The organism is Agrobacterium sp. FDAARGOS_525 (assembly GCF_003938925.1).
GTDB lineage: Bacteria > Pseudomonadota > Alphaproteobacteria > Rhizobiales > Rhizobiaceae > Agrobacterium > Agrobacterium pusense.
In genome coordinates this window covers 337,431-562,374 of record NZ_RKIU01000003.1, presented here as the reverse complement: position 1 = coordinate 562,374, position 224,944 = coordinate 337,431, and the positions used below count along the sequence as shown (strand labels likewise).

General features: G+C 59.8%; 226 protein-coding genes, 2 tRNA genes and 3 pseudogenes (1 of these 231 running past the window's edge). 134 read left to right on the top strand and 97 right to left on the bottom strand.

The annotated features are described in order from the left end of the window. Positions 1-11 precede the first annotated feature (11 nt). The 4 genes from EGT36_RS04045 to EGT36_RS04030 all read right to left on the bottom strand — a co-directional run bounded on the left by EGT36_RS04045 (position 12) and on the right by EGT36_RS04030 (position 3,940). On the bottom strand, positions 12-950 hold the full coding sequence (locus EGT36_RS04045; RefSeq protein ID WP_037091894.1) for a carbohydrate ABC transporter permease: 939 nt from the start codon (positions 948-950) through the stop codon (positions 12-14). Beyond that, positions 950-2,278 (bottom strand): ABC transporter substrate-binding protein, encoded by a 1,329-nt coding sequence (locus EGT36_RS04040; RefSeq protein WP_037091891.1) that lies wholly within the window; start codon positions 2,276-2,278, stop codon positions 950-952. The genes EGT36_RS04045 and EGT36_RS04040 overlap by 1 nt, the downstream gene beginning before the upstream one ends. Before the next feature lie 100 nt (positions 2,279-2,378). After that, positions 2,379-3,035, bottom strand: coding sequence for a GntR family transcriptional regulator (locus tag EGT36_RS04035; RefSeq protein ID WP_037091889.1), 657 nt, complete (start codon positions 3,033-3,035; stop codon positions 2,379-2,381). Between the two features lie 20 nt (positions 3,036-3,055). After that, positions 3,056-3,940, bottom strand: a complete 885-nt coding sequence (locus EGT36_RS04030; RefSeq protein ID WP_125270069.1) for a dihydrodipicolinate synthase family protein — start codon at positions 3,938-3,940, stop codon at positions 3,056-3,058. 294 nt (positions 3,941-4,234) lie between these two features. On the opposite strand from EGT36_RS04030, the gene EGT36_RS04025 reads away from it, so the two are divergent. The 7 genes from EGT36_RS04025 (at position 4,235) to rutF (ending at position 9,513) form a co-directional block, all read left to right on the top strand. Next, the gene (locus EGT36_RS04025) at positions 4,235-4,846 is read left to right on the top strand and encodes a biliverdin-producing heme oxygenase (RefSeq protein ID WP_037091883.1); all 612 of its coding nucleotides are present in this window, start codon (positions 4,235-4,237) and stop codon (positions 4,844-4,846) included. 461 nt (positions 4,847-5,307) lie between these two features. Beyond that, positions 5,308-6,399: a pyrimidine utilization protein A gene (gene rutA, locus EGT36_RS04020; RefSeq protein WP_037091880.1), complete on the top strand. Its 1,092-nt coding sequence runs from the start codon at positions 5,308-5,310 to the stop codon at positions 6,397-6,399. Beyond that, complete coding sequence (gene rutB, locus EGT36_RS04015) at positions 6,396-7,136, top strand: pyrimidine utilization protein B (protein ID WP_004443492.1); 741 nt, start codon at positions 6,396-6,398, stop codon at positions 7,134-7,136. Before rutA ends, rutB begins: the two co-directional genes overlap by 4 nt. Positions 7,137-7,162: 26 nt before the next feature. Next, positions 7,163-7,549, top strand: coding sequence for a pyrimidine utilization protein C (gene rutC, locus EGT36_RS04010; RefSeq protein ID WP_004443491.1), 387 nt, complete (start codon positions 7,163-7,165; stop codon positions 7,547-7,549). A gap of 13 nt (positions 7,550-7,562) precedes the next feature. Then, positions 7,563-8,354: a pyrimidine utilization protein D gene (gene rutD / locus EGT36_RS04005; RefSeq protein ID WP_037091877.1), complete on the top strand. Its 792-nt coding sequence runs from the start codon at positions 7,563-7,565 to the stop codon at positions 8,352-8,354. Between the two features lie 17 nt (positions 8,355-8,371). After that, positions 8,372-8,962, top strand: a complete 591-nt coding sequence (locus EGT36_RS04000) for a malonic semialdehyde reductase (RefSeq protein ID WP_022556850.1) — start codon at positions 8,372-8,374, stop codon at positions 8,960-8,962. 26 nt (positions 8,963-8,988) lie between these two features. Then, positions 8,989-9,513, top strand: a complete 525-nt coding sequence (gene rutF / locus EGT36_RS03995; protein ID WP_004443483.1) for an NADH-dependent FMN reductase RutF — start codon at positions 8,989-8,991, stop codon at positions 9,511-9,513. Positions 9,514-9,759: 246 nt separating this feature from the next. On the opposite strand, the gene EGT36_RS03990 is transcribed toward rutF, so the two are convergent. The 3 genes from EGT36_RS03990 to EGT36_RS03980 form a co-directional block, all read right to left on the bottom strand. After that, entirely contained in the window at positions 9,760-11,205 is a 1,446-nt protein-coding gene (locus tag EGT36_RS03990; RefSeq protein ID WP_022556849.1) for an NAD(P)(+) transhydrogenase (Re/Si-specific) subunit beta, read from the bottom strand. A 20-nt stretch (positions 11,206-11,225) separates the two neighbouring features. Beyond that, a complete protein-coding gene (locus EGT36_RS03985; RefSeq protein WP_006697607.1) occupies positions 11,226-12,800 on the bottom strand; it encodes a Re/Si-specific NAD(P)(+) transhydrogenase subunit alpha in 1,575 nt (524 codons plus the stop codon). Between the two features lie 192 nt (positions 12,801-12,992). Further along, on the bottom strand, positions 12,993-14,876 hold the full coding sequence (locus EGT36_RS03980; protein ID WP_004443480.1) for an MFS transporter: 1,884 nt from the start codon (positions 14,874-14,876) through the stop codon (positions 12,993-12,995). Between the two features lie 511 nt (positions 14,877-15,387). On the opposite strand from EGT36_RS03980, the gene EGT36_RS03970 reads away from it, so the two are divergent. Next, the gene (locus tag EGT36_RS03970; RefSeq protein ID WP_003522626.1) at positions 15,388-16,422 is read left to right on the top strand and encodes an aspartate-semialdehyde dehydrogenase; all 1,035 of its coding nucleotides are present in this window, start codon (positions 15,388-15,390) and stop codon (positions 16,420-16,422) included. A 221-nt stretch (positions 16,423-16,643) separates the two neighbouring features. Further along, on the top strand, positions 16,644-17,459 hold the full coding sequence (locus EGT36_RS03965) for a lytic murein transglycosylase (protein WP_004443477.1): 816 nt from the start codon (positions 16,644-16,646) through the stop codon (positions 17,457-17,459). 177 nt (positions 17,460-17,636) lie between these two features. Here EGT36_RS03965 and EGT36_RS03960 read toward each other — a convergent pair whose 3' ends face one another. Beyond that, positions 17,637-18,278 (bottom strand): carbonic anhydrase, encoded by a 642-nt coding sequence (locus EGT36_RS03960; RefSeq protein ID WP_037091871.1) that lies wholly within the window; start codon positions 18,276-18,278, stop codon positions 17,637-17,639. 174 nt (positions 18,279-18,452) lie between these two features. After that, positions 18,453-19,328: a pyridoxal kinase PdxY gene (pdxY, locus tag EGT36_RS03955; protein ID WP_048902853.1), complete on the bottom strand. Its 876-nt coding sequence runs from the start codon at positions 19,326-19,328 to the stop codon at positions 18,453-18,455. 264 nt (positions 19,329-19,592) lie between these two features. On the opposite strand from pdxY, the gene EGT36_RS03950 reads away from it, so the two are divergent. Both EGT36_RS03950 and EGT36_RS03945 read left to right on the top strand, forming a co-directional pair. After that, positions 19,593-21,053 carry a phospholipase D-like domain-containing protein gene (locus EGT36_RS03950; RefSeq protein WP_004443474.1) on the top strand — a complete coding sequence of 487 codons (1,461 nt, stop codon included), beginning with the start codon at positions 19,593-19,595 and terminating at the stop codon, positions 21,051-21,053. Positions 21,054-21,066: 13 nt separating this feature from the next. After that, complete coding sequence (locus EGT36_RS03945; RefSeq protein ID WP_004443473.1) at positions 21,067-21,912, top strand: endonuclease/exonuclease/phosphatase family protein; 846 nt, start codon at positions 21,067-21,069, stop codon at positions 21,910-21,912. A 52-nt stretch (positions 21,913-21,964) separates the two neighbouring features. Here the strand turns inward: EGT36_RS03945 and EGT36_RS03940 are convergent, their stop codons facing one another. From EGT36_RS03940 to EGT36_RS03925, 4 genes are all read right to left on the bottom strand, one after another. After that, positions 21,965-22,168: a hypothetical protein gene (locus EGT36_RS03940; protein WP_004443472.1), complete on the bottom strand. Its 204-nt coding sequence runs from the start codon at positions 22,166-22,168 to the stop codon at positions 21,965-21,967. Between the two features lie 287 nt (positions 22,169-22,455). Next, positions 22,456-25,650: an efflux RND transporter permease subunit gene (locus EGT36_RS03935; protein ID WP_022556841.1), complete on the bottom strand. Its 3,195-nt coding sequence runs from the start codon at positions 25,648-25,650 to the stop codon at positions 22,456-22,458. A gap of 133 nt (positions 25,651-25,783) precedes the next feature. After that, the gene (locus tag EGT36_RS03930; RefSeq protein WP_004443470.1) at positions 25,784-26,974 is read right to left on the bottom strand and encodes an efflux RND transporter periplasmic adaptor subunit; all 1,191 of its coding nucleotides are present in this window, start codon (positions 26,972-26,974) and stop codon (positions 25,784-25,786) included. 115 nt (positions 26,975-27,089) lie between these two features. Beyond that, a complete protein-coding gene (locus EGT36_RS03925) occupies positions 27,090-27,899 on the bottom strand; it encodes an alpha/beta hydrolase fold domain-containing protein (protein ID WP_125270068.1) in 810 nt (269 codons plus the stop codon). A gap of 135 nt (positions 27,900-28,034) precedes the next feature. Here EGT36_RS03925 and EGT36_RS03920 point away from each other — a divergent pair, with 135 nt between their 5' ends. Beyond that, the gene (locus EGT36_RS03920) at positions 28,035-28,934 is read left to right on the top strand and encodes a LysR family transcriptional regulator (RefSeq protein WP_004443468.1); all 900 of its coding nucleotides are present in this window, start codon (positions 28,035-28,037) and stop codon (positions 28,932-28,934) included. A gap of 3 nt (positions 28,935-28,937) precedes the next feature. Here the strand turns inward: EGT36_RS03920 and EGT36_RS03915 are convergent, their stop codons facing one another. Further along, on the bottom strand, positions 28,938-29,837 hold the full coding sequence (locus EGT36_RS03915; protein ID WP_125270067.1) for a LysR family transcriptional regulator: 900 nt from the start codon (positions 29,835-29,837) through the stop codon (positions 28,938-28,940). A 163-nt stretch (positions 29,838-30,000) separates the two neighbouring features. Between EGT36_RS03915 and EGT36_RS03910 the strand changes: the two genes are divergently transcribed. Continuing rightward, complete coding sequence (locus tag EGT36_RS03910; protein ID WP_037091953.1) at positions 30,001-31,182, top strand: MFS transporter; 1,182 nt, start codon at positions 30,001-30,003, stop codon at positions 31,180-31,182. 61 nt (positions 31,183-31,243) lie between these two features. Continuing rightward, complete coding sequence (locus EGT36_RS03905; protein WP_037091866.1) at positions 31,244-32,077, top strand: aldo/keto reductase; 834 nt, start codon at positions 31,244-31,246, stop codon at positions 32,075-32,077. A 116-nt stretch (positions 32,078-32,193) separates the two neighbouring features. Here EGT36_RS03905 and EGT36_RS03900 read toward each other — a convergent pair. Then, positions 32,194-32,268, bottom strand: a tRNA-Gly gene (locus EGT36_RS03900). A gap of 368 nt (positions 32,269-32,636) precedes the next feature. On the opposite strand from EGT36_RS03900, the gene EGT36_RS03895 reads away from it, so the two are divergent. Next, the gene (locus tag EGT36_RS03895; RefSeq protein ID WP_004443464.1) at positions 32,637-32,858 is read left to right on the top strand and encodes a hypothetical protein; all 222 of its coding nucleotides are present in this window, start codon (positions 32,637-32,639) and stop codon (positions 32,856-32,858) included. 66 nt (positions 32,859-32,924) lie between these two features. On the opposite strand, the gene dps is transcribed toward EGT36_RS03895, so the two are convergent. The 10 genes from dps to EGT36_RS03845 form a co-directional block, all read right to left on the bottom strand. After that, on the bottom strand, positions 32,925-33,413 hold the full coding sequence (gene dps, locus EGT36_RS03890) for a DNA starvation/stationary phase protection protein Dps (protein WP_004443462.1): 489 nt from the start codon (positions 33,411-33,413) through the stop codon (positions 32,925-32,927). A gap of 122 nt (positions 33,414-33,535) precedes the next feature. Further along, positions 33,536-34,294: an iron ABC transporter ATP-binding protein gene (locus EGT36_RS03885; RefSeq protein ID WP_037091860.1), complete on the bottom strand. Its 759-nt coding sequence runs from the start codon at positions 34,292-34,294 to the stop codon at positions 33,536-33,538. After that, positions 34,291-35,259, bottom strand: a complete 969-nt coding sequence (locus EGT36_RS03880; RefSeq protein ID WP_037091857.1) for an iron chelate uptake ABC transporter family permease subunit — start codon at positions 35,257-35,259, stop codon at positions 34,291-34,293. Before EGT36_RS03880 ends, EGT36_RS03885 begins: the two co-directional genes overlap by 4 nt. Next, complete coding sequence (locus EGT36_RS03875; RefSeq protein WP_004443456.1) at positions 35,252-36,217, bottom strand: ABC transporter permease; 966 nt, start codon at positions 36,215-36,217, stop codon at positions 35,252-35,254. The genes EGT36_RS03880 and EGT36_RS03875 overlap by 8 nt, the downstream gene beginning before the upstream one ends. 193 nt (positions 36,218-36,410) lie before the next feature. Beyond that, positions 36,411-37,349: a siderophore ABC transporter substrate-binding protein gene (locus EGT36_RS03870; RefSeq protein WP_035210455.1), complete on the bottom strand. Its 939-nt coding sequence runs from the start codon at positions 37,347-37,349 to the stop codon at positions 36,411-36,413. A 342-nt stretch (positions 37,350-37,691) separates the two neighbouring features. After that, a complete protein-coding gene (locus EGT36_RS03865) occupies positions 37,692-37,952 on the bottom strand; it encodes a hypothetical protein (RefSeq protein ID WP_004443453.1) in 261 nt (86 codons plus the stop codon). A gap of 128 nt (positions 37,953-38,080) precedes the next feature. Then, entirely contained in the window at positions 38,081-39,598 is a 1,518-nt protein-coding gene (locus EGT36_RS03860) for a tripartite tricarboxylate transporter permease (RefSeq protein WP_004443452.1), read from the bottom strand. Positions 39,599-39,702: 104 nt separating this feature from the next. Beyond that, positions 39,703-40,197: a tripartite tricarboxylate transporter TctB family protein gene (locus tag EGT36_RS03855; protein WP_035210454.1), complete on the bottom strand. Its 495-nt coding sequence runs from the start codon at positions 40,195-40,197 to the stop codon at positions 39,703-39,705. Next, on the bottom strand, positions 40,194-41,102 hold the full coding sequence (locus EGT36_RS03850; protein WP_153776944.1) for a Bug family tripartite tricarboxylate transporter substrate binding protein: 909 nt from the start codon (positions 41,100-41,102) through the stop codon (positions 40,194-40,196). Before EGT36_RS03850 ends, EGT36_RS03855 begins: the two co-directional genes overlap by 4 nt. Positions 41,103-41,487: 385 nt before the next feature. Then, positions 41,488-42,555 (bottom strand): ABC transporter substrate-binding protein, encoded by a 1,068-nt coding sequence (locus EGT36_RS03845; RefSeq protein ID WP_006700422.1) that lies wholly within the window; start codon positions 42,553-42,555, stop codon positions 41,488-41,490. Between the two features lie 81 nt (positions 42,556-42,636). Between EGT36_RS03845 and EGT36_RS03840 the strand changes: the two genes are divergently transcribed. The 4 genes from EGT36_RS03840 to EGT36_RS03825 are packed head-to-tail and all read left to right on the top strand — an operon-like array spanning position 42,637 to position 45,479. After that, positions 42,637-43,317, top strand: coding sequence for a response regulator (locus EGT36_RS03840; RefSeq protein WP_003491888.1), 681 nt, complete (start codon positions 42,637-42,639; stop codon positions 43,315-43,317). Then, the gene (locus tag EGT36_RS03835) at positions 43,314-44,699 is read left to right on the top strand and encodes a sensor histidine kinase (protein ID WP_125270066.1); all 1,386 of its coding nucleotides are present in this window, start codon (positions 43,314-43,316) and stop codon (positions 44,697-44,699) included. The genes EGT36_RS03840 and EGT36_RS03835 overlap by 4 nt, the downstream gene beginning before the upstream one ends. A gap of 28 nt (positions 44,700-44,727) precedes the next feature. Beyond that, entirely contained in the window at positions 44,728-45,288 is a 561-nt protein-coding gene (locus EGT36_RS03830; RefSeq protein ID WP_037091853.1) for a hypothetical protein, read from the top strand. Then, positions 45,285-45,479, top strand: a complete 195-nt coding sequence (locus EGT36_RS03825; protein ID WP_037091850.1) for a hypothetical protein — start codon at positions 45,285-45,287, stop codon at positions 45,477-45,479. The genes EGT36_RS03830 and EGT36_RS03825 overlap by 4 nt, the downstream gene beginning before the upstream one ends. Before the next feature lie 33 nt (positions 45,480-45,512). On the opposite strand, the gene purU is transcribed toward EGT36_RS03825, so the two are convergent. The 4 genes from purU to hmuQ form a co-directional block, all read right to left on the bottom strand. Further along, positions 45,513-46,397, bottom strand: a complete 885-nt coding sequence (gene purU / locus EGT36_RS03820) for a formyltetrahydrofolate deformylase (protein ID WP_006700424.1) — start codon at positions 46,395-46,397, stop codon at positions 45,513-45,515. Positions 46,398-46,604: 207 nt separating this feature from the next. Beyond that, positions 46,605-47,381, bottom strand: a complete 777-nt coding sequence (locus EGT36_RS03810) for a YbaY family lipoprotein (protein ID WP_037091848.1) — start codon at positions 47,379-47,381, stop codon at positions 46,605-46,607. A 333-nt stretch (positions 47,382-47,714) separates the two neighbouring features. Beyond that, entirely contained in the window at positions 47,715-48,239 is a 525-nt protein-coding gene (hutX, locus tag EGT36_RS03800; RefSeq protein WP_037091846.1) for a heme utilization cystosolic carrier protein HutX, read from the bottom strand. Between the two features lie 9 nt (positions 48,240-48,248). Continuing rightward, a complete protein-coding gene (gene hmuQ / locus EGT36_RS03795; protein WP_004429958.1) occupies positions 48,249-48,596 on the bottom strand; it encodes a heme-degrading protein HmuQ in 348 nt (115 codons plus the stop codon). Positions 48,597-48,783: 187 nt separating this feature from the next. Here hmuQ and EGT36_RS03790 point away from each other — a divergent pair, with 187 nt between their 5' ends. Genes EGT36_RS03790 through EGT36_RS03780 form a run of 3 tightly spaced genes read left to right on the top strand, consistent with a single transcriptional unit; the run spans position 48,784 to position 51,541 of the window. Beyond that, a complete protein-coding gene (locus EGT36_RS03790; RefSeq protein ID WP_035211718.1) occupies positions 48,784-49,677 on the top strand; it encodes a heme/hemin ABC transporter substrate-binding protein in 894 nt (297 codons plus the stop codon). Continuing rightward, entirely contained in the window at positions 49,674-50,762 is a 1,089-nt protein-coding gene (locus EGT36_RS03785) for a FecCD family ABC transporter permease (protein ID WP_022556828.1), read from the top strand. Before EGT36_RS03790 ends, EGT36_RS03785 begins: the two co-directional genes overlap by 4 nt. Further along, positions 50,759-51,541, top strand: coding sequence for a heme ABC transporter ATP-binding protein (locus EGT36_RS03780; protein ID WP_004443422.1), 783 nt, complete (start codon positions 50,759-50,761; stop codon positions 51,539-51,541). The genes EGT36_RS03785 and EGT36_RS03780 overlap by 4 nt, the downstream gene beginning before the upstream one ends. Before the next feature lie 15 nt (positions 51,542-51,556). Here EGT36_RS03780 and EGT36_RS03775 read toward each other — a convergent pair whose 3' ends face one another. Beyond that, positions 51,557-51,913, bottom strand: a complete 357-nt coding sequence (locus EGT36_RS03775; protein ID WP_004443420.1) for a YbaN family protein — start codon at positions 51,911-51,913, stop codon at positions 51,557-51,559. A 247-nt stretch (positions 51,914-52,160) separates the two neighbouring features. On the opposite strand from EGT36_RS03775, the gene EGT36_RS03770 reads away from it, so the two are divergent. The 5 genes from EGT36_RS03770 (at position 52,161) to EGT36_RS03750 (ending at position 56,520) form a co-directional block, all read left to right on the top strand. Then, a complete protein-coding gene (locus EGT36_RS03770; protein ID WP_004443419.1) occupies positions 52,161-52,556 on the top strand; it encodes a VOC family protein in 396 nt (131 codons plus the stop codon). Between the two features lie 18 nt (positions 52,557-52,574). Next, complete coding sequence (gene ung / locus EGT36_RS03765; protein WP_004443416.1) at positions 52,575-53,267, top strand: uracil-DNA glycosylase; 693 nt, start codon at positions 52,575-52,577, stop codon at positions 53,265-53,267. 206 nt (positions 53,268-53,473) lie between these two features. Further along, positions 53,474-54,550, top strand: coding sequence for a siderophore-interacting protein (locus EGT36_RS03760; protein WP_006700432.1), 1,077 nt, complete (start codon positions 53,474-53,476; stop codon positions 54,548-54,550). Between the two features lie 160 nt (positions 54,551-54,710). After that, positions 54,711-55,655 carry a VOC family protein gene (locus EGT36_RS03755; protein ID WP_006700433.1) on the top strand — a complete coding sequence of 315 codons (945 nt, stop codon included), beginning with the start codon at positions 54,711-54,713 and terminating at the stop codon, positions 55,653-55,655. Between the two features lie 250 nt (positions 55,656-55,905). Beyond that, entirely contained in the window at positions 55,906-56,520 is a 615-nt protein-coding gene (locus tag EGT36_RS03750; protein WP_037091839.1) for an alpha/beta hydrolase, read from the top strand. A gap of 245 nt (positions 56,521-56,765) precedes the next feature. Here the strand turns inward: EGT36_RS03750 and EGT36_RS03745 are convergent, their stop codons facing one another. Continuing rightward, a complete protein-coding gene (locus tag EGT36_RS03745) occupies positions 56,766-57,350 on the bottom strand; it encodes a transglycosylase SLT domain-containing protein (protein ID WP_004443407.1) in 585 nt (194 codons plus the stop codon). A gap of 660 nt (positions 57,351-58,010) precedes the next feature. On the opposite strand from EGT36_RS03745, the gene EGT36_RS03735 reads away from it, so the two are divergent. Then, entirely contained in the window at positions 58,011-58,544 is a 534-nt protein-coding gene (locus EGT36_RS03735) for a transglutaminase-like cysteine peptidase (RefSeq protein ID WP_037091951.1), read from the top strand. 51 nt (positions 58,545-58,595) lie between these two features. Here EGT36_RS03735 and EGT36_RS03730 read toward each other — a convergent pair whose 3' ends face one another. After that, entirely contained in the window at positions 58,596-59,483 is an 888-nt protein-coding gene (locus EGT36_RS03730; RefSeq protein ID WP_037091950.1) for a DMT family transporter, read from the bottom strand. Between the two features lie 242 nt (positions 59,484-59,725). Between EGT36_RS03730 and EGT36_RS03725 the strand changes: the two genes are divergently transcribed. Further along, positions 59,726-61,024, top strand: a complete 1,299-nt coding sequence (locus EGT36_RS03725; RefSeq protein ID WP_004443399.1) for an adenylosuccinate synthase — start codon at positions 59,726-59,728, stop codon at positions 61,022-61,024. Between the two features lie 70 nt (positions 61,025-61,094). After that, complete coding sequence (locus tag EGT36_RS03720; RefSeq protein WP_037091838.1) at positions 61,095-63,401, top strand: hypothetical protein; 2,307 nt, start codon at positions 61,095-61,097, stop codon at positions 63,399-63,401. Between the two features lie 427 nt (positions 63,402-63,828). Here EGT36_RS03720 and rpoH read toward each other — a convergent pair whose 3' ends face one another. The 3 genes from rpoH to EGT36_RS03700 form a co-directional block, all read right to left on the bottom strand. Beyond that, the gene (rpoH, locus tag EGT36_RS03710; RefSeq protein ID WP_004443393.1) at positions 63,829-64,731 is read right to left on the bottom strand and encodes an RNA polymerase sigma factor RpoH; all 903 of its coding nucleotides are present in this window, start codon (positions 64,729-64,731) and stop codon (positions 63,829-63,831) included. A 166-nt stretch (positions 64,732-64,897) separates the two neighbouring features. After that, positions 64,898-65,722, bottom strand: coding sequence for a class I SAM-dependent methyltransferase (locus EGT36_RS03705; protein ID WP_037091834.1), 825 nt, complete (start codon positions 65,720-65,722; stop codon positions 64,898-64,900). 222 nt (positions 65,723-65,944) lie between these two features. Beyond that, complete coding sequence (locus EGT36_RS03700) at positions 65,945-66,967, bottom strand: RluA family pseudouridine synthase (RefSeq protein WP_037091833.1); 1,023 nt, start codon at positions 66,965-66,967, stop codon at positions 65,945-65,947. A 38-nt stretch (positions 66,968-67,005) separates the two neighbouring features. Here EGT36_RS03700 and EGT36_RS03695 point away from each other — a divergent pair, with 38 nt between their 5' ends. After that, a complete protein-coding gene (locus tag EGT36_RS03695; RefSeq protein ID WP_004443384.1) occupies positions 67,006-67,398 on the top strand; it encodes a hypothetical protein in 393 nt (130 codons plus the stop codon). Then, on the top strand, positions 67,388-68,242 hold the full coding sequence (locus EGT36_RS03690) for a TrmH family RNA methyltransferase (protein ID WP_037091832.1): 855 nt from the start codon (positions 67,388-67,390) through the stop codon (positions 68,240-68,242). The genes EGT36_RS03695 and EGT36_RS03690 overlap by 11 nt, the downstream gene beginning before the upstream one ends. A 236-nt stretch (positions 68,243-68,478) precedes the next feature. On the opposite strand, the gene EGT36_RS03680 is transcribed toward EGT36_RS03690, so the two are convergent. Next, a complete protein-coding gene (locus EGT36_RS03680) occupies positions 68,479-69,729 on the bottom strand; it encodes a coiled-coil domain-containing protein (RefSeq protein ID WP_004443381.1) in 1,251 nt (416 codons plus the stop codon). Between the two features lie 310 nt (positions 69,730-70,039). Then, positions 70,040-70,636 carry a DUF1134 domain-containing protein gene (locus tag EGT36_RS03675; RefSeq protein WP_004443378.1) on the bottom strand — a complete coding sequence of 199 codons (597 nt, stop codon included), beginning with the start codon at positions 70,634-70,636 and terminating at the stop codon, positions 70,040-70,042. 252 nt (positions 70,637-70,888) lie between these two features. On the opposite strand from EGT36_RS03675, the gene chpT reads away from it, so the two are divergent. The 5 genes from chpT (at position 70,889) to EGT36_RS30930 (ending at position 73,480) form a co-directional block, all read left to right on the top strand. Then, positions 70,889-71,536 (top strand): histidine phosphotransferase ChpT, encoded by a 648-nt coding sequence (chpT, locus tag EGT36_RS03670; protein WP_004443377.1) that lies wholly within the window; start codon positions 70,889-70,891, stop codon positions 71,534-71,536. A gap of 84 nt (positions 71,537-71,620) precedes the next feature. Continuing rightward, positions 71,621-72,148 (top strand): GNAT family N-acetyltransferase, encoded by a 528-nt coding sequence (locus EGT36_RS03665; protein WP_006700334.1) that lies wholly within the window; start codon positions 71,621-71,623, stop codon positions 72,146-72,148. 45 nt (positions 72,149-72,193) lie between these two features. Further along, positions 72,194-72,301, top strand: coding sequence for a DUF6616 family protein (locus tag EGT36_RS31305; protein ID WP_341769867.1), 108 nt, complete (start codon positions 72,194-72,196; stop codon positions 72,299-72,301). 132 nt (positions 72,302-72,433) lie between these two features. Continuing rightward, a complete protein-coding gene (locus EGT36_RS30935; RefSeq protein WP_286083520.1) occupies positions 72,434-72,799 on the top strand; it encodes an alpha/beta hydrolase family protein in 366 nt (121 codons plus the stop codon). Between the two features lie 15 nt (positions 72,800-72,814). Further along, a complete protein-coding gene (locus EGT36_RS30930) occupies positions 72,815-73,480 on the top strand; it encodes an alpha/beta hydrolase family protein (RefSeq protein ID WP_286083519.1) in 666 nt (221 codons plus the stop codon). A gap of 30 nt (positions 73,481-73,510) precedes the next feature. Here the strand turns inward: EGT36_RS30930 and EGT36_RS03655 are convergent, their stop codons facing one another. Next, positions 73,511-74,038 (bottom strand): GNAT family N-acetyltransferase, encoded by a 528-nt coding sequence (locus EGT36_RS03655; protein ID WP_037091827.1) that lies wholly within the window; start codon positions 74,036-74,038, stop codon positions 73,511-73,513. A gap of 121 nt (positions 74,039-74,159) precedes the next feature. Next, positions 74,160-74,864 (bottom strand): response regulator transcription factor CtrA, encoded by a 705-nt coding sequence (gene ctrA, locus EGT36_RS03650; protein WP_004443365.1) that lies wholly within the window; start codon positions 74,862-74,864, stop codon positions 74,160-74,162. A gap of 482 nt (positions 74,865-75,346) precedes the next feature. Between ctrA and EGT36_RS03645 the strand changes: the two genes are divergently transcribed. After that, positions 75,347-75,697, top strand: a complete 351-nt coding sequence (locus EGT36_RS03645; protein ID WP_003491821.1) for a flagellar export protein FliJ — start codon at positions 75,347-75,349, stop codon at positions 75,695-75,697. Between the two features lie 283 nt (positions 75,698-75,980). Continuing rightward, positions 75,981-76,184, top strand: coding sequence for a DUF1059 domain-containing protein (locus tag EGT36_RS03640; protein ID WP_172965621.1), 204 nt, complete (start codon positions 75,981-75,983; stop codon positions 76,182-76,184). A gap of 237 nt (positions 76,185-76,421) precedes the next feature. On the opposite strand, the gene EGT36_RS03635 is transcribed toward EGT36_RS03640, so the two are convergent. The 4 genes from EGT36_RS03635 to cysQ all read right to left on the bottom strand — a co-directional run bounded on the left by EGT36_RS03635 (position 76,422) and on the right by cysQ (position 79,566). After that, positions 76,422-76,703, bottom strand: coding sequence for a GNAT family N-acetyltransferase (locus tag EGT36_RS03635; protein WP_004443362.1), 282 nt, complete (start codon positions 76,701-76,703; stop codon positions 76,422-76,424). A gap of 228 nt (positions 76,704-76,931) precedes the next feature. Then, positions 76,932-77,207, bottom strand: coding sequence for a CtrA inhibitor SciP (sciP, locus tag EGT36_RS03630; RefSeq protein ID WP_003491799.1), 276 nt, complete (start codon positions 77,205-77,207; stop codon positions 76,932-76,934). Positions 77,208-77,398: 191 nt separating this feature from the next. Then, entirely contained in the window at positions 77,399-78,439 is a 1,041-nt protein-coding gene (locus EGT36_RS03625) for a DUF2793 domain-containing protein (protein ID WP_037091821.1), read from the bottom strand. A gap of 338 nt (positions 78,440-78,777) precedes the next feature. Continuing rightward, positions 78,778-79,566 (bottom strand): 3'(2'),5'-bisphosphate nucleotidase CysQ, encoded by a 789-nt coding sequence (gene cysQ / locus EGT36_RS03615; protein ID WP_004443358.1) that lies wholly within the window; start codon positions 79,564-79,566, stop codon positions 78,778-78,780. Between the two features lie 335 nt (positions 79,567-79,901). On the opposite strand from cysQ, the gene EGT36_RS03610 reads away from it, so the two are divergent. From EGT36_RS03610 to EGT36_RS03580, 7 genes are all read left to right on the top strand, one after another. After that, positions 79,902-80,804, top strand: a complete 903-nt coding sequence (locus EGT36_RS03610; protein ID WP_004443357.1) for a branched-chain amino acid ABC transporter permease — start codon at positions 79,902-79,904, stop codon at positions 80,802-80,804. 49 nt (positions 80,805-80,853) lie between these two features. After that, a complete protein-coding gene (gene livM, locus EGT36_RS03605) occupies positions 80,854-82,206 on the top strand; it encodes a high-affinity branched-chain amino acid ABC transporter permease LivM (RefSeq protein WP_373887383.1) in 1,353 nt (450 codons plus the stop codon). Next, positions 82,206-83,084 carry an ABC transporter ATP-binding protein gene (locus EGT36_RS03600; protein ID WP_034498713.1) on the top strand — a complete coding sequence of 293 codons (879 nt, stop codon included), beginning with the start codon at positions 82,206-82,208 and terminating at the stop codon, positions 83,082-83,084. Before livM ends, EGT36_RS03600 begins: the two co-directional genes overlap by 1 nt. Continuing rightward, positions 83,084-83,812, top strand: coding sequence for an ABC transporter ATP-binding protein (locus EGT36_RS03595; protein ID WP_004443349.1), 729 nt, complete (start codon positions 83,084-83,086; stop codon positions 83,810-83,812). The genes EGT36_RS03600 and EGT36_RS03595 overlap by 1 nt, the downstream gene beginning before the upstream one ends. A 181-nt stretch (positions 83,813-83,993) precedes the next feature. Beyond that, positions 83,994-84,347 (top strand): DUF6867 family protein, encoded by a 354-nt coding sequence (locus EGT36_RS03590; protein ID WP_004443347.1) that lies wholly within the window; start codon positions 83,994-83,996, stop codon positions 84,345-84,347. A gap of 119 nt (positions 84,348-84,466) precedes the next feature. After that, positions 84,467-85,585 (top strand): branched-chain amino acid ABC transporter substrate-binding protein, encoded by a 1,119-nt coding sequence (locus EGT36_RS03585; protein ID WP_004443345.1) that lies wholly within the window; start codon positions 84,467-84,469, stop codon positions 85,583-85,585. Positions 85,586-85,712: 127 nt separating this feature from the next. After that, positions 85,713-86,429, top strand: a complete 717-nt coding sequence (locus tag EGT36_RS03580) for a polysaccharide deacetylase family protein (protein WP_037091819.1) — start codon at positions 85,713-85,715, stop codon at positions 86,427-86,429. On the opposite strand, the gene EGT36_RS03575 is transcribed toward EGT36_RS03580, so the two are convergent. The 5 genes from EGT36_RS03575 to EGT36_RS03555 form a co-directional block, all read right to left on the bottom strand. Beyond that, complete coding sequence (locus EGT36_RS03575; protein WP_037091816.1) at positions 86,378-86,965, bottom strand: AAA family ATPase; 588 nt, start codon at positions 86,963-86,965, stop codon at positions 86,378-86,380. The genes EGT36_RS03580 and EGT36_RS03575 overlap by 52 nt on opposite strands. Before the next feature lie 277 nt (positions 86,966-87,242). After that, positions 87,243-88,169 (bottom strand): response regulator transcription factor, encoded by a 927-nt coding sequence (locus EGT36_RS03570; protein ID WP_037091813.1) that lies wholly within the window; start codon positions 88,167-88,169, stop codon positions 87,243-87,245. Then, positions 88,166-91,561 carry a hybrid sensor histidine kinase/response regulator gene (locus EGT36_RS03565; RefSeq protein ID WP_125270063.1) on the bottom strand — a complete coding sequence of 1,132 codons (3,396 nt, stop codon included), beginning with the start codon at positions 91,559-91,561 and terminating at the stop codon, positions 88,166-88,168. Before EGT36_RS03565 ends, EGT36_RS03570 begins: the two co-directional genes overlap by 4 nt. 31 nt (positions 91,562-91,592) lie before the next feature. Next, a complete protein-coding gene (locus tag EGT36_RS03560) occupies positions 91,593-92,363 on the bottom strand; it encodes an SDR family oxidoreductase (RefSeq protein ID WP_125270062.1) in 771 nt (256 codons plus the stop codon). Positions 92,364-92,586: 223 nt separating this feature from the next. Further along, entirely contained in the window at positions 92,587-93,621 is a 1,035-nt protein-coding gene (locus tag EGT36_RS03555; RefSeq protein ID WP_006700347.1) for a glutamine synthetase beta-grasp domain-containing protein, read from the bottom strand. A 481-nt stretch (positions 93,622-94,102) separates the two neighbouring features. Between EGT36_RS03555 and EGT36_RS03550 the strand changes: the two genes are divergently transcribed. The 21 genes from EGT36_RS03550 to aidB all read left to right on the top strand — a co-directional run bounded on the left by EGT36_RS03550 (position 94,103) and on the right by aidB (position 111,357). Further along, positions 94,103-94,309: a DUF2735 domain-containing protein gene (locus tag EGT36_RS03550; protein ID WP_162719335.1), complete on the top strand. Its 207-nt coding sequence runs from the start codon at positions 94,103-94,105 to the stop codon at positions 94,307-94,309. Positions 94,310-94,637: 328 nt separating this feature from the next. After that, positions 94,638-95,927 (top strand): urea ABC transporter substrate-binding protein, encoded by a 1,290-nt coding sequence (gene urtA, locus EGT36_RS03545; RefSeq protein ID WP_125270061.1) that lies wholly within the window; start codon positions 94,638-94,640, stop codon positions 95,925-95,927. Between the two features lie 275 nt (positions 95,928-96,202). Further along, the gene (gene urtB, locus EGT36_RS03535) at positions 96,203-97,816 is read left to right on the top strand and encodes an urea ABC transporter permease subunit UrtB (RefSeq protein WP_037091802.1); all 1,614 of its coding nucleotides are present in this window, start codon (positions 96,203-96,205) and stop codon (positions 97,814-97,816) included. Further along, positions 97,813-98,976, top strand: coding sequence for an urea ABC transporter permease subunit UrtC (gene urtC / locus EGT36_RS03530; RefSeq protein WP_037091799.1), 1,164 nt, complete (start codon positions 97,813-97,815; stop codon positions 98,974-98,976). The genes urtB and urtC overlap by 4 nt, the downstream gene beginning before the upstream one ends. A gap of 4 nt (positions 98,977-98,980) precedes the next feature. Then, the gene (urtD, locus tag EGT36_RS03525; protein ID WP_004443315.1) at positions 98,981-99,742 is read left to right on the top strand and encodes an urea ABC transporter ATP-binding protein UrtD; all 762 of its coding nucleotides are present in this window, start codon (positions 98,981-98,983) and stop codon (positions 99,740-99,742) included. Between the two features lie 223 nt (positions 99,743-99,965). Continuing rightward, positions 99,966-100,661, top strand: a complete 696-nt coding sequence (gene urtE / locus EGT36_RS03515; RefSeq protein ID WP_004443309.1) for an urea ABC transporter ATP-binding subunit UrtE — start codon at positions 99,966-99,968, stop codon at positions 100,659-100,661. 253 nt (positions 100,662-100,914) lie between these two features. After that, complete coding sequence (locus tag EGT36_RS03510; protein ID WP_037091798.1) at positions 100,915-102,168, top strand: CE1 family esterase; 1,254 nt, start codon at positions 100,915-100,917, stop codon at positions 102,166-102,168. Continuing rightward, positions 102,075-102,926: an urease accessory protein UreD gene (locus EGT36_RS03505; protein ID WP_037091795.1), complete on the top strand. Its 852-nt coding sequence runs from the start codon at positions 102,075-102,077 to the stop codon at positions 102,924-102,926. The genes EGT36_RS03510 and EGT36_RS03505 overlap by 94 nt, the downstream gene beginning before the upstream one ends. 107 nt (positions 102,927-103,033) lie before the next feature. Next, positions 103,034-103,336 carry an urease subunit gamma gene (locus EGT36_RS03500; protein WP_004443305.1) on the top strand — a complete coding sequence of 101 codons (303 nt, stop codon included), beginning with the start codon at positions 103,034-103,036 and terminating at the stop codon, positions 103,334-103,336. Positions 103,337-103,344: 8 nt separating this feature from the next. Further along, on the top strand, positions 103,345-103,602 hold the full coding sequence (locus EGT36_RS03495) for a DUF1272 domain-containing protein (protein ID WP_037091788.1): 258 nt from the start codon (positions 103,345-103,347) through the stop codon (positions 103,600-103,602). A 20-nt stretch (positions 103,603-103,622) separates the two neighbouring features. Beyond that, entirely contained in the window at positions 103,623-103,928 is a 306-nt protein-coding gene (locus tag EGT36_RS03490; protein WP_004443301.1) for an urease subunit beta, read from the top strand. Position 103,929: 1 nt separating this feature from the next. After that, positions 103,930-104,286: a GFA family protein gene (locus tag EGT36_RS03485; protein WP_006699551.1), complete on the top strand. Its 357-nt coding sequence runs from the start codon at positions 103,930-103,932 to the stop codon at positions 104,284-104,286. Positions 104,287-104,289: 3 nt separating this feature from the next. Beyond that, on the top strand, positions 104,290-104,706 hold the full coding sequence (locus EGT36_RS03480) for a lysozyme inhibitor LprI family protein (RefSeq protein WP_037091786.1): 417 nt from the start codon (positions 104,290-104,292) through the stop codon (positions 104,704-104,706). Positions 104,707-104,710: 4 nt separating this feature from the next. Next, a complete protein-coding gene (locus EGT36_RS03475; protein ID WP_037091785.1) occupies positions 104,711-105,355 on the top strand; it encodes a hypothetical protein in 645 nt (214 codons plus the stop codon). 4 nt (positions 105,356-105,359) lie between these two features. Further along, positions 105,360-107,069, top strand: coding sequence for an urease subunit alpha (gene ureC / locus EGT36_RS03470; protein WP_006699554.1), 1,710 nt, complete (start codon positions 105,360-105,362; stop codon positions 107,067-107,069). Between the two features lie 12 nt (positions 107,070-107,081). Then, positions 107,082-107,750 carry a TIGR02117 family protein gene (locus EGT36_RS03465; protein ID WP_037091784.1) on the top strand — a complete coding sequence of 223 codons (669 nt, stop codon included), beginning with the start codon at positions 107,082-107,084 and terminating at the stop codon, positions 107,748-107,750. A gap of 155 nt (positions 107,751-107,905) precedes the next feature. Next, positions 107,906-108,442: a peroxiredoxin gene (locus tag EGT36_RS03460; RefSeq protein ID WP_006699556.1), complete on the top strand. Its 537-nt coding sequence runs from the start codon at positions 107,906-107,908 to the stop codon at positions 108,440-108,442. 149 nt (positions 108,443-108,591) lie between these two features. Then, on the top strand, positions 108,592-109,089 hold the full coding sequence (ureE, locus tag EGT36_RS03455) for an urease accessory protein UreE (protein ID WP_037091949.1): 498 nt from the start codon (positions 108,592-108,594) through the stop codon (positions 109,087-109,089). A gap of 3 nt (positions 109,090-109,092) precedes the next feature. After that, a complete protein-coding gene (locus tag EGT36_RS03450; protein WP_172965620.1) occupies positions 109,093-109,764 on the top strand; it encodes an urease accessory protein UreF in 672 nt (223 codons plus the stop codon). A 153-nt stretch (positions 109,765-109,917) separates the two neighbouring features. Continuing rightward, positions 109,918-110,529, top strand: a complete 612-nt coding sequence (gene ureG, locus EGT36_RS03445) for an urease accessory protein UreG (protein WP_004443279.1) — start codon at positions 109,918-109,920, stop codon at positions 110,527-110,529. 3 nt (positions 110,530-110,532) lie between these two features. Further along, positions 110,533-111,357 (top strand): AidB family quorum-quenching N-acyl homoserine lactonase, encoded by an 825-nt coding sequence (gene aidB / locus EGT36_RS03440; RefSeq protein WP_037091774.1) that lies wholly within the window; start codon positions 110,533-110,535, stop codon positions 111,355-111,357. 68 nt (positions 111,358-111,425) lie between these two features. Here the strand turns inward: aidB and EGT36_RS03435 are convergent, their stop codons facing one another. From EGT36_RS03435 to EGT36_RS03375, 11 genes are all read right to left on the bottom strand, one after another. Then, complete coding sequence (locus tag EGT36_RS03435) at positions 111,426-112,115, bottom strand: Crp/Fnr family transcriptional regulator (RefSeq protein ID WP_006699560.1); 690 nt, start codon at positions 112,113-112,115, stop codon at positions 111,426-111,428. A gap of 466 nt (positions 112,116-112,581) precedes the next feature. Beyond that, positions 112,582-115,902, bottom strand: a complete 3,321-nt coding sequence (locus tag EGT36_RS03430; RefSeq protein WP_125270059.1) for an efflux RND transporter permease subunit — start codon at positions 115,900-115,902, stop codon at positions 112,582-112,584. A gap of 13 nt (positions 115,903-115,915) precedes the next feature. Then, on the bottom strand, positions 115,916-117,112 hold the full coding sequence (locus EGT36_RS03425; protein WP_006699561.1) for an efflux RND transporter periplasmic adaptor subunit: 1,197 nt from the start codon (positions 117,110-117,112) through the stop codon (positions 115,916-115,918). A 500-nt stretch (positions 117,113-117,612) separates the two neighbouring features. Further along, a complete protein-coding gene (locus EGT36_RS03415) occupies positions 117,613-118,605 on the bottom strand; it encodes an ABC transporter substrate-binding protein (protein ID WP_037091770.1) in 993 nt (330 codons plus the stop codon). 21 nt (positions 118,606-118,626) lie between these two features. Further along, on the bottom strand, positions 118,627-119,499 hold the full coding sequence (locus tag EGT36_RS03410) for an ABC transporter permease (protein WP_037091769.1): 873 nt from the start codon (positions 119,497-119,499) through the stop codon (positions 118,627-118,629). Further along, positions 119,496-120,371, bottom strand: a complete 876-nt coding sequence (locus EGT36_RS03405; RefSeq protein ID WP_037091767.1) for an ABC transporter permease — start codon at positions 120,369-120,371, stop codon at positions 119,496-119,498. Before EGT36_RS03405 ends, EGT36_RS03410 begins: the two co-directional genes overlap by 4 nt. A 249-nt stretch (positions 120,372-120,620) precedes the next feature. Further along, complete coding sequence (locus EGT36_RS03400; protein ID WP_037091764.1) at positions 120,621-121,415, bottom strand: ABC transporter ATP-binding protein; 795 nt, start codon at positions 121,413-121,415, stop codon at positions 120,621-120,623. Continuing rightward, positions 121,412-121,846 carry an NUDIX hydrolase gene (locus EGT36_RS03395; protein ID WP_022556793.1) on the bottom strand — a complete coding sequence of 145 codons (435 nt, stop codon included), beginning with the start codon at positions 121,844-121,846 and terminating at the stop codon, positions 121,412-121,414. Before EGT36_RS03395 ends, EGT36_RS03400 begins: the two co-directional genes overlap by 4 nt. A gap of 2 nt (positions 121,847-121,848) precedes the next feature. Further along, positions 121,849-123,306, bottom strand: a complete 1,458-nt coding sequence (gene hydA / locus EGT36_RS03390; protein ID WP_037091762.1) for a dihydropyrimidinase — start codon at positions 123,304-123,306, stop codon at positions 121,849-121,851. Further along, a complete protein-coding gene (locus EGT36_RS03385) occupies positions 123,303-123,737 on the bottom strand; it encodes an endonuclease domain-containing protein (protein WP_037091761.1) in 435 nt (144 codons plus the stop codon). The genes hydA and EGT36_RS03385 overlap by 4 nt, the downstream gene beginning before the upstream one ends. 188 nt (positions 123,738-123,925) lie before the next feature. Then, the gene (locus EGT36_RS03375; protein WP_037091759.1) at positions 123,926-125,173 is read right to left on the bottom strand and encodes a Zn-dependent hydrolase; all 1,248 of its coding nucleotides are present in this window, start codon (positions 125,171-125,173) and stop codon (positions 123,926-123,928) included. A gap of 259 nt (positions 125,174-125,432) precedes the next feature. Between EGT36_RS03375 and rutR the strand changes: the two genes are divergently transcribed. From rutR to EGT36_RS03360, 3 genes and pseudogenes are all read left to right on the top strand, one after another. Beyond that, on the top strand, positions 125,433-126,074 hold the full coding sequence (gene rutR, locus EGT36_RS03370; RefSeq protein WP_004443251.1) for an HTH-type transcriptional regulator RutR: 642 nt from the start codon (positions 125,433-125,435) through the stop codon (positions 126,072-126,074). A gap of 265 nt (positions 126,075-126,339) precedes the next feature. Then, positions 126,340-126,663: pseudogene (locus tag EGT36_RS03365) on the top strand (DUF2325 domain-containing protein); the annotation flags it as partial. Next, positions 126,644-126,931 (top strand): hypothetical protein, encoded by a 288-nt coding sequence (locus EGT36_RS03360; protein ID WP_037091754.1) that lies wholly within the window; start codon positions 126,644-126,646, stop codon positions 126,929-126,931. The pseudogene EGT36_RS03365 and the gene EGT36_RS03360, both read left to right, overlap by 20 nt. A 92-nt stretch (positions 126,932-127,023) precedes the next feature. Here the strand turns inward: EGT36_RS03360 and EGT36_RS03355 are convergent, their stop codons facing one another. The 3 genes from EGT36_RS03355 to uppO all read right to left on the bottom strand — a co-directional run bounded on the left by EGT36_RS03355 (position 127,024) and on the right by uppO (position 129,364). After that, positions 127,024-127,419 (bottom strand): DUF423 domain-containing protein, encoded by a 396-nt coding sequence (locus EGT36_RS03355; protein ID WP_004443245.1) that lies wholly within the window; start codon positions 127,417-127,419, stop codon positions 127,024-127,026. Then, positions 127,416-127,817: a group II truncated hemoglobin gene (locus EGT36_RS03350; RefSeq protein WP_037091753.1), complete on the bottom strand. Its 402-nt coding sequence runs from the start codon at positions 127,815-127,817 to the stop codon at positions 127,416-127,418. Before EGT36_RS03350 ends, EGT36_RS03355 begins: the two co-directional genes overlap by 4 nt. A gap of 131 nt (positions 127,818-127,948) precedes the next feature. Further along, the gene (uppO, locus tag EGT36_RS03345; protein WP_037091751.1) at positions 127,949-129,364 is read right to left on the bottom strand and encodes a polysaccharide biosynthesis phosphomannomutase UppO; all 1,416 of its coding nucleotides are present in this window, start codon (positions 129,362-129,364) and stop codon (positions 127,949-127,951) included. Positions 129,365-129,621: 257 nt separating this feature from the next. Here uppO and uppM point away from each other — a divergent pair, with 257 nt between their 5' ends. Further along, a complete protein-coding gene (gene uppM, locus EGT36_RS03335; RefSeq protein WP_037091948.1) occupies positions 129,622-131,244 on the top strand; it encodes a polysaccharide biosynthesis protein UppM in 1,623 nt (540 codons plus the stop codon). Between the two features lie 20 nt (positions 131,245-131,264). Here the strand turns inward: uppM and EGT36_RS03330 are convergent, their stop codons facing one another. Further along, positions 131,265-131,474: a hypothetical protein gene (locus EGT36_RS03330; RefSeq protein WP_003491679.1), complete on the bottom strand. Its 210-nt coding sequence runs from the start codon at positions 131,472-131,474 to the stop codon at positions 131,265-131,267. Positions 131,475-131,717: 243 nt separating this feature from the next. Between EGT36_RS03330 and uppL the strand changes: the two genes are divergently transcribed. Both uppL and EGT36_RS03320 read left to right on the top strand, forming a co-directional pair. Then, positions 131,718-132,518, top strand: coding sequence for a polysaccharide biosynthesis UDP-hexose transferase UppL (gene uppL / locus EGT36_RS03325; RefSeq protein WP_004443235.1), 801 nt, complete (start codon positions 131,718-131,720; stop codon positions 132,516-132,518). Positions 132,519-132,672: 154 nt separating this feature from the next. Then, positions 132,673-132,921 (top strand): hypothetical protein, encoded by a 249-nt coding sequence (locus EGT36_RS03320; RefSeq protein WP_037091749.1) that lies wholly within the window; start codon positions 132,673-132,675, stop codon positions 132,919-132,921. Positions 132,922-132,942: 21 nt separating this feature from the next. Here EGT36_RS03320 and uppJ read toward each other — a convergent pair whose 3' ends face one another. Both uppJ and uppH read right to left on the bottom strand, forming a co-directional pair. Next, a complete protein-coding gene (gene uppJ, locus EGT36_RS03315; RefSeq protein ID WP_037091747.1) occupies positions 132,943-133,887 on the bottom strand; it encodes a polysaccharide biosynthesis UDP-hexose transferase UppJ in 945 nt (314 codons plus the stop codon). Positions 133,888-133,895: 8 nt separating this feature from the next. Continuing rightward, positions 133,896-134,807: a polysaccharide biosynthesis endo-1,4-beta-xylanase UppH gene (gene uppH / locus EGT36_RS03310; RefSeq protein ID WP_037091746.1), complete on the bottom strand. Its 912-nt coding sequence runs from the start codon at positions 134,805-134,807 to the stop codon at positions 133,896-133,898. Positions 134,808-135,082: 275 nt separating this feature from the next. Between uppH and uppI the strand changes: the two genes are divergently transcribed. Then, entirely contained in the window at positions 135,083-136,153 is a 1,071-nt protein-coding gene (gene uppI, locus EGT36_RS03305; RefSeq protein WP_006699578.1) for a polysaccharide biosynthesis UDP-hexose transferase UppI, read from the top strand. A 2-nt stretch (positions 136,154-136,155) separates the two neighbouring features. After that, positions 136,156-137,235 (top strand): polysaccharide biosynthesis glycosyltransferase UppG, encoded by a 1,080-nt coding sequence (gene uppG, locus EGT36_RS03300; RefSeq protein ID WP_006699579.1) that lies wholly within the window; start codon positions 136,156-136,158, stop codon positions 137,233-137,235. 36 nt (positions 137,236-137,271) lie between these two features. Here uppG and EGT36_RS03295 read toward each other — a convergent pair whose 3' ends face one another. After that, on the bottom strand, positions 137,272-138,342 hold the full coding sequence (locus EGT36_RS03295; protein WP_037091745.1) for a hypothetical protein: 1,071 nt from the start codon (positions 138,340-138,342) through the stop codon (positions 137,272-137,274). A 534-nt stretch (positions 138,343-138,876) separates the two neighbouring features. On the opposite strand from EGT36_RS03295, the gene uppW reads away from it, so the two are divergent. The 3 genes from uppW (at position 138,877) to EGT36_RS03280 (ending at position 144,467) form a co-directional block, all read left to right on the top strand. After that, positions 138,877-140,253, top strand: coding sequence for a Wzy-type polysaccharide biosynthesis protein UppW (gene uppW, locus EGT36_RS03290; RefSeq protein ID WP_125270057.1), 1,377 nt, complete (start codon positions 138,877-138,879; stop codon positions 140,251-140,253). Between the two features lie 470 nt (positions 140,254-140,723). Next, the gene (locus EGT36_RS03285) at positions 140,724-142,673 is read left to right on the top strand and encodes a methyl-accepting chemotaxis protein (protein WP_125270056.1); all 1,950 of its coding nucleotides are present in this window, start codon (positions 140,724-140,726) and stop codon (positions 142,671-142,673) included. Between the two features lie 528 nt (positions 142,674-143,201). Beyond that, complete coding sequence (locus tag EGT36_RS03280) at positions 143,202-144,467, top strand: tyrosine-type recombinase/integrase (protein WP_125270055.1); 1,266 nt, start codon at positions 143,202-143,204, stop codon at positions 144,465-144,467. Here the strand turns inward: EGT36_RS03280 and EGT36_RS03275 are convergent. Next, complete coding sequence (locus EGT36_RS03275) at positions 144,464-144,952, bottom strand: Arc family DNA-binding protein (protein WP_172965619.1); 489 nt, start codon at positions 144,950-144,952, stop codon at positions 144,464-144,466. The genes EGT36_RS03280 and EGT36_RS03275 overlap by 4 nt on opposite strands. A 121-nt stretch (positions 144,953-145,073) precedes the next feature. Between EGT36_RS03275 and EGT36_RS03270 the strand changes: the two genes are divergently transcribed. The 16 genes from EGT36_RS03270 (at position 145,074) to EGT36_RS03190 (ending at position 155,102) form a co-directional block, all read left to right on the top strand. Further along, entirely contained in the window at positions 145,074-145,307 is a 234-nt protein-coding gene (locus EGT36_RS03270) for a hypothetical protein (protein ID WP_125270053.1), read from the top strand. Continuing rightward, positions 145,304-145,603: a hypothetical protein gene (locus EGT36_RS03265; protein ID WP_125270052.1), complete on the top strand. Its 300-nt coding sequence runs from the start codon at positions 145,304-145,306 to the stop codon at positions 145,601-145,603. Before EGT36_RS03270 ends, EGT36_RS03265 begins: the two co-directional genes overlap by 4 nt. A gap of 184 nt (positions 145,604-145,787) precedes the next feature. Continuing rightward, positions 145,788-146,327 (top strand): hypothetical protein, encoded by a 540-nt coding sequence (locus tag EGT36_RS03255; RefSeq protein WP_125270050.1) that lies wholly within the window; start codon positions 145,788-145,790, stop codon positions 146,325-146,327. Then, positions 146,320-146,784 (top strand): hypothetical protein, encoded by a 465-nt coding sequence (locus EGT36_RS03250; protein WP_125270049.1) that lies wholly within the window; start codon positions 146,320-146,322, stop codon positions 146,782-146,784. Before EGT36_RS03255 ends, EGT36_RS03250 begins: the two co-directional genes overlap by 8 nt. Before the next feature lie 286 nt (positions 146,785-147,070). Further along, positions 147,071-147,271: a hypothetical protein gene (locus EGT36_RS03245; RefSeq protein WP_125270048.1), complete on the top strand. Its 201-nt coding sequence runs from the start codon at positions 147,071-147,073 to the stop codon at positions 147,269-147,271. Positions 147,272-147,461: 190 nt separating this feature from the next. Then, entirely contained in the window at positions 147,462-147,665 is a 204-nt protein-coding gene (locus EGT36_RS03240; RefSeq protein ID WP_286083498.1) for a hypothetical protein, read from the top strand. Beyond that, positions 147,662-148,027: a hypothetical protein gene (locus tag EGT36_RS03235; RefSeq protein WP_125270047.1), complete on the top strand. Its 366-nt coding sequence runs from the start codon at positions 147,662-147,664 to the stop codon at positions 148,025-148,027. Before EGT36_RS03240 ends, EGT36_RS03235 begins: the two co-directional genes overlap by 4 nt. A gap of 93 nt (positions 148,028-148,120) precedes the next feature. Then, a complete protein-coding gene (locus EGT36_RS03230) occupies positions 148,121-148,741 on the top strand; it encodes a hypothetical protein (protein WP_125270046.1) in 621 nt (206 codons plus the stop codon). A gap of 14 nt (positions 148,742-148,755) precedes the next feature. After that, positions 148,756-149,430 (top strand): hypothetical protein, encoded by a 675-nt coding sequence (locus EGT36_RS03225; RefSeq protein ID WP_125270045.1) that lies wholly within the window; start codon positions 148,756-148,758, stop codon positions 149,428-149,430. Between the two features lie 99 nt (positions 149,431-149,529). Then, positions 149,530-150,333, top strand: coding sequence for a DUF2213 domain-containing protein (locus tag EGT36_RS03220; protein ID WP_125270044.1), 804 nt, complete (start codon positions 149,530-149,532; stop codon positions 150,331-150,333). 31 nt (positions 150,334-150,364) lie between these two features. Continuing rightward, the gene (locus EGT36_RS03215) at positions 150,365-150,844 is read left to right on the top strand and encodes a hypothetical protein (RefSeq protein ID WP_125270043.1); all 480 of its coding nucleotides are present in this window, start codon (positions 150,365-150,367) and stop codon (positions 150,842-150,844) included. Beyond that, positions 150,841-152,475, top strand: a complete 1,635-nt coding sequence (locus EGT36_RS03210; RefSeq protein WP_125270042.1) for a phage tail tape measure protein — start codon at positions 150,841-150,843, stop codon at positions 152,473-152,475. The genes EGT36_RS03215 and EGT36_RS03210 overlap by 4 nt, the downstream gene beginning before the upstream one ends. Further along, positions 152,475-152,945, top strand: a complete 471-nt coding sequence (locus tag EGT36_RS03205) for a hypothetical protein (protein ID WP_125270041.1) — start codon at positions 152,475-152,477, stop codon at positions 152,943-152,945. Before EGT36_RS03210 ends, EGT36_RS03205 begins: the two co-directional genes overlap by 1 nt. 146 nt (positions 152,946-153,091) lie before the next feature. After that, positions 153,092-153,805 carry a hypothetical protein gene (locus tag EGT36_RS03200; RefSeq protein ID WP_286083495.1) on the top strand — a complete coding sequence of 238 codons (714 nt, stop codon included), beginning with the start codon at positions 153,092-153,094 and terminating at the stop codon, positions 153,803-153,805. A gap of 265 nt (positions 153,806-154,070) precedes the next feature. Next, positions 154,071-154,724 carry a DUF3102 domain-containing protein gene (locus EGT36_RS03195; protein ID WP_286083493.1) on the top strand — a complete coding sequence of 218 codons (654 nt, stop codon included), beginning with the start codon at positions 154,071-154,073 and terminating at the stop codon, positions 154,722-154,724. A 57-nt stretch (positions 154,725-154,781) separates the two neighbouring features. After that, the gene (locus EGT36_RS03190) at positions 154,782-155,102 is read left to right on the top strand and encodes a hypothetical protein (RefSeq protein WP_125270039.1); all 321 of its coding nucleotides are present in this window, start codon (positions 154,782-154,784) and stop codon (positions 155,100-155,102) included. A gap of 433 nt (positions 155,103-155,535) precedes the next feature. Here EGT36_RS03190 and EGT36_RS03185 read toward each other — a convergent pair whose 3' ends face one another. Both EGT36_RS03185 and EGT36_RS03180 read right to left on the bottom strand, forming a co-directional pair. Then, positions 155,536-156,498 carry a site-specific integrase gene (locus EGT36_RS03185; RefSeq protein WP_125270038.1) on the bottom strand — a complete coding sequence of 321 codons (963 nt, stop codon included), beginning with the start codon at positions 156,496-156,498 and terminating at the stop codon, positions 155,536-155,538. 201 nt (positions 156,499-156,699) lie between these two features. Beyond that, positions 156,700-156,927: pseudogene (locus EGT36_RS03180) on the bottom strand (helix-turn-helix domain-containing protein); the annotation flags it as partial. An 89-nt stretch (positions 156,928-157,016) separates the two neighbouring features. On the opposite strand from EGT36_RS03180, the gene EGT36_RS30415 reads away from it, so the two are divergent. The 5 genes from EGT36_RS30415 to EGT36_RS03160 are packed head-to-tail and all read left to right on the top strand — an operon-like array spanning position 157,017 to position 158,915. Then, a complete protein-coding gene (locus EGT36_RS30415; RefSeq protein WP_172965618.1) occupies positions 157,017-157,178 on the top strand; it encodes a hypothetical protein in 162 nt (53 codons plus the stop codon). Positions 157,179-157,235: 57 nt separating this feature from the next. Next, positions 157,236-157,688, top strand: coding sequence for a hypothetical protein (locus EGT36_RS03175; protein WP_125270037.1), 453 nt, complete (start codon positions 157,236-157,238; stop codon positions 157,686-157,688). After that, positions 157,685-158,353, top strand: a complete 669-nt coding sequence (locus EGT36_RS03170) for a hypothetical protein (protein ID WP_125270036.1) — start codon at positions 157,685-157,687, stop codon at positions 158,351-158,353. The genes EGT36_RS03175 and EGT36_RS03170 overlap by 4 nt, the downstream gene beginning before the upstream one ends. After that, positions 158,350-158,658: a hypothetical protein gene (locus EGT36_RS03165; RefSeq protein WP_125270035.1), complete on the top strand. Its 309-nt coding sequence runs from the start codon at positions 158,350-158,352 to the stop codon at positions 158,656-158,658. The genes EGT36_RS03170 and EGT36_RS03165 overlap by 4 nt, the downstream gene beginning before the upstream one ends. Continuing rightward, on the top strand, positions 158,655-158,915 hold the full coding sequence (locus EGT36_RS03160; protein WP_125270034.1) for a DUF6074 family protein: 261 nt from the start codon (positions 158,655-158,657) through the stop codon (positions 158,913-158,915). Before EGT36_RS03165 ends, EGT36_RS03160 begins: the two co-directional genes overlap by 4 nt. Positions 158,916-158,990: 75 nt before the next feature. Here EGT36_RS03160 and EGT36_RS03155 read toward each other — a convergent pair. Continuing rightward, a tRNA-Arg gene (locus EGT36_RS03155) sits at positions 158,991-159,067 on the bottom strand. Positions 159,068-159,587: 520 nt separating this feature from the next. Between EGT36_RS03155 and EGT36_RS03150 the strand changes: the two genes are divergently transcribed. Then, positions 159,588-160,094 carry a MarR family winged helix-turn-helix transcriptional regulator gene (locus EGT36_RS03150; RefSeq protein WP_037089685.1) on the top strand — a complete coding sequence of 169 codons (507 nt, stop codon included), beginning with the start codon at positions 159,588-159,590 and terminating at the stop codon, positions 160,092-160,094. A 245-nt stretch (positions 160,095-160,339) separates the two neighbouring features. Next, on the top strand, positions 160,340-160,603 hold the full coding sequence (locus tag EGT36_RS03145; RefSeq protein ID WP_006699583.1) for a hypothetical protein: 264 nt from the start codon (positions 160,340-160,342) through the stop codon (positions 160,601-160,603). 46 nt (positions 160,604-160,649) lie between these two features. Here the strand turns inward: EGT36_RS03145 and EGT36_RS03140 are convergent. Both EGT36_RS03140 and EGT36_RS03135 read right to left on the bottom strand, forming a co-directional pair. After that, a pseudogene (locus EGT36_RS03140) lies at positions 160,650-161,132 on the bottom strand (hypothetical protein). Between the two features lie 71 nt (positions 161,133-161,203). Then, the gene (locus EGT36_RS03135) at positions 161,204-162,208 is read right to left on the bottom strand and encodes a LysR family transcriptional regulator (RefSeq protein WP_004443150.1); all 1,005 of its coding nucleotides are present in this window, start codon (positions 162,206-162,208) and stop codon (positions 161,204-161,206) included. A gap of 254 nt (positions 162,209-162,462) precedes the next feature. Here EGT36_RS03135 and chvE point away from each other — a divergent pair, with 254 nt between their 5' ends. The 4 genes from chvE (at position 162,463) to araD1 (ending at position 167,464) form a co-directional block, all read left to right on the top strand. Then, on the top strand, positions 162,463-163,527 hold the full coding sequence (gene chvE / locus EGT36_RS03125) for a sugar ABC transporter substrate-binding protein ChvE (protein WP_004443148.1): 1,065 nt from the start codon (positions 162,463-162,465) through the stop codon (positions 163,525-163,527). A 90-nt stretch (positions 163,528-163,617) separates the two neighbouring features. Beyond that, positions 163,618-165,156 (top strand): sugar ABC transporter ATP-binding protein GguA, encoded by a 1,539-nt coding sequence (gene gguA / locus EGT36_RS03120; protein WP_022556773.1) that lies wholly within the window; start codon positions 163,618-163,620, stop codon positions 165,154-165,156. Next, complete coding sequence (gene gguB / locus EGT36_RS03115; RefSeq protein ID WP_004443145.1) at positions 165,153-166,349, top strand: sugar ABC transporter permease GguB; 1,197 nt, start codon at positions 165,153-165,155, stop codon at positions 166,347-166,349. Before gguA ends, gguB begins: the two co-directional genes overlap by 4 nt. Positions 166,350-166,468: 119 nt before the next feature. Beyond that, complete coding sequence (araD1, locus tag EGT36_RS03110) at positions 166,469-167,464, top strand: 2-keto-3-deoxy-L-arabinonate dehydratase AraD1 (RefSeq protein ID WP_112556929.1); 996 nt, start codon at positions 166,469-166,471, stop codon at positions 167,462-167,464. 152 nt (positions 167,465-167,616) lie between these two features. On the opposite strand, the gene EGT36_RS03105 is transcribed toward araD1, so the two are convergent. The 7 genes from EGT36_RS03105 to EGT36_RS03075 form a co-directional block, all read right to left on the bottom strand. After that, on the bottom strand, positions 167,617-168,249 hold the full coding sequence (locus EGT36_RS03105; RefSeq protein WP_125270033.1) for a histidine phosphatase family protein: 633 nt from the start codon (positions 168,247-168,249) through the stop codon (positions 167,617-167,619). A gap of 23 nt (positions 168,250-168,272) precedes the next feature. Further along, positions 168,273-168,689: a VOC family protein gene (locus EGT36_RS03100; protein ID WP_125270032.1), complete on the bottom strand. Its 417-nt coding sequence runs from the start codon at positions 168,687-168,689 to the stop codon at positions 168,273-168,275. A gap of 55 nt (positions 168,690-168,744) precedes the next feature. Then, entirely contained in the window at positions 168,745-169,203 is a 459-nt protein-coding gene (locus EGT36_RS03095; protein ID WP_037089697.1) for a GNAT family N-acetyltransferase, read from the bottom strand. Between the two features lie 116 nt (positions 169,204-169,319). Continuing rightward, positions 169,320-169,916: a class I SAM-dependent methyltransferase gene (locus tag EGT36_RS03090; RefSeq protein WP_037089699.1), complete on the bottom strand. Its 597-nt coding sequence runs from the start codon at positions 169,914-169,916 to the stop codon at positions 169,320-169,322. A 4-nt stretch (positions 169,917-169,920) separates the two neighbouring features. Continuing rightward, positions 169,921-170,742, bottom strand: coding sequence for a transglutaminase family protein (locus EGT36_RS03085; RefSeq protein ID WP_125270031.1), 822 nt, complete (start codon positions 170,740-170,742; stop codon positions 169,921-169,923). A gap of 21 nt (positions 170,743-170,763) precedes the next feature. After that, entirely contained in the window at positions 170,764-171,705 is a 942-nt protein-coding gene (locus EGT36_RS03080; protein WP_004443135.1) for an alpha-E domain-containing protein, read from the bottom strand. 3 nt (positions 171,706-171,708) lie between these two features. Beyond that, positions 171,709-173,118: a circularly permuted type 2 ATP-grasp protein gene (locus EGT36_RS03075; RefSeq protein WP_022556767.1), complete on the bottom strand. Its 1,410-nt coding sequence runs from the start codon at positions 173,116-173,118 to the stop codon at positions 171,709-171,711. Positions 173,119-173,555: 437 nt separating this feature from the next. On the opposite strand from EGT36_RS03075, the gene EGT36_RS03070 reads away from it, so the two are divergent. The 4 genes from EGT36_RS03070 (at position 173,556) to EGT36_RS03055 (ending at position 176,849) form a co-directional block, all read left to right on the top strand. Then, positions 173,556-174,452 (top strand): DMT family transporter, encoded by an 897-nt coding sequence (locus EGT36_RS03070; protein ID WP_006699592.1) that lies wholly within the window; start codon positions 173,556-173,558, stop codon positions 174,450-174,452. A 78-nt stretch (positions 174,453-174,530) separates the two neighbouring features. Then, on the top strand, positions 174,531-175,148 hold the full coding sequence (locus EGT36_RS03065; protein ID WP_004443131.1) for a L,D-transpeptidase: 618 nt from the start codon (positions 174,531-174,533) through the stop codon (positions 175,146-175,148). A 239-nt stretch (positions 175,149-175,387) separates the two neighbouring features. Next, a complete protein-coding gene (locus tag EGT36_RS03060; protein WP_037089701.1) occupies positions 175,388-175,777 on the top strand; it encodes a DoxX family protein in 390 nt (129 codons plus the stop codon). Between the two features lie 163 nt (positions 175,778-175,940). Then, complete coding sequence (locus EGT36_RS03055) at positions 175,941-176,849, top strand: DMT family transporter (protein WP_037089703.1); 909 nt, start codon at positions 175,941-175,943, stop codon at positions 176,847-176,849. A 234-nt stretch (positions 176,850-177,083) separates the two neighbouring features. Here EGT36_RS03055 and EGT36_RS03050 read toward each other — a convergent pair whose 3' ends face one another. Continuing rightward, positions 177,084-178,556, bottom strand: coding sequence for a DEAD/DEAH box helicase (locus EGT36_RS03050; protein WP_004443127.1), 1,473 nt, complete (start codon positions 178,554-178,556; stop codon positions 177,084-177,086). 500 nt (positions 178,557-179,056) lie between these two features. Here EGT36_RS03050 and EGT36_RS03045 point away from each other — a divergent pair, with 500 nt between their 5' ends. Beyond that, the gene (locus EGT36_RS03045; protein ID WP_172965617.1) at positions 179,057-182,731 is read left to right on the top strand and encodes a response regulator; all 3,675 of its coding nucleotides are present in this window, start codon (positions 179,057-179,059) and stop codon (positions 182,729-182,731) included. 11 nt (positions 182,732-182,742) lie between these two features. Here EGT36_RS03045 and mnmC2 read toward each other — a convergent pair whose 3' ends face one another. Next, positions 182,743-183,498, bottom strand: coding sequence for a tRNA (5-methylaminomethyl-2-thiouridine)(34)-methyltransferase MnmC2 (mnmC2, locus tag EGT36_RS03040; protein ID WP_037089707.1), 756 nt, complete (start codon positions 183,496-183,498; stop codon positions 182,743-182,745). Between mnmC2 and EGT36_RS03035 the strand changes: the two genes are divergently transcribed. The 9 genes from EGT36_RS03035 to EGT36_RS02995 all read left to right on the top strand — a co-directional run bounded on the left by EGT36_RS03035 (position 183,497) and on the right by EGT36_RS02995 (position 189,441). Continuing rightward, positions 183,497-184,711, top strand: a complete 1,215-nt coding sequence (locus tag EGT36_RS03035) for an NAD(P)/FAD-dependent oxidoreductase (RefSeq protein WP_037089709.1) — start codon at positions 183,497-183,499, stop codon at positions 184,709-184,711. The two genes, mnmC2 and EGT36_RS03035, sit on opposite strands and share 2 nt — an antisense overlap. 96 nt (positions 184,712-184,807) lie before the next feature. After that, positions 184,808-185,515 (top strand): DUF1045 domain-containing protein, encoded by a 708-nt coding sequence (locus tag EGT36_RS03030; RefSeq protein ID WP_004443119.1) that lies wholly within the window; start codon positions 184,808-184,810, stop codon positions 185,513-185,515. A gap of 200 nt (positions 185,516-185,715) precedes the next feature. After that, positions 185,716-186,639, top strand: a complete 924-nt coding sequence (puuE, locus tag EGT36_RS03025; protein WP_022556760.1) for an allantoinase PuuE — start codon at positions 185,716-185,718, stop codon at positions 186,637-186,639. Beyond that, positions 186,639-187,136: a 2-oxo-4-hydroxy-4-carboxy-5-ureidoimidazoline decarboxylase gene (gene uraD, locus EGT36_RS03020; protein ID WP_006699599.1), complete on the top strand. Its 498-nt coding sequence runs from the start codon at positions 186,639-186,641 to the stop codon at positions 187,134-187,136. The genes puuE and uraD overlap by 1 nt, the downstream gene beginning before the upstream one ends. 49 nt (positions 187,137-187,185) lie before the next feature. Beyond that, a complete protein-coding gene (locus EGT36_RS03015; RefSeq protein WP_004443113.1) occupies positions 187,186-187,476 on the top strand; it encodes a nucleotidyltransferase family protein in 291 nt (96 codons plus the stop codon). Then, positions 187,473-187,835, top strand: coding sequence for a HepT-like ribonuclease domain-containing protein (locus EGT36_RS03010; RefSeq protein ID WP_125270029.1), 363 nt, complete (start codon positions 187,473-187,475; stop codon positions 187,833-187,835). Before EGT36_RS03015 ends, EGT36_RS03010 begins: the two co-directional genes overlap by 4 nt. A 3-nt stretch (positions 187,836-187,838) precedes the next feature. Next, a complete protein-coding gene (locus EGT36_RS03005; protein ID WP_004443111.1) occupies positions 187,839-188,339 on the top strand; it encodes an ureidoglycolate lyase in 501 nt (166 codons plus the stop codon). Next, positions 188,336-188,692: a hydroxyisourate hydrolase gene (gene uraH / locus EGT36_RS03000; protein ID WP_037089711.1), complete on the top strand. Its 357-nt coding sequence runs from the start codon at positions 188,336-188,338 to the stop codon at positions 188,690-188,692. Before EGT36_RS03005 ends, uraH begins: the two co-directional genes overlap by 4 nt. A 5-nt stretch (positions 188,693-188,697) precedes the next feature. Continuing rightward, positions 188,698-189,441 (top strand): metallophosphoesterase family protein, encoded by a 744-nt coding sequence (locus EGT36_RS02995; protein WP_006699602.1) that lies wholly within the window; start codon positions 188,698-188,700, stop codon positions 189,439-189,441. A 3-nt stretch (positions 189,442-189,444) separates the two neighbouring features. Here the strand turns inward: EGT36_RS02995 and EGT36_RS02990 are convergent, their stop codons facing one another. Beyond that, entirely contained in the window at positions 189,445-190,716 is a 1,272-nt protein-coding gene (locus tag EGT36_RS02990; protein WP_037089713.1) for a D-alanyl-D-alanine carboxypeptidase, read from the bottom strand. Between the two features lie 189 nt (positions 190,717-190,905). On the opposite strand from EGT36_RS02990, the gene EGT36_RS02985 reads away from it, so the two are divergent. Together EGT36_RS02985 and EGT36_RS02980 are read left to right on the top strand one after the other, a co-directional pair. Continuing rightward, positions 190,906-191,484 carry a TetR/AcrR family transcriptional regulator gene (locus EGT36_RS02985; RefSeq protein ID WP_037089714.1) on the top strand — a complete coding sequence of 193 codons (579 nt, stop codon included), beginning with the start codon at positions 190,906-190,908 and terminating at the stop codon, positions 191,482-191,484. 2 nt (positions 191,485-191,486) lie between these two features. Next, a complete protein-coding gene (locus tag EGT36_RS02980) occupies positions 191,487-191,831 on the top strand; it encodes a DMT family transporter (RefSeq protein WP_004443106.1) in 345 nt (114 codons plus the stop codon). Between the two features lie 203 nt (positions 191,832-192,034). On the opposite strand, the gene EGT36_RS02975 is transcribed toward EGT36_RS02980, so the two are convergent. From EGT36_RS02975 to puuD, 4 genes are all read right to left on the bottom strand, one after another. Continuing rightward, a complete protein-coding gene (locus EGT36_RS02975) occupies positions 192,035-193,168 on the bottom strand; it encodes an alpha-hydroxy acid oxidase (RefSeq protein ID WP_037089715.1) in 1,134 nt (377 codons plus the stop codon). A gap of 80 nt (positions 193,169-193,248) precedes the next feature. Next, on the bottom strand, positions 193,249-193,968 hold the full coding sequence (locus EGT36_RS02970; RefSeq protein ID WP_081950484.1) for a sulfite exporter TauE/SafE family protein: 720 nt from the start codon (positions 193,966-193,968) through the stop codon (positions 193,249-193,251). Between the two features lie 304 nt (positions 193,969-194,272). Then, positions 194,273-195,583 carry a guanine deaminase gene (gene guaD / locus EGT36_RS02965; RefSeq protein ID WP_037089717.1) on the bottom strand — a complete coding sequence of 437 codons (1,311 nt, stop codon included), beginning with the start codon at positions 195,581-195,583 and terminating at the stop codon, positions 194,273-194,275. Further along, the gene (gene puuD, locus EGT36_RS02960) at positions 195,580-196,842 is read right to left on the bottom strand and encodes a urate hydroxylase PuuD (protein WP_037089719.1); all 1,263 of its coding nucleotides are present in this window, start codon (positions 196,840-196,842) and stop codon (positions 195,580-195,582) included. Before puuD ends, guaD begins: the two co-directional genes overlap by 4 nt. Before the next feature lie 471 nt (positions 196,843-197,313). Here puuD and EGT36_RS02955 point away from each other — a divergent pair, with 471 nt between their 5' ends. After that, complete coding sequence (locus tag EGT36_RS02955) at positions 197,314-197,652, top strand: hypothetical protein (protein ID WP_006699610.1); 339 nt, start codon at positions 197,314-197,316, stop codon at positions 197,650-197,652. Here EGT36_RS02955 and EGT36_RS02950 read toward each other — a convergent pair. The 5 genes from EGT36_RS02950 to EGT36_RS02930 form a co-directional block, all read right to left on the bottom strand. After that, positions 197,628-198,557: a LysR substrate-binding domain-containing protein gene (locus tag EGT36_RS02950; protein ID WP_037089720.1), complete on the bottom strand. Its 930-nt coding sequence runs from the start codon at positions 198,555-198,557 to the stop codon at positions 197,628-197,630. The genes EGT36_RS02955 and EGT36_RS02950 overlap by 25 nt on opposite strands. 237 nt (positions 198,558-198,794) lie before the next feature. Next, positions 198,795-199,649, bottom strand: a complete 855-nt coding sequence (xdhC, locus tag EGT36_RS02945) for a xanthine dehydrogenase accessory protein XdhC (protein ID WP_037089721.1) — start codon at positions 199,647-199,649, stop codon at positions 198,795-198,797. A gap of 195 nt (positions 199,650-199,844) precedes the next feature. Next, a complete protein-coding gene (gene xdhB, locus EGT36_RS02940; RefSeq protein WP_037089722.1) occupies positions 199,845-202,184 on the bottom strand; it encodes a xanthine dehydrogenase molybdopterin binding subunit in 2,340 nt (779 codons plus the stop codon). A gap of 3 nt (positions 202,185-202,187) precedes the next feature. Then, positions 202,188-203,657, bottom strand: a complete 1,470-nt coding sequence (gene xdhA / locus EGT36_RS02935) for a xanthine dehydrogenase small subunit (protein WP_037089723.1) — start codon at positions 203,655-203,657, stop codon at positions 202,188-202,190. A gap of 127 nt (positions 203,658-203,784) precedes the next feature. Continuing rightward, positions 203,785-204,561 (bottom strand): 3-hydroxybutyrate dehydrogenase, encoded by a 777-nt coding sequence (locus EGT36_RS02930; RefSeq protein WP_006699412.1) that lies wholly within the window; start codon positions 204,559-204,561, stop codon positions 203,785-203,787. Between the two features lie 205 nt (positions 204,562-204,766). Here EGT36_RS02930 and EGT36_RS02925 point away from each other — a divergent pair, with 205 nt between their 5' ends. The 4 genes from EGT36_RS02925 (at position 204,767) to bacA (ending at position 209,568) form a co-directional block, all read left to right on the top strand. Beyond that, a complete protein-coding gene (locus EGT36_RS02925; RefSeq protein WP_004443085.1) occupies positions 204,767-205,831 on the top strand; it encodes an LLM class flavin-dependent oxidoreductase in 1,065 nt (354 codons plus the stop codon). Between the two features lie 51 nt (positions 205,832-205,882). Beyond that, positions 205,883-206,635, top strand: a complete 753-nt coding sequence (map, locus tag EGT36_RS02920) for a type I methionyl aminopeptidase (RefSeq protein WP_004443083.1) — start codon at positions 205,883-205,885, stop codon at positions 206,633-206,635. A gap of 282 nt (positions 206,636-206,917) precedes the next feature. Then, the gene (locus EGT36_RS02915; protein ID WP_022556741.1) at positions 206,918-208,108 is read left to right on the top strand and encodes an MFS transporter; all 1,191 of its coding nucleotides are present in this window, start codon (positions 206,918-206,920) and stop codon (positions 208,106-208,108) included. A gap of 185 nt (positions 208,109-208,293) precedes the next feature. Continuing rightward, entirely contained in the window at positions 208,294-209,568 is a 1,275-nt protein-coding gene (bacA, locus tag EGT36_RS02910; protein WP_006699415.1) for a bacteroid development protein BacA, read from the top strand. Between the two features lie 46 nt (positions 209,569-209,614). Here the strand turns inward: bacA and EGT36_RS02905 are convergent, their stop codons facing one another. After that, complete coding sequence (locus EGT36_RS02905; protein WP_037089724.1) at positions 209,615-210,598, bottom strand: polysaccharide deacetylase family protein; 984 nt, start codon at positions 210,596-210,598, stop codon at positions 209,615-209,617. Positions 210,599-210,747: 149 nt separating this feature from the next. Between EGT36_RS02905 and EGT36_RS02900 the strand changes: the two genes are divergently transcribed. The 4 genes from EGT36_RS02900 to EGT36_RS02885 all read left to right on the top strand — a co-directional run bounded on the left by EGT36_RS02900 (position 210,748) and on the right by EGT36_RS02885 (position 214,528). Continuing rightward, complete coding sequence (locus tag EGT36_RS02900) at positions 210,748-211,332, top strand: NnrU family protein (RefSeq protein WP_006699417.1); 585 nt, start codon at positions 210,748-210,750, stop codon at positions 211,330-211,332. A 156-nt stretch (positions 211,333-211,488) separates the two neighbouring features. Next, positions 211,489-212,160, top strand: coding sequence for a tetratricopeptide repeat protein (locus EGT36_RS02895; RefSeq protein WP_037089725.1), 672 nt, complete (start codon positions 211,489-211,491; stop codon positions 212,158-212,160). Positions 212,161-212,292: 132 nt separating this feature from the next. Continuing rightward, entirely contained in the window at positions 212,293-213,723 is a 1,431-nt protein-coding gene (der, locus tag EGT36_RS02890; RefSeq protein WP_004443070.1) for a ribosome biogenesis GTPase Der, read from the top strand. Positions 213,724-213,919: 196 nt separating this feature from the next. Beyond that, on the top strand, positions 213,920-214,528 hold the full coding sequence (locus tag EGT36_RS02885) for a DUF2026 family protein (RefSeq protein ID WP_037089727.1): 609 nt from the start codon (positions 213,920-213,922) through the stop codon (positions 214,526-214,528). A gap of 170 nt (positions 214,529-214,698) precedes the next feature. Here the strand turns inward: EGT36_RS02885 and EGT36_RS02880 are convergent, their stop codons facing one another. Next, positions 214,699-215,748, bottom strand: coding sequence for a bifunctional monoglucosyl/glucuronosyl diacylglycerol synthase (locus EGT36_RS02880; protein ID WP_004443066.1), 1,050 nt, complete (start codon positions 215,746-215,748; stop codon positions 214,699-214,701). A 138-nt stretch (positions 215,749-215,886) separates the two neighbouring features. Further along, entirely contained in the window at positions 215,887-216,807 is a 921-nt protein-coding gene (locus EGT36_RS02875; protein WP_169692046.1) for a sugar kinase, read from the bottom strand. 155 nt (positions 216,808-216,962) lie between these two features. Here EGT36_RS02875 and bglA point away from each other — a divergent pair, with 155 nt between their 5' ends. The 3 genes from bglA to EGT36_RS02860 all read left to right on the top strand — a co-directional run bounded on the left by bglA (position 216,963) and on the right by EGT36_RS02860 (position 219,896). Continuing rightward, positions 216,963-218,627, top strand: coding sequence for a beta-galactosidase BglA (gene bglA, locus EGT36_RS02870; RefSeq protein WP_037089731.1), 1,665 nt, complete (start codon positions 216,963-216,965; stop codon positions 218,625-218,627). Further along, positions 218,624-219,079, top strand: a complete 456-nt coding sequence (gene aac(6'), locus EGT36_RS02865; RefSeq protein WP_037089732.1) for an aminoglycoside 6'-N-acetyltransferase — start codon at positions 218,624-218,626, stop codon at positions 219,077-219,079. The genes bglA and aac(6') overlap by 4 nt, the downstream gene beginning before the upstream one ends. Before the next feature lie 130 nt (positions 219,080-219,209). Further along, the gene (locus EGT36_RS02860) at positions 219,210-219,896 is read left to right on the top strand and encodes a hypothetical protein (protein ID WP_234882059.1); all 687 of its coding nucleotides are present in this window, start codon (positions 219,210-219,212) and stop codon (positions 219,894-219,896) included. A gap of 67 nt (positions 219,897-219,963) precedes the next feature. On the opposite strand, the gene ade is transcribed toward EGT36_RS02860, so the two are convergent. Next, positions 219,964-221,658, bottom strand: coding sequence for an adenine deaminase (gene ade / locus EGT36_RS02855; RefSeq protein ID WP_037089733.1), 1,695 nt, complete (start codon positions 221,656-221,658; stop codon positions 219,964-219,966). Positions 221,659-221,934: 276 nt separating this feature from the next. Between ade and EGT36_RS02850 the strand changes: the two genes are divergently transcribed. After that, the gene (locus tag EGT36_RS02850; RefSeq protein WP_035211098.1) at positions 221,935-222,879 is read left to right on the top strand and encodes an HD-GYP domain-containing protein; all 945 of its coding nucleotides are present in this window, start codon (positions 221,935-221,937) and stop codon (positions 222,877-222,879) included. Here the strand turns inward: EGT36_RS02850 and EGT36_RS02845 are convergent. Then, positions 222,876-223,385, bottom strand: coding sequence for a GNAT family N-acetyltransferase (locus EGT36_RS02845; RefSeq protein ID WP_037089736.1), 510 nt, complete (start codon positions 223,383-223,385; stop codon positions 222,876-222,878). The two genes, EGT36_RS02850 and EGT36_RS02845, sit on opposite strands and share 4 nt — an antisense overlap. Beyond that, on the bottom strand, positions 223,385-224,944 hold the 3' portion of the coding sequence (locus EGT36_RS02840; protein WP_037089738.1) for an anthranilate synthase. It continues 630 nt past the right edge of the window; only the last 1,560 of its 2,190 coding nucleotides appear in the window; its start codon lies beyond the right edge, outside the window — the gene reads right to left on this strand; it ends in the stop codon at positions 223,385-223,387. The genes EGT36_RS02845 and EGT36_RS02840 overlap by 1 nt, the downstream gene beginning before the upstream one ends.

Here is a 224,944-nt window from a genome sequence, read left to right as displayed (position 1 = left end):
TTTTGCGGACATCAGCGATCCTCCATCTCGTTCCATTGCGAGCGCTGGCGCACCATCAGAAGCACGAAGGAAAGCGCCACGATGATGATGAAGAAGACGACGGCCATGGCCGAGCCGTAACCGATGTCGTAATAAGCAAACGCCGTATTGTAGAGATAGATGTTGATGGTTTCGGAGGCCGTGCCGGGTCCGCCCTGGGTCATCGCATAGATGATGTCGAAGCTCTTGACGGCATCGATGGAGCGGATGATGACGGCGATCATCAGGAACGGCGCGATCATCGGCATGGTCAGGTAGCGAAATTTCTGCCAGGCATTGGCGCCGTCGATTTCCGCACTTTCATAGGGTTCGCGCGGCACGGCCGCCAACCCACCGAGCACGATCAGCATGACGAGCGGCGTCCATTGCCAGGTTTCCACCAGCACCAGCGACGGAATGACGGTCGACTGATTGTAGATCCATTCCAGCGGGCCGATGTGTATGAAGGACAGGAGATAGTTCAGGACGCCGAGCTGCGGGTGGAACATCATGGTCCAGACCAGCGCGATGGCGACCGGGGTCGCCATCATCGGCATCACGAAAACGCCGCGCAGAAAACCGCGCAGCGGAAACTGCGCATCGAAAACCAGCGCCGCCAATGTTCCGAGGAAGAGCGGAGCGACAACCGACAGCACGGTATAAACGAGCGTATGCCAAAGCGATTCCCAGAACCTGGCGTCGCTTGCGAGCCTTACGTAGTTCTCGAAACCGATAAAGCTCTGCTCCTGTCCGAGCGTCCAGCGATGCGCGCTCATCCAGAGCGTGAAGACCCATGGAAAAACGATGACAGCCGAAATGACGACAAGTGCCGGTATGACGAAAGGCCAGTAGTTGGGAGCAAGCCTTGCCGGCCTGCTCCCTTCTTTGCGACTGGCGCCTGTCTTGGTGTTTTCGATGCTCACGGAGGCCATTATCCCTCGCTACGCGCCAGAACGGGTGTGAACTGTTCCGTTGCCTTCTTGAGTTCCGCCGCCGGGTCGGCGCCGCCGATCATGTTGGTGAGGCCGACGCCGTAGATGTCGCGGAACTCCGTCACCGGAATGATAACGGGAAGGGCAAGCTGCGAGACCTTGCCGGAACCGACAACGGCATCCAGCCAGGCGGCCGGCATCTTGACGCCCTCGCGGACCTTCTGGTCTTCGAGGATGGACTGGCGGAACGGGACACCTGCACCTGCCTGCAAAAGGCGAGCGCCCATTTCATGCGAAATCGCCCACTGGCAGAAGAGGTAAGCGGCTTCCTTCTTGCTGCTGGCTTCGACAACACCGAGGCCATCCCCGAAAGTGCCGGCCGCCTGGGTTGCGGGGCCCTTCGGCATGACGCCATAACCGACCTTGCCAACGACGCGGGATTTTTCCGGGTTCTCGATCGGCGGGGCAAAACCGACGCCATCGAACCACATGCCGATCTTGCCCTGCAGGAAGGCCGATTGCGCTTCCGCCCAGTTGAAGCCGGAAACGCCGGGAGGAGCGGCTTTGGTCATCAGGCGCTGATAGAGCTTGGCCGCTTCAACCGCCTCCTTGGACTCGGTGTTGACCTTGCCGTCGACAATCGGCTTTGCGCCGTAGCCGAGCATCAGCGAGGTCCAGACCGGCGTATTGGCGTTCTTGAGGCCACGCGCCACGAAACCATAGGTATTGGTTGCGGGATCGGTGATCTTTTCCGCGGCCGTTACCAGCTCCTCGAAAGTTTCGGGGTATTTCAGGCCCTTGGCTTCGAAGAGCTCCTTGTTCCAGTAGACGATCCAGTAATCCACCGAGAAGGGCAGCGAGCGCAGCACGCCGTCGCTGTCCTTGGCAAACAGCATGCCGGCCTCGGCAAAGTCCTTTTCGGCCAACGACGGATCGGTGAGTGACGGGTCTTTCAGGAAGCCGCTGATATCAGCCAGCCACTTGCCCTTTTCGAACTGGCGCTTCTGCACATGGTAGCTCAGATGCACCACGTCGAAGCTCGGCTTGCCGGAGGAAAGTTCGATCACCACCTTCTGGCGCTGCTGCTGTTCCGGTGTCGCTTCGGCATTGACCTTGATGCCGGTCAGCTCTTCGAACTCGCCGAGATATTTGATCAGCGTTTCGCTGCGCGGGCTTTTGACGAGATTGACTTCGAGCGTCGTGCCGGCGTGTTTTTTCCAGTTCACCGCCGCCGATGCCGGGCGAATGCCGAGCACCGCGCTGCCGCCAAGCGCCGCCGTGCCTGCCAGAAAGGCGCGGCGCGTGGGGTTGAGCAATGAATGCGTCATGTCTGTTCTCCTCCAGTTAGCCGGAAATTCTCCTCACCCCGGCTTGTTGCTTATTCCCTGCAAGGCCGGCGCAGACCCTCTTTGTCCCGCCGGATTTGCCCTAAACCGCCAGCGCCCTGTCCCTTGCGTTGCGGATATGGGCGGTCAGCCGTTCCACGGCGTCTTCCACGGATCGCCTCTTGATGGCTTCGAGAATGGCGAGATGTTCCTTCATGACCGACTTCACATGGCCGGCGATGCGAAAGCGCTCCTGATTGATGAGGCGCATCTTGATGGAATTGACCCGGTAGGCATTCGAGATGATCGAATTGCCGAGCGCATCAATGAAGGCATCGTGCATGCCCCAGTCCACCTGCTGCGCGTGCTGTTCCAGTTCCGGCGATTCCCCGCCATTTTCGGCCGCTTCGGCGATATCGCGGTGCTGTTTCAACAGTTTCGCAATCGCTGCGTCTGAGGCAGAACGGGTAAACAGCGCCACGGCTTCCTTTTCGAGGAAGATACGGAACTGGAATGCTTCGCGGATGAGATTGATGTCGATATGGGCGACCTGTAATCCCCGCTGCGGCACGGTCTTGATCAGCCCTTCCGCCTCCAGCCGCGGAATTGCCTCCCGGATTGCGCCGAGCGGCAGACCCGTCAGTTCCACAAGGCGGCGCTGCGAGATGAATTGCCCCGGGCGAACATCACGCGAGAGAAGGTGATGCGTAAAGCTCTCATACGCCCGTTCCCGCAATGTCTGTTCGCCGGTATCGTCCATGCTCAACCTTTCAGCTCCGTTCAGGCGGCCTGTTTGCGAAACAGCGCGTCGAAAGCGCCTTCGATCTGCCGCCGGCCTTCCGGTGAAATGGCCACGAGCGGTGCGCGCACATCCGACCAGATATTTTCCCCTGTCGTGTGTGATACCAGCACCTTGACGGCTGGTGTAACCGGGAATTTCAGAAGTTCCACAACAAGATCCTCGACGCGCTTGTCATCCTTGCCGTCGACGGCCATGGCGCGCACTTCCTGTGTGAGGAAATTGGCTACGCCCGATATCGCACCCTGACCGCCGAGGCGAACACCCTTGGCCAAGTCGCGCTCATCGCCGATCAGGATTGCGAGATCGCCGTGCTCTTTCAGCAGGCGCTCGGTGTGGCTCCAGTTGCCGGAGGAATCCTTCACGCCCGTGACGACGCCGGGAAATGCCTTTTTCAACCTTCCGACCAGTTCCACGGACAAGGTGACCATGGTTACGGAAGGAATATTGTAGACGAGAATGTCGCGCGCATCCTTGCCGATTTTTTCGAACACCGCCGAGAACCAGGCAAACAGGCCGTCATCGCTGACATTCTTGAAATAGGAGGGGGGCGCGAGCAGAATATTGCGGGCACCGGCTTTCAGCGCTTCCGCCGACTGGTCGGCCGCGTCCTCGATGGAAACCACCAGAACGCCAGTGACCAGACGGGCAGGCGCAACACCCGCCTCGATGAAGCGGGAGAGAATGACCTGCCGCTCGCGGCTGCCGACCGAGCATCCTTCGCCTGTCGTGCCGAAAAGCGTCACGCTGTCGCAACCATTGGACAGGCAGCGGCGGGCATGGGCGATCATGGCATCGATATCGACCGTTCCGTCCGTTTTGAAAGGGGTTGTCAGGGCTGCCGAAAGGCCGAATTTCTGGGTCAATTAAGATGCTCCTCCAAGGTGACTACGAATTGATGGCATGCTGACATGTTAGTTGTAAAGAGCTAATCGCAATATGATTGTCCGGAAGTGCGATTTGAGGTTTCTCTTCGTTTCTGGCCGCGCCGTCAGGTGTTGAGGCGAAGGGTCAAGAAAGCTTAGAGTAGGCTGCCCTGCCAAGGAGATGGCGGCCCGATGCTCTTTCCAAGGCGTGTCGATAGTGCGAAAATAAATTTGACTGTTGGAGTAAAGATTTTTATCAGGCAGTCTGAATATAGGGATAAAGGGACCATCATCATGACCATCGCCGAGCCGGCAGCGCCTGTAGCAGAGATCGAGCAGAGCCGCGTCAAGCGCCTGAAAGCTGCAACGCGCGGTGCGCATGGCGATCTGGATGCCTTCATCATGGCGGCGAAGCCGTTCATGAGCCGGGAGAACTTCGGCAAATTCGTGGAAACGCAATATCTCTTCCACCGCGATCTCGATGCCTTTTTCTCCAATCACACGCTTGATGGTCTGCTCCCCGACCTCAAGGGCCGTCGTCGTCTTCCCATGATCGAGCAGGACCTTGCCGATCTCGGTCTTGCCATTCCGGAAACGTCCGAACCGCGCTTTACCGCCGAAACGCCCTTCGATCTGCCGGAGGCCATGGGCTGGCTTTACGTGGTCGAGGGCTCCAATCTTGGCGCTGCCTTCCTGCTGAAGGATGCAGCCAAGCTCGGTCTGGATGAAGAATTCGGCGCGCGCCATCTGGCCGGCGCACCGGAAGGACGTGGCCTGCACTGGCGCACCTTTACTGCGGCCCTCGATGAAATTTCGCTGACGGTGGAAGAAGAAGAGCGTGTTGTTGCCGGCGCTGAAGAGGCGTTTCGGGCGGTCCATGCTTATGCGCAGCAGCGGATGGGCTGAGGGTTTCGCATAACTGCGCGGTTGTTGTCCTCATCGCGCAGAAATGCCCCCTCGCGCGTGCGCATTTGATTGAGTCTTAACTCCCTACCGCCGTCACCCCGGACTTGATCCGGGGTCCGGTGCGATCAAGTCCTTGATCGCGAAAGATTCTATTCACGGCGCAGACGCGCCGTGGCTGGATGCCGGATCGGGTCCGGCATGACCGAGGAGAGCCTTCGGATTTCTTAAACCAGTCTGCGACTGTGGTAAGGGCCACTCGCCTTTGATGTGCCGCTCTCGATATTTGCTGAATAAACAGGCAAATATTTTTACCAAATGATAAAAAATTTGCCTTTCGGTCAAGGCTTAATCTGTCCCGAAATTTTATCCATTTGATAAAATTATTTTATTTGGTCTGGCACAGAACCTGCTACTCTTTTGGCAAGTCAGGAGACACCTGACGCAAAAAAGGGAACAGCAAAATGGAAGTTGGTGTTTTTATCCCGATCGGGAACAATGGGTGGCTTCTTTCCGAAAACGCGCCGCAATACAAGCCGAGCTTCGACCTGAACAAGGCGATCACGCTCAAGGCGGAGCAATATGGTTTTGACTTTGCGCTGTCGATGATCAAGTTGCGCGGCTTTGGCGGCAAGACCGAATTCTGGGATTACAATCTGGAATCCTTCACGCTGATGGCGGGGCTGGCCGCCGTCACGTCAAAGATCAAGCTGTTCGGCACCGCCGCCACGCTGGTCATGCCGCCGGCGATCGTTGCGCGTATGGCGACGACGATCGATTCCATTTCCGGTGGCCGTTTCGGCATCAACCTCATTACCGGCTGGCAGCGGCCGGAATATAGCCAGATGGGTCTTTGGCCGGGTGACGATTATTTCGGCGACCGCTACGAATATCTCGGCGAATATACGACTGTGCTGAAAGAGCTGCTGACGGAAGGTCAGTCGGACTACAAGGGCAAGTTCTTCCAGATGGACGATTGCCGCATGAAGCCGGTGCCGCAGGGTGATGTGAAGCTCATCTGCGCCGGTTCTTCCAATTCCGGCATGGCGTTTTCGGCCAAGTTCGCCGATTACAGCTTCTGCTTTGGCGTTGGTGTCAACACACCCAAGGCCTTTGCGCCCACCAATGAGCGGCTTCTGGCGGCAACGGAAAAGAGCGGCCGCGAGGTGAAATCCGTGGTGCTGACCATGGTGCTAGCCGAGGAAAAATCCGAGGATGCCTGGGCGAAGTGGGAGCATTACAAGGCAGGTGCCGACGAGGACGCGATCAAGTGGCTCGGCCTGCAGAGCGCGGTTGACACCAAATCCGGCTCCGACACCAATGTCCGGCATATGTCCAACCCCGTCTCTGCGGTCAATATCAACATGGGAACCCTGATCGGCTCCTATGAGGAAGTGGCGGCCATGCTGGATGAAATGAGCGAGGTGCCGGGAACGGGGGGCGTGATGCTGACCTTCGATGATTTCCTCGGAGGGGTCGAAAAATTCGGCAAATACGTGCAGCCGCTGATGAAGAGCCGCGCGCATGTTCAAGCGGCACTGGAGGCAGCGGAATGAGCGAAGCCGTCGTGGCAGGTTACAAGGGCCCGGAGAGCCGTTCGGAAAGCGTGACGCTTCCCGCAAGGCCGGAGCCGATTACCCTGAAACCCAGCGAGACCGCCGTTGTCGTTGTCGACATGCAGAATGCCTATTCGACCGAGGGCGGTTACGTCGATCTGGCCGGGTTCGATATCTCAGGCGCAAAGGGCACCATCGCCAACATCAAGAAGACGCTGGATGCGGCGCGGGCCGCCGGTGTCCAGGTCATCTATTTCCAGAATGGCTGGGACAAGGACTATGTCGAGGCGGGCGGGCCGGGTTCGCCCAACTGGCACAAGTCCAATGCGCTGAAGACCATGCGCAAAAGGCCGGAACTGCAGGGCCAGCTGCTGGCCAAGGGCACATGGGACTACGCCATTGTCGACGAGCTGCAACCGCAGCCCGGCGATATTCTGGTGCCGAAAACGCGTTACAGCGGTTTTTTCAACACCAATATGGATAGCGTGCTGCGCGCGCGTGGCATCCGCAATCTGGTCTTTGTCGGCATCGCCACCAATGTCTGCGTGGAAAGCTCGCTGCGCGATGCCTTCCATCTCGAATATTTCGGGGTGATGCTGGAGGATGCGACCCATCATCTCGGTCCGGACTTTATCCAGCAGGCGACGGTCTACAATGTCGAGAAGTTTTTCGGCTGGGTCGCCACCGTCAATGATTTCTGCGGCGTCATCTCGCAGGCAGCACCTGTCACCGATTGATTGAGAAACACAAAGAGGAGAACGAAATGCCGAAAAAGATCATAGTGCCCGTTGGCACCAGCAAACCCATCGCTCCCTTTTCGCCGGGAACCCTCGCCGATGGCGTGGTTTACGTGTCCGGCACGCTGCCCTTCGACAAGGACAACAATGTCGTGCATGTGGGCGATGCCAGCGCGCAGACCCGCCATGTTCTCGAAACCATCAAGTCGGTCATCGAGACCGCCGGCGGCACGATGGAAGACGTGACGATGAACCACATCTTCATCACCGACTGGGCGAATTATCAGGCCGTCAACACAGTCTATGCGGAATATTTCCCCGGCGACAAGCCGGCGCGTTATTGCATCCAGTGCGGCCTCGTCAAGCCCGATGCGCTGGTGGAAATCGCCACCGTCGCCCATATCGGCAAATAGGGCGAAAAGGCAGATGATGCATTTCGAGGTTCATGGTCGCACCGAGCCTGAGGCCCCCACTATCCTGTTGTCCTCGGGACTGGGCGGATCGGGTGCTTACTGGACGCCGCAGATCGAGGCTCTTTCCGGCCATTTCCGGGTCGTCACCTATGACCATCGCGGAACAGGCAGGACAGGCGGCGAAGTGCCGCTCGATGGCGGCATTTCCGCCATGGCGGATGATGTGCTGGAAATTGTCTCAGCCCTGAACCTCGAAAAATTCCACTTCATGGGACATGCCCTCGGTGGCCTGATCGGCCTCGATATCGCGCTGCGGCGACCCGGCCTTATCGACCGGCTGGTGCTTATCAACGCGTGGAGCAAGGCCGATCCGCATTCCGGGCGCTGCTTTGATGTGCGGATTGAGCTTCTGGAAAAGTCGGGCGTCGAGGCTTTTGTCAAAGCGCAGCCGCTGTTCCTTTATCCGGCGGCGTGGATGTCTGACAATCAGGAGCGGCTGGCACGGGACGATGCCCATGGCGTGGCGCATTTTCAGGGCAAGGACAATGTGCTCCGCCGCATTGCGGCGCTGCGGGCCTTCGATGTGGACGCACGGCTTGGCGAGATAGGGAATCCGGTGCTGGTGGTGGCAACGAAGGACGATCTTCTGGTGCCCTATACCCGCTCGTTGCGTCTTGCCGACGGTTTGCCGCAAAGCGAGCTTTGCCTTCTCGATTTCGGGGCTCACGCGGTCAATATCACCGAACCCGACCTTTTCAACGCCCGGCTTTTGCAGTTTCTGCTGCCGGTTGACCAAACATTCTGACAGGATTTTAGAGCACGATGACGAAAGCACTGGATGATGCAGCACTCGCAACGCTTTTCACCGAAGCACGCACCCACAATGGCTGGACGGACAAGCCGATCAGTGACGAGACGCTGCACGCGCTTTACGACCTGACGAAGATGGGACCGACTTCGGCCAATTGCTCGCCGGCACGTTTCGTCTTCGTGCGCAGCCCGGAAGCCAAGGAAAAGCTTCGGCCGGCACTCTCCTCGGGCAATCTCGAAAAGACCATGGCCGCGCCGGTCACGGTCATCGCTGCCATCGACAGCGAATTTTACGAGAAGTTGCCGGAACTGTTTCCGCACGCCGATGCGCGTTCGTGGTTTACCTCCAGCCCTGCCGTGGCCGAAGAAACTGCCTTTCGCAACGCCACGCTTCAGGCCGGATATCTGATCCTTGCCGCCCGCGCGCTGGGGTTGGATACCGGCGCCATGTCCGGTTTCGACAAGGGCAAGGTGGATGCGGCGTTTTTTGCCGGCACGACGTGGAAATCCAATTTCCTGATCAATCTCGGTCATGGCGATCCGTCAAAGCTCTTTGGCCGCCTGCCGCGCCTTGGCTTTGACGACGCCTGTGTGCTGGCTTGAGGGCCTGTTAAGGAAGGATGAGTTAGATGCAGATGATGTCTCTTGAAAAGGAAGCGGCAATGGAGACGAAGACTGCAGAGCAACGCAGCCTCGATTATAGAAACGCCATGGCGCGGCTCGGTGCGGCGGTCAATATCGTCACGACGGATGGCGCCGCAGGCCGGGCAGGCTTCGCCGCGACGGCGGTTTGCAGCGTTTCCGACAATCCGCCCACACTTCTCATCTGCCTCAACCGCAATTCTTCCGCTTACAGGGTGGTGAAGGCCAATGGTGTGGTCTGCGTCAACACGCTCGCCGCCCATCATGAGGTGCTGAGCACGCTTTTCGGTGGCAAGACGCCTGCTGAGGAACGTTTCGCTGCGGGCAACTGGGGCGTGCTCGAAACCGGTGCGCCGGTTCTCGAAGATGCGCTCGTCTCATTCGATTGCCGTATCCGCGAGGCCCATGACGGCGGCACGCACGATATTCTCATCTGCGAGGTCGTGGATATGAAGATCAATGCGGGTGATGAGGCGCTGATGTATTTCAACCGGCGTTACCGGGTGCTTTGAAGGCGGTCTATCGACAACATCCCGCGGGACGATTCTGTTTGGCGCGGCCATAGCATCCGCACACCGTCACCCCGGACTTGATCCGGAGTCCAGCGCGATCAAGTCCTTGATCGCGTAAGACTCTTTTCACGGCGCAGACGCGCCATGGCTGGATGCCGGATCAAGTCCGGCATGACGGACGAAACCTATCGTCGTTTCTCAGAAAGTCGAAGGGCGTTCCCGGTCTCCCGGAAACGCCCTTTTCATTTACTTGATCAGCGGCAGAAGGTCGTTGATCGACTTTTTCGCATCGCCATAGAACATCCGCGTATTGTCCTTGTAGAACAGCGGGTTCTCGATGCCGGAATAACCCGTTCCCTGGCCACGCTTGGAGACGATGACGAGTTTCGACTTCCACACTTCCAGCACCGGCATGCCCGCGATGGGCGAGTTGGGGTCGTCCTGCGCTGCCGGGTTGACGATGTCGTTGGAGCCGATGACGATGACGACGTCGGTGCTCGGGAAGTCGTCGTTGATCTCGTCCATTTCGAGCACGATGTCGTAAGGCACCTTCGCTTCGGCGAGCAGCACGTTCATGTGGCCCGGAAGACGGCCAGCCACCGGATGGATGGCGAAGCGCACGGTCTTGCCGTCGGCGCGCAGCTTGCGGGTCAGTTCCGATACGGCCGATTGCGCCTGCGCCACCGCCATGCCGTAACCGGGCACGATGATGACGCTGTCGGCGTCGTTCAGCGCTGCGGCCACGCCTTCGGCGTCGATCGCCACCTGTTCGCCCTCGATTTCCATCGCCGGGCCCGTCGTGCCGCCGAAGCCGCCGAGGATGACCGAGATGAAGGAGCGGTTCATCGCCTTGCACATGATGTAGGAGAGAATCGCACCCGAGGAGCCGACCAGCGCGCCCGTGACGATCAGCAGATCGTTGCCGAGCGTGAAGCCGATGGCTGCTGCCGCCCAGCCGGAATAGCTGTTCAACATCGAGACGACGACAGGCATGTCGGCGCCGCCAATGCCCATGATCAGGTGGTAACCGATAAAGAAGGCGGCAAGCGTCATCAGGACGAGCGTCCATGCGCCTGCGCCGTTGCAATACATGATGAGCAGCACCAGCGACAGGATCGCGGCACCAGCGTTCAGCAGATGCCCGCCCGGCAGCTTCTTCGCCTTGCCATCCACCTTGCCGGCAAGCTTGCCGAAGGCAACGACAGAGCCGGTGAAGGTCACCGCGCCGATGAAGACGCCGAGGAAGACCTCGACCTTCATGATCGCCAGTTCAACAGGCGTCTTGTGGGCGAGGATGGCGGAAAAGCCCGTCAGCAAGGAGCGCGCGGTTTCATCGAGCGAGGCGACATGCGCTTCCTCGATATGGGCGTTGAAGCCGATGAAAACGGCGGCAAGGCCAACGAAGGAGTGAAGCGCCGCCACAAGCTGCGGCATCTCGGTCATCTGTACACGGCTTGCGACGAAGTAGCCGAGCACGGAGCCGCCGGCCAGCATCAGGAGCACGACGAGCCACTGCCCGACGCCCTTGCTGATTTCAGGGCCGAAGACGGTGGCGATGATGGCGAGGCCCATGCCTGTTATGCCGTACCAGACGGCACGTTTGGCGCTTTCCTGTCCGGAAAGACCGCCTAGCGAAAGGATGAAAAGAACGGCTGCGGCAACATAGGCCGCGGAAACAATACCAATGGTCATTTATTTAAATCCCCGCACGCTCAGGACTTCTGGAACATGGCGAGCATGCGCCGTGTCACGAGGAAACCGCCGACAATGTTGATCGTCGCGATCAGGACGGAAAGCGAGGCAAGGATCACCACCAGCCAGTTGCCGGAACCGATCTGCAGCAATGCGCCGATGATGACGATGCCGGAAATCGCGTTGGTCACGGCCATCAGCGGCGTGTGCAGCGAGTGACTGACATTCCATATCACCTGGAAGCCGACGAAGCAGGCAAGCACGAAGACGATGAAGTGGCTCATGAAGCTTGCCGGCGCGTAGAGGCCAACGAGCAGCAAGACGGCCGTGCCGGCGACCAGAAGCCCGACCTGGTTCTTGGTCTGTGCCTTGAACTCGGCCTTTTCCCTGGCGTGTTTCTCCTCCGGCGTCAGCTCTTTTGCTTTTTCCTTCGGTTTCTGCGCGGCAATGGCCTGAATTTTTGGTGGCGGCGGAGGATATGTGATTTCACCCCGATAGGTGACCGTCGCGCCGCGGATGACGTCATCTTCCATGTTATGAACGACCTTGCCATCCTTGGCAGGCGTCAGATCGGTCATCATGTGACGGATATTGGTAGCGTAGAGGGTCGAGGCCTGCGTCGCCATGCGGCTTGGGAAATCGGTGTAGCCGATGACGATGACGCCGTTGTCGGACACGACGCGCTGGTCGGGAACCGTCAGATCGCAATTACCGCCGCGCTCGGCGGCGAGGTCGATGATGACCGAACCCGGCTTCATCATCGCCACCATGTCGGCAAGCCACAGCTTCGGCGCGTCGCGGCCCGGTATCAGCGCCGTGGTGATGACGATGTCGATCTGCGGTGCAAGTTCGCGGAATTTCTCCAGCTGCTTCTCGCGGAATTCCGGCGAGGAGGGGGCGGCATAACCGCCGGTCGCTGCGCCATCCTGCTGCTGGTCGGCAAAATCGAGATAGACGAATTCCGCGCCCATGGATTCGATCTGCTCGGCCACTTCAGGGCGAACGTCGAAGGCATAGGTGATCGCGCCAAGTGATGTGGCCGTGCCGATGGCGGCAAGACCGGCAACGCCGGCACCGATGACCAGCACCTTGGCGGGGGGCACCTTGCCGGCGGCGGTGACCTGCCCGGTGAAGAACCGGCCGAAATTATTGCCCGCCTCGATCACCGCGCGATAACCGGCGATATTGGCCATGGAGGAGAGCGCGTCCATTTTCTGGGCGCGCGAAATGCGCGGCACCATGTCCATGGCGATGACGTTAGCGCCCTTTTCCTTCGCCTGCTCCAGAAGGTCCTTGTTCTGGGCGGGATAGAAAAACGAGATCAGCGTCTTGTCAGAAGACAGGCGATCAATCTCCGAGGTTTCAGGCGGACGAACCTTGGCGATGATGTCGGAGCCGGTGTAAAGCGCCTCAGCGCTGTCAACCACGGTCACGCCTGCGGCGCGATAGGCGTCGTCAGAAAAACCGGCCGCCTTGCCGGCGCCGGCTTCGATGACGCAATCATATCCCAGTTTCTGCAAAGCCTGCGCGCTATCCGGCGTCATGCCAACGCGGGCTTCGCCCTCATATAATTCCTTAGGTGTCCCGATTCTCAAAACTGCTCTCCCATTCCCGTCCTGATAAGCCGTCATAGCCCATTTCGAGTGTTTTTGTCTTGTTCTTGCTGTTTTTCTACCTGCGGCGGATTGACAGGCTGGAAAAGCCCATTTTCGGCGATGGCGGTACGGCGGCAACAAAAAACCCGGCGCCGAAGCGCCGGGTGATTGCTGCGTTTCATCGACTGCCACTCAATCCATGGCGTGGATATCACGATCCTTGGTTTCCGGCAGGAACAGCATGCCGATGACCAGCGTGATGCCTGCAAAGATGATCGGATACCAGAGGCCATAATAGATGTCCCCCTTGGCCGCGCTCATGGCGAAGGCGGTGGCGGGCAGAAGGCCGCCGAACCAGCCGTTGCCGATGTGGTATGGCAGCGACATGCCGGAGTAGCGGATGCGGGTCGGGAACAGTTCGACCAGCAAAGCTGCGATCGGGCCATAGACCATCGTCACGTAGATCACGAGGACGGTGAGAACCGCGATGATGACAACCCAGTTCACGGCAGCCGGATCGGCCACCATGGAGAAGGCGCCGCCGCCGGCCACGGTGTAAACGGCCATTTCGGCTGCACCACCGGTTTCGGCCGGGGTCAGCAGCTTGTCAGCCACCAGCTTGTCGGTCGCAACCATCTTCTTGTCGGCAGCGCGAACGGCGTCTGCATTGAGGTTCAGTTCCGGGTTTGCGGCAATGAAAGCGTCCAGTTTCGCGTCCGGCACCTGTGCCGCGCCACGCACCAGCGGGTAACCGCCATCGTGGAGCGCCGTGTTGACCTGCTTCTGGAAGGCCTTGTCCTTGGCTGCCGCGTCCGCGCCGGCGGCGACGGCGTCGTAGCTGGTAATGGTGGCGTCGCCGATCTTCACGGTGGCCGGCTGGCCAGCTGCGCCCGCAACCACGTCATAAGGCACCGAGTTGCGTGTCAGGAACGAGGTGGCGATATCGCAGGACGTGGTGAACTTCGCCGTGCCCGTCGGGTTGAACTGGAACTTGCAGTCGCCCGGTGCGGCAGTCACGGTGGCGCGAACGCTCGCCTGTGCCTGTGCAAGCGCCGGGTTGCCTGCCCAGGTCAGTGCCTTGAACAGCGGGAAGTAGGTCAGCATGGCAAGGATGAGGCCGGCCATGATGATCGGCTTGCGGCCGATCTTGTCTGAAAGCCAGCCGAAGATAACGAAGAAGCTGGTGCCAAGAATGAGCGCTGCCGCCACCATGATGTTTGCCGACTGTCCGTCGACCTTCAGAATGCTCTGCAGGAAGAAAAGGGCGTAGAACTGGCCCGTGTACCAGACAACGGCCTGGCCGATGACGGCACCGACAAGCGCGATGAGCGCGATCTTGGCGTTCTTCCACTGGCCGAAGGCTTCGCTGAGCGGCGCCTTCGACGTCTTGCCCTCTTCCTTCATCTTCTTGAAGGCGGGGGATTCGTTCATCTTCAGACGGATCCAGACGGATACGCCAAGCAGCAGAACGGAAACGAGGAAGGGAATGCGCCAGCCCCAGGCAGCGAAAGCTTCCTTGCCGAGCGCGAACTGCACACCGAGGATAACCACCAGCGACAGGAACAGGCCGAGCGTTGCCGTCGTCTGGATCCAGGAGGTGTAATAGCCCCTGCGGCCGTTCGGTGCGTGTTCGGCCACGTAAGTTGCAGCTCCGCCATATTCACCGCCGAGTGCAAGACCCTGCAGCATGCGCAGGACGATCAGGATGATCGGAGCGGCGATGCCGATCTGCGATGCGCTGGGCAGCACGCCGACGAGGAAGGTGGACACACCCATGATGAGGATGGTGATGAGGAAGGTATATTTGCGGCCGACGATATCACCGAGGCGGCCAAAGACCAGCGCGCCGAAGGGGCGGACGAGGAAGCCAGCGGCAAAGGCCAGCAGAGCGAAGATGTTACGCGTCGTTTCCGGATACTGGCTGAAGAAGTTCGCGCCGATGTAAATCGCCAGCGAGCCATAGAGATAGAAATCGTACCATTCGAAGACTGTTCCGAGAGAAGAGGCGAAAATCACCTTCTTCTCTTCACCCGTCATCGGACGGGCGGCGCCGCTTACGGCTGCAACATTTGCCATTGTCTGTCCTCCACAGATGTCCCAATCGACGCATTGCGGAGCCCAACTCTCTCCTCTGGACTCACCTTGCGGCTGCAATGCGCGGATCATGAGAGTGACAGAAAATTAACCCCAATAAGAGCGATGCTTTCGGATTATGACTTTAGTCTAATGTTAAACGTCCCGAATATGTCGCTGCGGCGATTTGTGCTTTGGTCCGAGCGGCTGCATGACGCGCCTTTTTCCTTGACAGAACCGAGAAACCTTCTAATAGCTTCTCGCGAAGAAGGAGCATCACCTTGCGCATGCATGTTGCAGACATGTTCGTCATGGAAGGACCGGCACAATCCGCCGGCGATGATCCGCGCCTTTCTTATTCTATCCGAATTACGGCCAAAACGACGATTAAAACCGTCTGACGTCTCTGGCCACCGCTCTCTCCCCGGTTTGGCTGGGGATCGAGGAAGCCGCGATCTGATGATGCGGGTTCCCACCTCACCAAAAAGAGGAGAGACAGAAAGAGAGCTTGATCATGGGTTTCAAAGTTGCAATTGCAGGCGCCACCGGCAACGTCGGTCGCGAAATGCTCAATATCCTGGCCGAACGCGGTTTTCCCGCCGATGAAGTCGTGCCGCTCGCTTCCGCCCGTTCGCAGGGCACGGAAGTCTCCTATGGCGACCGCACGCTGAAGGTCTCGAACCTCGAGAACTACGATTTTTCCGACACGGATATCTGCCTGATGTCTGCAGGCGGCGATGTTTCCAAGAAGTGGTCGCCGAAGATCGGCCAGCAGGGCTGCGTCGTCATCGATAACTCATCCGCATGGCGCTACGATCAGGACGTTCCGCTGATCGTTCCGGAAGTCAATGCCGATGCGGTTGCAGGCTTCACCAAGAAGAACATCATCGCCAACCCCAATTGCTCCACGGCGCAGCTTGTTGTCGCGCTGAAGCCGCTGCATGACTTCGCCAAGATCAAGCGCGTCGTCGTCTCCACCTATCAGTCGGTGTCCGGCGCCGGCAAGGAAGGCATGGACGAGCTTTTCCAGCAGACCCGCGCCGTTTTCGTGGCCGACCCGGTCGAAGCCAAGAAGTTCACCAAGCGCATTGCCTTCAATGTTATCCCGCACATCGACGTCTTCATGGAAGACGGCTACACCAAGGAAGAATGGAAGGTTCTGGCCGAAACCAAGAAGATGCTTGATCCGAAGATCAAGGTGACCTGCACGGCCGTGCGCGTTCCTGTCTTCATCGGCCATTCGGAATCGGTCAATATCGAGTTCGAAAACGAGATCACCGCCGATCAGGCCCGTGACATCCTGCGCGAAGCACCGGGTTGCCTCGTGATCGACAAGCGCGAAAACGGCGGTTACATCACGCCGGTTGAATCCGCTGGCGAAGACGCGACCTACATCTCGCGTATCCGCGAAGATGCGACGGTCGAAAACGGTCTCAACCTGTGGGTTGTTTCTGACAACCTGCGCAAGGGTGCTGCCCTTAACGCCGTCCAGATCGCCGAACTGCTGATCAATCGTGGCTTCATCAAGCCGCGCAAGGCGGCCGCCTGATCCGAGATACGAATTTTTAAGGTTCGTTAAGTATAACCCGTCTGTTCTGTGTGGGGCAGGCGGGTTTTATAATTGGCGAGATCACGGCCAGTTTATTTGCAGGCCTTGCTGCCGAAAGGCAATTTAGGCCGCCAAAAGACAGTTTTGGCACCTGAATCATACAGTATTGACGGTTTGGTTCTCGGGAAAAACTCCCCAAAGGATATCGAAGGCAGATTTTGATGCGGGCAATGAAGGTAATTCTGGCTGGTGTGGCCATGGTCTCGGTTCTGGCAGCGACGCCGGTTATGGCCGCGCAATGCGGCAACACTTCGGCGGGCTTCGATGCCTGGGTCAGCGCCTTCAAGCAGGAAGCGGCGGGTCGCGGCGTCAGCGCCTCGGTGCTCGACCGGGCTTTCTCCGGCGTCTCCTACAACCAGGCGACGATCCGCGCCGATCGCGGTCAGCACAGCTTCAAGCTGTCCTTCGAGCAGTTCATGCAGAAGCGCGGCGGTCAGACGATCATTTCGCGCGGCAAGACCATGAAGAAGAACAACGCCGCACTGTTCGCCTCCATCGAGCGTGCCTATGGCGTGCCAGCTGGTCCGCTGCTCGCCATCTGGGGCATGGAAACAGGCTTTGGCGGTTTCATGGGCAACCAGCACACGCTTTCCGCCGTTTCAACGCTTGCTTTCGACTGCCGCCGTTCGGACTATTTCACCGAGCAGCTTTATGCGGCTCTGAAACTCGTCGGCAGCGGCTCGCTGAATGTCAACGCCAAGGGTGCCGCCCATGGTGAAATCGGCCAGACGCAGTTCCTGCCGCTGAACGTCGTGCGCTACGGCGTGGATTTCGACCGCGACGGTCGGATCGATCTCGTCGGTTCGCGCGCCGACGCGCTGGCTTCCACCGCAAACTTCCTCGTCGGCCATGGCTGGCAGCGCGGTGCAGGCTACCAGCAGGGGCAGGCGAATTACGCGGCAATTCAGGGCTGGAACGCCGCAAGTGTCTACCAGCAGGCGATCGCCTTCATCGGCAAGGCGATCGACGGCCAATAAGGCCGCTTTCCACGCGCGAATTCCCACTTCCGTTATGCCGGACTTGATCCGGCATCCAGTCACGGCGCGTCCGCGCCGTGAAAGAGTATTTGGCGCTCAAGGACTTGATCGCGCTGGACCCCGGATCTAGTCCGGGGTGACGAGCGTTGAGTTTGGCCGGTAGCTATTACCTGCCAATCACAGATCCGGGCGGTGGAAGTCGCCGGTCTTACCGTCCATCACCCACAATTCGCCGGTCGAAATATCGAACCACGCGCCGTGCAGCTTCACCTTGCCGGCGGTTTCCTGTGCCTTGACGAAGGGGAAGCCGCGCAGATTGGCGATGGAGTTGCGGATGGAAACGCGTTCCAGCGCCGTCTGCCGCTCAGAGGCGGTCATGACGTCGTTGCTCTGGATTTGCGAGGCGGCCGACTTGACCATGTTCATCCATTTGCCAATGAAATCACCGGGCGACAGCGGCTCCAGATTGGGATCGAGCGCCGCCTGAATGCCGCCGCAGCGACCGTGGCCCATGACGACGATATCCTTCACCTTCAGCACCTGAACCGCATATTCGATGGCCGCCGAGGTGGCGTGATATTGCCCGTCCGGCTCGAAGGGCGGCACCATGTTGGCAACATTGCGGACGACAAAAAGCTCTCCCGGGCCGCAGTCGAAAATGGTTTCCGGCGCGGAGCGGGAGTCACAACAGGCAATGAACAGGGTCTGCGGTTTCTGTCCGGTATCGGCCAGAACGCGGTATCTTTCGCGCTCGTCGGCATAACGACCGCTCATGAAGTTCTTATAGCCGTTGAGAAGGTTTTCCGGAAAATCTTTCATCTATCGCAGTACCGTTGTGGTTGGACCGAGATCAAGGAAAGAACTCGGTGCGTTGAAGACCAATCCTTTGGAGCATTTTCGCTTTTCTTCGAGCCGTGAAACCGCTCCAACTCCTTGCTTGTCGCATTTCCGGACGAAGACCGAGGGCCACGTTTCACGGAAATGCTCTAGCCGCTATTTGCGCTTGCTGCGCGAAGGATGCAAGAGATGACGCATCTGCACCATGGCCATGGGTGTGGAGAGGCTTGAAGAATCCGTCTCCAGCGTCAGTTCGTTCATGTCGCGTTTTTTTGTGCGGGCCAGAATTTCGAACACGCTGGCGGTTGCGAGCTGCAGCGCCTTTTCGTCATCCAGACCTTCCAGCAGGCGGGCAAGAAACAGCGCCGACATCAGGTCGCCGAGGCCGTTAGGCGCATTTTCAATGGCGCGATGTTCGGCGAGCAGCGCGTGGCGGCCGCTGAGGTAAAGGTTGCCGGTGCCGCCCGTCATCATCGGCACCGCCGAGGTGACAAGCATTTTTGGCGGGCCGAGGGAAAGCGCTGCATCCATGATGGCGCTGTTGGTCTCAAGCGCGGCGCCGCTCATCCAGGCGAGTTCATATCGGTTGGGCGTGGCGACCGTGGCAAGCGGAATGAGGTGATCGCGGATGGCTTCGGCGGTCTCAAGGGGAATATAAAGCCCGCCCAGATCACCCATGACAGGATCGCAGGCGTAAATCAGCGCCGGGTTCTTTTCCTTGAGATTTCGGATCAGCCTTGCGACGGCACGCACCTGCGAGGCGCTGCCGAAATAACCGGTCAGAACCGCCTTGACCTCGCCGATCCATTTGGCGTTTTCGAGGTCGGTCATCGCCTTGTCGAAGTCTTCGTCCTGAAAGCGCATGCGGGTGGATGGTCCGTGGCCGGGATGCCAGGGCATGACGATGGTGGGCACTGCCCAAACCGGAAAACCGAGTGTCTCCAGCGCGAAGACTGCCGCGCGGTTGCCCACGGAGCCCCGCATGACATGGCTGGAAATGACGATGACGGCGCCTTGGGTATTGTCCTGCATCACGGCCTTCTTGCGTTCAAACGCGGCAGAAAGCCCACCAATGCTGCCCCCGCCCAAAGATCAAGATGCGCTCTCATGACATATCGCAAGACCAGTTTCCACCGTTAATCCCGCAAGGGTCTGTCCCGCAAAAGCATGGCGGTCGTTTTGCCGCCGTCAGGGAACGCCTCTCGTTGCGGGATCGCTGCACCGATTTCTCGTTAAGGCGGCGGCTTTCGGAAAACCGCGTTACACTTTTCCGCCTGATGCCCTATAGTTGTATTCATGCTCGCTCTCATCATCGCCTATTGGCCGCATATTCTTGCCGTTCTCTCCGTTTTGATGGGAACCGTGGCGGCCGTGCACGCCACCATGACGAAGGAAGAAGTTCGCTCGGCACTGGGCTGGGTCGGCGTCATCGTGCTGTCGCCCATCGTCGGTGCGGTCATCTATGCCATTGCCGGCATCAACCGCATCCGCCGGTCCAACATTACCCAGCAGCGGTCCTTCATGCAGGACGAGATCATGGACCGCGTGGCCCGTTTCGACGCTGGTGGTGAGCTGGTAGCCGAGCGGTTCGGCCGCCGTTTCGCGGCGATGAAGGTACTGGGTGACCGGGTGACCCGCCATGCACTGACGACTGGCAACAGCATCGAACCCATCGCCACGGGTGACGCCGCCTATGCGGCGATGCTGGAAGCGATCGAGCAGGCGAAACGGTCGATCATCCTCGAAACATATATTTTCGATAATGACCGGATCGGCGCCCGCTTCGTTTCCGCCCTCCAGCGGGCAAAACAGCGCGGCGTGGAGGTGAGGGTGCTCATCGATGCCGTGGGCGCGCGTTATTCGGTTCCGAGCATCCTGCCGACGCTGCGGGAGAGGGGCATCGTCGCCAACGTCTTCAACGGTAACGTCATCATGGGTCTGCGGCTGCCCTACGCCAATCTGCGCACCCACCGCAAGATTCTCGTGGTGGACGGGCGTGTCGCCTTTAGTGGCGGCATGAACATACGCGAGGGTTTTACCGAGGAATTCGGCCAGGGAAGACAATCGCACGACACGCATTTCAAGATCAGCGGACCGGTGGTAGCGGATTTTTTCTCCATTGCGGCGGAAGACTGGCGTTTCACGACAAAGGAACTTCTGGATACGCCGGTCTGGGATATCGCTATTCCCGAAGGCGTGCCGGGCTCGCAGATCGTTGCCCGCGTTTGCTCCTCCGGGCCGGACAAAAGCATCGAGACCAATCACAAGATGCTGACCGGCGCTTTTTCCATCGCAAGGTCGTCGATTCTCATCATGTCGCCCTATTTTCTCCCGGATCGGGAGCTTATTTCGGCGCTGATTACGGCGGCGCGACGCGGCGTCGTCGTTGATATCGTCGTGCCGAAAAGCAATAATCTGGTGCTTGTCGACAGGGCGATGACGGCGCAGTTCGATCAGATGTTGCGCAACTATTGCCGGATATGGAGGGCGACGGGAGCGTTCAATCATTCGAAGATGCTGGTGATCGACGGACGGTGGAGCTACATCGGTTCGTCCAATCTCGATCCCCGCTCTTTGCGTCTGAATTTCGAGATCGATCTGGAGGTTATGGACGAAGCGTTCGGACAGGCCATCACGCAGACGATCTCGACGGCGCGCGACGCCGCAATACCTGTAAGACTGAGCGAACTGAAAGCGCGTCCGTTCGTTGTTCGTTTTGTGGAACGGGTACTGTGGCTGGCCTCGCCCTATCTTTGAGCGGAGATGACGTGTGAAAAAAGACGGCGTGCTGGAAAACGAAAAAGCGGTACTGGCGCGGAATACCAGTCTGCCGGCCTTTGTGATGGACTCGCTGCGCAATCACCGTCAGCGGCAGAATGCCAAGCCTGCGGAAAAGGCGCATGATTTTCCCGTTATCGCCTCCTACAACGTGCATAAATGCGTGGGCCGGGACCGCAAGTTCGATCCTGATCGCACCAGTCGCGTGATTCAGGAAATCGGGGCGGATATCATTGCGCTGCAAGAGGCCGACAGCCGCTTCGGCGAACGCACCGGGCTGCTCGATCTCGCCCGGCTGGAAAGGGAAAGCGGCCTTGTCCCCGTGCCTGTACAGGTCGGGGTGAAGGCGCATGGGTGGCATGGCAATGTCGTCCTGTTCAAGGAGGGCGCGGTCAAGGAGGTTCATACCCTGAAGCTGCCCGGACTGGAGCCGCGTGGCGCGCTCGTTGTCGAACTGGATCTGAAGCGCGGCGGCACCCTGCGGGTCATTGCCGCTCACTTCGGGCTGCTGCGGCATTCCCGTGCCCAGCAGGCGAAGGCTCTGATCGGCCTTCTTGAAGCGAGGGATGAATGCCCGACCATTCTCATGGGAGACCTGAATGAATGGCGCCTCGGCAATGGTTCGTCACTCAATACGTTTCGCGATGCTTTCGGCGCTCTGCCGCCAGCCGTACCCAGTTTTCCGTCCAACCTGCCGGTGCTGGCTCTGGACCGGATCATCGCCAATCGTGAAGGGCTGATCGAGCAGGTCGAAGCGCATGACAGCGCACTGGCGCGTATCGCTTCGGATCATCTGCCGCTGAAAGCCGCGGTGCGGACCGACCTGCTTCCGGCCTGATCTTGCAGCGGCGTGCCCAGGAAAGCTGCCGCAACAATCTCAGGAGGCCGGCTTAAACCCGTTGCGCCGCTGTCACGTGGCTGCGTGAGCGCGCTTCCAGCAAGGATGTGCGAATGGCTTCCATCAACCGCTCCCGATTGTTTCTGGTCTTGCCTCTATCGAGATTTTGCGCGGAAAGCGCGAGATCAAGACCCTCATGCATCACTATCGAATAGGCAACGGTCGTCGCCCAGTTCTCGTAATCCTGCTCCATCATGTCGCCCCTGAACTAAATCATTTAGTCCGAATCACCCTGTTCTTGGAAAGTAACACAAAATACAAAGCATAAAATATCATTGTTTCTTCCTCTGCGCGCAGTCACCAACATCTATATTGACTTTTGCCAATTGTGGTGCGGCCGGAACGCGGCCTGTATTACCGTTAAGCACTTGAAACTGATTCAATTTCAGAAGAGGCGCATACACATCTTTCCATATGAAACGCCGCGCATCTCGGGATGCGCGGCGGGCTTGCGTCGAAGGTTGCGGTGGATAGGTGTCGGTCTCAGCCGGCCTTTTCGAGCTTGTAGTCCGAATTGGCCGGTTCTTCCTGCTTGTGCTGGATGAGCGGACGGTTGCCCGCCAGCTTGCGCACCAGCACATAGAAGACCGGAGTCATGAAGATGCCGAAGAACGTCACGCCGATCATGCCGGAGAAGACCGCGACACCCATGGCGGCGCGCATTTCCGCACCGGCACCTGTCGAGACGACCAGCGGCACCACGCCCATGATGAAGGCGAGCGAGGTCATCAGGATCGGGCGCAGGCGAAGCCGGCTTGCCTCGATGGCCGCCTGAAGCGGCGTTCGTCCCTCGAATTCCAGTTCCCGGGCGAATTCCACGATCAGGATCGCGTTTTTCGCTGAGAGACCGACAAGGACGACAAGGCCGATCTGCGTAAAGATGTTGTTATCCCCTCCCGTCAGCCAGACGCCCGTGAGGGCTGCGAGCACGCCGAGCGGGACGATCAGGATGATCGCGATCGGCAGGGTCAGGCTTTCATATTGCGCAGCGAGCACGAGATAGACGAGCAGCAGCGCCAGCGGGAAAACCACGATGCTGGAATTGCCGGCGAGAATCTGCTGATAGGTCAAATCCGTCCATTCGTAATCGACGCCCGCGGGCAGGGTTTCGGCAAGGATCTTTTCGATCGCGGCCTGTGCCTGACCCGAGGAGAAGCCCGGTGCCGGTCCGCCGTTGATATCGGCCGCAAGGAAGCCGTTATAACGGTTGGTGCGCTCCGGTCCGGTCGTCGCATTCACCTTCAGCAGCGTCGACAGCGGGATCATCTGACCCGTTGCCGAGCGAACCTTCAGGCGGCCAATATCTTCGGCGTGGGCGCGGAACTGTGAATCCGCCTGCACACGGACGCTGTATGTGCGACCGAAGGCGTTGAAGTCATTGACATAGAGCGAGCCGAGATAGATCTGCAGCGTCTGGAAGACGTCGCTGACGGAGACGCCCAGCTGTTCCGCCTTGGCGCGGTCGAGATCGGCGAAGAGCTGCGGCACGTTGATCTGATAGCTGGAGAAAATGCCTGCCAGCTCCGGCGTCTGATATGCCTTGGCGATGACGGCCTTCGCCGCTTCGTCCAGCGTCTGGTAGCCGTAACCGGCGCGGTCTTCGATCTGCAGCTTGAAGCCGCCTGTCTGGCCGAGACCGTTGACCGGCGGCGGCGGGAACATGGCGATGAAGGCGTCCTGAATGCCGGCATATTTCTGGTTCAGCTGCATGGCGATGGCGCCACCCGACAGTTCCGGTGTCTTGCGCTTTTCGAAGTCGTCGAGAACCGCAAAAACGATGCCGGAATTGGAACCGATGGTGAAGCCGTTGATCGACAGGCCGGGGAAGGCGATGGCGTGGCTGACACCGGGCGTTTCCATGGCGATCTCGCTCATCCGCTTGATCACGCTTTCGGTACGGTCGAGCGTTGCGCCATCAGGAAGCTGCGCGAAACCGATGAGGTACTGCTTGTCCTGCGCCGGCACGAAGCCGCTCGGAACTGTCGTAAACATGCCATAGGTGGCGGCCACCAGCGCCATGTAGACGATCATGACGAGGCTCTTGCGCGTCACCAGCCCGCCGACGGTCTTGCCGTAGCCGTTCGAGGCCGCGCCGAAGGCACGGTTGAAGCCGCGGAAGAACCAGCCGAGGATCTTGTCCATGAAGCGGGTGAGCCAGTCTTTCGGTGCGCCATGTTCCTTCAGCAGCAGGGCCGCAAGTGCGGGTGACAGCGTCAGCGAGTTGATGGCCGAAATGACGGTGGAGATGGCAATCGTCAGCGCGAACTGCCGGTAGAACTGGCCGGAGAGACCGGAGATGAAGGCGAGCGGCACGAAGACGGCGACCAGTACCAGCGCAATGGCGATGATCGGGCCGGAGACTTCGCGCATCGCCTTATAGGTGGCGTCACGCGGTGAGAGCCCGTTTTCGATATTTCGCTCGACGTTTTCGACGACCACGATCGCGTCATCCACCACGATGCCGATGGCGAGCACAAGGCCGAACAGCGTCAACGCGTTGATGGAGAAGCCGAAGGCATACATGACGGCGAAGGTGCCGATGATCGAGACCGGAACGGCGATCAGCGGAATGATCGAGGCGCGCCACGTCTGCAGGAAGAGGATGACGACAAGCACCACGAGGCCAACGGCCTCGAGGAGTGTATCGACAACCTTCTCGATGGAGGAGCGCACGAATTTCGTCGTATCGTAGACGATCTCGTATTTCACGCCATCGGGCATCGCCAATTGCAGATTATCCATGGTGGCGCGGACATTGTCGGCGATTTCGATGGCGTTGGAGCCGGGCGCCTGGAGGACGGCGACGGCCACGGCCGGCTCACCATCGAGCAGAGAACGCAGCGTGTAATCGGCTGCACCGAGTTCGATGCGCGCGACATCGCGCAGGCGAGTGATTTCACCGTTTGCGCCGCTCTTGACGATGATGTTGCCGAATTCTTCCGGCGTCGTCAGACGGCCCTGGGCATTGACGTTGAGCTGCAGGTCGACACCGTTCGGGCTTGGTGAAGCGCCGATGACGCCGGCCGCGGCCTGCACGTTCTGCTGGCGGATGGCGTCGGAGACGTCGCTGGCGGCGAGATCATGCTCGGCCACCTTCTGCGGATCGAGCCAGACGCGCATGGAATAGTCACCCGCGCCGAAGACCTGCACCTGACCCACGCCTTCGATGCGGGCGAGACGGTCCTTGACGTTCAGCGTCGCATAATTGCGCAGATAGGTGATGTCATAGGCGTCGGTCTTGGAGACAAGGTTCACGACCATGATGAAGTCGGGCGAGCTCTTGACCGTGGTGATGCCGAGCGCGCGCACTTCCGCCGGCAGGCGCGGTTCGGCCTGCGAGACGCGGTTCTGCACAAGCTGCTGGGCCTTATCAGGATCGGTGCCGAGCTTGAAGGTGACGGTGAGCGTCAGCACGCCGTCCGACGTCGCCTGGCTGCCCATGTAGAGCATGTCTTCGACACCGTTGATCTGTTCTTCGAGCGGTGTCGCGACGGTTTCAGCGATAACGGTCGGGTTCGCACCGGGATAGGTGGCGCGCACGACGACGGATGGCGGAACGACTTCGGGATATTCCGAAATCGGCAAGGCGCGCATGCCAAGAAGGCCTGCCACCACAATCAGGATCGACAAGACGCCGGCGAATACCGGCCGGTCGACAAAAAATCTGGAAATATTCATATCCAGTCCCTCTCCGGGTATATTTTGGAATGCGAAGGCCGCTCCGGCGGCAATTCTGCCGCCGGTGAAGGCCGGTTCTGTCTGAATGCGCGTCTCGCGAAAGCGCGGGACGCTTACTGATCAAAGAGATGGATTACTGCGAGGCAGCAACCTTATCTTCCGCCTGAGGTGCGATGGTTGCGCCGGGACGGATGCGCTGCAGGCCGTTGACGACGATCGTATCACCGGCAGCAAGGCCGCTTTCGATGATGCGCTGGCCATCGGCCGGCGCGCCCGGCTTGATCTGGCGGTAGCTCACCTTGTTTTCGGCATCGACCACGAAGACGAAGCGCTTGTCCTGATCCGTGCCAATGGCGCGATCGCTGATGACGATGCGGTTTTCCGGCTTCGGTTCGCCCATGCGCACCCGCACGAACTGGCCGGGGATCAACCTGCCATCGGGATTGTCGAAGACGGCGCGCACACCGATGGTGCCGCTTGCCGAATCCACCTGATTGTCGATCAGGTGCAGCGTACCCTTGATCGGCGTGCCTTCATCGGAAAGCGTGCCGATTTCCACCGGGATCTGTTCGAGAGCCGGCAGGGCGCCATCGGTCTTCGGCAGCTCGGCAAGAGCCTTGGCCACCACGCCTTCGCTGGCGTTGAAGCTCGCATAGATCGGGTTGACCGACACGAGGGTCGTCAGTGCCGGCGAGGTGGAACCGGCGGCGACGAGGTTACCGGCGGTGATTTCGATGCGGCCGACGCGGCCTGAAACAGGTGCGCGGATTTCGGTGTAACCGAGATCGAGTTGCGCCGTGGTGAGTGCTGCGCGGGCGGCGCGAAGCTGGGCTTCGGCATCCGCAAACGAGCTCTGGCGCTGGTCGAGATCGCTCTGCGAGATGGTGCGGTTGTCGGAAAGCCGGCGGCCACGGTCGAGTTCCGTTTTCGCAAGGCTGACCTTGGCTTCGGCGGAGGCAACCTGTCCTTCAGCGCCGGCGACAGCGGCCTGATAGGGGGCCGGGTCGATGGTGAAGAGGGGATCGCCTTCCTTCACCAGCGCACCTTCGCGGAAGTGAACGGCCTTGATCTGGCCGGCGACGCGGGAGCGGATCTGCACCCGGTCAACGGCTTCCAGACGGCCGGAAAATTCCTCCCAGCGCATCACGTCGCGGCTTTCAACCTTGGCAACGGTGACAGGGATCGCTGGTGTTTCAGCAGGCGTGGAAGCGGCCGTTGCATCGCGACTGGTGGGGAGGTCGAAAAACAGTGCTGCTGCTGCAACGGACATGGCAAGCCCGATACCGGCGCCCGTCAGGGCCCGGCGCTTTGTGTTCAGCGTCATGGGTATCTCCTTCGCCCCCGATCGGGAGCAGGTCGTTCATCTATTTTACTTCGTCGCATGATCCGGACGTAAAACCGCTACGCACTTTTACTGGACATGCTCAAAATGCGAAATTTCAGTGGTTTAACTGGTCAACGAAAGTCTTGAACTCCGAACAGACGGATGAGACCCATCCGCCGCCCTCTCCTTGATAAAGCCCCGTCCAGCCGACGCCGGCGGGGAAAACATGCTGCCTAACGCTAACGCCTGAGGCGATGAGGCGGTCTCCGTAATTGACCGTTTCGTCGCGCAGAGGGTCGTCCTCGGCGGTAAAGATCAGCGCCGGCGCCACCCGGTTCAGCCGCGTGCACTGGCAGGGTGCGGCATAGGGGTGAAAAAACCCGCACGCCTTGGCAAGGTAATGGCTCCAGCCATCCGCCCAGCGCTGGCGCATACCGATCCTGTCCGCGTCGCGGAAGGATTCCGTCGTCATCATCGGATCGATCATGGGCGACAGAAGTATCTGACCGGCAAGTTTGCCCGGCATGCGGTCACGGGCCTTCAAGGCAAGCCCCGCCGCCACATTGCCGCCTGCCTCTTCGCCGGCCACGAACAGCTGCGATTTCGCGCCGCCATAATGCTTGCGATCCCGGCTCAGGCGATCGAGCGCTTCGTAAGCGCAGTCGATAACCATCGGAAACTCGTTGCCGGAAGGCCTGCTGTAATCGGCCTCCACGACCACCGCGCCGCTTTCTGCAAGCGCGCGCGCGACCGGAAGTTCCGGGCAATTGCCGCCCGGCTCCAGGCCGGGTTCCAGAAACGAACCGCCGCGCAGATAAAGTACGACGGGCGGTTGGCTGCACAGGCTCGAACCTTCATATCGGCGCACGGAAAGCTGGGACGCGAAGCCCCCACAGCTTTTGATATTCTCCCAGTGCGCGTTCATCTGATCCGGTCCCGTTGCACCACCTTGAGCAGTGCATCACATTTGCAAAATCTGAAATTCATATTATTGTTCGGGGAAAAACGATCAAGTATGCCAAAATGAAAACACTATTCCAAAAAGACGGATAATCTCATCATGGATCAGCTCTCCGCCATGCGGGTTTTTACGCGTGTCGTGGAAACCGGCAATTTCAGCCGCGCCGCGACAGCGCTGAACATGCCGAAAACCACGGTCACCAATATGGTCCAGGCGCTCGAGGCGCATTTGCAGACCACGCTTCTCAACCGCACGACGCGGCGAGTGATGCTGACAACGGACGGCGCTCTCTATTATGAGCGTGCATCGCAGATTTTATCGGAAATAGAAGAACTTGACGGCAGCATGTCCAGCGCGCAGGTGCAGCCATCCGGCCGGTTGCGCGTGGAAATGGCCGGTGTCTTTGCGGACCTTGTGGTTATCCCACATCTTTGCGAATTTTACCAGCGCTATCCGCAAATCCGTCTCGATCTCGGTGTCGGCGACCGTCTGGTCGATTATATCGCGGAAAATGTCGACTGCGCGCTACGCGTAGGCGTGTTGCGCGATCAGTCGCTGATTGCCCGAAAAGTAGGCGAACTCCGGTTCGAAACATTTGCGTCGCCGTCCTATATCGAAAATTTTGGCATGCCGCGAGAACCGGAGGACCTGGAGAAGGATCATCTGTCGGTGGGTTACCTCAATGCCACCACCGGGCAGATCATGCCGGCCTCCTTCGACAATGGCATACGCAGCGTCGAGTTGACGCCCAACTACGTCGTTTCCGTCAATGACAGCCGCACCTACTTGAATGCGGCGCTCGCCGGCATGGGCATCGTGCAGCTGCCGATCTTCATGGTGCGCGACGCCCTTTCGCGCGGAGAGCTGGTGCCGGTGCTTTCCGAATGGCGACGGGAGGCGATGCCGATCTATGTCGTCTATCCCCAGACCCGGCACGTGACCAACAAGGTCCGCGTATTTGTCGACTGGCTTGCGAAGCTGGTACATGGGCTGGTGTGATAATCAGCGCCCGACCCTTGCGGCAAGGAAATCTATGAAGGCGCGCACGCGGGCTGCGAGATGCTCATGGCCGGCATAAACCGCGTGGATCACCTCCATGTCCTCGGCGCTATAGTCTTCCAGTACGGGAACGAGCAGGCCAGCCCTAATATCGGGTTCGACGTGGAATTCACCGACCCGACCGAGCCCAAGCCCCGATAGGCAAAGCCTGCGCATGGCCATGCCGCTATTGACGGAGGCATTGCCCGTGACTGGCAGGCGATAGACATCGGCAGAACCGGGGTCGCGGAACGGCCATTCATTGAGATTGCGACTGAAATTGAAGCTCAGGCAATTGTGCCGCGCCAGATCCTGCGGCGTTTCCGGCATGCCGTATTGTTCGATATAGGTGGGGGAGGCGACGATAACGCGGCGTACTTCCTTCAGCTTTCTTGCCTTCAGCGATGAATCGCCCATGGCGCCGGAGCGTATGGCAATGTCCGTGCGTTCCTCGATCAGGCTGATGACACCGTCAGTCAGCGAAATATCCAGCTCGATTTCCGGATAAAGCGACAGGAATTCCGGTGCAAGCGGCAGGAGATAACGTTCGCCGAAGCCCAGCGTCGCGTTGACCCGTAGCAGCCCGCGCAGCACCACCTTGCCGCCGCTCGCCACGATCTGCTCGGTCTCGGCTATGTCGGCGAGAATGCGTCGGGCCCGCGCCAGATAGACCTCGCCCTCCGGCGTAAGCGTTACGAGCCGGGTGGAGCGTGCCACCAACCTGGTGCCGAGACGGTCTTCGATACGTGTGACAAGTTTGCTGACGGCCGAGGGCGAAAGCTTCAGCCTGCGCCCGGCGGCTGAAAAGCTTCCGAGTTCCGCCGCCGCCACAAAGACTTCCATCTCTCCGGCCCTGTTATCCATCGCGCATCACCTATGAAATCAATTCAAAGGTATTTATCCGGCTTTGCCGATTATCATGCAAGTCCCCTTTGCCCATATTGCGCTCATACAATTTGATCCAACCGGGCAGCCCCAAGCTGTCCAGAAGGCCCGCGATCCAGCTGCGGGCGAAGAGGTATTCGTCATGCCATTGGCCATATTTGCCCTGACGATCGCGGCCTATGCGATCGGAACAACGGAGTTCGTCATTGTCGGTCTGCTGCCGACTGTCGCAAACGATCTCCATATCACCCTGCCGCTCGCCGGTCTCATCGTCAGTGTCTATGCACTGGGTGTGACGTTTGGTGCGCCGATCCTGACCGCATTGACCGGCAAGATAGAGAGGAAGCCGCTGCTGCTCGGCCTTATGGCCCTGTTCATCGTCGGTAACAGTCTCGCAGCACTTTCACCCAATTATGAGATGCTGCTGGTCGCCCGCGTCATTGCCGCCTTCTCCCATGGCGTCTTTTTCTCGGTCGGCTCCACCATCGCGGCCGATCTCGTGCCGGAAAACCGTCGCGCCTCGGCCATTGCCATGATGTTCATGGGCCTTACGGTCGCCATCGTCACCGGTGTTCCGCTCGGCACCTATATCGGCCAGGTCTTCGGCTGGCGCGCAACTTTCTGGGCCGTTGCTGCCCTCGGTGTCATTGCCTTCCTCGGCATTGCAGCGCTTCTCCCGAACACACTCAAGAAGGCGCCGCCGGCAAGCTTGCTCGATCAGGTCCGTGTTCTCGGCTCCGGCCGCCTGCTCATCGTCTTCGCCATGACCGCGCTTGGTTACGGCGGCACCTTCGTCGCCTTCACCTTCCTTGCGCCAATCCTGCAGGATGTGACCGGATTTTCGGAAAAGAGCGTCAGCCTTATCCTCGTGCTTTACGGTATCGCCATCGCGGCCGGCAACATCGGTGGCGGCCGGATCGCCAACCATAATCCGGCCAGGGCGCTGATTGGCCTCTTCCTGGCGCAGGCCATCGTGCTGCTCGTCTTTTCCTTCACCGCGGTTTCGCCGGTGCTGACGCTCATCACGCTTGCCGCGCTTGGTTTCCTCTCCTTCGCCAATGTTCCCGGCCTGCAGCTTTATGTGGTGCAGCTTGCCAAGGAGCATCGTCCCGGCGCCGTCGATGTCGCTTCGGCGCTCAACATCGCCGCCTTCAACCTCGGCATCGCCATCGGCGCGTGGCTCGGCGGTCTGGTGGTGGAATCACCGTTGGGTCTTGGAGCCACACCCTGGGTTGGCGCCATCCTCGTCGCGGTTGCCCTGCTTCTGACCATCTGGAGCAGCGCGCTCGACCGCCGCGCCGCGCTGACGCTGAAAACTGCCTGAGCTTTTCATGAAATACCCGGCCGCTCCCAAGCCGGCCGGGCCACCTCGAAGGAGAAAATATATGTTTGATGTCACTGCAAACGGCGCGTCAATCCCGGCGCTTGGTTTCGGCACGTTTCGCATTCCCGGCCCCGATGTGCTGCGTATCGTTCCCCATGCGCTGAAGGCCGGGTTCCGCCATATCGATACCGCCCAGATCTATGGCAATGAAGCCGAGGTCGGTGAAGCCATTGCTGCTTCGGGCGTTACGCGCGGCGAAGTGTTTCTCACCACCAAGGTCTGGGTCGAGAACTACAGGCACGATGCCTTCCTCGCCTCTGTCGATGATAGCCTGAAAAAGCTGAAGACCGACCATGTGGACCTGCTGCTGCTGCACTGGCCGAACGAGGCGGTTTCGCTTGCCGAGCAGATCGGCGCGCTGAACGCGGTGAGGCAGGCCGGCAAGGTGCGCCATATCGGCGTTTCCAACTTCAGCACGGCGCTGATGGCCGAAGCGGTGAAGCTGTCCGATGCCCCGATCGTGACCAACCAGATCGAATACCACCCCTACATCGATCAGGATGTGGTTATCGCCGCCGCCAAAGCTGCGGGCATGTTGGTGACGGGTTATTACGGGATGGCCGATGGTAAAGTGTTTGACGATCCGGTGCTGAAGGAGATTGCCGCGGGCCGTGGCAAGTCGGTAGCACAGGTGGTTCTGCGCTGGCTCGTGCAGCAGCAGGGCGTCGTCGCCCTGTCGAAAACGGTGAGTGAGGCCCGGGTCGAGGAAAATCTCGCCATCTTCGACTTCGAGCTTTCGGCAGATGAAATGGCGGCAATCCGTGCGCTTGCAAGACCGGACGGCCGCATCGTTTCGCCGGAAGGGCTTGCGCCCGTCTGGGACGAGGCCGCCTGACGATGAGGGCCGGGGAGAGAACTCTCTTCCCGGTTTCTTTGCGCGAGAAATTTTCGCGTATGGCGATGCGCCTCGCATCGGGCATGCCAGAGATTTATCGGCCTGTTCTGGAAATTTGGAGCGGGCGAAGGGATTTGAACCCTCGACCCCAACCTTGGCAAGGTTGTGCTCTACCCCTGAGCTACACCCGCTCAAATCCACCGGTCCGGGGTAGTATGCTGAACCGTGGGCCGCCGAAGCGGCGACGGGTGCTATATCGCTCAATCGTTTTTGGAATGCAACAGTTTCTTTTGCGGTTTCGGTGGAAATCCGCCCGCCTTCGAGTTTATCTGCCCTTCCGGGAAGCGGCGGGCTCGGACGCCATGGATATTTGAGCGAAGATATTGTTTCATCTGGTTTTTATTGCCGTCTCACAATGGAGCGCCCAGATGCGGTGCCAGGAAATAATCTATTTACATTTGGTTAAAATCTGATTCGACAAGTGATTCGTTCGGGTGTACAAATTTCCTGTCCACGAAAAAAAGAAACGATACTTGGCATATCATCAGGAGGATGAGCCTTGTCGTATGCAGCTTTTGAACGGGTTGGCGCACAATTGTCGCCGGAGCAGATCACCGATCTGCAGAATATTTTCGATGGCGTATGTTTCGAGTGCCTTCAAGATCGCAGCAGCCACGTTGCCAACGAGTGCGCGGCGGTTCTTATCCGCAGCGCCCAGCGTGGCATTCTCGACCATGAGATGTTGCGGGACATCGGGCTTGCCGTTTTGCGGCGGCACTGATGGCTGAGAAGAAAAAAAGCGCCCGGATATCCGGGCGCTTTGTTTTTGAAGTGGGCGGATTTCCGCTCAGCTCTTTTCCTGCACATGCGCTTCGAGGAACCAGAGCGCCTTGTCGAGATCGCGCGAGGCGGCGGTGAAGATGTCGGCTGTCGTGGGGTCGCCCGCTTCATCGGAATCGTCTATGGCCTTGCGGATCATGTTGGCCACATCGCCATAACGTTCGATCAGGGCGTCCAGATGGTCATGGATCTTGTAGATGTCGGTCGGATAGGCCTTGAGCTTGGTTGTCGAGGAGACCGATTGCAGGCTGCCGAGCGCCGTGCCGCCAAGCTGGACCACACGTTCGGCAATCGTGTCACCATGATTGTCGAGCTGGGTGCGGAACGTATCGAGAAGTTCATGCACGGCGATGAATTGCGGGCCTTTCAGGTTCCAGTGCGCCTGTTTGGTGATGAGCGCAAGGTCGATCACCGAAGCCAGCGATTCGTTTAGAATGCCGATAACGGTCGACTTGGCGTTTGAAGGCAGGTCGTTCTTCGTCTTGTGCGTCTTCATCGATGTCTCCTGAAGTTGCGGACGGAATGCCGCTTTGGAAAAGTCCGTCGATTAACGTGCGGGCCTGTGGCCCTGTTCCATGTTAGGCGACGGGACAGCAAAAATCCTGCACAATCATCATGTCATTCGTAAAACAGGCAGATGCGCCGGCCGTCTATCTCACTGACGCTGATCGGCATGTCATAGATTTCCTTGAGAATATCGGGACGGATGATCTCTTCCGCAGGACCCTGATGACAGATGCGGCCCTCGCGCATGGCGATGATGGTGTCGGAATACCAGGAGGCGAAGTTGATGTCGTGCAGAACCAGAACCACGGTCTTCTTCAGCTCGTCGGCCGCCTTGCGCATGATTTTCATCATGCTGGAGGCGTGTTTCATGTCCAGGTTGTTGAGCGGCTCGTCAAGCAGCACATAATCCGTATCCTGGCACAGCACCATGGCCACGAAGGCGCGCTGGCGCTGACCGCCGGACAGTTCGTCCAGAAACCGGTCGGCCAGATTTTCAAGGTGCAGATATTCAAGCGCCCGGTCGATATGGGCCTTGTCCTCGATGGTGGGGCGGCCCTTGGAGTAGGGGTAGCGGCCGAAGCCGACAAGGTCGCGCACGGTCAGGCGCGAGGAGATGTGGTTGTCCTGCCGCAGGATGGAGAGCCGCTTCGCCAGCGTATCGGAGGGGGTTTTCGTGACATCCAGCCCGTCGACCGAGACGGTTCCCGTATCCATGGACATCAGCCTTGCGACGATGGACAGGAGCGTGGATTTACCCGCGCCGTTCGGCCCGATGATGGAGGTGACGCCCCCTGCCGGGATGGAAACCGAGACGCCGTCGATGACGACGCTGTCACCATAGGATTTGCTGATCTGACTGGCGATGATCATCGCGCACCTCGTTTCAGAATGAGACCGATAAAGACGATGCCGCCCAGAAATTCGATGATGATGGAGAGCGCCGTATCGAAGGCAAAAACCCGCTCCAGCACAACCTGACCGCCGACGAGACAGATCACGGCGATGAGGATCGCCGCAGGCAGCACATAGGCATGCTTGCCGTTGCCGGTGAGATAATGGGCGAGGGCCGCGACCAGCAGGCCGAAGAACATGACCGGGCCGACGAGCGCAGTGGAGACGGCAACAAGTACGGAGACCAGCACGAGGATGACGGTCACGGTGTACTTGTATTCGACCCCGAGGCTGATGGCCGTCGCGCGGCCGAGCGAGAGCACGTCGAGCGTGTGCATCAGGCGCAGCCCGATAATGGTCAACACGCCGATGATGATGGCGGAAACAGTGAGCAGCGTCGGATCGATGGAATTGAAACTGGCGAAAAGCACATCCTGCAGCACCGTGTATTCGTTCGGATCGAGGACCCGCTGCATGAAGCCCGAGAGGCTGCGGAAAAACACGCCGAAGACGATACCGACCAGGACGAGAAGATGCAGGCTGCGTTCCGCTCCGACAAAAAGCCAGCGATAGAGCAGGGCGGAAAAGGCGACGAGCAGCCCGGTTTCCACCAGAAATTTCACTTGAGGATCGATCATCACGACTGTTGCCGAGCCGAAGACGAAAATCAGCCCGGTCTGCATCAGCACGTAGAGTGAATCGAAACCCATGACCGAAGGGGTGAGGATACGGTTGTTGGTGACCGTCTGGAACAGTACGGTGGAAACGGCGATGGCGTAGGCCACCAGCAAAAGCGACAGGAGCTTGATGCCGCGAAACGGCAGCACGAAACTCCAGCTTCCCCTGGCGCCGAGCGTCATGAAGGCGGTCATGGAAACGAGCGCCAGTGCGGCAAGCACAAGCAGAACGATTTTTGCGCGCCTGTCAGGGTTTCTCTCACGCATGGTTGCGTTTCCGCAGCAGGAGATAGAGGAACAGCGCGCTGCCGATGACGCCGACCACGGTTCCGATGGGTATTTCGTAAGGCGCGCGCACCGTCCGGCCGATGATGTCGCAGGAGAGCACAAAGACCGCGCCGAGCGTCGCCACCCATGGCACCGAGCGGCGCATATTGTCGCCGATCATCAGGCTCACGACATTCGGCACGATGAGGCCCAGGAAGGGGATCATGCCCACCGTCACCACCACGACAGCGCTGACCAGCGAAACGATGGTGAGGCCGAGCGCCATTACCCGGCGATAGTTGAGGCCGAGATTGGTGGTGAAGTCCCGGCCCATGCCCGCCACAGTGAAGCGGTCGGCGGCGAGATAGGCGGCGATGGCGAAGAGAAAACCGATCCACAGCAACTCATAACGGCCGCGCAGTACGCCGGAAAAATCCCCCGTCATCCATGCCCCGAGCGATTGCAGCAGATCGAAGCGATAGGCGAAGAATGTGGTGACGGCGGAAATGACGCCGCCAAGCATGATGCCGATCAGCGGCACCAGCAGCACGTCGCGCAGCGGCACCTGCCGCAGGATGCGCAGGAACAGCGCGGTGCCGGCGAGAGCAAAAGCTGCTGCCACCAGCATCTTGCCGAAGATCGGTGTATCCGGTGCCAAAAGGGTGACGGCGAGCAGGCCGAGGCCGGCGGATTCCGTCGTGCCTGCCGTGGAAGGTTCCACGAAGCGGTTTCGCACCAGCATCTGCATGATGAGGCCGGCAATCGCCATCGAGCTTCCCGCAAGGATCAGCGCGAGCGTGCGCGGAATACGGCTGACGAGCAGCACACGCAGCGCGTCTGCACTCGTGTCGGGTGCGAAAAGCGTTGCGAGCGAAACGTTGCTCACGCCGACGAACAGGCTGGTGATGGCGAGCACCAGGGCTAGCAACAGGACAAGGATGAGAGACAGGGATTTCACGTTGGCGGTTTTTCGTAAATGGTAAAAGCTCCCCGTAACCTGGCAGGCTGCCGAAACAGGTGTCCGACCTCTCCTTGGTCATCTTCTGGCTTGACCCGAGGATCCACAACCTGACGCGCGATGGATCCTCGGGTCAAGCCCGAGGATGACGTCGAGTATGGAGCAGCCTTCAGAAGCGCATGCCTAGAGGCTTTTACGATTTCTTGTCGGAGACAGCCTTGTAGACCTGATCGAGCAGGGTGGTGAGCGCCGTATAACCGCTGCTGACGATATAGGCCGCCTGGGGGTCGAGGTAAACGATCTGCTTTTTCTTCCAGGCGTTGGTCTGGTGGACCAGTTCGTTATCCAGCACCTGCGCGGCCGCCTTGCCGGGATCGGTGGCGCGGCCGATGCCGGCATCGCGGTCGATCACGAACAACCATTCCGGATTGACCTCGGCAAGATATTCGAAGGAGACGACGTCGCCGCGGTCGAAACGGTCATCAATGTCTTCGGCGACCGGCTTGAAGCCGATTTCGGTGTGCAGCCAGCCGGTGCGCGAGCCTGGGCCATAAACGCCGACCTTGCCGGCATTGGTGACGAGGATCATCGCCGTTCCGGAATTGGGGGCGATCTCTTTCAGCTTCGCCACCTTTTCATCGATGGCGGCATCGAGCTTTTGGGCTTCTTCCTGCTTGCCGAAGATATCGCCAAGCTTGGCGATGTTGGCTTTCACGCTGCCGATGAATTCCTTGGAATCCACCGACATGTCGATGGCCGGTGTGATCTTGGCAACATCCGGATATTTTGCCCGCGAACGGCCGCCAACGATGACGAGATCGGCCTCTGCCGCATTGATCGCCTCGTAATCGGGCTCAAACAGCGTGCCGACCTTCAGATATTTCCCGTCGGCATATTTCTGCAGATAGGTCGGCAGGTTGGAGCCGACGACGCCCGTCGGCTCGACGCCGAGTGCATCGAGATTGTCGAGCGAGGGAACATCAAGAACCAGAACCTTTTTCGGCGCGGCTTTCAGCACGGTCTCGCCCTGGGCGTGCTTGATCGTCATTTCCTCGGCGCTTGCGGTCATCGCGCCAAGGCTGAAGGCCGCTGCCGCCAGCAGCCGAACGGGGAAGGTGAAGTTGATGGCCACGAATATGTCCCTTGCGAATGGTTCCGGACCGGCGGATAGCTTTCCGTCGGGTTAACTTGATGTCCGTTATCAGCTTTATTGGCAAGGCGGGCGGAAATCAAAATTATGTTTTAGAATGGTTCTGAATTGCCGTGAGCGGGAAATGCGGGGGCAGATGAAACATCTGCTCGAACCTCTTCCCCGTCATGCTCGGGCTTGACGCGAGTATCCCATTGCGGTGGTGGTGATGGATCCTCGGATCAAGTCCGAGGTGACGTTGAGGGGAAGGAAAGGCCGGCGTCACTTTGGTCGGTGCCTTTTACCCGTCTGTTTTACCCATCACGACCAACGTGGCAGCCGCTGTCAATCCGGTGGCCAGTCGCCGACGATTTCGCGCCTCTCCAGTTTCAACGATCGGTCCGGCTGCACCCGGTAAGTCTCGATCGCCAGCCTTCCGTCGCCCATCACGAATTCGTTGCTGAGCGTACTGCCGACGGGGGACTTTGTCAGTTTGGTACGGGGCTGCCCGCCATAGGTGATACTGCCGGGAATGGGTTCCACATCGGGGGCGGCGGTAGTGCAACCGGTTAAAGCAAGGATGGTCAGGATTGCAAGGCTGCGCATGACAGGGTTCCTCAGAGGGTTTCATAAAATCTATGCCGCCCCCAACCTCGCCGCAATCCATAACGTTCCATAAAAAAGCCCCGTATCCGGAGATACGGGGCCAGTTGCCTTGGGAGGTTCTTTGGTTCTCAATCCTCGTTGGCGGCAAGCTGCGTCAGCACCTCGCCACGGCCGCGGATACGCATGATGAGCGGAATGATGAAGGCGGCTGCCGCGACGATGAACAGGCCAACGGCAATCGGCGAGGTGAACAGCACGGTCGGGTCGCCCTGGCCGATGGCCAGTGCGCGGCGAAGCTGCTGTTCGGCGAGCGGGCCAAGGATGAGGCCGACAACCGCAGGCGCAATCGGATACCCGAAGATGCGCATGATGTAGCCGAGGATGCCGAAGGCGAGCAGCATGCCGAGTTCGAACACCGACGGGTTGGCGCCGATGGTGCCGAGCGTTGCGAATAGCAGGATGCCGGCGTAAAGCCAGGGCTTCGGAATTGTCAGCAGCTTTACCCACAGGCCAACGAGCGGCAGGTTGAGTACCAAGAGCATCAGGTTGGCGATGAAGAGGCTGGCGATCAGGCCCCAGACCAGCTGCGGATTGGTGGCAAACAGCAGGGGCCCGGGCTGCAGGCCGAACTGCTGGAAACCGGCGAGCATGATGGCCGCTGTTGCCGTCGTCGGCAGGCCGAGCGTCAGGAGCGGCACCAGCGTACCGGCAGCCGAGGCGTTGTTCGCCGCTTCCGGACCCGCAACGCCTTCAATCGCGCCGTTGCCGAATTCTTCCGGATATTTGGTCAGCTTCTTTTCGGTGGCATAGGACAGGAACGTGCCGATTTCAGCGCCGCCGGCAGGCATCGCGCCAATCGGGAAGCCGATCAGGGTGCCGCGCAGCCAAGCCTTCCACGAACGCGCCCAGTCCTGCGCGCTCATCCAGACCGAACCCTTGACGGCTTCGACCTTGTCGTCGCCGCTCTGGCCCTGCGCCACGATGAACAGCGTTTCGCCGATGGCGAACATGGCGACCGCAAGCGTTGTAACTTCCACGCCGTCGAGCAGGTCGGGGATGCCGAAGCTCATGCGGGTCTGGCCGGTCAGCTGGTCGATGCCGACGATGGCCAGCGCAAAGCCGATGAACAGCGAGGTGAGACCGCGCAGCGCCGAATCCCCGAAGGCGGAGGAAACGGTGACGAAAGCCAGCACCATCAGTGCGAAATATTCGCGCGGACCGAAGACCAGCGCCAGCTTGACGATGTAGGGCGCGACGAAGGCGAGCGCGATGGTGGCGATGAGGCCGGCCACGAAGGAGCCGATGGCGGCGGTGGCGAGGGCCGGGCCGCCTCTGCCCTTGCGGGCCATCTTGTTGCCTTCGAGCGCGGTCACGATCGAGGCGCTTTCGCCCGGCGTGTTGAGCAGGATGGAGGTGGTCGAACCGCCATACATGCCGCCATAATAGATGCCGGCGAACATGATGAGCGAACCGGCAGCGTCGAGCCGGTAGGTGACGGGCAGGAGCAGCGCGACGGTCAAGGCGGGGCCGATGCCGGGCAGAACGCCGACGGCGGTGCCGAGTGTCACGCCGATCAGCGCATAGAGCAGGTTCATGGGTTGGGCGGCAACCTCAAGACCGTGCAGCAGGAATTCAAAGGTACTCATGGACAGATGTCCCCCTGTCGAGCGGAAGGGCGGGCGGAACGGCTGGCTTTGGCGTCAGTGCGCGCCGGCGGTTCCTGTGATCTCGAATATGGTTGGAATGGCTGTCAGAAGAACAGCCGTTCCAGAGGTCCGGCGGGCAGCGAAAGCTGCAGCAGCTGGGCAAAAACGATCCAGATGGCAAAACTCAGCACAATGCCGACCGGTATCGAGAACCAGAGCTTGCGTTTGCCGAAAGCGCGTGCCGTGAAGGCGAACAGCAGACCGGTGGCAATGGAAAAGCCCGCGACGGTCAGCAGCAGCATCTGGGCGGCAAGGCCGGCAATGACCCACACGACGGGGGCGATTTCCTGCCTGTCACGCTCGGGAAAATCCCCGCGCCAGGCCTCGACGGCCGTCCAGATCGCCAGTCCGACAAGACAGAAGGCGATGGCGTAGGGTACTGTTGCCGGGCCGACAGGGGAATAACCGGTGACGCTGGCAAGGCGGGCGCTATCCCAGAAGATGACGCTGGCAACGGCGACGAGGGCGACAGCAATGACCAGCGCCGCCCAGTCGGGGCGACGCTTTTGATCATGCGAAGGGTTGGAACCCTGGCTCATTTTACCAGTCCGATGTCTTTGAGGATGGTTTCGGTGGCGGCCGTGTCCTTGGCAAGCTGTTCCTTGAAGGCGTCACCGGCGAGATAGGTATCCATCCAGCCCTTGGTCTTCAGGGTTTCCTGCCACTTGGCGGATTTCACCAGCTTTTCGACGTCGGCGTTGATGGCCTTTTCCTGATCGGCGGAAATGCCGGGGGCTGCCGCAACCATGCGCCAGTTCTGCACGACGACATCAAGACCGCTTTCCTTCAGCGTCGGCGCGTCTACGCCCTCAAGACGGTTTTCGCTGGTGACCGCGAGAAGGCGCAGCGTGCCGGCCTTCACCTGGCCTTCGAATTCGCCATAGCCGGAAACGCCAGCGGTGACCTGCGAACCGAGGATCGAGGCAAGTGCTTCGCCGCCGCCGGAATAGGCGATGTAGTTGATCTTGGTCGGATCGACGCCGGCCGCCTTGGCAATCAGGCCAACGGCGATATGGTCGGTGCCGCCGGCAGAGCCGCCGCCCCAGGACACGCTGCCCGGGTCCTTCTTGAGCTGGTCGATGAGATCGCCGATGGTCTTCAGCGGCGAGGATGCCGGAACGACGATCGCTTCATATTCGCCGGTCAGGCGGGCGATCGGGGTTACTTCCTTCAGCGTCACGGGCGCATTGTTGGTGAGGATCGCGCCAACCATGACGTAACCGCCGACGATGAGGGCGTGCGGGTTACCCTTCTGCTGGCTGGCGAATTGCGCAAGACCGATGGTGCCGCCGGCGCCCGGTACGTTCTGCACCTGAACGCTCTTGGAAATGCCTTCTTCCTGCAGCACGCTCTGCAGCGAGCGCGCGGTCTGGTCCCAGCCGCCACCGGGATTGGCCGGTGCGATGACGGTGTAATCTGCCGCAGCCGCCGGAAGCGCGATCATGCCCGCCAGAAATGTGCCGATAAGAAAATGTTTCACGTAGAAAACCCTCCTCAGGATGCCCTTTTTGGGCGTCGTTTTTCGTTTATGCGGAAGGGCTTCAGGGCGCATCTGTGCCGACGCTGAGTACTCAACGCTGGGCCTTGGCAATCCTCAAGATTTCCTCCCGCATCTTCTTCCGCCTCCACGGAATGAAGAAGGATTGCAGAGCATCACAAAAAGCTGTCATCTAACTGACGCAACGCAAGTCCTTGCGCATTTACTCTCTCTTAATTTGTGCCGGACGTCCACTGTGGCGTGTGGACGGCTTTGTTTTGCGCCTTTGAAGCCTGCTTCAACCTCATTTCTGTGACAGGCACAGGACTGAGGGAGGGTGGGGCGCTCAAACCTACTGCGACCGCAGCGCCTCGTTCCAGCGCTCGATCAGGCGGGTGCGCTTGACCTGATCCAGATAGACCATCAGGCCGGGGCTGACCGGGACCGGCCGCAATTGCGCACCGTGGATGGCCTGCATGGTGTTCGCCGTGTTTTCGCCCGCCACTTCCGGGCTGACGGCGGGGATTTGCAATTGCCGGGCCATGATCGTCTGACCTTCCTTGGACATGAAGAATTCGAGGTAGCGGCGGCCGAGTTCAGGATTGGCTGCGGCTTCCGGAACCAGCCCGATGCGCGACATCACGACGGTATAATCCTTCGGCAGAACGATGCCGACATCCGGGTGGCGTGAGGCCCAGTCTGCCGCGTAGGAGCCGAGAATATTGTAACCCATCACGAAGCGGCCGTCGGAGACGCGCTCCAGAATGGCCGAGGAGGTGGAATAAACCTTCACACCCGCGGCACCCATGGCCTTGATGACGCTCCATATATCGCCGAACTGTTCCTGATCGCGTGACATGAACAGGAAGCCGACGCCGGAGCGTTCGATGTCATAGGTCGCGATACGGCCATGCACCTCTTTGGCGTGGCGTTCGAGATAATCGACAAATTCGGCGCGGGTGGCGGGCGGCTTTTCGGTGGTGAAGCTTGGCTTGTGATAGACAAAAACCGCCGGCTCGAAGGTCAGCGCATAGGCGGTGTTGCGCCAGTTCGCCCAGGCGGGCCAGCGGGCGCTCATGGCGAGATCCGACCGCTGGGCATAACCGTCATTGCTCAGCTTCACCTGCAGGTCCATGGCCGAGGAAAAGGCGAAATCGGCGGTCTTCTTGCCGGCGTCGGTTTCCTTCACGATGCGGTCGTAGATTTCGCCGGTCAGCATATCCTCATAATGGACGGCAATATCGGGATTGGCCTTCTGAAAGCCTTCAATCATCGGCGTCGCCAGCGGTTCGTCGAGCGAGGAATAGACCACCAGTGTCTGCGCATCCGCCTTGCCGGAGGGAGCCGGAAAAACGACGGCCTGGGCAAGCGCAGGCGAGGCCATGCAGAGACAGAGACAGAGAAGAAGGCAGATACGCATGGAAAAGATCATGCCGCAGGCGCTGGCCATTCACAAGCGGTAAGGGTCTGGTTAAACTCGGCAATGTTGCAGGAGGAAGATTTGCGTATTTTGCTGGTCGAGGACAATCAGGTGCTGTCGGAAGGGCTTTCGGCGCTTCTGCGCGGCAGCGGTTATGCGGTGGACGTGGTTTCTGATGGCGCCTCCGCCGATGCGGCAATTGCAGCGGAAAGTTTCGATCTGGTCATTCTCGATCTCAACCTGCCGGAAATGGATGGCATCGAGGTGCTGCGCTCCATGCGATCGCGTCAGGACAAGGCGGCGGTACTGATCCTGACGGCGCGCGGCACACCGGAAGAAAAGGTCAAGGGGCTCGATCTCGGTGCCGACGATTACATGATCAAGCCCTTCGATATCACCGAATTCGAGGCGAGGGTGCGGGTGCTTCTGCGCCGCAATGCGGGGCTGCGCTCTTCGGCGCTGAGTTTCGGCAAGGTGCTGTTCGATCTTAATTCCCGCACCTTTTCGGCGGACGGTCGCCCGCTCGATATTCCGGCGCGCGAAGTGGCGCTGCTGGAGGTGCTGTTCATGCGGGCGGGCAAGGTTGTCGCCAAAGAGGCGATCGTGCAGTCACTGACAGGTTTCGACGACGATATTTCCGCAAATGCCATCGAGCAATATGTCAGCCGCCTGCGCAAGCGGCTCGCGCCGCACGGGCTGACGGTGAAGACGGCGCGCGGCATCGGTTATTATCTCGAAAAGCTGCCGGAGATGGCTGAATGATACAGGCCGCCTATTCGCTCAGGCGGCGACTTCTAGGCTGGCTCCTCATCTCCACCGCCATCATCGGCTGCGTTGCGCTGACCGATACATGGCGCGAGGCGGTCAACACCGCCAATGTGGTTTCAGACCGGGTGCTTTCCGGTTCAGCGCTCGCCATTGCCGAGCGGGTGGTGGTGGCCGAGGATGGCTCGCTGGAAGTGGACATTCCCTATGTGGCGCTGGAAATGCTGACATCGGCTGCCCAGGACCGGGTGTTTTACCGTGTCGACGGGCCGAACGGGCAATTCCTCACCGGCTATCAGAACCTGCCGACGGTCGCGAACCCGAAGGGTGATACGCCCGCCTATCGCGATGCCGTGTTTCGCGATGAACCGATCCGCATCGCTGCCATCAGGCGTTTCGCTTCCACCGGCATCAATTCCGTGCCCTTTTCCGTCACGGTTGCCGAAACCACCATTGCCCGCAGCCAGCTGGCGCAGGCAATCATCCTGCGCTCGGCGCTGCGCCTGCTTTTGATGATCGTCGGGGCGGCGATCATCGTCTGGATCGCGGTGACGATTTCGCTGCGCCCGCTTTACCGGCTCAGTGAAGCCATTGCCGAGCGCAGCCCGAACGATCTGCACCCCATCCGCCAATCCGTGCCTGTCGAGGTGGAAAATCTGGTGGAGACGGTCAACTCCTTCATGGTGCGGCTGCAATCGGCGCTGGATGCGCTCAGGCATTTCACCGGCAATGCCAGCCACCAGCTGCGCACGCCGCTTGCCATCATCAGCACCCAGCTGGCTCTTTCCGCCCGCGCCGCCAGCCTTGAGGAAGCGCAGGCGGCGGCGCTGAAGGGTGGGGCATCGGTCGCCCATGCCGAGCATATCCTTGCCCAGCTTCTGCGCATGGCCAATATCGATGCTGCCGGCTCCAGCGAGAAACATGATTTTTCCGCGATAGACCTCGTGGCTGTGGCGCAGAGCGTGACGGCCGATTTCGTGCCGCGGGCCGCTGAGGCGGGTATCGATCTCGGTTTCGAAGGCGAGGTCGAGGCGACCATTCTCGCCGAACCGCTCTTGATCGGCGAGTTGATCGGCAACCTCGTTTCCAACGCCATCAATTATGCCGGTCGCGGCGCGGAAGTCACCGTCCGCGTGGGCAGGGAGACGGGTGTCGTCTGGCTGGAAGTGGAAGATAACGGCCCAGGCATCCCGCCTGAAAAACGCGCCATGGTGCGCCAGCGCTTCGCCCGCGGCGAAGAAAACGCGGCCCCCGGCGCGGGCCTCGGCCTTGCGATCATCGAGGAGATCGCCGGGCTGTTCGGCGGGCGGCTGATGCTGGAGGATGGTGCGGGTGGGCGTGGGCTGAGAGCGCGGGTGGTTTTTGGTGGCGTGGAATAGTTTTCGATAGAGGGACGTGAAGATGTCGATGGAAAAGTCACTCGAAGTTTTAAACGCCATGGTCGATGATGGCATTATTGAAACCTATGTCATTGCGGGGGCGGTTGCGGCTCTTTTGTATATTGAGCCGACCGTCACGGAAGACCTGGATATTTTGATAACTTTTTCATCCTCATCCCCTGGCGGACTTGTGACGCTCGGTGAAATTGTTCCCTACCTTAAAGCGCGAGGCTATGAGCAATGGGAAAAGGAAGGCCTGCTGATCGAAGGTTGGCCTGTTCAGTTTCTTCCCGCTTCCGATGCGCTGGATGTGGAAGCATTACAGCAAGCGGAAGAGATTGCTGAAGATTTCGGATCGGGCCGCCAGATCACGACCCGCGTCCTTTCTGCCCATCATTTGGTAGCGATTGCCATCCGTACCGGAAGATACAAGGATCATGCACGGGTGATCGCGTTTCTCGACGCGAATGCCGTAAACATCGAGCTTCTACGCGATGTCGTGAAACGCCACGGGCTTGACGGTAAATGGGGGGAATTTCTTGCTAAAACTGGACATGATGATGTGTTGGATTTAAATTCCAATCCATGAGCAATCCGTCAAACTTCACGCTGAATGAGATTCTGGCACGCAAAGCAGAGGCTCGGCATGTCCGAGCCAATTTGTCTTTTGCCGAGAAAATCAGAATCGTCGAAAAAATGCGTGAGCGGCTCGCTCCATTCAAAGCCATTCGCGATAAGAACAAGGTCGGTGCCGCATCGCAAGCGACGGTGCGACGATAGCAGCCGTCAGGCATCGGGTTTACTGGCGACGTCTCACCCCATCCGCTCGGAAGCATAGCTTCCCGGGCTTGGCGGGAAGACCACGGTGCGGTTGCCGTTGATGAATGTGCGGTGGTGGATGTGGGCGTGGATGGCGCGGGCAAGCACCTGGCTTTCCACATCGCGACCAAGCGAGACATAGTCATCGGCTGATTGCGCGTGGGTGATGCGCACCGTGTCCTGCTCGATGATCGGGCCTTCGTCGAGATCGGCTGTTACATAATGCGCTGTCGCGCCGATCAGCTTCACGCCGCGCTCATAGGCCTGCTTGTAGGGGTTCGCGCCCTTGAAGCTTGGCAGGAAGGAGTGGTGGATGTTGATGATCTTGCCTGACATCTTGCGGCACAGGTCATCGGAAAGAACCTGCATGTAGCGGGCGAGCACGACGAGCTCCGTGCCTGTTGTCTCGACCAGCTCCATGAGCTGGGCTTCGGCCTTCGGCTTGTTCTCCTTCGTCACCTTGATGTGGTGGAAGGGGATGTCGTGATTGACGACAACTTTCTGATAATCGAAATGGTTGGACACGACACCGACGATGTCGATCGGCAGCGCGCCGATCTTCCAGCGATAGAGCAGGTCGTTGAGGCAATGGCCGAAACGCGACACCATCAGCAGCGTCTTCATGCGTTGGCCGTCCGGGTAGATATCCGCTTCCATGCCGAATTTTTCCGCCACCGGCCGGAACCCGTCGGTAATGGCTTCAAGGGAGGCGCCCTCTTCCGAGATGAAGGAGACGCGCATGAAGAACTTGCCGGTCTCGAGGTCGTCGAACTGCGAACTGTCGACGATATTGCAGCCTTTCTCCGCCAGATAACCGGAAATCGCGGCGACGATGCCGCGGGTCGATTTGCAGGCTACGGTCAGAACATAGGATGTCATTCGTTTTCCCTCAGAGACGTCGCGCCGGTATCAGCCGACGCAGTTCGGCGCGTTCCATAGCGCAGCTCCGCGGTGGAGCAAAGCGTCAAGACGAACGCAGTCAAAGTCATAGGGCGGGAAAGGGAAGCGCGCCGTGCCGGAAGCGACATGGAATGTTCCATGGCCAGCACGGCGACGCGGGGTGATTTGCCGGGGCGGTCGCCAATCTCAGGCGCGGCGCAGGCGCATTGCCGTGCGGCCGCGGCCGTCGAGCAGTTCCAGCGCGCCGCGGCGCGGCTCCAGCCTGAAGGAGCGGGCGCCTTCCAGCGCTTCGATGAACTGCCGCTCCTGGCGCATGATGTCTGGCGCGCAGGCCATCTGGGTGGAAATCATCCGGCCGAAATCGACACGGTTACGGTTGATCTTCACTTCACCGCCAATGCCGTTACAGCCGGCATTTCCGGAAACGCGGCCTTCGCGGGAGATTTCCAGCGTCGCCTGCCGGCGGCCGCGAACCCTCTCGCCGCGGATTTCCTGCACCAGCCAGTTCCCATCGATACCGGCTTCCGGCTCCGGGCGGCCCGGGCCGGCGCCGACGCGCTCCAGCACGAGATCGGTATCGTCGCGGCCACCGGTCAGGACGGAATAGCGCCGGGTGGTGGTAAAGAGCAGCCGGTCGCGGTCGCGGATTTCGGCGCTCAGCGCATAGGAGCGGCGGCCACGGATGTCGCGGTCGTCATAACGCAGCACGAAGGGCACCGGCACCTGGCCGCGCGGGCGAATGGTGGTTTCGGCAATCGTCTGTGACGGCGCGTCCGCCAGCGACACATCGATCAGGCGCACGGTAACGGTTGCGCCCGGCGGCAGGGCGATGCGTTCGCGATAGGAGACGCTGCCGCGCAGGCTCGCCGGTGCCGCCGCCGCGCCGCCTGCCGCAAAGAGCGGGGCAAGCGCGAGAAGACCGGCGAAACTGCGGCGCGAAAGAAGGGGCTGGTGGTCGGTCATGGTGCTTGCTCCGTGCTGGTTCCGGTGGAATTGAACCGGATGATAAAAAACGGCACTGAACGTGCGATGAACCGGATTTTCAAACCCGGTCAGATGGACATTTGGTGTATGGCAAGGGAGCGACGGGAGGATCTATGCCATTTGCATCCCCTCCGCCCTCATTCCTGTGCTTGTCACAGGACACCAGTCGACACGCGTCTGCGTGGCGGGAAGATTCTTTTCAGCCGAAAGACCTGGGCTGGTTGGATTCCTGTGACGAGCACAGGAATGAGGGTGGTGGGAGGCCGCATCGTCCAAGGGAGCAACTCCTTGCCGGCGGCCTCCGCTCAGCTCTCAGCCGCGGAAACCGTTCCGCAGCGCTTCGAACTTCGCCAGTTGTTCGGCCAGCAACTCCTTGTTCTCGTCGCGGCGGACGAACACCTTGAACATGGCGCCGCCGGCGGCATTCATGAACCAGACGGAACAGGAGCGGCGTCCGTGGAAGCCGCGGTCGACGAAGGTGATGCCGGCGCAATTGTCCTTCTTGATGTGACCGCCGATGGGGCTGTCGCCGTGGATATTGAACCAGCCGTGACTCTCCGTGCCTTCAGGCAGATGGCCCGGCACTTCCAGCACGATATCGCCGGTCTGCACGATCATCAGGATTTCACCCCAGCCGCGCATCTCGTTCCAGATCGCATCGAAGCGGTCGGCGGCAGCGGAAACGGCCGCACCTTCCGGCAGGATCGCCAAAATCTCGGCCGGCGTCACCTCGGCCTTGGCGGCGATGGCCTCCACGATGCCATCAGGTTTTTCAGCGAGCGCGGCGGCGGCGCGTGCCCGCCTGTCGTCGTCCGTCTTTTGGACTGCAATGCTCATCGGTTAGCCTCAGGCGGCAATCGAACGGCGCTCGCCATTCTTGTCTTCGTGGATGATGACGTCGAAACCTTCGAAATGCGGACCGGAGAGATATTCCACCTTGCCGCGGTTCTCGCCGGCCTTGGCATGGGCGGCGCGGAACTGTTCGGATTTCGTCCAGGCAAGGAAATCGTCCTTGGTGGCCCAGACGGTGTGCGAAGCATAAAGCGTGTGATCGTCCGCCTTCGGGCCTTTCAGCATGTGAAATTCGATATAGCCCGGCAATTCGCTCAGATGCGATTTGCGCTCGCGCCAGATGGATTCGAATGTGTCTTCGTAACCCGGCACGACGCGAAAGCGGTTCATTGCGATAAACATGAAAGTCTCCCTTTAAGTTTCCTGTTTCAGTCAGGATATCGTCCGCGGGCGGGGTTGGGAAGGGGTTCACGCCAAAGCGAACAAAAATACTCCACTTATCGATTGCGCGGCGTATAAACATGTGTAGATAACTCAAGATTAGTGGCGCGGGTGAACCTGCGCCGGGTCGTTTTTTCAGGATAACGCCATGTTGAATTCCCGTCTTCGTTCCTTTGTTTTCGCCGCCCTCTTGCCCGCCGCAATAGCCTTTGCCGCGCCGGCCGCCATGGCTTCGGACAAGGGTAATCCGGAGGCTAAACGCATCGTTGCCCTGGGCGGTACGGTTACGGAAATCCTTTATGCGCTGGGTGCAGGAGACCGTATCGTGGCGCGCGACAGCACCAGCAGCTATCCGGCCGATGCGCTTGCAAAGCCTGACGTCGGTTATATGCGGGCACTGTCTTCAGAAGGTATCCTGTCGCAGAAACCCGATCTCATTCTCTCCGAAGACGGCTCAGGCCCTGCGGACGTCATCGCCATCCTGAAAGCCAGCGCGGTGCCTTTCGTCACCGTCGATACGCCGCCGAGCGGCGATGCAATCCCTAAAAAGATCGAGGATGTCGGTGCGGCCGTGGGGCTCTCGGACAAGGCGAAGGCGCTGGCTGCCGAGACCAGGGCGGGGCTTGATGCGCTCACCAAGGACGTCTCCGCCGTGCCGGAACAGGGCCGGAAACGCGTTCTGTTCGTGCTTTCCACTGCCGGTGGCCGCGTCATGGCGGCGGGCAAGGATACAGAGGCGGCGGCGATCATCGAAATGGCTGGGGGTATCAACGCGGCGGAGGACATTACCGGTTACAAACCGCTGACGGACGAGGCGGTCATTGCCGCGGCGCCCGACGTGGTACTCACAATGGCGCGCGGCGACCACGCCGCCAAGGCGGATGAGACTTTCGCGCTTCCCGCGTTCCAGTCTACACCCGCCGCCGCCAGCAAGGCGCTCATCAGCATGGATGGGCTTTATCTTATCGGTTTCGGCCCCCGTACGCCCGCTGCAGGCCGGGAGCTGGCAAACAAGCTCTATCCTGATGTGGTGAAGCCGTGAGCCTAGCCGTCTTGAGTTCGACCGAGGGCAGCGTTGCGGGCGACAGATCCCGTCAGGGCGTTGTTGCCCTTGTCGTGCTCGTCGGCATCCTGCTGTTTGCCTGTGGCGTATCGCTGATCAGCGGACCCACCGGCGTCGGCATCTCCGAACTCCTTGCCTATCTCACCGGCGGCGCGGATCAGCTCGATGCGCGCGACAGGATCATTCTCGAGGCGGTGCGCCTGCCGCGCACGGCGCTCGGCATGTTGATCGGTGCGGGACTCGCTGTTTCAGGGGCGATGATGCAGGGCCTGTTCCGCAATCCATTGGCCGATCCCGGTATTGTCGGCGTCACCTCGGGCGCTGCGCTCTTTGCTGTCGCCGCCATTTCGCTCGGGGAAGGCGCGCTTGCCACGGTCGCGCTTTTTTTCGGCCCTCACTTCCTGCCGATCATGGCCTTCTTCGGCGGGCTGCTGAACACCTGGGTGCTCTATCTGATCGCCACGAAGGACGGCGCGACCTCAACCACCACACTCATTCTGGCCGGCATTGCGGTGGCGGCCATCAGCGGTGCGATGACCGGGTTGATGATATTCGTCGCCGATGACCGGGCGCTGCGCGACATCACCTTCTGGTCGCTCGGTTCTCTCGGCGGGGCAACGCCCGCCAAGGTACTGGCCACCCTGCCTTTCATCATCGTCGTTCTCGCCATCATTCCCTTCGTCGCGCGCGGGCTGGATGCGCTCATCCTCGGGGATGCGGCCGCCTTCCATATGGGGATACCGGTGCAGCGGCTGAAACGGGTCGTCATTCTGGCCGTTGCCGCCGCCTGCGGGGCGAGCGTGGCGGCGGCGGGTTCCATCGGCTTTGTCGGTATCGTCGTGCCGCATCTGCTTCGCCTCGCCATCGGCCCGTCGCATCGTTTCCTGCTGCCGGCCTCCGCCCTTGGCGGGGCGGCGCTTTTGCTGCTGGCCGACAGTTTCGCCCGCACGGTGGCCGCACCGGCGGAACTGCCGATCGGCGTCGTCACGGCGCTCATCGGTGCGCCGGTCTTTCTGTTCCTGCTGCTGGGACGCGGCGGTTTTTCCATGCGGAACATGTCATGATCCGGGCCGAAAACCTTACCCTCATCCGCTCCGGCCGTCGGTTGCTTGATGAAGTCAGCGTCGATCTGAAACCCGGCAAGGTCAATGTCATCATCGGTCCCAACGGTGCCGGCAAATCCACGCTGATGAAGGTTCTCTCGGGCGAGATGCGCGCTGAGGCCGGTTTGGTGACCTATAATGATGTCGACCTGCCGGTGTTCACGCCGGTCCAGCTTGCGCGGCTCCGCGCCGTGCTGCCCCAGAGCACCCAGCTCGCCTTCCCTTTCACTGCGCTCGAAATCGTCCGCATGGGGGCGGTCGCGCAGGGGTCGCGTGCGCCGGAAGAGCAGGCCCGCCGGGCTCTTGCCAAGGCCGGGCTGCGCGGTTTCGAACAGCGGTCCTACAATATGCTCTCAGGCGGCGAGCAGCAGCGGGTGCAGTTTGCGCGGGCGCTGGCGCAGGTACCGAACCCGGTTGAAAATGGCGAGGCAAGGGCGCTCTTCCTCGACGAGCCCACCGCAAGTCTCGATATCGGCCACCAGATCGCCGTGCTGGAAACGGCGCGGGATTTTGCAAGCGGCGGCGGGCTGGTTCTCGCCATCCTGCACGATCTCAATCTGGCCGCGGAATTTGCCGATCAACTTATCGTCATGCATGGCGGCCGGGTGACGGCCAGTGGCCCATCGCTGGAAACGATCAGCGATGAGACCATTGCAAGGGTCTATGGCATTGGTGGTGTCGTCGGCCGGCTGCCGGCGCGGCATATTCCCTACGTACTTCCGCAGTCTCGCCACCGATAGGGGCTGTCCTCCGCCTCAATTTTCCGGGCGGGTGGCGATGAAGAGCGCGGAGCCCAGCATGACGGCGGCGACGACGGCTGCGCGCAACGGCGGCGGCTCGCTCAGGAACCAGAAAGCGGCGTAGCTGACGGACATGGCCGAAAGCGCCGCGATCTTGGCTTTGCGGGCTATTGCGCCGCGTTCGCGCCATCGCCGCAGGGAAGGGCCGTATCTGGGATGGGCGAGAAGCCACGCCTCGAGTTTTGGCGAGGAGCGGGAAAAACACCAGAGCGCCAGAAGCAGAAAAGGCGTGGTGGGCAAAACGGGAAGAAACGCGCCGACAATGCCGGTCGCGACCATAAGCCAGCCAAGACAGAGGTATAAAAGGCGCATGCCTAGCCGGTATCATGACTTTACCACTCAGGATAGAGCGGTGGGCCGAAAAGGATGGGTCCCGTTGCCGCAGGCTCCACCGCACCGGAAACCGGCAGCTTTTGCCATCACATTTGCCGTGATCTGCGTTCTCCCCGGCCCTGTGTCGCGCCTTTAGGGTTGAAAGCGCCGCACACTGTCTTTATCCCCTTGGCCGCGATGCCCGGAGCATAACCGGGCCGTCAACAGGAAGAAGAAGGAAAACACCATGGCCAAGCTGATCCACTCGATGGTCCGGGTGCTGGACGAAAAGCGTTCGGTGGAATTTTACAAACAGGCTTTCGGGCTTGAAGTGGCGGAACGCGCCGAGTTCGAGAATTTCACGCTGATCTATCTCAGCAATGCCGAGGGCGATTTCGAGCTGGAGCTGACCGTCAACCGCGGCCGCGAAGTGCCCTATGCGCTGGGCGACGGTTATGGCCATCTCGCCGTCAGCGTCGCCGATGTTGACGCCGAGCATCAGCGCTTCAACGAGATCGGGCTTTCCCCCGGCAAGATCATCGAGGCCGATTACAAGGGCCAGCCTTTCGCAAAATATTTTTTCATTTGCGATCCCGATGGTTACAAGATCGAAGTGCTGCAGCGCGGCAACCGGTTCAAATAAGCTCTGATGGAGGCAGGCATGGCAGAGGCAGGCGTTAAACTCGAAGACAGCTGGAAGCGCGTGCTTTCCGCAGAATTCGCCAGCCCCTACATGCAAAAGCTGAAAGAGTTCCTGCTTGCCGAAAAGACAGCCGGCAAGCGTATCTTCCCGAAGGGCGCGGACTATTTCCGCGCTCTCGATCTGACACCGCTCGATGAGGTGAAGGTCGTCATATTGGGACAGGACCCCTATCACGGCGCCGGCCAGGCGCATGGACTGTGCTTTTCCGTGCAGCCCGGCGTGCGCATCCCGCCCTCGCTCGTCAATATCTACAAGGAATTGCAGGCCGATCTCGGCATTCGCCCGGTCGGCCACGGTTTTCTGGAAAGCTGGGCGAAACAGGGCGTGCTACTGCTCAACAGCGTGCTGACGGTGGAAGAGGCCCGCGCCGCCTCGCATCAGGGGCAGGGCTGGGAAAAATTCACCGACGCCGTCATCCGCGCCGTCAACGACGAGTGCGACCATGTCGTCTTCCTGCTCTGGGGTTCCTATGCCCAGAAGAAGGCGGCCTTTGTGAACCAGCGCAAACATCTGGTGTTGCGCTCGCCGCACCCGTCACCGCTTTCCGCCCATAACGGCTTTTTCGGTAATGGCCATTTTTCCAAGGCGAATGCCTTTCTCATCTCCCATGGCCGCGACCCGATCGACTGGCAATTGCCGGAATCGGTGTAAGCCCTCCCTGCATATACTTCCGTCATTCCGGCCGTGAGCCGGAATCCAGCCGACGCGTGTCTGCGCGGCGAGAAGAGTCCTTCGGCCCAAAGACTTGGGCTGGCTGGATGCCGGATCATGTCCGGCATGACGGGATTCAAAACCAAAATGTCTTTACGCGCGGCAGCCTCCGGTCTAAAGAATACTAGACTATGAAGTGAAGGATTATGCCCGTGTCTCTCCTGTCTGCCGAAACCTCCGTCTCACTGCCCGATCCGCTGTCGATCGTCGATGCTTTCGAGGATCATTTTTCCGAGCATATGGAGATGGAGCGCGAAGGCGCGACGGTTCGGTTCAAGACCGAATACGGCCATGGCCGCTTCAGCGCAGAAGGCGGTCGTTTCGCCGCAAGCGTCAGCTGCATTTCCGAACATATATTGATGTCGGTCAAGGCCATGGTGGCCGAGCATATTGTCGAGTTTTCCGGGGAGACGGGGCTGGATTTCCGCTGGAGCGGCCATGGCGCGCAGCAGCGCGAACTGCCCAATCTTTTCGTCGGCAAGATTGCCCGCGCCTATAATCTGACGCCGCATATGCGCCGGCTGGTGGTTTCCGTCGAAAGCGGCATTGAAAGGCTGATGACGGGCGGCATGCATGTGCGGCTGCTTCTGGTCCCGGATCAGGCCCGAGCGCCGGTCTGGCCTTATCTTGCGCCCACCGGGGCCATCGTCTGGCCGGCGGGCGAGGATCTTCTCACGCGCCGCGTCTACACCATCCGTTCCGGCGATATCGCGCGCGGTGAAGTCCATATCGACTTCGTCATGCATGAGGGTGACCACATGCCGGGCGCGACATTCGGCGCAACGGCCAAGCCCGGTGATGTTCTCGGCATCATCGGCCCGAGCGGTGTCTGCCCGGAGGCCGAACGTTATGTCTTTGCCGGCGATGAGACGGCGCTGCCGGTGATGCTGCGCATGGCGGCCGAAATGCCGGCCGGGAAGAAGCTCAGCGTCTATGCCGAGATCGATGACGAAGCCGAGCGGCAGGAAATCGTTTGCGCGGCAAATGTCGAGTGGACATGGCTCTATCGTCGCGGCAAGGCCGCCGGCACCGCCGGCCTTATTGAAAAAGCGCTGCGCGACCATGCCTGGAGCGGGGACCATGAAGGATTGCATGTCTTTGTCGCCTGCGAAAAATCCGAGGCGAGGGCGGCAAAATCCTTCCTTACCGACGAGATTTCCGTGCCGAAAGCTGCTCTGCGCGCGGTCGGTTACTGGAGCCTGGGTGTCGCCGACGATCATTGACTGGCTCATCGGTCGTTGAACAGTCGGTTTTATCGTTCACCATTCGGGAACAATCCGTACCCGTTGTCCACTCTATGCCCGAGAGCACTGTTACCCCATCTTTACGCCATGAAGAGGACGGGCCCAACCATGCGGCCCGCCAGGCAAGAAGGGGTTTATCATGCTCAACCAGATCAAGGGCCTGCACCACGTCACATCCATGGCGGCGAGCGCGCGCCAGAACAACAGTTTTTTCACCGATACGCTCGGCCTGCGCCGGGTAAAGAAGACGGTCAATTTCGACGCGCCTGATGTCTATCATCTCTATTATGGCGATGAAGTCGGCACGCCCGGCTCTGTCATGACCTATTTCCCGTTTCCACATATCGCCCGCGGCCGTCCCGGCACCGGCGAAGTGGGCACAACGCTGTTTTCCGTACCGGACGGGTCGCTCGGCTACTGGCAGGAGCGTCTTTCGAAGGCCGGCGTGGATGGCCTGAAGGCCGACGAAGCCTTTGGAAACAAGCGCCTGCATTTCGCAGGCCCCGATGGTGACGGTTTTGCGCTGGTCGAGGTCAGGGATGACAACCGTGCGCAGTGGATCGGCAATGGTGTTGGTCAGGATCAGGCGATCCATGGTTTTCAGGGTGCGTCGCTGCGACTTCGCGATGAAGGTGCGACGGCCGAGCTCCTGAAATTCATGGGTTATCAGGAAGTCGACCGTCAGGACGGCGTATTGCGCCTTGGTATGCCCGGCGGCAACGGTGCCGATGTCATCGACATCGAAACCATGCCGAATATATCAGGCGCGCGGCTGGGTGCTGGCTCCGTGCACCACATCGCCTTTGCGGTCGAAAACCGCGAAAAGCAGCTGGAGGTGCGCAAGGCGCTGATGGACACCGGTTATCAGGTGACACCCGTCATCGACCGCGATTATTTCTGGGCGATCTATTTCCGCACGCCGGGCGGCGTGCTGTTTGAAGTTGCCACCAACGAGCCGGGTTTCGACCGCGACGAGGACACCGCCCATCTCGGCGAGGCGCTGAAGCTGCCGACCCAGCATGCGCATCTGCGCTCCGTGCTGGAAGAGCATCTGGAGCCGCTGGGGGATGAGAAGGCCGCGTAATCGCTCGATGGCTTTTGGCAGGATGTTGCCGCGTCTTTCTTCTCCCCGGCGGGGAGAAGGTGGCCCGAAGGGACGGATGAGGGGGCAACGCCAGCGATAGACCGCACCCTCGCCCCCTCATTCGGCTGCCGCGGACTTCTCCCCTCGGGGAGAAGAAACAAGCGGCGCTTGCTCCACATGGGAATGTTCCGTTCGGCTGAAAAAGCCGCGTGGATGCCACTGAACCTCTCCTTCCAGAAAGGATTTTTCGATGACCAAGGACAGCTATTTCCACAAGTCCCGCGCCGGTGCTGTCGGTGCACCGCTTTTCGTCCTGCTGCACGGCACTGGCGGTGATGAAAACCAGTTCTTCGATTTCGGCTCGCGTCTCCTGCCGCAGGCAACCATCCTCTCGCCTGTCGGTGATGTCTCCGAACACGGCGCGGCGCGGTTTTTCCGCCGCACCGGCGAGGGCGTGTACGACATGGCCGATCTTGCCCGGGCTACCGGGAAGCTTGCCGATTTCGTCAAGGCCAACCGGGAACATTATCAGGCCGGTCCGGTCATCGGTCTCGGCTTTTCCAATGGCGCAAATATTCTCGCCAATGTGCTGATCGAACAGCCCGGGCTTTTCGATGCCGCAGTGCTGATGCATCCGCTCATCCCGTTCGAGCCGAAGATTTCCCCTGCCAAAGCCACGCGCCGGGTGTTGATCACGGCGGGTGAGCGCGATCCGATCTGCCCGGTGCCGCTGACCAAGGCGCTGGAACAGAGCCTGAAGGCGCAGGGTGGAGCCGTGGAGACGGTATGGCATCCGGGCGGGCATGAAATTCGCTCCAGCGAGATTGATGCCGTGCGGGAATTTCTCTCGGTTTACGGGGAGTGATGCTGTCTTCCGTCATGCCGGGCTTGACCCGGCATCCAGCCACGGCGCGTCTGTGCCGTGAAAAGAGTCTTTCGCGATCAAGGACTTGATCGCACTGGACCCCGGATCTAGTCCGGGGTGACGGGGCGCGGATGATGTGCATTCGCCCAGACTCAAGGTCATCCTCGGGTCAAGCCCGAGGATGACGGAGAAGGGATTTACTGCTCCGTCAAGTAATCCCTAGACCAGCCTCGTCCCGCCCAGCCTCAACGATACCCGCACTGCTGCAACTGCGCCTCGTAACGCAACGCCATGTTGGCGGAGCGGCGGGCAGCCTTCTGGACGGCTGAATTGTTGCGCCAGCTTCCCTTCGCATAACCGGCATGGCCGGAATAATAGGCAAGGTAGAGGTTATAGGGATCGTTCAGTGCAATGCCGTTTTCGCGGCGGCTCTTGGCGTGATACCAGCCGACGAAGTGGATGGCATCGGTGAAATCGGTACGGCTTGCCGACCAGCGGCCGGTTTCTCGCTGGTAAACACTCCATGTGCCGTCGAGTGCCTGGGCGTAGCCATAGGCCGTCGATTGCCGTTTCCAGGGAATGAAGCCCAGCAGCTTGGTGCGCGGAGGCCGCGCATAAGGGCGGAAGGCGGATTCGGTATAGATCGTCGCCATCATGACAGGCACGGGCACGCCGAACTCTCGTTCTGCCGCTTTCGCATCACGCCGCCAATTGTTGAAGATGCCGTTGCGCTGCTCGAAAATCGCACAGGCATTGGTCACCTGCGACGGTGCGGTGGCGCAGCCGGCGAGAACGAGCATCAGGAAAACAACGGCAAATACGCCACGCATAACGGAACCCTTTCGTTCCGTTATTCTTAAATTGCTAACCATTAACGTCGGGTTTTAAGACAAGGTTAATTCAAATGCCGCCGATCGGGCGGGCGTTAACCCGCTGAAAATTCCTGTGGCCGGGATGGGGCGAAACCACCTCCCGGCGCCTTTTTTCAGAATGCGTCATCCCCGCGCGTCCCCGGTGCTGCCAGCCAGACTATACTTTGCCCATACCGGTCATCAGGCGTGCGCGCGGCGCAGGATGGGCGGGGCAGGCGGCCTAAACCGGGGAGTTTCCCGATGTCACAGTCAAGGCGGCCGGCATATGCCCATCCTCCAAACAGGAACCGGTTTGGCGGGCGGGCCATGTGTTTGAAGCCGGGGCTGCATCGTTTGCAAAACCCTCTGCCACCCTTTGATACCCCCGCAGCGATGCGGCCCCTTTTTCTCTTCCCGACGTTGCCGCGGAATCCGCGGCGACGATACCGGCGCATGTTCATAAATCGTGCCCGCTGTACAAAAATGAAAACCGGTAAAATTGTAGCAATCGGCTTAAAGCGGCTGAAAACAGTGTTGTGCCATTGTGGGATCACAGACAGAGAACGTCCCTTGAAAGAGATGCTTCACAACTAAATCGAGACCGGCACAAGCCGGCGGATCGCAAAACGGGGTATGAAAATGCTGAAGAAGATTATTGCTGCCGCCATCTGCGGAATTGCCGTTGCTTCCATGTCCAACCATGCCGACGCGGCTGGCGCTGCCGGTTTTGCCCGCGGTTTTGCCGCCGTCGAGAGGTCCGCCGTTACGCAGATTGGTGTTTCCGCACCTGATGGTTTCGATGGCTGCGTCCTTTCCGCAGGTCAATGCGTTTCGACCATCGCGGCGCCGCTGACGGCCGAGCGCCGTGAGGAACTGTTGCGCGTCAACCGCGATGTGAACACCACCATGGGCGCGCTCGACGATTATTTTTCCGGTCTCGCAACCGATCTTCCGGCAACGCCTTCTGCAAACCTTGGAGATTGCGGTGACTGCGCCGCGATCAAGCGCGCCGCCCTCGCCGGCGCTGGCTGGTCTTCCAGTGCGTTGCGCCTTGCCTTTTCGCTGAACAATGACGGATCGCTCGAAAAAGTGCTGATCGTCACCACCGATAAGGGCGATATCGTCCTTGGCAATGCCGCCCTTTCTCCGGTCGAGCGCGAAACCGCGCTTTAAACCCATCCTTTCATGCCTGCCAGACTGCGCCGGTTTTCTGACCCTGTGGGTTCAGGAAGCCGGCGATTTTTTTCGTTCCGCCACGGCAATGCCGGCCAGCGCCATGATGAGCGCTGCGATCTGGTAGGTGTGCAGGGTCTCACTGAGCACGACGACCGACAGCAACGTGCCGAAAACCGGCACCAGATTGATGAACAGGCCGGCGCGATTGGCGCCGATCTGTTCCACGCCCTTGATGTAGAGGATCTGTGCGATGAGCGACGCAAAAATGGCGGCATAGACCACCAGCACCCAGCCCTTCTGATCCGGCCAGACGACGCTGTCGCGCGACATTTCCCAGAAGACCAGCGGTACCGACGTAAGCAGTGCGAACAAGGCGGGGATGGCCATCAGTGTCCGCCAGTCGACCGTGGGTTTCCAGCGCAGGATCACCGTGTAGATGGCATAAACCAGCACGGCGAGCAGCATGACGGCGTCGCCGACATTCATTTCCAGTTGCAGCAGCGAGACCGGATCGCCATGCGAGGCGAGCAGCGCCACGCCTGCAATGGTCAGGCAGAAACCGGCGATCTGGCCGAGCAGCACCCGGGTACGGAACAGGATGAAGTTCAGAACAAAAATGACCATGGGAATGCCGGCCTGTATGACGGCGGCATTGATGGCCGAGGTGTGCTGCAGGGCCGTGTAGAGAAATACGTTGAAGGCCGTGTAACCGACGCTGCCGAGCACGAAGAAATAGGGCAGGCGTTTTTTCACCACCGGCCAGTCCTTGATCAACTGCGGCACTGAAATGGCAAAGATGATGGCGACGGCGAAGACCCAGCGCAGGAAGGTGAAGGCCATGGGGCTGATGTGGCCGACGGCGAGCTTGCCGGCAACAGTGTTGCCGCCCCAGCAGAGCGTGGCGATGATGAGGGCGATATAGGCTTTCGAAGGCACGCTGATGTTTCGCTTCTTCATAAGGGCGGGAAAACGGTGAGGGGTGAGCGGCGGCCTTGCACCCGCGCTTGGCGGCCCACGGGGCGAGATAATGCGGGAAATCCGCGGCTTGTCACGGAAAAAGCAAAATTCTCCATAAGAAACAGGGTCGCTTTCCGTAAAACAACACAGTATACATTCGCGGGTTTGGGTTTCCCATCGGGTTATCGGGCGTGCAAGCGCCATGAGCAGGAAAGCAAGAAATGACGAATGTTGTGGTGGTCGGCTCGCAATGGGGCGACGAAGGCAAAGGCAAGATTGTTGACTGGCTGTCCGAGCGGGCAGATGTCGTCGTGCGGTACCAGGGCGGTCACAATGCCGGCCACACGCTTGTCATTGATGGTGTCAGCTACAAGCTTTCGCTTCTGCCGTCCGGCGTCGTGCGTCCCGGCAAGCTCGCCGTCATCGGCAATGGCGTCGTCGTCGACCCGCATGCGCTGATCGCCGAAATCGGCCGTCTGGAAGCGCAGGGCGTCAAGGTTACCCCGGAAAACCTGCGTATCGCCGACAATGCCACGCTCATTCTGTCGCTGCACCGTGAACTGGATGGCATGCGCGAGGACGCCGCCTCCAACAGCGGCACCAAGATCGGCACCACACGCCGTGGCATCGGCCCGGCTTACGAAGACAAGGTTGGCCGCCGCGCTATCCGCGTTATGGATCTCGCCGACATGGAGGCGCTTTCCGCCAAGGTCGATCGTATCCTCACGCACCACAACGCGCTTCGTCGCGGCTTCGGTGCGGCCGAAGTCTCGCATGAAACGATCATGGAAGAGCTGGGTTCGATTGCCGAGCGCATCCTGCCGTTCAGCGAAACCGTGTGGCTGCTGCTCGACAAGAAGCGCCGCGCCGGTGCCCGCATCCTGTTTGAAGGTGCGCAGGGTTCGCTGCTCGATATCGACCACGGCACCTATCCCTATGTGACCTCTTCCAACACCGTAGCCGGCCAGGCCGCTGCCGGCTCGGGCATGGGTCCTGGTTCGCTGGGTTATATCCTCGGCATCACCAAGGCTTACACCACGCGCGTTGGCGAAGGCCCGTTCCCGACCGAACTCAATGACGAAATCGGTCAGTTCCTGGGTGAAAAGGGTCATGAATTCGGCACCGTCACGGGCCGCAAGCGCCGTTGCGGCTGGTTCGATGCCGCGCTGGTGCGCCAGTCGGTCGCCACCAACGGCATTACGGGCATTGCGCTCACCAAGCTCGACGTTCTCGACGGTCTGGATGAGCTGAAAATCTGCGTCGGCTACAAGCTTGACGGGCAGGAAATCGATCATCTTCCGGCCAGCCAGGGCGCGCAGGCGCGTGTGGAGCCGATCTACATCACGCTGGAAGGCTGGAAAGAATCTACCGTCGGTGCCCGAAAATGGGCGGATTTGCCTGCTCAGGCAATCAAATACGTCCGGCAGGTGGAGGAACTGATCGGGGCGCCGGTTGCGCTCCTGTCGACAAGTCCCGAGCGTGACGACACCATACTTGTGACTGATCCGTTTGAGGATTAATGTCCTCGGCGATCTAGATTCATAAACCATATCGGGCCGGTACGTCGCCGGTCACGACGAGAAAGTGCTTATGGCGGATTTTGTAGCAGTCATTCGCAAGGCCGTGGATGGCTTGGCGAACAATACTCCCGAAAACCGGGCGAAGGTTTACGACAAGGCGCGCAGTGCGGTTGTGCGCCAGCTCGAGAATATGAAGCCACGTCCGCCGGAAGAATTGTTGCGCCGGCAGATCGCCAAGCTGGACGCCGCCATTGCCGAGGTGGACAGCGAATATGCCGAGGCGCTTCCGGCGCTGGAGGAGGATGACGCGTTCTCCCCCGTCGCGGAAGACGCGGCTGCGCCTTACCACCAGCACGAAATCGAAGAAGACGACCGCGCGGCGCATGCCGCCGAGCCTGTTACGCACGAAGAGCAGGAGCAGGTTTATGAAGAGCCCGCCCCCGTCGAGGCCGACAAGCGCGAGCCGGTCTACGAAGAACAGGCCACCGAAGAAGAACCCGGCCGTGAAACGCCCGTAGCCGAGCGGGATGAGCAGGTTTACGCTGAGCCACACGAAGAGCCGCGCGTGGAACAGCATGGCGAAGCCGAGCCGGAAGAGCTTTATGAGGCGCCCACGCCCGTGGCGCCGGTATCGCCCGTCGCTTCCGACAAGGTGCATCAAACCTATTTCACCCGTGCGGAGGAAGAGCCGGCCTATCGTTCGGCCGACGAGCATGATCGTGAATTCGAAACCGCACCGCTCGCAGAGGATGCGTCCGTTCCGGCCCACTGGGCGCAGCCGGTGGATGAAGATGACTGGCGCAAGCTGGATGAGGCGCGGGACGAGGACCTGCGCGCGGCGGACGATTATGCCGACAGGCGCGCCGAGGCGGATGAGCATCCGCTCGTTGCCGATTATCCCGCGCATCATTATCAGGAACCGGAAGTGACGCTGGATCCCGAAAGGCGGGACGATGCGGATCAGCGGTTCGGCCAGACGCCGGCTTTCGGCGCCCGGGACGAGTTGTCCGAGCAGCGACAGAGCGAGGAGGCCACTCCGAAAAAGGCCGTCGTGGAAGATTTCTCGTCCTATTTTCAGGATGCGGATATCGCCATTCCCGCCAAAGACGCCCCCGTCCTGCCGCGTGCCGATAACGATCCCTTCGGCGATCAGGCGCAGGCGAAGGACAACAGGGAGCGTACGCCCTGGGATGATCTGGACGAGCTGATCGGTTACGACGGCGCGTCGTCCACCACCCGCCAGTCTTCGGATGAAACGCCCGGCCTCGGCGCGGCTGCGGCAACGCCTGCCTACATGGTCAAGAAGAAGCCGCGCCGCAACTATGCCTCCGTGGTGCTGGCACTTGTGGGCGTGGCGCTGCTTGCCGGCGGTGGTTATGCCTTCTGGCTGAACCGCGATGCGCTGAACGACATGGTCGGCGGGCTGGTCAATTCTGCCCAGAACGGTGGTACCCAGACATCTTCGCCGGAGACGGCGCAGACGCAGCCCACCACACCGCCCGCGACCCAGCAGCCGCCTGCGGCCGGCCAGCAGCAACCGACGGCCACACCAAACAACCACCCGAACCAGTCGCATGGCGATGATGGTTCGGTTACCGGCACAAAGTTCACCCAGCGGCTTCTGGCCGATGGCACCGAGCGTGACGAGGGCCAGGCACCGGGCGCGAACGGCCAGCCCGTCACGGCGGAAGGTCAGTCGGTCTACGAGCAGAATGTTGCGCCTCCGCCGGCAGGCGAAAGCCCGGCCGGCAATACAGGTGCACCTGCCGGCACACCGGCTGGCGCACCCGCCGGACAGCAACCTACTGCCGCGGCTTCCGGCGACCGCATGTTCCTTTATGAGGAAGTGCTGGGCCAGACGGTTCCGACCGCGATTCAGGGCAGCGTGTCCTGGTCGCTGCAGCAGGAAAATGATGCCGAAGGCAAGCCTTCGCCTACCGTGCAGGGGCAGATTACCGTTCCCGGCCGTGGCCTCAGCGCGCTGATCACCTTCAAACGCAACACCGATCCGTCGCTGCCGGCGAGCCATCTGATCGAAATCGTCTTCTCGGTTTCGCCCGGCTTTGAAGGCGGCGCGATCGACAGCGTCCAGCGTATTGCGATGAAGAGCACCGAGCAGGATCGCGGCAACGCGCTGATCGCCGTTCCGGCCAAGATCACCGACGATTTCCACATGATCGCGCTCAACGACTTCCCGGATGCGATGAAGACCAATCTGGAGCTTCTGAAGAGCCGCAACTGGATCGATATTCCGGTGTCCTACCGCAATGGCCGCCGTGCGCTGCTGACCCTGCAAAAGGGCAATGACGGCATCGCCGCTTTCGACAAGGCGCTCAGCGAATGGGCGGCATCAGCGCCGGCGACGGGCGGTCAATAAGGATTGAAAGGGCGGCTCAGGCCGCCCTTTTCGTTACATGGCTACGGCGGTGTCTTTGCTGTGTCAGGTGATGGGTTTCGGGGATGTTGGTGGGTGCGGCTCACCCCCCTCTGCCTGCCGGGCATCTCCCCCACAGGGAGGGAGATCGATATGCCGCGAGGTCTCGACCAACTCAACGGCCGAGGATAAAGCGGCGGTAGCGCGTCTTGCCGATCTCCCCGCCTCTGGGGGAGATGTCCGGCAGGGCAGAGGGGGTAAGTGGCATCCTCTGAAGCATCGATATTTTTCCTACCGGTTTTCCTGCAGCACACTCGCGGGTCGCAGGGGCAGACCATTTCCTATCGCCCGCCTTTTACCAACAAAAAATCCCCGGCCGAAGGCCGAGGATGATTCATGGTCAGCGCATTGGCGTCATGAGCGGGCTGTCTTACGCATCCACCACGCGCAGGGCGCGCGCCGCTTCCAGCGCTTCCTTCTGCACCGCTTCCTGCACCTTCTCAAAGGCGCGGACTTCGATCTGGCGCACGCGCTCGCGGCTGATGTCGAACTCGGACGAGAGTTCTTCCAGCGTCACCGGCTCCTCGGCAAGTCTGCGGGCCTCGAAGATTCGGCGTTCGCGGTCGTTCAGTACGCCCATGGCTTTCGCCAGCATGCGGCGGCGGGTTTCCAGTTCGTCCTGCTCGATCAGCACGTCTTCCTGGCTGTCATGGTCATCCACCAGCCAGTCCTGCCATTGGCCGGACTCGCCTTCGGACGCCTTGATCGGCGCATTCAGCGATGCATCGCCATGCAGGCGGCGGTTCATCGAGATGACTTCTTCTTCCGACACCTGCAGCTTCGTCGCGATTTCCTTGACATGCTCCGGTTTCAGGTCGCCATCGTCGATGGCCTGGATGCGGCCCTTCAGACGGCGCAGGTTGAAGAACAGACGCTTCTGGTTGGCAGTTGTGCCCATCTTCACCAGCGACCACGAGCGCAGGATATATTCCTGGATCGAGGCCTTGATCCACCACATGGCATAGGTGGCCAGACGGAAACCGCGTTCCGGATCGAATTTCTTCACCGCTTGCATCAGGCCGACATTGCCTTCGGAAACGACCTCGCCGATCGGCAGCCCGTAACCACGATAGCCCATGGCGATCTTGGCCACGAGACGCAGATGGCTGGTGACGAGCTTGTGCGCGGCGTCGCGGTCGCCATGCTCGGCATAACGCTTGCCAAGCATGTACTCTTCCTGCGGCTCCAGCATCGGGAATTTGCGGATTTCGTCGAGATATCTATTGAGACCGGCTTCGCCGGCTGTAATCGTAGGCAAACTATTGCGGGCCATAAAGCACCCCCTTATCTATGGTCTGGAACGGCACCCTCTTTGATCGGCAAATAATCCGCCGGAGGCGCGCCGTAAGCTGCGGGTCGTTACCGACCCCGCACGAACCCATGTGACAGATATGTACGCTCACGCCGCGTTTCAAGCGAACGCTGCGTTCACACATGCGTTATGTCGAGGCAACCCCTTCTTTGATCTGTTTAACTTTCGAGCGGTAAATTCGTTCCGAAAAACCGCCAAGGCCGGAGCGCACCATAAGCTCATACATCACCCGTCTGCGCATCGGATTGTGCAGACGCACCACCTTCGCGCCGAGGAACTGCGTCTCGACATGGGCAAGCGCCTGCAGGTCCGGATCGATGGCAATGGCCTGAGCATAGATTGAGTGAAATTCGCGGTGGCACACATAGGTCTTGTATTTCGTCATGCCGAAGCAGACGAGGCTGTGGCCGTGGGTGCGCAGGAAATCGGCGACACCCACCGTCACTTCCGGCCAGGCGGGGTTGAAGGTGTCATCGAAAACGATGATGCCGTGCGGCGCGATCACCTCCATGGCCAGTTTCGCATCGGCCAGCACGTGATGCAGGTGATGGCCACCATCGATACTGAAAAAGCGTGCCGGACCGATGCGGGACGTGATGTCGTCTGGTGTCAGCCGCGTGCTGTCACCCTTGATGATGAGGTCCCGATCCATTGTGAAACCCAGCCGGCGGCCGTTTTCCATCAGGCGTTCATACTGGTCGAGGCTGCCGTCTTGCGGCGGGTCCAGATCGAAAAGATCGACGCCCAGCACCTTTTCCTGGCTCTGCGCGAATTTGCGCAGCAGGAAATAGGAGCGACCGTAATAGACGCCGATTTCCGCGATGCCGCCACTAAGGGCGCTTTTCGTCTGCGCCTGCAGAAGTGCCTTGAAGACGAGCGCATCCGGCGGGTCGATGTAACCTTCGACGCTGCGCAGCTCCTGGAATATAAACCGGCGGTCTTTAATCGTCATGCGCACGCGATCCCGTCATCGTGCCGGCTCCGTTCAAGGCAGTTCGAACGTGCGGCGGTTCAAGGCTTTGCGAGGCAAAGGAGGTGCGAGGATTAAAGCGAAATTGGGGCGGTCTATGAAGAGGACCGTCGGCAGAATATCGCGTTCCGCTAATCTTTTTTTGTTATCCGAAGCTTCCGGCGAAATGTGCGGCGCAGTTTTTTGGAACTGCGCCAGGCGTTTTCAGGCACGCAATGCGGCGACCAAGGCTTCCATGTCTTCTGGAAGCTTGGTTTCGAACTCCATCACCTCGCCGGTGCGGGGGTGTTCGAAAGCGAGCAGATAGGCATGAAGTGCCTGGCGCGGAAAGCGCCCGACGATGCCCTTTGCCGGTTCTTCCAGAAGGTTCGCCTTGGTACGGAAAGCCGCGCCATATTCGGGATCGCCGATCAGCGGGTGGCCGATATGGGCCATGTGCACGCGGATCTGGTGGGTGCGGCCCGTTTCGAGACGGCATTCCACCATCGAGGCGAGACAGGTGGCGTCCGGCCGCTCGTGATAACGCTCGACTACCTCGTAATGGGTGATTGCCTCGCGGGCATCATCCGAATCCTCGTGCTTGACGGCGCGTTTGGTGCGGTCGACGCTGCGGCCAAGCGCTGCGTCGATGGTGCCACGCAGCGTGCGCGGGCGGCCCCAGACGACGGCCTTGTAGGCGCGTTCCAGCGGCCCGGTGCGGCCATGGTCGGCAAATTGTGCGGCCAGATGCCGGTGGGCGTTGTCGTTCTTCGCAACGACCATGACACCTGACGTTTCCTTGTCCAGCCGGTGTACGATGCCCGGGCGCTTGACGCCGCCAATGCCGGAGAGGCTGTCGCCGCAATGATGAATGAGGGCGTTGACCAGCGTTCCTGTCCAGTTGCCGGCGCCGGGATGCACGACGAGGCCGGCGGGCTTGACGAGCACGATCAGGTCTTCATCCTCATATTCCACGTTGAGGGGAATGTCCTCGCCCTTGGGTTCCGGGTCTTCCGGCTCGGGCATGACGATCTCGATACGGTCGCCGGAATGCACCTTCTTTTTCGGCTCGGTCACCGGCTTGCCGTTGAGGGAAACCGCGCCCTGTTCGATCAGCGCCTTCAGGCGGCTGCGGGAGAAGTCGCTGCCCACTTCGCCCGCCAGCCAGGAATCGAGGCGGCCTTCGGCGTCTTCCCCGGCAATCAGGACTTTCCTTGCGTCTCCGCCTTGTTTAAAGGGGTCGTTCATTCTTATTTTTCCGATCCATCAGCATTTCAGGGAACCCGATGACGCAGATCGAGCAAGACGAACAGGAAGACAAGCCGCTTGATCCGGCCATGGAAAAAGTTCGCCGCAAGATGATCCGTTTGCAGATCGTGTCGGGCTCCGTGATGTTTATCAGCCTTATGGCTGTCTTCGGTGCGGTTGTCTACAAGGCGATGGGGCCGTCGAAGGCCGTTCAGACGCAGACGGAAGCGCCGAACCTCGCCGTTCCCACTGGTAGTGGCCCGATGGCCGTCACCGCCAGCCTGCCGCAGGGCTTCACGATCGACAATGTCAGCTATTCCGGCGGTGACATGCTGTTTTACGGCCGGCTGGCCAACGGCACGCGCAAGGCGCTGGTCTTCAACGTCGCCAGCGGCCGGTTCCTGGCCGACGTGACTGTTGATGGCCAGTGAGGTCAATAACCTGCTGGATGGCCGGGCGCTGATTCCGGTCGATGACCCGGCCGATCCGCGCATTGCCGCCTTTCGCGATATTCGCGAGCGTGATCTCACCGGCCGGCAGGGGCGTTTCATCGCCGAAGGCACGGTGGTGCTGCGCATGCTGGCCGCCGCCCACAAGGCGGGTGGGGCCTTTGCGGCGGAGAGCATCCTGATCCTGCGCAACCGGCTTTCCGGCGTTGCGGATATTCTTTCCGATTTCCCCGAAGATGTGCCCGTTTATGTGGCCGAAGCGCCGGTGCTGGATGGTATCGTCGGTTTCCATTTGCATCGCGGCATTCTGGCGCTCGGGCGGCGGGTGCGCGATGACGGCCTGGAAGAGATGATTGCAGCGCTTCCCGCGTCGTCTCTGGTGCTCGTTGGCTGCGGCATTTCCAACCACGACAATCTCGGAGCGATGTTTCGCAACGCCGCAGCCTTTTATGCCGATGCGGTGCTGCTGGACGAGACGTGCTGTGACCCGCTCTATCGCAAGGCGCTGCGGGTTTCCGTGGGGTCGGTGCTGTCGGTCCCCTATCATCGCGGCGGCGGGGCAGTGGAGATGCTGGAGCGGCTCGCGGCAGCCGGTTTTGCGATCTGGAGCCTTTCGCCCGGTGGCGAGACCGAAATCCGCGATATTCCCCGCGCTGAACGCATGGCGCTCGTCATCGGCACGGAAGGTGAGGGGTTGCCGCAATCGGTGCTGTCGCGGTTTCATACGGCGCGGATTGCGCAGTCGCCGCAGCTGGATAGCTTGAATGCGGGGACGGCTTCGGGGCTGGCGCTTTATCAGATGGCGGGGGTGATCGGGCGGGTGTGAGGAGTGCTTAACGCCATCTTTGCGGATGAAGTTTACGCTTGCCTTGGTGGGTGGGGTTTACCCCCCTCTGTCCTGCCGGACATCTCCCCCACAAGGAGGGAGATCGGCAAGACGCGATATCGCCACTTCATTCTCTAACGTTGAGATGGGCAAAACCTTGCCGCATATCGATCTCCCCACCTGTGGGGGAGATGCCCGGCAGGGCAGAGGGGGGTGAAGCGGCATACACCGAGTACCTAACGCTTCCGCTTCTCCATCACCACCTTCGCCCGCTTCGCAAGGCTCTCCCGCCCCGATGAACCAGACGCCTTGGCCAGCAGCCCCGGAATAGGCGATGCCTCACCCTCCTGCGCCGCCGTGAGTGCGATCATTTCGGCGGCGATCCTCGCGATTTCGCGGCGGATGGGCTCGTCATTACCGGTACCACGCACATTCAACAGGCGCTCGGTGAGCGCGGTGCCCTGATTGCGGATATCCTCGATTTCCTGTTCCAGACCTTCCGGTGCCGATGCGCCCGGCTGTGCGCCCGGCTCCTCTGGCGGGGAGGCCGGGGCGGCATCCTCTGGGGCTACCGTCTGTTGTGCGTCCGTCTCGATGGTGGGCGCGGTTTCGAGCGTGGCGGCAGGGGCCGGCGCTGCGGCTTGCTGCCGCTCAACCGGCTTTTCGGCGGGAACAGCGGGGTTCGGCAGGCGGATGATCATGTCGTTGCTGCGGCCGCCGGTTGCGGCCAACTGTTCCTTGAGGCGCGCGACCTCCTGGTTGCGCAGGGTCAGCATCGTGTCGAGGTCGGCGTTTTTGGCGATGGTGCTGGCCAGTTGCTCCTCAAGCCTCGTCACCTTGCGGCTTTCGCGCGCCACGGCTTCCATCGCTTCCCGGTTGCGGCTGGCGATATCCTGAAGCTCGCGAGTGACGGTCTCGCCTTCCTTTCGGAAGCGTGTGGCGCTTTGTTTGGCCTGTTCGGCTTCGAGATCACGGGTGGCGGCGAGGATTTTCGAATCATCCAGTTCGCGCGTCAGGTTGGTGAGGCGGGCGGTGAGATCGGACATCTGGCTGGCGCGCTCATTGGCAGCCTGCTCCTGCTGCAGGAGGTTGGCCTGGATGATGCCGGCGCGCTCTTCGCTGGCGTCAAGTGCGGCGCGCAATTCGCCGATCTCCAGCGTCAGCTCTTCGATCTTCAGGGAAAAGCTGCGGTTCTGCTCGCCGAGGCGATAGGCATCGCTGGAAGCGGCCTCGTTGGCGAGGCGGAGCGAGGTGTTCTTTTCCCGCTCCGTTTCCAGTTCCTGGCGGACCTTGGCGTTTTCGGCGGCGTAGAGCGCACGCGCCATGTCCTTCTGGGCGCGGACTTCCTGCGGGCTGATGGGCATTGTCGCGCGTATGCGGTTTTCCGTATAAGCGACGATGCGGCGGTGGATCGCAGGTGCGATCAACAGGGCCAGCAGGGTTGCGGTGAGAAAACCCAATCCGAAGAGAATGGCATATTCGATCACGCTTTACAGTCTCCGAAACTCAGATACGCGCGCATTCGGAAAGAGGGGCGCGAAAACACGTTACGCTATTATTGCAACCGTGGGGAGGGGTTTCCCTTTGGCAATTCGTGGGCGGGACCTTGCCGCTTGTTTCTTCTCCCCGAGGGGGAGAAGTCCGCGGCAGCGGTATGAAGGGGCGAGGGTTATGAGATACGGCAAGGTTGCCCGCTCATCCGACCCTTCGGGCCACCTTCTCCCCGGCGGGGAGAAGAAAGCTGCCGCAATGCCTCATCCTATAGACCACCGTTAGCTCCGGTTAGACCTCAGCGAATCAGAAGGGGTTCCAGGTCGGCTGCTGGGTGAGCTTCAGGTAACCGACATTGATGCCGAGGCGTGCGCCGATGCCGGTGCGGATGGGGGCGAGCGTAACTTCGCTGCTTTTCAGATAGGTCATGCCGACGCCGGCGACGATGAAAGCGGAGCCGCTGACGCCGCCGTAACGGCGATAGAGCGAATCAACCGAGGGCAGATTGTAGACCAGCATCATGGCGCGGGTGCCCTGGCCGCCGTAATCGAGGCCGAGCGACGGCCCCTGCCAGAAGACGGGGTGCTGGCCGGCATTCTTGGTGTAAAGCGTGCCCTCGCCATAGGTGAGGCCGGCAACGAAGGCGCCGGAGCCCTCCTGGCCGAGAATGTAACCGTTCGGAAGACCGTATTGCTGGAAGGCGCGCTCCACCACCTTGGCAAGGCCGCCGGTGGTTTCGCCGAAGAATCCGTGGCCTGCATCCACGACTTCCTGGAAAGAATATTGATCGCTGTTCTGGGCCGCGGCCGGTGCGACCCATATCAGCAGGCTCGCGAGGAGCGCGACGATCTTTCCCAGTCCGAGGCGTGCAATGGTGCGGGTTTTCTTAAGGCGCATCGTCATGTCCGTCCGTCTGTTTCGTTAGCGCGTCGGTTCGAAAATCCGAATCGGTTTTTCGAAAGGGCCGACGCGCAGAGTCAAAGTTCTACAGCATGTTTCGCGCATCCTGACGGATACACGGGGCTCCAGTGTGGCCTGTTAAGGCATTTGGCATTTTGAAACCATCCTATTAACAATCGGTTTACCAAATATGGTGTCATTATGGCTTAACAATTTCCACACCGTCCGCGCCTCCCTTGCGCAGGAGAGAATTTTATGACCAGCAAACTCAATATCACGCTGTCCGGTCCCGATCTGGCGGCCCTTCTGTGCAGCCGTGTGTGCCATGATGTGATTTCGCCTGTCGGCGCCATCAATAACGGCCTCGAACTGCTGGACGAGGGCGGCACGGATGACGATGCGCTCGATCTCATCCGCACGTCAGCCCTTAACGCATCCGTGCGGCTGAAGTTCGCCCGCCTTGCTTTCGGTGCTTCCGGTTCCGCCGGCGCGTCGATCGATACCGGCGAGGCCGAAAAGGCCGCCAAGGATTTTGCAGAGGCCGAAAAGAAGGCGGAAGTCAGCTGGAACGGCCCGCGCGCCATCGTCGCCAAGAACCGCGTCAAGCTTCTGCTCAACCTCTTTCTCGTGGCCTATGGCGCGATACCGCGCGGTGGCAATGTGGATGTGCTGCTTGAAAACCCCGATGGCGACGCGAAGTTCGAAATCACCGTCAAGGGCCGGATGATGCGCGTGCCGGGCAAGTTCGTGGAAATCTACGAGGGCAGGCTGGAAGAGGCGGTCGACGCCCATTCCGTTCAGCCCTATTACACGCTGCTTCTGGCCGAGGAGGCCAATATGACGGTGGAATACAAGGTGCATGACGATCGTATCGTCTTCACGGCAAAGACGATCGCGGCGTGATCGTTTCAATGCGACAGTGATGCCATCAGGGGTCGGGCCGGTTTTGCCAGCGCCCGGCCCTTTTTCGTTTCCAGGGGAGGTCTCATGATTCGTGTCGAAACCGCGCGTCTTTGTCTTCGGCCGCATGCCATCGAGGACGAAGCGCGTTATTGCGCTTTCTGGAGCGCGGCCGTTCAACCCATTCCGGGGGTGAACTCAATAGCGCCGCTCGACCCCGAACTCGCTTTCGCGCGGCTTTTGCGTTTCATCGGCCACTGGTCCGTCTTCGGTTTCGGGCCCTTCGTGGTCGAGGAACTGTCCACGGGACGAATCGTCGGCGAGGTGGGTCTCGCCCATATGCGCCGCGGACATGGCGCGGATTTCGACACCGCACCGGAGGCCATGTGGAAGATCGACAGGGATCTGACGGGCAAGGGCGTGGCGAGCGAAGCCGTGCAGGCCGCGCTTGGCTGGTTCGACACGCAGGGCATATCGAACCGGATCGTGTGCATGATCGATCCGCTCAACGTACCCTCCCTCGCAATCGCCACCCGCTTCGGCTTCCGCCCTTTCCGGGAGACGACCTTCCGGGAAAGCCCCGTGCGGCTTTTCGAGCGGATCAGGACACCCTAACTCCACGATGTCCAAAGCACGGACAAAGGGCTTTGACTCATAGTAGTGGAGGCAACCGCCGAGAGCGGCTGGCACGACTACTTCGATACGGTGAATACGGGCGGGGAGGGTGTCGGCATGACAGGCCATCTCCAGCAGCTTGCAGCGATCTGATCCGTCACGTGAACCTGGCCGTTGCCGCGACGGCCTCGATCACGATCGAGCACGACGACGAGCGCGTTCAAGGTCTCTCCAGCAATCGGATAAGCCAATCTTTTCTCCGTCCAGACCAACGGAGAGACAAACATGCGCATACTGGCACTAGCTGCAATGCTCCTTTTCGCGCTGACCGCAAGCGTGACCGCCAAAGAGGCCGTAGGTTTCAAACAGATTGAGTTGCCGGCTGATCAAGGCGGAAAAACTCTCGCAGTTTCAATGTGGTATCCAACCACGTCTTCCGGGAAAGCGGAGACTGTCGGCGAGAACGCCATATTTTTCGGGCTTGATGTTCTCCGGGACGCCTCCCGTGCCCCGGGTTCTCACCCGCTTGTGCTGCTGTCTCATGGTTACGGCGGCAGCTGGCGCAACCTCAACTGGCTTGCGGGTGAACTGGTGCATGATGGTTATGTCGTCGCCGCACCCGATCATGCTGGCGAAGATTTCGAGGCGTAGAAGGGAAACGAGGTGGTGGCACTTTGGGAAAGGCCACGCGCCATCAGTACGGTCCTGACAGCGCTCCTCAAAGATGAGGCGCTTGCCGGGCGCATCGACAGTCGGCGCATCGCAGTCATCGGCCATTCGCTCGGCGGCTGGACCGCAATGGAACTCGCAGGCGCAAGATATAGTGCCGATCTGGCTCTTGAAGGTTGCGATGTGACGCCGCTGCCGCCGCAATGCAAAGCCAACCGGCTCTTAAGCAAGGTGGGAATTATTGGTGGTGGAAAGGCCGATCCGCGCCTCTCAATGAGTAGGTATGATAACCGTATTCGCGCTGTCGTTTCGCTTGATCTGGGCCCGGCTGCGGGCTTTCTGCCTGAGACGTTGCGACAGGTGGACGTTCCGGTTCTGGTGATGGCCGCTGGCGTGGAAACGCCGGAGATTGCGGCGATCAAAGCCGATTCAGACCGTGTCGCCGCTCTTCTGCCAAAGGCGACGACCACCTATCATGTGATACCGGACGCCACCCATTTGAGTTTCATGCAGATATGCAAGGAAGATGGCGAAAAACGCCTGCTGGAAGAATCGCCCGATGAAGCATTCATATGCCGCAGCGGTGGCGGAAGAGACAGGGCGGCACTGCATCAGGAGATCCGTGGTGCAGTCACGACCTTTCTGCGTGACGCTTTAAAATAAAGACGGGCCGCATAAATGCGGCTCTATCGATCACGTCCTTGCATGCCGATCCCTTCGCACATCATGGCGATAGACCAGATCGGACGGCAGCGGGCGCGGCGCGGCAGTGTCCAGCACCCCGCCGATTCGCTCCGCAACGGCGGCGGATTGGCGGTTGCCTGCGCCGACATAGCTGACGAGGGTTGGAAGCTTCAGCGTATCGAAGGCCCAGTCCCGCAGCGCCGTTGCGGCTTCCGCAGCATAACCCCTGCCTTCATGACCGTCGTAAAGCAGCCAGCCCAGTTCCTTCTCGGGATAGAGGGGGCCGTGATTGATGCCGACCTGACCGATGCATTCGCCGCTCTCGGCGAGATCTATCATCAGCGCGCCGTGACCGAAGAACGACCACAATGCCCTGTCCTGACAGAACATGGCCCATGCGGCGGCAAGATCATGCGGTCCGGCGACGCCGGTGGAGCGCGGTGACGCCATGAAATCACGATAGGCCGGGAAATCCTCCAGTCGCGGTGGGCGAAGGTTAAGGCGATTTGTCACGAGGGTGGGGATTGTGTCCGTCATTTTTTGTCCTCTGGCGCCTCCGCCTGAGCGGGACGCCGTTGCCGACCTGCCGCGACCCGCAGTCAACAAAAAACCCGCCGTTTCCAGCGGGTCTTTCAAAACAGCCCTGTTCCAGCAGGAATCAGGCGGTTTCGAGATATTCAGTCGAGCCATCCGGCTCGCGCAGAACATAACCGCGGCCCCAGACGGTTTCGATGTAGTTCGCGCCGCCGGCGGCGTTTGCCAGCTTCTTGCGCAGCTTGCAGATGAAGACGTCGATGATCTTCAGTTCCGGCTCGTCCATGCCGCCATAAAGGTGGTTCAGGAACATTTCCTTGGTCAGCGTCGTGCCCTTGCGCAGCGAAAGCAGCTCAAGCATCTGATATTCCTTGCCGGTCAGGTGAACGCGCTGGCCGCCCACTTCAACCGTCTTGGCATCGAGATTGACGATCAGCTCGCCGGTGGAGATGACCGACTGCGCATGGCCCTTGGAACGGCGGACGATTGCGTGAATGCGGGCAACAAGCTCGTCCTTGTGGAACGGCTTCGTCATGTAATCGTCTGCGCCAAAGCCGAGGCCGCGAACCTTGTCCTCAATGCCGGCCATGCCGGACAGGATGAGGATCGGCGTCTTGACCTTGGAAAGCCGAAGCGTTCTCAGCACCTCGTAACCCGACATGTCGGGGAGGTTAAGGTCGAGAAGAATAATGTCGTAGTCGTAAAGCTTGCCAAGGTCCACGCCTTCCTCACCGAGGTCGGTCGTGTAAACGTTAAAGCTTTCCGACTTCAGCATCAGTTCAATGCTCTGCGCTGTCGCGCTGTCGTCTTCAATCAGTAGAACCCGCATAATTATCCCCTTTGCCGCCCGCGAACCGGTAAAACATTGCCTCGCGCGATGCGGATCCAGACGTTGCCTGATTTGCAGGCTGCCACCAAATGGTTAACAAATTCTAATTGCCTTTGGCAAGGTGTATCGAATTTATTAAGCAAACTAGGCATTTCGCTGTTTTTGCACGTGAATCCACCATCGCCAAAATTGAAGCTTAACGTGAGGATTTCCCGCTAAGTGATTCAATCGACTCTTACATCGTCTGGCCCATTTTTTTGGACCTGGCATTTACCGACCCTTAAATGATCGTGTTTATCATTAACGATGCCCGTAAACGAAAGGTTAACGGCGGCGGTTTTTTATTAACGCCGGGTAACTTTCGGGAATCATTCCGGCACAACGGGTTAACCCGGCCGGTTGAAAGGGCGGGTTAAACGGGCCGGTCGAGGGGGCATAGTGCCCTTTTTGATCCGGGTCTCGCTATCCATGGAGTATTGCGTATGAAGTCGCGTGACAGCCTGGTTCGCCTGAAGGAATTTCAGGTCAATGAAAAACGCAGGCAGCTTAACCAGCTGCAGCAGATGATGTCCGAATTCGAGCGGATGGCAAAGGAACTGGTGCATCAGATCTCTCTGGAAGAGAGCAAGTCGGGCATTACCGATCCGACGCATTTCGCCTATCCGACCTTCGCCAAGGCCGCGCGCCAGCGGGCGGATAATCTTCAGGTTTCCATCCGGGAACTGAAGGCCCAGCAGGAGGCCGCCGAGGCATCGCTGGAAGAGGTGCAGGCCGAATATGAAAAGGCCGCCGCACTGGAAAACCGCGACGGAGCCATCCGCGCCCGCGCCTGACAGGTGGCGCAGAACTGACGAACCTCGTCCTCATTGACGGCTGCCGGTGGATCAGGAGGCGGCTTTCAATGACGGGACGACATGCTTTTTTTCGAAAGGCCGCTCCACCAGGGCGGCCTTTTGCCTTGCTGCTTCGCCAGCGCGCCACGACGGGGCGGCCGCCCCGATTTCGATTGTCCGGACATGCGGAAAGGCGTATTTTACAGGGGTTCCGACCGTGAGCCGGAGGCTTTTACGCGCACGCACCCGTGCGGGTGCGGGCGGCCATTGCAGGGAGGAAAAAATGGCCGGCCAATATATCGATTGCCGTGAATTTCCCAGTGACAGCAGATGCACCGTTGCCATTTCGGCCGATTCCCAGGAGGAGCTGATGGAGGCGGCCGTGCAGCATGCCGTGGCCGTGCACGGCGCAAAGGATACGCTCGAATTTCGGGAAGAGGTCCGCCGGAGCATGCATGCCGGGACCCCACCGTTGAAGGTGGCGTGACACGCATTTATGAAATGACGCGATATTTGCAACGGCTGTGAGGGATTAAGCGTAAGCCGCTTTTTTCTTCTCCCCGCCGGGGAGAAGTTCGCGGCAGCGGGACGAGGGGGCAAGTTCTCCGCATATTACTGGCGTTTCCCCCTCATCCGACCCTTCGGGCTACCTTCTCCCCGGCGGGGAGAAGAAATATGCCGCGACGCTTGCGACTTCTGCCCTCAGACAGATGATAAAGCGCCCTTAGCCCTGGATAACATCGGCCCAGTCTGGATGGCGCAGGGTCTGGGCCTTGAAGAAGGGGCAGAGCGGAATGATCTTCCAGCCGCCCTTGCGGGCTTCATCGATGGCGTGGGCGGCAAGTGCCTGGCCGACGCCTTTGCCGCGAAGCGCATCGGGCACGCCGGTATGATCGATGATGATGAGGGAAGGGGAGGTGCGGGAATAGGTCATTTCCGCCGTATGGCCGTCGACGGTTGCGAGATATTCGCCGCGCGATCCGGTTTCGGTTGTCTTGATATCCATTATCTCTGCCTTCCCATTGCTGTTCGTATCTCCACTGTAGCGGCTTGCGCCCGAATTGAAACAGCGGGATAGCGAACGCAGCGGACACAAACCGGTGACAATCTCTCACCGTCAGCAGGCATGGTTCTGAATGAAAAATCCGAAATCAAACCGAAAGCCCCGTCGATAAACTGACGGGGCGTTTTGAAAATCCGGCGTTGGGCGCCTTTGGCGCGCCGGCGCACTTTCTCAGTGGCGGTATTGCTGAATGCGCGTGGTGCGCAGGCCGGCAAGGCCATGATCGGCAATCGAGGACTGCCAGGACAGGAATTCTTCAACGGTGAGCGTATAACGCTCGCAGGCCTCTTCGAGGCTCAACAGTCCACCGCGCACGGCGGCAACAACCTCTGCCTTTCTGCGAATGACCCAGCGCCGGGTATTGGCAGGCGGAAGATCCGCAATCGTCAGAGGGCTGCCATCGGGGCCGATGACATATTTAACTCGTGGGCGTATCATTTCGGTCATTGGACACTCTATACAAACTCAAGACCATATGACGGGAACTTTAGCCCCGTACCTTTAAAAATTGCCTAAGCAGCTCGTGACAATTTATTAAGAATTTGAACGGTTTCGCCTGATTTGTTCGAGTCGCCTTATTTTGTCGGGGAAAAATTTTTCCAAAAATCGCAATTTTTCTCTCTCATCGGTTGTCCAGATCAGATCCATGCAAGCGAAAGGCAGGTTTTGCCGTTGCCCTGGGTCAATTCCACCGTTCCCTCATGGTGCAGCCGCAGGCGGTCGCCGGCACCGAGGCGAAGGAAGGCGGTTGCCGACTGCGACGCGCCTGAGTCTGACACATTGCCCGCGATGTCGAAATCGGCCGCCGTGCCGTTGATCAACAGCGTGACCCGGTGGCCGGAAGACGAGACCACAGCAAGCGTCAATATGGCCAGATAGAGGCCTTTCGCTGGCACCACCAGGTCGCGCCCACCATCACTTGCCGCATCACCGAGCGCAAAGCCGCCCTCAGCGAGGGAGAGCACGGAAAAACCGGCGGCAGAGCCATTGGCCGGCTTCGTCGTGCCCGCCGGCAGGCCAGCGACGGCGAGCGGGCGGTTGGGCATCGAGACGCGACCATCGCCGCTGCAGACTATGGCGGTGTGCCATGAGGCGCCGTCCGTGCTGGCCTTGATCGAAAACCCGTCATTCCCCGCCAGGCCCATCTCTGCGCGGCCGCTCCAGCCGGATTGGAACAGCAATGAGGCTGTATCGGCCCGGCCCGCCTTGTTGATCGTCATGCGGTGGCTGCCGTCATCCTGCGCGTGGGTGAAAAGGCTGGCGGGGGAGGCGAGCGCCAGCCGGTTGACGGCGTCGGCCTCCGTGCCGATTCCCATGCTTTCCAGCCGGCCGGTGGCCGGCAGTGGCAGGTCACGCCAGCCGCCGTCGCGCAGGACGCGATATCTGCTTTCGGCCGCAAACCATGCCGTCCAGCCGGGCTGCGGTGTGATCGAGAGCCACGCGCCATCCTGCCGGAAGGCGAGCCTGCCGCCCTTGCCGGCCCAATCGCCGGTAGCGTCGGCGGAGAGGAGGAAACAATCTCCCTCGGCGGCGTTTTCGGGCGGTGCGGCAACCACAGCCTTGACGACCAGCTGCACGATCGCGTCGAGCCGTTGCAGCGCCTCGTTGTGGGTGACGTGTTTCTGCGCCTGCGAGGGGAGGATATAGGGAAGCTGAAGTCTCGCCGTCTGTTCGGTCATGATGTGCCTTCCGCGCTGCGGTGTTTCGTTGCGGGGGCATTGTGAGGTGGTGGCGTGGGGTGGGGATGAGCGGGGGTGGATTATTTTTTTGGGGGCCTTGGTGTGTGTGGCTTTACCCCTCTCTGCCCTGCCGGGCATCTCCCCCTCAAGGGGGGAGATCAGCAGGAAGCGCTACCGCCACTTCATTCGCAAACGTTGAGATGGGGGGAGACCTATCCGCGAGTCGATCTCCCCCCTTGAGGGGGAGATGCCCGGCAGGGCAGAGGGGGTAAAGCCGCACACACCGAAGCTCACCAATGCCGCCCGTCGCAAGAGCCGCAGCAAACGCCGAGCGCCCGTTACCCCGCGTGTTCCACCGCCATCGCCCCTTCGGCAATGAAATCCGGATTGGCCAGCGCATCCTCGCCATCGCCCTTCACCGCATAGGTTAGCGGAAGGCCCGAGCAGTCCAGCGTCCGGCCGCCGGCGGCGCGCAGCACGGCGTCGCCCGCCGCCGTGTCCCACATCATGGTGCGGCTGAAGCGCGGGTAGATATCGGCGGCACCCTCCGCCAGCATGCAGAATTTCAGCGACGAGCCGACAGAAATACAGTCCTTCAGTCCATGTTCGGCCACGAAGGCTTCCGTTCGTGCGGTGCAGTGCGAGCGGCTGATCAGCGCCACGGGGGAAGCGCCGCGCTGGCGGGCCCGGATGGGGTGGCGCGACAGGATGACGCCTTCGGCCGATATGGCGAGTTTTTCGGCGGCGTTGCCCTCGCCGGTCCACGCCTGTCCGCGACAGGGGGCGTAAACCACACCGGCCACCGGAGCGCCGTTGCGGATGAGCGCGATGTTGACGGTGAAATCATCCTTGCCGGAAATGAACTCCTTGGTTCCATCCAGCGGATCGACGAGAAAGAATTCCGCTCCGGTTTCCGGCAGGATGCCACTCGACACGGCCTCTTCGGCAACCACCGGTATATCGGAAAAATGGGCGGCCAGGGCCGCAAGAATGATCGCTTCGGCACGCTGATCGGCTTCCGTCACCGGCGAGCAGTCATCCTTGTACGACACATGCGGGCCGGCACGGTGGACCGCCATGATGGCCTGCCCGGCGTCCAGCGCCGCTTTCGTCAATATGTCGATCATCTCTTTGCCAATTGAATCCCGTCTGCGGGATATCGCCGTTCCGATCTTCGCTACTCCTTTGCCCGCTGCCCGTCAAATAATGGCGTTGGACAATGCTAAAATAAGCATTCGACCGTCATTTTTTCAGCACTTCCTGCCAAAATCATGGCTCTTCTGATCGTGAAAGCGGCAGCTGGTGTGGAAATTCCAAATTTTGTGCAGGATCGCCCGTTTTTGACTTCACATTTTTAACGAACACGATATGCATTTTGAGGGTGGGGGTCTGCCTGCAAGGGCGCCCCTATAATTAACATAACGAGGCGTGGCCCATTTGAGGTCGTGCCCGGGGGAAAGACATGGAGTATTTTATCCAGCAGCTCATAAACGGGCTGACTCTTGGATCGATCTACGGCCTCATCGCTATCGGCTATACGATGGTTTACGGCATCATCGGCATGATCAACTTCGCCCATGGCGATATTTTCATGCTCGGCGGCTTCGCCGCGCTGATCGTTTTCCTGATCGTGACATCCTTTGTCGCCGGCATTCCGGTGGCGCTTCTTCTGCTTCTGATGATGGTCGTCGCCATGCTGATGACCGGCCTGTGGAACTGGGTGATCGAACGCGTCGCCTACCGCCCGCTCAGAGGCTCCTTCCGTCTTGCGCCGCTGATCACTGCCATCGGCATGTCGATCGCGCTTTCCAATTTCATCCAGGTCACGCAGGGTCCACGCAACAAGCCGATCCCGTCGCTGGTGACCGAAAGCTATCATTTCGGCGCCATCACCGTGTCGCTGAAACAGCTGATCATCATGGTCGTCACCTCGGTGCTGCTCTTCGCCTTCTGGTATATCGTCAACAAGACCCCGCTCGGCCGGGCGCAGCGCGCCACCGAACAGGATCGCAAGATGGCGGCGCTGCTCGGCGTTGATGTCGACAAGACCATCTCCATCACCTTCATCATGGGTGCAGCACTCGCCGCGGTCGCCGGCACCATGTATCTGATGTATTATGGTGTTGCCTCTTTCAGCGACGGCTTCATTCCCGGCGTCAAGGCATTTACCGCAGCCGTTCTGGGCGGCATCGGCTCGCTGCCGGGCGCTGTTCTCGGCGGCCTCCTGATCGGCCTGATCGAATCGCTGTGGTCGGCCTATTTCTCCATCGCCTACAAGGATGTCGCGGCTTTCGGCATCCTGGCTTTCGTGCTGATCTTCAAGCCGACCGGCATCCTCGGTCGCCCGGAAGTCGAGAAGGTGTGATCCCATGGCCAATATCGCTTCCGAAAACACCTCTTCCGGCCCCAGCCTGATGGCGACAGCCGTGAAGGAGGGCCTGATTGCGGGCGTCATCTCGTTCGGCATGTTCATTCTTTATGTCGGCATCGTCACCTATCAGGACATCAACAACCAGCTGATCTGGGGCACGCGCTGGGGCCTTCTGGCGATCTTCGTCGCCGTTGCCGCCATCGGCCGCTTCCTTATGGTCGGCTTTATCAAGCCGTCGCTGGATCGTCGCAAGCTGGCCAAGGCCAAGAGCGGCGTTTTGGAGATTTCCGAGGAAAAGGGCTTTTTCCACAAGCACTTTCTGAAGCTGGCGCTGGTTCTGCTGCTGCTTTATCCCGTTATCGCGGTGCAGCTCTTCGGTTTCCAGGGCTCGCTGAAATTCGTCGACAATTTCGGCATCCAGATCCTGATCTATGTGATGCTGGCCTGGGGTCTGAACATCGTCGTCGGCCTTGCCGGCCTGCTCGATCTCGGTTACGTCGCCTTTTATGCGGTGGGCGCCTATTCTTATGCGCTGCTCTCCAGCCAGTTCGGCCTGTCGTTTTGGGTGCTGCTGCCCGTTGCCGGCATTCTGGCAGGCTTCTGGGGCATCATCCTCGGCTTTCCGGTGCTGCGCCTGCGCGGCGACTATCTGGCAATCGTCACGCTCGCCTTCGGTGAAATCATCCGTCTCGTGCTGCTCAACTGGACGGATGTGACCAAGGGCACTTTCGGTATTTCCGGCATCGCCAAGGCGTCGATCTTCGGCATCTGGTCGTTCGATGTCGGCGCGCCGAACAATTTCGCCAAGGCGTTCGGCCTGTCGATGTCCTCGGCCTATTACAAGATCTTCCTGTTCTACGTGATCCTGCTGCTGTGCATGCTGACGGCCTATGTCACCATCCGCCTGCGCCGCATGCCCATCGGCCGGGCGTGGGAAGCGCTGCGTGAGGACGAGATCGCCTGCCGTTCGCTCGGCATCGATACGGTCATCACCAAGCTCACCGCTTTTGCCACGGGCGCAATGTTCGGCGGTTTTGCCGGTTCCTTCTTCGCCGCCCGTCAGGGGTTCGTTTCACCGGAAAGCTTCGTGTTCCTCGAATCCGCCGTCATTCTCGCCATCGTCGTTCTCGGCGGCATGGGCTCGCTGACCGGCATTGCCATTGCGGCGCTCGTCATGGTCGGCGGCACCGAGCTTCTGCGCGAAATGGAGTTCCTGAAGCATGTCTTCGGGCCCGATTTCACGCCGGAACTCTATCGTATGCTGCTGTTCGGGCTTGCCATGGTCATCGTCATGCTGTTCAAGCCGCGCGGTTTCGTCGGCTCGCGTGAACCCACGGCTTTCCTTAAAGAACGCAAGGCCGTGTCCGGCAGCTTTACCAAGGAAGGTCACGGTTGATGGCTTCCGGAACAACAACAATGACACCCAATACCACTGGCGACACGATCCTCAAGGTCGAACATCTCTCGATGCGCTTTGGCGGCCTTATGGCCATCAACGACTTCTCCTTCGAGGCAAAGCGCGGCGAGATCACCGCATTGATCGGCCCGAACGGTGCGGGCAAGACTACGGTCTTCAACTGCATCACCGGCTTCTACAAGCCGACCATGGGCATGATCACCATGCGCCAGCAGGATGGCGAGACGCATCTACTCGAGCGCCTGCCGGATTTCGAAATCACCAAGAAGGCAAAGGTGGCGCGCACCTTCCAGAACATCCGCCTGTTTTCGGGCCTGACCGTTCTGGAAAACCTGCTGGTGGCGCAGCACAATGCGCTGATGAAGGCCTCGGGTTACACGATCCTCGGCCTTCTCGGCCTGCCCGCTTACCGGCGGGCGGTGGATGCCTCTATCGAAAAAGCCAAATACTGGCTGGAAAAGGCCGATCTGATCGATCGCGCCGACGATCCGGCGGGCGATCTGCCCTATGGCGCGCAGCGCCGCCTGGAAATCGCCCGCGCCATGTGCACGGGGCCGGAACTGCTGTGCCTCGATGAGCCGGCCGCCGGTCTCAATCCGAAGGAATCCCTGGCGCTCAACACGCTGCTGCGCGGCATCCGCGACGAGGGTACGTCGCTGCTCCTCATCGAGCACGACATGTCCGTGGTGATGCAGATTTCCGACCACGTGGTGGTTCTGGAATACGGTCAGAAGATTTCCGACGGCACGCCGGACCATGTGAAGAACGACCCGAAGGTCATCGCCGCCTATCTGGGTGTCGAGGATGATGAAGTGGAAGACGTGATTGCGGAAGAACTCGACGGAGGAGCGGCCTGATGTCCGGTGAACCGCTTCTGAAAGTCCAGGGTGTCGAAACCTATTATGGCAATATCCGGGCTCTGGCCGGTGTCGATGTCGAAGTGAAGAGGGGCGAAATCGTCAGCCTGATCGGCGCCAATGGCGCTGGCAAGTCGACGCTGATGATGACCATCTGCGGCAGCCCGCAGGCACGCGCCGGCCAGGTGATTTTCGATGGCGAGGACATTACCCAGCTGCCGACCCATCTGATCGCCCGCAAGCGCATCGCCCAATCACCGGAAGGCCGCCGGATTTTCCCGCGCATGACAGTGCTGGAAAACCTGCAGATGGGCGCCAATCTCGATAACCTGAAATATTTCAAGGAAGACGTCGAGAAGATCTTCGTGATGTTTCCGCGCCTGAAGGAGCGTCAGAGCCAGCGCGGCGGCACGCTTTCCGGCGGCGAGCAGCAGATGCTCTCCATCGGCCGCGCGCTGATGGCACGTCCGAAGCTCCTGCTGCTGGACGAGCCTTCGCTGGGTCTCGCTCCGCTGATCGTCAAGGGCATTTTCGAGGCGATCAAGAAACTCAATCAGGAAGAGGGTCTGACCGTCTTCCTCGTGGAGCAGAACGCCTTCGCCGCGCTCAAGCTTTCCGACCGCGCTTATGTGATGGTCAACGGCAAGGTGACGATGAGCGGTTCGGGCAAGGAACTGCTCGCCGATCCGCAGGTACGCGCCGCCTATCTGGAAGGCGGACGGCACTGAAAGATTTTACTTGCGCCGGAAATTTTGCGGCGCAAGACTGCAAACGGCGGTCCGTCATCCTTTTGGTCAAAACCTGAAGGATCCATGGCGGGGCGTAAACAATAAAATGCCCGGCGGCAAACGACGGGACGACAGACAAGGCAGGGCCTGGGTATTCAGCCCGGCACTGATGGGGAAAGAGATGCAGGGCCTTTTTTTCGAGACGGATAACGGCGTGCGGTATGTTCTGCGCGCGTTGGTTGTTCTTCTGGGTTTCTGGACGGCTTGGCGCACCGGCAAATCCGTTGCCGACGGCTGGGGTGGATATACGCGGGTGGTGATCTACACGCTCGCGCTGGGCGTGGTGATGCGGTTTTTACATCACGCGCTGTTCGATGGGCCGTTCATCAACGGCTTCTACTACGTGTTTGACGTTGTTCTTCTTCTGGTTTTTTCCAGCATCGGTTTCCGCATGCGCCGGACGAGCCAGATGGTCAATAATTACTATTGGCTCTACGACCGCACGTCGGCATTTTCCTATAAAAAGAAAAATTGACAGCCGGTATTTTCCGGGGTCACTAATACTCGGCAGAGTGGAACGTTTCCTGTTCGGTTAAGGTGGGTACTGAACAGGTCCTCGCAAACAACCCATCCAAAGGAACTGGGAGTAAAGTAATGAAGAAGTCTCTTCTTTCCGCTGTCGCGCTGACCGCCATGGTCGCGTTTGGCGGTTCGGCCTGGGCCGATGTCGTGATCGCCGTCGGCGCACCGCTGACCGGCCCGAACGCTGCTTTCGGCGCTCAGATCCAGAAGGGTGCCGAACAGGCTGCGAAAGACATCAATGCCGCCGGCGGCATTAATGGCGAGCAGATCAAGATCGTGCTGGGCGACGACGTATCCGACCCCAAGCAGGGTATTTCGGTCGCCAATAAATTCGTCGCTGACGGCGTGAAATTCGTTGTCGGTCACTTCAACTCCGGCGTTTCCATTCCGGCGTCCGAAGTTTACGCCGAAAACGGCATTCTCGAAATCACGCCTGCCGCGACCAACCCCGTGTTCACCGAGCGCGGTCTGTGGAACACGTTCCGCACCTGCGGCCGTGACGACCAGCAGGGCGGCATCGCCGGCAAGTATCTTGCCGATCATTTCAAGGACGCCAAGATCGCCATCATTCACGACAAGACGCCTTACGGTCAGGGCCTTGCCGATGAAACCAAGAAGGCAGCCAATGCCGCCGGCGTGAAGGAAGCCATGTACGAAGGCGTGAATGTCGGCGACAAGGACTTCTCGGCGCTGATCTCCAAGATGAAGGAAGCCGGCGTTTCCATCATCTACTGGGGCGGCCTGCACACCGAAGCCGGCCTCATCATCCGCCAGGCGGCTGACCAGGGCCTGAAGGCCAAGCTCGTCTCGGGCGACGGTATCGTATCGAACGAACTGGCTTCCATCGCCGGCGACGCCGTCGAAGGCACGCTCAACACCTTCGGTCCTGATCCGACACTGCGCCCTGAAAACAAGGAACTGGTAGAGAAGTTCAAGGCCGCCGGTTTCAACCCGGAAGCCTATACGCTCTACTCCTATGCAGCCCTGCAGGCGATCGCCGGCGCTGCCAAGGCAGCCGGTTCCGTGGAGCCTGAAAAGGTTGCCGAAGCGCTGAAGAAGGGTAGCTTCCCGACGGCGCTCGGCGAGATCTCCTTCGATGAGAAGGGTGACCCGAAGCTTCCTGGCTATGTCATGTACGAGTGGAAGAAGGGTCCGGACGGCAAGTTCACCTACATCCAGCAGGGCAGCTAAGCCTTTTTTGCGACCCCCTATCGAAGCCCGGCATCGCTGCCGGGCTTTTCTTTTGCGCGACAGGCGCCACACTGGAGACAATAAGGCGAGAGACAAAACCTCCCAAAAACTGCAATGAGGGGTGGCAATGGCGATGAAACGGATGGTGTCTCCAATCCTTGGTCTTGCCATGCTGGCGGTTGTGCTCGGTGGCGTTCATCTCTTCAGCAAATCCCGGACGACGCAATTGTTCGGGGAGATCATTCCGAGGGTCGAGACGCCGAAGTCGGTGGTGGCCCTGACGTTTGACGACGGGCCCTCGGTGCGTTTCACGCCTGAGGTCCTAGCGATCCTGAGGGAACGCGGGATCAAAGCGACCTTTTTCCTGACGGGCAAGGAAACTGAAGAAAACCTGCCGCAGGCCCGCATGATCGTCAGCGATGGCCATCAGGTTGGAAACCACAGCTATACGCATTCCAACATGGCCTTGATGGGGTCCGCGCGGATCAGGGACGAGATCGAGCGCACCGATGCGGCCATTAGGACTGCGGGTCATAAAGGTGAGATCATGTTCCGCCCGCCCTATGGCAAGAAGCTGCTCGGCTTGCCATGGTATCTATACCGGCATGACCGGAAAACAATCATGTGGGATGTTGAGCCGGAATCCTATCCAGATATCGCCGAGGATGCAGCGGCTCTTGCGAAGCACGTTATCGAGCACACGAAAAACGGCTCGATCATCATCATGCATGTCATGTATCGCAGCCGCGAGGCTTCACGGCAGGCCTTGCCGCTGATCATCGATGGACTGCGTCAGCGCGGGTTCGAGTTCGTGACCGTGTCGCAGCTGCTGGAAAATCGCTGAGACAGCTGCGCTCCGTCCAGCCGCTCCAAAATGAAGTCGGCACGCTCTTCGACGCCTGATTTCGGAAGGACGACGGTTTCATAGTCGAGAGCTTGATAATCCCTGACGAGGCGGTCGTATTCTGCCACGGCCGCGGCAAAATCATGCCGCCGCTCCGCGTCTGCCTGATAGATTTCCGGCCAGGGCGGGGTAAGGAAGACCAGCCTGTTATAGCGATGTTCGCGTTGCAGCGTTTCGATGACGAGGTCACCGCTGACCTCGCGTAGAGCCGAGGCGGCGTCGATCAGGCCGCGATCGAAGAAGACGGTGCCGTGCTCTGGCGCATGCTGACGGTCTTCGAGCGCCACAGCGATGGCGCGGCGCGCAAAGGCTTCGAGGTCTATCCACGGCAGAGCGTTGCCGCCATCGCGGGTTTCTTCGATGACGATGCGGCGGCCGGGTTCCTCCACGGTGGCGAAACCGCGCCGGGCGAGCTCGGCGAGAAGCGTGGATTTTCCGCCGCCGGAGCAACCGGAGAGGATGATGAAACGGTTCATGGGTGTGCGTTCCTGTATTGGGGTTCAGGGCAGGGGGTGGTGATTTTTTGGGAGGTGGTTGCCGCCTATTTCTTCTCCCCCGCCGGGGAGAAGGTGGCCCGAAGGGCCGGATGAGGGGGCTAGCTCCCCGAATATCTTTGCCCTCGCCCCCTCATCCCGCTGCCGCGGACTTCTCCCCGGCGGGGAGAAGAAACAAGAGGAGGGCGCTCGGCTAATCAGCGAGGGCTCGTCGCTCGGGCCTAAACATATATTAGCTTACCACATCACGCGCCGCTATTCACCCCTGATGCAGAATATGCGCCGCCTTGACCGCGGCAGAGGCGCGGTTCTCCACGCCGAGCTTCACATAGATCTGTTCGAGATGCTTGTTCACCGTCCGGGCCGACAGGCCGAGAATATCGCCGATATCGCGGTTGGACTTGCCCTTGGCGATCCACAAAAGCACTTCCGACTCCCGTGTCGTCAGCGCGAAATGCTCTTTCAGAAGGTGGTCATCCGACTTTTCGTTGGCGGCGGTCAGGCGAAACAGATGCTCATCCGGGCCCATCGCGCCGAGGAAGGAGAGCTGCAAGGCCGGGCGTCCGGCCTGGGTGATCGTCAGCGGTGCATCGCGACCGGTTTCCGACGCCGCCCTTTCGCCAAGCCAGCGGCCGATATGGCTGACGACGATTTCCATGCCATCATCCCGGCCGGTCGCAGCGTTGACAAGCCGCGTTGCCTGGGGTGTTGACCAGTGGATGGCTCCATTGGCGCGCACGGCAAGCAGGTGTCGGCCGGCGGCGTCAAGCGCCACGCGCGCGCTTTGCGCGGAACGGGCATTGGAAAGATGCACGCGGATGCGGGCGCGCAGCTCATCGATATTGATCGGCTTGGTCAGATAATCGACGCCGCCGGAGTCCAGCGCCCGCACCACGTGTTCGGTCTCGGTCAGTCCCGTCATGAAAATGACGGGCACCTGCGCTACCGCCGCATTGGCCTTCAGGCGGCGACAGGTCTCGAAACCGTCCATGGTGGGCATGACGGCGTCGAGCAGGATGATATCGGGCGTAATGCGTTCTGCAATGTTGAGCGCGGCCTGTCCCGATGTGGCGATGAGGGCGGAAAAGCCGGACTGTTCCAGCGCATCGGTGAGGAAACCGAGCGCTTCCGGGCTGTCATCCACCAGCAATACGATGTCTCTCGGGGCCGCCGCCTGAGCGTTCATGCCTTGAGGTCTCCCCTGTCACTGTCTTCGAACCGCTTGAGAAAATGCGCGTAACCGGCCAGATCGAAAGCCTGCACATAGGCGCCGAGCTCCTGCGTGAAGGGCAGGTTTTCCGTGTTGCGGGCAAGATCGGCGAGTTTCGCTTCGATGCCGCGTATGTAGCCTATTTCGCCCAGCCGCTGCAAATCCTGGATGTGAATGGCTCCCGGATGGACGATCTCGGCAGGCGGCTGCGGCTCCGGCGCGGGGGGCAGATCGGTATCGTAAATCCATTTCAGCCCGAGATGCACGGCGAGCCTGTCGCAGAGGTGGCGGATATCGACCGGCTTGGCGATGGCGTCGTTGTGATTGTCATCGCCGGCGCCCGCGACAGTGCCGTCCCCGATATTGGCTGAGAGCATGATGAGCGGGGCCGTCTGACCCGCCTCGCGCAGTTTCGTCACCAGCTGCCAGCCGGTCATGCCGGGCATGGAAATATCGATAAGGAAAAGATCGGGCTTCACCCCTTCGATGAGGGTAAGACATTCGGGGCCGGATTGCGCCGTCAGCACCACGAAATCGAGCGGCGAAAGCACCTGCCGCATCAGCTCGCGGTGATCCTCGTTGTCATCCACCACGACAATGGTGCGGCGTGGACCGGAATAGGAGCGGATGGTCTTTTCCGGCGCCGGCGCCGTGCTTGGCCGGTGCACGGCGGATAGCATGAGGCGCACGCGGAAGGTGGAGCCTTTGTCCTTTTCGCTGGAAACGGAAATCTCGCCGCCGAGCGTATTTGTCAGAAGCCTTGTGATGGTGAGGCCGAGGCCGAGGCCTGGCATCGGGCGCACGCTTTCGGCCTCGCCACGCTGGAAGGGTTCGTAGATGCGGGCGAGGTCTTTTTCGGCAATGCCGCGGCCGGTATCCGACACGGTGAAGCTCGCCACCTGGCTGCGATAACCGACATCGAAGGTGACGGCGCCATGATCGGTGAACTTGATGGCGTTGGAAAGCAGGTTCACGAGGATCTGGCGCAGCCGCTTTTCATCGGTTCGCACATATTGCGGCAGAGCCGGCGAGCGGTCGTGGCGGAATTCCAGCCCCTTGGCCTGCGCCTGCGGGCGGAACATATCGACGATCTGATCGAGGAAATCCTGAATGTTGATCTCGTTGGAATAGACCTGCAGGCGGCCCGCCTCGATCTTGGAAATATCGAGAAGCCCATCGATCAGACCCGAGAGGTGGTCGGCGGAGCGGCGGATGACCTTGATCGCCGATTGCCGGGGAGGGGGAATGGTCTCGTCGCGCTCGAGGATCTGGGCATAGCCGAGAACGGCATTCAGCGGCGTGCGTAGCTCGTGGCTGAGGCCGACGACATAACGGCTCTTGGCGCGGTTGGCGGCCTCAGCCGTTTCCTTGGCATCCTGGAGGGCGGCGTCGGTCTTCTTATGGGCGGCGATTTCCTTCAAGAGCAGCGTGTTCTGGCGGGAGGATTCCTCTTCCGCCACCACCCGGCTGTCATGGGCGAGAACCAGAAACCAGCAGACGATGCCGGCAATGACGGCGAAGACGAAAAACACGATGAGGATGGTGCGGTTTACCACATCTGCCGTTTCCGGCGAGGCGGTGCCGACCTGATGCGCGATCATGGCCAGAATGCCGCCGATGGTGGTGACGGCAATGGCCGCCGCCATGCCGTAGCGCCCGAGGCGGGTGGCGAGTTTTGCTACCAGCTGTCTCGGCAGGAAGGTCTTGGCGACGGTGGCGACCTGATAGTTCAGCTTCGCCTTCGGCTTGCACATGTCGTGGCAGCGGCTGTCCAGCGAGCAGCAGAGCGAACAGATCGGCGCGGCATAGGCCGGGCACCAGGCCATGTCCTCAGGCTCGAAAGGGTGCTCGCAGATGGAGCAGGTGATGCTGCTTTCTTCGCGCCATTGCTGGCGCGGCTTGCGGGCAAGGTAGAATTTGCCTTTGGTGCCCCAGGCAATCAGCGGCGAGGCGATGAAGGCGACGATGAGTGTGAGATAGGGCGCGAGCGAGGCGGCGAGCGGGCCGAAGGTGCCGAAATGCGCCATCAGCGCAATTGTGGCGGAAAGCGCCATGGAGCCGACGCCAACGGGATTGATGTCGTAGAGATGGGCGCGCTTGAACTCAATGCCCGGCGGGGCAAGGCCGAGCGGCTTGTTGATGAAGAGATCGGCCGAGATGGTGCAGAGCCACGCCATGGCGATGATGGAGAAGATGCCGAGCGTTTCCTCAAGCAGCCGGTAGATGCCGAGTTCCATTAACAGCAGCGCAATCGCCACATTGAAGACCAGCCAGACGACGCGGCCGGGGTGGCTGTGGGTGAGGCGGGAGAAGAAATTCGACCAGGCGAGCGACCCCGCATAGGCGTTCATGACGTTGATCTTCAGCTGCGAGACGACCACGAAGGCGACCATCAGCAGCATAGCCGCCGTCTGGTTTGGGATCATGTAACCGAAGGCGGTGAGATACATTTGCGCCGGATCGGCGGCGCGATCGACCGAAACGCCGGAGCTGAAGGTCAGCACGACAAGGAATGAACCGGCCAGCAGCTTCGGCACACCCACGACGACCCAACCGGCACCAGCGAGAAAGACGGCTATGCGGTGGCGAAGCCTACTCTGGCCTTCGGCCGGCAGAAAGCGCAGGAAATCGACCTGTTCGCCGATTTGCGACATCAAAGCCAGAATGACGGCCGAGGCTGCGCCGAATTCCACGAGATTGAAATCCGCGATGGTGCCCGGCGGGCCGGACGCATGGTGAATGCCGGCAAAGGCGCGCCAGAGATCGTATTTTTCCCAGTCCATCAAGGCGATGAAGATGAAGGGCAGGATGTTGAGGACGATCCAGAAGGGCTGGGTGATGATCTGGAAACGGCTGATAAGCCGCACGCCATGGGTGACGAGCGGAATGACCATGACGGCGGAGATGATGTAGCCAATCCACAAGGGAATGCCGAGCGCCAACTCCAGCGCGCCGGACATGATCGACGCCTCGATGGCGAAGAGCATGAAGGTGAAGGCGGCATAGATGAGTGAGGTGATGGTGGAGCCGATGTAACCGAAGCTTGCGCCGCGTGTCAGCAGATCGATATCGACGCCGTGGCGGATGGCATAACGGCTGATCGGCAGGCCGACGGCCAGCATGGCCACGGCGGCGACTAGGATGGCGTAAAAAGCGTTGGTGGTGCCGTAGGAAAGCGTGATGGCCCCGCCGATGGCCTCAAGGGCGAGGAACGATATCGCGCCGATGGCGGTGTGGGAAATGCGGTTGGAGGAAAATTGCCGGGCGCTCTTGGCGGTAAAACGCAACGCATAATCTTCCAGCGTCTGGTTGGCGACCCAGCGGTTATATTCGCGCCTGACGGGGATGATGCGTTGCCGTGCCGCCATGCCTATTGAGCGCCTTTCCGCCCGCGGCCTTTCACAGCCGCACCGACATGCCGCCATCCACCGTCAGCACATGGCCGTTGACGAAGGAGGCCGCGTCGCTGGCCAGAAACAGGGACGCACCGGCAATCTCGTCCGGTCTGCCCCAGCGCTCCAGCGGTACACGAAGCTTGGCAAAGGCCACCATCTCAGGATTTTCGGCAAGGGCGGCGTTGGTTTCGGTGGCGAACATGCCCGGCGCAATGGCGTTGCTGGTGATGCCGCGCGCGCCATATTCCACGGCGATGGCCCGCATCAGGCCCGTCAGCCCCTGTTTGGCGACGGGATAGATCGCATCGCCCGGCCGCACGATGTGGCCAAGAATGGAGGTAATGGTGATGATGCGGCCATAGGTCTTTGCCGCCATGGCTTCCGCCGCATCGCGCGACAGGGAAATGGAGGAGGTGAGGTCTGTGCGGATCAATTCCAGCACGTCCTCGTCGCTGAACTCGGACAGCGGGCGGCGGTCGCGCGCGCCGACATTGTTGACGAGAATATCGAGGTGGCCGAGTTCGCTCATGATGCGGTGGACCAGCGCCGCCCCGGCTCTGGTATCGGCAATATCGAAGGCGGCATAATCCGCCTTTCCGCCCGCTTCGCGCAACGTGTCGACCGCCTGTTGCAACGTCTCGGCATTGCGGCCGGTCAGCCAGACATGGGCACCCGCTTCGGCAAAGGCTTTGGCGATTTCAAAACCGAGACCGCGGCCGCTGCCCGTGATGATGGCGGTGCGCTTCTTGAGGGAAAATTTGTCAAGAATGCCCATCGTTCACCTTTCTGCTCGAAAGCACATGGCCTGCTTTGAGGCACCGGGGCGAACCCTGTCCGGGTCAAGGAAGCGGCGATGCCATCGCTCAAAACCACGCAGATGCCTGCGCCGGGATGACTATGCCGCATATGGCGACGGGCGAAAGGTCACCTGTCCGCCTGGCCGTTCGGTGGACAGAAAAATGGCGTCGCCCGGTTCGGGCGACGCCATCAGTTGGATATCAGGCAGCAGCCGACTTTGCGAGCGGCACTTCCGCGATCGTCTTCAGAACGACGGAAGCGATCTGGTAGGGGCAGCCCTGCGAGTTCGGACGACGGTCTTCAAGGTAACCCTTGTAACCGTTGTTGACGAAAGAGTGCGGAACGCGGATCGACGCGCCACGGTCTGCCACGCCGTAGGAGAACTTGTTCCACGGAGCGGTTTCGTGCTTGCCGGTCAGGCGAAGGTGGTTGTCCGGACCGTATACGTCGATGTGCTCTTTCCAGTTCTTGGCAAAGGCGGCCATGAGGGCTTCGAAATATTCCTTGCCGCCAACTTCACGCATGTACTTGGTGGAGAAGTTGCAGTGCATGCCCGAACCGTTCCAGTCGGTGTCGCCGAGCGGCTTGCAATGGAATTCGACGTCGATGCCATACTGTTCGCAAAGACGCAGCAGCAGGTAACGAGCGATCCAGATCTGGTCGGCGGCGCGCTTGGAGCCCTTGCCGAAAATCTGGAATTCCCACTGGCCCTTGGCCACTTCGGCGTTGATGCCTTCGTGGTTGATGCCGGCTTCGAGGCAGAGATCAAGGTGCTCTTCAACGATTTCGCGGGCAACCGAACCGACGTTCTTGAAGCCGACGCCCGTGTAGTAAGGACCCTGCGGAGCGGGGTAACCCTGTTCCGGGAAGCCGAGCGGGCGGCCGTCCTGGTAGAAGAAGTATTCCTGCTCGAAGCCGAACCATGCATCTTCGTCGTCGAGGATGGTTGCGCGGCTGTTCGACGGATGCGGGGTGACGCCATCGGGCATCATGACTTCGCACATGACGAGCGCACCGTTGGAGCGGGCCGGATCCGGGTAGATCGCGACGGGCTTCAGAACGCAATCGGAGGAGTGGCCTTCGGCCTGCTGCGTGGAGGAGCCATCAAAGCCCCAAAGCGGCAGCTGCTCGAGTGTCGGAAATTCATCGAATTCCTTGATCTGGGTCTTGCCGCGCAGGTTGGGGACCGGCTTGTATCCGTCCAGCCAGATATACTCGAGTTTGAACTTAGTCATTACGAACCTCTCATAGGTAACAATGCGAAGCCTTGAGGCCTCCCGCGGCTTTCACCACCGGAAGCGCATTCGCGTTCAAGGGCTGACCCCTTAGATGCATGCCGCGTGCCAGATTCGCGATATCCGGCGATTTTTTCGAAAAATCTTTCAGGGTCCGTTGACGCAGGGCCTCTGGATTTCCTGCAGAGGGGCTTCTGTTGCGACGCAACAGGGTAAATCACCCCTCAAGTTTCATCATTGAATCCTGATAGATAGCCGGCGCCCGGCAGTCTTATGCGATGCTGCGATGCGGGAAATTCAATTGCGCGCGAGGGATTGGCATTTGCCCTAAAAACCAGCGCTTTCGGAATGGTTTTTCTTGTCGAAACCACTGTCTATGCCTATATTTTCCGCAACGTGATTTTTTTTTAATCAAAGGGAGCGAATCCGGCTTTCACGGGTTTGATTCCATGACCAAGTGCTTCGATGCAAACAGAGTGAGATGACCGAAATGGCGACTGGCTTTCATCGTGAGACGGCAACGATCTACCAATTCCCTGTTGGCGGGCGCGCTGGCGCGTCCAAGTTCCGCACTAATGGCTTGAGCGACCTCGAACGCGAGGCGAGAGAGCCGCATGTGGATTTCGGCTCCTGGTATCATGACGAGGCAATCCGGGACGAAGAGAGCGACCGCAAGCCGCATTCTTGATGTGAAACGTTGCCGCGCCTTTCTTCTCCCCGGCGGGGAGAAGGTGGCCGAAGGGTCGGATGAGGGGGCTAGCTCTCCGTATATCTCTGGCCTCACCCGCTCATCCGCTGCGCGGACTTCTCCCCGGCGGGGAGAAGAAACAAGCCGAGACCTCTCGGTCTACATAGGCCGCTCTGTCCGGTAGTCCCGTCCCCTGCACCTTTCGCCACCCCGACTACGTCAATTGACGTATACGGTTTCGCGCTTACGAGATCGATAGTCCCTCCAGCAGCGGCCGAAGATGCCGCTGAGCCTCCACGAGAGGCCAACAAGGAGAGGGGTCCTTCCGATGATGTTCCGCAAGACGCTCAGTGCCGCGCTGCTTGGCGCAATCCTGTCCACCACCGCCTTCCACGGCGCCTTCGCTGCCGATGACACGATTAAGGTCGGCGTGCTGCATTCTCTTTCCGGTACGATGGCCATTTCAGAAACCACGCTGAAAGACGCCATGCTGATGCTCATCGATGAGCAGAACAAAAAGGGTGGCGTTCTCGGCAAGAAGCTCGAAGCCGTCGTGGTCGATCCGGCCTCCGACTGGCCGCTTTTCGCCGAAAAGGCCCGCCAGCTGATTTCGCAGGACAAGGTCGCCGCCGTTTTCGGCTGCTGGACGTCCTCCTCGCGCAAATCCGTTCTGCCTGTGTTCGAAGAGCTGAACTCGATCCTGTTCTATCCGGTTCAGTATGAGGGTGAAGAATCCTCGCGCAACATCTTCTACACGGGTGCCGCCCCCAACCAGCAGGCCATTCCGGCCGTGGATTACCTTGCCAATACCGAAGGCGTCGAGCGCTGGGTTCTGGCCGGCACGGACTATGTCTATCCGCAGACCACCAACAAGATCCTGAAGGCCTACCTGATGTCGAAGGGCGTCAAGGAAGAGGACATCATGATCAACTACACGCCGTTCGGTCACTCCGACTGGCAGACGATCGTGTCCGACATCAAGAAATTCGGTTCGGCCGGCAAGAAGACCGCCGTTGTTTCCACCATCAATGGTGACGCCAACGTGCCCTTCTACAAGGAACTGGCCAACCAGGGCATCAAGGCTGAAGACATTCCGGTCGTCGCCTTCTCGGTGGGCGAAGAAGAGCTTGCCGGTCTCGATACCGCACCGCTCGTCGGTCACCTCGCCGCCTGGAACTACTTCCAGTCCGTTGATGCGCCAGTCAATGCCGAGTTCATCAAAACCTGGCACGCCTTCACTAAGAACGACAAGCGCATAACCAACGACCCGATGGAAGCCGCCTATATCGGCTTCAACGCCTGGGTTAAGGCCGTGGAATCCGCCGGCACGACCGATACGGACAAGGTTCTCGACTCGATCATCGGCGTTTCCGTGCCGAACCTTTCGGGCGGTTATTCCACCGTCATGCCGAACCACCACATCACCAAGCCGGTGCTGATCGGTGAAATCCAGGCCGACGGCCAGTTTGAAATCGTGCAGCAGACGCCGCAGGTGGTGGGTGACGAGTGGTCGGATTACCTGCCGGACTCCAAGGATCTGATCTCGGATTGGAGGAAGCCGATGTCTTGCGGCAACTTCAACGTGGCTACGGGTAAGTGCGGCGGCAAGGGTAGCTGATTAGCGGGGGCGCTGTGATGGGCCGCTCCCTTAGTGGGGGCGGTTTTATCATTGGAAACTGAACAAGCATGCCCCCCTCTGCCCTGCCGGGCATCTCCCCCACAGGTGGGGAGATCGGCAAGCGGCGAGGCCCCGCATTTCTCCTCCGTTGAGATGGAGCGATGCGAGCGCATCTTGCCGATCTCCCTCCTTGTGGGGGAGATGCCCGGCAGGGCAGAGGGGGGTAAGCCGCATACTCCTCGCCAAAAATACACCGCCGCTCCAAGGAACCCGACATGACGATCCGATCTTTTCTCGGAGCCATCTTCCTCTGGCTCACCATGGGGATCGCCGCCCAGTCCCTCGCGCAGAGCGACCCAAAGGCGCTGATCGACCAGCTCGGCACGGCTGATTTCAAGCAGGCCGAAGCGCTGATCGGGCAGATTGCCGCCACTGGCGATGCGCGCGTGGTTCCGGCGCTGGAGGCATTTGCGGCGGGTGATCTCTACGTGCGCAAGTCAGACAATCTCGTCTTCATGACCAAGCCTGCCGGTTCCGATTTCACGCTGATCGACCCGCTGACGGGTGAAAGCGCCGGCTCGGCGTCGAAGGCGACCGTTACCAAGATCAGGGTCAACAATAATCTTCGCCGCGTCATCCGCGCCGCGATGGGCGGGCTGACATTGCTCAGCCCGGAAAAATCCGTGCGGCTTTCGGCGGCTGACGCCGTCCTGAAAGCCCCAAGCGCCGAAAATCTCGAACTGCTGGAAGCGGCCATCGCCAAAGAAACCGATAGTGAGGTGCGGACCCGGATGGAGGAGGCGCGGGCTGTCTCGCTGCTCTCCTCCGACCGCCCCCTTGAGGTGAAGAAGGAAGCGATCGCGACCATCAAGAAGCTTGGCGGGCGCGATGCGATCAGCATTCTGATGGCGGCGACGCCATCGGTCGATCCGAGCCTGAAACCGGATGTGGACGAGGCGATTTCCAGCATCGAGAGTTCCCTTGCCTTCTGGGATTACGCGCAGAATGTCTGGTACGGCCTGTCACTTGGTTCCGTGCTGCTGCTCGCCGCCATCGGCCTTGCCATCACCTTCGGCGTCATGGGCATCATCAACATGGCGCATGGTGAAATGGTGATGATCGGCGCCTACTCCACCTTCATGGTGCAGGAGTTGATCCGCAGCCATTTCCCCGGCCTGTTCGACTGGTCGCTGGCGATTGCCCTGCCGGCCGCCTTTCTGGTCACGGCCTGCGTCGGCCTCGTCATGGAACGCGGTGTCATCCGCTATCTCTATGGACGACCTCTGGAAACGCTGCTCGCCACCTGGGGCATCTCGCTGATCCTGCAACAGGGCGTGCGCTCCATCTTCGGCCCTACCAATCGGGAGGTCGGCAGCCCGAGCTGGATGTCCGGCTCCTTCAGCGTCGGTTATCTCAATTTCACCTGGAACCGGGTGTGGATCGTCTGTTTCTCGCTCTCCGTCTTCTTCGCGTTGCTGGTTCTCCTGAAGCGCTCCGCCTTTGGCCTGCAGATGCGCGCTGTGACCCAGAACCGCCGCATGGCGTCTTCCATGGGCATTCGCACGCCTTGGGTGGATGCCTTCACCTTCGCGCTCGGTTCCGGTGTTGCGGGCCTCGCGGGCGTCGCGCTGTCGCAGATCGACAATGTCTCTCCCAATCTCGGCCAGAGCTACATCATCGACAGTTTCATGGTCGTGGTGTTCGGCGGGGTCGGCAATCTCTGGGGAACGCTGGTCGGCGCCCTGTCGCTCGGCGTGCTCAACAAGTTTCTTGAGCCGACGGTGGGCGCCGTGCTCGGCAAGATCCTCGTGCTCGTTCTCATCATTCTGTTCATCCAGAAGCGGCCGCGCGGTCTCTTCGCACTCAAGGGAAGGGCGATCGAAGCATGATTACCGGCTTCCTCCTGCGCGCGCTCGATCGCCGCATTTCCATCGCCATCGGCATTATCCTGGCTATTGCCGTGCTGGTTCCCGCCTCCAACCTGCTGCTGCCAGCCGACAGCGCGTTCCGCATCCCGACCTATATCATGTCGATGCTCGGCAAATATCTGGCCTATGCGCTGCTGGCACTCGCGCTTGATCTGGTCTGGGGTTATTGCGGCATTCTCTCGCTCGGCCACGCCGCCTTCTTTGCGCTTGGCGGTTATGCCATGGGCATGTATCTGATGCGGCAGATCGGCACACGCGGGGTCTATGGGCATCCGGTGCTGCCTGATTTCATGGTGTTCCTCAACTGGAAAGAACTGCCGTGGTTCTGGCACGGCTTCGACATGTTCTGGTTTGCGGCGCTGATGGTGCTCGTCGTGCCGGGGCTTCTCGCCTTCGTGTTCGGCTGGTTCGCCTTCCGCTCGCGCGTCAATGGCGTTTATCTCTCGATCATTACCCAGGCGATGACCTATGCGCTGCTGCTTGCCTTCTTCCGCAACGACATGGGTTTCGGCGGCAATAACGGGCTGACCGATTTCAAGGATATTCTTGGGTATTCCGTGCAGGCGGATGGCACCCGCGCCGTGCTGTTTGCCATGACGGCGGTGATCCTGGCTATCTCGCTTTTGATCGCGTCGGGCATCGTCAATTCCAAGTTCGGCAAGGTGCTGGTGGGTGTGCGGGATGCTGAAAGCCGGGTGCGGTTCCTCGGCTTCCGGGTGGAAAACATCAAGCTCTTTACCTTCGTCGTCTCGGCGATGATGGCGGGCATTGCGGGTGCCTTGTTCGTGCCGCAGGTGGGCATCATCAATCCCGGCGAATTTTCGCCCGCCAACTCCATCGAAGTGGTGGTGTGGACGGCGGTCGGCGGGCGCGGCACGCTGATCGGGCCGATCATCGGGGCGGTGCTGGTCAATGGTGGCAAGAGCTATTTCACCGGTGCGTTCCCGGAGTTCTGGCTGTTCGCGCTCGGCGGTCTCTTCATTGCTGTCACGCTGTTCTTCCCCAAGGGCATCGTTGGCACCGTGCAGCATTATCTGGCTGGTCGGCGGGAAAAGCGGGTTGCAAGCGCGGCGCGTGAGGCTGGCAACGACAGCGCGGTTGCGCAACAGGCGGCGGAGTAAGCCCATGAACACGGTTTCCGAAAACAGAGCGAAAAGCCTGCTTTATCTCGATGGCGTCTCCGTTTCCTTCGATGGTTTCCGGGCGCTGAATTCCCTCTCCTTCGTGGTGGAGCCGGGCGAACTTCGCGCCATCATCGGCCCGAATGGTGCTGGCAAAACGACGATGATGGATATCATCACCGGCAAGACGCGGCCGGATACCGGCACGGTACTCTTTGAAGACAGCATCGACCTTACCAAAAAGGACGAGGCCGACATCGCCCAGCTTGGTATCGGCCGAAAATTCCAGAAACCGACGGTGTTTGAAAGCCATACCGTGTGGGACAATCTGGAACTGGCGCTGAACCGCAAGCGCGGCGTGTTCGCAACCCTGTTCTACCGGCTGACGGAGGAAGACAAGGCGCGCATCGAGGAAATCCTCGCCACCGTGCGGCTTGGCCACCGCCGCGGCGATCTCGCCGCCAATCTCTCGCATGGGCAGAAGCAGTGGCTGGAAATTGGCATGCTGCTGGCGCAGGAGCCGAAGCTTCTCTTGGTGGATGAGCCGGTGGCGGGCATGACGGATGCAGAGACCGCTGAAACCGCGGTGCTCCTGAAGGAAATCGCCAAGACGCGTTCGGTGGTGGTGGTGGAGCACGATATGGGCTTCATCCGCGAGCTGGGGGTGAAGGTGACGTGCCTTGCCGAAGGCTCGGTGCTGGCTGAGGGGTCGATCGACTTCGTGTCGAGCGATCCGAAGGTGATCGAGAATTATCTGGGGCGGTGATGGTGGTGTTTGCGTTTGCGTTTGCCGTGACCGTACCCCCCTCTGCCCTGCCGGGCATCTCCCCCTCAAGGGGGGAGATCGGCAAGTGGCTTACACTGCGCCTGATCGCTCCCTCTCGATGGAGTGGGTGGGTGCGGCATCTGATCTCCCCCCTTGAGGGGGAGATGCCCGGCAGGGCAGAGGGGGGTAGCGCCGCCCACCATACCGTCATTGGAGTTTCACCATGCTGACAGTCGACAACATCAACCTCCACTACGGCGCAGCGCAGGCGCTCCGCGGCGTGTCGCTGAAGGCCGAGATGGGCAAGATCACCTGCGTTCTCGGCCGCAACGGCGTCGGCAAAAGTTCGCTGCTGCGGGCCGTGACCGGCCAGCAGGCCACCAGCGCCGGCACGATCCGTTTCGGTGATGCGGCGCTGGATGGGCTCGCACCTTACCAGCGGGCGAAGCGCGGCGTTGGTTACGTGCCGCAGGGGCGCGAGATTTTTCCGCTGCTCAGCGTGCAGGAAAATCTGGAGAGCGGTTATGCGCCGCTGTCGCGCAAGGAGCGGTTCATCCCGGATGATATCTTCAGCCTGTTTCCCGTGCTGCAGACCATGCTGTCACGCCGCGGCGGCGATCTCTCCGGCGGGCAGCAGCAGCAGCTTGCCATCGGCCGGGCGCTGGTCACGCGGCCGAAAATCCTCGTTCTCGACGAACCGACCGAGGGCATCCAGCCGTCGATCATCAAGGATATCGGCCGGGCCATCAAATATCTGCGCGATTCCACCGGCATGGCGATTTTGCTGGTCGAGCAATATCTGGATTTCTGCCGCGAACTTGCCGATTACGTCTACATCATGGACCGCGGTGAAATCGTACATCAAGGCCTCGCTGAAACGCTGGATATGCCGGAAGCGCGGCGGCATCTGACTGTATAAACCGAGACCAAAGCCTGTGCGCGCCGATCACGGCGTGCAAACGGGCGATTAATATTTTGAAAGCCTATGCGCCTCGACATGGCTTTCATGCGTAATTTTAGCATTTCATTGCATAACCGCCTGTGATATTGGCAGCGAAAATGCTGCATGCGAGACACAGGAAAAGTCTATTCGCACGCCGCGACAGTTGATCCCTTACATTCCACGCACGTCCGACGTATTGTCGGAAAACTGTGCCAATAAAGGCGTGTCAATGATTCAAGACTTTGCAGTGGGCCGGGCCTCCCGGTTGGTTCGTTCCGCACGCAGCCTGCTTCTTGGGCTGGCGATCAGCGCAGGCGCAGGAGCTGCAGCGTCGGCATCGACCTGCGGTCAGGGTATTGGCCCCGGCATGGAACCGGGTCGGCATGATTTTTCCATTCTCTCTAACGGGCAAAAACGCGACGGCGTCTATTTTGTTCCATCCGCCTATGATGGAAATAAGCCTCTGCCTGTCGTATTCGATTTCCACGGCTCCAACAGCAACCCGCACGGCCAACTGAACCGCAGCGGCTGGGACAAGCTTGCGGAGCGTGATGGTCTTGTGGTCGTCGCGCTGGCGGGCAGTTTAAATGGCGAATTGCCGGGCACCCATGCCTGGAATGTCCCCGGCGTTACAACACGCCCCGGCGGGCTGGACGAGGTGAGCTTCATTCATGAAGCGATTGCCATGGTGAAGGGCAAGTTCTGCGTCGATGACGAACGTTTTTACGGTTCCGGCTATTCTGGCGGCGGGCGCATGCTGTCGCAATTCATCTGCACCGGAGCCAAGGATTTTAATGCCGCCGGTTTTGTCGCCTCGCTGCGCGCGGGTTATCCGCTGGAGACCGAAGGCAAATGGGCACCGGATGCGGCAAGCTGCACACCGGCGCGGCCGATGTCGATCATCGCCTTTGCCGGGCTGAAGGATCCAGCCAACCCCTATCAGGGCGGCGGCAAATCCTATTGGCAATATAGCGGCGAGACGGCGCTGAAGCGCTGGGCCGAAATGGATGGTTGCAAGGGCGCCGCCAAAAGCAAGGTGGGCGAGAGCTTCACCGTCAATTCTTACGATGTCTGCAAGGCAGGCGCTCGTATCCAGTCCTATGTCATCAACGACTGGGACCACGCCTGGCCGCGCGCCACCATGAAGGCCGAGGTTCTGGCCGCAAACGCCGTTGTTACCCGCAAGCCCGGCGGCGAGCAGACACCGAAGGCGGAGCCCGCCGTGGAGCGCAAGATGCCCACAGGCGAAGTGACGCGCACGGTTGATGCAGCCGAGAGAATGTGGGATTTCTTCCGTAACACGGAAGGGCAGATGGTGGTGGACGCCGTCGTCAAGAAGGATTGCGTCGCCAAGGCCAATTCCGCTTCCGCAACCGCTTCGGAGACCGCGTGCAGCAGCAACAGCAAGCCATCAGCCCTTCCGGTTGCGAAGACGCTCAACCTGTCCGGCAACAGCGCGCCCGTGGCAGAGGACGCATTGTAACCAAGGCAGTTGAAGGACGCAGCCGGCTGGAGGAACTGTTTCAGGAGGGTTGCGCTAAAATCCGTCTTCCGGAAACCTACTCGAACGAAGCCGAAGCCATACTCATCAATTCCTCCGGTGGTTTGACCGGCGGAGACGAACTTGAATGGCAGGCAGTCGCCGGCGCCCGTACCTCGCTTGTGGTCACCACGCAGGCCTGCGAAAAGGTCTACAAGGCGTCGTCGGGCACCGCCACCGTGACCGCGCGTGTTTCCGCCGGGCCGGGTGCGAAGCTGCACTGGCTGCCGCAGGAAACGATCCTCTTCGACCGGGCGTCGCTGACGCGAAGGCTGGAAGCCGATCTTGACCAGTCCTCAGAATTCATCGCAGTCGAAGCCGTGCTGCTTGGCCGCCAGGCCATGGGCGAGTCGATGACGCACGGGCTTTTCCGCGACCGCTGGCGCATTCGCCACGGCGGCAAGCTGATGCATGCCGAAGAACTTCTGCTTGCGGGCGAGGTGGCGGCGCTGACCGCGAAACCTGCGGTTCTGGCCGGGCAGGTTGCCTTTGCCACGCTGCTTTACATCGGGCCTCTGGCCGAGGCGCTTCTGCCTAAAATCCGGGCGATTGCCGGGGAAAGCGGCGGTGCCAGCGAGTGGCAGGGCAAGCTCGTCGTGCGCGTGTCCGCCGCTGATGGTTTCTCCTTGAGAAAATTGCTTTTTCCGATCATTTCGCTCTTGCGAAACGGCGCGCCAGTGCCGAAAGTCTGGAATCTGTAAACCCCTCGGATCGTCTCGTGACAGGCGTTCTTCGGGGTCTGTCAAATGTCGGATCTGGTCTCCAGCAAACCTCGTTTGTGGAGCAGATGCCAAGCCGTGGGACGACGATGAACCTTAGCCCAAGAGAAAAAGACAAGCTGCTGATTTCCATGGCCGCCATGGTGGCGCGCCGCCGGCTGGAACGCGGCGTCAAGCTGAACTATCCCGAAGCGATTGCGCTGATTACCGATTTCGTGGTGGAGGGCGCACGCGATGGCCGCGCCGTGGCCGACCTGATGGAGGCGGGCGCGCATGTCATTTCCCGTGATCAGGTGATGGACGGCATTGCCGAGATGATCCACGATGTGCAGGTGGAAGCGACCTTCCCTGACGGCACCAAGCTGGTGACCGTTCACGAACCGATCCGGTGAGGTCACGTATGGCGCTGGAACTTCGGCCCAATTGCGAATGCTGTGACCGTGATCTTGCGCCCGACAGCCGGGACGCGATGATCTGCTCGTTCGAATGCACTTTCTGCGCCGATTGCGTGACCGGCGTGCCCAAGGGCGCGTGCCCGAATTGCGGTGGCGAGCTGGTGCGAAGACCCGTCCGCCCGGCGGGAAAGCTCATCAATAACCCGGCATCCACACAACGGGTGCTGAAGGCGGAAGGCTGCGCGGCAGCCACGGCCGCATAAGAACGATAAGGGGAACACCGATGAAACCAGGCGAAATCATTGCCGCCGAAGGCACCATCGAACTCAATGCCGGCCAGCCGACCGTGACGATCGAAGTGGCCAATTCGGGCGACCGGCCGGTGCAGGTGGGCAGCCACTACCATTTCTTCGAGACCAATGCGGGTCTCCTTTTCGATCGCGAAAAGGCGCGCGGCATGCGTCTCGATATTCCGGCCGGCACGGCGGTGCGTTTCGAGCCTGGCCAGAAGCGGGAAGTGACGCTGGTGCCGCTTTCCGGCAAGCGGGAGGTTTATGGTTTCCGTCAACAGGTCATGGGGAGGTTATGAAATGGCGACGGCGCATTATCATGGAAGCTGCCAGTGCGGCAGCGTCAGCTTCGAGGTCGATGCCGATCTCGATCACACTGTTGTCTGCAATTGTTCGCGGTGCAAACGTCTGGGCTCCACGCTCGCCTTCGCGCCACGTGACAAGTTCACGTTGCTTTCCGGCGAGGGCACGCTGAGTGAATATCTCTTCAACAAACACAAGATCCATCATTTTTTCTGCTCCACCTGCGGCATTGAAAGCTTTGCCTATGCCGATGGGCCTGACGGTACGCCGATGGTGGCGGTCAATGCCAATTGTCTCGATGGCGTCGATCCGCGGGCGCTGAAGCCGCAGGCTTATGACGGCGCGGCGGCCTGAGCGATGGCGATCAGCAAGAACAACCTCGTCATGACCGCTCTCATCTGCATAACCGCCGGTATTTCCATGCCGGTTGCCGCGCAGGAGCCGAACTGCAAGGAACCGCAGACGCAGGCGGACATGACGATTTGCGCCGGCAAGGATTACGAAAAGGCCGACAAAGAGCTCAATGTCGCTTATCAGAAGCTGCGCAAGCTGCTCATCGAACGTGACAAGGCGGCGGATGCGGATGGAAAGGGTGCAACCGACGCGCTGGTGACTGCCCAGCGCACATGGGTGGCGTTCCGTGACGCCAATTGCGCACTTGCCGGTTTTCAGGCGCGTGGCGGCTCAATGGAGCCGATGCTGATCTCTTCCTGCCTGGCCGAGACGAGCGGCAAGCGGGCGGAAGAACTGCGCCAACTCTCGGAAGGTTTCTGAACCCATGGGGCGGCGGATCACGATCGTCGGAAACGGGGAGCTACCGCCCGGCGCGGCCCTGCATATCGACCGGTCGGATATCGTCGTCCGTTTTAATGATTGCCGGTCTCTTGGGCTGGGCGGTACGCGCACCGATGTGGTGGCCGTCTGCAACACCGGGCGGCCGGGCCGTGAGATGACCGAGGGAAGCGAATGGCGCGAGAGCCATGGTGTGCGCCAAGCCGCCGCCATCTGGTCGGTGCGCGATCCTGCGAAATTTGCCGAAATGGAACCCGGCATCCGCGCAGCCTGGCCGGAACTCACTGATTTCTGCGCCGATTATACCGGCGAATTCGCGGCCATCGCACGAGCTGGCGGCAAGAGCCATGTCGTTATTTCTCGCGGTGTGCATGAGAGGCTCGATACGGCGCTCGAAGCCTATAAGCCCGCACCGTACGTCTGCCCCAGCACCGGCCTCGTTGCCATTGCCCATGTTCTTGAAAATGTCAGCGGCGATGATGACGAGGTGACGATTACCGGTTTCAGCCACCAGGGCTGGAGCGGCCATCCCTTTACCGCCGAACAACAGCTGGTCGATGCCCTTGCGGGAACGGGCCGGCTGACACGATTTTCCCCCATACCGATTTTCTCCGCGTCCGAAGGAGCCTGAACCCATGCCATACAAGATTTCCCGCGCCGCCTATGCCGGCATGTTCGGCCCGACCGTTGGCGACAAGGTGCGTCTTGCCGATACCGAACTCTTCATCGAGATCGAGAAGGACCACACGACCTATGGCGAGGAAGTGAAATTCGGCGGTGGCAAGGTCATTCGCGACGGCATGGGCCAGAGCCAGGCGACGCGGGCAGAGGGCGCTGTCGATACCGTCATCACCAATGCCGTCATCGTTGACCATAGCGGCATCTACAAGGCAGATGTGGGCCTGAAGAACGGCCGCATTCACGCCATCGGCAAGGCCGGAAATCCCGATACGCAGCCCGGCGTGACGATCATCGTCGGTCCCTCGACGGAAGCAATTGCCGGCGAAGGCAAGATTCTGACGGCTGGCGGCATGGATGCGCATATCCATTACATCTGCCCGCAGCAGATCGAGGAAGCGCTGATGAGTGGTGTGACCTGCATGCTTGGCGGCGGCTCCGGCCCGGCGCACGGCACGCTTGCCACCACCTGCACCGGCGCATGGCATATCGAGCGGATGATCGAAAGCTTCGATGCTTTCCCGATGAACCTCGCGCTTGCGGGCAAGGGCAATGCCTCTCTGCCGGCTCCGCTGGAAGAAATGATCCTCGCCGGTGCCTCCTCGCTGAAGCTGCATGAGGACTGGGGCACGACGCCCGCCGCCATCGACAATTGCCTGACGGTGGCCGACGAATATGACGTGCAGGTGATGATCCATACCGACACGCTGAATGAAAGCGGTTTCGTGGAAGACACGGTTGCGGCTATCAGGGGCCGCACCATCCATGCTTTCCACACCGAAGGCGCCGGCGGCGGGCACGCGCCTGACATCATCAAGGTCTGCGGTAATCCCAACGTCATCCCGTCCTCGACCAACCCGACGCGGCCTTACACCGTCAATACGCTGGCGGAACATCTCGACATGCTGATGGTATGCCACCACCTGTCGCCGTCCATCCCCGAAGATATCGCCTTTGCCGAAAGCCGCATCCGCAAGGAAACCATTGCGGCGGAGGATATTCTCCACGATATCGGCGCGTTTTCGATCATTTCCTCCGATAGTCAGGCCATGGGCCGTGTCGGCGAGGTGGCGATCCGCACCTGGCAGACCGCTGACAAGATGAAGCGCCAGCGTGGCCGCCTGAAGGAAGAGACCGGCGAAAACGACAATTTCCGTGTTCGTCGTTACATCGCCAAATATACCATCAACCCGGCCATCGCCCAGGGTGTCAGCCACGAGATCGGCTCCATCGAAGTCGGCAAGCGTGCCGATCTGGTTCTTTGGAACCCGGCGTTTTTCGGCGTGAAGCCGGAAATGGTGCTGCTGGGCGGCTCGATCGCTGCCGCGCCGATGGGCGATCCGAATGCCTCCATCCCCACGCCGCAGCCGATGCATTACCGGCCGATGTTCGCCGCCTATGGCAAGCTGCGCACCAATTCCTCGGTGACCTTTGTCTCGCAGGCGTCGCTTGACGGTGGCCTTGCCCAGCGTCTTGGCGTCGCCAAGAAGCTGCTGCCGGTGAAGAATGTGCGCGGCGGCATTTCCAAGGCCTCGATGATCCACAATTCGCTGACGCCGCATATCGAGGTTGACCCCGAGACCTATGAAGTACGTGCGGATGGCGAGCTTCTGACCTGTGAACCGGCGACCGTGCTGCCGATGGCGCAGCGTTATTTCCTGTTCTGACGGCAGGCGCTCTTGAGACGCCTCACACGATGGATCGGCGGCGGCCTGCTGCTGCTCCTCCTGCTTCTTGTGCTGGGCACGGTTGCGCCGCGCCCGTTTTTTGCCGAGCAGGTGGGTGAAGGCGAAAAGAGCAGGGAAATCCTGCTCTTATCCAACCCGATCCACACCGATATCGCCCTGCCCGTTGATGACGATCTGCGGCGGGTCTTTGCCGCGTTGCAGGAGGGTGGGATCGCGGTCAATCATCCCGCTGCGGCCTATCTGGTGTTCGGCTGGGGCGGCCGCTCGTTTTACATTCAGACGCCCACATGGGCCGATTTGAAACCGATGCCGGTTCTGCGCTCTTTCACGCTGGACAGCTCCGTCATGCATGTGGATGTGACAGGTGATTTTCCCGCTGATCTCGCCGGTGTGAAACGGCTTCGAATTTCCGAAGCGGGTTATCAGCGTATCGTCGCGGGCATCCGGGCGAGTTTTGCCGGAAATGATGACGGTGTCAGGCCGGTATCCGGCGCTGGCTACGGCCTGACGGACGCGTTTTTCGAGGCGAATGGCCAGTTTAATGCACTTGCCGGCTGTAACACGTGGTCAGCCGCGATGTTGCGGGAAGCGGGCGTTCAAACCGGTTGGTGGACGCCCTTGCCGCCGCTGTTGCGCTGGTCGATAGACCTGCACAATTGATCCCCAATTCCGTGCGGCATTTCGCGCATTTGGTGGCTGGAATCCCATTTTTATGCTGCACCGCAGCGCGTCTTGCGCTATGGAAACGGCAAAAGAATTCCGCGCGGATCGATCCCAAGCGATGCCTCGCAAAACGCCAGAACAGGAGACAAGACATGCTCGGCAAAAAAGTGCCCGCCGTAACCTTCCGCACGCGCGTTCGCGATGAGGCCGTTGGCGGCCCGAACCCCTTCCGTTGGCAGGACATGACCTCCGACGATTATTTCAAGGGCAAGAAGGTCGTCCTCTTTTCGCTGCCCGGCGCTTTCACGCCGACATGCTCGACCTACCAGCTTCCCGATTTTGAAAAGCTGGCGCCGGAATTCCGTGCGCTCGGCGTTGATGAAATCTATTGCCTGTCGGTCAATGATGCTTTCGTCATGAACGCCTGGGCCAAGGGTCAGAACCTCGAAAACGTCAAGGTCATCCCTGACGGTTCGGGCGAGTTCACCCGCAAGATGGGCATGCTGGTCGCCAAGGACAATCTCGGCTTCGGCATGCGCTCCTGGCGTTACGCCGCCGTCATCAACGATGGCGTCGTCGAGCAGTGGTTTGAGGAAGAAGGCTATTCGGACAATTGCGATAGCGACCCCTACGGCGTTTCCTCGCCGCAGAACATTCTGGAAAACCTGAAAAGCCGCGCTGCGGCCTGATTTTGGTTTTGTTGTTTGAGAGAGGCCCGGCAGCGATGCCGGGCTTTTTGTTTTCCGAGGCATTGCCGCCCTGAAAACACACCTTGAAATCCCCCCGCCTATCCGTCAAAAATCAGATCCCCAAGACTGTTTCTGAAACGGATCATCCCATGCTGCGCGTCACCTCCTATCACCCGGCCGGAACCCCTGCCGACGAGCCCTCCGGCTATGTCACGCTGGCGCATGACCAGCGGCATCTGCGCCGCAAGCTTCTGCACCTGCAGAATGACGAGATGGTGATGCTGGACCTGAAGGAAGCCGTGCTGTTTGCCCATGGCGACCTTTTGGTGGTCGAAAACGGCGATCTGATCGAGGTTCGTGCGGCGGATGAAAAGCTGTTCGAAATCAAGGCGAAGGACCGCCTTCACCTGATCGAGCTCGCCTGGCATCTGGGCAACCGGCATCTTTCGGCGCAGATCGAGGAGGAGCGTATTCTCATCCTGCGTGACCATGTCATTCGCGCCATGCTGGAAGGTCTGGGCGCCACAGTGCGCGAGGTGGAAGAGCCGTTTCAGCCGGCGCGCGGCGCTTATCACGCCCATGGCGGCCACTCGCATGGCCATGATCACGGGCACGGGCATGGCTACCACCATCATGATCACGGCTGAGGCGTGAGCGGGGAACGCGGCGTCGCCGCGCTGCTGCGCCTGATGGCCTGGATGTCGCCGGCGTTTCCTGTCGGTGGCTTTTCCTATTCGGGCGGGCTGGAAAAGACAGTGGAGGACGGGCGTGTGCGTAATGCCGCCGAGTTGAGCGGCTGGGTGGAAACGCTGCTGCGCCACGGCAGCCTGTGGAACGATGCGGTGTTTCTCGCGCATGCCTGGCGATGCTCGCAGGATGCCGTAGCGCTCAGCGAAACCGCTGATCTTGGCCGCGCGCTCGCCGGTTCGGCGGAGCGTTATCGGGAGACCGTGCTTCTGGGGGACGCCTTCGTTTCCGCCGCCAGCGCCTGGCCGCACGAGGTTCTGGAGCTGTTGCCGAAAGAGGCTCCCTATCCCGTCGCCATAGGCGCTGTGGCCGCTGGCCACGGCGTGCCGCTGCGCGAGACGCTTGCCGCCTTTCTGCATGCAGGTGTTTCACAGATCGTTTCTGCCGGTATCCGTCTCAGCGTCGTGGGCCAGAAAGATGGCGTTGCCATTCTCGCCGCAAGCGAGGCGGTGATTGCCGAGGTGGCGGCACGGGCCGTCCAATCCACGCTTGATGACCTCGGCAGCGCCACGATCATCGCCGATACGGCGGCGATGCGTCATGAAACTCAGGGGACACGGCTTTTCCGGTCGTGAAAGCGACGGCAATCGATGGGGCGAGCGCGTGCCACTTGTTTCTTCTCCCCACCGGGGAGAAGAAACAAGTGGCACGATCCTTGCGTATATTTGAGCTGTAATTTGAGTGGTTGTCGTAAGATTGGACCACAGCATAGTGAAGGGAACAGAGTGATGAAATCGGGTAATGGTCCGCTGCGCGTTGGGATTGGCGGGCCGGTGGGTTCCGGCAAGACGGCGCTGACGGAAAAGCTCTGCAAGGCGATGAGCGCCGATTATTCGGTCGCCGTCGTCACCAATGATATCTATACCAAGGAAGATGCCGAGGCACTGGTGCGCATGCAGGCGCTGCCTTCCGAAAGGATCGTCGGGGTGGAGACGGGCGGTTGCCCGCATACGGCCATTCGCGAAGATGCCACGATCAATCTGCAGGCGATTGCGGGGCTCAACCAGCGCTTTCCCGATCTCGACGTGGTCTTCATCGAATCCGGTGGTGATAACCTCGCGGCGACCTTTTCGCCTGATCTTGCCGATATCACCATCTATGTGATTTCCGTCTGCCAGGGTGAGGAAATTCCGCGCAAGGGCGGGCCAGGCATCACCCGTTCGGACCTGCTCGTCATCAACAAGAAGGACCTTGCGCCCTATGTCGGTGCCGATCTGACTGTCATGGACAGCGATGCGACCCGCATGCGCAACGCCATGCCCTTTGTTTTTACCGACATGAAACGGGGCGATGGCGTGGACCGCATCGTCGGTTTCCTGAAAGAGCAGGGCGGTCTCTGAATAATGACGATGCCCCGCCGTTTCGGCGCTTACGAAGTTTCCCGTTTTGTCGACGGTGTCTACAAGGCACCGGTCAGCCATCTCATTCACCGCCAGGGTGCCGAAGCGCTGGCTGCGGCCCTTGCCGGCCATCACGGCGAAACAGTGGATATGGACGTCAACTGCTTCACGCTTTCGGGACCTGAGGGCATCTGGCTGATCGATGCCGGCTGCGGCACGGCCTGGGGCGAGGCCTATGGCCATGCCCGCGCGGCTATGATTGCCGCCGGTATTCAGCCCGATGATGTCAGCCGTGTCATCCTCACCCATATTCACGGTGATCACGCGCTGGGCCTCATTGATGGCGACCGGCCTTATTTTCCCAAGGCGGAGATATGGGTGCCGGAGGCCGATCTTGCCTTTTTCACCGATGCAGAGGCGCGAAAGGCATTGCCGCCTGCCCGGCAGGGCGGTTTCGATCTGGCTGCCCGCCTGATCGATATTTGCGGCGCGATGTTGCGGCCGATCTCGGTGGGGACGGTTGCCGAGGACATTGAGGCAATCGCGGTGCCCGGTCATACGCCCGGACAGATGGCTTATCTCATAGGAAGAGACGATAAGCGGTTGATGTTATGGGGAGATGTGCTGCATGTCGGCGACATGCAGGCGGCCGATCCCGGAATTGCTTTTGTCTATGATATCGATTCCGAACTCGCCCACGCGACGCGTCTCGAAGCGTTGTCGGCGGCGGCTGACCATGGTTGGCTGGTGTCCGGCGGCCATCTCGGCGGCTTTTTTACGGTCGAGCGGCGGGGCGACAGTTTCGGTTTTATACCGCAGCCTGGATGACTTCCGTGCAATACTCCGAAGGGCGGAATGCCTGATGGCCTCCCGCCCTTCGTCCTCTCCCCGTATTTTCAGATCTGTTTCAGCGCCGCCACGTCATTGACCTGGACGATGCGACCGCGCACCGTGACGCCCGACTTTTTCAGGGTGGAGAAGGCGCGGGAGAGGGCCTCCGGCGCAAGGCCGAGCTTGCCGGCGAGCAGGCTTTTCTGGAACGGCAACCTGAGCGAGAAGGATGTCGCGTCGCGCGGGCCCTGATTGATGAGGTAATGGGCGACACGCTGCGGTGCCGTCTGCAGGCGGTCATTGGCAACGCAGTCCATGGCGGCCAGCAGGCTGTTTGACAGGCAGCGCATGACGGCCTTGGCGATGGCCGGTTCCTGATCGATCAGGCTGCGCAGCCTGGTGAGTTCGAAACGCGCCACGGTGCAGCTTTCCGCCGCCTGCGCGCTGTAACGATAGGTGTCGCTACCGAAGATCAGGCATTCATTGAAGGTATCGCCGGGGCCGCTGACGCGCACGTCCGCCTCGCGGCCGTGCCTGTCCAGCCGGTAGAGCCTGACATAACCCGACAGCACGCAATAGAAATGCTGGGCCAGTTCGCCTTCCTTAAAAAGCACATGGCGGGCATTCACATTGGTGATGGTCGCCGCCTCCATCAGCTTCAGCGCCACCGCGTCATCCGCGATCCCGATCAAGGGCGCTCGCAGCAGAATGTTCCTGTCCCTGTTGCTCAGCTTCACGGTCTTGTTCACGTCCATTCGGCTCCCGCTCAAACCTTTTGCCGGGCTGTCCGAAGCGATACGAAACCGGGGATGTTCCTTGCCCCTCACGCCCATCTGCACTGAACTCATCGCATTATCCTCGACCGGCAATTCCCGATGCGAGAGAGACTAGCAGTTCAGGTGGAAAGCGAATTGATTTCGATCAAACGGGGGTGCGGCCGTTGTGAGGAAGGAAATGATGGGGCTGCTCATGCTTCCAATCACAAGGGAAATATGGAGCGAGCGCGTGCGGCATATTTCTTCTCCCCGAGGGGGAGAAGTCCGCGGCAGCGGGATGAGGGGGCGAGGGTCGAGATATCAGGAGAGCTTGCCCCCTCATCCGACCCTTCGGGCCACCTTCTCCCCGGCGGGGAGAAGAAACGATCTGCTATGTCGTGCTCTCCCAAAGTATATGGAAACGCCGGGCACATGACCCGGCGTCTCAATCTTCAAGCTGCAGCATTCACTCCGCGGCAAGCGGCGGCAGTCGCAATATATTGCTGCCCTTGTCCGCGGCCTTGTCGCCGCTGCCCTTTTCCATACTGGCCACCCGTGCCTCCAGCGAGGAAAGCGCGAGGCTGTTTTCGCGGGCGATCTCCGAGAGTTTCTCGTTGGAGAGGGCCTCTTCCTCCTCTTCCTTCTTGCCGACGAAACGGCCGAAGAGGTGGGCAAGCAGGCGCGACAGGTCGTCCATGATCAGGAAGAAGGCCGGCACCACGATCAGCGACAGCACCGTGGAAACGATGATGCCGCCGATGACCGCAATCGCCATCGGTGCGCGGAACGAACCGCCTTCGCCGACGCCGAGCGCCGACGGCAGCATGCCTGCCGACATGGCGATGGAGGTCATGATGATCGGGCGGGCGCGCTTGCGGCCCGCCTCCACCATGGCATGCACCCGCTCCATGCCGTGACGGCGCATTTCGATGGCGAAATCCACCAGCAGGATGGCGTTCTTGGTCACGATGCCCATCAGCATCAGGATCCCGATGAGAACCGGCATGGAGAGCGCATTCTGCGTGATGATGAGCGCGACTGCCACGCCGCCGATGGCAAGCGGCAGCGAGAACAGGATGGTGAAGGGCTGGATCACATCCTTGAACAGCAGGATGAGCACGACCAGCACCAGCATCAGGCCAAGCAGCATGGCGTTGACGAAGCCCTGCTGCATTTCGCCCTGCACCTTGGCGTCACCGCTTTCGGCAAGCCGAACGCTTGCCGGCAGGTTGGTTTCCGAAACGATGCGCTTGAACTCGGCCGTCGACGTATCGAGCGCCGTGCCGAAAGGCACGTCCGAGCCGATGGAGACGACGCGATTGCGGTCGTTGCGCTTGATCGAGCTCGGGCCTTCCGAGTAATCAATATCGGCCACGCTGTAGAGCGGCACCAGCGAACCGGAGGCGGTCTTGATCTTCAAGGCGCGGATGGTGGCGAGATCGCGGCGGGTATCGAGCGAAGCCTGCACGCGGATCGGGATCTGCCGGTCATCCAGCGAGATTTTCGTGAGCTGCGCATCGATATCACCGATGGTGGCGACACGCACGGTCTGCGAAATCTGCTGCGGCGTGATGCCCAGGCGGGCGATCTCATCCTTGCGCGGGCGGATCTGCAGTTCGGGACGGGGCAGAGCGCCTTCCGAACTGACATTGGCAAGGATGGGCGAAGCGCGCAGGCGGCTTTCGAGAATGCCCACGGCGTCGTTCAGATCCTTCTCGTTGGTTGAAAGGAAGTTGAAGGAAAGCTCGCGTTCCGCGCGGTCGTTCAGCTTGATGATGCGAACATCCGCAATGCCACGCACCTGCGCGAAAATATCCCGCTCGACATCCCATTGCGGACGTGTACGGCCCTTCTCCTCCAGCTTGGGAAGATATTGGCCGATGAGCGGAATGGAGCCGAGCCCCTTGTTGACGAGGGTTTTCAGCAGCGAGTGATCGATATGCTCAAGGATGACATTGACCGTGGCGCGGCGCAGCTCCAGGTCCCCCTTGGGCGAAGCGCCACCGAGGATGAAGACGCTTTCCACGCCGTTGATGTCACGGATCGCCTGGTAGATCTGCGTCGTCGTGCGGTCGGTCTCATCCAGCGTCGCATTGGGCGGCAGTTCAACGGACAGGGTGACGCGCGAGGCGTCATCAGGCGGCAGGAAGCTGCCGGGGACCTGGCTCAACAGCATCACTGAGGCGATGAGGAAGGCAATCGCTCCCAATAGCGTGAGATAACGCGCCCACCATTTCCGCGTGGTGGCGGTCACCATGCGCGTATAGGCCTTCATCAGCTTGCCGTCATTGTCGTGGTGATCGTCCATCGCGTCTTCGGCGCGCATCAGATAGGCCGCCATCAGGGGTGTGATGAGACGGGCCACTGCCAGCGAGAAGAATACAGAGAAGGCGACAGTGAGGCCGAACTGGATGAAGTACTGGCCCGGAATACCCGGCATGAACGAGACGGGCACAAAGACGGCGATGATGGTGAAGCTGGTCGCGATGACGGCAAGTCCGATTTCATCGGCTGCTTCGAGGGCCGCCCGATACGGCGTCTTGCCCATCTTGATATGTCGGGCGATGTTCTCGATTTCCACGATGGCGTCATCCACGAGAATACCCGTGGCGAGCGTAAGCGCGAGGAAGCTGACGAGGTTGAGCGAAAAGCCCATGATATCCATGATCCAGAAGGTCGGGATCGCGGAAAGCGGCAGCGCCACGGCGGCGATCAGTGTCGCGCGCCAGTTCCGGAGGAAGAGAAGGACCACGATAACGGCGAGGATCGCGCCTTCGATCAGCGTGTCCAGTGCGGCCTTGTAGTTGCCATAGGTGAAATAGACGGCGTCATCGACCATCTCAATCGAGACATCGGGGTGGTCCTTGCGGACCTGATCGAGACTTTGCGCGACGGTTTCGGCGACCGAAACCTCGCTCGCGCCCTTGGAGCGGAACACCGCAAAGGTGACGGCCGGATTGCCGTTGAAGCGCGAGAAGGACTTCTGCTCTTCATATGTGTCCGTAACCGTTCCGAGTTCGGAAAGCTTGACGAAGCGGCCGTTGGAAAGCGCAATCGTGGTGTTGGCAAGCTGGCTTACATCGCGTGTATCGCCCAGCGTGCGGATGGTCTGCTCGTTGCCGCCCACCTGGCCGCGGCCGGAGCCGAGGTCGATATTGGTGCCGCGCAGCTGGCTGTTCACCTCTGTCGCGGTGATGCCATAGGCATCGAGCTTTTCGGGGCCGAGCGAAACGCGCACCTCGCGGTCCGCGCCGCCGTAACGGTCGACCTTGCCGATGCCAGACTGGCCCTGCAGCGAGCGCTTGATCGTGTCATCCACGAACCAGGACAGTTCCTCCAGCGTCATGTTCGGCGAAGAAACGGCGAAGGTCTGGATCGCCTGTCCCTCGACGTCGATCTTGCTGACGACGGGCACTTCGATATCGGAGGGAAGATCGCTGCGGATCTTGTCGATGGCGTCCTTGGTGTCCTGAACCGCTTCTTCCGTCGGCTTTTCGATGCGGAACACGACCGTTGTCGTCGACTGGCCGTCGACCACGGTGGACTGAATTTCGTCGACGCCACTGATGGCGGCAACGGCGTCCTCGATCTCCTTCGTCACCTGCATCTCCAGTTCGGAGGGCGAAGCCCCGCTCTGGGTCACGGTGACGGCGACGACGGGCACGTCGATATTCGGGAAACGGGTGATCGGCAGCGTATTGAACGCCTGCATGCCGAGCATCATCAAAAGCGCGAAGCCGAGAAGCGGCGCAATCGGGTTACGGATTGACCATGCGGAGAAGTTCATTTCATTCCCTCAGTCAGTTGGACGCAGCCGTCTGGGCTTCCACCGGTCTTATCCGGTCACCATCACGCACGAATGCTCCAGCTTTCTCGACAACCTTGTCTCCAGCGGCAAGGCCGCTGACGATCTCGATGAATCCACCGTCTTCTATGCCGGTCTCGATCTTCACCTGCTTGACGACGTCGCCCTCCACCTTGCGGGTGGTCGAGCCTTCACGCCCTGAAGTGACAGCCGAGAGCGGCAAGGCGAGCGCATTCGTCTCCTCGATCACGATCTCTGCGCTGGCATACATGCCCGATCGCGCCGGGCTGTTTTCCGGCAGCACCACATGAACGGAACCGAGGCGCGTCGTCGGATCGACGGTCGGCGAAACGAGGCGCACCTTGCCTTCTATTTTCGCTCTTCCGCCAGCAACCGTCAAATAGGCTTTCTGACCGACTTTCACGTTTTGAATGTCGGTTTCGGAAAGATCGGCAACAAGTTCGATGGCGCCGTCCTTGATGACGGTGAAAAGCGGGTTTCCGGCGCCGCTGGCAATCGCGCCCACCTTGGCGTTCTTGGCTGAAACGATGCCGGCGACCGGGGTTTTCACGCCGGTGCGCGTGAGCTTGAGATCGATATCGGCGATCTGCGCGTCAACCACCTTGATGTCGGCTTCGCCGGCGGAAACGGCCTGCTTGGCCGCATCGAGGCGAGCCTGCGCCACCTGCGCGAGGGCTTCGGTCTTTTCCGTTTCGGAAATGGAGCCTGAACCGGTCTGGCTGAGCTTGGCGGCGCGGTCGCGCTGGCGAAGGGCGTCGGCCAGATTGGCCTGCGCCTCCAGCACCTGCGCCTTGGACTGGGTGACGGAAGCTTCGGCCTTGGCCTTGTTGGCTTCGAGCTGGCTCTTTTGCAGGACGAGGCTATCGGAGGACAGGACGGCCAGAACCGCATTCGCCGCCACCCGATCGCCGATATCGGCGTTCAACGTGTCGATCGACAGGCCGTCGACCAGGGGCTGGACGTAGATTTCGTCCACCGGGCGGATTGTGCCTGTCGCAATAACACGGTCCACGAGGTCGCGCTTTGCGACATGCGCGACGATGATCGAGGGCACGTTCTGCTGTTTCACCGGCGCCTGTGCCTCTCCCTCCGCGGCTGCTGGAAGGGGAAGCGCCGTTGCGGACAGAAGAAGAAGAAAAAGAATGCGGTTAAACGTGACTTTATGCTGCATATGTCTTGGCTCGCGCAATATCCGCTTACATGTCCTGCAGGCTACGGCCCGTATCTTAAAAGGTCATGCGATGGCGAATGTGAAACAAGGGATCACAATACTCCCTTTTCGATCCTCCCGATTCAAACGCCCCTCAACGCGAATCTCAAGCACCTTTGCCCTGTGCTTTTTCTACAAGATCAAATTTGGCAGTCTTGTGGGCGGGACTGTAATTCTTGTTGTCGTGCAAATCAATCCGCATAGCCACGAGGGTTGATATACATTTTTGTATAGGCCGAGGTGTTGTAATTGATTTGATGGGTTACCACTGCGTGACGCGGCCTGGAATTCTGACAACGCCTAATACGCCGTCGTCCTCGGGCTTGACGCGGATCCAGGCACGTCGCCGCAATCGAAATGTCGGTAGATCCTCGGGTCAAGCCCGAGCGTGACGGAAGAGAGGTTGTCATTCAAGAAAATCGCGCGGTCATCGCCGCGCGATACAATCTTTTCGCCTGCGCCTACTTCAACGCAGCGTCGGTAATTTCGGTCGTATATGCGCCCGAGGGCTCCTTGGTGATGACGGGGTCGGAGCCGCCGCCGAGCAGGGTCTTTACTGTTCGCTCGTAATCCGCCTTGTCGAGAGCACCCTTCGAGCCGGCCGTCAGCTTTGCCACTTCGCCCATCATGCGCTTCTGGTGCTTTTCGGTCTGCGCGCCGGAGGCGTCGTTTTCGAGAACGATATCGGCGGCCTCGTCAGGGTTTTCCTCGGCCCATTTCCAGCCCTTCATGGAGGCACGGACGAATTTGACCATGTCCTCCTTGAACTTGGCGTCCTTCAGCTTGTCTTCGAGAACGTAGAGCCCGTCTTCCAGCGTCGCCACGCCTTCGTCTTCATATTTGAAGGTGACGAGGTCATCAGGCTTGATACCGGCATCGAGGACCTGTCCATATTCATTATAGGTCATGGTGGAAATGCAGGCGGCCTGTTTCTGCAAAAGCGGATCGACGTTGAAGCCCTGTTTCAGCACGGTAACGCCATCGGCGCCGCCGGTGGTCGGAATTTTCAGGTGCGCCATCCACGACAGGAATGGATATTCATTGCCGAAGAACCAGACGCCCAGCGTCTTGCCTTTGAAATCATCAGGCTTCTTGATGCCGGTTTCTTTCAGGCAGGTCAGCATCATGCCCGACGATTTGAACGGCTGGGCGATATTGACCAGCGGCACGCCCTTTTCACGCGTGGCAAGCGCAGACGGCATCCAGTCGACGATGACATCAGCACCGCCGCCGGCCAGAACCTGCGCGGGCGCAATATCCGGGCCGCCCGGCTTGATATCGACATTGAGGCCCTCGGCTTCATAAAAGCCCTTGTCCTTGGCGACGTAATATCCGGCGAACTGCGCCTGGGTGACCCATTTCAGCTGCAGGGTGATCTTGTCGGCGGCCTGAGCGCTAAATGCGGTCAGCAGTGACGCCCCGGCAAGAAGCATGGATGCAAGTTTCATTTTCATCGCTGTTCCCTTTTTCGTTATTTACGTTCGTCCCCCACGGACGGACGGATGCCAGAAGGTGACGGCCCGTTCTGCGAGTGCCACAAGACCGTAGAAACCCGAACCTGCGAGCGCCGCCACGGCAATCTCGGCCCAGACCATATCGACATTGCTGCGGCCCATCTCTGCCGAGATGCGGAACCCCATGCCGACGATGGGCGTGCCGAAGAATTCCGCGACGATGGCGCCGATCAGGGCGAGCGTGGAATTGATCTTCAGCGCGTTGAAGATGAAAGGCCAGGCGGCGGGCAGGCGCAGCTTTATCAGCGTCGGCCACCAGCCGGCAGCATAGGTGCGCATCAGGTCGCGCTCCATGTGGCTGGAGGCGGCAAGCCCCTGCACCGTGTTCACCAGCATCGGGAAGAAGGTCATGATGACGACGACGGCGACTTTCGACTGCCAGTCGAAACCGAACCACATGACCATGATGGGTGCCACGCCGACGACCGGAAGGGCGGAGACGAAATTGCCGATGGGCAGAAGCCCGCGTTGCAGGAAAGGCGAGCGGTCGATGAGGATGGCGACGAGGAAACCGAGGCCGCAGCCAAGCACATAACCCGTCAGTACGGATTTGATGAAGGTCTGGCGGAAATCCGCCCAGAGGACCGGCAGCGAGCCGAGAAGGCGGGCGAGAATGGCGCTCGGCGCCGGCAGCAGGATGGGCGGCACGGAAAATCCGCGGACCACCCCTTCCCAGAGAACCAGAATGGCAAGGCCGAACAGCAGCGGCACGGCGAGGCGACTTATGCGTTTCGCGGTCTGGGAAATAAAGGCCTGGCGCACCAGCCATTCGTTGAACGCCCAGGCGGCAAGCCAGAACAGGATAGCGCCGATAAACCAGCCGGGGTTCGTCATGGCCTTGCTCCCATTCGCTTGAGGACAGCGGCATGGGCGATGCCGATGATCGATACCAGCAGCGCCGCCACGCCGGCTGCCATGAACAGCGCCGCCCATATCTGCACCGTCTGGCCATAATAGGAACCGGAAAGCAGGCGCGCGCCGAGACCCGCAACAGCGCCTGTCGGTAGTTCTCCGACGATGGCGCCGACGAGCGCAATTGCAATCGCGATCTTCAGCGATGTGAAGAGATAGGGCAGGGCGGCGGGCCAGCGCAGCTTCCAGAAGATCTGCGCCGGTGACGCATTATAGGTGTGCATCAGGTCAAGCTGCAGGGTTTCGGGGCTTCTTAAGCCCTTCACCATGCCGACGACGATGGGAAAGAAAGAGAGATAGGTCGAGATCAGCGCCTTCGGCAGCAGTCCGGAAATGCCGATGGAGTTCAGGACAACGATGATCATCGGCGCGATGGCGAGAATGGGGATCGTCTGGCTGGCAATGATCCACGGCATGACGGAGCGGTCCATGGCGCGGTTATGGATGATCGCGACCGCCAGCAGGATTCCCAGCACCGCGCCGATGGCGAAACCGAGCAGCGTGGCCGAAAGCGTGACGCCGGCGTGGTAGACGAGGCTGCGCTTGGAGGTGACGGCCTTGTTGACGGTGGTATCCCAGAGTTCCGCGATGATCTGATGCGGCGCGGGGAGGACCGGGCGCTCCTGCGCGAAGGTTTGCGGCAGGAGTTCGAGGAAGCCCGCCGTCTGGCCAGCGCGGGTGGCCTGGTCGCGGGCGAAGGGCATGTTGAGGTAGATGACGGCGAGATGCCAGAGGATGAGGATGGCGAGGAGGACGGTGAGGATGGGGAGGACGCGGCGGCGGAGGAGGGTCATGGGGTTTTGCTCCGCTGCGTGCATTGAGGGTGATGGTTAGCGGTGACCTGTGGGTGAGGCTTACCCCCCTCTGCCCTGCCGGGCATCTCCCCCACAAGGGGGGAGATCGACTCGTGGCATGGTCGCGGCCATCTCAACGCCTGTGGAAAGAGCATTGGTAGCGCTCCTTGCCGATCTCCCTCCTTGTGGGGGAGATGTCCGGCAGGACAGAGGGGGGTAACACCTGCCGCAACGGCGTCTTTTCCAGCATCACCCCTCATAGCCATGCCCCGCCTTCAACCCCTCACGCACCCGATGCGCAATCGCCAGAAACTCCGGCGTCTCGCGAATTTCCAGCGGCCTTTCCCGAGGCAAACTGGATTCGATCACATCGGTCACCCGGCCCGGCCGCGGCGACATCACGACGATCTTGGTCGAGAGATAAACGGCTTCCGGAATGGAATGGGTGACGAAGCAGATGGTCTTGCCGGTCGTATCCCAGAGTTTCAGCAGCTGTTCGTTCAGATGATCGCGTACGATCTCGTCCAGCGCGCCGAAGGGTTCGTCCATCAGAAGCAGGTCGGCATCGAAGGCGAGCGCGCGGGCGATGGAGGCGCGCTGCTGCATGCCGCCGGAAAGCTGCCAGGGGTATTTCTTGCCGAAGCCGTTGAGGTTGACGAGGTCCATGGTGCGGTCGATGCGCTCGCGCTGTTCGGCCTTGCTGTAACCCATGATTTCGAGCGGCAGGGCGATATTCTTTTCGATGCTGCGCCATGGATAGAGTGCGGCGGCCTGAAAGACGTAGCCGTAGGACCGGTCCTTGCGGGCATTTTCCGGCGTGGTGCCGTTGACGGTGATCTCACCCGACGTGTGTTTTTCGAGATCGGCGATGACCCGCAGAAAGGTCGTCTTGCCGCAGCCGGAAGGGCCGATGAAGGAGACGAAGTCGCCCTTTTTCACGTCGAGATCGACATTGGACAGAGCGTGAACCGGGCCGTCCCCCGTTTCGAAAGTGAGGCCCAGTTTTCTGGCGGAAACGACGGAATAGGAAGAGGCCTGGTTCATCGCGACTTGGTTTCACTTTCCGTAAGTGCGGCGCGCGCCAGCGGCAGCATCTGGGTTTCCGTCAGTCTGGCGATGGTGACGCCGGGGGTGCGGTCTAGATCGAGCCAGCGGACTTCCTCGATTTCCGCCTGCGGGGTGACCTCGGTACGAAGCCTGGCGGTGAAGGCATGGGCGACGACATCGGCGCCCGGCTCGTTGGCGGCTTCCTCGCGAAAGATGCCCTCATAACGCGCGGCATTTTCGGGCAGCGTCAGGCCGATTTCCTCGGCCAGCTCGCGGTGAAGCGCCTGTTCCGGCGTTTCGCCCGGATCGATCTTGCCGCCCGGCTGCATGAACTGCGTGGTGCCGCGCTTGCGCACCACGAGCATCTGCCGCTTCTCGTTGAGCAGGATGGCGGCGGCGATGAGGATTTCGCGTTTCGGCTCGCTCATGATCACACGCCCGATGCCGGAATGCCCGTGCGTTCCACCTTGCGTGGCGATACGAGCTCCTTCCAGGTGGAAAGCGCCTGGCTGACGGCCGGATAGGGATCGCGGGCGATGAACTGGCCGTGGCCGGCCTGTGTCTCGATGGTGCCTTCCTCAACGCTCACCAGCCCGCGCGAGAGCGTGTAGCGCGGCAGGCCTTTTACCCTGTGTCCTTCGAACACGTTGTAATCGATGGCCGATTGTTGGCTCGCGGCACTTATGGTCTTTGTAAGCGCCGGGTCCCAGACAACGATATCGGCGTCGCTGCCGACAAGGATCGCGCCTTTTCTCGGATAGATGTTGAGGATCTTGGCGATGTTGGTGGAAGTGACGGCGACGAACTCGTTCATCGTCAGCCGGCCGGTCGCCACGCCGTGGGTCCAGAGCAGCGGCATGCGGTCTTCCAGCCCGCCGGTGCCGTTCGGTATCTTGCGGAAATCACCGAGGCCGAAACGTTTCTGATCTGTGGTGAAGGCGCAATGGTCGGTCGCCACACATTGCAGCGAGCCGGAGGCGAGACCCGCCCAGAGGCTGTCCTGATGCTGACGGTTACGGAAGGGCGGTGACATGACGCGGCGGGCGGCGTGATCCCAGTCGGGATTGGCATATTCACCTTCGTCGAGGATCAGGTGCTGAATCAGCGGCTCGCCATAAACCCGCATGCCGTTTTGCCGGGCGCGGCGGATGGCTTCATGGGCCTGTTCGCAGGAGGTGTGGACGACGTAAAGCGGCGCACCGGCCATATCGGCGATGATGATGGCGCGGTTGGTCGCCTCGCCTTCGACGGAGGGCGGGCGGGAATAGGCGTGCGCCTCCGGCCCGACATTGCCTTCCGCCATCAGTTTTTCCTGCATCTGCGCGACGATATCGCCGTTTTCCGCATGCACGAAGGGAATGGCGCCGAGCTCCGCGCAGCGCGAGAAGGAGGCGAACATCTCGTCGTCATTCACCATCAGCGCGCCTTTATAGGCCATGAAGTGCTTGAAGGAGTTGATGCCCTTTTCCTGAACCACCGTCTTCATCTCATCGAAGACCTGTTCGCCCCACCAGGTGACGGCCATGTGGAAGGAATAATCGCAATTGGCGCGCGTCGCCTTGTTGTCCCAGCGTTGCAAGGCATCGAGAAGCGATTGCCCCGGCTCCGGCAGGCAGAAATCCACCACCATGGTCGTGCCGCCGGCCAGCGCCGCCCGCGTGCCGCTCTCGAAATTATCGGCGGAATAGGTGCCCATGAAGGGCATTTCCAGATGCACATGCGGATCGATGCCGCCGGGCATCACGTAACATCCGGTGGCATCCAGCACGGTGCCGCCGGTGAGATCAGGGCCGATCTCGGTGATTTTGCCATCCTCGATCTTCACATCTGCCTTGTAGGTGAGGTCGGCGGTGACGATGGTGCCGTTCTTGATGATGGTGGCGGTCATTGAACTATGTTCCCGGTGGCGAGGGCTGGCGAATAACGGTCGGGATGATCGGGCAGGAATATCTCGGCGTTCAAGACAGCGAGGATGGTATTGAGCGTGGAGGAGAGGTCTTCGAAAACGTCATGGTTCCAGAAACGTAGAACGGCGTAGCCGTGGCTGTTCAACCAGCGCGTTCTTTGCAGGTCATGCCTGGAGGCGGCGTGCTGCGATCCATCCAGCTCGACGATCAGCATTTTTTCTCGGCAGACGAAATCGGCGACGTAAGCGCCAAGTGGGACCTGTCGACTGAATTTGAAACCGTTCAGCCTGCGGCCCTTGAGTTCATACCAGAGGCGGTATTCGGCGTCGGTCTCCCTGCGGCGGAGTTTTCTGGCCTGCGCGGTTTTGCCTGGATGGCGTTTTGCTGCTTTTTTAACGGTGTGATTGACCATGACCCTTGCCCCCTCATCCGGCCCTTCGGGCCACCTTCTCCCCGGCGGGGAGAAGAAATGGGAGGCACCGTCGCAGGTTTTTACGACGCTAGTGATAATGGCAAAAACATCGCCGCGGGTTTCTTCTCCCCGCCGGGGAGAAGGTGGCCCGAAGGGCCGGATGAGGGGGCCTGCCATCGTGGGCACGGTCATTCCACGATCTCCGCAGTCTCCAGCACCGCATGCAGCAACACGTCGCAGCCGGCCTTTGCCCATTCGGGTGAAATTTCTTCGGCCTCGTTGTGGGAAAGCCCGGCCACGCAGGGGCAGAAGATCATGGTGGAGGGGGCGACTCTGGCCGTCCAGCAGGCGTCGTGGCCGGCGCCGGAGATGATGTCCATGTGGCTGTAGCCCAGTCGTTCGGCGGCGGCGCGTACGCGCCCGACCAGTACGGGATCGAAGGTGACGGGGTCGAAATGGCCAATGGCTTCGATCGAGCAGCCGACGCCGAGTTCTTCGGCGATGGCGGGCACCTCGCGTTCGAAGATGGCGCGCATGCTGTCGAGCTTTGCCTGCGAGGGGGTTCTGAGGTCGATGGTGAAGACCACCTTGCCGGGCAGCACGTTGCGGGAATTGGGCGTGAAGATCATCTGGCCGACGCCGGCGACGGCTCCCGGCTGGTGAGCCATCGCCACTTCCTGCACCTTTTCCAGAATGCGGGCGGCGGCAAGGCCGGCATTAACGCGCATGGCCATCGGGGTGGAGCCGGTATGGGCTTCCTTGCCGGTCAGCGTCACTTCCAGCCACCACAGGCCCTGGCAATGGGTGACGACGCCGATCTGCTTGTTTTCGGCCTCCAGAATGGGGCCCTGTTCGATGTGATATTCGAAATAGGCATGCATCTTGCGCGCGCCGACCTCTTCCTCACCCAGCCAGCCGATGCGTTTCAGCTCCTCGCCATAGGTTTTGCCGTCGGTATCCGTGCGGCTATAGGCGTAATCGAGATCGTGAATGCCGGCGAAGACCCCCGACGCCAGCATGGCAGGCGCAAAGCGGGCGCCTTCCTCGTTCGACCAGTTGGTGACGACAATGGGGTGTTTCGTGCGGATATTGAGGTCGTTCAGGCTGCGCACGACTTCCAGACCAGCCAGCACGCCAAGCACGCCGTCATATTTGCCGCCGGTCGGCTGGGTATCGAGATGGCTGCCGATATAAACGGGGAGCGCGTCCGGGTCCTCGCCGGCGCGGGTGGCGAACATGGTGCCCATGCGGTCGACGCCCATCGTCAGGCCTGCCGCTTCGCACCAGCGCTGAAAAAGGCGGCGGCCTTCCGCATCCTCATCCGTCAACGTGCGGCGATTATTGCCGCCGGCAATGCCGGGGCCAATCTTCGCCATATCCATCAGACTATCCCACAGACGGTCGCCATTGACCGTCAAGTTCTTACCCGCCGTCATGAAGTGTCGTCCTCACCTGTTTTGTTTTTATCAAAGCAAAGCTTGTGCCGTTCCCTTTTTTGCCGGTTAAGATAACAGCCATTGCCTTGTGGCGGCGATGATGGATAAATTGACCGGCTGGTAAACATTGCAAATTCGCGATGGCGTCAGCAAGGGAATTTGTGACGAAACGCAGTAATTTTGCCTAAGCTATGAACGTCGATTATTTTTTAAGCATACTGTAGCGGCAATTGCATTGAAAAGAAACAGAGAGCTGAGAATGGCCATACCGCGCGCAGCGAAAACACAGAAGCGGACCCGCATTCAGGAGGAAAAGCAGGAAGCGATTCTTGAAGCCGCGCTCAGTGTTTTTTCCACGAATGGGTTCCGCGGCTCCACCATCGACCAGATTGCGGAAGCGGCCGGCATGTCGAAACCGAACGTGCTTTATTATTTCCGCACCAAGGAGGCGATGCATCGGGCCCTGATTGAGCGGGTGCTGGACACGTGGCTCGACCCGCTGCGCGCTTTCGATGCCGAGGGTAATCCTGAAAGCGAGATCCGCTCCTATATTCGCCGCAAGCTGGAAATGTCGCGCGATTTCCCGCGCGAAAGCCGGCTGTTTGCGAACGAAATACTGCAGGGCGCGCCGCATATCGAGGATGAATTGAAAGGCCCGTTGAAACAGCTGGTGGATGAGAAGGCCGAGGTGATCCGCGCCTGGGTGAAGGCCGGGCGGATGGCCAAATGTGACCCTTACCACCTTATTTTCTCGATCTGGTCGACCACCCAGCACTATGCCGATTTCGATGTACAGGTGCGGGCGGTTCTGGGCGACAAGAATGGCGGCGAGGGACGTTTCGAAGACGCGGCCCGCCATCTGGAACAGCTTTTTATGGGCGGGTTGAGGATAAACGGTTGATCGGCCTGCTTCTCGCGATTATGTGATAAGCCCTCCGCATAAAAACATGAGGAAATTTATCACCTTTATACTTTACTCCAAAAATCATCTTTATTATGGTGCCGGCATCCCGAACGTCGGGGCCCGATATCGGGGTATCAAAAACCAACCGGCAGGTGAGGGAATGGCACGCAAGGAAAAGAAGAAGGCCGAACGTGGCGGCAAGCAGGGCAAAGGCGCTCCCCAGACCGAGCGGGACGTGGCCGAACAACAGCTTTCCGGTCCGAAAAGCTTTCTTTATGTCGGCGGCCGTGACTGTCAGGTTGCCCATCTTCGCCAGATCGCCAGCAATTTCGGCGCCGAACTGATCCACCACGACGGCGGCCTGCGTGAGGCGGTGTCGCGCATCGATACCGTGCTTCCTTCCGTCGACTGCGTTTTCTGCCCGATCGACTGTATCAGCCACGATGCGTGTCTGCGGGTGAAGTCCGGTTGCAAGAAGTTCGGCAAGACGTTCATTCCGCTGCGCAATGGCAGCAAATCAAGTCTGGAGCGGGCGCTGCAGACGATGAATGAACGGAGCCCCAGCGATGAGCGACGAGCGCAATAATTTTCCCGACGAGCACCGCACGGCGGACACGCCGTGTGGTGTGGAACTGCACAAGATGGCCGAACAGGCGAGCGATCCGGCCACGACGGAATTTTATGACATCATCGGCGAACGCGAAAGACGCAGCCGCGTTGCCGGAAGCGGCGGCAATGTGGTGACCTTTCCTCATCAGCGCGCCCGCCAGCCGGGTGAAACGACGGCCTTTCAAACAGGTGTGGCGGCTGAAAAAGGCCGCAACATTCTGCCGTTTCGCTGGACGCGTGGTTAGCGTTAAATCCTTGCCGAGAGGGCAAGATCGCGCCAGGTGTGAGGGAAGCTCCGCTCGCACTCCGGGTCACGATGCAGATGCCCTAAAAACAATCAGCCTTTCGGCTTCAGAAACGCTCCCGCGCACAACACCAGCCAACCCGCGATCATGCCGATCCCGCCCAGCGGCGCAGCGTATGGAAACAGGCTGTGGCCGGAAAAATGCCTGATAACGAGATCGCCGGCGAAGATCGCCGTGCCGAGACCGAGGATCAAGCCCGCCGGAATGGCGGTCCTGATGCGATCCGCACCGATATGGAGCGCGATAAGAACCGGCGCATGCGCCAGCGCCATGGCGGAGGCATTACCGAGCATATAGGTTTCGCCGGTATGGGTGGCAGCGGCGGCAAGCATGACGCCGGCAGCACCCAGCAGGCTGCCCAGCAACAGAATGAAGGCCCGTAATCTGGCCCCGGGCACGGTCGCTATGGTCGCGTTCTGCGTGGTCATTGGCTGTCCGCCTCCCGGTTCTGCATGTGAAAGGCGAGCCTCTCGATCGGGGGCCATATGATCTCGCGCAGCTTCGGATTTTCGATCGTCTCCTCCATGGCGCGGCGGAAGCAGAGCAGCCATTCATCCCGCTCGGCAGGGCCGATTGGGGCGACGAAATGGCGGCGGCGCAGCATCGGGTGGCCGTGCTTCTCGACGTAGACCGGCGGTCCGCCAAGATATCCGGTCAGGTAATCGTAGAACTTCGCTTCGCTGCCGGAAAGATCGGCCGGGTGGATGGCGCGGCAGCGGGCTGCTTCCGGCAGGGTATCCATCAGTTGATAGAAGCGCCGGGTGAGCGCCCTGACGGTCGCATCGCCACCGATCGCTTCATAAAGGGTAATGGTTTCGCCGGTCATAATCCGCCTCTTGTGGCCCTCCGGCTCTTATCGCTCCGTGAAGCCGGAAGAGCAACAGGCACGGGCAGGGTGCGACATTTGGGACAGATTAAAAAGGGCAGATGCCGGGCTTGCCCGGCATCATCCAAAAATCATCCAAAATTTCGGATAAGGTCGAGCCCCTTGCTCAAAAGCGTCTCGGCCTCATCCTGATTGGCAGCTTCGACGTAGCAGCGCATTTCCGGCGCGTTGCCTGACGGGCGGAAGTGGATGGTGCTGCCGTCGGTCAATGACACGCGCAGGCCGTCGATGTCGCTCAGGCCTTTCACCGTGCCAACCGGCGCGAGGAAGGCTTCGAGATTGGTGCGCGAGGCGCGCAGATGAGCCATCAGCGCGGCGCTCTTTTCCTGCGCGAAATTTTCCAGGCGGTCGGCGGCGGCGACCGGAAGGTTATAGGCGGCGGCGATTTGCGACAGCGGTTTTTTCTGTTCCGACGAAAGAAGCAGCACGGCAAGAACGGGCAGGAAGCTGTCACGCGTGGGCAGCGGCGAGAGGGGCCTGCCGTTGAGCGTGAAGGAAGAGGCCGTCAGCAGGCCGCCATTCGCCTCGAAGCCCATCACGCCGTTCTTGCCGGCTGAAAGGGCGTCTGCCATGCCGGCAATGACGAAAGGCGAGCCAACCTTCGTACGAACGACCTCAAAGGAACCATTGGCCTCGATGCCGGAATTGGACGTTACAGGGGTGACAACGACGCCTGCGCCAAGGAAATTGGCGGTGATGAGGCCAATGAGGTCGCCGCGCAGCGGTACGCCCCTTTCATCGGCCAGCAGGGGACGGTCACCGTCGCCATCGGCGGAAACAATGGCGTCGAGACTGTGCTCAGGAGCCCATTTTTTGAGAAGCGAAAGCGTCTCCGGCGAGACCGCCTCCGTATCGACGGGGATGAAGGTCTCCGAGCGGCCGAGCGGAACGACTTCGGCGCCGTAATGGGCGAGAACGTCGACAAAGAGATCGCGCGCCACCGTGCTATGCTGGTAAACACCGATCTTGAGGCCTGAGAGAGCCTTTTCCGGCAACAGCGCGATGTTGCGTTCGTAGAATAGTTCGGCCGCGATGGCGGAATGGTCTTCGGCAGCCGCCGTTTCGTCGCTGATGCCTTCCGCTTCGATTTCGGCGGCGAGGGCTGCGATGGCCGTCTCGTCCTGCTTGTCGATTTCTCCATCCGGGCGGTAGAACTTGATGCCGTTGCGGTCGGCCGGGATGTGGGAGCCCGTGATCATCAGCGCGCCCGCCTTCAGCGACAGAGCATAAAGCGCCAGAGCCGGGGTGGGCACCGTGCCGCAATCGAACGGCGTGAGGCCTGCCTTTTTCAATGCCGCGATGCAGGTGGCGGACACATCGGGGCTCGAATCGCGGAAATCGCGGCCAACGAGAATGGGGTCGCCCGCCTTTGCCTGGCCCGATGTGAGAAGGTGCTTCGCAAATGCCGTGGCATAAACGGCCGACGCTTTTCCTTTCAGATCGACGGAGAGGCCACGAAGGCCGCTCGTTCCAAATTTCAGGCTCATTCTCAACTCCGCTTCCGTAAAATCCTTGAGGGCCAAATGGATAGTTCAAAAATGTAACGCTTGAAAGAACCGTATCGATCCATTCACGTCAATCCTCCCCTTCCCTGTAGGCCGCGAATAGGCAATGATGACGGCAATGATGCGGGTAACCTAAAATTCACCCGTCATATTTAAACTTGCCCGTCGATAGCGGCTATGGCGACGATGAGCATCATCGGTTGCCGGCTTTTTTTGGTTCGTTCGAGTTGGATTGGCTGATGTACAGGCTTCAAAAGGCGGGACATAAGCAGGTACGTCCGCTCGATGAAAAAACGGCGCCGGCCGCGAAAACTCATGGTTCCCTGCTGGATGATCTGGTGGACGACGACGAGGTTTTCGAGCGCACGGTGCTGAAAGAGCATCTCGAGCCGAAACCGGCGGCGGCTGCCGTCGAGCCCGCTCTGGCCGCGAGACCGGTGAAGGCGTCGTCGCCCAGCGGAAGTCTGGCCGCAGCATTGCCGGGCCTCAGCCATATCGACAGGATCGGCGTTGACGACGTCCTCATCTGGCTTCGCAGGGGCATCGTCTGGATCGTTCTGGCAATCATTCTCTGCGTCGCGGCTGCGCTCAGCTATGCGTATATGACGCCGCCACGCTACACGGCCTATACGGATATCGTCGTCAATCCCTCCAATCTCAACGTTGTCAACGACGGCGTGTTCTCGCCGAACCAGCAGCGTGACACGCAGATTCTCGAAGTCGAAAGCAAGCTGCGCACGATCACGTCGCGCAACGTGCTGGCGCGGGTGGTGGAGGAACTGAAGCTCGATCAGGATCCGGAATTCATGAGCCCGCCGCCGCTCGCCCGGCTGAAGGCGATGTTTTCATCCAGGCCGGAAGATGGCGACAACCGGCTCGGTGCACTCCGCTCCCTCGGCGACCGGGTCGCAGCGGAACGCGACCCACGCTCCTTCGTGGTGACGCTTTCCGTCTGGACCAATGATGCGGACAAATCCGTGACGGTCTCAAAGGCCATCGTGAAGGCGTTTGAAACCGAGCTGTTCCAGACGACCTCCGACAGCAGCCAGCGTGTCGTCGACGATCTCAGGAAGCGGCTTGAGGAAATGCGCGAGAATGTGACTGCGGCTGAAAAGCGGGTGGCCGATTTCCGTCGCGAAAACGGCCTGCAGGAGAATAATGGCCAGCTTGTCAGCAATCTGGCCTCCGGTGAGCTTAATGCACAGGTTCTCGCGGCCCAGCAGCGCGTCATCCAGGAAGAATCCCGGCTGAAGCAGATGGAGGCGGCAATCGCGCAGAACCGCACGCAAAGCGATGCGATTTTCGATAGCCAGACCATGAACACGATCCGGGCGCAATACAGCACCCTGCAGCAGCAGATCGGAGCCATGACGCTGACTTACGGCGCGCGTCATCCGCGGCTGGCGACCGCAGGTGCGGAACGGGCCATGCTGGAACGCGGCATGGCCGATGAGGCGCGGCGCATTCTGCAGGCAGCAAAGACAAATGTCGCCGAAGCGCGCTCCTCGCTCGATGCGCTGCGACTGAAAGCCGTGGCGGAGCGTGCCAATGTCTTTACCGATAACGAAGCGCAGGTGCGGCTGAGGGATCTTGAGCGCGACGCCCGCTCGGCAGCGGCGATCTATGAGACCTATCTTACCCGGTCACGCCAGCTCGCCGAACAGCAATCGATCGATTCCACCAATGTCCGCGTTATTTCGCAGCCGGTTGCGCCGAACTCCAGAAGCTGGCCGCCGGGCAAGCTGGTCTTCCTCGTCGCCGGCGGCGCGGGCGGCCTGTTTCTCGGCCTCGCCATTGCGATCGCACTCGGGCTGTGGGGTTATCTGCGCCGCGACGATCATACGGAAGCCGCGGCGCGTTAAATCTGGGACCCCGCGCCGACTTATTCTTCCGAGATCAGGCCATCATAAACTTCGAGGAGAGCGGCGGCGATGGCCGCACCCAGCGCATTGCCGGCATCGCGAATGCCTGCCTCGTCGCCATCACGGACGGAAACGGCGAGATCGGACGCCTCGTTGGCAACGATTTCCTTCGCACGTTCTATTGCCCAGAGGCCGAAATCGCCGCGGTTGTCGATTGAAATGGTTTCCATGGCCGGGACCTTTGTCATTGATGTTTCCGTCCATTAAACCATCGGACGCCAAACGGGAATAGGCGAGGGGAAGGTCATTCAACCAGCGGGCGTGCAATTTCCCTGCCTCAAGCGGAGGATTTATAAAAATATTAATGATAGTTCTTCGTAGTGTTTGAAGCCTTCTATTTTATGCATATGCGTGACCATAACAATGAAACGATGCCTATCTTGGACGCCGGACAGATTATGACAGGGAGAGAGATGCCGCAGACGGAGGAGACTGGTCATTCCTGGCCGGTTATTTCTCTTGCGTCCCTACCCATTACTGACGCAACCATCGATGAAACCGCGCGGGATTTCATCCTGCGTGCAACGACGGAGCGTACGCCGGGTGCAAGGCCGTTTTATTCGACATCCGCAAACGGTCAGGTCATCGCGCTCTGCCACCACGACCGCGAATTCGACGCCATGCTGCGGCAGGCGGACCAGATTCACGCCGACGGCATGTCGCTGGTGATCTTCTCCCGCAAGTTCTGTGCCCGCGCGTTGAGAGAACGGGTTGCAACGACGGATCTCGTCCATGCGGTGGCCAAGCGCGCCGAAGAGACGGGCAGCCGGTTTTATTTCCTTGGCGGTTCCGAAGAGGTGAACCGTGCGGCGGTCGAGGAAATGCAGAGGCTTTATCCGCGCCTCGTCTTTTCGGGACGCCATAATGGTTATTTCAGTCCGGGTCGCGGGGACGAAATCATTGCCGATATTGTCGCCTCGAAGACCGATATTCTTTGGGTCGGCTTCGGCATTCCGCTCGAGCAGCGCTTCGTTTCGCGCAATCTGGACAGGCTTTCCGGCGTCGCCGTGATCAAGACCTGCGGCGGCCTTTTTGATTTCATTGCCGGCAAGAACAGCCGGGCGCCGCAGTGGATGCAGGATATGGGGCTGGAATGGCTCTACCGGGCGATGCTTGAGCCGAAGCGTCTTGGAAAACGTTACCTGCTGACCAATCCGATCGCCATATATTCGCTGCTGAAGTATCGCTTTGGCGCTTCGGGGCAGAACCGCTAGATCATTGCGCCGTCTTGCCCGATAAATGTAAGGTTTTTCTAACTTATTGAATCAGCGCGCTACGGCGCCGAAACCCGTTGCAACTGCGAACGGGTGCGCTACACTGCACAAATATTACAAATTTATTCGAATCAGAGATATTTTGAGGCCACCAATGGTGATTACGTCCATTTCTCTTTTCATATATGGAATTGGCACCGTTACCTCTCTCGCCATGACCTATATTGAAGGCGCCCGCCGCGACAAGAGCTGGGATTTTTATCGGGTAACCGGCATTGTCCTTTGTTTTTTCTGGCCGGTGCTCGTGCCGCTTCTCGTACTTGCGACGGCCTTTTCGTCTTTCGGTTTCCAGAAACGGCCCGCGAACCCGATGTCGTTCGGCAGGCAAAAGACACTGGGTTAACCGTGACGGTAAGATCGGGCGTCAGCTCTTATTCGCCGGTGCCTTATAGGGCGTGAGCGTGATGCCGAGGCTCGCCATCACCCGGCCCACGGACATGAGGGGCGGATGGGTTGCGGGCAGCAGCGAACCGGTTTTCAGCAATGCTGAAACGGCGCGGAAGAGCGACAGGCACAGGCTGACGGCATTTTTGGCAGCGAGCAGCAGTCCGCCCTTCAGGCCCGGGCGGCGGGCGCGATCGATGCTGTAATTGATGATGCCGGTCCGGAGCGAGCGCTCCATGATCCAGCGCGGCGCCATGCGGCTTTCCGGCACGTATTCGATGATGAGGGCGTTCGCATTCCATGCGAATTTGAAACCGGCCTTGCGGCAGCGTGTGAAGAAATCCATGTCGCCGCCGCCGAGGAAGTTGAACCGCACGTCGAATTCCGGCTTCGGCAAGGTTTCGAACACTCGCCGTGAAATCAGGCAATTGCCCGAGCCGTGGATCTGGTCGACCGGGCCGGTCGGTGCTTCTATGGAACCGAACAGCGGATGCGAAAGAACCGCCCTGGAAGCCGGGGCGTCGAATTCGCGATTGACGGGTCCGCCGACGATATCGGCGTCGAAGGATTTCGCCGCCGAGACCATTTGCCCAAGCCAGACGGGGGAGGCGGCCTCGTCGTCATCGATCATCAGAAACCATTGCGCCGAAGGATAGCTCTGCCGGGCGGTGCGGAACGCCGTATTGATGGCGTAACAATTGCCCTGCGTCGGTTCTACCAGGGCCAGCCCGGCCATGTCGTTTTCGGCAAAAAAGGCGCGCGCAACAGCGAGACCCTGCTGGCCTGCACCATCATTATCGACCACGACGACCGCGAAGGGAAAATCGGCCTTCTGGGCTGCAAGCGATGCAAGTGTCTTCTTCAGGCCTTCCGGCCGGCGGAAACTGGGGATGCACACCACCGCTTCCGGCATGATCTCGGACATGGAAACTCCTAAATTCCGGCAAGTGCTGCGGCGGAAAAAACGACGGCCCGGAGGCTCTGGCGCGGGCGATGGATGACGGTGTCGGCCAGTGCCGAAAAGGCTTCCCGGTAACGGCGGGCACGAAACGCCTGGGCAACGGTATAGGCGTTCATATGGTTTTCGGATTTGCGGCGAAGCCGTCCGAGCTCCTGCGGGGGTATGGCTGCGACGATGGCGGGATCGGAAAACACGGCTTCGATTGCCGGTTCGCAATCGCGGAAGGTCAAGAGCCGGTTCATCATAACGCTCGTCCGGTGAACCCGATAATCGAGGACGTGGCGGCCGGGAAGATAAACAAAGCGGCCCGCGGCGGCCAGTCTGCACCAGCCGTACCAGTCTTCCGCATACCGCAGGGTCTCGTCGAAACCGCCGAAATCCTGAAAGATTCGGGTTCTGACCAGCATGATGCCGCCATTGACGATGAAGTTTCCGCCGAGCAGCGGCCGAAGGATGAACCCGTCAGGCTTTTCGCGGCGACGGATGAGGTTGCGACGGCCGATCTTTGCACCGTTTTCATCGATACGCTCGTAATCGCCATAAACGGCAACGACATCCGGGCCGGTGACGCCGGCGCAAAGCGCTGCGACGGCGCCAGGCTTCAGGCGGTCATCGGCATCGAGAAACATCGTCCACTCGCCACGTGCCTGCGAAAGACCGAAATTGCGAACGGCGGAAACGCCTTGCCGTCCATGCGGCCGGGCAAGCAGTTTAACGCGCGGATCGGAAAAACCTTGCACCTTTTGCGCGGTGCTATCAGTGGAACCGTCATCGACCACCAGCACCTCGCAGACGGTTTTGCCCTGAAGCAATGCGCTTTCGATCGCTTCCACGATGTAACGCTCGCCATTGCGAACGGGGATGACAATCGAAACGGATATCAAGCTTTAAACTCCGTGAGGCATGGGCCAAGAATTCGCACGGCGAAGTTACTACCGGATTAAGCGGCGCTGGCCAATTATGACGTGGTATAGCGGCGGTTAACCTTGCAAATCTTTAATATCCTTTTGGCATGATCAGAATGTTATGTTTTGAGAATGGAGCGTGCCGGGTCCATCCGGATGTGCGGAAACGCTCCGACATTTTGGGCTGCGCATCGTTGCTGGCGAAGATCGATCCCGGTTTTCCCTCGATGCGCCGGGGTTGTGGAGGCGGATGAATGCGGATCGGGCGGCGGAATTTTCTGGGCGGTGCGGCAAGCGCGGGCCTTTTGCACGCCGTGACCGGCACGGCCTCTGCCGCGCAGAAAAAAACCTCGACCAAAACCGCCCCTTACGGCGCGGCCATTTATCTGCCTGACCTCACCGCCGATAGCCGCATCGGCGAGGCGATCGTGAAATATTGCTCGCGCATCACCCCCGTGACTGAAATGAAATGGGAGGTCATGCGGCCATCGGAAGCGGTGTTCGATTTTGCGCCCGCCGATGCACTCGCCAACTTCGCGCGCCAGCACAAGCTTTCCATGCATGGCCATCCGCTGATCTGGTACGCCTCAAATGCCCCCTGGATTGCCGGCATCGGTGGCAGCGGCAAGGTCGAGAAGCTGATGGAAACCCATATCGTCAAGGTGATGGAGCGTTACGGGGATGTCGTCCACAGCTGGGACGTGGTGAACGAACCGATCCCGGATGTTCCCGGCAATGTGCGCGCCCGGCGTGACGCCTGGTATTACGGCGCCGGGCCGGACGCCATCAAGAAGGCCTTCGATATCGCCCATCAGGTCGATCCGAAAGCGCAGCTCGTTCTCAATGAATATGACGTGGAATTCGCGGTCGAAAAATCGCCGGCCAAGCGCGAGGCGTTCCGCAATCTCATTCTCGAGCTTCTGGAAAAAGGGGCGCCCATCAACGCCATCGGTCTGCAGGGGCACCTGCGCGGCGGCTGGCCGATCGCCAAGGACGAGCTTGCCGCCTTCGTGACGGAAATGCGCGGTTACGGCCTTGCCGTTCTGGTGACGGAGCTTGATGTGATGGACCAGACGCTGCCCGGTCCGGAAGCGGAACGCGATTTGCTGATCAACGGCCAGGTCCGGGATTTTCTTGAGGCGGCCTCGGCCGGCGGCCCGCTTTCCTCGATCACCACATGGGGTATTTCGGACCAGTATACCTGGATCCGCTGGGCCTATCCGCGTCGTGACGGCACGGCGAACCGACCGTTGCCGCTCGACTGGAGCTTCAACGAAAAACCCATGATGGCCATCATCAATGAATTCCGGAACCGTGGTGCGTGACTATGAATGCTGAAATGCCGCTTCCTCCCGTCCAGAAAGCGCTGCAGGTCAATCTGCATCCCTTCGACGCTCCGCATGCCGCATTGACGTTGCCGCATCAGCTACGGGTCTGGGGCGGACAGGTGGACCGCATTCTGCTGACGGTCGATACCGGCCAGGTGGGGGCCGGTCGCTACAAGGGCAAAGGCTTCGAAGCGTCGCGCAAACGACTTTTCGACATGCTGGAAGAAATGCAGATCAACTATCCGCATCTCGTCGTCGATATCGTCGATTACAGTGATGAGGCGCGCAAGGCGGTGTCCGAGACCTTCTTTTCCCGGTCGGCGGTTCCCTATCCCGCCAAGGCTTTCGACGGCGGTCCTTTCCACGTCTATTTCCACGGTCTTAAACGGGCCAACGCCCGTTACGTACTGCACATGGACAGCGACATGATGTTTGGCGGCGGTAGCCAGAGCTGGTTTTCCGAGGCGATCGCGCTGCAGAAAGCCAATCCGGATGCGCTGTGCATCACGCCGTTTTCCGGGCCGCCGACAGTGCGGGGCGATCTCGATATTTCCCGCCATGTCGGCATGCCCGGCGTGAAGAACATTCCTGAGCCGCGCAAGTTGCCGTCGCGTATTCCCACCTGGCGCTTCGCCACCGTTTCCACACGTCTTTTCATGATCGACATGGAACGCTTCGCCAAGCGGATCGGTTCGCTGGAACTGCTCAGGCCCGATGTCAAACGGCGCATCCGCTCCTATGCCTATAATCAGCAGCCCGTCTCGATGCCCGCTGAGGAGGTGCTGAGCACCAACATGATGCGCCGCGGCGTCTACAGGCTGGATTTTCTCGGTACGGGTAAAGGCATGTATTCACTGCACCCGCCTTATCGCTCGCCGGAATTCTATTCGGCGCTCGCTTCCATCGTCGAGCGGATCGAAAAGGGCGATATACCCGAAGGTCAGCTCGGCGATTTCGATATCAACGGATCGATGGTGGACTGGACCAGCGCGCTGGCGGCCAAGACACGCTCCAAACGTTACGCGAAGGCCCTGCGCCATCTGATATCGGCCAATGTGGGTCGTTTTACCAAGGCTTGAGGCGGCGGCCCGGCTCGTGCCGGTCTGCGCGGGGCCTCAATAATCGGTGATGAGTTTGCTCCAGCTCTCCGAGCATAGTCCGCCTATATAGATATCCCCGGCCAGCGCCCTTTCCCTCAGCAGATCGTCCCGGGTGGCCATGCAGAAATATCCGTCATGGCGGAAGCTCATGTGGTTCTGGCGGTAAAGCGCGTTGATCAGAAAAGGCTGCGCCATGCCAGTGACATGGGCGTAATTCTCATTGTCAAAATGGTGGAACAGTGTGTTGAGGACATCGTTTTCGCGGCCGGCATCACAGACGAGATTGAGCACATAGGCGGTTCGCGCCGGCTGGCCGAAAAACAGGGCGGCTCCCATGACATGACCTTCGGCCGTCTCGATCGTCAGGCTTTTCAGTTCGCCCAGGCTCTCATTCGTCCTGCTCATGCCGATCAGCCAGTGAAATTCGTCATGGGACCATTCCGGGCGGACGGAAAAACGCTCGATCATCGGCAGCGCTGCGCGGCGGAAGGTTTCGAAATCCACTTCTTTTACCTTGGCGCCCGGAGCCTGTTGCGGCCTTAGGCCTTTTTTCCATTTGCGCAGGACGCCGTCCACGAAGCCGAGCGCCGCCAGGGCAAGCGTTGTCTTGGCCAGTTTCGAACGGCGCGGCATGCGCAGTGCGATGGTTGAGAAGGGCTTCAGCGCCTTGTGCCATTGCAGGCTTTCGATGGGCAGCATGTTGCCGCCGGTCGCAACCCAATGGTCGGCGCTGACAGGCGAGGCTGTATCCGAAAACAGCATGTCGTGTTTCGATGCCCGCATGCCGCGGGACAGGCGCGCGGCCCCGAGTGCGCCAAGTTTTCCATCCGACGCGAAAGCACAGAGCAGGCGCGCCGTAACGGTTCTTCCATTGGCGACAAACCGCATGGGCACGGCCAGAATGACGCTTGTCACGCCATTCTCTCCCGCATCGTAAACCACGCTGCCGTAATCCGGATCAAAAACGGGGCTGCTGAAGAACAACGTCTCTACATAGGAACGAAAATCGAAGCTCGTCGTGGGCCCTGTCTTCCTGAATGCGCTGTTCAGCACCCGCTCGACAGCCGGCACGTCGTCCCTGCGCATGGGGCGGACGCCGGTTGAGCTTTGCGGCGCCGGGCATCGCGTCGACTGACCGTTATCGCTATCGTCCGTCCTGGTGTGCCTCGGAACGTCCACCCTGGGTCTCCAGCCTATGCGCATTTACGAAATCAACCCAAAGATATATCTTGAGTTGTTAATATACGCTAAATAGAGTATCTGCTGGCTGCGTGAGTATACCTCCGGCATGCGAAGACGGTTCTCTTGTCGTGCAAGTAGAGGCGGGCTTTCCGGCCAGGAATTTCGTGGTAAATATTAAGGAAATCAGCGCATTAAATTTTCGATGCGAAGTTAACGCCTGAGAGCCGTTCTTCAGGGCGCAGCTTCTTTCCCGGCAGTCCTTCTCCGTTTCTAACCCTTTGACCTCGTTCCGGAAGCGCGGTAGGAAATGACGGAATTACTATTCTTCCGTGCATTATATATAACTAAAAAATAGGATTTTGGGAGGATATTCGGGTAACCGGATGAAGCATCGGACGGGATGCCGAGGCGGTGGAAAGAGGAAGAGAAAAACCCCTTATGGATGCACCGCATGACGGACAGGGGCGTGGCTACTGGCGGGACGCATTGTTTTATGTGACGTTCCTGTACTTCACAGTCGGTTTTTCGCCCTATATCTCGCTCTCCTCCACCTATCTGGGGTCCGCCATGGCGGCCGGGTCCAACCTGCTCAACCAGCTCACCGCAGTCATCCTGCTCTGCAGTTTTGTGGCATTCATGGCCAGGGAGCGCTCGTTCTCCATCATCCTTGCGCCGCGCCTGCTGACAGCGGCAATTTTCGGCTGGTTTGCCTTGACCTCGCTTCTCGGTGAAGCACCATCGTTTTCTCTACGTCGGCTTGTCATGTGCGTCATCATCTGCGTGCTCGCCGGCGGGTTCCTGCAGCTGCCGCGCACCGAGCGGCATTTCACCACGCTGCTCGCCACCTGCGTCCTCATCATATTGTTCCTGTGTTATTTCGGCGTCGTCGCCCTGCCTTCGCGGTCCATTCACCTGGCAAGCGATGCGCTGGAGCCGCTGCTGGCCGGCAACTGGCGCGGGGTCTTCCAGCACAAGAACGAGGCCGCATCGGTCATGGCGGTGCTGATCATCGTGTCGATTTATCTTTGCAGGCGCTGGTCCTTCATCGGCGGCCTCTCGGTGCTGCTGCTGTCGGTTTTCTTCCTGGTCAAGACAGGTGGCAAGACGGTGCTTGGCCTGATGCCGATCATCGTGGCAACCGGCTGGTTCATCGTTCGCTGGCCCCGGTGGCGTTATATGGTCGTGACCCTGCTTCTTTTGTTCTGCGCGGCCGTGACCGTGGGCACCACGGTAGACCCGGTGTTTTCACAGATGCTGACGAAAATGGGCATCGACGCCAGCTTTACGGGCCGAACCGATATCTGGGCTGTCGCCATCGATTACATCCGCAAAAGCCCGATCCTCGGATATGGCTACCAGGCCTTCTGGCGCAGCGATACGCTGATGTCGAGCTTCACCGAGGACAATAGCTGGGCGACTACCGCGCCGGCTTCCCATAGCGGCTATTTCGACCTGCTGCTGGAAGGTGGCGTGCCGGGGCTGGTTCTGGTGCTGATATGGATTTATCTGCTGCCGCTCCATAATCTCGGCAAAATGGACAGCGCCACGCGCAACAGTCCTTTGACGCGGCTTTATGTCGGCGTCTGGCTTTACGTCCTGCTATACGGCTTTCTGGAAACTCTGTTTCTTCTGAGCGCGGGTTTCGTCTGGTTTTTCCTGCTCGTCGCGATGATGGGCCTGCATCTGCAGGCCCATGCCAGCCTCGTCGAGGAAGAGGCGGAGCGGGAACCCGGCCAGTCCGGCGGCCCCGTGCGCAGTGCAGCGAAGCCGGGCGGGCCGCCTGCCGCACAACCGCAGGTCCTGCAGTCCCGTTGACGGTTCGAGATGCGCCGCCACCGCCGGCCGCGCTGCGTCGGGTAATGATGCAAGATCACTGCTCCATACTTGTTCCGTCATTTGATATCGCGGGCAGCAGCTGCACCGCGAATCCCTGTCGGCACCTGCAATTTTTCGGCGTGAAGAAATTATAAAGTTTTTGATCATAATTATTTTGCGATAAAAGGAATCACGAGCAGCCCATTGATCGGCTCTGCTCAGCTTTTCCTCAAGATGCGGCCTGGCGCCTGGCCTTTCAGGGGCGCCATGCCACGGGGGGAGACGACCTGTGCGTATTGCAGGGACAGGCCCGGACTTTCTTCGGCGTATGCATGATGCAGAGGCAATCCCAGCCGATGATGCGGCTATCGAAGCCCTGATGACCGGGGTCCTCGACGTGCCATGCCAGCCTTGCCGAACACCTCCTGTGGCACGGGGAAGGAGCGGTTTTTTCATGACGTGAGGTTTCCGTGTCCTTTCTCCAGAACGCCAGCATCCGCACCAAAATTCTTTCTCTCATTCTGCCGATCTGCATCGTCGGTCTTGGCGCCACCGGCTTCATGTCCGAACGCTACAAGCAGGCGGACACGGCCTATTCCGATTTTATCGCCAAAGACAACGCCGCCCTGGTGGAGCTTGCCCGGGCAAACCGCAACCTGCAGTCCATGGCCTATGGTGCCTATCAGATCATGGCTTATGACGCCAATAGCCCTGACTTCAAGATCGTGAAGCAGGAATATGCGGGGGACAGGGCAGAGGTGGTATCGCGCCTGGATGTTGTCAAAGCCATTTTTCCGGAAGAGACAGCAACACTCGACAGGCTGTTGCGAGACGTCAAGGCCATTATCGCCATGACGGATAAGGCCGTGGAGTTCGGTTCGGCCAACCGCAACCAGGAATCCGCCGCGGAGCTTCTGAAGGCTGACGTTGCCATGCGCGCTACGGGCGCCGACATCGCCAGTCTTCTTGACAGGCTTGCCAAGGGTGTCGTCAAGGGAAGCGACGACCTGACCGATCAGACCAATTCGACCATCCTCACCTCGCTGATGGCTGTCGGCGTTACTTTCGCGACCGGCATTATTCTGGCGCTTTTCGTGGCTTCGCGCGGAATCACCACGCCGATTGCCCGGCTGCGCGAGCGCATGGTCTCGCTGGCCGCCGGTGAAACGACGGCGGAAATCGACGGAATGGCACGCAAAGACGAAGTCGGCCAGATGGCGCGGGCGGTTCAGATTTTCCGTGAAAATTCCATAGAGCGCATTCGTCTCGAGCGGGAAACCGAAGCAAACCGCAGCCTGTCGGAACAGGACCGGATCGAACGTGAGCAGCAGAAGGCGAAAGAAGCGGCCGACGTCAAATTCGCCGTCGACAACCTCGCTGCCGGTCTCTCGAAACTCTCCGACGGCGATGTCTCCTACCGCATCCGCGAGCCGTTCACGACAACGCTCGATACCGTGCGCAACGATTTCAACACATCGGCGGAAAAGCTGCAGGCTGCCCTGACCCGTGTTGCGCAGAACGCCAACGGCATCGGCGCGGGGGCAAACGAAATCAAATCGGCCGCCGACGATCTGGCGAGACGTACCGAACAGCAAGCGGCGGCCGTGGAGCAAACCGCGGCGGCCCTGGAGGAGATAACCACGACCGTGCGGGATTCCACCAAACGCGCGCAGGAGGCGGGCCTGATCGTCAGTCGCGCCAGGGCGGGCGCGGAACAATCTGGCGAAGTGGTGCGCCGCGCCGTGGTCGCCATGGAGCAGATCGCGAATTCTGCCAATGAAATCAGCAATATCATCGGGGTGATCGATGAGATCGCCTTCCAGACCAACCTGCTTGCCCTGAATGCCGGCGTGGAGGCCGCCCGCGCCGGTGAGGCCGGCAAGGGCTTCGCCGTCGTGGCCCAGGAGGTGCGCGAGCTTGCGCAACGCTCCGCCCATGCTGCCAAGGAGATCAAGGCGCTGATCACCACCTCGAACGATCAGGTGCAGCAGGGCGTGCAGCTGGTGGGTGACACCGGCAAGGCGCTGGTGACGATCGTATCCGAAGTGCAGGAAATCAACCGCCACGTGGTTTCCATCGTGGAGGCTGCGCAGGAGCAGTCCTCGGGACTGCAGCAGATCAACACCGCGGTCAACCAGATGGATCAGGACACCCAGAAAAACGCGGCGATGGTCGAAGAAACCAATGCCGCAAGCCACAGCCTGGCCAAGGAGGTGGCCTCTCTCAACCAGTTGCTGTCGCAATTCCGCCTCGGCGACAGCGCCCATCAGCCGCAGAGCCAGCCCGCGCCGGTGCGCACCGCCGCCGGCGGCGAAAGACCGGTAGCATCCCCCGTGCGTGCGCTCGGCCACAAGCTCGCTGCCGCCTTCGCGGGCAATGCCGCCCTCGACAGATCGAGAGATGAATGGCGTGAGTTTTGATCCTGCGACTTCATTCGCCTGAAACCAGCGCCCGGTGCTTCGACCACCGGGCGGCTTTTTGCCTCTGGGTTGTCGAAGAACGGATAGCTTATCTCAGACCACCACTGATCCGCCGCCGCCAGCCTCGCCCATCGCCTTCAATGCTTCAGTAATATCGATCGGGACGGAGTCTAACGGCGTTTTCGGGGAAGACTGTTGCGACGCGCAATTGTCAAGCACGCTGCCTAGTGGATGCGGCAACGCCATACATGCTTTCCATAGGCTTCCGTCAAAAACGATGCGTGGCAATCCGGGGTGATACGTTCTGCGAAAAATGGCGCACCCGGCAGGAATCGAACCTGCGACCTTTGGAATCGGAATGCAGCGGTTTCATATTAGCTGCTGCTTCCTCTTGTTTACTGCAACGATATTTTGCTATGTGTTTCAGCCGGTAAGTGCTTTCCGCAATTACAACGGTTGGGGCTGAGTTGTCCAGACTTTGCTTCCTTCTGCTTCCTATGTGCTTCCTGAATGGGATCGGTGGACAAGATGGCAAAGCTCACGAAGCGAACGATAGACGCTCTCCAGCCCCGCGAAAAAGATTACTTCGAGTGGGATGACGAGATGCCCGGTTTTGGCGTGCGCGTGTGGCCAACTGGCAAAAAGGTGTATGTCGCTCAGTATAGGGCAGGACGGCAAACCCGAAGGTTCAAGATAGGCAGCCACGGCGCTCTGACGGTCGAAGAGGCCAGGAAGCAAGCTAAAACTGTGCTTGGTGACGTGGCGCGAGGTGAAGACCCTCAGCAAGATAGATCCACCCGCCGCAAGTCCATGACCGTGAAAGACCTGTGCGACACTTACTTCGAAGCCGCTGACAAAGGTCTGATATTTGGCAAGAGGGGCAAGCCTAAGAAATCATCTACACTCTATGTCGACCGGGGTAGGGCGAACCGCCATATCATCCCGCTTCTAGGCAACAAGCTTGTGCAGGATTTGACGACCGCGGATGTCGTGAAAATGATGCGCGATGTCACTGTCGGCAAGACAGCGCTCAATGAGAAGACTGGCAAGCTTAGGGGCCGGGCAATCGTTCAAGGTGGAGCCGGTACTGCTTCCCAAGCCGTCACGCTTATGAGCGCCATCCTCACCTACGCTGCGTCTGAAGGTATCGTTCCTCACAATGTTGCCAGAGGCATCCAAAAGCCCGCCGTAGGGCGCCGTACGCGGCGTTTGACCGCCGACGAGTATTTTGCTCTTGGCAAGGCATTGGACGTGTCAGAGGGCGAGCCATGGCAAGCCATTGCCGGAATCAAACTGTTCTTGCTCACGGGCTTTCGCCTTCAGGAGATCGCCGCTCTAAAGTGGACTGAGGTAGATGAGGCCGGCAGTTGCTTCAGGCTTGGCGACAGCAAGACCGACGAGAGTGTTCGCCCGATCGGTAGGCCAGTCTTCGATGTTCTCAGAGCTCTGGACCGTGTGCCTGGGAACCCTCATGTCCTTCCGTCTCCTCGGAAGGAGGACGGGCATTACACGGCCCTCGACACGGCCATGGAGCGCGTTACCGAGGCTGCAGGGATATCCGGGGTGACCTCGCATACCTTGCGCCACAGCTATGCCTCTGTGGCTGGCGATTTAGGATTTACCGAAATCACTATCTCCGCGCTTCTTGGGCACGCGGCCGGCAACGTCACGCAACGATATGTGCATCATCTCGACACGGTGCTGATCGCAGCGGCCAACAAGGTTTCGGGAGAGATAGAACGGATGATGACGGGCAAATCTGCTCAGGTCATTGAGTTGCCCAGGCGGGCTTAGGCGTTCTTATCATCAGGCAAGTTGTCGACGTCATCTCGATGTAATTCAAAAGGGTCTGCGAAAGCCTCATTAGGATAGGCTGGAGTGGTGTACCGATCATCGTCAAACGGCCTATCATTGAGCCGTTCCATTTCTTCCATATCGAGTTCCTCGACGAACTTGCTCACCTTCTCGGCAAAGCCAGTGGTGACCGACAATCTGTCGTCAGCAATGTCTCTGAGAGTTTTTTCGATCTGATCTGTGATTTCATCGATTCGAGACTCAAGCTCGCTTCCTCGCTTCAGCGCCGCCACCATTTGAGCCAAGCTTTCCACGCGCTGCTCTAGAGTCGCGGGCGCGGGGAAGTACTGTTCGAGGCACCAGACAATTGCTTCATTCATCGACATATCGGCTCGATCAGCTTTCTCTTTGATGCGCTCTCTCATCCCCGGAGGCAGCCTAAGCTGGAACTGATCGTAGTCTTTGACCATCGTTTTCTTCGCCATCTCAGACACCCTTTCAGCAATCATATCATGCGTGCTACATTGTTATTGACTTAACCATGGCATTACCAGATAATCCAGTCATAGCATCGTTGCTATGATTAATTCTGACGAGGTGGTTAATATGCTTAATGCAGCCAAGCCGCGGTTACGCCGTTCGGAGGTGCCAAGCTATCTTCTGGAAAAGCACGGCATACCGATCGCGGTAAATACTCTGAACAAGATGGCTTCGGTCGGTGGTGGTCCTGACATGCGCTATGCTGGCCGGATTCCCCTGTATGACGTCGACGAGCTGGACAAGTGGGCGGAACAACGCCTTTCGGGGCCGGTCTCGTCGACATCGGGGAAATGCGCATGACCAGTCCCGATCACCAACAACTGACTGCTCTTTGCATGGCTCAGCTTGAGGATCTCGGCCGTTCCTCAGGACGATCTCTCTTCCAAAGACTGTTGATGTCTGAGCTGCCGGAAGACAGTCTCGAAGAGCAGGTAGACGCAGCCGTGCAGGATCTGGAGGACCATTTGATTGCGGGTGGCACCTGCGACAACGATCTACAGATCGCATGCAACAAGTTTAGGCTCGCTCTTCTTCAAGAGGGACGGCGGCTGATCGCTCTCATTCCCGATCAGGTTTACGAGGGAGGCCTTCAGTGACAGGCACCGACCACGAACACAGCGAGGCTGTCATCCAAGCAGCGCAATGGCTGGCAGAGCAGAACCCAGCCCCGACGCCGATCATCCCCGCGATCAAAGAGCGCTTTGGTCTGAATGCTCTTGAAGCATGTGAGGCAGCGGCCTTGTCGAACAGGTATAAGGTTTGGCGGAGGGCGCACGGCTGATGGTTCACGCCCAACACATCGTCGAGCACGGAGAAGAGAAGAGCAAATTCCTCTTCACCAAAACCGCTCGGAAATTCCCGATCGTTGATGCGCGGCCTCTTCGCTGGCCGAACAGCCCAAAGGCCGCTGATGAGCTTGTAGATTACTGGCGCGATCGTGCTGGTCTGGCTCTCGGTGCTCTGAAGCTTTCGAAAAGGGCAATGATGATGATTGCTTCTCACACATCGAGAAGAGACGGCCGGTGCTCTCTGTCTGATGCATCTCTATCCAGCAGAACGGGACGGTCTATTCCATCCATCAAACGCGACATTTGCAGGCTAAAGAAGATGGGTTTTCTCATAGCCGAGACGACCTCCGATGTTGCCTATCGGAAGCGCCGGCGCGTTCTCTTTCTGTCGATCCCCGACGTGCTGGATGAGGATCAACGTATACCCCGAAATGACGATCAACGTATCGATTTAGAACTTGGCCATTATTCAGGATCAACGCATACCCCATACGTTGATCCTTCTGATAAAGGAGAACGCCGAGATGTCTGAGCAGCTATCTCTCCTCGATTGGTATCCGCCGGCAGATGTTTTGCCGTTTCCTTTTCATCGCTCCCACGGCGCCACGATCGCCGTCGCGAGATCGATCGTCAACATCGAGACAGCAAAGCGCTCAGGCAAGCTCAACAGCATTCGTGCGCAGACACGCAAGAGACTCGAGCCTCTTATCGGTATCGACCAGGCCGACAAGGCTGCTGACGATCTCATTCGCGCCATCAAGGTCGGATTCGCTTATTGTGAGACGCCCCACTTTCATAAGCAGAAGATCCAATCTGAAACGGTCATTTCTTTCTCGACGAGGCAGCAACTTAAAGCGCTTCAGCATGGTGACGGCGCTGGCGAAGCCAGTGCTTTGGGTCAAGGGACGAAGTTCCTTGCGGGTTTGGGCGGAGCCCAAGAAAGACCTGAGTATGACGCTGCGCGCGCGCGCGAAGGCGGTGCTGCATGAATTTGCAATCGGGGAGATCGTATCTCGATAGCGCTGGCCGAAGGTTTGAGTTCTACGGATTGGGCAAGCATACAGGGTTCGCATTTGGTCAAGCTTATGACCCTCGGCCAAAGAGGTGGAAAAAGAAATCCACCGGATATGACAATAATGGACGCGATGTGAATGGCGGCAAAGGCATCCTGATCTGCCCTTATCCAGTCAACGATTATCACCCTTCAGCTTTTCCATTTTACAGACACGGCAAGCACCGTGGATTTTGTTGCAACTTTCAAGGAAGGCGAGTCGCATGAGTGAACAGAGTGAGACCGGTGAGAAGATTACCGTTATCCCTCACCAGGATTATGTCACCTTTGAAGTTTTCGACGACACTATCTGGATCACCCAGGAGGGATACGTCGAAGGTGATCAGACGATTTCAATCATTGGCCGGGCCAACCTCGATTTGATGATTTCGGCCCTGTCTAAGGTGCGGGAGAAATGGTCATGATCGTAGTTGAGCGCGGAATAGGAAGTGGCACTGGTTACTTCGTTGTTGACCACCCTGAAGGAGTAGAAATCGCGGGGCCATTCAACACCCATAGTGCTGCTTGGCGATGGGTCGACCGGAACGAAGGACAACCCGTCTCACGCAGCGAATCTCTCGGCATATTCATTCGCGAGAGCAATGGAGGCGTGGCATGAGCGATCAGGTAGCGAGAATGCCAATTATCACTGATGAAGCACCAGCGGCGGATTATCGCACGCTCGACATTCTCGGGTGGGCCGTGACCGACAAGCAGACACAGGAAGCCTATCGGAAATGCACCGGTGAAGATGCCGGCCCGGTTCTCGATCGCTACGTCTCTTGGGCGCGCGAGAACATCATCGGTGGCGCCGTTTGAGCAATACCGCCCTTTCCCTCCTCGACCATGACGAAATGCAGCGTGGCATCGCCGGCGGCCGAAAGCTGCCGGTGCCAATGCTGCCGTCAGAAATCATCAGGATCGAGACGGCGATGCATTTCGCCTGCGTGGGCGACAAGACTATTCGAGAGTGGGCAAAGAAATACGGAATAGGCAGGCAAGCCGATCGCCACGCGCCGCTCCAGATATCCTTTCCCGCGCTTCTCATGAAGGTTGACGGCGAAATTCGGACCTTGGATCGCTTTAGAGCCGGTGACAGACAACATCCATCGGTGACGTTTTATCTCGATCGCGCGATTATGCTTCTGGAAGAGCTTCGGAAGCCACGGACGAAACGCTGAAAAGCGTTGAAAAACTAGCACATAGTTCCAAATTCTTCGAATACCGCCGAGGCTCGGGGCATGGTCTTATGGTTCTCAACAAAGGAGAACCGAATGAGCAAGGAAGCCGCCAGCCTGGATGATCGCATTGCCGATGCATTCGCGGGCGAACAGACCTCCCAGACCATTGCCGCACTGCTTCAGGAAGTCCAGCAGACGAGCGCCGACGCCAAGGCCAGCAGCCAGGCCGCAGAACAGCGCGCGCTCAATCCCCGCCTGCGCCCCGCTGAAGTCGATGCAGCCCGCAAGGAGATGGAAGACGCCAATTTCCGAAGCAAGCGCATGGACGCCGCCGCCGATCAGTTGAGCGACCTTCTACGGACCGCAAAAAGCAATGAGGCAGCCGCTGCCCGCGCCGCCGAGTATGAAGCGGCCAAAGCAGAGCGCGACCAGCTTGTGAAGGATCTGGCGGCTTACGAGAAACACGCCTCCGCCATCGTTCAGTTGCTTGACCGGCTCGCAAAGAACAGCGCCCGCCTGCAGCGCGCCAATGCTGGCCAGAGCGCAGACTCCTGGCTCTACTCCGCCCAGAAGATTGCACGCGATGCCGGCTTTGAATTTGGCGTCCAGCACGACTCCCAGCTTCCGAACCTGATCGACGGCGTGCGTCTTCCGAAATTCCGCAAGAACGAAAATTCGGTGCACGGCTTCATGTGGCCGCCGGCCGCTTACTGACGAGGAACCGCATAATGCTTTTCAACCGCAAGAAAGAAGATGGCACTCATCAGCGCGTCGGTCTGAGCGATGGCGTTGAGGCAAAGGTTGCCGAGTTCGTCAAGGATTGGGCCGCTCTCCAGCGTGGGCACCGCCAGCCGGTGGCCGACCGGAAGGAAGAGCCGCTGAAGCTGCTCACTGACGCTGACGTGGCATATTTCGTCAAGGCTATGGAAGACGAGGCAGCGCTTATCGAAGCTGAGATCGAAGACGCCCGGAAACGACATATCGCTGATATCGCGCAGAAAGACGCCCAGATCGCCGCAATCAATCGCGAAATCGAAAGCAGGAAGGCGAAGCTGCAGGATCAGGATGGTGAAATTCATCGTCGCGCGCTTGCCCTTGTCGACACGAAAGACATCGCCAAAAAAATCTACCCCGCTTTTGACGCTGACAATTTCGCGAGCGCTCTCGATGTGAAACGGGAAGTTGTTCGCCGCCGATGCGGTGACGGCGCCGTGGATGGCAAGACTGAAGCCTACATCGATGAGCGCTTTGAACTCCTCGCAGCGCGCGTAAACACCGATCCGTTTGCGGTCGTGATGGCCGATGGCATCAGGCGGAATGATCCCAAGGATGCGGCCGAAAAAGCCTACCAGGATTCCGTCCAGCGCCTTCGTGACGCCCACAAACAACCACCGGAGAATTGATATGCCCGCGACTGGTAACCGTCGGCATGAGGTGGCGGGAAGATGGGTTGTCTCCGCCCGAGGGCTTCCCGCCACCGCTCAACTTGAAAGGAACTGAACATGCACCTTCAGGACAAATTGACGATCGACGGCCAGCGCCGCACTCGCGACGGATATCTCACGGTCAATGCCAAGGTCGCCCGGGCGAACAATGTGCAGCTTTACGCGGGCTCAGAGGTGGGCAAGCCGGAGATGCCCGTGGTTCGCGTTTTCCGGCCCGCTGAGGAGGTTTTTAGCAGCGACACGATGCAGAGCTTCGCTCACCGTCCGGTGACGCTGGGGCATCCTAATCAGGCTGTGTCGGCCAACAACTGGAAAGACGTTGCAAAGGGCTGGAGCGACGGCGAAGTGGCGCGCGATGGCGAGTTTGTCCGCGTGTCCATGCTGCTGGCCGACGCCGGCACTATCAGAGAGATCGAGGACGGCACCAGAGAGCTCTCCATGGGCTACAGCTGTGATCTCGACTGGACGGCTGGCGTATCGCCCTCTGGCGAGGCCTACGACGCGATTCAGCGCGGTATCCGCAGCAATCATATCGCCGTTGTCCCGGCCGCGCGTGGCGGCTCTGAACTGCGCATTGGTGACGGTGCCAACCGGAAGGAACCTCAGGCGATGACCGATGCCGAACGCCAAACGATGAAAGACAGCGTGAAAGGCATGCCGCTCGACCAGGCTGCAGCCCTGCCTCTCTATGACGGCGTGCGCGGTGTGGTCACCTCAGGAATGTCGGCCGAGAGGTATTTCGCCATCCTCGACGGAGCGGACGTAGGCGCCCCGAAGGTTTCCGACGCCGAGGCAAAGTCCATGGCGGCTTACGACCAGATGGTGGACGACCTGAACGGCTCCTGGCGGCGCGATCAGTAATGATAACCGTGTTTATCGAGAGGAATTGAAGATGATCCGGCACGCATGGGCAGTGGATATCAGTGACAGCTCCCTCAAGGACGGCGAGTGGGCAGGCGTGCGGCCTTCGACCATGGCTGAGCGCCGGCTGGTCTCTGCCGGCCGCAGGGATATCTGCTGCACCTTCGCGTTCCGGCAATGCCAGCGCGTGCTTCGCCTCGTCGTCTCTCAGGAAGGCGTCAAGCAGCCCTTCTTCTCGACAAAGCGCAAATTTGAAAAAGCTGTCCAGAGTCTAACCTTCGCGCACGGCGTCGAAGCGACAGAGCCTTATTCCGCGTCCGTTCTGGCGTCTGCCGCGGTACTTGTCCCCGGAATTTTATCGGACATCCACAGACTTAGCGACATCGGCAGTTGCGGCGCTTGCACCTGCATCATGAAGGATCACGGGATGCTCGATGAGGGTAGTGCCACAGAGGTTTTTGTGCTCGACCAGTTGATAACCACTCGCCAGGAATTGGAGTCCCGCTCATGATCGTAGAAGAACTGATAGGCCTTCTTGGTTGGAAGCTGGAGGGTGAGCAGGATCTAAAAAAATTCAAGTCCGGCATGGACGACGCCGAGGTCAGCGCCAAGAAGACTTCCGATCGCGTGAAGGCGCTAGGAATAGCAGCAGGGGCAGTTGCGACTGGCGCCATCGCCCTCGGCACTTCAGCGGTAAAAAACTATGCTTCTTTCGAGCGTGCGATGCTCCGCATTGGCAACACCGCTGGAGCTTCCGCATCAGAGACTGCAAAAGCTTCTGATGACGTTCAGGCGCTGGCAAAAAAGTTTGCGCTACCGTTGGATGAAGCCGTTGCCGGCTTGGACACTCTGACCGCCTCGGGAAAAGATCTAAACGAGGCCATGGCCTTCTTGCCGACGGTTCTTGCAACCACTCAGGGGTACGGAGCGGACGCAAGGGACATTGCTAACGCCGCCCTTAAGGCGTCATCGGCGCTCAGAATTGAGGCCTCCGAAATTGAGAAGACCTTCGATATCATGGCCGTTGGCGGCAAAGCTGGCCAGTTCGAATTGAAGGATATGGCGTCGTATATACCGGTGCTTGCAAATCAGTTCGCGAACTTAGGGTACAACGGCAATGAGGGTTTGAAACGCCTGATCGCAGTGTTGCAGACGTTGCGCGAAGATACCGGTACAGCAGGACAGGCTGCGAATTACGCAGAAAACCTATTCTCCAAAATGTTTTCTGGAGAAGTTGAAAGAAACTTCAAAAAGTTCGGCCGCAATATCCGAGAAGAAATGGCGAACGCTACGGCAGCAGGCGAAGATGCTATTGACGCTTATGTCAGATTGACGAAAGAAGTCTTAGACCAGAACCCGACAGCGCGCCTTTCTGACATTTTCGTTGATATCCAGCTTCAGAACGCCATGTTGTCGCTGACGACGAGTACGGACGCGCTTCGGAACTTCTTTGATATCTTGAATGGCACAGAGGTGAGCGGCACAGTTTACCGCGATGTCAAGCAGTTCACTGACGACACCACCGCCGCCATACAAAACATGACAAACGCCTGGGATTCCTTCATGAAATCGCTTGGCGGATCAATAGCGCCTTCTGCCACGTCGGCCCTGAACGCGCTCACCAACGAGATCAGCTATCAGGATGCTGTCTCCAAGGAGCTGGAGAAGCAGGGCTACAGCTTTCTGGGGCGTCAGCTCTGGATGGGCACGAAAGAGCAGAAAGATGCCCTTGCACGCGCTGGCGGCTATGTTCCGAACAATGATCCAATCGCGCAGGAGGCTGCGAGAAATGCTCCAGAGGCCTACAAGGTTCTAGGGCGGCGAGCCACAAGACCGATAAGCAAGACGCCCGATACCGCGTATGGTTACAACGAGCCCGCGCAGAAAGAGATTCCGGCGAACGTCTTTGCCGGTTTCGAGGCGCGCATGGACAAGCTCGCGGCAGTCGCGACCAGCACGCCACCAGAGGTTACCAACACAGTCAACGATAGCCGAGATCAGTCTGTGACGGTGCAGGTCGGTGGCGTGACTGTCCAAGGCGTGCAGAACGTAAATGCAGCCGTTGGCGGGGCAATAGGTCGGGCTGTTGGACAGGCGGCTGTGGGTAGAGTTTCACGTTTTGAACGGGACGATGCTTTCTAATGTTGACGATCAAGTTTCAACGTCGAAAGAAGGGAAAAGGCGCGGCCGGTATATCCTCGCTCTTTCCAGGCCCCAACCATGTGAAAGTCGGTTTCCCCGCTGGCGAAGCAGATGCCGAGAACATCCAGAAAGCCATCTGGAACGAGTTCGGCACGAGCCGGGGAATTCCAGAGCGCCCATTTATGCGGAATACGATGCGCAAAAAGCGGGCTGAGTACAAAGCGGCGATGAAAGCCGCGGCGGCTACAATCATCGAGCAGGCAGCCCTTGGTGAGTCCGTAGCCAAAGAGAAACGGAAAGCCCTCAAGAAACTTGGCATCAAAGCTCAGGGTGACATCCAAGCTGAGATCACCGCGTTGCGCACTCCGCCGAACGCGCCATCCACAATCCGACAAAAGGGCAGCTCCAACCCCTTGATCAATTCAGGGGAGATGCGCGCGGCCGTCTCATTCAAAGTTGAGGAGAAGTGATGACTAGCGATAACGGTCATTCTCACGATGAAAAGCTGAAGCGCGTTGCGACGGCAATCGATCGCCTTGCAGCCGGTGAGACACCCGAACAGATCAAGGCCGGGCCGCGGCCTGAATACGATCCGACGCCGACTGAAAAAGAAGCCATGGCCGAGTTTATGCAGCTTCCGGATGGCCTGCCGCAATACATCAAGGTGCCTGATCTCCCACAAATGTTGAGGTTTCAACACCCCCGGCAGGAGGTTGCTTTGGCGGTCGTCATGAAGGCTTTGGGGATCACGGATCAACGTCTCTACGCATCGATGATATCGCAGATCACCAATGCGCTCTCGCGCGGGCAGGAAGCGGAAGTTGCTGAGTTGAATGCTGCCATAGCTCTGGTCGCCGGCATCGAGCCCAGAGACCACCTTGAGGCGATGCTGGCCTTCCAAATGGCGACGGTTCATGTGCTGTCTCTCCGCCACACAAGATCGCTCGTCACCTCGGATCGGGTCGATCTCGTGGACCTGCATGAGCGTATCGTTAACAAGCTGATGCGGACCTTCACAGCCCAGATGGAAGCCCTGCGGAAGCATCGCAATGGCGGCAATCAAAAGGTCGTTGTCGAGCACGTTTATGTTGGCGAAGGCGGACAGGCGATCATCGGCAATGTCACCCACGGGGGGCGGGGTAGAAACAAAAAAGGTGCACAATCCCATGGACAAGATGATTTATCCGTACCAGCTCGCGCCGCGGTGCTCGGCCATGTCGAAGCGGACAAAGTGCCAATGCCAGGCGCCGGCGGAGCGAGGGAAGACGGTTTGCCGGTTCCACGGAGCCCGCGCCGGAGCGCCAAAGGGGAAAAAGAACGGCGCTTATAAGCACGGTCGGTTCACCCGCGAAATGATCGAAATACGCAAGGAAATTGCCGAGATCGGTCGTCTGCATCGCGACATGATGGCGCTTCTTTCCGGTGGCGACCGGTAGCACTTTATCAGCACAATTCAACACATAAATTGATATGGTTGCGGCAACCTATCATCATCTGTTATACATCTGCCAGCGACCACGGATGAACTGGCGCAAAGGATTGGCCGGCCTTCCGAGGTGACGGCCTTTCTTTTTGCCCAGCCTGGAGATTTAGCCTTGCCTCATTCCAATGAAGCCGACGCCCGCCGCCTCTGCGCAGAGTTCGATATCGAGATCATTCCCGCCAACGAGATGCCAACGCCTGGACAGACAAGAGCCATAGGCACGATCTGCCGGATCCTCGGCAAACATGGCGATGCCCATATGCGCCTCGTGCTGTCCACGCTGGCGGAGACGAAGAATAACCAAGGGCTGCTCACGGAAACATCGCTGTGGGCTGTCAGTGACCTTGTGCTGTCCTGCAGCGAGTGGATCGAGACTGACCTGTCTTCCTGGTATGAGGCATGGGACGCAATACCGCTCGGTCACATCCTCTGGCATGTTCAGGAACTCTCAGGCAAAAGCCACATGCGTCACGCGCTCGCCGGCGCCGTCTACCTGATGCTGGTCTATTACAGCAAGGGCAAGAAGGCGGACAAGGAAATCAGCTATTCCTTCCTCCGCCGCGTTCAGAAGGCCGAGGGCGATCTGTCCACGCAGCAACTCGGCCGGCAGGAGGCAATCGAGATCGGCAAGGAGTTCCTTGAGGTCAAGAGCAGCATGTCCCGCGGCGAATGGCTTCCATGGGTCAGGGAGAAGGCGGGCTTCAGTTATGGCACGGTGCAGCGATATATGCGCATGGCGCGAGAAGCTGGGTCGGTCGCAGCCTAAGGGTTGCGCATCTCGCCTTTTTGAGACAGCATTCGGCTCTGAGATACAGGAGACGACATGAAACTGATCATTGGCGCCGTGTTTGCATCGTTGGCAGCGTCCTCGGCGTGGGCAGATGCAAATGAGGATTTTGTATGGGCGACCCAGATCGCCGCTGTGATCGGAAGCGCCGACGCGTGCGGCTTCAAACTAGATGATGCAAAGGTGAAGGCTCTCGCGACCGAAAAAATCGCCAAGATGGACTCAGGTACACGAAGCAATTTTTACGCAACCCTCACACTTACGCCGAATGAGCTTTCCCAGCTCACAGCCACAGCGAAGGTCGCTCAATGCGCCCTGCAGAGCGAGGTGGCGAAGCGCGAGGGGCTCGCTCCGTAAGGTATTGATAATGGCCCTTATCACTAGCGAGTAATGGGCTGTCTGCACAGTCAACCCGTTGGCAACCCTTTCAAACATGTGCGCAGCACGCTGCACACTTTCCTACTCATAGTGTCCGCCGCAGCGGACAGATTGGTCATACGGCAAAGCTCCAAATGGCTTTCGACGGACTCTATGAACTTGCCGGGAAATGTTCACCGAGTGAACATCCGCGTAGGGCCAAACGGCCAGCAAATCTCACTACTTTGGTGGACAAAGATGGACGTTGACCAGGCGTTAAACCGGGAATTTTCCGGTTTGAGAGGATGAGGTAAACCCGGGTCATTCCCAGAAATTCCGGGACTGAACCTGAGCCACACACAGGTTATCATGATGACAAATGATGACTTCCCGCATGCTGCTTAAATGTGCCTGTGAGGCATATTATCGTCTGTCACAGGAAACCATCTCCGGCATGATCCTTGAACCGGTCGGCACGGCGCACATAGGTCTCCACCGTGCGCGGATCGCGGTGTCTCGTCACTTCCATGATGCGGGATATACTCGCCCGGTTCTCTGCCGCCGAGGTGACAAAGCCAGCTCGAAGCGAATGGCCGGACAGGCTCGCCACATCGAGGCCGGCAGCATCGGCATACTTCTTGACGATCAGCGCCACGGCTTGATCCGTCAGCGTCTCTTCCGTCAGACGGTCGCCACGATTGAAGCGGCGGAAGATAGGGCCAGAGGTTATCCCAGCCGCCTGAAGCCACTCCTTGAGCCTGTCAGCGGGTTTCAGGGCCTTGCCGTTGAGGATGGCAACCGATTGGCCTTTTGCCTCCTGGTCAGTCTTGGACTTCGGCAGGAACACATCCACGCCTTCTTCACTGAAGGTCAGATCCTCGACAGTGATCGCCACAAGCTCCGATCGACGGAAGGCGCCAGCGAATCCGAGCAAGATCAATGCCCTGTCACGCTTGCCCTGGAGGCTGTCAGCGTTGATCCGCGCCATCATGGCATGAATGACATCAACAGTTGCCGGTGCCTTCTGGCGGGCCGCTGTGCCCACTGTGCGACGTATGCCCTTCAGGATGGCCGCCACACCCGCATTGTCGGTGGGATTGTCCAGACCTGCGCCGCGGTGGAAGAAGCGAATGGCGGCCAGCTTGCGGGCGATTGTCGGCACCTTTTTGCCCGCCTCCGCCAGAAACGATGCGTAGTTTGCCACGGTCGCAGGGGTGGCCGGCAGATGCGATCGGTCGCGAGCCGCACACCAGTCTTGAAAATCCTGCCAATCGCCTCTGTACGCCCGCATGGTGTTGCTGGAGAGCGCAGCGCGGCCATAGTCCAGCGCAGCGTCAGAAAGATCGGAAGCAGCCTCTATTCCCGGCTGTGAGGAGATCAACGTCAATGCGGACATTCAATGCTCTCCTGTCGAAGGTGTTGCCATGCTGGCAATCCCTTGGGTGCCTGTATGATGCAGGTGCCTCAAGGTATGTGTGTCATGCACATGCAGAGGTATTCGTGTCATACGAACACCCCCGAGGAATGGTCATGATGACCACACCTTTGGTAGTGATAAGTGGTCTTCTCGTTAGTCGCCCTGGGTATTGTGATCAAAACGCACGCCAGCGCCGCCGGCTTTCATCTCATCTGCCGCAATGAATATCACGCCGCCTTTTTCCAGAGCTTCCTGAATATCATCGAGGGTCCGTTCATACGGGGATCGTTTGCCAGCCTCAAAGTTAGCGATGGTAGCTTTTGCGACTTTCGATTCTTCCGAAAGCTTGTCTTGCGACCAGCCGATAAGGGAGCGAGCGGCACGGCACTGAGCAGGAGATATCGACAATTTTATATAACCTTGCATTAAAAGTGTTGACTTAGGTTTGATGTAGCCTTATATCAATAATGCAACATGATAACAAGGGAAATCGAACAATGACACACAATACAGTTAACGTCCGCCTTTCCAGCCTCTTTACCAACCCGGCTTTGAAGGCCGCTTTCGAACGCGCTGAGCGTGACAATGGCGCGGCTCTGGTTGTCCCGGCTCCTCGTGAGCCGCAGTTGACCGGCGGCGCTGCTCTCGATCTCGCATAAAGACTGCCTCCCTTTTTAGGGAGTGACAAAACCCTCTCGACAATTTGGAGAATGACAATGCCGAACACGATTCCGGCCGCTGGCGAAGCCATGCCAGAAATTACCCTGGAAGAAATGATTGCGCGGCACAACGCAGCGATCGAAGCAGCGAATAACCGCAATGGCCCTCTCGAAGACAGCCCCGAGGAAATCGAGATGCATTCTGCAATGAATGCGTTTTTCGAGAGCTCGGCCCGGCTCACGTCTTTTGACGGACTGATGGCTGCGCTTCGTCTTGCCGACAAGGAGAACGAAGATTTCGACTGTTCCGTGGTCAGCGCCACGCTCGTGAAAGGCGCGCTTGCTTATCTGGAAGGCCAGACAGCCCGCGAACGGCTTTCCGACCTCCTGCAGCAGGCAGGGCAGATCATTCGCGATAACCCCGATCTGGCCGTCGACCGCATCACCATCAACCACGATGGCGTCCACACCCTCATCAAAATCCCGGTTACAGAGGAGCATTCAGCATGAAAACGACCCGTCGCACCTTTCTCGGCGGCGTAGCTGCTGCCGCGCTTCCTGTAGCCGCCACGGCCTGCGAGGCTGTAACAGCCGCCCAGATCGAACCGTCGGCGCTTGCCGATCTGATTGCAACCTATAACGAAGTCACCGCCGAAGCTGATCGCATTGACGGTTTGTCTGAGGCACTCTGGGAGAGCCCCAATCGCCCGCCAGTGGCGAAGCTCGATAGAGCCGAACTGACGCACAGTTACCGTTGGCACATGATGAAGCAGAAGTTTGTGATGTCGCGCGAAGCTGTGAATCATCTCTTCGACTGCGAGGCGAAGGTTTTCAAGATGAACGCCGAGTTCTGCGGAGACGCACACAACTTCGCGCCTCAATTTGCGAGGATCGAAGCCGATCGAGAGCATTACCTTGCGATATTCGATGCCCGTGAAGCGCGTTATCAGGAATGGGCCACATCAAGCGGCTTCCATGATCTGGGCAGGGAGCAGGATCGTCTTTCCGGTCTGGAAAATGACCTGAACGAAGCCATCATCGCGCACCCCATCAAGACGCTAGAAGACGCCCGCATGAAGGCGGCGCATATCAAGAAGGTTTACGGCTCGTCCATGAATGGCCAGGATCAGGCTATCTTCCTCGCAACCCTTGTCAATGCGGGAGAAGAAGCATGAAGGCTCCTATCGAGACCTCCCGCGCACGCCTGGAAGCCAAGATCGAGGAACTTGTCGCGCTTCTCGATCTTCTCGACGGTGACGAGAACCTTGAACCCTATTTGGCAGATACCTATCCAGAAATGGAGGATCGGGAAGACGACGACGAGCGCGAGCCCGACGAAACCGACCAGAACGGCGACGAGGAGGATTGCTGCCGGTCTGAGGACGAGTGGCGGCCGTTCAGCGGCGATCTGCAATTCGATGGATCGGGCAATAGCATCGCTCGCGGCATGGTGCGTGAGCGGCGCAGGAGGCAAGCATGAACACCGTCGTCTGTTTCCCTGTCCATCGCCAGCGCAGCGAGATCAAGCGTTGCGCCGGCAATCTCGACCGGCTGCATGGTGAGGCAGCAAGCCGATACTGGCGGGAGGAAATGCGCCACCTGGCCGCCCGCCTGTCAGCGATCGGCATGTGTGAGGCCGAAGTGTCGAGGCAGGCTTTGCTCTTCACCGGTGCCGTCATGGAGGAGATGCAGCGCGCCTACGCCGAAAAGAACCAGCCATCCCAGAACGGCAAATAATCACCGCGTGCTTCCTATATGCTTCCTGTGGGAAATTCGTAGGGGCTGTGAATTTGCTGAAAGCCTTGAGAAATATGGCGCACCCGACAGGATTCGAACCTGTGACCTTTGGAATCGGAATCCAACACTCTATCCAGCTGAGCTACGGGTGCAGCGGTCACGCTTGAATCGCGTGCAGCGGTTGGTTCATACCCTAGCTTTCTTTCCGCATCAATGACTAAAAATCCAAGATTTGCGAAACCTTGCCAGTTTTCGAGACCGCAGGGTGAAGAGGGCCGGAAGTGGGGGCGTGCGGGTTTTTGGCTTCTTTGCGCGCGGGGCTGCGTCGTTTGGCGTCCCAGGTCTTGCGGAAATCGATTTCACTTATAAGTAGTAGCTTGTCACGGGTCCCGCGCGCAGTTTCAGCATGTTCATCCGTCGTGGGCCGGAGTGCCCGTATGCCTGCCAGACAAGGGTGGCCCCGCGGTTCCGGCCCCTCAAAATTGGCGGGTAAATAGTCATGCTTTCGGCGCAGATTTTGTCGCCAGATGGCGGGCAACATTGGGTTTCCGGCCATTAACTGTCAAATTCTTATACAATATTAGTATCATCTACATTTATTTAGGATACAGTTTCGTGACATTGTCAGTTATGATTTCGGCAGGGTAAAGGACGAATCAGGCGGGGGATCGGATGGCTTTGCGATTGGCACATAGCAACGGGCCGCGGACGGAAAAGGTCGAAAGCGGCAGCGCGCAAACGACGAATCTTACGGCGATCGATTACGGTTTGCTGACGACTGCGATCAGCTACCATTTGCGGCACTCGCAACTTGCCGTGGCAAACGGTTTTTCCGATGTGCTGGCGGAGCAGGGATTGCGGCCGGCCGATTTTTCCGTTCTCGTCATCGTTGGCGGAAATCCGGGTCTTAAACAAAGCGATGTGGCCGAGGCGCTCGGCATCCAGCGGGCCAATTTCGTTGCCATCGTCGACAGCATGGAAGAGAAAGGTCTGCTCGTCCGCCGCAGGTCGGAAGAGGACAGGCGCGTTCATTTCCTCGACATGACGGCCGAGGGTAGCCGTCTTCTCGAGCGCCTTTCCGATGTCTGGCGCGACCGCGAGGAAAAGCTGATCGACCGTATCGGCGGCAAGAAGGCCCGCGACCAATTGCTGGCGCTGCTCGGCCGCCTGCGCGACTGACGCTCCGGCGCCGATGTTTCCCCATGCTCAGATCGGCAATGCTGGGCGGAAGGGGCGGCGGATTTCATCCGTGGTGGCACGGCACCCCCGGTTTCCGGTGATCTCCATCACGGCAGCCTGATATCCCTCGGTCCGATTTGCGTTGCAATTTGTCTGCGAAACGGTCAAGACGCATGGAATTCCCGTGCCATGCGGTGCCGCGCGGCAGCGAGCGACTGACCGGAAAAGCCAGAGACGGAAACACCATGCTGAATATCGATACGAGTCATCCGCTTTATCGTCCCCTGTGGGTGCGGTTGCTCATCGTCGGTTTCTGTGTGGCATGGGCTGTCATCGAATTCGTCAATCGCGAGTTTTTCTGGGGAACCGTCGTGGGCGGCATAGGCGTCTATGCGGCCTATGAACTGTTGGTAAAATTCAAACCCGCAAGCGACGGCGACAAGGGTGGGGACGGGGCGGTTGCGCCCGCCGCCGAAAATCCACCCACCGATAAGGACGATGCCGGCTGACGCGTCGCGATTTTCCGTTCATCGCCTGTCTTGAGCTGCCCGCCTCTTACAGGAAATGCTCTCGCATCCGAAGCATGCGGAGCGCCTGGTCGATCAGGAGATTGGCTGCCGTCATGCGCAGTGTCGCATTGTGCCGGAACTGCGGTTTCACCCGGTCGGGATGATTGAGGCGGGCGAAGGCGCGGCGCTTTTCCGCGAGCGTTGCCGCAGTGTCGGTCTCCTTGATCGCCAGTTCCGCCGAAACATCGGCAAGTGAGGTCTTTTCGAGGTGGGCCGGCATCGGTTCCGGTTCGCTCTCCGGTTCCGGCTGGGGTTCCGCCGGTGGCGCGGCGTCTTCCAGGAAGGCGAGATAAGCGTCGAGATTGCCGTTCGCAGCCGCCGGCGCTTAGATATGCGTATCGACAACGAAGCCTGAGCTGAAGCCGGCAATGCGGGTATCCGCGGGCGGGGGCGGCTCTGCGCCTTCGTCTTCTTTCTCCTGCTTCAGTCTTTCGACGACAGACTGGAAAACGGATTGTCCGAAGAGCATACGGCTGTTCCTTCGCCGGTCACGATTTCCGGCCCTTGTAGTGGATGAAGGTGGCGTCTGGCTTGCCGCCGTCACTGGGCAGTCAGCTTGCGGCTTTCATCCAGCACCAGATCGTAAAGCAGGCGGGCGCTGGGCGGCAGGACGCGCCCCTTGGTGGTGATGATGCTGTAGGGCTTGACGACCAGTTCGAAATCCGTCGGCAATATGCGGGTCCGGCCGATATCGGCCCGCTGGCCGGCCACGAATTCGGCCATGTCCTGCGCAATCGGCGCAATGGCATCGGTGTTGCAGACAAGCGCAAGCGTGAGAACCACGGATGGCGTGTTGATGACGTTGCGCGGCATGGCGACGCCGTGGGTAAGGAAGACATCCTCCATGGTGCGCCGCAAAAGCGCGCCAGGGGGCTGGAACACCCAGTCGTAACCGGAAAGATCCTGCAGGGTGACGGGATCGCCGCCCAGAAGCGGGTGACCTTCGCGCACCACCAGACAGGCGCGCTCAATGCCGATTTCGTGGATGGAGAACAGGCCTGGATCAAAGTCATCCGGTATGCGGCCGATGATGAAATCGTGGCGCGCAGCCAGCAATTCCCGCGCCAGCACGTTGCTGCTCTCCACCTGAACATTGATTTCAATGCCGGGATAGGTGTCCATGGCCCGTCTTATGGCGGGAACCACGAGGCTGATGGCGGGCGCGGTCACCGCGCCGATGAAAACGGATCCGCCGCTGCCGGACTTCATCTGATTGAGTTCGCGACTCGCCTCACGCAGCTCCAGCAATATGGTGCGCGCCCGTCGCGCCAGCGCCTCGCCGAACTTCGTCAGAACCACACCGCGCGATGCTCTCTGACAGAGCGGCGATTTGACGATCGCTTCCATTTCCGAGAGCATGCGCGAGGCCGCCGGCTGCGTCATGTTCATGGCGGCGGCAGCCGCGCTGACCTGCCCGTGCTCCTCGATCATGACCAGCATGCGCAGGTGGCTCATCTTCAATCCGGCCCGCAGCAACGGGTTGTCTTCAAAGACAAAAAGGGCATCCGTTGTTTGCGCCTGCTCATACACTTTCTGGTTGCTCATTCGCGATTTTATACCCCTCATCGGTTTTTGTATCGATTTAATATATCACAATTGATATATGGAAACTGATTTATTCTATTTGACAGTTATATGGATTCAGAACAATTTGCGGAATGCCGGGGAGGAGCGGCAGCTGTTCCATTTCGCAATTGCGAAAAGGGAGCGAGCAGGGCGCGGCTTCTTCCTCTGACGGCATGAATTTCCTGGTGCACCGCAACATGCGGGTCCAGAGAAGGGCTCAAGGGAGAGAGTTAATGAAGTCCATTATTTCGCTGATGGCAGCTTGTGCCATCGGTGCTGCGTCTTTCGCAGTGCCGGCTTTCGCACAGGACAAGGGCGCTGTTGGCATCGCCATGCCGACCAAGTCTTCCGCGCGCTGGATCGATGACGGCAACAACATCGTCAAGCAGCTTCAGGAAGCTGGTTACACGACCGACCTGCAGTATGCCGACGACGATATTCCGAACCAGCTTTCCCAGATCGAAAACATGGTCACCAAGGGCGTCAAGGTCCTCGTGATCGCCTCGATCGATGGCACCACGCTGTCGGACGTGCTGAAGCAGGCCGGCGAGCAGGGCATCAAGGTCATCGCTTATGACCGCCTGATCCGCAACAGCGGTGACGTCAGCTACTACGCCACCTTCGACAACTTCCAGGTTGGCGTTCTGCAGGCGACTTCGATCGTCGACAAGCTCGGTCTGAAGGATGGCAAGGGTCCGTTCAACATCGAACTCTTCGGCGGCTCCCCTGATGATAACAACGCCTTCTTCTTCTACGACGGCGCTATGTCTGTTCTCCAGCCTTACATCGACAGCGGCAAGCTCGTCGTGAAGTCCGGCCAGACCGGCATGGACAAGGTCGGCACGCTGCGCTGGGATCCGGCAACGGCCCAGGCCCGCATGGACAACCTTCTCTCGGCCTACTACACCGACGCCAAGGTTGACGCCGTTCTGTCGCCTTATGACGGTCTTTCCATCGGCATCATCTCCTCGCTGAAGGGCGTTGGTTATGGCACGAAGGATCAGCCGCTGCCGGTCGTTTCCGGTCAGGACGCTGAAATCCCGTCCGTGAAGTCGATCATTGCCGGCGAACAGTATTCCACCATCTTCAAGGACACCCGCGAACTCGCGAAGGTTACCGTGAACATGGTGAATGCCGTTATGCAGGGCAAGGAGCCTGAAGTGAACGACACCAAGACCTATGAAAATGGCGTCAAGGTTGTTCCGTCCTACCTGCTGAAGCCGGTTGCAGTAACCAAGGAGAACTACAAGCAGGTTCTCGTCGATGGCGGTTACTACAAGGAAGACCAGCTGAAATAAGCCTGATACACATGCGGGGATGGCTTGGCGTCATCCCCGTTTTTCCATAAAAATAAAAACGCCGGAATTAATCGGGCGCTGGATTGCGATATGGCCAATACCATTCTCGAAATGCGGAACATCACCAAGACGTTTCCGGGCGTGAAAGCGCTTGAGAACGTCAACCTCAAGGTTAAGGAAGGTGAGATCCACGCACTCGTCGGTGAGAACGGCGCGGGAAAGTCGACCTTGATGAAGGTCCTTTCCGGTGTTTACCCCGCCGGCACCTATGAGGGCGAAATCCACTATGAAGGCGCAGTGCGAAACTTTCGCGCCATCAACGACAGTGAAGATATTGGTATCATCATCATTCACCAGGAACTGGCGCTCGTGCCGCTCCTGTCGATTGCGGAAAACATCTTCCTTGGCAACGAGGTCGCCTCGAACGGCGTGATCAGCTGGCAGGAGACCTTCAACCGTACCCGCGAACTTCTGAAGAAAGTGGGCCTGAAGGAATCACCGGAGACGCTGATCACCGATATTGGCGTCGGCAAGCAGCAGCTGGTCGAAATCGCCAAGGCGCTGTCGAAAAGCGTGAAGCTGCTTATCCTTGATGAGCCGACCGCTTCGCTGAACGAAAGCGATTCCGAGGCGCTGTTGAACCTGCTGATGGAATTCCGCAAGCAGGGCATGACCTCGATCATCATCACCCACAAGCTGAATGAAGTGCGCAAGGTGGCCGACCAGATCACCGTGCTGCGCGACGGCATGACCGTGAAGACGCTCGACTGTCACAAGGAAGAAATCAGCGAGGACGTCATCATCCGCAACATGGTGGGCCGCGATCTCGAAGATCGTTATCCGCCGCGCGACGTGCCGATCGGCGAAACCATTCTCGAAGTGAAGAACTGGAACGCCTATCACCAGCAGCACCGCGACCGCCAGGTTCTGCATGATATCAACGTCACCGTGCGCAAGGGCGAAGTCGTCGGTATTGCCGGCCTGATGGGGGCAGGGCGCACCGAATTTGCGATGAGCGTGTTCGGCAAGTCCTATGGCCACAAGATCACCGGTGAAGTGCTGATCAACGGCAAGCCAGTTGACGTCAGCACCGTGCGCAAGGCAATCGATGCCGGTCTTGCCTATGTCACGGAAGACCGCAAACATCTCGGTCTCGTGCTCAACGACAACATCCTGCACAACACCACACTCGCCAATCTTGCCGGCGTCTCGAATGCCAGCATCATCGACGACATCAAGGAAATGAAGGTGGCGAGCGATTTCCGCACGCGCCTGCGCATCCGCTCGTCGGGCATCTTTCAGGAAACGGTCAACCTTTCGGGCGGCAACCAGCAGAAGGTTGTGCTCTCCAAATGGCTGTTCTCCAATCCCGACGTGCTGATCCTCGATGAACCGACCCGCGGTATCGATGTCGGCGCGAAATATGAAATCTACACCATCATCAACCAGCTCGCTGCCGATGGTAAAGGCGTTCTGATGATCTCATCGGAAATGCCCGAACTGCTCGGCAATTGCGACCGCATCTACGTCATGAACGAAGGCCGCATCGTCGCTGAATTGCCGAAGGGAGAGGCGAGCCAGGAAAGCATCATGCGCGCTATCATGCGCTCAGGGGAGAAGAACTCATGAGTTCGGCAAACACAACAAACGAAGAAAGTAACGTCGTCTCGGTCACATCCTATATTCGCTCCAATATCCGCGAATATGGCATGCTGATCGCGCTCGTCGCCATCATGGTTTTCTTCCAGTTCTACACCGGCGGCATCCTGTTCCGCCCCGTGAACCTGACCAACCTCATCCTGCAGAACTCGTTCATCGTCATCATGGCACTGGGCATGCTGCTTGTCATCGTGGCCGGGCATATCGACCTTTCGGTCGGTTCCATCGTCGCCTTCGTCGGCGCGATCGCGGCCATACTGACCGTGCAATGGGGCATGAACCCCTTTCTGGCGGCGCTGATTTGTCTCGTCATCGGCGGCATCATCGGTGCGGCCCAGGGTTACTGGATCGCCTATCACCGCATTCCGTCCTTCATCGTGACGCTGGCGGGCATGCTGGTGTTCCGCGGCCTGACGCTCTTCGTGCTCGGCGGCAAGAACATCGGTCCGTTCCCGACCGATTTCCAGATCATCAGCACCGGCTTCCTGCCCGATATCGGCGGCATTGAAGGTCTCAACACCACCTCGATGATCCTGACGGTGCTGATTACCGTCGTGCTGTTCTACCTCGCATGGCGTCGCCGTGTCGTGAATGTGAAGCATGGCATCGATGTCGAGCCTTTCGGTTTCTTCATCGCCCAGAACCTGTTGATTTCGGCCGCGATCCTGTTTCTTGGCTACCAGCTTTCCACCTATCGCGGCCTGCCGAATGTGCTGATCGTGATGCTTGCTCTCGTTGCGCTCTACAGCTTCGTGACGCGTCGCACGACGATCGGCCGTCGCATTTACGCCATGGGCGGCAATGAAAAGGCGACCAAGCTTTCGGGTATCAACACCGAACGCCTGAGCTTCCTGACCTTCGTCAACATGGGCGTTCTGGCTGGTCTCGCCGGCATGATCATCGCGACCCGCCTGAACTCGGCAACGCCGAAGGCCGGCGTGGGCTTCGAGCTTGACGTGATCGCGGCCTGCTTCATCGGCGGTGCTTCGGCATCCGGCGGCGTTGGCAAGATCACCGGTGCGGTCATTGGCGCCTTCATCATGGGTGTCATGAACAACGGCATGTCGATCGTCGGTCTCGGCATCGACTTCCAGCAGATGGTCAAGGGCCTCGTGCTGCTCGCCGCCGTGTTCTTCGACGTCTACAACAAGAACAAGGGCTGATCGGCTCACCCCTATCGCAGTCCAAAAAGTGGCCGGTTTCCGGCCACTTTCATAAGATGCAGGCGCAAGGCGCCGCGTAGAAGAGATAAAGGCGCACTGCGCCGGAGGAAGGAAATCCCGTGCTCATTTCACAGATTAAAGATGCCAGCGGCAACATCACCGTAGCGGTTCGCGAAGAAGGCGGAGAGGCACGCGCAGTCAAGGGCGCAGAGTCCGTTTATGCGCTTGCCATGGAAGCCGCCAATGGCGGCAAGAACCTTGCAGATGTCATTTCCGCGCATGGTCTGGGCGATGCCGTCGATCTTGAAAAGGCTTATGCCGAAGGTCGCTTCCTGCCGCCGATCACCCATCCCGATCCGGCTCATCTGCATCTGACCGGCACCGGCCTTACCCATCTCGGTTCGGCCGCGACCCGCGACAGCATGCACAAGAAAACCACGGAAGCCGCCGAGGAAAGCCTGACGGACTCCATGAAGATGTTCCGCATGGGTCTGGAAAACGGCAAGCCGAAGGCCGGTGAAAAGGGCGTTCAGCCCGAGTGGTTCTACAAGGGCAACGGCCATGTGGCGGCAGCGCCCGGTGCGGCGCTCACCTCGCCTTCGTTTGCGCTGGATGGCGGCGAAGAGCCTGAGATGGCAGGCATCTACGTGATTTCCGACAAGGGCGAAGCCGTGCGTATCGGCTTTGCCGTCTCGAACGAGTTTTCCGATCACGTCACCGAGCGGATCAACTATCTCTACCTCGCCCATTCCAAGCTGCGCCCGGCAAGCTTCGGTCCGGAAATTCGCGTCGGCGCTCCGCCGTCCGATATTCGCGGCACCTCGCGCATCCGCCGCGGCGATAAGGTCATTTTCGAAAAGCCGTTCGTATCGGGTGAAGACAACATGTCCCATACCTTCGCGAACCTCGAATATCACCACTTCAAATACGGCCTGTTCCGTGCGCCTGGCGATGTGCATGTGCACATGTTCGGCACGGCAACGCTTTCCTTCGCCGAAGGTATCAAGCCGGAAGCGGGCGACGTCTTCGAAATCGAAGCCGCCGGTTTCGGCCTGCCGCTGAAGAACCCGCTGGCGGTCGATGCGGAAGAAGAGATCGTGGTTCGGCAGATTTGATCTGCGAAAGTAGCACGTAAAGGGTTGAGGTGTGGTCTCGGAGTATTCCCACCTCTCTACGTCATCCTCGGGTCAAGCCCGAGGATGACGCTAGAGTTTAGGTTTTGTGTCCAATCGTCCCTTTGCGAGGACGATTTTCAAGCGGGCTCTTGTCAGCCATCACCGTTAGTCAGATGCGAAACATCCGCCAGTGAAACGACGGCGCGGTTCTGCCAGTAATCGTCTTCCTTCAAATGCGTTATGCTGCCGGAGCGCGCCGGAAAGCTGACATAACCGGCGCTGTCGATCGGCATCTTGATCCATGCCGCGATGACGAAGGTCAGGGCGAAGCCATGGGTCACGATTATCTGCGTGGCGCAGGGCCGCGCGATGATCATGTTTACGGCTCGATACACCCTTTCAGCAAATTCGCGTCTCGTCTCGCCATCGGCAATACCGCCACGATGGTCAAGGCGATTATGGTGCGGTGCCGGGATTTGACGCTCATCAAGCCATTGCTGCGACATGCCTTCGGCCTCACCAAAGCTCATTTCTCTGAGGTCACTCATGATCTCCATTTGCTGCCCGAAGCGTTCCGCGATGATTTCTGCGGTCTGCGAGGCGCGAAGCAGGTCGGAGCTGAAGATTTCCACAGGCTCACCACCGACCAGCGTCGCCAGTCTGGCAGCCGCCGCCCTGGCATCGGTCCTGCCGTGCGGCGTCAGTCCGGTATCATACCAGCCGCCGACCCGGTTCTCGATATGGTGGACCGACTGAGGATGAGTTACGACATAGATGTTCTTCACGGTGGCGTCCTGTTTCTTTGCGGTCAGCCCTGTTCAAATCCCCAGAGCTTGCCTTCTCCCACTTCCACCGAGTTCCCGGAGGGGTCGCGGATATAGACGGAATAGCTATCATTCGGCCAGCGGTGATAGTGCTCGATAGGAATCCCGAGCGTTTCGAAGTGCGCTTTCCAGCCGTCTACCTCCGATTTGTCCCTTGCGTAAAAGCAGAAGTGGCCTTCACCTGCCGTGCCATGGCGAGGGATGGGATGATCGGGATCGGCCTTGCGCGACTTCTCGGGGTCGAAAACCAGCAGTACCTGCCGCCCGCACCTGAAAAAGACGAAGCTTCCGGGCACCTTGCGGATGATCTCCAGACCGAAGACATCGCAGTAAAAAGCCTCGGCGGCTTCGAGATCATTCACATAGATCGCGGTTTCCATGATGGCTGTTGGCGGTTGCATGGTGCCTCCTATGGTCGAGATGTGGTGAGGAATGATGGGTAGGCGGCGGGCGGCGTCAGGTCTTGTAGGTCAACACCGTAAGATCGTGCTTGCCGACGCCCCGTTCGAGGATGGTCCAGCCGCAGTTGAGGTAATAGTCCTCAAGACTTGCCTCGCAGCAGAGGTAGCAGGTCTCGTGACCGAGGTCGGCGGCCCTTTTTGTTGCGGCCTGCATCAACGCGCGCGCCACGCCAGAGCGCCGGCGGTCTTCCTCCACCCACAGGGCCGCGACCCAGGGAAGATAGTGCGGGCGCTCCTCGAGATCGCAATGAATGAGAAAAGCGGAGCCGACATAGGCGTCGCCATCATGGGCGACGAAACCGGTGGGGAGGGCGTGAGGATTTGTCATCTCTTTCAGGTGCTCGAGGACATCGCCCACCTTGAGGCCGCTATCCTGCCACCAGGCCGTCCAGACCCTTTCTGCTATGATGGGTCCATGCGACTGGCAGTCGCGATAGTCGGAAATGCTGTACAATGCCGTCTCCCGGCCGGTTTTGTCCCAAAAGGATAAACCGGATCATGCTTTCAATTGAGAACGGCGATTAAAACGGGTGCTGCGCCTTTTTGCAACCGTCAACCTGTCGCGGTTGGTCAGTGCTTTTTGGCCGTGACATGCAGCCAGTCTGTCGGCAGCTTGTCGTAACCGCTTCCCTGCCGGGCTTCGATCTCTACACCCGTCCAGTCATAGTGCCCATAAAGCTCCTCAAGCCATGACCTGGACGGATAATTGTAATAGCGGCCGAACGTATCGCGTCCTTCAGTCTCTCCGGCCTTGAAGCTCGCATAAAAGACGCCGCCCGGTTTCAGTGCTGTGTGGATACGGCCGATGATGCCGCGCAGGGCAGGGCGTGGCACGTGGAGCAGGCAGGCATTGGCCCAGACGCCGTGATAGCGCCCGACCTCATCGATATTTTCGAACAGCAATGTCCTGACAGGAATGCCGAGTCGGGCTTCCGCAGCCTTCGCTATATCGGGCGTTCCATCGGTGGGATGCACGTCGAAACCGGCTGCCAGCATATATTCGCTGTCCTGCCCGCCACCGCATCCTAGCTCGAGAATGCTGGCGCCTTTTTCCAACTGCGACAGGAACGTTTCCAGATGCGGGCGGTCTGCTGCCTGCCCGCGGGTGGTATAGGCGGTTGCGTTGTCAGTATAGAAACCGATCGTATCGTCGTCTCTGGCGGCCATGATCTCAGCTCTGGGACTGGCTCTGGCTCTGCGATTGCTGCACGGTGACTGAAACGCTCAGCGTCTCACCGGCCGGGCCGATGCGCATGCCAGATATAGGCGCGCAATCGCGGTAGCAGAGACCGGATGCGATGCGGACATAACGGTCATCGGGGCAGATATTGTTGGCGGCGTCGAAGCCGACCCATCCAAGGCCCTGCAGATGCACCTCGGCCCAGGCGTGGGTAGCGGTTTGTTCCTCCACCGCCTCCATCATCAGATAACCGGATACATAACGGGCAGGCAGGCCCATCTGCCGGGCAGCGGAAATGAGAATATGGGCGTGGTCCTGACAGACGCCCCTGCCAGCCTCCAGTGCCGCTTCGGCCGTGGTTTCGATGTCGGTCGAGCCGGGCACATACTCCACCTTGCCGTGAATGTTTTCCATGAGATTGTGGAGGCGGGCAAGCTCGCTCTCGCCGACGCTCGCCTTCACCAGTTCGCGTACCAGCTTTCCGGGTTTGGTGCGTGGCGTTTCGCGCAGGAAGAGCCAGAGCGGTGCGTTGCCGATGTGGTGACCGAACACGCCGGCCTTGTCCTGCGTGTTCACCGTGCCGCTCGCCACCACTTTGACCCGCTGCTGTGGGCCTTCCGTTTCCACCAGCGCGACGCGATTGCCGAAATGGTCGTCATAGGTCACTTCAACGGTGGCGCCATCGACCGAGACATCCCAGTCCTCCACCGTCTGGCTCGGGCCGGTCTGCGGTGTCAGGCGCAACCGCTGCAAGGCATAGGGCATCGGCTCGTCATAGACATATTCCGTCGTATGGGTGATTTTCAGACGCATAAGCTGTCCCCGTCTACGCGCTCATTGATAGAAGCGGTAGCCTTCCGTTATTTCCTGTCCCAGTTGCCCGTTGCGATGGACGAATCTTTCCAGAAACTCGTGCAGGCCCTCGTCCATGACCCGGGCGATGGTGGTCGCGCGCAGACTGTCGCGGATGCTTTCCGCCGTATCGTGTGCCTTGTGCCGCTCGCTGTAGTCCTCGGCGATGTAATTGAGGTTGCTGGCGATCTTCTCGTAACAATAGGCAAGCGAACGCGGCATGCGTCCATTAAGAATGAGGAAGTCGGCGATGTTGGCCGGTTTGTATTCCGCATCATAGACCCAGCCGTAGGAACGGTGGGCCGAAACCGAGCGCAGAATGGATTCCCACTGCGCATTGTCGAGCGATGAGCCGACATGCGCCACAGCTGGCAGCAGCACGTAATATTTGACGTCGAGAATGCGCGCCGTATTGTCGGCGCGTTCGATGAAGGTGCCGATACGGGAGAAATTGTAGAGATCGTTGCGCAGCATTGAACCGTGGAAGGCGCCGCGCACCAGACCGGCACGGTGTTTGATCACGTCGATGGTCTGCGGCAGTTCCGCATGGTTGAGCTTGCGGCCGAGGATGTTCTTCAGCTCGATCCAGAATTCGTTGGTCGCTTCCCATGTCTCGCGCGTCAACGCCGTGCGCACCATGCGGGCATTGTTGCGCCCCGCTTCGATGCAGGACATGACGCTGGATGGGTTCGATTTCTCGCGGAGAAGATAATCGATAGCATTTGCCGCCGTCACCTTTTCGCGTGTTTCGAGGAATTCCTCGTGCACGCCCGCGCTTTGCAGCACGCCGTCCCAATCCTCGTCGCCGCTGCCTGAGCGCGTCAGTGAAACGCGCAGGCCCGCATCGATGAGCCGGGCGATGTTTTCAGCGCGCTCGATATACCGGAACATCCAGTAGAGCCCGTTTGCCGTTCTGCCCAGCATGGCTTAATCCTCCAGTACCCACGTATCCTTGGTGCCGCCGCCCTGGCTGGAATTGACCACCAGCGAGCCCTGCTTGAGCGCAACGCGGGTCAGGCCGCCGGGAATGATCTGCACCTTGTCCGAAACAAGCACATAAGGACGCAGATCGACATGGCGCGGCGCGATGCCGTTCTTGACCATGATCGGCACGGTGGAGAGCGACAGCGTCGGCTGTGCAATATAGTTGGAGGGGCGCGCCCGCAGCTTTTCGGCAAACAGCGCCCGCTCCTTTTTCGATGCGGTGGGGCCGACCAGCATGCCGTAACCGCCTGAACCGTGGACCTCCTTGACGACGAGATCGGCAAGGTTGTCGAGAACGTATTTCAGGCTGTCCGGCTCGGAACAGCGCCAGGTCGGCACGTTTTCTAGGAGCGGCTTGCGGCCGGTATAAAATTCGACGATCTCGGGCATGTAGGAATAGATCGCCTTGTCGTCGGAAATGCCGGTGCCGGGGGCGTTGGCGATGGTGATGTTGCCGGCGCGATAGACATCCATGATGCCGGGAACGCCAAGCGCCGAATCCGGCCGAAAAGTCAGCGGGTCGAGGAAGTCGTCGTCGACGCGGCGGTAGAGAACGTCGATGGCCTCATAACCGCGCGTCGTGCGCATCTTCACCTTGCCGTCCATGACGCGAAGGTCGGAACCTTCCACCAGTTCCACACCCATCATGTCGGCGAGGAACGAGTGCTCGTAGTAGGCGGAATTATAGATGCCGGGGGTCAGCACCGCGACGCGCGGCTTGCCGGTGCAGCCCGGAGGTGCGAGCGAGGCAAGCGACTGGCGCAGCAGATAGGGGTAATCCTCCACCCGTCGCACGCGGTTTTCATGGAAAAGTTCCGGGAACATCTGCATCATCGTTTCGCGGTTTTCCAGCATGTAGCTGACACCTGACGGTGTGCGGGCATTGTCTTCCAGAACATAGAACTGGTCTTCGCCGGTGCGGACGATATCCGTGCCGACGATATGGGTGTAGACCCCGCCAGGCGGCGTGAAGCCGATCATTTCTGGCAGGAAGGCTTCGTTCTTTTCGATGATCTCACGGGGGATGCGCCCGGCGCGGATGATTTCCTGTTTGTGGTAGATATCGTCGAGGAAAGCATTGAGGGCGAGAACACGCTGTTCGATGCCCTGGGCCAGTTTGCGCCACTCACGGCCGGAGATGATGCGCGGGATAATATCGAAGGGTATCAGTTTTTCTGAACTATCGGCGTGGCCATAGACTGCGAAAGTAATGCCGGTTTTTCTGAAGATGTTTTCCGCGTCTTTTGATTTCTGGATCAGGTGTGCCCTGTCCTGCCGGCTGTACCATTCGTTATAGTTTTCATATGGGCTTCGCGGCGTGTTGTCCGCATTTATCATTTCGTCAAATGCCAACTTCGATGTCCCCTTTTTTGCCATATGAATACAACGACAAATGCAATGCAAGAACTATGCAGGCCTCCCCGAGAAGATTTTTTGTCGCCCTAGAGTTTTAAAAAAGAAGCGTTTTTTCGGCTTCCGCCTATAAATGCGGCATCGGCAAATTGGTTGCGGGGCGACGAGCGGTGTAAGCGGGCGGTGGCGCTGTTTGCGCCGTGGGCGAATGCATAAATTTTGTTCTCTCGCTTTCGGTTGATGAATGTCCGGCGTCGCATCAGAAAATCTGAAAGATGTGATCACCAAAACGCCTTTGACCTTTTGCCGGGATGCGGATACCGCCATGCTGAACACCCGGCTCGACTATTCGCCGGTTCGCGTGAAGCCGCAGAAATATCAATTCGCCGTCTGTTCCGCACCGGTAGCGGACATCATGCTACACAGAGGATGCGCCCATGTCGCTCGACCGTTTGGCTCCGGCCATCTTCGTCTTTCTCTGGTCGACGGGCTGGGTCACCGCCAAATATGCGGTCTATTATACCGGGCCGCTGACCTTCCTCTGTCTGCGCTATCTTCTGGCGGGCGTTTTGCTGTGGGCGATCTGCCGCTTTTCGTCCATCCAGTGGCCCGAAAGTCGTGTCGATATCTTCCGGGCGATCCTGTCAGGCGTCTTCCTGCACGGTCTTTATCTCGGCATGATCTGGTGGGCGATAGGGCAGGGCGTGCCGGCGGCGATCGGCGGCATTATCGCCGGCCTGCAGCCGCTGATGACGGCGGTGGCCGCCCGTTTCATGATCGGCGAAAGGATTTCGCCGCTGCAGCGCGCCGGCCTGCTCATCGGCTTTGCCGGCATCGCCATCGCGGTGCTGCCGAAGGTCATGGCCGCGGGTGCTGGCGGGCTGTCGGTGCCGCTTTACGCCGTGGCGGTGAATGTGCTGGGCATGACCTCGGTCACCTATGGCACGCTCTACCAGAAGAAGTACGTGCATGGCGGCAACATCATGGCGGTGGCAACGCTGCAATATGTCGGCGCACTGCTGGTAACGGTTCCCTTCGCGCTTCTGCTGGAAGATGGGCATGTGGACTGGAGCCTCGGCCTTGCCGCCACGCTCGCCTGGTCTGTCGGCGCGATTTCCATCGGGGCCGTGGCGCTGCTTCTTTATCTGATCCGGCGCGGCCAGGTTTCACGCGCCGCTTCGCTGATCTATCTCGTGCCGCCGCTTGCCGCGGTGGAAGCCGCCCTGCTTTTCGGCGAGACGCTGACGCCTGCGATGATTGCGGGTACGGTTCTGGCGGTGACAGGCGTTTATCTCGCCAATCGCAAACCTGCCGCATCGGTTGCGGCTGGTTAATTACTGCAACCTCATATTAGGGGTTTATTAACCATAAAATTATACCTCTCGTTAATCACATGATTTGGCGGGGGTTACATGTCTATTTCACGTCGTGGTGTTCTGTTTGGATTGCCGCTGTTTCTGGCTGGCTGCGCAAACACCGGCATCGGCCAGCACAGGCTGGATTACGCGGCGAAGCCGGAGGAAAAATTCCCGCTTCCCGCCATGCATCTCGATAAGGTGAAGCCCGAACTGCGCCGGCAGGAGGTGGCCTATGATACGCGCCATCCGGCTGGAACGGTGGTTGTGGATACGCCGGCGCGGCGGCTTTATTATGTTCTCGGCGACGGTCGCGCAATGCGCTACGGCGTCGGTGTAGGCCGCCAGGGTCTTGCCCTGAAGGGTGACGCCTATATCGGTCGCAAGGCGGAATGGCCATCCTGGACACCAACCGCGAACATGATGCGCCGCGATCCGCGCAATCTGAAATTCGCAGCCGGCATGCCCGGCGGCCCGAACAATCCGCTTGGCGCCCGCGCGCTCTATCTTTATCGCGGCGGCAACGACACCATGTTCCGCCTGCATGGCACCAACCAGCCGCAGTCCATCGGCCACGCCATGTCGAGCGGCTGCATCCGCATGCTGAACCACGACATTATCGATCTCTATAGCCGCGTGCCTGTCGGTTCGAAGGTGGTGGTGCTGCAGGCGTGAGGCGGGACGGTTTTTCCGCCTGTTGCGATCGAAAAAATGTCTGAAGCCCTGAGTTGATTTTTCTGTAAGAAAGTCAATTTTCTATGGTGAAATCAACTATTTGTAGAAAATGGCGTTTTGAGTATTTTAGGTAGTTCTGCAATATCGGAAACGTGATTTCCGCTATTTCGGAGGTGTATCCATAAACGTGCCATCGCGCTCTTATCGGCGCTTCACCACTTCAACGGGGACACATCAACATGGCAATTTTCGATTCTCTCTCCCGCTACCGCCCACAGGCACTCGGGGCGCTGCGCATCATGACGGCGCTGCTTTTCATTTCGCATGGAACGCAGAAGCTGTTCGGTTTTCCGGCATCGCAGATGGAAGGCTCCCTGCCGACGATGCTGCTGGTGGCGGCGATTCTGGAATTCGTCGGCGGCATTCTCGTGCTGGTCGGCCTTTTCACGCGTCCGGTCGCATTCATCCTGTCCGGCCAGATGGCGGTTGCCTATTTCATCGCGCATGGGCCGAAGAGCTTCTTCCCGGCACTCAACGGGGGTGATGCCGCCATCCTGTTCTGCTTCATCTTCCTCTATCTGTTCGTGGCCGGTCCGGGCGCTTTCTCGGTGGATGAGCGCCGGGCCTGATCTGCCTGACCGGACATCGATTTGTTTTGCCGAAACCCTGCGTGGCCAACGCCGCGCGGGGCTTCTTTTTAGAGCAGGGTCGATACTTCGGCCGCGGCCGAAGCATAGGCGCCTGTTTTCCGGTTAAGAACGGGTCACCCTCAATGCAGTTGGAAATCGATCCGTGACCTCTGAGAACCCCATCGCCCGCGAATTGCTGCTTCTGGCCGTGTTGTCCACGCTGTGGGCCGCATCCTACACTTTCATCAAGATCGGGGTGGAGACCATTCCGCCCCTTACCTTCATCGCATCGCGCACGATGATCGCCGGTCTGCTGCTCTTCGCGGTGATCCGGCTGCGCGGGTTGCGTCTGCCCACGGATTTAGCGACATGGCGGCTGTTCTTCATTCAGGCCTGTATCAACAGCGTTCTCCCCTTCACGCTGATCGCCTGGGCCGAACAGAGCATCGATGCCGGCCTCGCCGTCATTCTCAATGCCACGACGCCGATCTTTACCTTTCTTCTCACGGCGCTCGTGATCCGGCATGAGGCAGTCAGCGGGCGCAAGCTGTTCGGCACGATTGCCGGCATGACGGGAGTTTGCCTCATTATCGGCATGGAGGCACTTGATGGGGCGAGCGAGGCGATATGGAGCCAGCTCGCCGTGCTGACAGCGGCATTTTCTTATGCCTGCGCGGCCATTTTCAGTAAAAATTTCAGAGGGCTCGATCCGATCATGCCGGCCGCCGGCTCGCTTATCTGCGGTGCTGTCCTGCTGCTGCCCGTGAGCCTGATTGTCGACCGACCCTGGACCTTGTCGCCTTCGGCGGCATCACTGGCGGCACTGTTGTGCCTCAGTGTGTTTTCGACCGCGCTCGCCTTCATGATCTATTTCCGGCTGATGCAGACACTCGGTTCCGTCGGTACCACCTCGCAGGCCTATCTCAGGGTGCCGGTCGGGGTCGCCATCGGCATGGCGTTTCTGGGGGAAATGCCGACGCCCGCCATGTGGGGTGGGCTCGTCTGCGTCATTGCGGGCGTGCTGGCGATGACCCTGCCGTCACGGCGTCGTCCGGTCGCGCAGGGGAGCTGAAGGCGAAGAAAAGCCCCGCTACCGGGTGTGGCTGCGGGGCTTGATTATTGGCGAGCGCGTGCCGCTTGTTTCTTCTCCCCGGCGGGGAGAAGGTCGCGGCAGCGGGATGAGGGGGCAAGGGTGATGAGATACGGCAACTTTACCCCCTCATCCGACCCTTCGGGCCATCTTCTCCCCGGCGGGGAGAAGAAACGCCCGGCAATGCCGCGGCGTCCTCAATCCATTCAGAGCGCCTTAACGGTTGCGGCCGCGATGGCCGTTACCGGAAGCGCGTTTTTCCTGGCCGTTGCCGCCGGCAGGGGCGTGGCGGTTGGCGCCGCTGCCGCCGGGCTTGCGGGCCGGACGACGATGCTTGCGCGGGCCAGCCGGGCGGCCTGCGTCGCCTTCGGCCTGCTTCACGCGCTTGAAGTCGGACGTGACTTCAAGATCATTGTCCGCATCGCGCGGCGCGTGGTGGCGAGACGGGCGAGATTCGCCGTTGTGGCGTCCGCCTTCGCGCGGGCCGCGCTGTTGGCCGCCATTGTTATTTCGTCCGCCGCGGTTGTTGTTGGGGCGCGTCGGGCTGGCAAGACCGGCCGGGCGTTCACCAGAAGCAACCGGAATATCGATCTTCATCAGCTTTTCGATGTCATGCAACAGGCGGGTCTCGTCCGGTGCGCAGAAAGCAATGGCGATGCCATCGCGGCCGGCACGGGCGGTACGGCCGATGCGGTGGACATAAGCGTCCGGTACTTCCGGCAGGTCGTAGTTGAAGACGTGCGTCACGGCCGGGATATCGATGCCGCGGGCCGCGACGTCGGTTGCGACCAGAACCTTGATCTCGCCGTCCTTGAAGCCCTTCAGGGCGCGCTCGCGCTGGCCCTGGCTCTTGTTGCCGTGGATGGAGGCGACCTTGAAGCCGATATGTTCGAGATGCTTGTAGAGCTTCTCCGCACCGTGCTTTGTGCGCAGGAACACGATGGCGCGGCCATCCGGGTTCTCGTTGAGCGACTTCTTCAGAAGCTCGGTCTTGTCGTTCTTGCCGGCGACGAAGTGGACATATTGCTCCACCTTGTCGGCTGCCTTGCCGGGCGGGGTCACTTCGACCTTCAGCGGATCGGTCAGGTAGCTGTGGGCAAGATCGGCGATCGCCTTCGGCATGGTGGCGGAGAAGAGCAGCGTCTGGCGCTTGGCGGGCACCATCTTCGAGATCTTGCGCAGATCGTGAATGAAGCCGAGGTCGAGCATCTGGTCCGCTTCGTCCAGCACCAGATAGGTGACCTTGGAGAGCGAGATGGCGTTGCGGGCGATGAGGTCAAGCAGGCGGCCGGGGGTTGCCACCAGAATGTCCGTGCCCTTTTCGAGCTGGAGCTGCTGCTTGTTGATCGATGCGCCGCCAACCACCTGGTTGATGCGCAGCGGCGTCTTCTTCACGAAAGCGCGCAGGTTTTCGCCGATCTGGTTCACCAGCTCGCGGGTCGGGGCAAGGATGAGCGTGCGGCAGGTGCGGTTTGCCGGGCGGTCCGCCTGCTTCATCAGCATTTCGATGATCGGCAGGCCGAAAGCGGCGGTCTTGCCGGTTCCGGTCTGTGCGAGGCCGATCAGGTCGCGGCCTTCGAGCAGCAGCGGAATGGCTTTTGCCTGAATGGGGGTCGGGGTCGTGTAGCCAAGCTGGGTAACGCTGGCAACAATCTTTTCGGAGAGGCCGAGTTCGCTAAAACTGGTCAATATAATGCCTTTCGGGGCGCCAAAAACCAATCGTCCGGAGCAGGGCTGCTGTCCGGCGGTTTCGGCGTCAAGAACCCCGCGTGAATTGGGAACTTGTGGGTTGGAATAACTTTCTGCGCATCAGTGCGGCACATGCCGTCTTCTGTATTCTCTGCGCTTTTCCTTCATGCGGGCCAAGTCTCTCTCGGACCAAGTCTTCTCAACATACGCTGCAGCTCACGCGGCTGCCGAAGGTGAAAGCTTGACCGGCATGTGGGCGTTTTACTCGCCAAAGTCAAGCGATAGTTTCATGACATGGCTGCCGGACGGCGCATGGCAGCCATGCGGAACGCCGCCGCCAGCTGGCCGAAGAGTTGAGTCGCAGCGAATAATTATGGTTAAAAAAGTGTATTGCCGGGCAGGGCGCATAGCAAAAACAGATTTTCTCACATAACGTTTTTGCGAGTCATCTAGAAATATTTGATTCGACAAAAGTGAAACTGCACGCTGTGGAGTATCGATTGACCGAGGGCAGCGGGTTGCTGGAAAAGGCTTGCAGGGCTGTGGCCGCCCTGAACCTGCCCGCGTGCATCAAGGACAGCGAGCTGCGCTATCTCGTGGTCAACGCCGCCTACGCACGGTTGATGGGGCGTCCCCTCAGGGCGTTCGAAGGCCACACCAGCCTTTCCCTCTCGGCTGATATCCGTGATGCGGAGCGGGAGGACAGGGAGCGCCGTTCACTCGTTTTTGCAACGGACGAGGTGATCGCCTGCCATGCCTCGGTTTCCTCCCTGCCATACACGCTTCGCTGCGAGCGCTTCACCGATGATGACGGCAGCCTGTTCCTGTTCGAAACGGTGGAAGACATGCCGTTGGGCGTTCTGACGGGGACGGCGGATATCGGCGGGGCGTCGGACCTGCTGTTCAGCAGCGGCCTCATGGATTTCATCGATGCCGGCATCGTCGTCTACGATGCGGAAAACCGGCTGGTTTATTGCAATGCCCGTTTCGCGGAGTTCTATAGCGGTTTTGGCGTCGAGCTGAAGCCGGGCATCCGGCTCGAGGCGCTGATGGAGGCGCTCTATTTTTCGAGCGGATATCGTCGCGTCAAAGAAGACGACCCTGCGTTCGAAGGCTGGATGCGGGAGCAGTTGCGCGATTTTTCCCTGCCCTATCTCGAACGGGTGGAGCAGTTCGCCGATGGCCGCTGGGTGCGCATGGTCAACAAGCGGCTGGAAAACGGCATGCTGGTTGGCCTGCGCATCGATGTGACCGAGTTCAAGGCGCACGAGACCCTTCTCAGCGCCCAGATCCGCGAGACCTGGTTGCTGCGCGCTGCCCTCGAACAATTGCCGGTGGGGGTTTTCCTGAGGGATCAGGACAGGCGGCTGACCTATGCCAATGCCGCCTATGACGCATTTCTCGGCGGCAATCTCGCCGACTATATCGGCAAGACCGAATCCGAAATGTTTCCGCAGAATGGCTCCCAGTTCCAACAGGAAAACGAACGGATCTTGCAGACCGGGGAGGCGCTCGAACGCACGGGAAACATGCCTCAGCGCAACGGACGAGCCATTCCCGTCATCACGCGGCTCGGCCGCGTTGCGACACCGGATGACGAATATTACCTCGTGGGCTCCGTCACCGATGTCAGCCTCCTGCAGGAGCGGGAAAAGGCGCTGATCGCGACACAGGCCGAAGCCGAGGCGCTGCATCGCCAACTCGAGGCGGTGCTTCACGCGCTGCCCGTGGGGGTGCTGCTTCTCAGCGCCGATCTCGTCATCGAATATGTCAATCCGTTCTTCTACCAGGTCTGGGGCGAAATCGGCGGCGAGAAAACACTTGTGGGCAAAGACTATCGCGAATTCATGAGGATGAATTTCGATAGCGGCTTTTATGATTATGGCGATCGGCCTTTCGACGAGGTCTATAGTGAGCGGGCGCAGCGGCTCCTTAAGGATGGGGCCTTTGCCCCCCGCGAGGTGCGCAGCAAAAGCGGCAAGGTGACCGTCATCTCCAAAACGCGCCTCGAAGGCGGAAAAATCCTCAGCACCTATGCCGATGTGACGGATGTGCGAATGCGCGACGCCGAAATCAGCAAGGCGAAGGCCGAGCTGGAGCGCGTCGGCGAATATATGCAGGGCGCGACGCGCGCCATGGCGCAGGGCCTGGTGCTGGTGGAGCAGGGCACGATCATCATGTCAAACGAGGCGATGGCGCGGATGTTCGACGTGCCGCCCGAGCTGCTGGAAAAGGATCGCGACTGGTCCGGCTTCTTCGCCCATTGTGCCGCGCGCGGAGATTTCGGCACGGCCGAGGAAGCGGCCGCGATGCTTAATGCCTGGAAAGACAACATTGCCGCCAACCGGCCGTTCTCCTGGCTAATCCATGTCGCCGGCAAGAGCTGGCTCAACCTGGAAGCCACCAACAGTTCCGGCAATTACTGGCTCGTGATCGTCACCGACGTGACCGAGATGAAGATGCGCGAAGGCGAATTGCAACGTCTGCTTTCGCGGGCGGAAGCGGCGGACCGCGCCAAATCGGAATTTCTGGCCAATATGAGCCATGAAATCCGCACGCCGATGAACGGCGTGCTTGGCATGGCGGAGCTTCTGGCCAAATCCAACCTCGATACGCGCCAGAAGACTTTCACCGACATCATCGTCAAGTCAGGCAATGCGCTTCTGACGATTATCAACGACATCCTCGATTTCTCCAAGATCGAAGCCGGGCAGATGAAACTGCGCAGCGTATCTTTCGATCCGGCGGAAGCCGTGGAGGACGTGGTTTCGCTCCTTTCCTCGGCGGCGCTGGAGAAGAACATAGAGCTGGTGGTGCGGATCGACCCGTCGGTTTTCGGCAAGGTCATCGGTGACGCCGGACGCTTCCGCCAGATTGTTACAAACCTCGTCGGGAATGCCGTCAAGTTCACCGAAACCGGCCATGTGCTGGTGGAGCTTTCTGCGCAGTCAGCGGAAGCTTCGGAGGCTATCCTGTCGCTGCGTGTCGAAGACAGCGGGATCGGTATTCCCTCCGACAAGCTGGAGACGATCTTCGACAAGTTCAGCCAGGTCGATAGTTCCGCCACGCGCCGTCACGAAGGAACCGGGCTCGGCCTGGCGATCACCGTCGGCCTTGTCGGACTGTTCAACGGCAAGATCGATGTCGTCAGCGAAGTGGGCAAGGGGTCGAGTTTCGAGGTCAACATCCCGTTTCAGATGACCGAAAGGCGGAGGGATGTCCCACCTCTTTCGGTGGCGATCGAAAATATCCGGGTGCTCGTCATCGATGACAACGATGTCAACCGGCGCATCCTGACGGAGCAGCTGCAAAGCTGGGGCATAGACGGCCATGCCGTCGAGGGTGGGCCCACGGGCCTTGCAGTGCTGCAGGAAGCCGTAGCGGTGGGTCTTTCGATCGACGCCATCATTCTTGATTATCACATGCCTGTCATGAACGGCCTGGACGTCGTGGAGCGGATCAGGGCGGATCGCCGTTTCGACGACATCGCCATCATTTTCCTGACGTCCATGGATGTCGTGGGTGACGAGACGCTCTTTACCGATCTCAACGTGCAGGCCCATTTGATGAAGCCCGCGCGGGCGCGGCTGTTGCGCTCCACCCTGTTCGACGTGGTGCGCGACGTGCGGCTAAAACGCGCGCGGCCGGAAGCTTTCGCAGGTGTCTCGGACGGCGGTTCGTCCCGGCCGGAAGGTCCTGCTTCAGAAAAGAAGCGGCGGGCAGAGGTGCCGACAGTTTCCGTCCGGCTGCGGCCCAGCCTGATCGATGTGCTGGTGGCCGAGGACAATGACGTCAACCAGATTGTTTTCACGCAGATTTTGCAGCAGACGGGTCTGCGGTTCCTGATCGTCGGCAATGGGAAAAAGGCCGTTCAGGCGTGGGAGGAATATAATCCCGCGATCATCCTCATGGATGTCTCCATGCCTGTCATGAACGGGCATCAGGCAACGCAGGCGATCCGGACGGCCGAACTTGCGGCCGCCGAAGGCCGGCATGTGCCGATCATTGGCGTGACGGCCCATACGCAGGATGCTGACCGCGATCTATGCCTGCAGGCCGGCATGGACGATTATCTGTCGAAGCCCATCAGCCCCGAAATTCTCGAGGACAAGATCGCCCAGTGGCTGGGTGAAGATATTCCGCGCCGGGTATCTGATGACGCAACCGGTCGCTGATGTCGTTTTGGTCAAACCGGGGGCCTGGTGCCGCAGAGCATTTCCCGTTTTCCTGCGAAACCCTTGCGTCGTTCCACATCAAAACCGGCGGCGATGAGATTGCGGCGGACGAAGCCTGCGGCGGCATAGGTGGCGAAGGTGCCTGCCGGCGCCGTCCTGGCGAACAGTGCCTGCATGATCTCGAGCGACCACATGTCCGGGTTGCGCGCAGGTGCGAAACCATCCAGGAACCAGGCATCGAAGGTTTCGTGACTGTTGGAAATACCGGTGAGCGCCTCGCCGCAGACCACCGTCAGGCGTGTTTCACCATCGAGTTCAATCTCTACCTTCCCCTTCGGTTCGGCGGGCCAGAGGGCGGCGAGCGCCCTGCGTTCGGCGTCCACCTCCGGCCAGCGGGAAAGTGCCCGGCCGATCTCGTCCGCCTTCATCGGGTAGAGTTCGAAGGAGATGAAATGCAACGTGGAGCGGCCGTTGCGGACCTCTTTCCATTGGCGCCATGTCTCGCACAGATTGAGCGCGGTGCCGAAGCCCAGTTCCCCGATGCGGAAGACGCCTTCGCGTTCCCGCCAGCGTTGCGGCAGGCCGTTTCCTGACAGGAAGACGTGGCCACATTCCAGCCTGCCATCCGTCTGGCAATAAAAATGGTCGTCAAAAGCCAGCGAATAGGGCATATCCCCGTCACGCCAGTCGAGTGCAGTGTGGGTTTCGCCGGTTGCCGAACCGGCCTGTGCGTCAGTCTCTCTGATAGTGTCGTTGGAATCTTTCATGGCTAAAGCCGATAATCCCGCTTTCGAACAGGGTCAATCACCAAGAACGCCTTTGCCTGCTTCCGTCCCTCTCCTCATCGTCGGGGGTGGTATCATGGGTCTATGGGCTGCGGTTAAGGCGGAACGGCTCGGCATCGATACGTTGCTGGTGGAGGCGGATCATCCCGGTGGCGGCGCGAGTGGCGGGCTGCTCGGCGCGCTGATGCCTCATATGCCGGACCGCTGGTCGGACAAGAAGCAGTTCCAGTTCGACGCCCTCGTGGCGCTGGAAAAAGAGATCGCCGGGCTGGAGGCGGAGACCGGGCTTTCCGCCGGTTATCGCCGCTCTGGCCGGATCATCCCATTGCCGAAGCCGCATCTGCGTCCCATCGCCGAGCGGCATGAAAGGGATGCGCAGGAGAACTGGGTCTCGGGTGAGCGCCGGTTCGATTGGCATGTCGGTGACAGCCCTGCGGTTGCGGGCTGGGTGGATGGCGCGGCTGGCGCAGCGGGTTTCGTGTTCGATACGCTGGCGGCGCGGGTGGCTCCGCGTGCAATGATTGCGCTTCTTTCGGCATTTCTCGGCAAGGCGCGGCATGTGCGGTTGATCAAGGGCTGCCGCGTCCTTTCGCTTGACGCGGAGACAGGCCGGGCGGCGCTGTCTTCGGGTGACGAGGTCGTGTTCGGCCACGCCGTGATCGCCAATGGGCATCGATCCTTTCCGCTGATCCGGGACGCACTGGGCCTCGACACCGGGCTGGTGCTCGGGCAGCCGGTGAAGGGGCAGGCGGCGCTGCTCGACGCGGCGGTCGATCCGGCCATGCCCGTGGTGTTCCTGAACGGTCTTTACATCGTGCCGCACGAAGACGGAACGGTCGCCATCGGCAGTACCAGCGAAGATTGTTTTTCCGACCCCTTCGATACGGATGAGAAGCTGGAAAAACTGCTTGCGGATGCGGCTGCGATTGTCCCCTGCCTTGGCGGGGCGCCGGTTCTCGAGCGCTGGGCCGGGCTGCGGCCGAAGGCTGCGGGCAGAGACCCCATGGTGGGAACGGTTGCCGGTCACCCGAAGCTTGTGGCATTGACGGGCGGCTTCAAGGTGAGCTTCGGTCTTGCCCATTCTCTGGCCGATGCCGCGCTACAGGCCGTTTGCGGAAAGGCACCGGACGTGCCGCGGAGTTTCCAGCTTCAAGAACACGTGAACATAGCCATGGCGGGCATCGGAAAGTTCTGACCAGACCGCTTACGTCGTTAATCTGTCACGCAAATCACTTATTTGCTGGCCTGAAACGAGGCAGGTTTGTCCGCTTTTGCGGCGAGGTGACAGCGCATGCGATACGCCATTCATTTCACGCCTTCCCCCAATGACCCCCTGACGCAGGTGGCCGCTGCGTGGCTGGGGCGCGATGCCTATTCCGGTCAGGCGGTTGAGCCGCCCGGTATGATCGATCTTGGCATGCAGGAGATTTCCTATCACACGGCCCTGCCGCGCCGGTATGGTTTCCATGGCACCATCAAGGCTCCTTTCCGCCTTGCCGAGGGTCAGTCCGAAGCGGCGCTCCTGCGCGACCTGATGTATTTTTCCGGCAGGCAGGAACCCTTTCCGTTGCCGCAACTTGTGGTGGCGAGGCATGATAATGTCTTCAGCCTCGTCCCCGAACGGCCCTGTGAAGTGCTGCATTTTTTCGCGGCCCGCGTCGTGCAGGAATTCGACCGTTACCGGGCGCCTCTGACAGAGGCGGAGATCGAGCGTGCCGATCCGGACCGGCTGTCGGCCTCGCAGCTCACCAATCTGCACCGCTGGGGCAGCCCGCATGTGATGGACGAGTTCCGGTTCCAGATGTCTTTGACCGGCGGTGTGGAACCCGCCAGCAGCCAGAGGATCGAGCGGGCGGTGCGCAAGGTGTTCGAGCCGCTGCTGTCCCGGTCCTTGCAATTTTCCAGCCTTGCGCTCTTCATCGAGGATGAGCCGGGAGCGCCTTTCCGGGTGCACTCGCTTCATCCCATGGGCCGCGTTTCCGCCCGCAAGATTGCCTGACTGGCGCGCCATCATAATCGTATACAAAAAAGCATCGGAATGTCGGCAAAATTGATCTCGACATTCCGGATGCGAATGCTACCGTTCGACATCGCATATTCGAAGCGCGCTGCGTCATCCGTCTGGATCAGGCATCTTCGAAGTTCTGTTTGTGTCTCCGAAATCGGTTGCCGATTGGGAGAGATGGTCTGGGTGGCTGAATGATTTCCGAAAACTACTCCCGCAATCTGGTGGGCTATGGCCGCAATGTTCCCGATCCGAAATGGCCGGGCGGTGCGCGCATTGCCGTGCAATTCGTCATCAATTACGAAGAGGGCGGCGAAAGTTGCATTCTCGACAATGACAAGGCGTCGGAATCGCTGCTGTCGGAAATCGTCGGCGCCCAGCCCTGGCCTGGCCAGCGCAACCTGAACATGGAATCGATCTATGAATACGGCTCGCGCGCCGGCTTCTGGCGGCTGTGGCGCATGTTCACCGGGCTTGGCGTCACCACCACCGTTTACGGCGTGACCGCAGCCATGGCCCGCAACCCGGAAGCGGTTGCGGCGATGAAGGAAGCGGGTTGGGAAATCGCCAGCCACGGATACCGCTGGCTGGAATACAAGGATTTTTCCGAGGAGGAAGAGCGTAAGCACATCGTCGAAGCGGTCCGTCTGCACACGGAGGTCACCGGCGAACGTCCCTATGGCATGTATCAGGGCAAGCCCTCGGACAATACGCTGCGGCTTGTCATGGAAGAGGGTGGTTTTCTCTATTCGTCGGACTCCTATGCCGACGATCTGCCCTATTGGGTGAAGGGTGTGAAGGATGAGCCTTTCCTGATCATTCCCTACACGCTTGAGACCAACGACATGCGGTTTGCCACACCGCAGGGCTTCAATTCCGGCGACCAGTTCTTCACCTATCTGAAGGACGCTTTCGACGTGCTTTATCAGGAGGGTATCGAAGGTGCGCCGAAGATGATGAGTGTCGGCCTGCATTGTCGTCTTGTCGGCCGTCCCGGTCGCGCAGCGGCACTTCGCCGCTTCATCGAATATGTGCTTGGCCACGAAAAGGTGTGGATCCCGCAGCGCATCGAGATCGCCCGTCACTGGCATGAGCATCACAAGCCGGAGGCGCTTTGATGCTGACGCGTGAGGACTTCGTTACCCGTTTTGGTGGCGTGTTCGAACATTCGCCATTCATTGCCGAAAGGGCCTATGACGCTGGTGGGGCCGGGCTGGAACTGACGGCGAAGGCGGTTCATGCCGCGCTTAGCGCGCAGTTTCGCGCGGCTTCCGAGGCGGAAAGGCTTGGCGTTTTGCGGGCGCATCCCGATCTCGCCGGCAAGCTGGCAATTGCCGGCGAGTTGACGGCAGACAGCCGCAACGAACAGGCCGGTGCCGGGCTCGACAGGCTTACCCCGGAAGAGCACGCCCGCTTTACCGAATTGAACAGCGCCTATACCGATAAATTCGGTTTTCCTTTCATCATCGCGGTCAAGGGGCTGAACAGGCACGATATACTCTCGGCCTTCGAGACACGCATAGGTAACGGCGCGGCCGAAGAATTCGCGACCGCGACGGCGCAGGTTGAAAAGATCGCCTGGCTTCGTCTTTGCGCAATGCTGCCGGAGGGATGATTGGCGCGTTGCGGCCATTCTGCTAGAATCGCGCCGTGTGGAGATGACGATGAGACCTTCCGAGGTGCTGGAAAAGAACAGGGAAGCGATCCGCGAAGCGACGAAACGCTTCAATGCGGCAAATCCCCGCGTGTTCGGCTCCGTCGCCCGCGGCGAGGACAGGCCGGACAGCGATCTCGACATTCTGGTGGACGCGCTGCCGGGTACGACGCTGTTTGATCTCGGCGGTTTGCTGGAAGAACTGAAGACGATGCTTGGTGTCGAGGTCGATGTCGTCACCTCGGGCGGCTTGCATTCGGATATTCGGGCGCGCGTTCTGAAGGAAGCCAAAGCGGTATGAGTACGGATCGGCTTCTGCTCTATCTGAAGGAGATGGATGTTGCTGCTTCCAGGATACGGGATTTCATTCAGGATATGGATGAGGCCGCTTTTTCTTCCGACACGCGCACGCAGATGGCGGTGATGATGGGTCTTGCCCTGATTGGCGAGGCGGTCGCCAAGCTCGACAGGCACTACCCAGCGTTTTTACAGCAGCACCCGGAAATCCCCTGGATCAAGATGAAGGGTATGTGCAATCTGATCGTGCATGATTACTTCCGGGCAGAGCTCTCGGTCGTCTGGAAAACGATAACGCAGAGTATTCCGGATTTGCAGGCGCGCCTCTCCCTTCTCCGAAACTGGCATGCCCAAGGTGAATGACATTTGACTGATTTTCTCAACATACAACCTCTTACCAAGGAGGCGTTTGCGTCCTTCGGCGACGTGATCGAAACAACACCTTCTTCCATGCGGTACATCAATGGCGGCCAGACGGAGCGGCATCATGCGCTCGCAGCGCCGGAGGCGGCAGGCGAGGGGGCACGTGTGATCCTCAATATCTTCCGCGGGCAGCCGCGCGCCTTTCCGCATGAAATCGAGATGATGGAGCGGCATCCGCTCGGCAGCCAGAGTTTTTCGCCGCTTTCCGGCCGGCCCTTCCTCGTCGTCGTTGCCGAAGACGATGGCGGCCGGCCGGGGCGGCCTCGGGTGTTTCTGGCGCGGGGCGATCAGGGCGTGAATTACCGCCGCAATGTCTGGCACTATCCGCTGATGCCGTTGCAGGCGGTTTCGGATTTTCTGGTTGCCGACCGTGACGGGCCGGGCAACAATCTGGAAGAGTATTTTTTCGACAGGCCCTATGTAATCGCGGAGCCCAGCCTATGACCGGTCTGACAACCCATGTTCTCGACGCCGCGCACGGCACGCCTGCCGAGGGGCTGGTGATCGATCTCTACCGGCTCTCCGGTGATCGCCGTGACAAGCTGAAGACGGTGCAGACAAATGGCGACGGCCGTGTCGATGGCGGGCCGCTGCTCGTTGGCGACAGTTTCAGGGCCGGTGAGTATGAGCTGGTTTTCCATGCCGGCGATTATCTGCGAGGAAAAGGTGTCGTGCTTCCGAAGCCGGCCTTCCTCGATATTATCCCGATCCGTTTCGGCATTGCCGACGAGAGCGGTCATTACCATGTGCCCTTGCTGCTCTCGCCTTATAGCTATTCCACCTATCGAGGAAGCTGACACCGATGATCTTTGCCGCCATTGCCGATATTCACGGAAACTGCGCCGCGCTGGAGGCGGTGCTTGAGGATATCGCCAGGCTCGGTATCGAGGACATTGTCAATCTCGGCGATTGTTTCAGCGGTCCGCTGGAGGCCGGTTTTACCGGCGACGTGCTGGTCGGCAACTGGATTCCCAGCATCCGCGGCAATCACGACCGGGAACTGATCGAGCGTGCGCCGGAGGAGATGGGGAGCTGGGAAAGGCCCGCCCATGCGCAGCTGAGCACTGCGCACCGGGACTGGTTGCAAACTCTTCCGTTCAGCATGGTGTTCAAGGACGTCGCTTATTGCTGTCATGGTTCGCCCCGTGACGATCTGGAATATTGGCTGGAAACGCTGTCGCCTGAAGGTGTCCTGAAATTGCGGCCTCTGGCCGAAATCGAAGCCATGGCTGAGGGTATCACGCAGCCGCTGATGCTTTGCGGCCATACCCATATCCCACGCGCCGTGCAGCTTTCAGATGGCCGGCTGATCGTCAATCCGGGCAGCGTCGGCTGTCCTGGGTGGAGGGACGATACGCCTTTCGATCACCACGTTGAAGCCGGTCACCCGCTCGCCACCTATGCGGTTCTCGAAGAAACCGCACGCGGCTGGCAGGTCTATTTCCGCAATATCCGTTACGACAACCTGGCCATGTCCGAAATGGCTCGGGTCAACGGTATTCCTTATCTGGCCGATGCGTTGGAAAACGGCTGGCTGAAGCGCTAGGGATCACCCCTCACTGGTCATCACCACACATGCATAAGAGCGTGCCTTCAGCGCCTTGCAGGCCGAGACTGCCGAGGACTGGTCTTCGAAGCCGGTGAAGCGGGCTCTGTAGAGCGTCGCCGATCCGCTCTGCACGGCTTCGGTGTAGGGGGCGATGCCGGAATAGTTGCCGATATTGGAGCGCGCATTGGCGAGCAGCGAGCGGGCGGCGGCTTCGCTGTCGGTGGCGGCGATCTGCACTTCCCACCGGCTGCGCTGGCCGGCAGGGGCCGCGGCGGGAGCAGGCTGCGGGATGGCCGAGACCTGCATCATGTCCGCCACATCGGCGTTTGCGGTGGCAATCTGCATGGCAACCGGATCTGCCCGGCGCTCGGCGAACATCGGCAGCGGCACGGCAGCCGGCGGCACGGCGGCGGCAACATCGAAGGTGCGGCTGACATTGGCACTGGCGACGAGCTGTTCGGTGTTGCGGCCTCTCGATGCCTGCGGCACGGCCTTGTCGAGAAGTGCAGCCATCTGGGCATCGCGGCTGCGCGCGGTCTTGCCACCCAGCACGACGCCGACGACGCGGCGGCCATTGTGATTGACGGCACTGACGAGATTGAAGCCGGAGGCGTTGGTATAGCCGGTCTTGATGCCATCCATCCCCTGATAACGATACATCAGATTGTTGTGGCCGCGGATGCGCTTTCCACGAAAATTGAAGGATTGCGTGGCGAAGAGGCTGTATTCTTTGGGAAAATCCCGTTGCAAGGCAAGACCGAGCTTCGCCATGTCGCGTGCCGTCGTCACCTGCGACTTGTTGGGCAGGCCGGACGCGTTGCGGAAGACCGTTTTGGTCATGCCGAGCTGGCGGGCCTTGCGGGTCATCATCTCGGCGAACCGTGCCTCGGAGCCGCCGAGGTGATCGCCCATACCTTCGGCCATGTCATTGGCGGATTTGACGATCATGCCGTAGACGGCTTCGCGCACGGTGAAGGTCTGGCCCTGACGCACATAGAGCTTCGAGGGGATGACCGATGCCCCATTCTTGGACATGGTTATCTTCTGGTCCCAGCGAAGTTTGCCGGCATGCAGCGCCTCAAAGGTCAGGTAAAGCGTCATCATCTTGGTGAGCGAGGCGGGGTGGTTCAGCACATCGGCATTGCGGGCGGCCAGAACCTTGCCGGTATTGGCGTCCATGATGAAATGGGCATAGCCCGCCTGCGCCGGCGACGCATGGAGCGAGAGGATCGCGCAAAAGAAGGCGAGTGCAAAAATCCAGGCACCCGCCATTCCCCGTTTGATCATTCCCGACATAGTTCACCCCTTTTGTTCGATCGCAGCGCTGGGCAAAGTTTTACTGACACTTTCCGGCAACAAAACCGCTAAAACTTTAGAGATCGCTTTCATGCTTAATTAAGTATGAATTTCAACCCGACAGCTGCCCTCACAATTTCCTTGAAAAGAAACCAACCATCCGGTATGTTTTATAACATGACAAACGCTCATGAACGCAAGAAGCAGCCTGAGGTGGTGCGCCGCAATCTACTCGATTGCGCGGCGAAACTTGCTGCTGAGCAAGGGGTTGCAGCACTTTCCGTGCAGGCGGTGGCGGATGCGGCGGGAGTGACCAAGGGCGGGCTGTTTCACCATTTCCCTTCCAAGCAGGTGCTGCTCGAAGCCGTCATGACTGACCTTCTGGCGGCGCTGGACAACGAGATCGATGCGCTCATCTCACAGGATCGTGAAGCTTCTGGAAGCTTTACGCGGGCCTATGTAAACGCGGTTTTCTCTGATCGGGGCAGGGATTCGGGTCGGCAATGGGCAGCGATCTCCGTTTCGATGGTCGGCGAACCGTCGCTTCGACGCATGTGGAACAGCTGGATCGAGGGTCGTCTTGTCCGTCATAAAGAAACGGATGACGGGGTGGTACTGGAGATGGTGCGGCTGGCTGCCGACGGCATCTGGTTTGCCGATCTGCTGGCCGACGACGGCAAAGCGGGTGGCGACAGGGCGGCTCTGAGGGCCCGGATGATCGCCCAGACGAAGAAGGATACGTGACGATGAATACCGCGGTCTTCACTTATGGCGCGCTTGTCGCAGCCATTGTCTGCGAGGTAATCGCCACCTCCTTCCTGCAGCAATCGCAGCAGTTCACCAGGCTGGTGCCGACAGTGCTGATGGCGTTGTTTTACGGTGCAGCCTTTTATCTTCTGTCGTTCACGCTGCGGGCGCTGCCGGTCGGCGTGGCCTACGCGATCTGGAGCGGGCTTGGCATCGTGCTGATTTCCGGCATCGGATATTTCGTGTTCCGCCAGACGCTGGATATTGCCGCCGTCATCGGCCTCGGCTTCATCATCACCGGCGTGGTGATCGTGAACGTGTTTTCGAAAACGGTCGGGCATTGAGGGGCTGGGTGGTGTAGCGCGAAGGCTATACCGACCGCCTCATCCCGGCTTTGAGCCGGGATCCGGCGCGATCAAGTCTTTGATCGCGAGAGACTCTTTCGCGGCGCAGACGCGCCGCGGCTGGATGCCGGATCTAGTCCGGCATGACCGTAGAGAGGTCCGCGAGCTGTGGTTGCCATGCCGGAAGTTCTGCCCTTCTGACATCACGCCAGAATGCTGCGATCCACATCGGTAATCAGCCGCTTGCCGCAGAGCGCCATGCTGACATCCATTTCCTTGCGGATGATCTCGAGCGCTGTCGTCACGCCCTGCTTGCCATCCGCACCGAGGCCATAGAGAAAGGGCCGGCCGATATAGGTGCCCTTTGCGCCAAGCGCCACGGCCTTCAGCACATCCTGACCGGAGCGGATGCCGCCATCCATGTGCACCTCGACCCTGCCGCCAACGGCATCGACGATTTTCGGCAGCATGGCGATGGAGGAGTGCGCGCCGTCGAGCTGGCGGCCGCCATGGTTGGAGACGATGATGGCATCGGCGCCGGTATCGAGTGAAGCGCGGGCGTCTTCCTCGTCAAGAATGCCCTTGAGGATAAGTTTGCCGCCCCAGCGTTCCTTGATCCATTCAACGTCTTTCCAGGACAAACGCGGATCGAACTGCTCGGCCGTCCAGGAAGAGAGCGACGAGAGGTCGGAGACGTTCTTGGCGTGGCCGACGATGTTACCGAAGCTGCGGCGCTTGGTCCGCGTCATGTCCAGGCACCATTTGGGCCGGGTCGCCATCTGCCAGATATGTTTCGGGGTGAATTTCGGCGGGGCCGAGAGGCCGTTGCGCAGATCCTTGTGCCGCTGACCAAGGATCTGCAGGTCGAGCGTCAGCACCAGCGCCGAGCACCCGGCGGCCTTGGCGCGGTCAATGAGGTTGTTGACGAAGTCGCGGTCCTTCATCACATAAAGCTGGAACCAGAAGGGTTTCGAAGTGACGGAGGCCACATCCTCGATGGAGCAGATGCTCATGGTGGAGAGCGTGAAGGGCACGCCGAATTCCTCCGCCGCCTTGGCAGCCAGCATTTCGCCATCGGCATGTTGCATGCCCGTAAGGCCGGTGGGGGAGAGTGCGACCGGCATAGAGACTTTCTCGCCGACCATTTCGGTGGCGAGCGATCGGTCGGTCATATCCACCAGCACGCGCTGGCGCAGCTTTATCTTCGCAAAATCATCCTCATTGGCGCGGTAGGTGCTTTCCGTCCAGGCGCCGCTATCGGCATAGTCAAAGAACATTTTCGGCACGCGGCGCTGCGCCTGGTTTTTCAGGTCAGCGATGGTCAGGATTTTGCCCATGGATAAAGCCTTCACATTTGAATGATGGCTTCACTTAACATGAATAGCAGGGTTGCGACATCGAAATCGTCGTTGGTGTTTCACCAAAAAGCGCGCAGGGATAGTTCGCAGCCAAGCACGAGCAGGCAGATGAGGAACCCGCGCCGAAATGTCGCCGGGCTAACGATATGGCGGATTTTCTGGCCAAGCCACATGCCAAGAAGCGCTGGCAGGACGGCGAGTGCGGAAAGCGACAGATGCTCGACATGAAAAGCATTCTGAGAAGCAAGGCCCGCGGCAAGTGCAAGGGTGGAAATGGTGAAGGAAAGGCCGAGTGCCTGCACCAGATCGTCTCGGCTAAAACCCAGCGATTGGATATAGGGCACAGCGGGTACGACGAAAATTCCGGTGCCGCCGGTCAGAAGGCCCGTCACCAACCCCATGATGGGGGAGAGTTTTGGTTCCAGCCTTGCCGGTATTGAGATCGGTTTGGCAAGCAGGCTGTAGGCTGCGTAAACCGCGAGGCACAGGCCGAGCGCTGAGGTGGTCCAGACGCCGGTGCCCGCCGTCATCAGCCGGATGCCGATGAGGGTGCCGAGGGTGATAGCGATCATCATCGGCCATAGCCGCTTCACGATGGCCCGGAAATCAGGCCCGGCCAGCAATTGCCAGATATTGGTGATAAAGGAGGGCAGGATGAGCAGGCCGGCGGCGATGACCGGGGGCATGAAGAGGCCGAGCACGCCCATGGCAACAGTCGGCAGCCCCATGCCGGTCACGCCCTTGACGATGCCGGCAACGATAAATGTCGTGAGGATCATCAGCAGGGTGGTTGTGTCTAGATTCGGCACCGGGCACTCCAGAGGTCATTCGCATTTCGTCCGAAATGGCGTCAGGCAATCATGTGGAGCGAGCGAGTGCCGCTAGTTTCTTCTCCGCGCCGGGGAGAAGGTCGCGGCAGCGGGATGAGGGGGCAAGCTCTCCGAAATCCGGCAACGTTGCCTCCTCATCCGACCCTTCGGGCCACCTTCTCCCCGGGGGGAGAAGAAAGAGGCGGCACACGCTCGATCCAATAGGTGACGGATGTAAACGAGTTAGCCGCTTTATGTTTCGGCCGCAGCCGAACTATGCCAGCACGCTCTTCATCGGCTGGCCGGCCACATAGGTCTCTACCACTGTGCGGTCGTCGCCCATGGTCAGCATCAGGAAGAGTTCTTCCGTGAGGCTTTTGACCACCTCCATCTTCAGGGCCATGGCTGACGTCGAGGAGGCGTTCAGCACCGTGATGTCGGCATCCGTGCCGGCCTCCAGTGTGCCAATGCGGTCGACCATGGAGAGCGCTTCGGCATTGCCGCGGGTCATCAGATACCAGCTTTCCAGCGGGTTGAGACGTTCGCCCAGCAATTGCTGGATTTTGTAGGCCTCGTCCATGGTGCGCAGCATGGAGTAGCTCGATCCGCCGCCGATATCGGTGGCAACCGCAATACGAACAGGCTTTTCGCGCCTTTGCAGCTTTTTCATCGGGAAGAGGCCGGAGCCGATGAAGAGGTTCGATGTGGGGCAATGCACTGCCACCGCGCCGGTTTCCGACAGCACATCCGCCTCGCGATCGGACAAATGAATGGCATGGCCGAGAAGGGTTTTGTTGCCCATCAGGCCGTAACGCACATAGATGTCGGTGTAGTCGGTCGCTTCAGGGTAAAGCTCGCAGGTATATTTGATCTCGTCCAGATTTTCAGACAGATGCGTCTGGATGAAGAGATCGGGAAACTCCTGCGCCAGCGCCTGTGCTGCTTCCATCTGCTTCGGTGTGGAGGTGATGGCGAAGCGCGGGGTGATGGCGACGTGGTTGCGGCCCCTGCCGTGCCAGTCGGCGATGACCTGGCGTGTCTCGTCATAGGAGGTTTCCGGTGTGTCCAGCAGGCCCTGCGGGGCGTTGCGGTCCATCATCACCTTGCCGCCGACCATCAGCATGTTGCGCTTCATGGCTTCCGCGAAGAAGGCGTCGGCGGAGGTTTTGTGCACGGAGCAATAGGCGGCGGCCGTTGTCGTGCCGTGGCGCAGAAGCTCGTCGTAGAAGTGCGTGGCGATGCGTTGAGCATGCGCGGTTTCGACGAAGCGGCATTCTTCCGGGAAGGTATAGGTGTTCAGCCATTCCAGCAGGTTGGCGGCATAGGAGCCGATGACCTGCATTTGCGGGAAATGCAGGTGCATGTCGATGAGGCCCGGCACGATAAGGTGCGGGCGGTGGTCCTTTTCCTCGACGTCTTCGGGTGCTGTCTTACGGATATCGGCGTATTCGCCGATGGCGGCGATCTTGCCGTTTTCGAGAAGCAGGCCGCCATCTTCGATATAGAGATAGCTTTGCGTATCGTCGATTGCGAGCGGCGCGCGGCGGAAGCTCAGCAGGCGGCCACGCAGCAGAACCAGGCTCATTCAGTCTTTCCTTCGGCTTTTCCAGCCCCGGAAACCGCACTTTCATACCATGCGGTGAGCACCTTGCGCTCATCCGGGGTGATGGCGGTGATGTTGCCGGGAGGCATGGCATGGCTGCGCCCGGCTTGCAAATAGATTTCGCGCGCGTGAGCGGCGATCTGTTGGTCGGTTTCGAGCTTTACCGATTTCGGCGTGAACGGCACGCCTTCCCACGCCGGCTCGGCGGCATGGCACATGGAACAGCGACCCTGAACGACGTCACGGGCCTTGGTAAAATGGGCATCGCTGACGAATTGCTGCTGCATGGGTGAGAGGGTGGCAGCCTTCTCTTCCTGTTCGCCGGTCAGCACTTTCGGCACGGTGGAAAGCCACATGATGACGATGAAGATGAGGGCGGTCGCAAGCCATGTCCATGTCGGCTTGCCCTTGCGGGCATGGGTTGTGTTGAACCAGTGGCGGATAGTGACGCCCATCAGGAACACCAGCGCTGCGATGATCCAGTTAAAATGCGTGGCAAAAGCCAGCGGATAATGGTTCGACAGCATGAAGAAGATGACGGGCAGCGTCAGGTAGTTGTTGTGCAGCGAGCGCTGTTTGGCGATGCGGCCATATTTCGGGTCCGGCGTTCGCCCGGCGATCAGGTCTGCGACGACGATCTTCTGGTTGGGGATGATGATGAAAAAGACGTTCGCCGACATGATGGTGGCGGTAAACGCACCCAGATGCAGGAAGGCGGCGCGACCTGTGAAGACCTGCGTGTAACCCCAGGCCATCGCCACCAGCGCGACATAAAGCACGATCATTAGGCCCCAGGTATTGTTGCCGAGCGGCGATTTGCAGAGGAAATCATAAAATAGCCAGCCGATGGCGAGCGATGCCAGCGACAGGGCGATGGCCTGGAACTGGGTGAGATCAAGCACGGAATGGTCGATGAGGAACAGGTCCGCGCCGCCATAATAAACGATGCAGAGCATGGCGAAGCCGGAAAGCCAAGTGACGTAGCTTTCCCATTTGAACCATGTCAGGTGCTCGGGCATCTGGGCAGGGGCGACCAGATATTTCTGGATGTGGTAAAAGCCGCCGCCATGCACCTGCCATTCCTCGCCATAGGCCCCCGGCGGCAGATGCGGCCGCTTGACCAGCCCGAGATCGAGCGCGATGAAATAAAAGGATGAGCCTATCCAGGCGATGGCGGTGATGACGTGGAGCCAGCGGACGGCAAAGGCCATCCATTCCCACGCAATGGCGTATTCGTACATGCGGTTCCCCTGATCCTTATGCAGCGCACCTTGCGAGAAATTTGGCCTTTAGGGAAGGGGAAAGCAGAGGCCGGGCAGAGATTGTTCACAATGCAACGCGGTTGTGTCTGCAATCCTGGGCCGGTCCGTTCCGGCCTGGCGATCAAGCCCTCGAAAGCTGGAAACGGCCAATCCTGTCGTCGAGTTTGTGCTTAGCTGGCTAAGGCGACTCAGCTATGATCCTGTGTGCAGCCTGCTGATGTGCTAGAATATGAGGCTGTGGACTCTCGCGTCGATGCGCGGATCCCATGACATGTTTCGCTGGCGGTTCTTCCGAAAGCGGGCGCTGCGAACCCTGGGCGGAGCAGATCAGGGGGCAGGTGTCGCAGTTCCCGGTGCCATTGTGTCCGGGTGTGAGTGATATGAGATTTTAAGTCAAGGGACGCAATGATCTTCCGGCTGCCGCCGTTGTTTTCAACGGAGACCGTGCCGATGCGCCTTGTTCTGACGGTTCTTTTTCTGCTTTTTGCATTCAGCGCCACCGCGCTTGCCCATGAATCCCACAAGGGATTCAAATATGAAAGCTACTGCTGCAACGGCGATGCCGAAACCGGCGACTGCCAGATGATCCCAACACGCAGCGTTCGGGTGACGTCTGATGGTTACGAGGTCTCGCTTGCGCCCGGCGATCACCGCATGGTCACGCGACGTCACGTTTTCAACTGGTCCCAGAGTCAGGCGCGTCGATCCGAAGACGGCGAGTACCACCTCTGTCTGTTTCCGGATGAGGATACGCCGCGGTGCTTTTATGCGCCGGATATGGGGTATTGAGGCTGCTGCTGCGGCCGGCTTTCCTCGATCCGCTTCAAAATCCAGTCGCGGAACAGCCTTATCTTGCGAATGTTCCGGCGGTTTTCGGGGTAGACCAGCCAGTAGTTCTTGCCCTCGCTGCTAAGATGCTCGAAGGGTTGATAAAGGCGGCCGAGCGCAATCTCATCGGCATAGAGTTCCGGGGTGAGCATGGCGACGCCCTGGCTGGCGATCGCCGCTGCGGCCTCGAAGGCCTGCACATTGAGACGGCTGCGGGGATAACGGTCGAGACCGGGATTTTCAACGCCCACTTCCTGAAACCACTGGCTCCACCAGATATCGCCGGGATCAATGATGCGCAGGCGCAGCAGATCTTCCGGGCGGTGCAATCCGCCGATGCTGTCAGCAAGACTTGGATGCAGCATCGGCGTATAAACGCCGCGCAGCAGTTGATGGTAGATCAGCCCTTTACCGTTATCTTTGCTCCAGCGAATGGCGACATCGCAGTCTGATTGGGAAAAATCGATCAGTGAGCTCGATGTATCAAGCCGCACCGCGATTGAGGGATGTTCAAGCTGGAAAGCGCCCAGATGCCGCGAAAGCCAGCGCGACGCAAAGGTGGCGGTTGAGTGGATTGTCAGCGTTGCATCGGGCGCGTCGCGCACGCTATCGACAGCCTCCTTTAAGGTATTAAAGGCTTCCGCAACTTTCGGCGCTAATTTTTCTCCAGCCTCGGTCAGCGAGACTTGCCGCGCCTTTCTTATGAAGAGCGGCTCTCCGATATTCTCCTCCAGCAGTTTCACCTGATAGCTGACTGCCGTCTGCGTCATGCCCAATTCCTCGCCGGCCTTGGTGAAGCTCATGTGTCTTGCGGCGGCTTCGAACACCCGCAGGGCATTCAGGGGGAACTGGCGTGACATTTTCATGGATAAGTTCTCTTTATGCCAATTGCCGAAGGTTTCATTGGTTTTAATTCGGAAATCAGAGCATTTTTAGCGTAATTCATCAACTGAGCTTCTGACATTTTTGAACGGAGACGAACATGCGCACAGCACTCTTGCGCGCGTGGTCCCGCCTGCGCGCGGGCCTGCGGACAGCGGAACAGTTTACCCTAGAGAGCCTCCAACCCGACAATCTGGCGGATGAAAGCCTGCCGGACGCGCTCAAGCGAGATCTAGGCCTTGAGGATGGCCGTATCGATTACCGCTGCGGCGGGTTTCGGCAGCGGAAAATGCTTGAAGCAACTCGGCTGCCACAAGGGCCGCTATAACGGCGGGACGCTTGTCCCTGACGCTGCTGCCGCCGATGGGCAGAATGAGTTTTGCAAGGCGGGAAGGCGGCTCTTCTTCCCGCTCCAGCCAATGGGCAAAGGTAGCGCGTTTGGTCTTCGAGCCGATCATGCCGACATAGGCGAGATCGTTGCGGGCGAGCGCCTCCTTCGCGATCATGAAATCGAGTGCATGATCGTGGGTGACGATGACCGCGGCCCCATTTGCCGGGATTTTCCGAACGAATGCTTCCGGCATGGGGGTGAGTATGGACGCCGCTGCCGACGGAAGATCGCGCAGTTCGTTTTCGCGTGTTTCGACCACGGTCAGGGTCAGGGGCAGCAGCGACAGGGCCTCAGCCAGCGCCTTGCCCACGTGGCCGGCACCAAAAATGAAAACGGCGGGCTGCTGCTCGGCTTCGCCCTTTTGCCTTGCCTCAAGCGCGGCGGCAATATCCGCCGTGACCAGCCGAAAGCGCAGGAGCGTGCGCCCGCCGCAGCATTGGCCGATTTCGGGGCCAAGCGGGATATCCATACGGTCTTCGGTAGCGCCTGTTCGCAGCATGGCGCGGGCATGGTCTATGGCCATATATTCGAACTGGCCGCCTCCGATGGTTTCCCAGATGGCCTCCTGGCTGACCAGCATGAAGGTGCCGGCCTCGCGCGGTGACGAGCCTTTCACGGCTTCGATTTCCACGAGGATTGTGGAGGTGTAGCGGGCGAGGAAAGTGGAGAGGGAGGCGTCAGGCATTGGGGCTGGCCCCCTCATCCGGCGCTGCGCTCCACCTTCTCCCCGTCGGGGAGAAGAAACCCGGAGCACTGGCTCCGTCCATCTTACGTGCTTGCAGGAAGGGTGAGGCGATGCGGCATCTTTCTTCTCCCCGACGGGGAGAAGGTGGCCCGAAGGGACGGATGAGGGGGCTCGGCCGCATGGGTACGTCCTCCCTCAAACCTTCTTCAACCGTTCCACCGCCATCAGCACCCGCTCCGGCGTTGCTGGCGCGTCGAGGCGTGGGCAGACCTTGTAATCTGCCACGGAAGCGACGGCCATGGAGAGGGCTTCGAGAACCGAGATGGCCAGCATGAAGGGTGGTTCGCCCACGGCCTTGGAGCGGCCAATGGTGGGTTCGGCATTTTCCGACCATTCCGCTAGCCTGACGTTGAAGCTCTTCGGCCGGTCGGAGGCGAGCGGGATCTTGTAGGTGGAAGGCGCGTGGGTGCGCAGCCGCCCCTTGCCGTCCCACCACAATTCCTCCGTGGTCAGCCAGCCCATGCCCTGCACGAAGGCGCCCTCGATCTGGCCGATATCGATGGCTGGATTGAGCGACTTGCCGACATCGTGGAGGATATCGGTACGTTCCATCAGATATTCGCCGGTCAGCGTGTCGATCGATACTTCCGAGCACGCCGCGCCATAGGCGAAATAATAAAACGGCGTGCCGCGGCCGGCGGCGCGATCCCAGTGGATTTTCGGCGTCTTGTAAAAACCGGCGGCGGAAAGCTGCACGCGGGCGAAATAGGCCTTTTTGATGAAATCATTGAAGGCGATTTCCTCAAGGCCGATGCGGACCCGGTTCGGCAGGAAGACGACTTCCTCTTCCGGCACGTTCCAGTTCTCGGCGGCGAATTTGATCAGCCGATCGCGGATCTGGCGGGCGGCGTCATAAGCGGCCATGCCGTTAAGGTCGGTGCCTGACGAGGCGGCGGTGGCTGAGGTGTTCGGTACCTTGCCCGTGGTGGTGGCGGTGATTTTCACCCTGTTGATATCCACCTGGAAGGCATCGGCCACGACCTGCGCCACCTTGGTGTAAAGGCCCTGGCCCATTTCGGTGCCGCCATGGTTCAGATGGATGGAGCCGTCATTATAGATATGCACCAGCGCGCCGGCCTGGTTGAAGGCGGTCATGGTGAAGGAGATGCCGAATTTGACAGGGGTGAGCGCAATGCCCTTGCGGATGACCGGGCTGGTTTTGTTGAATTCGACGATCGCCTCGCGTCGTGCGCGATAGTCGCTTGACGTCTCCAGCTCCTCGACAACGCGGGCGATGATGTTGTCCTCGACTTCCTGATGATAGGGCGTCGTGGTGCGGCCGGAACCGGTCTCGCCGTAGAAATTCAGCTTGCGGATATCGAGCGGGTCCTTGCCGACGGCATAGGCGATTTCTTCGATAAAACGTTCCGCGCCGAGCATGCCCTGCGGGCCGCCGAAACCGCGAAAGGCGGTGTTGGAGACGGTGTGGGTTTTGAGCGGCCGCGAGGTGAGGTGCACATGCGGATAGAAATAGCTGGAATCCGCATGGAACAGCGCGCGGTCCGTGACCGGGCCGGATAGATCGGAGGAAAAACCGCAGCGGGCGGCATAGGTGGCATCGACGGCGTGGATGCGGCCCTCGTCATCGAAGCCCAGCTCGTAATCGACGCGGAAATCGTGGCGTTTGCCTGTTGCCGTCATGTCCTCGTCGCGGTCCGGCCGGATTTTCACGGCCCGGTTCAGCTTCTTGGCGGCGATGGCGCAGAGCGCGGCGAACTGGTTGCCCTGCGTTTCCTTGCCGCCGAAACCGCCGCCCATGCGGCGCACCTGCACGGTAACGGCATTAGATGGCACCTGCAGGATGTGGCTGACGATGTGCTGGATTTCGCTCGGATGCTGGGTGGAGCTCCACACCGTCACATCATCGTCTTCGCCCGGCACCGCCATGGCGATGTGGCCCTCGAGGTAAAAATGTTCCTGTCCGCCGATCCGCATCGTGCCGGTGAGGCGGCGTGGCACGACATCCATTTCCAGCTTCGCATCGCCACGCTTCAGCGTCATCGGATCGATGACGAGCGCGCCGCCATTTTCAATCGCTGTATTGATGTCGGTGAAATGCGGCAGATCCTTATAGGTGATCTTTGCTTTCCGGGCGGCCTTGCGAGCAATATCGCGCGTCTCGGCGAAGACCGCGAAGATCGGCTGGCCGTGGAATTCGACCTTGGTTTCGGCAAGCAGCGGCTCGTCGTGACGGCCGCCGGAGGAAATGTCATTTTCGCCGGGCACGTCCTTACCGGTCATCACCCAGAGAACGCCCGGTGTGGCTTCGACCTCGGAGAGGTCTATCGACACAATTTCCGCGTGGGCACGGTCCGCCATGCCCAGCGCGCCGTGGATGAGGCCCGCGGGTTCGGGAATATCGTCGATATACTCGGCGCTGCCCGTCACGTGCTTGTGGGCGGAATCGTGCCGGAGCGAGGTGTGCATCGGGCCGTCGATTTCGGTCTTGGTCTTGTCGAAGCTTGTGGTGTCCATGGTTCAAGCTTCCTCCAGCGAGAAGCGGGCAAGTTCCTGCTTTTCCCCTGCTGTCTCGAGGAAAAACCGTGTCAGCAAATTCTTGGCCGTCAGTTGCCGATATTCGGCGGTCGCCCGCCAGTCGGTCAGCGGGGTGAAATCCTCATCCAACGCATCGCGCGCGGCATCAATCGTGTCCTGCGACCACGCTTTACCGAGAAGCGCCGCCTCCAGATGTGCAGCGCGTTTCGGCGTACCGGCCATGCCGCCGAAGGCGATGCGGATGTCTTCGACTGCGCCCTCAGCATCAAGCGTCAGATTGAACGCTCCGCACAGCGCGGAAATATCCTCGTCGCGGCGTTTGGAAATTTTGTAGACGGCATAGTGGCTTTCCGGCTTCTGGAACGGAATCAAGAGCTTTTCGACGAATTCGCCGCTGAGCCGGTCCTGTTTGCCGTAATCGATGAAATAGCTTTCCAGCGGCAGGCTGCGGTTTCCTGAGGAAGAACGCAGGGTCAGCGTCGCGTTAAGCGCGATCAGCGCCGGCGGTGTATCTCCGATAGGCGAGCCATTGGCGATGTTGCCGCCGATGGTGCCCATGTTGCGCACCTGCTCGCCGCCGAGACGATCGAACAACCGGGCAAGCGGCGGGAAATGCTCTGCGATGGTCTTGAAGGCCTGGCTGTAGGTGACGCCCGCGCCGAGCGTGATACCGTCTTCGCCCACCGTGATGGTCTGCAGGTCGCCGAGATTGTTGATGAAGATGACAGGGTTCAGCGCCCGCATCTGCTTCGTCACCCACAGGCCGACATCGGTTGAGCCGGCAACGATGGTCGCTTTCGGCTCCGCGGCGTAGATTTCGGTAAGATCAGCAAGCGTTGCCGGAATTATGGTGCGGTCTTCGCCGCTGACGATGGTGATCGTCTCGTTTTCGCGGATCGCCCAAAGCCGTGCCATGATATCGGTGCGGTCGCGTTGCAGCGGGTCGAACAGGGCGCTCGGGCGGGCGGCGGCGATTTTTTCGGCGGCCTTTACGATCGGCTCGTAACCCGTGCACCGACAGAGATTGCCTTGCAGCGCCTTCTCGATATCGGCGCGGCCTGGGTTTTCGCTGGTCAGCCACAGGCCGTAAAGCGACATGATGAAGCCCGGCGTGCAAAAGCCGCATTGCGAGCCGTGGAAATCCACCATGGCCTGCTGCACGGGATGCAACGTGCCGTCGCGGGCTGCCAGATGCTCCACTGTCACGATATGGGTGCCGTGCAGCGAGCCCAGAAAACGGATGCAGGCATTGACGCTTTCATAACGCAGCGAACCGTCCAGCAGCCGCCCAACCAGCACCGTGCACGCGCCGCAGTCGCCTTCCGCGCAGCCTTCCTTGGTCCCGGTCAACCGCTTGCTGATGCGGAGGTAATCGAGAAGCGTGTCTGTCGGTCCGAAATCCCTAAGCGAGATCGTTTCGCTGTTGAGGATGAAGCTGATCGCGTCGTTCATGCAATGCCTTGCTTTTTGTCCGGCCGCCGAGCCGGTTTCTTGTTGTTCATCTATGCACGCCCCGGCAGGCATATCGATTTCCGTTTTGGCAATTCATTCTTTCCATAACGGAAAGAAAATTTGGCGATTATTGTGCCGTCCATCCACCGTCGACGGAAATATGCGTGCCGGTGATGTTGCTGGCGGCGTCGCTGGCCAGGAATATGGCCGCGGTCGCGACATCATCGACGGTGACGAATTGCTTCGTCGCCTGCAATTCCAGCATCACGTCGTTCTTCACCGCCTCTTCGCTGATGCCACGCACCCTGGCCATCTCAGGTATCTGTTTTTCCACCAGCGGGGTGAGCACATAACCGGGACAGATGGCGTTGACGGTAACCCCGGTCTGCGCAAGCTCCAGCGCCGCCGTCTTCGTCAGGCCCATGATGCCGTGTTTGGCCGCCACATAGGCCGATTTGAACGGCGAGGCGACGAGGCCATGGGCCGAGGAAATGTTGATGATGCGGCCTTTGCCAGCCTTCTTCATCAGCGGTATCGCGGCGCGCATGGTATGGAAGGAACTGGTCAGATTGATGGCGATGATCCAGTCCCATTTTTCCGTCGGAAACTCCTCGATGGGCGCGATATGCTGGATGCCGGCATTGTTGATGAGCACGTCGACCGAGCCGAGCTTATCGTGCGACGACTGGATGAGATCGGCGATCTCGTCCGGTTTCGTCATGTCTGCGGGATGGTAAAGCACGCGCCCGCCGCTTTCGGCTTCCAGCACCAGACGGAGTTTTTCGATCTCGTCCTCGTCGCCGAAACCGTTCAGCACGACATTTGCGCCCTCCCTTGCAAATCGCTGGGCAATGGCAAGGCCGATGCCGCTCGTGGAGCCTGTCACGATAACTGTCCGATGCATGCTTTCCCCTTTTTGCATTACTTCGCACATATTTAAGCAGCGTATGCCCAAGAAGGCAGGCTGGCAATCGCCATTTCTGTCCGGGGTCACAGGACACGGATCCGGCGGCGCCCATCCATTTTTTCGAAGCTAAACTTCCATATTATGCGTTTGTCTGCGGGGGCCTCAGTCCCTATCTCTCGGACAGGCAAACAGAGGTATGTTCATGGAACTCGGTCTTTACACTTTCGCGGATGTTAACCCGAACCCCGCCGATGGCCGGGGGCCGGAAGGCGCGCGCCGGCTCAGGGAGCTTCTGGAGGAAATCGAACTTGCCGACCAGGTAGGTCTCGATGTGTTCGGGCTCGGCGAACATCACCGCCCGGACTATGTTGTGTCCTCGCCCTCCACCGTGCTTGCGGCGGCGGCGGTGAAGACGAAGAACATACGTCTGACGAGCGCCGTTTCGGTGCTGAGTTCGGATGATCCCGTTCGCGTGTTCCAGCAGTTTTCCACCGTCGATCTCCTGTCGAACGGCCGTGCCGAGATCATGGCGGGGCGCGGCTCCTTCATCGAATCCTATCCGCTGTTCGGTTATGATCTGGAAGATTACGACGTGCTGTTTGCCGAAAAGCTCGATCTGCTGCTGGCGCTGCGCGAACAGGAAATCGTAACCTGGTCGGGCACCAAGCACCCGGCCATCAACGGTCGGGGCGTTTATCCGCGACCGCTGCAGGAACGTCTGCCTGTCTGGATCGCCGTTGGCGGCACGCCGCAATCTGTCGCCCGCGCCGGCGCCATGGGGCTGCCGGTAGCGCTCGCCATCATCGGGGGCGAATATCGCCGGTTCGCGCCGCTCTTCGATCTCTACCACGAGGCTGCCCGGCGGGCCGGTCAGGACAAGACGACGCTGCGCACCAGCATCAACGTGCATGGCTTCATTGCCGATACCACCGACAAGGCGGCCGATCAGTTTTACGGTCCGCAGGCGGAGGTGATGAACCGCATCGGCCGCGAGCGCGGCTGGGGGCCGACCAACCGCGCCCATTTCGATGCAGCGCGTGGCCCGGAAGGCAATCTTTTTCTCGGCGAGCCGGAGCTGGTGGCAGAAAAGATCATCAAGGCGCATGGGGTATTCAGGAATGATCGCTTCCTGCTGCAGATGGCCATCGGCCTGATGCCACATGATCAGATCATGCGCGGCATCGAGCTTTATGGTACGAAAGTCGCTCCGATCGTCAGAAAAGAATTGACGGGGAGCGCCGATCCGGTGAAAGCCACGGCCTCATGATTACCAAGGCGGGCGCCACGAGACCCGCCATTCACAATGACGGAAAGACATATGGTTATCTCCACCGACGAAGAACTGGTCATGCTGAAGGATATCGGCCGTATATGCGCCGTTGCCATGCAGACCATGGCGGATGCGCTGGAACCGGGCATCACCACGGCCGAACTGGATGCCATCGGCCGCAAGGTGCTCGAGGATAACGATGCGGAATCGGCGCCGGAGTTCTGCTACAAGTTTCCCGGTGCGACCTGCATCAGCGTCAACGAGGAAGTGGCCCACGGCATTCCGGGAGCGCGCATTATCAAGGCGGGCGACCTCGTCAATATCGATGTCTCGGCTGTGAAGAACGGTTTTTTCGGCGACACGGGTTCGTCTTTCGCCGTGCCGCCGGTCAAAAAGGAAATCGAGCGGCTGTGCCGCGATGGCAAGCGCGCCATGTGGACAGGCCTGCAGCAGGTGAAGACAGGCCGGCCCTTTGCCGATATCGGTAATGCCATCGGCGCTTTCGCCAAGAAAAACCGCTACACGCTGATTACCAATCTGGCGAGCCATGGCATTGGCCGTTCGCTGCACGAGGAGCCGAAGGAACTGGCGACCTGGCCGGACAAGGATGAGCGACGCATCATGCAGGAAGGCATGGTCTTCACTGTCGAGCCATTTCTTTCGACGGGGGCTTACTGGGCGGAAGACGGCGATGATGATCCGTGGACGCTCTACAGCGATCCAAGCGCGCCGACGGTGCAATATGAGCATACCGTGGTCGCGACCAAGAACGGACCGCTGGTCCTGACGCTCGCGGACTGACGACGTCTCCTTTGCCGCCTCGTTTTCGCTGTCGGAGCGGGCGCGTGCCGCTTGTTTCTTCTCCCCGAGGGGAGAAGTCCGCGGCAGCGGGATGAGGGGGCAAGCTCTCCGAAATCCGGCAACCTGGCCCCTTCATCCGACCCTTCGAGCCACTTTCTCCCTGGCGGGGAGAGGAAATACGCGGCACCCTCGATGCTCACCGCTTGACCGATAACGACCGCTTATAACGCCGATCAAAATAACTCGCTTGTCCCTTATCCTCCCCGTTGCGATAAGCCATGCATGAGCATCGACAAGCCACTTTCCGCCAGACATCTGACAGCGCTCGGTTTCGCCGGTGCCCTGATGATGGCCTCCGCCATGGGCTTCGGCCGTTTTTCCTTTACGCCGATCCTGCCCGGCATGATGGCGAACGTGCCCCTGTCTGCGGGGGATGCGGGGATCGTGGCGGCTGGTAACTTTGCCGGTTATCTGGCGGGTGCGGTTCTCGCCGCCTATTCATGGGGCTCGGGACGGGAAAGGCTGGTGGCGCTGAGCGGCCTGTTTGCAACCGGAGCGCTTTTGTTGGCGATGGCGGCTTTCAATTCCGTCGCCGCTTTCACAGTCATCCGGTTTCTCGCCGGTATCGCCAGTGCGCTGACCATGATCTTCACCTCGCAGATCGTCATCGGCCATGCCGTCAAGGCCGGCAGGGACAATATCCAGGCGTTGCATTATGGTGGCGTTGGCGCGGGGATCGCAATCTCCTCGCTTGCGGTCTATCTCATCGGTGTCGTCTTCGATGGCGGTGGCGCCTCGTGGCGGGAGGAATGGATCGCCGGCGCCGTCTTCTCCTTCCTGACCTTTATGCTCGTCTTCAGGATATTGCCGGCAGGCCCGCCGCGACATGCTTCCGCGGTGGCGGAACCGCCGCTCAGCTGGACACGACCGCTTTTCCTGACGACGTTGGCCTACGGTCTTTTTGGCTTCGGTTATGTCATCACAGCCACCTTCATCGTGGCGATAGCGCGCATGGCAGCAGCCGGTGTTTTCGTGGAGTTCCTCGCCTGGTTCATCACCGGCTGCGCCGCTGCGGTATCCCTGTTCCTCTGGAAGCCGCTATTGAGGGCGCAGGGGCTGAAACGTGCTTTCGTGATCGTTCTTGCCGTGGAAGCCGTCGGCGTCTTCGCCTCCGTGATGCTGCCGCCCGTGTCCGGTGTGCTCATGGGTGGTCTGCTCCTGGGGCTGACCTTCATGGTCATCACCGCTTACGGGCTACAGCTCGGCCGGGAATTTGCGGGTCCGAGCCCGCGTCGCGCCTTTGCGCTGATGACGGCCGCTTTCGGGACGGGCCAGATCGTCGGGCCGCTTGCCGCCGGCTGGATTGCAGAGGCGACGGGAAGTTTTACCGCGCCCAGCGTTCTCGCCTCCGCCGTGCTCGTCGTCAGCATTCTGCTGATGCTGCCGGTGCTCGCCACGGAGCGGCGTGGTTAAGGCCGCGGGCCGCCGTCTCTTCCCCTTTCATCCTGCGTTTCCACTGGGTATCGTCCACGGACTCTGCCTTACATCTTGTTAAGGTCAGCGCTTCGCCGTTGCTGTGCACAAATTTCTGCCCTAGGTTCGGGCGATCTAGTGCTTCGCCAATAATGGCTGATTTCAAACGCGCGTGAGTTCGAAACGTGTTTCATTCCTTCTTTCCCAAACCGAAATTGTTCTTCACGTCTGCCTTCGTCTGGGCGATGGCCATGATCGGCGTTTGGTATGCCGGCGGCCGCAATTGGGGCGCCGCCATTGGCCTGCCGCCTTTGCCTGCCGGACAGGAGCCTGTCATCGGCGTTTCGGTTTTCTGGTCCACGCCGTTCCTGTGGTTCTACATCTATTACGCCGTTGCCGCGCTGATCTTTTCCGCATTCTGGTTCTGGTATCGGCCCCATCGCTGGCAAAACTGGTCAGTGCTCGGTTCGGCGCTTATTATTTTCGCGACGTATTTTTCGGTGCAGGTGAGTGTTGCGGTGAATGCCTGGTACGGGCCGTTCTACGACCTCATCCAGCAGGCTCTGGCGCGAACGGCGCCTGTTACGGCTGAGCAGCTATATATGGGGTCGCTTGGTTTCGCAGGCATTGCCTTCGTCGCCATCTTCGTTGGCGTTCTAAATCTGTTTTTCGTCAGCCACTACATTTTCCGGTGGCGCACGGCGATGAACGAATTCTACATGTCGAACTGGGATCGTCTGCGGCATATCGAAGGTGCCTCGCAGCGTGTGCAGGAAGATACGATGCGCTTTTCCTCCACGGTCGAGGGGCTGGGCGTGGGCTTCGTGCGCGCGATCATGACTCTGATTGCATTTCTACCTGTCCTGTTCACTTTCTCGGAAACCATCACGGACCTGCCGTTTTTCGGGACCGTGCCGCATGCGCTGGTATGGGCTGCGATCGTTTGGTCAGTGTTCGGAACCGTTTTCCTGGCGCTCGTGGGTATCAAACTGCCCGGCCTCGAGTTCCGCAATCAGCGCGTCGAAGCGGCGTATCGAAAAGAACTTGTCTATGGTGAAGACCATGAAGATCGCGCGGATCCCCTGACCATCAGCGAGTTGTTCGCGAATGTCCGGAAGAATTATTTCCGCCTCTATTTCCACTATCTCTACTTCAACGTCGCCCGCATCTTTTATCTGCAGGCGGACAACATCTTCGGCACACTGGTACTCATCCCGTCGATCGTTGCCGGCAAGGTAACGCTCGGGCTGATGAACCAGGTACTCAACGTCTTTGAACAGGTCCGTGGCTCGTTCCAGTACCTCGTCAACTCATGGACGACCATTGTTGAACTCCTGTCGATCTACAAACGTCTTAAAGCTTTCGAAGCGGCCATCGAAGGGCAGGAACTGCCTGAAATCGACCAGCGCTACCTGCTTCGGGAAGCAAGAGGCGGCGAGCTGGATGCTGATCGCCCATGACCAAACAAAAAGGCGGCCAATCGGCCGCCTTTTTTCATGAAGAGGTTCAGCCCTCGGTCTTCGCCTTCTTGCGCGCCTCGATCATCGGCATGGCTTCAGCATAGCTCACACAGGCGACATCGGTCTTGTGGCAGACCTCGCGCAGCAGCCTTTCATAGGCGTTCCAGTAGGCGCCGCCATTCATTTTCACGAAGTGAAAGCCCATCTGCAGGGGAATGCGTTCGCCATTGTACTGCCTGTCGAAAGCGTTGCGGAAGGCAGTGTAGGCGCGCTCTTCGAACTCGCTCGAGCGATCGGGCGTTTCGACGCCGACGGAGTGGCGGATGAAGAGGTTGTAATCCATGGCAATGATCGGGCGGTTGCCCGGGCCTTCGGGTATCAGCGGCAGGCCGAAATGCTGGATACCTTCCCGCTCCACCGGCCATTCCGGTCCCTTGGTGATGCTGGTGGCGTCGTAAACGAAGCCGTGCTTTTTCTGCGCGGCGGTCAGCGCCGGACCCTGCGACAGATAGGGCGCGCGGAAACCATTGATCTTTTTGACCATGTCGCGCCAGCCTTCGGGCTCCTCGCCCTTCTTGCCGATCATCTGCCAGGCGTTTTCCAGCGTGCTGGTGAAGGTGGTGAATTCGCCGTCCCACTGTTCGGCGGTCCATTGCCCGCCGTCGAAATGGCCGCAGGTGTGGTTGGCGATCTCGTGGCCTTCGCGATAGGCGGCCCAGATGTTTCTAAGCCTTGCCTCCACCTCATCCGGCGACTGGCCGAAGCCGACATTGGAGCGGCCGGCCTTCTGGCCCGGTCCCTGATAGGTCTTGGCGCTGGTCTTGCGATCCATCACCAGCGTACAGGCGAGAAAATAGGTGAAATGCGCCCCGACTTCTTTCGCCGTCGCCCGGCTTCTTTCCCACAGCGTATTGTCGCCCGCACCGTCGAAGGAAACGATGACAAGCTGCTTCGGCTTCTGCACCTCTTGTGCAAAAGCGGGAAGGGCGGCGAGAAGCGACAGGGAAAAGGCGGCAAAGGGGCGAAACATCAGTCTTCCGTCATATGAACACCGTGGCCTTTTGCGGGTGGAATAAGGCGAAGCTTTGAATAGTCTGGCGTTTTCATGACTTTCAGCCTAATTCCTGTTCTTGACTGCGGTGATTGAGCCGCTTCGTTCCACTCCGGGGGCCGTGTTCCATGCTTTTTCTCGCACTCTGTCTTGCCTTGTTTTTGCTCACCCATCTTCTGAAGGTGATCGCACCGCAGTTTCGCGCGCGCATGATCGCGACGATGGGTGAAGGGCCATTCAAGGGCGTTTATTCCGTCGTCAGCCTCATCACGCTCGGCCTTGTCATCTACGCTTTCGGCGAAGCGCGGCAGGAGACGGGCATGCTCTGGTATCCGCCGGTCTGGATGAGCCACATCGCCATTACCCTGATGTTGCTGGCGATGATCTGTCTCGTGGCCAGCCTCATCCCGGCTGGCCATATCGCAACGAAGACCAAACATCCGCTCATTCTGGCCGTCAAAATCTGGGCGCTCGCGCATCTTCTCGCCAATGGAGAAACGTCTTCGATCCTGCTTTTCGTGTCGTTCCTTGCCTGGGGCGTGGTGATGCGGATTTCGCTGAAGCGCCGGGAACGGGCAGGTGAAAAAGTGGTCCGGGACTTCGTTTCAAGCCGCTACGATCTGGTGGCGGTCGTCGGCGGCATCGTTCTGTGGGGGGCTTTCATCCTGAAACTGCACGAATGGTTGATCGGCGTTCAGCCCATCGCCATGTAGGAAATCGACGTTTCCCCCTTACATATCAGGCAAAATAGGCTAGAAGGCCGACCATGACCCGGTTGGCCTTACTTTTGCCGATCCGGGTAAGCGGCTTGGTATGTCCGCGGACGGATGGATCGGGACACGATCTCCGCGCGGGTAACGGAGAATTTGATGGCAAACGAGAATGATACCTTTATCCGCGAAGTGAACGAGCAGATCCGCTCCGAGCAGCTGTCGCGTTTCTGGGGCCGTTACGGTATCGTGGTCGTGGGTGCCGCCGTCCTCGTTGTTCTCGGTGCCGCCGGTGCCGGCATCTACGAATACTGGAACACCAGCCGTGCCTCCAATTCCGGCGATCAGTTCCTGGCGGCCCTGACGCTCGCTTCCGAAAACAAGACGGATGAGGCGCTGAAGGCCTTCGCCGATCTCGAAACCTCCGGTCACGGCAACTATCCCGTTCTGGCGAAGTTCCGTTCGGCAACGCTGCTGTCACAGAAGGGCGATGCGGCCGGTGCGATCGCCGCCTTCACCGCGATCGGCAACGATAATTCCGCGCCGCAGGTCTTCCGTGATGCCGCCAAGGTTCGCGCCGCCTGGCTGCTGGTCGATAATGGCACCTATGATCAGGTGGCTACGCTTGCCGAACCGCTCAGCACTGACGGCCAGACCATGCGCGCTTCCGCCCGCGAGGCGCTCGGTCTTGCCGCCTATAAGGCTGGCGATTTCGCCAAGGCCAAGCAATGGTTCGAGCAGATCGTCGGCGACACGCAGGCGCCGCGCAACGTCACCAACCGCGCGCAGATCATGCTCGATAACATCACCGCTTCGGGCAAGGCTGCCTAACGCCGCTGCCCCGCCCGAGATCGCGCCGACAATCTTCGCATTGCCAAAGCGATCCAACGCATTATTTTACGCATGTCCTTTGCCCAAAACAGGTAACGTTTTGGGCAGACGTGCTTTAAGGAACCAGGATCAATGAGCTTCACCGTCGCCATAGTCGGGCGCCCCAATGTCGGCAAGTCCACGCTTTTCAACCGTCTCGTCGGAAAGAAGCTGGCGCTGGTGGATGATACGCCCGGCGTGACCCGCGACCGCCGGCCTGGCGAGGCAAAGCTCGTCGACCTGCGTTTCACCATCATCGATACCGCCGGTCTGGAGCAATCCGGGCCGGAAACGCTTCAGGGCCGCATGTGGGCCCAGACGGAAGCGGCGATCGACGATGCCGACGTGACACTCTTCGTAGTGGATGCAAAGGCGGGCCTGACGCCGGCCGACGAGACGCTGGCGGAAATGCTGCGACGTCGCGGCAAGCCGGTGGTGCTGGTGGCCAATAAATCCGAAGCGCGCGGTTCCGACGCCGGTTTCTACGATGCCTTCACGCTCGGTCTTGGCGATCCTTGCCCGATCTCGGCCGAACACGGCCAGGGAATGATCGACCTGCGCGACGCCATTGTCGAGGCGATCGGCGAAGACGTCGCCTTCCCGCCGGAGGTGGACGAGGCGGAAACGGATATCGTTCTGCCACGCAGCGAGCCCGGCAGCGAGGACGAGGAAGACGAAGAGCCCGTCTATGACGAGACCAAGCCGCTGCGCGTCGCCATCATCGGCCGGCCGAATGCGGGCAAGTCGACGCTGATCAACCGTTTCCTCGGCGAAGATCGCCTTTTGACCGGCCCCGAAGCCGGTATCACCCGCGACAGTATTTCCGTCGAATGGGACTGGCGCGGCCGCACCATCAAGATGTTCGATACGGCCGGCATGCGCCGCAAGGCCAAGGTGACGGAGAAGCTGGAAAAGCTCTCGGTTGCGGATTCGCTGCGCTCCATCCGCTTCGCCGAAACCGTCGTCATCGTGTTCGACAGCACCATTCCGTTCGAAAAGCAGGATTTGCAGCTGGTCGATCTCGTCATCCGCGAAGGCCGCGCCGCCGTGCTCGCCTTCAACAAATGGGATCTCGTCGAAGACCCGCAGGCCTATCTGGCCGATCTGCGTGAAAAGACCGAGCGTCTGCTGCCGCAGGCGCGCGGTATTCGCGCCGTGCCGATTTCCGGACAGACGGGGTATGGTCTCGACCGGCTGATGCAGAATATCATCGATACCGACAAGGTCTGGAACCGCCGCATCTCCACCGCAAGGCTTAACCGCTGGCTCGACGCGCAGACCACGCAGCACCCGCCGCCGGCCGTCTCCGGCCGCCGCCTGAAGCTGAAATATATGACGCAGGTCAAGGCCCGCCCGCCCGCCTTCATGATTTCCTGCACGCGGCCGGAAGCCATTCCGGAGAGCTATACGCGTTATCTCGTCAATGGCCTGCGCAAGGATTTCGACATGCCGGGCGTGCCGATCCGCGTACATTATCGCGGCTCGGACAATCCGTTCGAGAGCAAGGCGAAGAAGAGACGTTGATTTTGGCGTGAGACGTCGCGGCAATTTTCTTCTCCCTGCCGGGGAGAAGATGGCCCGAAGGGTCAGATGAGGGGGCAAGCTCTCCGTATATCGCTGGCCTAGCCCCCTCATCCCGCTGCCGCGGACTTCTCCCCCTCGGGGAGAAGAAACAAGCGGCGGACGCTCATCCAACGCCTTGTTTTGAAGAGTAAAAATCATGCTGATCAAGCAGACCGACTATCAGCGGATCTACCGCGTCATCAACAGCCTGCTCCTCGCCCAGAATGCCGATCCCGCTTCGGCCTCGATGTATTTCAGCACTTTCGGCGCCTTCATCCTGCAGCAGCACTACAAGGTGAAAGCGGTGCCGAAGGGCGGGCTTGCGGCCTATAATCTTGGCGGAAAGGTGCTCCTGTTCGCGGATCATCGCGACGATGGTTACGTGACAGGTGCGGGCGAGAATTTCCACTGCTGGATCGATGCCGATGGCTGGGCGATCGATTTCATGGCGCCGGCTTTTGCCGATAGCGCCCGGGGGCTGTCGGTGCCGGCAAAAATGTTCCAGCGGCCACTCTCCGCCATGGCGGCATCCATCAACGATCTCGGCCAATCCGGCGATTTCTTCTATCGTTCGGAGCCGGAAGCAACAGCCAAGCGCTTTGCCGAATGGCACAAACACGCGATGATCGGCGATATGGCAAGCGTCGCCGCTAACTGGTTCCGCAAGTCACCCAAGCAGATGGCGGCGTTGCTGTCGGTGACGGATCGGGACGGTAAGGCGCGGACAGTGCCACTGACAGGCGAATCTCTGGTCGGTGCCTGGTAGGCACCGGTTTATCGGACTAAAGGACGGCCAGCGTAATCCCGCGGCAGCCGCCTGACGTCAATCAGCAGCCCGACCCCGTTCTGAAGATAACGGCAGTCGCGTCCTGATCGCCTTGTGACATTCCCGATCGGTTTCGTCCACTATCCCTGAAGAAAATCTCGGGGATCGACTCATGCAAGTTGGGAGCGGGAGAGCAGCGGCAGCGATTTGCCAGCGGCATGAATGACATTGTCGAGGAATTGCCTGGATGCCTTTTCCCAGCTGTAGCTCCTGGAGAGCGCCAGCGCCGCCTGGGGCGAACAATGAAGGGCGGCAAGACAGGCATCGCGAAGATTGTCGTCCAGCGCTCCGGCCGCCGGGTTGCCGCCAAGGATGTCGATTGGTCCGGTAACGGGGAAGGCGGCCACGGGCACGCCGCTTGCCAGAGCTTCCAGAATGGTGTTGCCGAAGGTGTCTGTCTTGGACGGGAAAACGAAGACATCGGCCTGCGCATAGGCGTCGGCAAGATCCTCGCCGGTCTTGACGCCGGTGAAAAGGACGTCAGGGTATTTTTCCTGCAATTCATGGCGGGCGGGGCCGTCGCCGATGACGACCTTAGATCCCGGCAGGTCGAGATCGAGGAATTCCGGCAGGTTCTTCTCCACCGCTACACGTCCCACGGTCATGAAAATCGGTCTCGGCAGGTCGAAGGGCAGCTTTGCCTTCGGGCGGGGATGGAAAAGCTCGGCGTCGATGCCGCGGCTCCAGCGTTTGAGGTTGCGCACGCCGCGCGCCTCCAGTTCTGTCTCAAGGCTTGGCGTCGCCACCATGCAGGTGTTGCCGCCATTGTGGAACCAGCGCACGAAGGCATAAAGCCAGCTTTCCGGCACGGGAAAGCGCGCCGCCACATATTCGGGGAAGCGGGTGTGATAGCTGGTTGAAAAACGCATGCGGTTCTTGACGCACCAGCGCCGCGCCATGAAACCCAGCGGCCCTTCTGTGGCAATATGCACGAAGGAGGGCTGGCTTTTTTCGATCTCCGCCGCCACGCGGCGATAGCCGGCAACCGAAAGGCGGATTTCCGGATAGGTGGGGCAGGGGATGCTGTAAAAACTCTGCGGCGTCACCATGCGCACATCGACGCCGAGCCGCGCGAGTTCGGTATTGGTGTTTTCGATCGAGCGAACCACGCCGTTGACCTGCGGGTGCCAGGCATCTGTGACAATCGTGATTCTCGTCATGAACACCGATCCTGCTCATCTGCGCACGGGCGAATCCCCATTGCCCGGCTTCCGCCCGTATATGCGGCGCGCGTGTTACAGGATCATGTCAGGGTCTGTGACGGCTGCAAAACCTTGTTTGCTGGCCGGGCGTGGCGGCTATCCGACGAGAGGGAGCAATTCGGGGCTGATCAGCGCGCCGTGGTGGCCAATCACGGTTGCCGCCGCCCTAGCGGCAAAAGTGGCCGCTTCTTCCGGAGAGCTTCCGGTCACATAACGGGCGAGGAAGGCGCCGTTGAAACTGTCGCCGGCGCTCGTCGTGTCCACCACCTCAACGGCCTTCATCGCCGGGGCGTGGCTACGGTTGCCGCCGAAATCGAGTGTTGCGCCCTTGGGGCCGTCCTTCACAACGATGTTTTCAACACCGAGCGAACGGTAACGGGCAATGGTCGCTTCCACGGAGGTATCGCCGAAATGGCTCGCCTCGTCGTCGAAGCTCGGCATGACAAGCGTCGCGGCGCGGGCGCCATTGGAGATCGTCTCCAGCATGATGTCCTTGTCCGCCCAGAGGCGCGGGCGGATGTTGGGATCGAAGACCACGAGCTTGCCCGTCGCCCTGGCGCGGCGCAGTTCCGCAAGGAATGTATCGACATCATGGGCAGAGGCGAGGATGGCGAGCGTAATGCCGGAGAAATAGACGACGTCGGCGTTTTCGACCGTTTTGCGCAGGTGGTCCGCGTCCGCAGCGAGCTGTCTTGCCGCCGCGGCATTGCGCCAGTAGCTGAAGGTGCGTTCGCCGTCTTTCAGGTTGATCAGGTAAAGGCCGGGCGTGCCGCCCTTGATGCGGCGGATTTTTTCCGTGCCGATGCCGGCTTCCGCAATGAATGCCAGCATGTCTTCCGAAAGCGGATCGTCGCCGAGTGCGGTGAAATAATCGACGGACCAGTCCTCTGGCAGGCAGGCGCGCGCATACCAGGCGGTATTGAAGGTGTCGCCGGCAAAACCCTTACGCAGCAGCCCGTTGCCGGCCTGCGACAGTTCCACCATACATTCGCCAATCGACAGAAATCGTCCGCCCACGCCGTCATCCTCCCGTTTTTTCCAGCCATGCGGCTTACGACGAGTGCGCGCTGCTGACAAGGTGGTTTTGGCCGTTTGTGCAGGTGCGAAGTTAAGGTTTACGCGGAGGCGGCGGCTTTATATTCTCTGCGTCAGACACGATCAGGAGATTGCCGATGACGTTATCCCATGCCCCGGTCCACAAACCCCAAGCGCAATCGGACTGGTGGAAGGGAGCGGTGATTTATCAGGTCTATCCGCGTTCGTTTCAGGACACGACGGGCGACGGCTATGGTGATCTCGCCGGCGTGACCAAGCGCTTGCCATACATCGCCTCGCTCGGTGTCGACGCAATCTGGCTTTCGCCCTTCTTCACCTCGCCCATGGCGGATATGGGCTATGACGTCTCGGATTATTGCAATGTCGATCCGCTGTTCGGCACGCTCACTGATTTCGATGCGCTGATGGCCGAGGCGCATCGTCTCGGCTTGAAGGTCATCATCGACCAGGTCATCTCGCACACGTCGGACCAGCATCCATGGTTCGTGGACAGCCGGGCGAGCCGGACGAACAGCAAGGCTGACTGGTATGTGTGGGCCAATCCCAAGCCGGACGGCACGGCACCGACGAACTGGCTTTCAGTTTTTGGCGGGCCGGCCTGGGAGTGGGATGGCGTGCGCAAGCAATATTACATGCACAGCTTCCTGACGTCGCAACCGGACCTGAACTTCCACAATCCCGAGGTTCAGGATGCGCTGCTGGAAACGGTACGCTTCTGGCTGGATCGCGGCGTGGACGGTTTCCGGCTCGATACCGTCAATCACTATTTCCACGACAAGCTCCTGCGTGACAACCCGCCGCTGTTCGACGAGGAAAGCTTCGGGCTCGACGCTTCCGACGTCAACCCCTACGGCATGCAGGACCATCTTTATGACAAGACCCGGCCGGAAAATATCGGTTTCCTGAAGCGCTTCCGCGCACTGCTCGATGAGTATGAGGGCCGCGCCACCGTGGGTGAAGTGGGTGACGGCGCGCGATCGTTGAAGACCGTTGCTGCTTACACGTCCGGCAACGACAAGCTCAACATGTGCTACACCTTCGACCTTCTGGGGCCGGATTTCACCGCCAAACACATCCGCGGGTCGGTCGAGACTTTCGGCAAGGTGGTGACGGACGGGTGGGTCTGCTGGGCCTTTTCCAACCATGACGTGGTGCGCCATCTCAGCCGGTTTTCGGAAGGCGCCGAAGAACAGACGCGGGTTGCCAAGCTTGCCATCTGCGTTCTCGCCAGCCTGCGCGGGTCCATTTGCCTCTATCAGGGCGAGGAACTTGGCTTGACGGAGGCTGAGCTGGCTTTCGCTGATTTGCGTGACCCCTATGGCATCCGCTTCTGGCCAGCCTTCAAGGGGCGCGATGGATGCCGCACGCCGATGGTCTGGGAAACAGGCAAGCAGAATTCCGGCTTTTCGACCGCTGAAAAACCGTGGCTGCCGGTGCCCTATGCGCATGCCATGCACGCCGCGGATGCGCAGGAACGAAGGCCGGACTCGATCCTGAACCATTACCGGGCGGTTCTGTCGTTCCGGAAAAGCCATGGCGCGCTGCGTGACGGGGACATGACGTTCCTGAAAACCAATCTCGACGTGCTGGCCTTCACGCGTTACAGGGGCGAGCATACGCTGCTTTTCGTTTTCAACCTGACGCGCAAGCCGGTGGAGTTTCCCATCCCCAGGGGCATGAACGTGACGACAATCCTGCCGATGCCGGGTTTCGAGCCGCTGTTTGATGGCGGCATCGTCAAGCTTGAGGGGCTGGACGTGTTTTGCGGGAGCGTTGAATGAGCGGGACTTTCGACGTCCGAAATGCTGGCGACTATCCGGATGACTGGTGCCTTCTGCGACACCGTCTCTGGCCCGATACGGCGCCTGAAGACCATCGGGCTGAGTTGCAGGACGTTTGCGAAACCGGGGCTGGATTTATCGTTCACGATCTTGACGGATCGGCCATTGGTTTTGCCGAGGTCAGCCTGCGGCGGGATTACGTCAACGGCTGCGATACGTCACCCGTGGCGTTTCTTGAGGGAATCTACGTGGAGGAGGCGTTTCGCAGGCAGGGCGTCGCCGCCCTTCTGGTGGAGCAGGTGACCCGCTGGGCCATCGACCAAGGCGTCAGCGAACTTGCCTCCGATGCCGATATCGCCAATCTCAGCTCCCATCGCATGCATGCGGCCCTGGGATTTGAGGAAACGGAGCGCGTCGTTTATTTTCGCAGGTCGCTGATCCCGAGGCGATAAGCTGCCTGTGCTGATCCGCGAAGAGTCTCTGGCTGCGGGGCGGGTTGCCACCGCCGCATGTGACGTCATGGCTTTGTCTTAACGTCGTAACGAAGCTATTTAAGTATATTCATAATTTAGAATGTTTATATTGTCGTTTTTCCTCCGCATAAATAATGGTTTCGCATTTATTTCGGCTGTACTGCAAGTCCTGGGCAAGCTTTCGGCGTCAAACATCGTGTCCTGCATATTTCCATCACCACTCGTTAGTGAAGCAGGAATTGTCATGTCCGTTTCAATCAAGAATTTCAATCAGCCCAACAGCGGTAATACTAGGTCCTCAGGCGGCAAAGCCAAGGCTGCCCTTCCGTCCATCCGCGATGTATTTCCTTCCGGGAAATCGGCGGCCCGCACATCCTCATCGACACCAGCGGCAAAAACCTCTTCGGCCGACTATATCGCGTCGCCCGCTTTCATGCGGAATCTGAAAGCGAAGCTCGCGTTGGCTGGCGACGATCCGGCGCAATATCTGCGCGCCCGGGCAATGGTAGGCGCTCTCGAGCGCGGGGCCCTGCAGGTTACCAATCCCACTCAGGGTAAAACGATCAATGCGTGGGATCCCAACCAGAAAAAAGCAACGCCGACCACAGCTACCGATACCGCCAAGACCAACTGGGTCGACTTCCTCAATACTCAACTGAAGCGCAGCGAAGACGGTGCGCTTTCCAAGGACGGAAACGGGAGTTATGTCGAAAAGGCGACGGGAAAAAATGCCTATTTCGGCAGGGTCGCGGGCAAATATTATTATGTCACCTGGCCTGCGGAGACGAAGGCATGAGGCCGCGCCAGCGGCCTCAAAAACGGAGGCGAAGCGTTCTTCGCTGCCGCTAGTCGCCAAGCCACCATCAGATCAGCGTAAACCGGTCCACATCCACCATGCCCATGTCGGAAATCTTGAGATGGGGGATGACGGGCAGGGGCAGGAAGGCGACCTGAAGGAAGGGTTCTTCCAGCGTGGTGCCCAGCGCATAGGCTGCTTTTCTCAGGGTGTGCAGCGTATCGCGAACGGTCTCGTAGGGTTCAAGGCTCATCAGCCCGGCGACGGGCAAAGCGATTTCGCCTGTCACCCTGCCGTCTTCCACCACGACAAAACCGCCCTTGATTTCGCCCAGCCGGTTAGCGGCCAGCGCCATGTCGTCTTCGCTCACCCCGACAACGCAGATATTATGGCTGTCATGACCGACGGTGGAGGCGATGGCGCCCTTTTTCAGGCCGAAACCTTGAACGAAACCATTGGCATGGTTGCCGTTCTTGCCGTGGCGTTCGATGACGGCGACCTTGATGATATCGTTTTCGAGATCGACGGTGGTCTGGTTGCCGTCCGTCGGCAGTCTGTAGCGACGGTGCTCGGTAATGATCTTGCCGGGAAGCACGCCCATGACAGGGCTTTCGCCTTCCGTGACCGGCACGCCAAAATGCGAGGCGAGCACGGGTCTTGCCTTGACGCTGTCGAGACCGACCGGTGCGACCGGTTTGCGCGTGGCAAAGAGCGCATCGTTGACGATCCGGCCGCCGGAAAGAACCATGCTGGCTTTGCAGCTTTCCAGGCTGTCGATCACCACGAGATCGGCGCGCCAGCCCGGCGCGACCAGGCCGCGATCGCGCAGGCCAAAGGCTTTGGCGGCGGAAATAGAGGCGGCGCGATAGATGGCGAGCGGTTCCACGCCGCTGGCGATCGCGGTGCGGATCATGTAGTCGAGATGGCCCTGTTCGGCGATGTCGAGCGGGTTGCGGTCATCGGTGCAGAGCGCCAGATAGGGCGACAGCCGCTCGGTTATGATGGGCATCAGGGCATGCAGGTCTTTCGAGACCGAGCCTTCGCGCACCAGAATGTGCATGCCCTTGCGGATTTTCTCCAGCGCTTCCGTTGCACTCGTGCATTCATGCTCGGTGCGGATGCCGGCAGCGAGATAACCGTTCAGCGCTGTTCCGGAAAGAAGCGGTGCGTGCCCGTCGATATGCTGGCCCTGAAAAGTCTCCAGCTTCGCCATGCACACCGGGTCCTTGTGGATGACACCGGGGAAATTCATGAATTCAGCAAGGCCGATGACCTTCGGGTGGTTCCGGAACGGCAGCAGCTTTTCAATCGGCAGGTCGGCGCCAGCGGTTTCCAGGTGAGTGGCGGGCACGCAAGAGGAAAGCTGCACGCGGATGTCCATGATGGTTTCCATGGCGCTGTCGAGGAAGAACTGAAGCCCCTCCACTCCGAGCACATTGGCAATTTCATGCGGGTCGCAAATGGCGGTGGTGACGCCATACGGCAAAACGCAGCGATCGAACTCATGCGGTGTCACCAGCGACGATTCGATATGGAGATGCGTATCGATGAAACCGGGGACGACGATTTTGCCGGAAATATCGATTTCCCGGTAACCCTCATAGCTTTCACCGGTTCCCACGATCGTATCGCCACAAATGGCGATATCCGAGGCAACGAGTTCTCCGGTGACGAGATCGAAGAAGCGGCCGTTCTTGAGAACCATGTCTGCCGGTTCACGGCCCGTACCCTGGTCGATGCGCTTTTCAAGTCTGGAATTCATGCGGCTTTCTTCGGCTCCTGATTTACGTCGTATGCGAGAATCTTCATTATTTACATTCGAGGGTTGTTTCCGGATCTATTCGAATTGATTCTTTGAGTTTTAAATATATCGAGAGTAAAAAATTTTCATATTTGTGGTATCTAATCTTCAAGGTTCAAGTTTAGGCGGGATTGGGAAGGCTTGACTTCACCTTTATAGTTCATCCGGTTGTGCGCCGGCATTTTTACGAATTGCGGTTTTAGGTTATATTCCCGGGAAGGAAAATAAAAGCGTCTGATGCTCAAACGAATTTCCACCCAGCAACTGACACTTGGCATGTTTATCGAAGCGGTCGAAGGAACGCTTTCGAATCAGGGATTTTTAAAGCGGCACCGCTTTCTTTTGCGGCAGGAGGAATTGATGCGGCAATTGAAATCAAGCGGCGCTGAAAGCATCATCATCAACACGGCCAGGGGATACGATACCGAAGGCGGCAGGCGTTCGGCTGCGGTTTCGCTGGCGCCGGACAATTGCCCGGAAACCATTGCCGCCGTAACCCATGCGGTCCGATCAGCCGCAGGCACTATTTCCGAGACCTTTGCTTCCGCAGAAGCCGGCGGCCTTGTGTCGCTGAAGGGCATGGCGGCGGCGGCGGGCAAGATTTCCGATGCCGTGCAGTCGAACCCGGCGATCTTCATCGGGGTCACCCGCCTGAAATCGAAAGATGAAACGACTTTTGTGCACTCGGTTTCCGTCAGCGGGCTGATGATCCTCTTCGGTAATTATCTCGGGCTCGACCGCGGAACGGTCGATCTGCTCGGCGTCAGTGGCCTGCTGCATGATATTGGCAAGGTGGAAATACCCTCGTCCATTCTCAACAAGGCGGATGGGTTGAGCACCGACGAACGCAAAATCATCAATCTCCACCCGGCATTCGGGCGGGAAATATTGTCGCGAAACGAGCAGATGCCTGAGATGGTGCTTGATGTCTGCTTCAATCATCATGAGCGAATTGACGGCGGCGGTTATCCCAGCGGGCGTGCCGGCAGCGAGATCAGCCTTTACGCGCGTATCGCGGCCATCTGCGACGTTTACGACGCCGTGACTTCGGTCAGACCCTACAAGAAGCCATGGACGGCGAATGACGCGCTGACCTGGATGCTGCGTCGGGAGGGACATTTCGACCTGCAGCTGCTGAAGAAATTCGCGCTTTGTATTTCCGCTGCGCTGCCGAGGGGTTAGTTGCCGAGGATGATCGCCATGTTCAGGCTGTCGATATAGCGCCCGTGGATCAGAACGGCATCGCGGGCCCGGCCCTCATGCACAAAGCCGATTTTTTCGTACAGCGCTATGGCTCTGGCGTTGTCCGCATGCACGCTCAGCTCGACACGATGCAGCCCGCATTGACGGGCGGAATCGAGCGCTCGCCGCATCAGCTGCGCGCCAAGTCCCTTGTCACGGTAGGCCGGTAGGATACCAATGCCGAGTGTGCCGCAATGGGCGCGGGTTGCTCTGTCCTGGCGGCGAATGTCGCACCAGCCCGCCACTTCGCCATCCGCAACTGCAACGAATTGCGGATGGTTGTTTTCGATCATGTCGAGAACGAAGGCGCGCACCGCATCGAGCGGCGGCGCCTCCAGGAAGCTCAGATATTTCCGCTCGCGCGATACCGCATCGAGAGCACGATGAAAGCTCTCAACGTGCTCCGCCCGTATCGGCTCGATGTTGGTGGTATCGGCGGCAGCCATCACGCGGCTTTCGTCTTCGCCTTGCGGGTCAGATGCACCACCACGTTCTCGATCATGCGCATGCCGGCGTCCTGGCCAAGCGTCATGATCGATTCCGGGTGGAACTGAACGGCAGCCACGGGTTCCTTGGCATGTTCGATGCCCATGATCGTGCCGTCCTCGCTTTCGGCCGTGATGATGAAATCACGCGGCAGGGTGGAGGGGTCGGCAAAGATCGAGTGGTAACGGCCAACGGTCACTTCCTTGCCGAGACCGGAGAAGACGAGGCCCGGTTCCAGCACGCGGATGCGCGAGGGTTTGCCATGCATCGGCACCGCAAGCTGGCGAAGCTCGCCGCCATAGGCTTCCGCCAGAGCCTGAAGGCCGAGGCAGACGCCGAAGACCGGCAATTCGCGGGCGCGGGCCGCCTTGATCGTCGCCTTGCAGTCGAAGTCCGTCGGGCTGCCCGGTCCGGGGGAAAGCACGACGAGATCGGGCTGGAAGCGATCGAATACGTCGGCTGCGACCGGCGATCTGACGGTGGAGACGGTCGCACCTGTCTGGCGGAAATAATTCGCCAGCGTGTGGACAAAGCTGTCTTCGTGATCGACAAGCAGGATCTTCACGCCAGTACCGACCTTGGCCGCATCGCGCTTGGTGGAAGCGGCGTTGGTGGCTTTCGCGTCGCGAATGGCTGATATCATGGCGGACGCCTTGAGTTCGGTTTCGGCTTCTTCTTCCTGCGGATTGGAATCGTTAAGCAGGGTCGCACCCGCACGCACCTCGGCAATGCCGTCCTTGATCCGGATGGTGCGCAACGTAAGTCCGGTGTTCATGTCGCCGTTGAAGCCGACCATGCCGATGGCGCCGCCATACCAGGCGCGCGGGCTCTTTTCATGGCCTTCGATGAAGCGCATGGCCCAGAGCTTCGGTGCGCCGGTGACGGTCACGGCCCAGGCGTGGCTGAGGAAGCCATCAAAGGCGTCCATATCGTCCCGAAGGCGGCCTTCAATGTGGTCCACCGTGTGGATGAGGCGCGAATACATCTCGATCTGGCGGCGGCCAATGACCTTGACCGAACCGGGTTCGCAGACGCGGCTCTTGTCGTTGCGGTCCACATCCGAGCACATGGTCAGTTCGGACTCATCCTTCTTCGAGTTGAGCAGCTTCAGGATCTGTTCGCTGTCGGCAATCGGATCGTCGCCGCGCTTGATGGTGCCTGAGATCGGGCAGGTCTCGATGCGGCGGCCGGAGACGCGCACGAACATTTCCGGCGAGGCGCCGACCAGATATTCCTGATGGCCGAGATTGATGAAGAAGGAGTAGGGGGACGGGTTGATCGCCTTCAGGCGGCGGGAAATCGCCGATGGGTTGCTTTCGCAGCGTTCCATGAATTTCTGGCCGGGGACGACCTCGAACAGATCGCCGCGGCGGAAGCTTTCCTTGGCCTTCACGACAAGTTCGGAATATTCGCCGGGACGATGATCGCCCTTGGGCGGGATCGTATCGGTTGTCTTGAAGGGATCGGGTGCTATGTCGAAGGACTTGCCGTCCGTCGTCACGCCGCCCTTTTCGAAATC

Coding starts and splice junctions, on each gene's coding strand:
- EGT36_RS03645 (WP_003491821.1), top strand. CDS start 75,347: ATGAAGTCGCGTGACAGCCTGGTTCGCCTGAAGGAATTTCAGGTCAAT.
- EGT36_RS03245 (WP_125270048.1), top strand. CDS start 147,071: ATGAGTGAACAGAGTGAGACCGGTGAGAAGATTACCGTTATCCCTCAC.
- EGT36_RS03355 (WP_004443245.1), bottom strand. CDS start 127,419: ATGACCACGCAGAACGCGACCATAGCGACCGTGCCCGGGGCCAGATTA.
- EGT36_RS03495 (WP_037091788.1), top strand. CDS start 103,345: ATGGCGCTGGAACTTCGGCCCAATTGCGAATGCTGTGACCGTGATCTT.
- rutF (WP_004443483.1), top strand. CDS start 8,989: ATGCAGATGATGTCTCTTGAAAAGGAAGCGGCAATGGAGACGAAGACT.
- EGT36_RS03850 (WP_153776944.1), bottom strand. CDS start 41,102: ATGATCGCGCTTCCGGCGGCTGCGGCAGATTACACCGTCATCGCACCG.
- EGT36_RS03790 (WP_035211718.1), top strand. CDS start 48,784: ATGTTGAATTCCCGTCTTCGTTCCTTTGTTTTCGCCGCCCTCTTGCCC.
- urtC (WP_037091799.1), top strand. CDS start 97,813: ATGATTACCGGCTTCCTCCTGCGCGCGCTCGATCGCCGCATTTCCATC.
- EGT36_RS02880 (WP_004443066.1), bottom strand. CDS start 215,748: ATGACGAGAATCACGATTGTCACAGATGCCTGGCACCCGCAGGTCAAC.
- EGT36_RS03010 (WP_125270029.1), top strand. CDS start 187,473: ATGAGTACGGATCGGCTTCTGCTCTATCTGAAGGAGATGGATGTTGCT.
- EGT36_RS03780 (WP_004443422.1), top strand. CDS start 50,759: ATGATCCGGGCCGAAAACCTTACCCTCATCCGCTCCGGCCGTCGGTTG.
- pdxY (WP_048902853.1), bottom strand. CDS start 19,328: ATGCAGGACAATACCCAAGGCGCCGTCATCGTCATTTCCAGCCATGTC.
- EGT36_RS03480 (WP_037091786.1), top strand. CDS start 104,290: ATGGCGATCAGCAAGAACAACCTCGTCATGACCGCTCTCATCTGCATA.
- EGT36_RS03550 (WP_162719335.1), top strand. CDS start 94,103: ATGACCGAAATGGCGACTGGCTTTCATCGTGAGACGGCAACGATCTAC.
- EGT36_RS30935 (WP_286083520.1), top strand. CDS start 72,434: ATGCGCATACTGGCACTAGCTGCAATGCTCCTTTTCGCGCTGACCGCA.
- hydA (WP_037091762.1), bottom strand. CDS start 123,306: ATGACCGCCACCATCATCAAGAACGGCACCATCGTCACCGCCGACCTC.
- EGT36_RS03915 (WP_125270067.1), bottom strand. CDS start 29,837: ATGGATAACAGGGCCGGAGAGATGGAAGTCTTTGTGGCGGCGGCGGAA.
- EGT36_RS30415 (WP_172965618.1), top strand. CDS start 157,017: ATGACACACAATACAGTTAACGTCCGCCTTTCCAGCCTCTTTACCAAC.
- EGT36_RS03160 (WP_125270034.1), top strand. CDS start 158,655: ATGAACACCGTCGTCTGTTTCCCTGTCCATCGCCAGCGCAGCGAGATC.
- EGT36_RS03170 (WP_125270036.1), top strand. CDS start 157,685: ATGAAAACGACCCGTCGCACCTTTCTCGGCGGCGTAGCTGCTGCCGCG.
- EGT36_RS03750 (WP_037091839.1), top strand. CDS start 55,906: ATGACCAAGGACAGCTATTTCCACAAGTCCCGCGCCGGTGCTGTCGGT.
- EGT36_RS03015 (WP_004443113.1), top strand. CDS start 187,186: ATGAGACCTTCCGAGGTGCTGGAAAAGAACAGGGAAGCGATCCGCGAA.
- ctrA (WP_004443365.1), bottom strand. CDS start 74,864: ATGCGGGTTCTACTGATTGAAGACGACAGCGCGACAGCGCAGAGCATT.
- EGT36_RS03435 (WP_006699560.1), bottom strand. CDS start 112,115: ATGGACGTGAACAAGACCGTGAAGCTGAGCAACAGGGACAGGAACATT.
- EGT36_RS03175 (WP_125270037.1), top strand. CDS start 157,236: ATGCCGAACACGATTCCGGCCGCTGGCGAAGCCATGCCAGAAATTACC.
- hmuQ (WP_004429958.1), bottom strand. CDS start 48,596: ATGTTTATCGCAATGAACCGCTTTCGCGTCGTGCCGGGTTACGAAGAC.
- EGT36_RS02925 (WP_004443085.1), top strand. CDS start 204,767: ATGGAACTCGGTCTTTACACTTTCGCGGATGTTAACCCGAACCCCGCC.
- EGT36_RS03970 (WP_003522626.1), top strand. CDS start 15,388: ATGGGTTTCAAAGTTGCAATTGCAGGCGCCACCGGCAACGTCGGTCGC.
- dps (WP_004443462.1), bottom strand. CDS start 33,413: ATGAAGACGCACAAGACGAAGAACGACCTGCCTTCAAACGCCAAGTCG.
- rutR (WP_004443251.1), top strand. CDS start 125,433: ATGGCCATACCGCGCGCAGCGAAAACACAGAAGCGGACCCGCATTCAG.
- EGT36_RS03935 (WP_022556841.1), bottom strand. CDS start 25,650: ATGAATATTTCCAGATTTTTTGTCGACCGGCCGGTATTCGCCGGCGTC.
- EGT36_RS03930 (WP_004443470.1), bottom strand. CDS start 26,974: ATGACGCTGAACACAAAGCGCCGGGCCCTGACGGGCGCCGGTATCGGG.
- EGT36_RS03690 (WP_037091832.1), top strand. CDS start 67,388: ATGGCCAGTGAGGTCAATAACCTGCTGGATGGCCGGGCGCTGATTCCG.
- EGT36_RS03925 (WP_125270068.1), bottom strand. CDS start 27,899: ATGAACGCGCACTGGGAGAATATCAAAAGCTGTGGGGGCTTCGCGTCC.
- EGT36_RS03375 (WP_037091759.1), bottom strand. CDS start 125,173: ATGACGGCGGGTAAGAACTTGACGGTCAATGGCGACCGTCTGTGGGAT.
- EGT36_RS03100 (WP_125270032.1), bottom strand. CDS start 168,689: ATGCAACCGCCAACAGCCATCATGGAAACCGCGATCTATGTGAATGAT.
- EGT36_RS03885 (WP_037091860.1), bottom strand. CDS start 34,294: ATGATCATCGCCAGTCAGATCAGCAAATCCTATGGTGACAGCGTCGTC.
- EGT36_RS03415 (WP_037091770.1), bottom strand. CDS start 118,605: ATGAAAATGAAACTTGCATCCATGCTTCTTGCCGGGGCGTCACTGCTG.
- hutX (WP_037091846.1), bottom strand. CDS start 48,239: ATGAGCATTGCAGTCCAAAAGACGGACGACGACAGGCGGGCACGCGCC.
- EGT36_RS03940 (WP_004443472.1), bottom strand. CDS start 22,168: ATGATGGAGCAGGATTACGAGAACTGGGCGACGACCGTTGCCTATTCG.
- EGT36_RS03745 (WP_004443407.1), bottom strand. CDS start 57,350: ATGCGTGGCGTATTTGCCGTTGTTTTCCTGATGCTCGTTCTCGCCGGC.
- puuE (WP_022556760.1), top strand. CDS start 185,716: ATGATTTCCGAAAACTACTCCCGCAATCTGGTGGGCTATGGCCGCAAT.
- EGT36_RS03165 (WP_125270035.1), top strand. CDS start 158,350: ATGAAGGCTCCTATCGAGACCTCCCGCGCACGCCTGGAAGCCAAGATC.
- puuD (WP_037089719.1), bottom strand. CDS start 196,842: ATGTACGAATACGCCATTGCGTGGGAATGGATGGCCTTTGCCGTCCGC.
- EGT36_RS03770 (WP_004443419.1), top strand. CDS start 52,161: ATGGCCAAGCTGATCCACTCGATGGTCCGGGTGCTGGACGAAAAGCGT.
- EGT36_RS03705 (WP_037091834.1), bottom strand. CDS start 65,722: ATGACGATTAAAGACCGCCGGTTTATATTCCAGGAGCTGCGCAGCGTC.
- cysQ (WP_004443358.1), bottom strand. CDS start 79,566: ATGATCGACATATTGACGAAAGCGGCGCTGGACGCCGGGCAGGCCATC.
- EGT36_RS03510 (WP_037091798.1), top strand. CDS start 100,915: ATGATTCAAGACTTTGCAGTGGGCCGGGCCTCCCGGTTGGTTCGTTCC.
- EGT36_RS04025 (WP_037091883.1), top strand. CDS start 4,235: ATGACCATCGCCGAGCCGGCAGCGCCTGTAGCAGAGATCGAGCAGAGC.
- EGT36_RS03905 (WP_037091866.1), top strand. CDS start 31,244: ATGTTTGATGTCACTGCAAACGGCGCGTCAATCCCGGCGCTTGGTTTC.
- EGT36_RS03500 (WP_004443305.1), top strand. CDS start 103,034: ATGAACCTTAGCCCAAGAGAAAAAGACAAGCTGCTGATTTCCATGGCC.
- guaD (WP_037089717.1), bottom strand. CDS start 195,583: ATGAGCCTGGTTCTGCTGCGTGGCCGCCTGCTGAGCTTCCGCCGCGCG.
- EGT36_RS03610 (WP_004443357.1), top strand. CDS start 79,902: ATGGAGTATTTTATCCAGCAGCTCATAAACGGGCTGACTCTTGGATCG.
- uppW (WP_125270057.1), top strand. CDS start 138,877: ATGGATGCACCGCATGACGGACAGGGGCGTGGCTACTGGCGGGACGCA.
- ung (WP_004443416.1), top strand. CDS start 52,575: ATGGCAGAGGCAGGCGTTAAACTCGAAGACAGCTGGAAGCGCGTGCTT.
- EGT36_RS03430 (WP_125270059.1), bottom strand. CDS start 115,902: ATGAACTTCTCCGCATGGTCAATCCGTAACCCGATTGCGCCGCTTCTC.
- EGT36_RS03395 (WP_022556793.1), bottom strand. CDS start 121,846: ATGAGCGAGCCGAAACGCGAAATCCTCATCGCCGCCGCCATCCTGCTC.
- EGT36_RS03205 (WP_125270041.1), top strand. CDS start 152,475: ATGTTGACGATCAAGTTTCAACGTCGAAAGAAGGGAAAAGGCGCGGCC.
- der (WP_004443070.1), top strand. CDS start 212,293: ATGAGCTTCACCGTCGCCATAGTCGGGCGCCCCAATGTCGGCAAGTCC.
- rutD (WP_037091877.1), top strand. CDS start 7,563: ATGATGCATTTCGAGGTTCATGGTCGCACCGAGCCTGAGGCCCCCACT.
- EGT36_RS03835 (WP_125270066.1), top strand. CDS start 43,314: ATGATACAGGCCGCCTATTCGCTCAGGCGGCGACTTCTAGGCTGGCTC.
- ade (WP_037089733.1), bottom strand. CDS start 221,658: ATGAATTCCAGACTTGAAAAGCGCATCGACCAGGGTACGGGCCGTGAA.
- EGT36_RS03275 (WP_172965619.1), bottom strand. CDS start 144,952: ATGGCGAAGAAAACGATGGTCAAAGACTACGATCAGTTCCAGCTTAGG.
- gguA (WP_022556773.1), top strand. CDS start 163,618: ATGGCCAATACCATTCTCGAAATGCGGAACATCACCAAGACGTTTCCG.
- xdhA (WP_037089723.1), bottom strand. CDS start 203,657: ATGAACGACGCGATCAGCTTCATCCTCAACAGCGAAACGATCTCGCTT.
- rutA (WP_037091880.1), top strand. CDS start 5,308: ATGGAAGTTGGTGTTTTTATCCCGATCGGGAACAATGGGTGGCTTCTT.
- EGT36_RS03575 (WP_037091816.1), bottom strand. CDS start 86,965: ATGAACCGTTTCATCATCCTCTCCGGTTGCTCCGGCGGCGGAAAATCC.
- EGT36_RS03065 (WP_004443131.1), top strand. CDS start 174,531: ATGTCTATTTCACGTCGTGGTGTTCTGTTTGGATTGCCGCTGTTTCTG.
- uppM (WP_037091948.1), top strand. CDS start 129,622: ATGTACAGGCTTCAAAAGGCGGGACATAAGCAGGTACGTCCGCTCGAT.
- EGT36_RS03185 (WP_125270038.1), bottom strand. CDS start 156,498: ATGTCCGCATTGACGTTGATCTCCTCACAGCCGGGAATAGAGGCTGCT.
- EGT36_RS03200 (WP_286083495.1), top strand. CDS start 153,092: ATGGCCGAGTTTATGCAGCTTCCGGATGGCCTGCCGCAATACATCAAG.
- EGT36_RS03720 (WP_037091838.1), top strand. CDS start 61,095: ATGGCGGATTTTGTAGCAGTCATTCGCAAGGCCGTGGATGGCTTGGCG.
- urtD (WP_004443315.1), top strand. CDS start 98,981: ATGAACACGGTTTCCGAAAACAGAGCGAAAAGCCTGCTTTATCTCGAT.
- EGT36_RS03845 (WP_006700422.1), bottom strand. CDS start 42,555: ATGCGTATCTGCCTTCTTCTCTGTCTCTGTCTCTGCATGGCCTCGCCT.
- bglA (WP_037089731.1), top strand. CDS start 216,963: ATGACGTTATCCCATGCCCCGGTCCACAAACCCCAAGCGCAATCGGAC.
- EGT36_RS02980 (WP_004443106.1), top strand. CDS start 191,487: ATGAATACCGCGGTCTTCACTTATGGCGCGCTTGTCGCAGCCATTGTC.
- EGT36_RS03950 (WP_004443474.1), top strand. CDS start 19,593: ATGCTCGCTCTCATCATCGCCTATTGGCCGCATATTCTTGCCGTTCTC.
- EGT36_RS03960 (WP_037091871.1), bottom strand. CDS start 18,278: ATGAAAGATTTTCCGGAAAACCTTCTCAACGGCTATAAGAACTTCATG.
- EGT36_RS03150 (WP_037089685.1), top strand. CDS start 159,588: ATGGCTTTGCGATTGGCACATAGCAACGGGCCGCGGACGGAAAAGGTC.
- EGT36_RS03865 (WP_004443453.1), bottom strand. CDS start 37,952: ATGCGCAGCCTTGCAATCCTGACCATCCTTGCTTTAACCGGTTGCACT.
- uppJ (WP_037091747.1), bottom strand. CDS start 133,887: ATGTCCGAGATCATGCCGGAAGCGGTGGTGTGCATCCCCAGTTTCCGC.
- EGT36_RS03485 (WP_006699551.1), top strand. CDS start 103,930: ATGGCGACGGCGCATTATCATGGAAGCTGCCAGTGCGGCAGCGTCAGC.
- EGT36_RS02850 (WP_035211098.1), top strand. CDS start 221,935: ATGCTCAAACGAATTTCCACCCAGCAACTGACACTTGGCATGTTTATC.
- EGT36_RS03250 (WP_125270049.1), top strand. CDS start 146,320: ATGTCTGAGCAGCTATCTCTCCTCGATTGGTATCCGCCGGCAGATGTT.
- uppL (WP_004443235.1), top strand. CDS start 131,718: ATGCCGCAGACGGAGGAGACTGGTCATTCCTGGCCGGTTATTTCTCTT.
- EGT36_RS03400 (WP_037091764.1), bottom strand. CDS start 121,415: ATGAACCAGGCCTCTTCCTATTCCGTCGTTTCCGCCAGAAAACTGGGC.
- EGT36_RS02900 (WP_006699417.1), top strand. CDS start 210,748: ATGCTTTTTCTCGCACTCTGTCTTGCCTTGTTTTTGCTCACCCATCTT.
- EGT36_RS04045 (WP_037091894.1), bottom strand. CDS start 950: ATGGCCTCCGTGAGCATCGAAAACACCAAGACAGGCGCCAGTCGCAAA.
- EGT36_RS02885 (WP_037089727.1), top strand. CDS start 213,920: ATGCTGATCAAGCAGACCGACTATCAGCGGATCTACCGCGTCATCAAC.
- EGT36_RS03425 (WP_006699561.1), bottom strand. CDS start 117,112: ATGCAGCATAAAGTCACGTTTAACCGCATTCTTTTTCTTCTTCTTCTG.
- EGT36_RS03830 (WP_037091853.1), top strand. CDS start 44,728: ATGGAAAAGTCACTCGAAGTTTTAAACGCCATGGTCGATGATGGCATT.
- EGT36_RS03460 (WP_006699556.1), top strand. CDS start 107,906: ATGCTCGGCAAAAAAGTGCCCGCCGTAACCTTCCGCACGCGCGTTCGC.
- EGT36_RS02950 (WP_037089720.1), bottom strand. CDS start 198,557: ATGAAAATGTCACGCCAGTTCCCCCTGAATGCCCTGCGGGTGTTCGAA.
- EGT36_RS03700 (WP_037091833.1), bottom strand. CDS start 66,967: ATGAACGACCCCTTTAAACAAGGCGGAGACGCAAGGAAAGTCCTGATT.
- EGT36_RS03070 (WP_006699592.1), top strand. CDS start 173,556: ATGTCGCTCGACCGTTTGGCTCCGGCCATCTTCGTCTTTCTCTGGTCG.
- ureE (WP_037091949.1), top strand. CDS start 108,592: ATGCTGCGCGTCACCTCCTATCACCCGGCCGGAACCCCTGCCGACGAG.
- EGT36_RS03190 (WP_125270039.1), top strand. CDS start 154,782: ATGAAACTGATCATTGGCGCCGTGTTTGCATCGTTGGCAGCGTCCTCG.
- uppG (WP_006699579.1), top strand. CDS start 136,156: ATGAATGCTGAAATGCCGCTTCCTCCCGTCCAGAAAGCGCTGCAGGTC.
- EGT36_RS03980 (WP_004443480.1), bottom strand. CDS start 14,876: ATGGCAAATGTTGCAGCCGTAAGCGGCGCCGCCCGTCCGATGACGGGT.
- chpT (WP_004443377.1), top strand. CDS start 70,889: ATGACCAGCAAACTCAATATCACGCTGTCCGGTCCCGATCTGGCGGCC.
- rpoH (WP_004443393.1), bottom strand. CDS start 64,731: ATGGCCCGCAATAGTTTGCCTACGATTACAGCCGGCGAAGCCGGTCTC.
- uraD (WP_006699599.1), top strand. CDS start 186,639: ATGCTGACGCGTGAGGACTTCGTTACCCGTTTTGGTGGCGTGTTCGAA.
- EGT36_RS02955 (WP_006699610.1), top strand. CDS start 197,314: ATGCGCCTTGTTCTGACGGTTCTTTTTCTGCTTTTTGCATTCAGCGCC.
- EGT36_RS03555 (WP_006700347.1), bottom strand. CDS start 93,621: ATGACTAAGTTCAAACTCGAGTATATCTGGCTGGACGGATACAAGCCG.
- urtE (WP_004443309.1), top strand. CDS start 99,966: ATGCTGACAGTCGACAACATCAACCTCCACTACGGCGCAGCGCAGGCG.
- urtA (WP_125270061.1), top strand. CDS start 94,638: ATGATGTTCCGCAAGACGCTCAGTGCCGCGCTGCTTGGCGCAATCCTG.
- uppO (WP_037091751.1), bottom strand. CDS start 129,364: ATGAGCCTGAAATTTGGAACGAGCGGCCTTCGTGGCCTCTCCGTCGAT.
- EGT36_RS03135 (WP_004443150.1), bottom strand. CDS start 162,208: ATGAGCAACCAGAAAGTGTATGAGCAGGCGCAAACAACGGATGCCCTT.
- EGT36_RS03410 (WP_037091769.1), bottom strand. CDS start 119,499: ATGACGAACCCCGGCTGGTTTATCGGCGCTATCCTGTTCTGGCTTGCC.
- EGT36_RS04035 (WP_037091889.1), bottom strand. CDS start 3,035: ATGGACGATACCGGCGAACAGACATTGCGGGAACGGGCGTATGAGAGC.
- EGT36_RS02990 (WP_037089713.1), bottom strand. CDS start 190,716: ATGGCGGGTGCCTGGATTTTTGCACTCGCCTTCTTTTGCGCGATCCTC.
- EGT36_RS03385 (WP_037091761.1), bottom strand. CDS start 123,737: ATGGTCAATCACACCGTTAAAAAAGCAGCAAAACGCCATCCAGGCAAA.
- EGT36_RS03695 (WP_004443384.1), top strand. CDS start 67,006: ATGACGCAGATCGAGCAAGACGAACAGGAAGACAAGCCGCTTGATCCG.
- EGT36_RS03220 (WP_125270044.1), top strand. CDS start 149,530: ATGCACCTTCAGGACAAATTGACGATCGACGGCCAGCGCCGCACTCGC.
- xdhC (WP_037089721.1), bottom strand. CDS start 199,649: ATGCCTGACGCCTCCCTCTCCACTTTCCTCGCCCGCTACACCTCCACA.
- EGT36_RS03855 (WP_035210454.1), bottom strand. CDS start 40,197: ATGAGCCAGGGTTCCAACCCTTCGCATGATCAAAAGCGTCGCCCCGAC.
- aidB (WP_037091774.1), top strand. CDS start 110,533: ATGACGATGCCCCGCCGTTTCGGCGCTTACGAAGTTTCCCGTTTTGTC.
- EGT36_RS03145 (WP_006699583.1), top strand. CDS start 160,340: ATGCTGAATATCGATACGAGTCATCCGCTTTATCGTCCCCTGTGGGTG.
- EGT36_RS03810 (WP_037091848.1), bottom strand. CDS start 47,381: ATGACCGACCACCAGCCCCTTCTTTCGCGCCGCAGTTTCGCCGGTCTT.
- EGT36_RS02930 (WP_006699412.1), bottom strand. CDS start 204,561: ATGCATCGGACAGTTATCGTGACAGGCTCCACGAGCGGCATCGGCCTT.
- EGT36_RS03085 (WP_125270031.1), bottom strand. CDS start 170,742: ATGCGTCTGAAAATCACCCATACGACGGAATATGTCTATGACGAGCCG.
- EGT36_RS03755 (WP_006700433.1), top strand. CDS start 54,711: ATGCTCAACCAGATCAAGGGCCTGCACCACGTCACATCCATGGCGGCG.
- EGT36_RS02970 (WP_081950484.1), bottom strand. CDS start 193,968: ATGATCCTCACGACATTTATCGTTGCCGGCATCGTCAAGGGCGTGACC.
- EGT36_RS03560 (WP_125270062.1), bottom strand. CDS start 92,363: ATGGGCATTCTTGACAAATTTTCCCTCAAGAAGCGCACCGCCATCATC.
- EGT36_RS03360 (WP_037091754.1), top strand. CDS start 126,644: ATGAGCGACGAGCGCAATAATTTTCCCGACGAGCACCGCACGGCGGAC.
- EGT36_RS03825 (WP_037091850.1), top strand. CDS start 45,285: ATGAGCAATCCGTCAAACTTCACGCTGAATGAGATTCTGGCACGCAAA.
- ureC (WP_006699554.1), top strand. CDS start 105,360: ATGCCATACAAGATTTCCCGCGCCGCCTATGCCGGCATGTTCGGCCCG.
- urtB (WP_037091802.1), top strand. CDS start 96,203: ATGACGATCCGATCTTTTCTCGGAGCCATCTTCCTCTGGCTCACCATG.
- EGT36_RS03775 (WP_004443420.1), bottom strand. CDS start 51,913: ATGCGCCTTTTATACCTCTGTCTTGGCTGGCTTATGGTCGCGACCGGC.
- EGT36_RS03240 (WP_286083498.1), top strand. CDS start 147,462: ATGAGCGATCAGGTAGCGAGAATGCCAATTATCACTGATGAAGCACCA.
- rutB (WP_004443492.1), top strand. CDS start 6,396: ATGAGCGAAGCCGTCGTGGCAGGTTACAAGGGCCCGGAGAGCCGTTCG.
- EGT36_RS03225 (WP_125270045.1), top strand. CDS start 148,756: ATGCTTTTCAACCGCAAGAAAGAAGATGGCACTCATCAGCGCGTCGGT.
- EGT36_RS03965 (WP_004443477.1), top strand. CDS start 16,644: ATGCGGGCAATGAAGGTAATTCTGGCTGGTGTGGCCATGGTCTCGGTT.
- EGT36_RS03760 (WP_006700432.1), top strand. CDS start 53,474: ATGCCCGTGTCTCTCCTGTCTGCCGAAACCTCCGTCTCACTGCCCGAT.
- EGT36_RS03585 (WP_004443345.1), top strand. CDS start 84,467: ATGAAGAAGTCTCTTCTTTCCGCTGTCGCGCTGACCGCCATGGTCGCG.
- EGT36_RS03035 (WP_037089709.1), top strand. CDS start 183,497: ATGGCTAAAGCCGATAATCCCGCTTTCGAACAGGGTCAATCACCAAGA.
- EGT36_RS03210 (WP_125270042.1), top strand. CDS start 150,841: ATGATCGTAGAAGAACTGATAGGCCTTCTTGGTTGGAAGCTGGAGGGT.
- EGT36_RS03640 (WP_172965621.1), top strand. CDS start 75,981: ATGGCCGGCCAATATATCGATTGCCGTGAATTTCCCAGTGACAGCAGA.
- purU (WP_006700424.1), bottom strand. CDS start 46,397: ATGACATCCTATGTTCTGACCGTAGCCTGCAAATCGACCCGCGGCATC.
- rutC (WP_004443491.1), top strand. CDS start 7,163: ATGCCGAAAAAGATCATAGTGCCCGTTGGCACCAGCAAACCCATCGCT.
- livM (WP_373887383.1), top strand. CDS start 80,854: ATGGCGACAGCCGTGAAGGAGGGCCTGATTGCGGGCGTCATCTCGTTC.
- EGT36_RS03580 (WP_037091819.1), top strand. CDS start 85,713: ATGGCGATGAAACGGATGGTGTCTCCAATCCTTGGTCTTGCCATGCTG.
- EGT36_RS03920 (WP_004443468.1), top strand. CDS start 28,035: ATGGATCAGCTCTCCGCCATGCGGGTTTTTACGCGTGTCGTGGAAACC.
- EGT36_RS03270 (WP_125270053.1), top strand. CDS start 145,074: ATGCTTAATGCAGCCAAGCCGCGGTTACGCCGTTCGGAGGTGCCAAGC.
- EGT36_RS03350 (WP_037091753.1), bottom strand. CDS start 127,817: ATGACCGGCGAAACCATTACCCTTTATGAAGCGATCGGTGGCGATGCG.
- EGT36_RS03090 (WP_037089699.1), bottom strand. CDS start 169,916: ATGGCCGCCAGAGACGACGATACGATCGGTTTCTATACTGACAACGCA.
- EGT36_RS02975 (WP_037089715.1), bottom strand. CDS start 193,168: ATGGGCAAAATCCTGACCATCGCTGACCTGAAAAACCAGGCGCAGCGC.
- EGT36_RS03635 (WP_004443362.1), bottom strand. CDS start 76,703: ATGGATATCAAGACAACCGAAACCGGATCGCGCGGCGAATATCTCGCA.
- EGT36_RS03080 (WP_004443135.1), bottom strand. CDS start 171,705: ATGCTGGGCAGAACGGCAAACGGGCTCTACTGGATGTTCCGGTATATC.
- EGT36_RS03590 (WP_004443347.1), top strand. CDS start 83,994: ATGCAGGGCCTTTTTTTCGAGACGGATAACGGCGTGCGGTATGTTCTG.
- gguB (WP_004443145.1), top strand. CDS start 165,153: ATGAGTTCGGCAAACACAACAAACGAAGAAAGTAACGTCGTCTCGGTC.
- ureG (WP_004443279.1), top strand. CDS start 109,918: ATGAAATCGGGTAATGGTCCGCTGCGCGTTGGGATTGGCGGGCCGGTG.
- EGT36_RS03060 (WP_037089701.1), top strand. CDS start 175,388: ATGGCAATTTTCGATTCTCTCTCCCGCTACCGCCCACAGGCACTCGGG.
- EGT36_RS03320 (WP_037091749.1), top strand. CDS start 132,673: ATGGTGATTACGTCCATTTCTCTTTTCATATATGGAATTGGCACCGTT.
- EGT36_RS03330 (WP_003491679.1), bottom strand. CDS start 131,474: ATGGAAACCATTTCAATCGACAACCGCGGCGATTTCGGCCTCTGGGCA.
- chvE (WP_004443148.1), top strand. CDS start 162,463: ATGAAGTCCATTATTTCGCTGATGGCAGCTTGTGCCATCGGTGCTGCG.
- EGT36_RS03030 (WP_004443119.1), top strand. CDS start 184,808: ATGCGATACGCCATTCATTTCACGCCTTCCCCCAATGACCCCCTGACG.
- EGT36_RS03595 (WP_004443349.1), top strand. CDS start 83,084: ATGTCCGGTGAACCGCTTCTGAAAGTCCAGGGTGTCGAAACCTATTAT.
- EGT36_RS03255 (WP_125270050.1), top strand. CDS start 145,788: ATGGTTCACGCCCAACACATCGTCGAGCACGGAGAAGAGAAGAGCAAA.
- EGT36_RS04000 (WP_022556850.1), top strand. CDS start 8,372: ATGACGAAAGCACTGGATGATGCAGCACTCGCAACGCTTTTCACCGAA.
- mnmC2 (WP_037089707.1), bottom strand. CDS start 183,498: ATGAAAGATTCCAACGACACTATCAGAGAGACTGACGCACAGGCCGGT.
- EGT36_RS03600 (WP_034498713.1), top strand. CDS start 82,206: ATGGCTTCCGGAACAACAACAATGACACCCAATACCACTGGCGACACG.
- EGT36_RS03735 (WP_037091951.1), top strand. CDS start 58,011: ATGCTGAAGAAGATTATTGCTGCCGCCATCTGCGGAATTGCCGTTGCT.
- uraH (WP_037089711.1), top strand. CDS start 188,336: ATGACCGGTCTGACAACCCATGTTCTCGACGCCGCGCACGGCACGCCT.
- EGT36_RS02985 (WP_037089714.1), top strand. CDS start 190,906: ATGTTTTATAACATGACAAACGCTCATGAACGCAAGAAGCAGCCTGAG.
- EGT36_RS02845 (WP_037089736.1), bottom strand. CDS start 223,385: ATGGCTGCCGCCGATACCACCAACATCGAGCCGATACGGGCGGAGCAC.
- EGT36_RS02895 (WP_037089725.1), top strand. CDS start 211,489: ATGGCAAACGAGAATGATACCTTTATCCGCGAAGTGAACGAGCAGATC.
- EGT36_RS03655 (WP_037091827.1), bottom strand. CDS start 74,038: ATGACGGACACAATCCCCACCCTCGTGACAAATCGCCTTAACCTTCGC.
- EGT36_RS03910 (WP_037091953.1), top strand. CDS start 30,001: ATGCCATTGGCCATATTTGCCCTGACGATCGCGGCCTATGCGATCGGA.
- EGT36_RS03880 (WP_037091857.1), bottom strand. CDS start 35,259: ATGCGTGAGAGAAACCCTGACAGGCGCGCAAAAATCGTTCTGCTTGTG.
- EGT36_RS03265 (WP_125270052.1), top strand. CDS start 145,304: ATGACCAGTCCCGATCACCAACAACTGACTGCTCTTTGCATGGCTCAG.
- EGT36_RS03295 (WP_037091745.1), bottom strand. CDS start 138,342: ATGCGCAGGGACGACGTGCCGGCTGTCGAGCGGGTGCTGAACAGCGCA.
- EGT36_RS03860 (WP_004443452.1), bottom strand. CDS start 39,598: ATGAGTACCTTTGAATTCCTGCTGCACGGTCTTGAGGTTGCCGCCCAA.
- EGT36_RS03570 (WP_037091813.1), bottom strand. CDS start 88,169: ATGAACGCTCAGGCGGCGGCCCCGAGAGACATCGTATTGCTGGTGGAT.
- EGT36_RS03725 (WP_004443399.1), top strand. CDS start 59,726: ATGACGAATGTTGTGGTGGTCGGCTCGCAATGGGGCGACGAAGGCAAA.
- EGT36_RS04040 (WP_037091891.1), bottom strand. CDS start 2,278: ATGACGCATTCATTGCTCAACCCCACGCGCCGCGCCTTTCTGGCAGGC.
- EGT36_RS02905 (WP_037089724.1), bottom strand. CDS start 210,598: ATGTTTCGCCCCTTTGCCGCCTTTTCCCTGTCGCTTCTCGCCGCCCTT.
- map (WP_004443083.1), top strand. CDS start 205,883: ATGGTTATCTCCACCGACGAAGAACTGGTCATGCTGAAGGATATCGGC.
- xdhB (WP_037089722.1), bottom strand. CDS start 202,184: ATGGACACCACAAGCTTCGACAAGACCAAGACCGAAATCGACGGCCCG.
- EGT36_RS03475 (WP_037091785.1), top strand. CDS start 104,711: ATGGGGCGGCGGATCACGATCGTCGGAAACGGGGAGCTACCGCCCGGC.
- EGT36_RS03625 (WP_037091821.1), bottom strand. CDS start 78,439: ATGACCGAACAGACGGCGAGACTTCAGCTTCCCTATATCCTCCCCTCG.
- EGT36_RS03215 (WP_125270043.1), top strand. CDS start 150,365: ATGATCCGGCACGCATGGGCAGTGGATATCAGTGACAGCTCCCTCAAG.
- EGT36_RS03675 (WP_004443378.1), bottom strand. CDS start 70,636: ATGACGATGCGCCTTAAGAAAACCCGCACCATTGCACGCCTCGGACTG.
- EGT36_RS03490 (WP_004443301.1), top strand. CDS start 103,623: ATGAAACCAGGCGAAATCATTGCCGCCGAAGGCACCATCGAACTCAAT.
- EGT36_RS03990 (WP_022556849.1), bottom strand. CDS start 11,205: ATGACCATTGGTATTGTTTCCGCGGCCTATGTTGCCGCAGCCGTTCTT.
- sciP (WP_003491799.1), bottom strand. CDS start 77,207: ATGACCGAAATGATACGCCCACGAGTTAAATATGTCATCGGCCCCGAT.
- EGT36_RS03405 (WP_037091767.1), bottom strand. CDS start 120,371: ATGACCCTCCTCCGCCGCCGCGTCCTCCCCATCCTCACCGTCCTCCTC.
- EGT36_RS03280 (WP_125270055.1), top strand. CDS start 143,202: ATGGCAAAGCTCACGAAGCGAACGATAGACGCTCTCCAGCCCCGCGAA.
- EGT36_RS03230 (WP_125270046.1), top strand. CDS start 148,121: ATGAGCAAGGAAGCCGCCAGCCTGGATGATCGCATTGCCGATGCATTC.
- EGT36_RS02915 (WP_022556741.1), top strand. CDS start 206,918: ATGAGCATCGACAAGCCACTTTCCGCCAGACATCTGACAGCGCTCGGT.
- EGT36_RS02995 (WP_006699602.1), top strand. CDS start 188,698: ATGATCTTTGCCGCCATTGCCGATATTCACGGAAACTGCGCCGCGCTG.
- uppI (WP_006699578.1), top strand. CDS start 135,083: ATGCGGATCGGGCGGCGGAATTTTCTGGGCGGTGCGGCAAGCGCGGGC.
- EGT36_RS03565 (WP_125270063.1), bottom strand. CDS start 91,561: ATGGCGGCACGGCAACGCATCATCCCCGTCAGGCGCGAATATAACCGC.
- EGT36_RS03665 (WP_006700334.1), top strand. CDS start 71,621: ATGATTCGTGTCGAAACCGCGCGTCTTTGTCTTCGGCCGCATGCCATC.